Origin of the sequence: Scandinavium tedordense (assembly GCF_024764965.1) — a bacterium.
Lineage (GTDB): Bacteria > Pseudomonadota > Gammaproteobacteria > Enterobacterales > Enterobacteriaceae > Scandinavium > Scandinavium tedordense.
In genome coordinates this window covers 519,044-706,055 of record NZ_JALIGG010000057.1, presented here as the reverse complement: position 1 = coordinate 706,055, position 187,012 = coordinate 519,044, and the positions used below count along the sequence as shown (strand labels likewise).

Below are 187,012 nucleotides of genomic sequence, written 5' to 3'. Positions count from 1 at the left end.
GGCTTTGTTGTAATTGCGCCAGTTAGTGACTTTAAACTTCTGTTTTGCCATGGGACGACCCGTGTTGCCGGATGATGCGTGATCTGATCCTTTAACTCAGCAAAAGTTCGATTTATTCAACAAAGCCACGATCACCAACAAAATGACCAAGAACCGTTTGGTTGTCTACTGCACCCCTTATTTGGCCACTATCATAGTGCCACTGATTTGCCTGTTTATTGAAAAAGAAAAAATCAACTGCAAAGTGGTGCATCAATATCATGACCCAAAATCTGACTCCGCCAGCGAACTGTTAGCTTTACGAAAAGTTGACTTAGTCTTTGATATTGACCCAATTTATGATAGTTCAATTTACTCTGAAGCCCTTTTCTACGAACAGCGCTGCCTGGTGTGCAGGAGTGATCACCCACGTATAAAGGAAACGGCAAATATCGAAGCGTTGCGCCAGGAGTCTTTTTCTATTTTTGACTCCTCAGCCAATTCAGTCAAAAGATCACAGTCCGAATTAGCAAAACTCTTCGAACAGCGTAAATTCGCTTTACGCACCTCGTCCATATTAGCCATGGCCGCGGTGGCAGAATCAACAGATCTTGTTGCGGTAGTCACAGAACGTTTTTATCAACAAATACATTCATCTTTTAATATTAAGAAAATTAAAACAAATATTACCTTCGCCCCTAACCCTATTTATATGAGCTATAAAAAGGTGAATATGCAGGATGAAATTTCGCAGAAGATTATTGACCACATTCATAAAGTCTTTCCACTGGCGGCAGAAAATAAGCGCTGATATTACCTGGTTGCCGATAAACGCTTTTTGCCCGGTGGCGCGTACACTTACCGGGTACCAACACTGCGTTCTTTCAGTAAGTTACAGGTACTGTATCAAGGAAAAGCGAGAAGGCTTGCAGGATGAGAGGTAAAGCAAGGGATGTTACGAGGTCGATATTCAATTTCAGGTAGGTAGGTCCAATCACATATCTCTGTGAATATACCAACAGTCCAAAGCAACAAGGGGTTACCTTTCGGTAACCCCTTGTTTTAATTGGCGGAAGCGTAGAGATTCGAACTCTAGAACCCTTTCGGGTCGCCGGTTTTCAAGACCGGTGCCTTCAACCGCTCGGCCACGCTTCCTAAGTGGGACGCACTATAAACATACCCGAACTTCCTGTAAAGCCCCACCTTGTTCGTTCGCGCAAAAAACAGTCAAATCGTTGTTATTCGGCTGAATTAACAACACATTGAGCAGTTATTAGGCATTTTTATCATCATATAAACGCTTAATGTTTTTTGATGTACATATCCTTGGTGTAGTAATAGCCGAGGCTGTCAGGTGTAAATCCTCCCACCCATGGCTTCACAAGGTGCGTTCGTACGTAGTGATAGACCGGAATAGCCGGAACATCCTGCCCTAACATGTCTTCGGCCTGCTGATAGTATTTGCCGCGCTCAGCGGTGTCTTTGGCTTTTGCCGCATTGTGTAAGGCTTCGTCGTAGGCCGGGTTGCTGTATTTGCTGGTGTTCTCACTGTCACCGGTGCGGAAGTTATTCAGGAACGTCGATGCATCATCGTAGTCGGCAATCCACGCGTAGCGCACCGCGTCAAAATTCCCGGTGTGCATCGTGTCGAGCATGGTTTTCCATTCCTGATTTTGCAGCTTCGCTTCCACGCCAAGATTTTTCTTCCACATCGAGCTGACAGCGATGGCAATACGCTGATGTGATTCGGACGTGTTGTAGAGCAAATTAAACGATAGCGGATGGTTGGCCCCAAAACCGGCCTCGGTGAGTAGCTTTTTCGCTTCGGAAATGCGTTTTGCCTGCGGCCAGCTGGCGTAATCCGGCGCGTGAAGCGTTACGCCGCCAATCTCTGGCTGACTGATGAGCCAGGCGGGTTTCTGCCCCTGCCCCAACACTTTGTCGGCGATGATGTCTTTATCCAGCGCCATATTCAGCGCCCGGCGCACACGGGCATCGTTGAACGGTGCTTTGGTGGTGTTGAACTCGTAATAGTAAGTGGCGAGCTGCGGCGATACGTCCACCTGATCGCCCATCGTTTTTTTCAACTGGGCAAACTGATTGATAGGCAAGGTATAAACGATATCGATCTCACCCGCCTTGTAGCGATTGACGTCCGCCGCTTCCGAGTGAATCGGCAGATAGGTCACTTTATTGATGACCGTATGTTCGTCATCCCAATACTTCGGATTGCGCACTGCGGTGATCCGCTCGTTGACCACCCACTGGGAAAGCTTGTACGCCCCGCTACTGACGAAGTGTTCCGGCAGCGTCCATTTATCGCCGAAGCGGTTGATCAGCACCTGATCGACCGGCACCAACTACGGGTGAGCCAGCATCGCAAGGAAAGACGCCGTCGGCTGATTCAACGTAATCTGTAGGGTGTTGTCGTCCAGCGCTTTCACGCCCAACGTGTCAGGCGTTTTTTTACCCAACGCGATATCGGCAGCATTCACGATATGCATGTTGCCCGGGTAACTGGCATACGGTGACGCGGTTTTTGGGGTCACCAGCCGCTGCCAGCTCCAGACGATATCCTGTGCGGTAATGGCGGTCCCGTCAGACCACGTGATGCCAGGCCGCAGATGGAAGGTCCAGATGGTGTTGTCTTTGTTCTCCCATGAGGCCGCCAGCCGTGGCTCGATACTACCGTCAGGTTTGACCGCCACCAGCCCATCAAACATGTCGCTGATAATGTTGAACTCAACGTCACTTTCTACCTTGTGCGGGTCCAGCGAGGCCGGTTCATTACCGTTATTTCTGACCAGCTCCTGCTTGTCCGCCAACTGTGTGCCTGCGGGAACGTTGGCCGCCCAAGTCATTGAAGCCGAGCTGATAAGCCCGGCTGCGAGTAATGCGAGCGTGATGTGATTGTGTTTTAGTCGGTTCATATCCTTTGCCTTATTGATTTCATTATTGATGATACCGCTCTCAGTGTTAGCGACGGATTTGCAATAACGCAATATTTTTCAGTAACCTATAAGATGTTGATCTGGCCTGGCGCTGAAAAAAACCAAACATTCTGCGTGGTGATTTAACGTCGATATATTCGTCTGTTTAACGGGGGATGCGGGTCGGTAAAGATGGGTAAAAGCACTAGAGCTTTGGCGTTTATTTACATATTCTCGGCAGTTAATACCCTGGCCTTAATATAGAGAGTGACTATGGATCGCATTATTACCTCGTCGCGTGACCGTACTTCGCTACTGAGCACGCACAAAGTTCTGCGCAATACCTATTTCCTGCTGAGCCTGACGCTGGCGTTTTCGGCGATCACCGCCACCGCAAGCACCGTACTGATGCTGCCTTCACCAGGGCTGATTCTGACGCTGGTCGGCATGTACGGCCTGATGTTCCTGACTTACAAACTGGCCGATAAACCGACCGGTATTCTGGCGGCGTTCGCTTTCACCGGTTTCCTGGGCTACATCCTCGGGCCAATGCTGAACGCGTATCTTGCTGCCGGAATGGGTGATGTGATTGGCATGGCGCTGGGCGGCACCGCCCTGGTGTTCTTCAGCTGCTCGGCTTACGTGCTGACCACCCGCAAAGACATGTCCTTCCTCGGCGGTATGCTGATGGCGGGCGTCGTGGTCGTGCTAGTCGGAATGGTGGCGAACATCTTCCTGCAATTGCCTGCGCTGCACCTGGCCATTAGCGCGGTGTTCATTCTTATCTCTTCGGGCGCCATCCTGTTTGAGACCAGCAACATCATCCGCGGCGGTGAAACGAACTACATTCGTGCGACCGTCAGCCTGTATGTCTCGCTGTATAACATCTTTGTCAGCCTGCTGAGCATTCTCGGCTTCGCTAACCGTAACTAAAGCAGACTCAGCCAGACCTCAAGCCCCGCTTATGCGGGGCTTTGTTTTTTGCTACACTGCGGCGGTTTCTAATAACGGCTATGAATGAATATGTTGAACTTTGAAGGCAAAGAAATAGAGACCGATAACGACGGTTACCTGAAAGAGAGTAGCCAGTGGAGCGAAGGCCTGGCGGAAGTGATTGCGCAGAAAGAGGCTATCATCCTGTCCCCTGAGCACTGGGAAGTGGTGCGCTTTGTGCGAGACTTTTACCTCGAGTTCAATACTTCACCGGCTATCCGGATGCTGGTCAAAGCGATGGCAAAAAAGCTCGGCGAAGAGAAAGGCAACAGCCGTTATCTGTATCGCCTGTTCCCCAAAGGCCCGGCCAAACAGGCCACCAAGATTGCTGGCCTGCCAAAACCGGTGAAATGCATTTAATAGCGAATGCCGAAATCGGTCCAGGTTTTCCCGGGTTGGTGCGGTTCAGCCAGAACTTTATCGACCCGGGCGCTGCGCGGTCCACCCGCTTTTAGCCACGCCACCAGCTGTTCTACTTTATCCGCTTCCCCGCACGCCAGTACTTCGACGCTGCCGTCATCCAGATTCCGCGCGTAGCCAGTTAGCCCCAGTTTTAAAGCCTCACGCTGCGTGCTGTAGCGAAACCCAACCCCCTGCACCATGCCGTGAACCCATGAGATTGTGCACACCTGTGCCATAACGGTTCCCCCTTGTTGAACTGAATCATCAGAATAGCAAATTATCGGTGGTCCTTTAGGCATCATGTTCAACGCACATTCTTTGGCAATCAGCCGTAGTGCTGACGAAATCGGGTGCCGCCGTTATTTATTGTGCGGGTATGATTTGCTTTTGTGCCGAAACGTTCATCGCAATCGAGCACCGGGCCGGTGTCAGGCCCGTTATTCATTGCATTTCCTCGCTGACGTGGGAAAATAGCGCCCATTTTCTTCGAAACAACAGAACAATTAATTATGAGCGTACGTTTAGTGTTAGCCAAAGGCCGCGAAAAATCCTTACTTCGCCGCCACCCATGGATCTTCTCTGGCGCTGTAGCGCGTGTAGAAGGCAAAGCTTCTCTCGGTGAAACCATTGATATTGTTGACCATCAGGGTAAGTGGCTGGCACGCGGAGCGTACTCTCCGGCATCGCAGATCCGCGCTCGCGTCTGGACCTTTGATCAGGCAGAAACCATTGATATCGCCTTCTTTGAACGTCGCTTACAGCGCGCACAAACTTGGCGTAACTGGCTGGCAGAAAAAGACGGTCTCGACAGCTACCGTCTGATTGCCGGTGAATCTGACGGCCTGCCGGGTGTGACCATCGACCGCTTCGGCAACTTCCTGGTACTGCAATTGCTGAGCGCCGGGGCAGAATACCAGCGTGCCGCGCTGATCAGCGCCCTGCAAACCTGTTTCCCGGACTGCGCGATTTACGACCGCAGCGACGTGGCGGTGCGTAAAAAAGAAGGCATGGAACTGACGCAAGGTCCGGTAACTGGCGAAATGCCACCCGCCCTGCTGCCAATCGAAGAACATGGTATGAAGCTGCTGGTTGATATCCAGAATGGCCATAAAACCGGTTATTACCTCGATCAGCGAGACAGCCGTCTGGCAACTCGTCGCTACGTAGCCGATAAACGTGTGCTGAACTGCTTCTCCTATACCGGTGGTTTCGCTGTTTCTGCTCTGATGGGCGGCTGCCGTCAGGTCATCAGCGTCGATACTTCGCAGGATGCACTGGATATCGCCAAACAGAACGTCGAGCTTAACAAGCTTGATTTGAGCAAAGCAGAATTTGTGCGTGACGATGTATTTAAACTGCTGCGTAAATACCGCGATGATGGCGAAAAATTTGACGTGATCGTAATGGATCCGCCGAAGTTCGTGGAAAACAAAAACCAGCTGATGGGTGCCTGTCGCGGCTATAAAGATATCAATATGTTGGCGATCCAGCTGTTAAATCTGGGCGGCGTGCTGATGACCTACTCCTGCTCCGGCCTGATGACCACAGATTTATTTCAAAAAATCATCGCCGATGCCGCAGTTGATGCCGGGCGTGATGTACAATTTATAGAGCAGTTCCGTCAGGCAGCCGATCACCCGGTGATCGCGACCTATCCGGAAGGGCTGTATCTGAAAGGATTTGCCTGTCGCGTCATGTAAGTTGAAAAGTGAAACATTGCCCTCATATTTAATGTCAGTAATGTTTCCTGGGAGGTGACTATGATGATTGCCAGCAAATTTGGTATCGGCCAGCAGGTCCGCCATTCGCTGTTAGGGTATCTTGGCGTGATCGTCGATATCGATCCGGAATACTCCCTGGATGAGCCCTCGGATGATGAGGTCGCGGTGAACGACGAGCTGCGTACTTCACCGTGGTATCACGTGGTGATGGAAGACGATGACGGCGAACCCGTCCATACCTATCTCGCAGAAGCCCAGTTGCAAAACGAAGCCAACGACGAGCACCCGGAACAGCCATCAATGGACGAACTGGCGCAAACCATTCGCCAACAACTTCAGGCACCTCGCCTGCGTAACTGATAAAAACCCCGCCGAGGCGGGGTTTTCCTTATTTCGCGAGCCCCAAACGGGGAATTTCAATCGCCGGACATTTATCCATCACCACCTTCAGTCCCGCATCTTGTGCCAGCACGGCGGCCTGTTCGTTGATGACACCCAGCTGCATCCACAGCGTTTTGGCCCCGATCGCAATCGCTTCTTGCGCCACGCCCCAGGCGGCTTCTGAATTGCGGAATACATCCACCATATCCACTTTTTCAGGCACTTCCGCCAGCGTGCTGTAGCCTTGCTGGCCGAGTAACGTTTTACCCGCCACTTTCGGTGACACTGGAATGACGTGATAACCCTGGTCCAACAGATACTTCATCACCCGATAGCTTGGGCGGTCCGGCTTATCGCTCGCCCCCACCAGCGCGATGGTTCGGGTCTCGTTCAAAATGCCTGCAATTTCGTTCTCTTTCATTATTTCCTCCGGGCAATTTTGCAAAGTGTACGACAATCCTGATACGCCAGCCATTCAGTCATACCAGAGTATGAGGGCAGAACCCTGGATTATGTCTATATGTTAATAAAAACCGATTTCGTAAAGATTTGATACACTCTACGGGCAGGCATTTTTTCAGGAGATAGCGATGAGAACGGGGATGACCATATTGTGTCTGTTGCTTCTGATGCCTGGCAGCGTATTTGCCACGACGCTTCGGCTCTCAGGTGACATTGATTTACTGGTACTGGACGGCAAGAAAGTGTCCAGCCTGCTGTTACGCGGGGCAGAAAGCCTTGAGGTGGATAACGGCCCACATCAGGTCGTATTTCGTGTTGAAAAAATGATTATATTGCCCGATCAGAATCGCCAGTTGTACGTCTCGCCGCCGCTGATTGCCAACTTTAATTCGCAGTTGGTAGGCCAGATAAACTTCAGCCTGCCGCGGCTCGAAACGCTGGAAGATACCGAGACCTTCACCTCCACGCCGCACGTTAGCCTGCTGGATGGCAACGCAATGCCTATTCCGGTCAAACTGGATATTCTGGCGATCACCCAGACGGGGACCAACATCGATTATGAAAAAGCGACAGAGGCTTACAACATCGCCAATAAGCAAGCCTCCAGCACGCAGTTCAGTATGCCGCAGTCGGACGACAGCACGCTGTTAACGAAAACCAACGAGCTGGATAATCCAGCCTATCAGTCGCAAACATTGACTGAACAACGGCTGAAATACTGGTTCCAACTGGCCGACCCGCAAACCCGCAACCGCTTTCTTGAATGGGCAAAATCGCAGCCATCCTCCTGATATCATGACGTAGCGCAGGAAAATTCGCGGTTGCCGCTTGCAGCAACAATCACTTCCAGTAATCTGTCGACATGTTGAATGATGGAAAATAATTATGGAACAGACAACCCGTACCCTACCGGGTCGAAAACATATCGCCCTGGTCGCGCACGATCACTGTAAGCAGATGTTGAAAGCCTGGGTTGAGCGTCATCAACCGCTGCTGGCACAGCATGAACTTTATGGCACCGGCACCACCGGTAATCTGGTTCAGCGCGCAACCGGTCTGGACGTCACGGCAATGCTGAGCGGCCCGATGGGCGGCGATCAGCAGGTCGGCGCGATGATCGCAGAAGGTAAAATTGATGTCCTGATCTTCTTTTGGGATCCGCTGAACGCCGTGCCGCACGATCCGGATGTAAAAGCCCTTTTGCGCCTGGCCACCGTATGGAACATTCCGGTGGCAACCAACGTCTCCACCGCGGATTTCATTATTCAGTCGGCTAACTTCAACGCGCCGGTAGATATTCAAATCCCTGACTATCAGCGTTACCTGGCAGAACGTCTCAAGTAATAAAAAGCCCAGCGGCACTGCATTTATGCGGACCTACGCTCGAAGCTGTAGGTCCGGTTGGCGCAGCGCCGCCGGGCAGTTAAGCACTTTAATCAGGGTTTACGGGCGACCGGCACATCCAGATATTTCAGTACCTCGACAAACACCGACGGCTCCTGCTTGTTGAACATCAGCCACACACGCTGGCGCGCGCGCGTCATGGCGACGTACAGCAAACGCCTTTCTTCAGCATCAGGGAAATCCTCCGGCTGCGGCAGTAACGCCTGTTCCATGACGGACTCCCGCACCGGTGCCGGAAACGCATCTTGACCTTCCTGCAAACCGAGCACAATCGCGTAATCTGCCTGCTGACCTTTACTGGCGTGAATGGTCATAAAATCAATCTGCAGTTTCGGCCAACGGGTCGCTGCTTTTTCCAGCAGTGCAGGTTTCAGATGGTGATAACGCGCCATAATTAAAATGCGCTGTTCCGGCTTCGCAAAACCACTCAGTTTATCGAGCAAAGCATCGAGCTGATCGTCCGGCAGTAACGTGACGGCTTTTTTGTCGCCCGTCGTCAGGCTGTTCAGGGGTTTGCTTAGCTGATGTGGGTTTTGCTGAATAAAACGGTTAGCAATTTCGCCAATTCGACTGTTAAAACGGTAAGTGGTATCCAGTGCGCAGTTGTCGCCTTCACCGAAATAATCGGTAAACGCGGTGGTCAGGGATAGCTGCGCACCGCTAAAGCGGTAGATTGCTTGCCAGTCATCTCCCACCGCAAACAAGGTGGTTTGTGAGTTCTGCTTACGCAACGCCGCCAACAGTGCCGCACGCTGAGGGGAAATATCCTGGAATTCATCCACCAGAATGTGCTTCCAGGGGCTGACGAAACGCCCTTTTTCCAGCACGTTAATGGCCTGATGAATCAGCCCGGAAAAATCTACCGCGCCTTCGTCTTTCAGCGCCGTTTTCCACGCTTTTAGCAGCGGAGCCATCAGCTTGACGCGCTTACCAAACAGCTCACGGATCTCTTCCGGTGCGCTTTCGATCATTTCAGCCTGCGAACCGCCATGGCTGCGAATCAGGCTGACCCAGCGATCGAGGCGGCTGCCCATCCGACGCACAATTTTAGGGTCGTGCCAGTAGTCCTCCTCCGGCACATTCCATTCCATTTCTTCCTCAAGCCACTGTCGCCAGCCTTTGGCCTGCGCCTTTTTCTCCTGACATTGTTGCTGCCAGCATTTTGTCAGCAGTGACTGGCGCGCAGTGGCGTCATTTTCCAGTTTGCTGATAACCGGCACTTTTTTGCTGCCCTGCTGGATAATGTGCAGCGCCAGCGCATGGAACGTTTTCGCACTGATGGCTTCAGTGTTGAGACGCTCGCGAATACGCTCGTCCATCTCCTGCGCCGCTTTGCGACCAAACGCCAGCAGTAAAATCTGATCAGCAGCAGCTTCTCCACGCGTCAGCAGCCAACCGGCACGGGCCACCAGCACCGACGTTTTACCGCTACCCGCACCGGCCAATACCAGAAGCGAACGTTCGCCATTCACCACCGCACGCGCCTGCGCATCATTGAGTGGTGAGGATTCAATTCCCTGGAAGAAAGCGGCGTACTGTTTCAGCATCGTTTCAGTAAATGCCTGGTTATGCTTGAGTCGGCTGGCATCGCGGTCTTTCAACCACGCCTGACACTGCTGCCAGAGTTCGTGGCAGTTGTCGAAACTGTCCAGCCGCGCCACAGGAACAGGCAGCGCGTCCAGAGCACTGAGAATTTTTTGTCGCAGTTGTCCGACAGCCTCGCGGGTCAGCCATTTGCCTTCTGCACTGTGGCGCGAGATAACCGTCAACTGCTGCTGTAAAACGTCAGCGGCAATGACACTCATTTCATCACTCCACTGCTGCCAGCGACTTTGCAGATGATGATGAAAACGCTGAGTGTCGGCCCATTCAGTGCCGTGCAGGCGAACCACTTTGTTATCCGGCAGAACGAACTCCAGCTCGCCCCACACCAAACCTCGCTTGCAATGAATGGCGGTCAGCTGATTAAACGGAATCAGGTATTCATGATGATCGCCAGAGACTTTTACTCCGGCATTCAGGAGTTCAACCCGGTCGTAGGGGTGCTGCGCCATGCGTTTGCCGAGGGCTGTTGCTTTTAGTTCCATGTCTTGCCAAATCCCGGATGTAGACTTATGTATGACAGTGTAACCGCCAGATTCCAGGTGCTCCAGCGCTAAAAAACGTTACAATCGTCGGGTCTTTCTTTTCACAGGACTGAACAGAGGTTATATGCGTACCGTTCTGAATATTTTGAACTTTGTATTGGGTGGTTTTCTTACAACGCTGGGCTGGCTGCTGGCCACGGTCGTCAGCATGGTGTTGATCATTACGTTACCGCTGACCCGCTCCTGCTGGGAAATCACAAAACTGTCGTTTCTGCCGTTCGGTAATGAAGCCGTGCATGTGGATGAGCTGAGTCCTGGCGAAAAAAGTGAGCTGATGAATACCGGCGGTACGCTGCTGAACATTCTGTGGTTCGTGCTGTTCGGCTGGTGGCTGTGCCTGACACATATTGTCGCGGGCATTGCGCAGTGTATAACTATCATTGGAATTCCTGTGGGGATCGCCAACTTTAAGATTGCCGCTATCGCTTTGTGGCCTGTTGGCCGCCGCGTGGTTTCCGTAGAAACTGCCCGTGCCGCGCGTGAAGCCAATGCGCGTCGCCGATTTCAATGATCGGGACTGATTACCGCATGCTAAGTCCTTTATTACGCCGTTATACCTGGAACAGCGCCTGGCTGTATAACGCCAGAATTTTTATCGCGCTATGCGGAACCGCCGCGCTGCCTTGGTGCCTTGGGGAAGTGAAACTCACCATCCCGCTGACGCTTGGGGTGGTGGCTGCTGCGCTGGCCGATCTCGATGACAGGCTCGCCGGACGACTGCGTAATCTCGTGATCACGCTGGTATGTTTCTTCATTGCCTCAGCATCCGTTGAGTTGCTATTCCCGTGGCCGTGGGCTTTTGCGCTCGGACTGACGTTGTCCACCAGCGGCTTCATCCTGCTGGGTGGCCTTGGGCAGCGCTACGCGACCATCGCCTTTGGCGCGTTGTTGATAGCCATCTATACCATGCTCGGCGTGTCACTTTACGAGCACTGGTATCAACAACCGCTACTGCTGCTCGCGGGCGCGGTGTGGTACAACCTGCTGACGCTGACCGGTCATCTGATTTTCCCCATTCGTCCGTTGCAGGATAATCTCGCCCGCAGCTATGAACAGCTCGCGCATTATCTGGAACTCAAGTCACGACTTTTCGACCCGGATATCGAGAATGAAACACAGGCTCCGCTGGTTGAACTGGCGATGGCTAACGGACAACTGGTCGCCACGCTGAATCAGACCAAAGCCTCGCTGCTAACCCGTTTGCGCGGCGATCGCGGACAGCGTGGCACCCGTCGCACGCTGCATTATTATTTCGCGGCGCAGGATATCCACGAGCGTGCCAGCTCCTCGCACGTGCAGTATCAGTCCCTGCGCGATAACTTCCGCTATAGCGACGTCATGTTCCGCTTCCAGCGCCTGCTTTCGATGCAATCCCAGGCGTGTATGCAGCTTTCCCGCTCCATTTTGCTGCGTACGCCCTACCAGCATGACGCACGCTTTGAACGCGCTTTCACTCATCTGAATGCAGCACTCGAGAGAGTCAGCGCCAGCGGAGCCGATAAAGAGCAGATGAAAGCCCTGGGTTTTCTGCTCAATAACCTTCACGCCATTGACGCGCAGCTGGCGACCATTGAGTCTGAGCAGCAGTTAGCCCTGCCACAGAGCGAGACCGAAACGCAGCTGGCCGATGACCGACTGCACGGGTTCAGCGATGTCTGGCTGCGACTGAGCCGCAACTTTTCCGCCGAGTCAGCCTTGTTCCGCCATGCGGTCAGGATGTCGCTGGTTCTCTGTGCGGGCTATGCGTTTATACAGTTCACCGGGATGAATCATGGCTACTGGATCCTGCTCACCAGCCTGTTCGTCTGCCAGCCGAACTATAATGCAACGCGCCACCGGCTGGCGCTTCGTGTTATCGGCACGCTGATAGGCGTGGCCATCGGCCTGCCGGTGCTGCTGCTGGTACCGTCAATTGAAGGACAGCTGTTACTGATTGTGCTCACCGGCGTACTGTTCTTCGCCTTCCGAAATATTCAGTACGCCCATGCAACGATGTTCATTACCCTGCTGGTCCTGCTGTGTTTCAATTTGCTTGGGGAAGGGTTTGAAGTCGCCCTTCCACGTATTATTGATACGCTTATCGGCTGTGCCATCGCGTGGGCGGCGGTCACCTTTATCTGGCCTGACTGGAAGTTCCGTAATCTGCCGACGGTAATGGCGAGGGCTGTTGATGCAAACTGCCGCTATCTGGATGCGATTCTGGAGCAATATCATCAGGGCCGCGATAACCGCCTGCCCTACCGCATTGCCCGCCGCGATGCACATAATCGTGATGCGGAACTGGCGTCCGTGGTCTCGAACATGTCTACCGAGCCGCGCGTGACCGCAGAAATGCGGGAAACGGCCTTCCGACTGCTTTGCCTGAATCATACCTTTACCAGCTATATTTCCGCGCTTGGAGCCCATCGGGAACAGTTAACCAACCCTGATATCCTGACGTTGCTGGATGATGCAGTTTGTTATGTTGACGACGCATTTCATCATTCACCGTCGGATGAAAAACGTGTGCAGGAGGCGCTGGCGGGCTTAATGGAACGGATCCATCACCTCGACCCCGGTTTAGAAAGTAAAGCTCCGCTAGTCCTCCAGCAGATTGGATTAATGGTAAGCCTGTTGCCAGAATTTTGTCGCCTGCAGCAGAAGGTTACCCCTCTTCGGGCATAGCGTTCTTTCTCTCCGTCAGCGTCTCTGCCCACTCAAGGAGATGCTGACGGCGGTGCAACGGTATGATGGCCGCATGCATACCGGTTATTGCGCCCTCCAGTGCGAAGAGCACATTGATACTTAAATCTTTCCGCATAGCACGCAGTCGATACCACGCCGCCGCCGCACCCAACTTTTGTAACGCGTCCAGATCGTGAATCCCCGCTTCCGTCAGCAGTAGCTCCAGTTGGAAGCTGATATTCGGCAGGTTACGCATTCGCTGTGGGTCGCTTCGACGCTGCTTCTCGTTTTGCGCTTCACGGAGTGACATCGCAGACATGTTCAATAACAGAGACTGATCCTGCCAAAGGTTTTCGTCGACCCAATAGTAATTCAGCGATATCGGGCGGCCACGCTTAACAAGTGTTAACAACCGCGGTGGGGTTGCCACATTATAGGTCGCACTTTGTTCACACACCCGGAGGTAAAGCTCGCCATGAGCCACCATGGCGAATACGGTGTCATCAATGGAAAGGCTATATCCCCCAAACAATGCGCGGTGATGAATTTTCCCCAGAGAAGACAAACATTCTTCACACTGATAGATCCTTTTAATTGATATTTTTCCCATGATTCTGTCCTGTAATCATGCAGTTAGATTAAAGGGTTTTGATAGCGGATCCGTTAATGAAGAACATAAGTAAGTTCAATTCCGGGGGCAAGAGGTTCTTATCCAGAGGCCCTTTTCTGTACAATATTTGCGAGGAGCTTTCAGAAAATGAAGTTGATCTTTCGTCTGACCAGGTATACTGTATATTCATACAGTAACCCACAGGGCGGGATTCACTATGTACACTTCAGGTTATGCAAATCGCACATCAATGGTTTCTGCAACTGCAGTCGACCATCCACAGCACAGTTCTACTGGGCTTATCAGCGAAGTGCTTTATCGTGAGGATCAGCCGATGATGACTCAATTGCTGCTGTTACCCCTTTTGCAGCAGCTTGGCCAGCAAGATCGCTGGCAGCTGTGGCTCACGCCGCAGCAGAAACTGAGTCGCCAGTGGGTTCAGGCATCGGGCCTTCCGCTGTCTAAAGTCATGCAAGTTAGCCAAATGTTGCCAGAAATGACGCTTGAATCTATGATTCGCGCACTTCGTACCGGGAACTATAGTGTTGTTATTGGCTGGGTTACCGAAGAGTTGAGCGAAGATGAACATCATCGACTCGCCATTGCAGCCGAAGAAGGTAACGCAATGGGCTTTATTATGCGTCCTGTCAGAACCACTTCCCTGCCGACGAGACAGTTTTCCGGCCTTAAAATTCACTCTAATTTGTATCATTGAGTAAAAATAGGATTATTCCTAGCATTTTTTTTGCCCTGTCTATAACCCGCTATTTTTCGCGGGTTAATTTAGGAAAATGCTTGTCTGGTGCGGTTCTCAGCATTTTGTTCGGCGCAAAAATCCAACATAAATGTTAAATATTGTGTATACAACTCTTTTTTTTTCATATGCCTGACAGAGTTCACACTTGTAAGTTTTCAAGTACGTTGTAGACTTTACATCGCCAGGGGTGATCGGCTTAAGCCACAGATTACGGCGTAGTTCCTGAATTAGGCTCCGCCCCCGGTGAAGGATTTAACCGTGAACTTCTAAATGGATATTCATGGCGATTTTTGGATGATAACGAGGCGCAAAAAATGAAAAAGACAGCTATCGCGATTGCAGTGGCACTGGCAGGCTTCGCTACTGTAGCGCAAGCCGCACCGAAAGATAACACCTGGTATGCTGGTGGTAAATTGGGCTGGTCTCAGTTCCATGATACTGGCTGGTATGACAGCTCCCTGAACAACAATGGTCCAACCCACGACAGCCAGCTCGGTGCAGGTGCGTTCGGTGGTTACCAGGTAAACCCGTATGTTGGTTTCGAAATGGGTTATGACTGGCTGGGCCGTATGCCTTATAAAGGCGACCAGGTTAACGGCGCATTCAAAGCTCAAGGCGTTCAGCTGACTGCTAAACTGGGTTACCCGGTAACCGACGATCTGGACGTTTACACTCGTCTGGGCGGCATGGTATGGCGCGCTGACTCCAGCAACAACGTAGGTGGCGATAACCACGACACCGGCGTTTCCCCAGTATTCGCTGGCGGCGTTGAGTGGGCAATGACCCGTGACATCGCTACCCGTCTGGAATACCAGTGGGTTAACAACATCGGCGACGCAGGCACCGTAGGTGTTCGTCCTGATAACGGCATGCTGAGCGTTGGTGTTTCTTACCGCTTCGGCCAGAACGATGTTGCTCCAGTTGTAGCCCCGGCTCCAGCTCCAGCTCCAGAAGTACAGACCAAGCACTTCACTCTGAAGTCTGACGTTCTGTTCAACTTCAACAAAGCGACTCTGAAACCAGAAGGTCAGCAGGCACTGGATCAGCTGTACTCCCAGCTGAGCAACCTGGATCCTAAAGACGGTTCAGTAGTGGTTCTGGGCTTCACCGACCGTATCGGTTCTGATTCCTACAACCAGAAACTGTCTGAGCAGCGTGCACAGTCTGTTGTCGATTACCTCGTATCTAAAGGTATCCCGGCTAACAAGATCTCCCCACGTGGTATGGGCGAATCTAACCCAGTTACCGGCAACACCTGTGACAACGTGAAAGCTCGCGCTGCACTGATCGATTGCCTGGCTCCAGATCGTCGCGTAGAGATCGAAGTTAAAGGTAGCAAAGACGTTGTAACTCAGCCACAGGCTTAAGTTATCGTCTAATAAAAAACCCCGCATCGCGGGGTTTTTTTTATTCTGAATTCAGGTAGGTTATTTCTCTTTCCCTAGCAACGCCTGCAAATCTTGTTTGAGCGTTGTCATCTTGCTCGCGTACTTCTCTTTGTTTTCCGCATCTTCAATTAACTGCACTATCGTCTCCGACAGGGTCTTACCCCGGCGATGTGCCAGGCCCGCCAGGCGTTGCCAGACGATAAACTCCAGGTCTATAGACTTCTTGCGAGTGTGCTGATGCTCGGCGTTGAAGTGACGTTTACGTCGCGCTCGAATCGTTTGCTTCATACGATTAAACAGCGCCGGATTCATGTGCTGTTCAATCCAGTCGTTGACCTGTACAGGTTCGTTTTCGAGCGTCAACAAGGTATCTATCGCGTCTTGTGCAGCGCTGGCCTCAATGTAGCGGGTGATCAGCTCACCTTCCCGGTGCTTTTTAACCAGGTACTTCCATTTCCAGCCGCTTTCAAGGTTTTCCAGTTGTTGATATTTCATTGCGATCTCAATGTGACCGTGTAACTCATTTCAGGATAACAGGTTTTTGCTGTTGTGCTGAGAAGAAATCGCCCTGAGCGAGTGAGGCTTTTCTCCTTCAGAAAGTTGCCCGCTAATCCCCGTGTGCTGAGTGTCGCCTTGAGGTATAATCACCCGCTTTACATCTGACTAAAAAACAGCGACTTTGACGATTACAAAACTTTCACAGCGCGATTTAGCCCCCGATCTTGAGGCTTATCAGACGCTGTTTGCCCAGCCTAATTTGGCAACCGAAACCGATTCCTTACCCGGCGAACTGCAGGCACGTCTGCACTACGCGCTGGATCAATTCCTCTATCCTCAGGCCATATCTGACTTCCTGTTGGTGAAAGCCCCGGAAGAACCTGAGTATCTACAGCTACTGACCGATGCCACTCGCGAACGTCGCGACGATGCGCAGCCGCTCTGTGGTGTCCGTTACACGGTCAACGGCAATCAGGTTAGCCTGACTGCCGCTACCGCGCCCGAAGACAATTTCGCAAGCCAGGGGCCAATCATCCAGGCTGATTGGGTTGAAGCCGAGCAGCTATTTGGCTGTGTTCGTCAGTTCAATGGTGAAATCAGCCTCCAGCCGGGTCTCGTGCATCAGGCTAACGGCGGCGTTTTAATCCTCTCCTTACGCAGCCTGCTTTCTCAGCCGCTGCTGTGGATGCGTTTGAAGAACATCGTCTCCCATCAGCGTTTTGACTGGCTGACTTTTGATGATGCCCGTCCCCTGCCCGTCAGCATCCCTTCTATGCCGCTGTCGCTGAAGGTGATGCTAGTTGGTGAGCGTGAATCGCTAGCCGATTTCCAGGACATGGAGCCGGAATTGTGCGAAAAAGCCATCTACAGTGAATATGAAGACAATCTGCAGATCGTTGATGAAGACTCGCAGAAACTCTGGTGTCAGTGGGTGTGGCATATTGCCCGCGGTCTGAATTTACCGGGCCCCGATACCGACGCCTGGCCGCTTCTCATTCAGGAAGGCGCACGTTACACCGGTGACCAACAGGCACTGCCATTGTGCCCACTGTGGATTGGCCGCCAGCTGCGTGAAGCCGCTGCCTTCTGTGAAGGTGAACGTTTTAGCGCAGAACAGCTGATCACCATGCTGGTTCAACGCCAGTGGCGTGAAGGTTATTTGGCGGAGCGCATGCAGGATGAAATTCTGCTTGAACAGATCCTTATCGAAACGGAAGGCGAACAGATAGGCCAGATTAACGCCCTATCTGTGGTCGAATTCCCGGGTCACCCGCGCGCCTTCGGTGAACCTTCGCGTATCAGCTGCGTAGTTCACATTGGTGACGGTGAGTTCACTGATATCGAACGCAAAGCAGAACTCGGCGGTAACATTCATGCCAAAGGCATGATGATTATGCAGGCGTTTTTGATGGCTGAACTGGGACTGGACCAACAGATCCCCTTCTCAGCGTCTCTCACCTTCGAGCAGTCGTACAGCGAAGTCGACGGAGACAGTGCATCAATGGCCGAATTATGTGCCCTGATCAGTGCCCTGTCGAACGTGCCGGTCAATCAAAGCCTGGCCATCACCGGTTCCGTTGACCAGTTTGGTCGTGCGCAGCCGGTAGGCGGCCTCAATGAAAAAATTGAAGGCTTCTTTGCTATCTGTCAGCAGCGTGGCCTGACCGGGAAACAGGGGATTATCATTCCTTCTGCAAACGTGCGTCATCTCAGCCTTGCGCAGGACGTACAGAAAGCCGTGGAAGCCGGTGAATTTTCACTCTGGGCAATTGATGATGTGACGGATGCGTTGTCGCTGTTGACGCAGTTGAATTGGGACGGCGAAGGCCAGACCACGCTTCTGCAAACTATTCAGGAACGTATTGCTCAGGCAAATCAGCAGGATATACGTCATCGCCCGTGGGCAATGCGCTGGTTAAACTGGTTTCATTCAAACTGATCGGACTTGTTCAGCGTACACGTGTTAGCTATCCTGCGTCGCGAACTCAAAATAAGGCTTACTGAAAACATGGTAGATAAACGCGAATCCTATTCAAAAGAAGATCTTCTTGCCTCCGGACGCGGCGAACTGTTTGGCGAAAAAGGCCCGCAGCTTCCGTCAGCCAACATGCTGATGATGGATCGTGTCATCAAAATGACCGAGACGGGCGGTAACTTCGATAAAGGCTACGTGGAAGCAGAGCTGGATATCAATCCTGACCTGTGGTTCTTCGGTTGCCATTTCATCGGCGACCCGGTAATGCCTGGCTGTCTGGGCCTGGATGCCATGTGGCAGCTGGTCGGCTTCTACCTGGGCTGGCTTGGCGGCGAAGGAAAAGGTCGTGCACTGGGCGTTGGCGAAGTGAAATTCACGGGCCAAATTCTGCCTACCGCGAAAAAAGTGACCTATCGCATCCACTTCAAACGCGTGATTAACCGCCGACTGATCCTGGGTATCGCTGATGGTGAAGTCCTGGTTGACGGTCATCGCATCTACGAAGCGACTGACCTGAAAGTGGGTTTGTTCCAGGACACTTCTGCGTTCTGATGCGTTTAACGTACCTTCGGGTGTGTAGAAACGGCGAAGCCTCTGCATGCAGAGGCTTCTTTGTTTTAAAGAGACAGCATCAGGCGATTACTGCCCTGTCCTCCATGGCTTCTCGCCAGCCTCCCAGCCAGTGCGACCGTTGGTTTAAGGTCTGATAAGGACAGATTTCTTTTGATTTGCCAGCGATGCCAGCCTGGTACCCACGTTGATGTGCCCGTTCCAGGCGATCACGTTTTTGTCTCTTCATGCCTCGTTTCCCTCATTTTTTGAGTCTGGTGGAAAAGAAAACAGTGGTCACCAAATGTGCAACCACACATTAGGGATACCCTGAATCGACCACAGCGTCAATGCGCAAAATTCACGCCAGTGTCATATTTGTGAGCTACTCAGAAGTTCATTTGTACAAAAATCGTGAAGCCGGACAACTAACCACCTGAGGCCAAAAACAAAAAAACCGCAGCAGAAACATGTCTGCTGCGGTTTTAACGGTGATGAATTTTACTTATGGCAAGCGATTAATTGACTGCGCAATAGATGTCGCTTCCTGACTCCAGGCCTGTGCCAGCGTTTTCACCATTGCGTCATAGCCGTCTTGCTGCTGCTTGACCTCGATGTTGAACGGACGCTTAATAAGCTGCCCCTGATGGTTCAGGAGCCATTCACCGCTCACAATTACCTTACCGTCATAACGACCATGGAAACCGCTCACATTGACGTTGAGGGTATCCTGGTCGCTGCCCAGCGGTTGTGACGCAACTACCCAACCCGGAAGCTGGGTGCTGAGGTTCGCCACCAGCGTAGTACGCAGTTGCTGATCCAGCGGGCTTGCCCACAGGTTATTGTTTGCAATCACGTACTGAACATCACTGGTCTGATACACCACGCCGTTTCCGGCGAGATAATCAGGGATGCTCACCTGCTCAACCCACAGCAGGTGGCTGCCCTGGCTGGCCGTGCTTTGCACGCCAGCCTGAGGAAGGGGAAGTTGATAGTAAGTTTTGTTGTCACTGCTGCTGCTGCACGCCGACAGCAGGCAAGCTAATGCTACGGGTAGCCATTTTTTCATTCTTTCGCCCTCTTCGGCTGCGGATCCTTTTTATCCTTCGCTTCGAACACCAACGCGTTGCTCTTATTGTTGAGTGTTTTCAGCACAGGCTGCAGTTCACGGAGTACCTGATCCAGACGCTGCATATCGCCGACCATTTTGTTGTATGCCGCAGAACCAGGCTGGAAGCCCTGCATACTGCGGTTCAGCTCATGCAGCGTTTTCTGCATGTCGGCTGGCAGGTCCTGCATCGACTGGCTACCGGTAATCTTATTGAGATTATCCAGCGTCGCCTGCACGTGCTTCATGGTTTTCTGGCTTTCCGCCAGCGAGTTTGTGGCCTGTTCAATCAACGGATTGATTGGCAGATTATTGATTTTATCCAGCGCATCCATCAGGCGTTGCTGGATTTGCGCCAGTCCACCACTCACGGTCGGGATAATTTGAAAACCACCAAACTCGCGGAACTTGCCGCGCGGTTCAGCTTTTGGATAGAAGTCGAGATCGATGTAAAGCGCCCCAGTAACCAGATTACCAGACTTGAGCGAACCACGAAGGCCACGTTCAATCAGGGTATCCAGATGACTGCGAATATCCGGATCGCCGCCCAGTTGGTTAACCAGACGCTCAGGCTCGATACGTATCTGAACCGGAATACGGTAATCATCACTCAGACGCTGATGCAGGCCCGGGATGAAGAACGGTACTTTACCTACAGTACCCAGACGGATGCCACGGAATTCCACCGGAGCGCCCGGCTGAAGACCACGAACCGAATCCTTGAAGAACATGACGTAATCAACATGCTGGGTATACATCGCATCCTGAATGGAACGTTGATCGTCAAACAGATGATATTCCGTTTTGTTCGCCACCGGCTCACCCAGTGACTGTCCATCCGGCACGTCAAAGCTGACACCACCACCGAACAGGGTCGACAACGATCCCATTTCTACGCGCATCCCGGCAGAGGTCAGATCCACCGCTATACCGCTGTCTTTCCAGAAGCGGGCGTTGGTGGTGACAAGGCGGTCATTCGGCGCGCTAATAAACAGTTGGTACGTTATGCTGCGCTTATCGGCATTAAAGGTACTGGTCTCGACCGACCCCACGCGATAACCGCGGAACAGTACCGGATCGCCCGGAGAGAGTTGCCCTGCTTTGTTACTTTCGAGCATAACGCGGATACCTTTCGCATCCGGTGGCGCAAGTGGGGGGGAATCCAGCAGCTGGAATTTCTCAGGCTCAGTGCCTTTAGCCCCTGGCTGAAGTTCAATATAGGCTCCCGATAACAACGTACCGAGGCCGCTGATACCCTCACGCCCAACCTGTGGTTTCACGACCCAAAAGGCCGAATCACCATGCAGTAGTTTTTCCATTCCGGTATTCAGACGCGCCTTGATTTCAACGTGCGTCAGATCGTCCGTCAGGGTTGTGCTTTCCACCACGCCGACATCCACGCTGCGGCTCTTGATGCGGGTTTTTCCGCCTTCAATACCTTCAGCGTTGGTGGTCATCAGGGTAACTTCTGGCCCTTGATGGCTGTAGTGATAAAAGAGGATCCATGCGCCGATAAGCGCGGTAACGATGGGAAAGATCCACACTGGCGACCAGTTCTTCACCTTCTGCACTTTCGCCTCTCCACTCTTGTTTTCCATGTTATTACTTTTCCTCATGGCTTGATTCTGGCTCACGATCCCACAACAAGCGAGGATCGAAGGTCATGGCGGAGAACATGGTCATGACAACCACCAACGCGAACATTACTGCTCCTATCGCCGGATAGATATTCATTAAGCCTCCCATGCGCACCAGCGCGGATAGCACTGCTATCACAAAAACATCAATCATTGACCAACGGCCAACAAATTCAACCACCTCATACACAAGGTGCATCCGCTCGCTGTCGCGGCTTCCGTTGCCGTTAGCATTCCAGCACAGCCAGGCAATGGCGATCATTTTCAGCGTCGGCACCATAATACTGGCGATAAAAATCACCATCGCTACCGGATACGATCCTTCACTCCACAGCAATACCACCCCGGCGATAATGGTCGACGGCAGTTTCTCACCGAGCAAATCCGTAATCATGATCGGCAGAATATTGGCAGGCAGATAGAGAATAATCGAGGTCATCAACAGCGCCAGCGTCCATTGCAGGCTGTGTCTGCGACGGACAAAGCCTTTGGTTTCACAGCGCGGACAGACCGGCAGTTCGGCAGGAAGAATGGCGGTGCAGCACGAACAGGAACGCAGACCCTGACGGATCCCCGTCACACCCACTTTCAGCGATTGTTCGAGTTTAGGCATCGGTTTGATGTCGTCCCAGAGCCAGCGACGGTCAACGCACTGGAATGTGCGCAGCTGAAGCAGACAGAACATACACCAAGGAACAAAACTGGTACCCACGCCAATATCGCCGTAAGCCATCAGCTTCACGAAACTGACCAGCACCCCGGCGAGGAAAATCTCGGCCATGCCCCAGCTTTTTAAGTGGAACAGAATACGGGCCAGGAACACCTGAATTTTTTGCGGTAGCGGGACCCGGTTGACCAGCACCAGAATGGTGGCCAGGCAAAACGCCGGAACCAGCTGCACAAACAGCAGGAAGAAGGTGCCGAGGCTGGCGTAGTCTTCAGAAAACAGCACGTGCGGGATTTCAAGCAGCTCAATTTCACTGCTGATCCCGCCGACGTTCATATTGACGAACGGAAACAGGTTCGCCAGTAGCAGCATGAACAGTGCTACCAGCGCATAGGCTGTGGGCCGCTGTCGCGGCTCATCCCATTCGGTCGTCAGCGTCGTGCCGCAACGAGGGCACGACGCCTTGTGGCGGTGTTCGAGGTGCGGTAACGCCACCAGCAAATCGCATTGTGGGCACAGGATATGCCCTGCAGCATGGTGTTCATCGCACATGAACGTTCCTCACATTAACCACCGTTTTTTAACGCTTCGAGATATTCCCAGCGTTCAAATGCCTCTTCCAGAGCTTTCTCGGCCAATTCCATATCCGCCAGCACCTGCTGCGTATGGTCATGCGACTGATTAAAGAAGTCAGGACTCGCGACCTGCGCCTGCAAACCTTCAAGGTTTGCCTCAAGTTCTTCAAGACGTTGAGGAAGCTGCTCTAATTCGCGCTGCAGGTTATAGCTTAGTTTGCCAGGCGCGCGTTTGACAGTTCCTGCTTTTGCTTCTTCTTTAGCACTTTTATTCTCGACCGGCTGCTTGCGCGACTGAGACTGCGCCTGCTGCCCGCGTGCATCATGGTAACCGCCTACATATGCACTGATTTTACCGTTGCCTTCGAAGATCCAGCAGTCGGTCACGGTGTTATCCACGAACTGACGATCGTGGCTCACCAGCATAACGGTACCCTGATAACCGTCGATAAGTTCTTCAAGCAGTTCCAGCGTTTCAACATCGAGGTCGTTGGTCGGTTCATCGAGGATCAGCAGGTTGCTTGGCTTGAGGAACAAACGCGCCAACAGCAGGCGGTTACGCTCCCCGCCCGACAGCGCGCGCACTGGCGTCATGGCGCGTTTCGGGTGGAACAGGAAGTCCTGGAGATAACCGAGCACGTGACGCGGCTTACCGTTGACCATCACTTCCTGCTTACCCTCAGCCAGGTTGTCCATCACCGTTCTGTCCGGATCGAGCTCAGCGCGGTGCTGATCGAAATAGGCCACTTCCAGCTTGGTGCCACAGTGAACGCGGCCGCTGTCAGCCTGCAACTGCCCCAACATCAGTTTAAGCAACGTGGTTTTACCGCAGCCGTTCGGGCCGATCAGCGCTATTTTGTCGCCACGCTGTACCTGAACGGAGAAGTCCTTCACCAGCACTTTGCCATCGACCTGGTAGTCAACGTTTTCCAGTTCAAACACAATTTTGCCTGAGCGGCTCGCTTCTTCAACCTGCATGCGGGCACTGCCCAATACTTCGCGACGCTCATTGCGCTCACGGCGCATATCTTTCAGGGCGCGGACGCGGCCTTCGTTACGCGTACGACGCGCTTTAATGCCTTGACGGATCCACACTTCTTCCTGCGCCAGCTTGCGGTCGAACTCGGCGTTTTGCAGCTCTTCCACGCGCAGCATCTCTTCTTTTTCCAGCAGATACTGATCGTAATTACCCGGGTAGGTCACCAGCTTGCCGCGATCGAGATCGACAATGCGGGTTGCCATGTTGCGGATAAAGGAACGGTCGTGCGAGATGAAGATAATGGTGCCTTTGAACGTTTTCAGGAACCCTTCCAGCCAGTCGATAGTTTCGATGTCCAGGTGGTTCGTTGGTTCGTCGAGCAGCAAAACGCGCGGACCGCTGACCAGCGCGCGGCCCAACGCCGCTTTACGCAGCCAGCCGCCTGACAGCGAGCCCAGTGCCATATCGGCTTCGAGACCCAGCTGTTCCAGCACTTCGTTGATGCGGCTTTCGATCTGCCACAGACCGTGGTGATCCAAAAGCTCCTGCAGCTTCGCCATCTCGTTAAGATTTCTGTCGCTCGGGTCGGTCATCACCAAATGGGAAATCTCGTGATAGCGCTTGAGATATTCCGCCTGCTCAGAGATACCTTCGGCGATGAAATCGTAAACGCTACCTTCCACATTGCGCGGCGGATCCTGTTGCAGACGTGCCACTACCAGATCCTGTTCATAGATGATGCGACCATCATCCAGGCCCTGTTCGCGATTAAGGATTTTCATCAGCGTCGATTTACCGGCGCCATTACGCCCAACCAGACAGACGCGCTCGTTATCCTCGATATGCAATTCGGTATTATCAAGGAGAGGCGCATCGCTGAACGAAAGCCAGGCGCCATGCATACTAATTAAAGACATTTATTCTTTCCTTCAGGCTGCGGTAATGAGCCAGCAGTTATGGATTTGACGGTTACGGACGAAATCAGCTGAAAGCGTTTTTTGAGTAATTTCTTCTGCTTTCAGGCCCAGTTTTGCCATGCCGTCGATATCGAGTTTGAAGCCGCGTTTGTTGTTGGAGAACATGATCGTGCCGCCTTTGCGCAGCAGTCGTTTCAAATCAGCCATCAGCTTCAGATGATCACGCTGGACGTCGAACGTATCTTCCATGCGCTTAGAGTTTGAGAATGTCGGCGGATCGATGAAGATCAGGTCAAACTGTTCATCTGCATCACGCAACCAGCCCAGCACGTCAGCCTGCAGCAGGCGGTGCGGACGTCCGGTCAGACCGTTGAGGCGCAGGTTACGTTCAGCCCATTCCAGATAGGTGCGTGACATATCCACCGTGGTGGTGCTGCGTGCGCCACCCAGACCAGCGTGCACGCTAGCGGTACCGGTATAGGCGAACAGGTTAAGGAAATCCTTGCCTTTGCTCATCTGACCCAACATACGACGGGCGATACGGTGGTCGAGGAACAAGCCGGTATCGAGATAATCGGTCAGGTTCACCCACAGGCGCGCATTGTACTCGCTCACCTGCATGAATTCGCCCTTCTCGCTCATCTTCTCATACTGATTTTTACCCTTCTGACGCTCACGGGTTTTCAGTACCAGTTTATTCGGCGCAATGCCCAGCACCGAAATGGTGGCGGCAATCACGTCGAACAAACGCTGACGCGCTTTAGTTGCATCCACAGTTTTCGGTGGCGCATATTCCTGCACAACAACCCAGTCACCGTAGCGATCGACCGCTACGTTATATTCCGGCAGATCAGCATCATAAACACGGTAGCATTCAATGCCTTCCTGGCGCGCCCATTTGTCGAGTTTTTTGACGTTCTTACGCAGACGGTTGGCGTAATCATCTGCCAGCATAACCGTCGTGGTTCCGTCGGTTTCGGCCAGGTGATAGTTTTTCTGTACGCAGTCCAGTGGGCCGTTTTTAGCTTTGAACTGACGCTCAGCACGCAGCTGCAGACAGCTCAGCAGTTCAGGGGATGCGCTGAACAGGGACAGATTCCAGCCGCCAAACTGGGATTTCATGGTACGACCCAACAGGTTATGCAGCGCAATCAGTGCCGGTTCGCTGTCCAGACGTTCGCCGTACGGCGGGTTGCTGATGACAGTACCGTATGGCCCTTTCGGCAGCGGATTGCTCAGCTTCGCAACGTCTTTCACTTCAAAGTTGACGATGTCGGCCACCCCGGCCCGACGGGCGTTACTGCGCGCGCGATCAATCACGCGACCATCGATATCAGAGCCGTAGAAACGGGATTCATAAGCCTCGAGACCGGCGCGAGCGCGGGTCTGGGCTTCGGCTTTCACTTCCTGCCAGATGACTTCATCGTGCTGTGACCAGCCGTTAAAGCCCCAGTAGCCACGGTGCAGGCCTGGTGCACGGTCTGTCGCAAGCATTGCGGCTTCAATCAGCAACGTACCGGAACCGCACATTGGGTCGAGCATCGGCGTGCCCGGCTGCCAGCCAGAACGCATCACGATAGCCGCGGCCAGGGTTTCTTTGATAGGCGCCATGCCGGCTGCGTCACGATAGCCACGCAGATGCAGGCCCTCCCCGCTCAGGTCGAGAGAAATATGCGCGACTTCTTTATTCAGCCAGACATTAACCCGGACGTCCGGATTTTCTTTATCAACATTCGGACGCGGAAGATTTTTGCGGGTAAAAGCATCGACGATGGCGTCTTTGACCTTAAGCGCGCCGTACTGGCTGTTGCGAATTTCCTCATTCACACCGCTGAAGTGCACGGCAAAGGTCGAGTCCTGATTGAACATCTCTGTCCAGTTGATGGCCTGAACGCCAAGGTACAGATCCAGATCGCTGTAAACCTTGCACTCACCGAGCGGCATCATGATACGTGACGCCAAACGGCTCCACATCAGGCTCTGGTACAGCAGTCGCGTGTCACCTTCAAAATGGACACCACCCTGAACCACCGCACAGGCACTGGCGCCCAGGTTTTCCAGTTCAGTTTTTAACAGCTCTTCCAGCCCACGGGCCGTACTGGCAAACAGAGAATTCATATCGTCACTTATTACTCACAGAAAATTGTTGCGCATTATAGCGAATCTGGGCTTCATATAGGGCGACTTTTTTCAAACGTGAGGGATAACGAAATGCCGACGCTATCACGGCTCTATATTCATCCTGTAAAATCAATGCGTGGGATCGGTGTCACACATGCGCTGGCCGACATCAGCGGCATGGCATTTGACCGTATTTTTATGGTTACCGAGCCGGACGGCACATTCATTACCGCTCGCCAGTATCCGCAGATGGTGCGCTTCACCCCGGTACCGACTCACGAAGGTTTACACCTCACCGCACCAGATGGCAGCTCGGCGATTGTACGCTTTGCGGACTTCGCAACAGAAAGCGCCCCCACCCAGGTCTGGAGTGCTCACTTTACCGCGCGGATTGCACCTGCTGGCATAAACCAGTGGTTATCAGGATTCTTTAAACGTGATGTCCAGTTACGCTGGGTGGGGCAACAACCGACCCGTCGCGTCAAACGTCATGAGGCAGTCCCGCTCTCTTTCGCCGACGGTTTCCCCTATTTACTGACGACCGAAGCCTCATTGAGAGACCTGCAAAATCGCTGCTCTGCCAGCGTGCAGATGGAGCAGTTTCGCCCCAATCTGGTGGTGACCGGCACGCAGCCATGGGAAGAAGACTCCTGGAAAGTGGTGCGTATCGGCGACGTGGTCTTTGACGTCGTGAAACCCTGCAGCCGCTGTATTTTTACCACCGTCAGCCCCACTAAAGGCCAAAAGCACCCTTCCGGTGAACCATTAGCCACACTGCAAACCTTCCGCACAGCGCAGGACAACGGTGATGTCGATTTCGGTCAAAACTTGATTGCCCGCAACAGCGGCGTGGTTCGCGTAGGCGATGAGGTAGAAATCCTCTCAACCGGACCGGGTAAAACGTACGGTGCGGGCGAAGCGGAAGAAACGCTGGACGTGAACGTCACGCAGGATGCCGTGGTCGACATTGACTGGGAGGGCGACGTCTTCAAAGGAAACAATCAGCAGGTTTTACTGGAACAGCTGGAACAACAGGGGATCCGCGTGCCCTACTCTTGCCGGGCCGGAATATGCGGGAGTTGCCGCGTAACGCTGGTCGAAGGGGAAGTCAGCCCGATGAAGAAAAGTGCAGTCTCTGAAGATGGCACCATTCTTTGCTGCAGCTGCGTTCCAAAAACCGCGCTGCGCCTTTCGCGTTAAACCGCCTGACCGTAAGCCTGTGCAGCCGACAGCGGCTGTGGCTGGAGGCGGTCATTCATCACTTTAATCGCATCGCCTAACTGCATGGTACGACCGGCTAACATCAACCCCGGCTGTGCCAGCAGGCAAAGCGCTGCGTTATCACCCGGCTCAACCACCAGCAGATTCACACGCTCACCGCTGTCGCTCAGCCAGACCGCTGCGGCGTCGCCGGTCACCGGCTGCCAGTTCTCTCCGTGCGCGACAAAGTGCCAGCTTTTTGGCATCTGCGGTTTGAGGAAACGGATGGCGACCAGCGCATTGAGAATAAGCTCTGCGCGGTGTTCTTTGGTTAATTCCAGGTCACGACATCTGTCTTCAAACGAGAAATAGAGCGCGGCATCGTCAACACAAAAGCCTGTAGGATCAAAGGCATCCGGTGTCAGCATCCGACGGGCGAAACGTGAACGAAACAACATACCATTGGCTAAATCGAGCATCATACGATCGTGCTCTTCATCAAAATACCAACGCCAGTTATCGTCAGGTTTAATTCGCATTTCTGTTCCCCGCCCTCATAAGCATCCTTTGCCTTAAAGAATAATCCCGTTTCGTTAATTTGCCTGAATTAAGAAAAGACCATAACGTTTAAATTAGCAACATTTGTGGAATATAAAACAACCAGGGCAGGAAATAAAGCCCTGGTTGTAAATTGCACAATGAAGATTAGAGGTGGGTAACGATTTCTTTAATCAGAGGCGGGCCTTTAAAAATAAACCCGGAATAGATCTGAACAAGCGTTGCCCCAGCAGCCACCTTCTCACGCGCGGCCATCACCGAATCAATCCCCCCCACACCAATTATAGGTAAATGACCTTTTAATTCGGCAGAGAGCATTCGAATAATTTCCGTACTTTTTAACTGCAATGGACGACCACTTAAACCGCCTGTTTCGTCACAGTGTTTCATTCCCTGGACAAGCGTTCGGTCGAGTGTGGTATTGGTTGCAATAACACCATCGATATTATGGCGAACTAAACTGTCGGCCACCTGGATCAATTCTTCAGGCGAAAGATCCGGGGCGATCTTAACCGCCACTGGAACATATTTGTGGTGAACAGATTGCAGTTCATTTTGCTTATTTTTAATCGCTGCCAACAAATCATCCAGCGCTTCACCATATTGCAGCGTACGCAGACCCGGGGTATTCGGCGACGAAATATTGACCGCGATATAACCGGCATAAGCGTAGACTTTTTCCATACAAATCAGATAGTCATCTTTACCTTGCTCAACTGGCGTGTCTTTATTTTTGCCAATATTAATACCGAGGATCCCGTCGAAATGGGATTTTTTAACGTTCTCAACCAGGTTATCAACGCCCAGGTTATTAAAGCCCATGCGGTTGATCAGACCTTCGGCGTCGACCAGACGGAAGATCCTTGGTTTGTCGTTCCCTGGCTGTGGACGCGGTGTGACGGTACCGACTTCAATCGAGCCGAAGCCCATCGCGCCGAGTGCATCAATGCACTCCCCGTTCTTATCAAGTCCGGCGGCTAAACCCAGAGGGTTTTTAAACGTCAGCCCCATGCAGGTGACCGGTTTTGATGGCACTTTCTGGCGCACAAGCGCTTCGAATGGTGTGCCTGTTACACGGCGTAATTGTTGAAACGTGACTTCATGAGCGCGCTCAGGATCGAGCTGGAAAAGGGCTTTACGAACGAAGGGGTAGTACATGAACTCTCCTGGATTCCCGGTAGCAAACCGGGGGCGTATTATGTTCGATCAGCCGCCGAAAGGGAATTGACCTGTCGCAAAAAATGCCTCAAAAAGCGCAAACGTTTACTTAATTGCAGTTTTTGGCAATCCAGTGCCGGAAAAATCATTTAGCGAACGCGCCTGCCTCTGACACACTCCAGACAAATGTTATCAATGTTAAATAAATGAAAATATTTATACCCGAAATAATTCAAGTTGCCGGAAGGCGGCAAAAGAACGAATCCCCAGGAGCTTACTTGAGTAAGTGACTGGGGTGAGAGAGTGCAGCCAACGCACCTGCAGATTGAAGTATGACGGGGATATAAGGAGAGATTATGCGTGTCATTACACTAGCGGGCAGCCCGCGTTTTCCTTCACGTTCCAGCGCGCTGCTGGAATATGCCAGAGAGACCCTCTCCCGGGTAGACATCGAAGTATGTCACTGGCATTTGCAGAATTTCGAACCGGAAGATTTGCTCTATGCGCGCTTTGACAGCCCTGCTCTGTTGGCGCTTATTGAACAACTGGCGCAGGCGGACGGCCTGATTGTCGCCACCCCGGTTTATAAAGCCTCTTTTTCTGGCGCGTTAAAAACTCTGCTGGACCTGTTACCGGAACGTGCGCTGGAAGGCAAAGTCGTTCTGCCGCTGGCCACCGGCGGCACCGTGGCGCACATGCTGGCGGTGGATTACGCCCTGAAACCCGTGCTCAATGCCCTGAAAGCACAGGAAATACTGCACGGCGTTTTCGCCGATGACAGCCAGGTTCAGGATTATCAGCACAAGCCGCAGTTCAGCCCAAATCTGCAAAAACGCCTCGATAGCGCGCTGGAAACCTTCTGGCAAGCGCTACACCGCCGCGACATCCGCGTTCCGGCCTTCCATCTTCCGCAAGGAGTCGCCCATGTTTAATCTGTTTCGCCCACGTATTCGCAGCCTGGCGCTGACCGGGCTGCTGACCCTTTCGGCCTGGAGCCACGCGGCAGAACCTGCGCCGGACGCACTGCGCATCGGCTATCAGAAAGGCAGCATCAGCATGGTGCTGGCGAAAAGCCACCAGCTTCTGGAAAAACGTTACCCGAACACCAAATTCTCGTGGGTGGAATTTCCTGCCGGTCCGCAAATGCTCGAAGCGCTAAACGTGGGCAGCATTGATTTGGGCAGCACCGGCGACATTCCGCCTATTTTCGCACAAGCCGCAGGAGCAGATTTAGTTTATGTCGGCGTCGAACCGCCGAAGCCGAAAGCGGAAGTGATTCTGGTGCCGGAAAACAGCCCGATCAAAACCGTTGCCGATTTGAAAGGCCATAAAGTGGCGTTACAGAAAGGCTCCAGTTCACACAACCTCTTGCTGCGTGCATTACAGCAGGCGGGCCTGAAATTTACGGATATTCAACCCATCTGGCTGACTCCCGCCGATGCCCGCGCGGCATTTCAGCAAGGGGACGTAGACGCCTGGACCATTTGGGACCCGTACTATTCTGCCGCGTTATTGCACGGCGGCGTGCGAGTCCTGGCTGATGGCAGCGAGCTGAAGCAAACCGGCTCCTTCTATTTAGCCTCGCGCCCTTACGCTGAGAAAAACGGTAGCTTTATAGAAGGCATTCTCGACACATTTAGTCAGGCCGATGCGCTGACGATTAGCCAGCGTCAGCAAAGTACCGAGCTGCTAGCGAAAACAATGGGCCTGCCGGAAGCGGTGATTGCCAGCTATCTCAATCATCGCCCACCCACCGCCATCGGTCCGGTCAGCGAAGAGACCGCCCGTCGCCAGCAGGACACCGCCGATCTGTTTTATGAAAATCACCTGGTGCCGAAAAAAGTCGACATCAAAAGCCGCATTTGGCAGCCCACTTCTCAGCCTTCAGCAGCCCAACAAGGAGCTAAATCATGAGCCTGAATATGTTCTGGTTTTTACCGACGCACGGCGACGGCCACTATCTTGGCAGCGACGATAATGCCCGTCCGGTCGATCATGGTTATCTCCAGCAGATAGCCCAGACCGCAGACCGACTCGGCTTCACCGGCGTTCTGATCCCGACCGGTCGCTCCTGTGAAGATGCCTGGCTGGTTGCGGCGTCGATGATCCCGGTCACGCAACGGCTCAAATTTCTGGTCGCCCTTCGCCCAAGCGTGATTTCCCCTACCGTCGCTGCCCGTCAGGCTGCGACGCTGGACAGATTATCTAATGGACGCGCACTGTTTAACCTGGTAACCGGCAGCGATCCACAGGAATTAGCGGCGGACGGCGTTTTCCTCGATCACACCGAGCGCTATGAAGCCTCCGCTGAATTTACGCATATCTGGCGGCGCCTGCTGGAAGGCGAAACCGTCGATTTTGACGGAAAATATCAAAAAGTGCGCGGCGCCAAATTGCTGTTTTCCCCGGTTCAACAGCCGCGTCCTCCACTCTATTTTGGCGGATCGTCGGACGTAGCACAGAATCTGGCAGCCGAGCAGGTTGACCTGTATCTGACCTGGGGTGAACCGCCTGCACAGGTAAAAGATAAGATAGCCCAGGTCCGCGCGAAGGCCGCTAAACACGGGCGTAAAGTGCGCTTCGGTATTCGTCTGCACGTGATTGTGCGCGAAACCAATGCCGAAGCCTGGGAGGCTGCAAACCGACTCATTTCCCGCCTCGATGATGACACCATCGCCAAAGCGCAGGCGGCATTTGCCCGCACCGACTCCGTTGGCCAGCAGCGGATGGCCGCTCTGCACGGTGGACAGCGAGACAAGCTCGAAATCAGTCCTAACCTGTGGGCGGGCGTAGGTCTGGTTCGCGGCGGCGCGGGTACAGCGCTGGTAGGCGATGGCCCAACCGTGGCGGCGCGTATTAATGAATATGCGGCGCTGGGCATCGACAGCTTTGTGCTTTCCGGGTATCCGCATCTGGAAGAGGCTTACAAAGTGGGTGAACTGCTGTTCCCACACCTGGACGTCGCCATCCCGGAAATCCCTCAGCCGCCGGCATTGCGGTTGCAGGGCGAGGCCGTCGCCAACGAATTTTTACCGCGCAAAGTCGCGCAGAGTTAAGGAGTGTCTATGGCAACGCCTGCAAATAAGTGGTTGCTCCGCGTTGCCCCCTGGCTGCTGCCGGTGGGCATCGTCATCCTCTGGCAAATCGCCTCGGTGACAGGCTGGCTTTCGACCCGCATTCTGCCGTCGCCCGAAGGCGTCATCAAAGCGTTCTGGTCGCTTTCAGCCAGTGGCGAACTGTGGCAGCACCTGGCGATCAGCTCGTGGCGGGCATTGGTTGGTTTCTCTATCGGCGGCTCGATTGGCTTGCTTCTGGGGCTTATCAGCGGGTTGTCGCGCTGGGGAGAACGTCTGCTCGATACGTCGATCCAAATGCTGCGCAATGTGCCGCATCTGGCGCTTATCCCGCTGGTTATTTTATGGTTTGGTATCGATGAAAGCGCCAAGATTTTCCTCGTTGCCCTCGGCACGCTGTTCCCGATTTATATCAATACCTGGCATGGGATCCGCAGTATTGACCAAGGGCTGGTTGAAATGGCGCGCAGCTACGGATTATCTGGCCCGGCTCTGTTCTGGCACGTTATTCTGCCCGGCGCCCTGCCCTCTATTATGGTCGGCGTGCGCTTTGCGTTGGGCCTGATGTGGCTGACGCTGATTGTCGCGGAGACGATTTCCGCCAACGCCGGGATTGGCTATCTTGCGATGAACGCCCGCGAATTCCTGCAAACCGATGTCGTCGTGGTCGCCATTATTCTTTATGCCCTGCTAGGTAAACTGGCGGATGTCAGCGCACAACTACTGGAACGCGTCTGGCTGCGCTGGAATCCGACTTACCAATTGAAGGAGATTTCCGTATGAATACGGCTCGTCTGAATCCAGGCATTCCGCTGTTGCTGAACAATATTGGTAAACGCTACGGCAACAATACGGTGCTCAATGAACTCAATCTCCACATTCCGGCCGGACAGTTTGTGGCCGTGGTCGGACGCAGTGGCGGCGGGAAAAGTACGCTCCTGCGCTTGCTCGCCGGGCTGGAAAAACCCAATGCGGGCGAACTGCTGGCGGGCAACGGTCCACTGGCCGCCAGCCAGCAAGAGACGCGCATGATGTTTCAGGATGCGCGTCTCTTGCCCTGGAAAACGGTCATCGATAACGTCGGTTTAGGGCTGAAAGGAAAATGGCGTGACGCGGCGCTGGATGCACTCGCGGCAGTGGGTCTGGAAAACCGCGCCAGTGAGTGGCCCGCGGCTCTTTCTGGCGGACAAAAGCAGCGCGTGGCCCTGGCGCGAGCGCTGATTCATCGCCCGGGATTATTGCTGCTGGATGAACCGCTCGGTGCGCTTGATGCGCTGACCCGTCTGGAAATGCAGGATTTGATCGCGTCGCTGTGGCTGTCGCAAGGGTTCACCGTGTTGCTGGTGACGCACGATGTCAGCGAGGCCGTGGCGATGGCCGACCGGGTGCTGCTGATTGAGGACGGGAAAATTGGGCTGGATTTGACGGTTGATCTTCCGCGCCCGCGCCGGAAAGGGTCGGTGCGTCTGGCGGAGTTGGAAGCAGAGGTGTTGCACCGGGTGATGAAACGTGGGGGATCGGAGCCGTTGGTACAGCGATTGGCATCGGCGAATGCCTGATGCCCTCTCCCCGGGGGGAGAGACACAGGCATTCCCCTCTCCCGAGGGAGAGGGGAAAAGCCAGCTATTACGCTAACGCTTTGGTGATTTTCTCGAACAGATCGCCGGACAGATTCTCCAGACCTTTCAGCTGTTCCAGCACAGCACGCATTTTTTCCTGACGCGCTGCATCGTAACGCTTCAGACGGATCAATGGCTCAATCAGACGCGACGCCACCTGCGGGTTACGGCTGTTCAGTTCGGTCAGCATTTCGGCCAAGAACTGGTAGCCGCTGCCGTCTTCCGCATGGAACGCTGCCGGGTTGCTCATCGCAAAGGCACCAATCAGTGAACGGATTCGGTTCGGGTTGCTCAGGGTAAACGAACGGTGTTTCAGCAGGCTGCGCACGGTTTTCAGTACGTCACCTGCCGGGCTTGTGGACTGCAGAATGAACCATTTGTCCATGACCAGGCCATCGTGATGCCATTTGTCGTCGTATTCCTGCATCAGCGCGTCACGGCATGGCAACTGAGCGGCAACAGCCGCCGCCAACGCCGCCAGAGCATCGGTCATGTTGTCAGCGTGATGATACTGATGAATCACCAGCTTATCAGCCAGCTCTGCATCGTCAAACGCCAGGTAACGCAGACAGGTATTACGCAGTGAACGCTTGCCGATGTCGGCGTGCTCTACGCGATAAGCATCGAGTTTATTGACGTTGTAGACCGCGAGGAACTCGTCTGCCAACTCTTTCGCCAGCGTACGGGTCAACGCTTCGCGCACCGTCGCAATGGCAACGGGATCGATGATGTCGAACAGTTCGGCAATTTCATTCACCGATGGCAGCGTGAGGATTTCTGCCGCCAGCGCCGGATCAATTTTCTCATCCAGCAAAATTGCACGGAATGCATCAGCCACATGTACCGGCAGAGACAGCGGCTGACGCTGCTGATGACGGTTCACATTCAGCTTAATGTAAGTCGCAAGCAGACTCTGCGCCGCATCCCAACGAGAGAAATCGTTACGCGCGTGACGCATCAGGAACGTTAGCTGCTGATCGCTCCATTTATATTCCAGTTTTACCGGTGCGGAGAACTCGCGCAGCAGCGACGGCACTGGCTGGAAGTAGACATTATCAAAGATAAACGTCTGCTCGGCTTGGGTCACATTCAGCACATTATGCACTGGGTGACCGCCCTTCTGCAGCGGGATCACCTTGCCTTCGTTGTCATACAGTTCAATGTCGAACGGAATATGCAGCGGCAGCTTTTCCTGCTGTTCAGAGGTTGGCGGCGTGTGCTGTTTGATGGTCAGCGTGTACTGCTCTGTTTCCGGGTTGTAGTCGTCATGCACGGTCACCACCGGCGTACCGGACTGGCTGTACCAGCGGCGGAAATGCGAGAGATCGACGTTGGACGCATCTTCCATCGCCTGCACGAAATCGTCACAGGTGGCCGCGCTGCCATCGTGACGCTCAAAGTAAAGCTGCATCCCTTTCTGGAAATTCGCTTCGCCAAGCAAGGTGTGCAGCATACGGATCACTTCTGAACCCTTTTCGTACACCGTCAGGGTATAGAAGTTGTTCATCTCGATAACCATATCCGGACGGATCGGGTGCGCCATTGGGCTGGCGTCTTCGGCGAACTGCATCCCGCGCATGGTGCGGACATTACTGATGCGGTTTACCGCACGTGAACCGAGATCTGAGCTGAACTCTTGATCGCGGAACACCGTTAAGCCTTCTTTCAGGCTCAGCTGGAACCAGTCGCGGCAGGTCACGCGGTTACCGGTCCAGTTGTGGAAGTATTCATGGCCGATCACACGTTCGATATCGAGATAATCTTTATCTGTGGCGGTATCGGTGCGCGCCAGAACGTATTTAGAGTTAAAGACGTTCAGGCCTTTGTTTTCCATTGCGCCCATGTTGAAGAAGTCGACGGCGACAATCATATAGATGTCGAGATCGTATTCGAGGCCGAAACGGTCTTCGTCCCATTTCATGGAATTTTGCAGCGAGGTCATCGCCCACGGCGCGCGATCCAGATTGCCGCGATCGACGAACAGTTCCAGTGCCACTTCACGACCCGAACGGGTGATGTATTTATCGCGCAATACATCGAAATCACCGGCCACTAACGCAAACAGGTAGCACGGTTTCGGGAATGGATCCTGCCACTGTACCCAGTGACGGCCGTTTTCCAGTTCGCCCTGCGCAACGCGGTTGCCGTTGGAGAGCAGGTATGGATATTTGGTTTTATCCGCGATGATTTTGGTGGTAAAACGCGCCAGCACGTCCGGGCGGTCCAGATACCAGGTGATGTGACGGAACCCTTCCGCTTCACACTGCGTACAAAGCGCTTCACCCGACTGATACAGGCCTTCCAGCGCAGTGTTCGCCGCCGGGCTGATTTCATTAACGATGCGTAACGTGAAACGCTCCGGCAATCCGTCAATCACTAGCTGATTGTTTTCTTCTTTATAATCACTCCACGGCTGGTCGTTCACGTGCAGTGAAATCAGCGTTAAATCTTCACCATTGAGGCGCAGCGGCGTGGCAGACGCAGCGTGACGAGTAATCTGGCTTTCTGCAGTCACGATGGTTTTTGCGGCATCCAGGTCAAAGGTCAGGTCGATATCGCTGATCAGGTATTCCGGCGCACGATAGTCGTGGCGGTATTTGGCTTGGGGCTGTTGTGTCATAAAAAACCTTTAGCATCTTTTGTAAAGTGTCCGGTCCAGTCTATTCCTGTTGTCACTTTCACGCTACGCAGAATGTTCATCTTTTCAGGAGGAAACACGCAAATTGCTACATATCGGTAACACGCGGCACGTTTTGCCCTCGACCTGTCAAACACCTTGTGTTGTGATCGGGGTTCAATAATTCGATAAACAAGGTATACTCCTGCGGTTTCAGCCGTTGTTTATTGTACTAAACGCTCCTTTATGAGGATGCTATTGCGCACCATGACACAATTCGCTTCTCCTGTTCTGCAGACTCTGCTTGATACAGATGCTTATAAGCTGCATATGCAGCAGGCCGTCTTTCATCATTATTATGATGTCCAGGTGGCTGCAGAATTCCGCTGCCGCGGTGATGACCTGCTCGGTATTTATGCAGACGCCATCCGCGAACAAATCGAAGCGATGCAATCGCTGCGACTGCAGGACGACGAGTTTCAGTGGTTGTCCGGACTACCGTTCTTTAAGCAGGACTACCTGGACTGGCTGCGTGATTTTCGCTACAACCCCCAGCAGGTCACCGTTCGTAATGATAATGGCAAATTAAACATTCGCCTCGAAGGACCATGGCGTGAAGTCATCATGTGGGAAGTTCCGCTGCTGGCGGTAATTAGCGAGCTGGTTCATCGCTATCGTTCCCCTGAAGCCAGCGTTGAGCTGGCACTTGAAACGCTGGAACGTAAGCTGGTTGATTTCAATCAACTTACCCAGGATATCGATATGTCTGGCTTCCGCCTGATGGACTTTGGCACCCGCCGTCGTTTCTCTCGTGAAGTGCAGCAGGCGATTGTCGAACGTCTTCAGCAGGAATCGTGGTTTGTCGGCACCAGTAATTACGACCTGGCACGCCGTCTGTCACTGACCCCAATGGGCACCCAGGCACACGAATGGTTCCAGGCGCATCAGCAAATCAGTCCAGACCTGGCGACCAGCCAGCGCGTGGCGCTTGCGGCCTGGCTTGAAGAATATCCAGACCAGTTGCGGATTGCCCTGACTGACTGCATCACCATGGATGCTTTCCTGCGTGACTTCGGCCCAGAGTTTGCCGAACGATATCAGGGACTGCGTCATGACTCCGGGGATCCGCTGGAATGGGGTGAAAAAGCCATCGCTCATTATCAGAAGCTCGGTATTGATCCGATGAGCAAAATGCTGGTGTTCTCCGATAATCTCGACCTGAAAAAGGCCGTTGAGCTGTATCGCCACTTCTCGTCGCGAGTGAATTTGAGCTTTGGGATAGGCACACGCCTGACCTGCGACATCCCTCAGGTGAAACCGCTGAATATCGTGATTAAACTGGTGGAATGTAACGGCAAGCCGGTGGCCAAACTGTCCGACAGCCCAGGCAAAACCATCTGCCATGATAAGGCGTTTGTTCGCGCTTTACGCAAAGCCTTCGATCTTCCCCAAATCAAAAAGGCCAGTTAATCAGCAACAGGGAGCCTGAAAGGCTCCCTTCTTCTTATTATTTTCTCAATTCTCCCCGTCTCGCTGCGAATTCCTCTTGTCTGATGAAAGATGACAGGTAACATAGGGATCCCCCTTAATTAAGGGCGGAAAGAGATAACTTTATTCTGGACTACTAACAGAGAGATTAATATGAGCGTTGTGCCTGTAGCCGACGTACTCCAGGGCCGCGTAGCCGTTGACAGCGAAGTCACCGTGCGCGGATGGGTGCGTACCCGTCGAGATTCAAAAGCTGGCTTTTCCTTCCTCGCCGTCTATGACGGTTCCTGCTTTGATCCTGTACAGGCCGTCGTCAATAATTCTCTGCCCAATTACAATCAGGAAGTGTTGCGCCTGACGACCGGCTGTTCCGTGATTATCACCGGTAAAGTGGTAGCATCTCAGGGTCAGGGTCAGAGTTTTGAAATTCAGGCGTCCCACGTTGAAGTGACTGGCTGGGTTGATGATCCGGATACCTATCCGATGGCGGCCAAACGCCACAGCATCGAATACCTTCGTGAAGTTGCGCACCTGCGTCCGCGTACCAACCTGATTGGGGCCGTCGCCCGCGTACGTCACACCCTGGCGCAAGCGCTACACCGTTTCTTCCATGAGCAGGGTTATTTCTGGGTATCTACCCCACTCATCACTGCTTCTGATACTGAAGGCGCAGGTGAAATGTTCCGCGTATCTACGCTGGATATGGAAAACCTGCCACGTAACGATCAGGGAAAAGTGGATTACGACAAAGACTTCTTTGGTCGTGAAGCGTTCCTGACCGTATCTGGTCAGCTGAACGGCGAAACTTACGCCTGTGCGCTGTCCAAGATTTACACCTTTGGCCCAACCTTCCGTGCTGAAAACTCAAACACCAGCCGTCACCTGGCGGAATTCTGGATGCTTGAGCCGGAAGTCGCCTTTGCCGATCTGGAAGATAACGCCGCACTCGCTGAAGCGATGCTGAAGTATGTCTTCAAAGCGGTGCTGGAAGAACGTGCCGATGACATGAAATTCTTCGCCGAGCGCGTTGATAAAGATGCCGTCAACCGCCTGGAGCGTTTTGTTGAAGCGGACTTCGCGCAGGTGGATTACACCGATGCGATCACCATTCTGGAAAACTGCGGTCAAACCTTTGAGAACCCAGTTTTCTGGGGCGTGGACCTGTCTTCTGAGCACGAACGTTATCTGGCTGAGAAACACTTCCAGGCTCCGGTTGTCGTGAAAAACTACCCGAAAGACATTAAGGCGTTCTATATGCGCCTTAACGACGACGGTAAAACTGTGGCGGCAATGGACGTTCTGGCTCCGGGTATCGGCGAAATCATCGGCGGCTCCCAGCGTGAAGAACGTCTGGATGTGCTTGATGCGCGTTTGGCTGAAATGGGTCTTAATAAAGAAGACTACAGCTGGTACCGTGACCTGCGTCGTTATGGCACCGTGCCGCACTCCGGTTTCGGTCTTGGTTTTGAGCGTCTGATTGCCTACGTTACCGGCGTTCAGAACGTTCGTGATGTGATTGCGTTCCCACGAACGCCACGTAACGCCAGCTTCTAAATTTTTCCCTTGTGCAAAAGCCAGCTTCTCAGCTGGCTTTTTTTTGTCTTTGTCAGGATCTGTGAATAAGTTTCTACAAATATAAAGGTCAACCACCTTCCCTGGCCAAAATGTTACACCCCATGTCTCGTAATAATTCCGCACACATTTCCAACAACACTTCGATTGCGCTTAAGTAAATACCTGGTACTTAGCATACAAAACAACCACCAGCAACGCGCACGAAAAGCTAACTTTGACACATAAGAAAAATAAAGATGAGAAGCATTCTCATATATAAAAAACCTTTATTAAAATTAAAGATAAGCTTTTCATATAGATATATAAGGGATAGCTGATTAATTAAGCGATAGGCAAGGAAGTTTGAGATACTTCACAAAGTTCCCCGTTTTACACAAATTATTACACATTATTTCTTCTTGTTACTTATTTACGATATTTGTAGCACTTTCAGGCTAGCGAAACGTTGTCATGAATGGAAATATGCCTGTCAGACACAGAAAGACACCAAACTCTCATCAATAGTTCCGTAAATATTTATTGACGAAAACTATTGGCGGTAGTGGAAAGTGTCCATAAAAAAACCAATGAGGGTAATAAATAATGATGAAGCGCAATATCCTGGCAGTGGTTATCCCTGCCCTGTTGGCAGCTGGTGCGGCAAACGCAGCAGAAATCTATAACAAAAATGCCAACAAACTGGATTTCTACGGTAAAGCAGTGGGTGAACACATCTGGACCACCAACGGCGACACCGACAGTTCTGACACCACCTATGCTCGTATCGGTTTCAAAGGCGAAACTCAGATCAACGATCAGATCACCGGTTACGGCCAGTGGGAATACAACCTGAATGCGTCTAACGTCGAAGGTTCTCAGGGTACTGCTACCCGTCTGGCATTCGCCGGTCTGAAATTTGGTGATGCAGGTTCTATCGACTACGGTCGTAACTACGGCGCAATCTACGACGTAGCGGCATACACCGATATGCTGGTTGAGTGGGGCGGCGATTCTTGGGCGGCTACCGACAACTTCATGAACGGTCGTTCTACTGGCCTTCTGACCTACCGTAATACCGATTTCTTCGGTCTGGTTGATGGCCTGAGCTTCGCCCTGCAATATCAGGGTAAAAACGAACGCAGCAGCCCAGTTACCGTCGACTATGACGAAAACAACGGCACCGCAAATAACGTAACTCTGGGTGGTAACGGCGCGAAAGCAAACGGCGACGGCGTCAGCACCTCCGTGCAGTACGCATTCCTGGACGGCTTCAGCGTAGCTGCAGGTTATGAATCTGCTGACCGCACCAACGACCAGGTTAATCCAGCCACCTTCACCGCTCCTAACGGTACCGTTTACGGTAACGCAAGTGCTGGCGGCGACCGCGCTGAAGCATGGTCTACTGCATTCAAATACGACGCGAACAACGTCTACGCTGCTGTGATGTATGCTGAAACCACCAACATGACTCGCGAGCCAGACAACAACTTCGCGAACAAAACTCAGAACATCGAAGCCGTGGTTCAGTACCAGTTCGATTTCGGCCTGCGTCCATCCATCGGTTACGTACAGTCCAAAGGTAAAGACCTGCTGGCCCGTACCAAGGGTGATGCAAGCTTCTCCGGCGGCGATGCTGACCTGGTTAAATACATCGAAGTGGGTTCATGGTACTACTTCAACAAGAACATGAACGTCTACGCAGCATACAAATTCAACCTGCTGAACGACAACGATTACTCTAAAGCATCTGGTCAGGCTACCGACGACCAGGCAGCTGTAGGTATCGTTTACCAGTTCTAATCAGTACGCCACTTTGTTATATGCTTAAGAAACAGGGCTTCGGCCCTGTTTTTTTTATGGCTGGCAGTAAATAATAGTGACTTTTAAAAAGCCACTCGCTTTTTCTCGCAAACGGTTGGCTTTTCGTCATTCTCCCGTTAACCTGAGAGCGGATTTCCCTTCAGTAACCACAATGGAACCTCGTCATGTTTGAGAACATAACCGCTGCCCCTGCCGACCCTATTCTGGGCCTGGCCGATCTGTTTCGTGCCGATGACCGCCCGGGGAAAATCAACCTCGGGATTGGTGTTTACAAAGATGAGACCGGTAAAACACCGGTTCTGACCAGCGTAAAAAAAGCGGAACTTTATCTGCTGGAAAATGAAACCACCAAGAACTACCTCGGCATTGACGGTATTCCTGAATTTGGCCGCTGCACGCAGGAGCTGCTGTTCGGGAAAGGCAGTGCGATTGTGGCTGACAAGCGTGCACGTACGGCGCAGACCCCAGGTGGAACCGGCGCGCTGCGCGTAGCCGCGGATTTTCTCGCTAAAAACACTGACGTAAAACGCGTGTGGGTCAGCAACCCAAGCTGGCCGAACCACAAAGGCGTATTTAATTCCGCCGGGCTGGAAGTCTGCGAATACAGCTACTACGACGCGAATCAACACGCTCTGGATTTTGACAGCCTGATTCTTAGCCTGAATCAAGCTCAGGCGGGCGACGTGGTTTTGTTCCACGGCTGCTGCCACAACCCAACCGGGATCGATCCGACGCTGGAACAGTGGGAACAGCTGGCAAAAATGTCCGTCGAGAAAGGCTGGCTGCCGCTGTTTGACTTCGCTTACCAGGGCTTTGCTCGTGGTCTGGAAGAAGATGCTGAAGGCCTGCGCGCTTTTGCCGCCGTTCATAAAGAGCTACTGGTTGCGAGTTCCTTCTCGAAAAACTTTGGCCTCTATAACGAACGCGTGGGCGCCTGCACGCTCGTTTCTGCGGATGCAGAAACGGTCGATCGCGCATTCAGCCAGATGAAAGCGGTTATCCGCGCCAACTACTCTAACCCACCAGCTCACGGTGCCGCCGTCGTGGCAACGATCCTCAGTAATGACGCGCTGCGCGCCATCTGGGAGCAAGAGCTGACCGACATGCGTCAGCGCATTCAGCGTATGCGCCTGCTGTTCGTAAACACCCTCGCCGAGAAAGGTGCGGACCGTGATTTCAGCTTCATCACCAAGCAGAACGGCATGTTCTCATTCAGCGGCCTGACCAAAGAACAGGTCCTGCGTCTGCGTGAAGAGTTTGGTGTTTATGCGGTGGCATCCGGACGTGTCAACGTCGCGGGCATGACGCCAGACAATATGGCCCCACTATGCGAAGCCATCGTCGCCGTACTGTAATTCAGACCAAAAAAGGTTGCGAAAGCGGCCTTTTTTATTTGTTTTGAGCATTAAAAAAGCCGCAAACGCGGCTTTTTATATTTACCAGACAGGCATCTCATCCTGTAGGAAAGGATTATGTACACGCTCATGACCGAGCGTTGACATCGGGCCGTGGCCCGGAATAAAGCTGACGGCATCGCCGAGCGGTAACAATTTGCGCTTAATCGAATCAATAAGCTGCCCATGGTCGCCACGCGGGAAATCGCTGCGCCCTACTCCACCTTTAAAGATCACGTCGCCTGAAATCAGCAGCTGCGAAACTGCGTCGAAAAAGACAATATGACCCGGCGTATGGCCCGGACAATGCAATACTTTGAGGCTGACGTTACCCACGCTGACGGTATCGTCTTCATTTAACCAGCGGTCTGGCGAGAGCGGCAGACAGTCTTCAAGACCGAACATTTTGCTCTGCGCTGGTAGCCCCTGAAGCCAGAACTCATCTTCTTTTTCCGGTCCAATAACCGGCACACCGTAATGTTGTGCCAGCTCCGCGGCGGCGCCAACGTGATCAAGATGACCATGGGTCAGCAAAATCTGCATCAACGTTACGCCTGCGGCAGCCACTTCCTGTTTGATACGCTCAGCATCACCGCCAGGATCCACCAGTGCGGCAAGTTTGGTCTGCTCACACCAGATGAGTGAACAGTTCTGGGCGAAAGCCGTAACCGGAATAATACGATAGTTCATGATGCTCCTGTTTCGTTACCAGGTCCTCACCGGCCCGGTATCAATATGCACAAAGTTACTACGTGGGTAATATCCTACACCACCTGCGCGCATAGATAACGCAGCTTTGCGAATATTGCTTAACGAAACACCTTCAATATGAAAATCCATCGCCTGGCCTTTGGTGTGATAGCTGTGTTTCGCTACACCGCGGCTGTGCGCGCGCAACTCATCGTTGGTATTGAGTGAACGATAACCGGAAATAAGCTGCACGGGCTTGTTGGTCCCCAACAGTCCCTGAAGACGGTACAGATGATCAAAAAGTTTTGGATCGATGGATTTCATTTTATTCGCGCGATAGTCACGGAAAAAATGGTTGAGTCTTGCTAATTCATCCTGAATATAGCCTCTGCCATCGAAAAACTCCGCTTTGAGCGACTCACCGGTGTGCAGGTTATTGAGCGTCAAAATACGCGGGCGTGGTGTCGAGAGAGTGGCAAATGCTGGCGTAGGCAAGATGGCCGCTGCGCCTAGCGCAACACCACCCAACGCCAGCAACTTGCGGCGATTAGCGTCAAATTTGTCCATGATAATCAGGTCTACAAGTAAGTGATCGTTATTTATGCACTTCTGGCGCACGAAGGGCACCTTAACCGCCACACTCGTCGACGTCAAGGCTCCCTAACCCCAGTCAATACGGGGCCTGTAGCGATACTGGCCCATATTGGCTAATTTATACGACACCTGAATTATCTGAACTTCTTCATTTACCTGATTAATTGTTCCGCTTTTGGCAGAATTTGTGCGCCAGATCGCGCGGTGAGATCGTAATTGTAAATATCTGTACGATATTGTGCCCGACCATCCGCCCCAACAAACGCCGTCAGATAGTAGAGATTGACCGGGATATTCTGGCGGATATTGACATATCGCGTATTACCCTGTTTCAGCGCATCCGAAATCCGTGTGTCATTCCAGCCTGCATCCTGTAACAGCATGTTGGCCAATTCAGACGCTTTATTGACGCGCACGCAACCGGAACTCAGTGCGCGAGTGTCCTTCTGGAACAGCGTGTGGTTCGGCGTATCGTGTAGATAAATCGCATCGGAGCTCGGCATATTAAATTTATAGCGGCCCAATGAGTTATGTACACCCGGAGCCTGCTGGAAGCGGAACGGCAGGTTTGTCGCCGTGATCGTCGACCAGTCGACCTGATACGGGTTGATGGCTTCTTTGCTGTTCCAGCCGCGCATCATGGTGTAACCGTGACGGTCCAGATAGCCGGGGTCGTTAGCGACTTTCGGTAGAATGTCCTTGCGGGCGAGCGTTGACGGTACATTCCATGGGGGATTCACCACCACGTTGTTTAACGCGCTGCTCATCATCGGTGTTTTACGATCGGGACGACCGACAATCACTCGCGAGTCCAAAACTTGATTCCCATCGAGGTAATACACCAATGAATAGGCGGGAATATTCACCATGATACCGGTAGACAGTTTGCCCGGTAGCAGGCGAAGACGCTGAATATTTAGCGCCAGCACGCCCGCACGCTGTGCAGGACTGACGTTCAGCCAGTCACGCGTTGATGGTCCGATAACGCCATCAGCACCCAGCCCTTGCCAGGTCTGGAAACGCTTCACAGCGTCCACCAGCTGTCGGTCGTAAACCGCTGGAGCCGTACCGTTGGCCTTGGCTTTCTTCGCAGGAATCGCGGACGGACTTACCACCGGGTTATCCCCCGGCAGGGCGATATTTGGCGTAGAGTCCATCATCCCTGTGCGTTGCAGGATTTCACGCAGCGCAGGAATATCTTTGCTCCACTGACCCGGAGACAGTTTGCTGGTGCTGGTTAATTGCGGCCACGGACGTGAATCGGTCAGCTGCGTCAGCAACGCCTGATGCATGGCCGCATACTGCGGATGCTGTGGTGCCAGCCCTGCGACAAACAGCGGCAACTGGCCATTATCCAACGCCATCTGCCACTGGTTAATCACTGACAGCGGTGGCGTAGATAAAGTGTACGGTTTATCGCTGTACAGCCAACGGTTACCCTGCACAGGAATACTGCTGATGAACTGGAGATAGCCCATCATGGCGTCTGACAGCACAACATCACGCGCCATCCCACTGACGGCCGGATCGGTTAGCAGTTCGACCCATTGGGTAAACTGTGGCTGGAAACCGGCGATAGCCACTTCAGCAAGCTGCTGCTGAAACGCCTGCACCGCATCGCGGTTTTCCCACATCGGTTTCATCGTTCTTGCGGCATACAGTGCCGCCAACTGATTCATGTAAATCGGTGTGTAACTGGCAGGCAAAAGTGACTGGATATCAGCCCGACTTTTTGCCGCAGCGCCTTCCGGGAGCGGCTGAATACCTGCCATCATCGCAACGGCGGGCGCTTGCCCATCCGACTGCGTCAGTGCCTGTGACGCATCACCAGGCATAGCTGAACTATCTGTTGGTATCAGATCAGGCTCGTCGGCCTGAACGCTAAACAGCGGAGCAAATGCCAGCATCAGGCAAAAACTCAGCGCTGACAGCCGACGACCATTAGATTTATCGAGTGACATCCCTTGCCCCCTGTTTTCATTGCTGCCCACATCTGACGGGGCTTACTCTCAGTATATAAAGACAAAAATACTTTTGCCTGACCAAATGTAAAGAAGATTAAAGATAATACCCCTCTCCACCCAAAAAGGGACAACAAAAAGGGCGACATCGCTGTCGCCCTTGTTTAAAAATAACTATTTAGCGCTAAGACGCATCCGCCGTTCCAGGTAAGGGTTCCGGAAGCTGAGGCGCAAAACCACGCAGGCCGACCACGTGAACGTGTTCAGTATTCTGGAAGACTTTACGCACCAGTTTATAGGTAGTGCCTTTTTCCGGACTAATATTTTCCGGTGCCGCGATGATCAACTGCATTTCGAGACGATCGCACAGTTCAAACAGCGTGGCGATGGAACGGGCATCCAGACGAGCCGCTTCATCAAGGAACAGCAGACGGCATGGCGAAATATCTTTGCCACGCAGACGTCGGGCTTCATCTTCCCAACTCTGCACAACCATCACCAGTATCGACATCCCGGTACCGATCGCTTCACCGGTCGACAGCGCACCAGACTCCGCACGCAGCCAGCCGTCAGAACCACGGTTAACTTCGACTTCCATCTCGAGATAGTTACGGTAGTCCAGCAGCTCTTCACCGATGGTTTGCGGCGTACGCTGGCCCATATCAATCTGCGGATTCAGGCGCTGATACAGCTTCGCCAGCGCTTCAGAGAAGGTCAGACGGTTGCTGTTGAACAAATCCTGATGCTGTTCGTGCTGCTCGGAAAGCACTTCCAGTAGCGTGGAGTGCGTTTCACGTACGTTAACGTTCAGACGCACGCTGTTAACCTGCCCGAACGATACGCTTTGCAGACCCTGGTTGAGCTGACGAATACGGTTCTGCTCGCGCTGAATGGTCTTGCGAATGATGTTCGCCACACTGCGGGAGCTGATCGCCAGCTTCTGCTCACGCGCCGTCAGTTCTTCGGTCAGGCGGCCCAGCTCAATTTCCATCTGTTCGATGGCTTCAACCGGATCGTCGGTACGAATAATATCCTGACGAATACGCTCACGCAGATGCTGATACACCGCCACGAAGAACTGGATTTTACGCTCAGGACGTTTCGGATCTTCGGACATGCGCAGCACGTCGCGCAGGTGTTCGTTATCCGCCACAGCCAGACGCAGCGCACCCAGCGCTTTATCCGACATCGAGCGCAGATCGTCGGCAGAGAGGTATGCCAGCTCGCGACGGTGCAGACGGCGTTCGACGTTGTTGTCTTTCACCAGACGCATCACCGCACACCAGCCCGCTTTCGCGCTGACAACCTGCTCACGCATTTCGAGGTAGTTACGCTCAAGGCTACGCAGCTTGCGGGTCAGGTTATCCATCTCCGCTTCGCAGAAGGTCAATGCTTTTTCAAGCTGATTACGACGGTTACGGTTATTGGACAACTGCGTATGCAACCCGTCCCGACGGGAACGCGCACGCTCTTCCGCCCCGCTGTCAGCACGTACGCCAATATCCTGCAATTCGCGATGTAAGTCGGTCAGCAGCTCTTTTTTGGTGTCGTAGGAGCTTTTCAGTGACGCCATCACCTGGCTGTACTGGCTGAGCTGCGCCGCATGGTTACGCAGCGCTTCACGGGCGCGGGTGCGCTCGCCTTCGGCTTGCTCCAGACGCTGGCGCAGCTTCTCGTTCAGATCGGTGTTGCCATTCAGCATTTCAGCCGAATCGGTATAACCAAAGTGCGCGCGGCGCTGTACAACTTCGGTCAGGGCAAACGCCTGCTGACGTGCATCGCGCTGCACCTGCTGAGAATACGCAAAGTCTTCTTTCAGTTGCTCGTACTGTTCCGGGTCACTCTGCAGTACCGACACAACCGGCTCAAGTTTCGCCAGCTGATTACCGTGCTGTTGAATAAAGCGCGCGGCTTCCTGCGCTTCATCCAGACGTTCCTGAATTTCATCCACGCGGTCGGCGAGGGTTTCGTCAGCCAGCAGATTCAGACGAGGCAGCAGGCGGTTAAGTTGCGAAACGCCCTCTTTCGCCTGTTCAAACTGCGCCCGGCTCTGTTGGTTATCATTTTCATGATTGCTGAGCGCACGCTCCAGCTCACCGCGGCGGGTATTCAGTTTGCGAATTTCCGCTTCCGGATCCGCTTCAAACGCGACGGCTAAATGGCTGCCGATAAAACGGCTAAACGCCTGATGCAGACGCTGAGTTTTCTGCACGTCAAACGACAGGGTCGCAAAGCGTTCAGACAGAATTTCACGCTCGGCGTGCAGCGATTCAATACGATTTTCACGCGCCGCACGGCCAAACAGCGGCAGCGTCGGGAAGCGTGAATAACGCCACTGGCGATCGGCGACTTTGACGACAACCGCTTTTTCCAGCTCGTCGACGCTGAACACGCTGTCATCAAAGGACGATGGATCCCCTTCGATGAGATAGAGATCTTCCGGACAATCTTCCAGACCTTCCAGCTGTTCGGCGATCAGCGACAGATCCGGCACCACAATTCCGTGGCGCGACGGGCCGTACAACGCGGAGAAGTAAGGCGCATCTTCGAGGCTGACATCGTCGTAAATTTCTGACAGCAGAACGCCGCCAAAACGTTCGGCAAGCGCATTCAGACGCGGATCTTCCGAGCCGCCTGGCTGACTTAAACGTTCGATTTCATCATCAACCGCACGCTTACGAGCGCCGACTTCATCGCGTTCAACAATGGCCTCGCGCTCGCGCTCCAGCAACTGCTGCATGAATTCGGTCACGTCCTGGCTGGACTCGAATGCTTCCCCGCTCTGCTCGCACAGTTGAGTCAGGCTGCTTTGTGCCGCAAGCCAAATCGGCGCGCGTTGCAGCAGCGTCTTGGTGCGGCTTTGCAGCTGTTCCAGTTCCTGACGCAGCGTCATACGTTGTTCGCTAGCGGAGGACACGCTGTCGGAGAGTGAAGAAATACGTTCTTCCAGCTCCATGTGTAGCGCTTCCAGGTCGTCAATCTCAATGTGACGGCCCTGACGCTTGCAGAATTCGGCCAGCAGACGTTCGGCATCCTGCTGTTCACGCAGACGCTGTTCGAGTTCGTTCAGACGACCGCGCAGGGCGGTAGACTGTTCTGCCAGATGGCGCTGATTCACGCCTTCACGCAGCAGGTCACGGGCCACTTCCCACGCTTCATCACGGCCCAATGGACCATTGATGGCGGCAACTAACTGGTATGCCTGCTCGAACTGGCTGTGCGCGGTTTGCGCTACGCTCATTTTCTGTTCGAGAGACAGCAGTTTTTCCGTGGCTTCCTGCTCTTTTGCTTTAAAGGTATCGAGCCACTCGTCGGCGCTGTCCGGGCTTAAGTCCGGCAGATGGCAAAGCGCTTTCGCGCGCTGCAATGCCTGCATAGCCTGATTGTACTGAATGGCGCGAGTTTGCTGCACGTCCAGTGCCTGCTGGTAATCGGCCAGCTGGCTTTTCAGTTCATCCACTTCCAGCTCAGCGGCTTCAGCGCGGCCTTCGTTTTCTTCTTGCTGTTCGGCGGCTTCGGCCACCACTTCATTTTGTTCTTCGAGACGGATCTGCAGTTCATCGATATCCGCTTCATAGCGCTCGATTTTTTCCTGCTGACGCAGCGCGGTCTGAACCAGGTTCAGGTGATCGCTGGCCGCCTGGTAATCTGCTTCCAGGTCGCCTTCAGCACCGTTGTGCTCTTGCAGTTCACGCGCCATATCGACATGTTTGAACTGCTCAGCGGCCAGCTGCTGACGTGATGACAGCAGTTCGCGACGGAATTCGAGGGCTTTATCAAGATGCACACGACGTTCGTTCGAATGGCGCATGTAGTCCGCGGCCACGTAGTCTGTGGCTTCGGAAATAAGATGCTTAAACAGGTCACGGTCCGACTGAGTGACGCGAATCGCTTCCAGCGTCATGCGGTTTTCACGCAGCGCCGCTTCCATATCCTGGAACGCTTTACGCACGCCGCCGTTTTCAGGCAACAGGTAGTCGCGCAACGAGCGGGTAATGGCGCTGGAAATACCGCCATACAGCGAGGCTTCAATCAGACGGTAGTATTTACTACGATCTGACGCGGAGCGCAGACGACGAGCGACAACACCCAAATCGAACATCAGCGAGTGGTAATCGGTGATGGAGTTAAACTGCTTGAATTGCACGCCTTCCATCCCTTCGAGCTTGTCTTTCAGCTCCTGAAGGGTCAGCACGCGTGCTTGTCTGTCGTTCAGCGTTTCAGTCACCAGCTCGGTTGGCTGGAAGGACATCGGTAGACCCTGGATAGCAAACGGTTTGATATCCACTTTACGGTCACGACCGGCAACCTGTTGCAAACGCACACCCACCAGCACTCGCTGATGACGCGAGTTCATCACGTCAAGCATCGAGTAACAGACACCGGCTTTCAGCTTACCGTGCAGACCTTTATCGCGGGAACCGCTGGTCGCACCGGCTTCGGTGGTGTTACGGAAGTGCAGTAACGTCAGATCGGGGATAAGCGCCGTAACGAACGCCGCCATCGTGGTGGATTTACCGGCACCGTTACCGCCCGAAAGCGTGGTCACCAGTTCATCGAGATCAAAGGTTCGGGCGAAAAAACCGTTCCAGTTAATCAGGGTTAATGAACGAAATTTACCGCGTTCAATCATTATTCTTCCTCCCCGCTATCCGTGTCCGGTTGCGCATCGTCGTTCTCGTCATTGAGCTGCAGATGGTTTTCAATGGCCATCGCTTCACCATCGCGGATCATGCGCAGCTGCGCTTCGCGGGCATCATCGCCAGAGCGGACGTCAGCGCCGAAGCGGAAGACCGACTCTGTGATGCGGAATTTGCTGCTGTCGTGCCCCATAAACCACACCATGCCAAGACGGCGCAGACGGTTGAGAGAGGAACGCACTTTTTCCTGCAGTTTTTGTCTGTCGAGATCCGAACCAGTGGAGCGGTTATTTACCAGCTTCAGCAGCTTGGCTTCATCCGCCAGGCTCAACAGTTCGTCGTACAGTTCTTGCTGGGTGAAAATCCCCTCATTCGCCAGACGCTCTGGGCTGAGGTAGAGATAACAGAGAATTTTGCCGACCATCATGTCCACTTCGGACAACACCGAACGCGGAATGAGCGTGGTGGAACGCGGGCGCAAATAGAAAAAACCTTCCGGCGCACGAATCAGTTCCACGTTATAGCGGGTGTAAAACTCTTCCAGATACTCCTGGAAATCCATCAAAAAGGCATGGTTGTCCAGCTCGTCCAGACCAATATGACGGCCAGAACGCAGGGCGCTATCCAGCGCCGGGAATAACGGATTGGCCAGGGCCTGCGCCAGCTTAACTGGCATCACGTGTTCAATATTTGTCGATGACATGTGCCTGTACCTTGGCTCCGTAATCATTAATCGGCTGCCACTTCGGCGACAGTCCGGTGAAATCTGCTTGTGCTACGCCCAGACGAACGGCCTGATCGACCACGATCCGCGCAACGTCGAAGTGGCGCGCGCGCGGGTATTGTGCGAGATATTCGCGCACCACCAGGCCCAAATCCAGCGGCAGTCCTTTATTTTTGTAGATAACCAGCTGCTCTTCGATAAGCGCCGCCAGCTGTTCACGGATTTCGTTAAATTCTTCGTATTCGAGGTCCGGTGGAAGTTCCCCGGTCACCTCTTCGTCACGCAGCATCATCTCTTCGTCACGCATGTCGAACAGACGGTCAGCGTTCGCATAGGTCAGCGCCCACGGCGCATCGAAGTAGTTCTGTACCGAAACGCGCAGACGCTGAGCAAAGACGCGGTTTTTATCCATATCGATGGCGGTACGGATAAATTTATGCACGTGTCTGTCGTAGCCAATCCACAGGTCGATAGCCTGCTGGCCCCAGCTGACAATACGATCGAGTTTGCTTTGCAGGTCGAACACCAGACGATCGACGAAATGCAGATCGTCGTACGTCATGGTGGAATCCTGAATGCGCAGCAGGTTGGCCTGCAGCTTGTCGCCCGCAGCTTCCAGCGTATCCTGTAGTTCGCGCAGGGTGCCGGAGGTTTCTGACAGTAGCATTTCACAGCTGGAAATCGCCGCCCGCCAGTCTTTGTTCAACAGCTGCGCGATATCGTCTTTGACCGTTTGCTGCTGTTCGTCCATCAGACGCTGCGTAAGATCGATGCTGTCAAAGATTTCCGCAACGGAATATTTCAATGGGGCATAGACGTTACGATGCCAGTGAAACTCATCGCCGCCTTCATCGGCGGCATCTGCCGCGCGTTTCAGCTCACCACCGACAATAGACAACTGCATCGACAGGCGCAGCGTTGAGAATTCACGCTGGCGGATGTAGTAGTCGGTAATCCCGATGCCAAGCGGCGTCAGACGGTAGATGGCGTTGCCTTCGGTGATTTCGCTGGTAAAGCGGTTCAGCAGACGTTGACGCACCATATCGTTGATCGCGTTGTTTGCGCGCACGCTGATGGTTTCGCTGGTTTGCTCAAACGCATCACTGACGTGACGGAAAGCATCAATCAGCTCACCTTCGGTAAGCTCACCTTCAAGCCGTTCGCCATTCAGCGTTGCTACGGCCATCAGGAACGAAAGCCTGTCGACCGGCAACGAGATCGAAAAATCATTTTTTCTGGCCCAGGCAACCAGTTCGGGGACTGTCTGGGAAAAATCACTCATTGTTAGTCCTTGTATCTACCTGCGGTTTGAGCGCGGTGACATGAATATAGCGACCCAGGCTAATCCAGGGTTCCTCACGGCAATAGCGTGTTTCTAATGCCAGCAGCTGTTCGTAACGCTCGTGCTGCTTATGTTTTTCACGCAGATAATCATGAAAGACCCGCACACCGGTTTTACTGGTTATCAGCCAGCCGGACTCTTGCAGCCACTGATATACCTGCTGCGGTTCGCGTGGGTAGTTCGGCGAAAGCTTACGTTTTCGGGTCTTCGGCATGCCGGCTTCGACGTAATCAAAGTTCGTCACCACCATGTTATGCATCAGTAGACCGTTAGCATTGTAGAACATTAACGACAACGCGCCGCCCGGACGCAGCACCGACCACAACGCGTCTAAAACCGCTTGCGGATTGACCACCCACTCCAGCACTGCATGGCACAATATCAGATCAACCGGCCTTTCCAAATGTCCGGCAATCTCCTGCACCGGGCATTGTACAAAATGCATGTTGTGGCTCACACCTTTCTCGTCGGCAGCCTGTTTTGCCAGGGCTATCATCTCAGCTGACAGATCGCATAGGGTAACATGATGCCCCCGTTCTGCCATCCGAATTGCCGTTTGCCCGGCCCCACCGCCACCGTCCAGAATGTGTAATGGCGCTTCGCCAAAAGACGCCAACAGGATGTCTAAATCCTGCCAGAGGATCGCCTGACGCAGTTGGCCCTTGGTCGTGCCATAGATATTGCGCGAAAATCGTTCCGCGATACCATCGAAATTGCGATCCTGCACGCTGGACTCCACTTGCCTGCCACAAAACCGCTATTTTGTCATACCCACAGCGAGAGGGAAGCTATCTGGTGTAATATCCGTGCATATCCCCTGTCAGATGGTCAAAAAAGGAACCAACAAGGATGCTTTTTACGCTAAAGAAGTACATTGGCGGCATGATTTTACCGTTACCGTTGCTGCTGTTACTGATGGCGCTCGGCCTGGCGCTGCTCTGGTTCAGCCGATTCCAGCGCAGTGGTAAGATTTGTCTTAGTATTGGTTGGCTGGCGCTGTTGTTGCTAAGCCTGCAACCGGTCGCCGATGCATTACTCAAGCCAATTGAAAGCACCTATCCAACCTGGCGGGGCACGGAGCGCGTCGGGTACGTTGTGGTTTTGGGCGGGGGTTATACCTGGAACCCCGAATGGGCACCGAGTTCTAATCTGATCAATAACAGCCTGCCGCGTCTAACAGAAGGGCTCCGCTTATGGCAGGCCAATCCAGGTGCTAAGATGATTTTCACCGGCGCCGCGGCCAAAACCAATCCCGTAAGTACCGGGGAAGCCGGTGCACGCGTCGCGGAGAGCCTGGGCGTACCGCGCAGCGATATTATCGTGCTGGATAAACCGAAAGATACGGAAGAAGAAGCCGCTGCGGTAAAAGCAGCAATTGGCGATGCGCCGTTCCTGTTGGTGACGTCCGCCTCACACTTACCGCGAGCGATGATTTTCTTCCGCCATGCAGGCCTGAATCCACTGCCTGCTCCAGCTAATCAGCTGGCCATTGAATCACCGCTCAATCCGTGGGAGCGCCTGATTCCTTCTCCTGTCTGGTTGATGCACAGCGACCGTGTGGGCTATGAAACGCTGGGCCGTATTTGGCAATGGCTAAAAGGCAGCTCAGGCGAGCCAGGGGAGTAAAGATTTCGACGCCAAATCGAAATTGGCACGGTTAAATCGCCCGGTGTTTACCAACTGGGCGACTTCATCCCACAGCAGATACAACCAGCGGCGCCAGAGGAAGGATTCAGACACTGGCGCACGCTGGAGATAGTGCCACAGCAACCCTTCAGCCAGCCTACTCTCCGACAATCGGAACAGCTCGTACTCCCGTGGCGCCCACAGCATAATGCCCGGCCCGACCATCGCCAGCAGCTGATCGCTGCGGGAATCTTTCAGCATACTGCGCAGCGTAAAGTTGCCATGCACCATGACGCAATTATCATTAAAACCGTCAAACAGCATGGGCAGACATTCTCGCGTGCGAAACAGGATCCGTTTGTCCTGCATGGTGAGCCCGGTGTTATTGTAGAGATTCAACGTGCTCCACAGCATTTCGACGCGCTGGCGATACCAGAGCGGCCAGAGGTTTTCCTGCGTGCTGTCAACCGTGCCTACGCAGCCGCCGCTGTCCTGCCGATGCCAGGCCAGTAATGCCTCGACTATCTGATCTTTCAACTGCTCCCAGCGATCCGGCGTTCTGGCAGGAGCCTCCACTGATACGCCGCGTAGCCGTTCGAGCAACAAGAAATCCGGCCCCGGATGTTCTTCATGAGTCATCACGCCATAAACCACCGGCATACGAACGGTCCCACTGCGGGCCAACGTTGATATTTTCCAGGCCAGTTGCTGCGCAAGCCCCGGCGTAGTGAAACTCCGGGCCAGCAACGGCATCGGGTTTCCCTGAGCATCGTATAGCGACCACAGTGATGAGTCTGTTTTCTCACTCACACACTCCACCCGACTCAGCTTCTCACCCAGCAAGTGGCTCAGTTCGGCACGCAGTTGTTCCATATCTGGTTACCCCTGTGAAGACTACTGTTTTTATAATGAGCGCCGATGCCGGAGATGTCACCGGATAAGATCAAAAACGGGGAAAAAGAAGATATAGGGAACGGGAAACACTCCCCTCCGGGCGGAGGGGAGAAGGCGATTAGCGCAGTTCTGCGCGCACGCGAGCGAGATCTTCAGGGGTATCAACCCCGGTACCTGGGACTTCTTTCGCCACGGCAACGTGGATTTTTTCGCCGTACCACAGCACGCGTAGCTGTTCGAGCATTTCGATTTGCTCAAGCGGACTCGGTGCCCAGTTGACGTAACGACGAATGAAACCCGCGCGGTAGCCGTAGATACCAATGTGGCGCAGCAGCGTGTCCCCAATGGCGTCGCGGCTTTGAGCGAAACGGTCACGGTCCCACGGAATAGTGGCGCGTGAGAAATAGAGCGCGTAGCCTTGCGCGTCCATCACGACTTTGACTGCATTCGGATTGAAGGCTTCTTCCGCATCGTGAATAGGCACTGCGAGCGTCGCCATTCCAGACTGGCTGGCGGCGAGGTTTTCAGCGACCTGCCGAATGATAACTGGCGGGATCATCGGCTCATCACCCTGAACGTTGACGATCAGCGTGTCATCGCTGAATCCGCATTTTTCCACCACTTCGGCCAGACGTTCGGTCCCGGACTGGTGATCGGCCCGAGTCATGCAAACTTCGCCACCTGCGGCCTCGACGGCGCGCGCGACGTCTTCATTGTCCGTCGCAACGATAATGCGCTCAGCGCCAGACTCACGGGCTCTTTCAAGCACATGCACAATCATTGGCTTGCCGTTAATGTCCTGCAGCGGTTTGCCCGGCAGACGGGTGGAAGCGTAACGCGCGGGAATGATGACGACAAAACTCATGGATGGCTCTCTTCTGCGCTCAATGGACGGGCTTCGTTTTCCAGCAGGACGGGAATTCCGTCACGCAGCGGGAAAGCCAGGCTGTCGAGTTTGCAGATAAGCTCTTGCTTATCCTGACTGTAATAGAGCTTTCCGTTGCAGACCGGACAAGCGATGATTTCAAGTAAGCGGTGATCCATAGTTCCTCCAGATGGACCGAAAAAGTATCTGCCGCAGCATAGCACAGAGCCCGTTTATGCGGCGTCAATTTCCCATCCCTTTGGCTGAGCGTTGAAAAGTTCAGCAGGTCGATGGTTAAGTAGCACGCGTCCGGCACCTTGCCAGCGCGCAAAATCATTGATGGCTTGCATCAGGCCTTTTTCCAGCGCCTGGCTCACCCGCACGCCGTCTTGCAAATAGACGGCAAAGATTTCCAGCACGCCGGTTTTACGGTGCATTTTGCTGTCCATCCGCCCCACCAGTTTTCCCTGGTGCAGTAACGGCAGAACAAAATAACCAAACTGGCGCTTCGGTGCAGGCGTGTAACATTCAAGCCGATAGGTAAAATCGAAAAGCTGCTCAGCACGCTTGCGGTCCCAGACTACTGGGTCAAATGGCGAAAGCACTGCGCTGTGGGTGGCGGTCAATTTTCCCGCCTGCGCATCCTCTAGCAGAGGCTGTAAATCAGCATGCAGCCACATCGCCCCAAGCCCTTTGACATCAACAGGAATTATTAGCCCCTCTTCTTGCCAGCGTGCAAGTAAGGCAGGCAACGCAGGCTGCCGTAAACGGTAGTAATCCGCCAGCCATTGGCCGCGAAAAATGCCGAGACTTCGGGCGCTGTTTTGCAGCATTAATTCTTCGGCCTGTTCCTGAGCGAGCAGATCGCGCTCGTCGTCCCAATGCGGCATCACCCGTGAGGTCAAATCGTATATACGTTGAAAATTATGGCGGCCAATCACCATTACTTTCCCGGCGGTGAACAGCCCTTCCAGATGGCGCTTGTGCGGCTTCCATTCCCACCAGCCGCTGGCACCTTTACGGGGATGCTCAAAATCTGCCGAGCGAACCGGCCCGTTTTGCTGAATGTGCTCGATGAGCAACTCTATTTCAGCGGCATGCTCCACCATCCACTCTTTGCGATACTTCCAGCCCATCGTGTCGGGCGAAAGCATCCGATGGCGAATCAGTGAAAAGTCACTTCTCGGTAAGAAGCAGGCTTCGTGGGCCCAGTACTCCATCAGCTCTCCACGGTTTAATGCCTCGTCAAGCCAGTGTGATGGATAGCTGCCCAGGCGACTGAATAACACCAGCCAGGGGCTGCGCGCAACGACGTTAATGGTGTCGATTTGCAGCAAAGACATGCGTTGAATGGTAGAAAGAATGTCACCCGGTTTCGGGCAACGACGGGGCTTTTTGAGTAACCCCTGAGCGGCAAGATGAAGATGGCGTGCGGCATTTAGTGAAAGCGTTACTTCTGACATTCGAAGTCCTCGTCAGCTCTGCCTGCCCGCACGCGGTGCGCTAGCGTTGCGCCAGGCTCACCAGTTTCTGAATCAACCGTGTGGCCTGCTCGTCGTCAAAAACAGCGTCCACCGGTAAATACCACCAGTTTTCTCCGGCAAAAGCGCGACACTTGACCGCGTCTTTTTCCGTCATTACCAGCGTTTGCTTGTTAGTCGCGAGGGCTTGTACATCCGCTGCGCTTAACGCCTGATGATCGCCCAATGCCACGATTTTCACCGGCTGCACGCCGCAGCTTTCAAGGGTGGCAAAAAAACGCGGAGGATGGCCAATTCCGGCCATTGCGACAACGTCCGTCAGCAAAGAGACGCTACGTTTTTCGCCCGTTTTAAGGTTAACGGCCATGCCAGGGCGCAGCTGCATCGGGATTTCCCCCGCACGCGGTACGCCACCATTGACGATAACCGCATCCACGCGTTTCAGACGTGAAGCGCGTTCGCGCATCGGCCCGGCGGGCAACCACCAGCCATTGCCAAAACGACGGATGCCATCAACCACAACGATTTCAACATCACGCGCGAGGCGGTAATGCTGGAGACCATCGTCGGTGATGATGATTTGCAGATCATGCGCTGCCAGCAATGCCTGAACAGCCTCACTGCGGTTAGGGGAAACGGCGACGGGCGCCCCGGTACGTTGATAAATCAACACCGGTTCATCGCCCGCTTCGTCAGTGGTGGTGTCTGAGGTTAACAGCAATGGATAATGAGCTGCTTTGCCGCCGTAGCCGCGAGAAACGACGCCTGCTTTAATGCCGTGCTGCTGAAGTTGCTCCACCAGCCAGATAGCGACTGGCGTTTTACCGTTACCGCCTGCGGTGAGATTCCCTACCACCGCGACCGGAACCGGCGCACGCCAGGCTTTCTGAATACCTAAACGATAGCTGAGACGAATGACGCCGCTCACCAGGCCATACAGCCAGGAGAGCGGCAACAGCAGCAACCAGAGCGGGGATTCCCCAGACCAGATACGTGCGATCATTGCCCAAATTGCATTTTATGCAGCTGAGCATAGACGCCGCGATGTTCCAGCAGCTCCTGATGACTACCGCGCTCAACGATACGCCCATCTTCGACGACGACAATTTCATCGGCTTTTTCGATGGTGGACAGTCGGTGAGCGATCACCAGAGAAGTACGATTTTTCTGCAGTTCATCCAGCGCGGCCTGAATGGCACGTTCGGACTCGGTATCCAGGGCTGACGTCGCCTCATCCAGAATCAGGATCGGGCTGTCACGAAGCAGCGCGCGGGCAATAGCGATACGCTGCCGCTGACCGCCGGAAAGCAACACGCCATTCTCACCAATCACCGTGTCCAGGCCGTTATCCATCTTACTGATGAAGTCCATGGCGTAAGCCATTGTCGCGGCCTTCTCAATATCTTCACGGCTGTACAGATCGGTACGGGCGTAAGCGATGTTATTCGCCACGGTATCGTTGAACAGATGAACGTTCTGCGAAACCAGCGCCACCTGGTCGCGCAGCGATGCCAGGGTATATTCGCGGATATCGTGTCCGTCGAGCACAATGTTGCCTGTATCCACATCATAGAAACGCGTAATCAGGCTCGCGATGGTGGACTTACCCGAACCGGAACGTCCCACCAGTGCGACAGTTTTCCCTTCAGCAACATGCAGATTGATGTCACGCAGCGCAGGCACTTCGCGGCCTGGATACGTAAAGGTGACGTCTTTAAATTCGAGATTACCCTTCGCACGTTCAACAACGCGGGTACCTTGGTCTTTTTCCTGCTCGGTATCGAGGATAGCGAACAGCGTCTGGCAGGCCGCCATACCACGCTGGAACTGGGCATTGACGTTGGTCAGAGACTTCAGAGGACGCATTAACGCGATCATTGAAGAGAACACAACCGTGATGGTACCCGCAGTCAACGTTTCCATTACGCTCGGGAAGCTCGCCGCATAGAGTACAAAGGCCAGCGCCAGCGACGCAATCAGCTGAATGATTGGGTCAGAGATTGAAGAAGCAGAAACCATCTTCATACCCTGCAAACGCATTTTATTGCTGACTTTATCGAAACGCTTGGTTTCGACCTCTTGACCGCCAAACATCAGGACTTCTTTATGCCCTTTAAGCATTTGCTCTGCACTGGTGGTCACCTGCCCCATCGTGTTTTGCATATTTTTACTGATGCTGCGGAAACGCTTGGACACATGGCGAATAGCAAAGGAAACAATCGGGGCCAGTACGAGAAGGATCACCGACAGCTGCCAGCTGTACCAGAACATCATGATAAACAGGCCGATAATTGAGGCCCCTTCACGGACTACGGTAATCAGTGCGCTGGAAGAGGATGAAGCAACCTGTTCGGAGTCATAGGTGATACGTGACAGCAAGGTACCGGTGGACTGTTTGTCGAAAAACGAGACCGGCATACCCATCATATGGCCGAAAAGGCGGCGGCGCATGGTCATGACCACTTTGCCTGAAACCCAGGAAATACAGTAGCTTGATATGTAGCTGGTCACGCCACGGAGGATCATCAATCCGATGACCACCAGCGGCATCCACAGCAGCACTGAGCGGTCCGTTTTCCCAAAACCATCATCCAGTAACGGTTTAAGAAGCGACAGCATAAAGGTGTCACTGGCAGCGTTAAGTACCAACGCGACTGCAGCCACGATAAGGCCAGCTTTAAAAGGCGCAATCGTTGGCCAAAGTCGGCGGAAAGTCTGCCACGTGGAGAGATCTTTGTCGTTCTGCATTCAAAAAACCAGCTTATGTTGAGATAGCCGCACATTCTACCCGTTATCACCAGCATCGCCAAACCACTGATGATACCAACGGGGGTATATTTGATCACGTAAGCTCTGGATTTGCCAACCTTCTGGTGAAAAGTTGACCGTGATCTGTCCTTGGTGAGGCGTATCGAACCAACGATAATTCCGCTGGTTGTAACGCGTTTTCACCTTTGCCGAGGGAAAATGCCAGGCATTGTAGCGCGCCGTCGAAGCCAACGCGGCCTGCCCATCAATCCGTTGAAGTAATGCCAATGATGATGACGTCGAACTGCCATGATGTGGCACCTGAACAAGTGTAGACGCAAGATGCTGCCAGTAATGACTGAGCATTGACATTTCTGCCGATATTTCAATATCTCCCGTCAATAAAACGCTATAGCGCCCGTCATCAACCCGTACAACACACGAGCGGTTATTGCCTTTCGCCATTGTGCCCGGCAACGGCCAGACCGCACGGAAGGTCAGTCCTTGCCAGCGCCAGCTTTCCCCTCGAAAACAGGGTAAATGCCCTTCCCACTGTAACGGGCTTCTGACCCACAGTGCAGGCCAGGTTTTCAGCAGCGTTTCCAGTCCTCCACGATGGTCGAGATGTTCGTGACTGAGAACGATACCTTCTGGCTGTAGATGATGCCAGCGCAGCCACGGGATAATGAGCTGTTGGGCACTGTCGCCCCCTGGCCAGGCAAGCCCGGTATCATAGAGCAGCGCTTTGCCGTTTCGAGTAATGACCACGGATAACCCCTGCCCCACATCCAGCATGGTCACTGACCACACCTGGGGTGGCGACTGACGCCAGAGTGGGAAAGTAAGGAGGGTTCCGCATGCCAGTATTGAGGCTGGCCAGCTCATCCAGCCATTGAGTCGCCAGAGGATAATGACCAGCCACGGCATTACTACAATGCCTTGCCAGCGATAATCGATATCTTGCCATCCCTGCGGCAGAGCGCGAAAAAACCAAAACAAGCCTTCGAGCAGGCGGTCGGCTAACAGCCAGATATAATTTTCCATGGTCGCCGGTCCGGTAAAATGCAGCACGACACCGGCCAACAAAAGCGGAATTTCACCCAGCGTCACCACAGGCACAGCCACAAGATTGGCGGGAAGAGATGTCCAGGACATGCCGTGAAAGATGCTCACTTGCAATGGAAGCAGAAGCAGCATCAGTCCCAACTGTAAATGCACTAACGAAATCAGTCCCTTTATTATGACGTTACATTGCAGGCGAAGGGGTGGCATCCACTGATACCAGAAGATCAACGTTGCAACGGCAAAAGCTGATAACCACAGGCTTTGTGTCAAAATGGCCAAAGGATCCAACACCAGGATTGCGGCGATACAGCACAGCCAGACTTCCCATGGCGTCCATCGACGACAACTTAAGCGCAGCAGCAGCCAGACTCCGGCCGCGATAATGGCGCGCAGAGCCGGAGGCTGTAATCCACTTAACCACGCGTAAATCAGCGCCAGAAGAAAGCTGACGCAAAGGGGCATTCGCCAGCCAATCCAGCGGCATGGCAGCACTCTCTGTATACCTCGTACCAAGACCCAACCCATCATCGCCACCAGAGAAATATGCAATCCGGAAATCGCCATCAGATGCGAGGTTCCCGTTTCTTGTAGCAGACGTTTTATTTCCACTGGAACATCTGCACGCTCACCAACAGCCAAAGCCAGCATGACGTGTTTCCACGAATAAGGTTCGAGTGCTTTCGTCAACGCGAAAACTAACTGCGATCGTATGCTGCACCGACCGTCTACTAAATGCGCCTGCGCAAAGCGCCCGGTTAATGGACGATGTAATGAAAGCGCATGGCGCTGACTGTCAAACATGCCCTCATTGAGTAAACCGTGTACCGCCCGGGCTTTAATGGTCATTTGCCAGATTTGCCCTACGCAGCCCTTTTCCGGCAGTGCCTGACCATAAAGAACGATACCCGGTGCGGGGATTTGGCGCCGGCCGTTGATCTGCAGCAGTTTACCGTAATGCGTGGTTTCACCGTCCGTGGCGGCGATCTCCACTTCTGCCTGCAACGGTCTTCCGGATAGCGTATTTGCCGGAATGATAATCTTCTGCGCAGCAAAAACACCCCAGCAGAAAAAGAGCGCAGTAAGACCCACTATTCTGAAGCGCCGAGCAATAATGACAAACGCAATTGCCACTAACGCAATCGTGCCAGCAACCTCTACCGAAGGTAATTGGGGTAACCAAAACAAAGGGCAAATGCCGATAATGGCACTGATGGCTAGTGTGGGTAATCGCATGACACCTCCCTGTCGCGAGCAGTCTCATGCTTTCAAGTTTGAGTGTCTTTAGACAAATACAGACGTTGTGAGGAGGATTCCAGGAAATCGATGTTGTTGCAAATAGTGCATTGTGCTTTCCGAAGAGTGTTCCAAGCCTTGGTGGCCACCTCACGAAAGGTACGCATTCCAGAAACGAAAAAAGCACCCTATGGGTGCTTTCATCTCGTTCAAGTTTCGCAGGAACCCCCGCAATAACTCAATCGTAAATATTGGCGCGATCGCGCAATTCTTTCCCCGGCTTAAAGTGCGGAACGTATTTACCTTCCAGCTCGACTTTATCGCCTGTTTTCGGGTTACGCCCAACGCGTGGAGCGCGGTAATGCAAAGAGAAACTACCGAAACCGCGGATTTCAATGCGCTCGCCCTGGGCTAGCGTAGAGGCCATATGTTCCAGCATCTCTTTCACAGCATCTTCAACCGCTTTCGCAGGGATGTGAGATTGCTGGCTTGCAAGTCTTTCGATGAGCTCTGACTTGGTCATGATTCCTCCGGTTTCCTTTCAGGAAAGTATAAGCTAACAGCTTGAACAAGGGCGGCCGTAGCCGCCCTTTGTTGTTGATTACAGGACGAATCCTGCAATCTGTCAAGTTACTCGTGAAGAGTGACCTGATTACTCGCCTTTAGCTGCTTTAAATGCTTCAGCCATAGCGTTGGAGAAGTTGCTTTCTTCCTGTTTGTTGTTAACAGTAGCGATTGCATCTTTCTCGTCAGCTTCGTCTTTAGCACGTACAGACAGGCTGATTGCACGGTTCTTACGGTCAACACCGGTGAATTTAGCTTCAACGTCGTCGCCTACGTTCAGAACCAGAGTTGCATCTTCAACGCGGTCACGTGATGCTTCAGAAGCACGCAGGTAACCTTCAACGCCGTCAGCCAGTTCTACGGTTGCGCCTTTAGCGTCAACTGCAGTCACTTTACCGTTAACGATAGCGCCTTTCTTGTTCAGAGCAACCCAGTTGTTGAACGGATCTTCAGCCAGCTGTTTCACGCCCAGGGAGATGCGCTCACGCTCTGCGTCAACCTGCAGAACAACGGCAGCGATTTCGTCGCCTTTCTTGAATTCACGAACTGCTTCTTCGCCTGCAACGTTCCAGGAGATGTCAGACAGGTGAACCAGACCGTCGATGCCGCCGTCCAGGCCGATGAAGATACCGAAGTCAGTGATAGACTTGATTTTACCTTCAACGCGGTCGCCCTTGTTGTGGGTTTCTGCGAACAGCTGCCATGGGTTAGATTTGCACTGCTTCAGACCCAGGGAGATACGACGACGTTCTTCGTCGATGTCCAGAACCATAACTTCCACTACATCACCAACGTTAACAACTTTGGATGGGTGGATGTTTTTGTTGGTCCAGTCCATTTCGGAAACGTGCACCAGGCCTTCAACGCCTTCTTCGATTTCAACGAAGCAGCCGTAGTCGGTCAGGTTGGTCACGCGACCAGTCAGTTTGGTACCTTCTGGGTAACGCTTAGCGATAGCTACCCATGGATCTTCGCCCAGCTGCTTCAGACCCAGAGAAACACGGGTACGCTCGCGGTCGAACTTCAGCACTTTAACAGTGATTTCGTCGCCAACGTTCACGATTTCGCTTGGGTGTTTAACGCGTTTCCACGCCATGTCAGTGATGTGCAGCAGGCCGTCTACGCCGCCCAGGTCAACGAATGCGCCGTAGTCAGTGAGGTTCTTAACGATACCTTTGACTTCCATGCCTTCCTGGAGGTTTTCGAGCAGCTGATCACGTTCTGCGCTGTTTTCGGATTCGATAACGGCACGACGGGAAACAACAACGTTGTTACGCTTCTGGTCCAGCTTGATAACTTTGAACTCAAGCTCTTTGCCTTCCAGGTGCAGCGTATCGCGAACTGGACGCACGTCTACCAGTGAACCTGGCAGGAACGCACGAATACCGTTCAGCTCAACAGTGAAGCCACCTTTAACTTTGCCGTTGATAACACCAACAACAGTTTCAGCGTCTTCGTATGCTTTTTCCAGCGTGATCCAAGCTTCGTGACGCTTAGCTTTCTCACGGGACAGCAGGGTTTCGCCGAAGCCGTCTTCTACTGCGTCCAGCGCAACGTCAACTTCGTCACCGACCTGGATTTCCAGCTCGCCCTGGGCGTTTTTGAACTGCTCTGCCGGGATGGCGGATTCAGATTTCAGACCGGCGTCAACCAGTACGATATCTTTATCGATAGCAACAACAACACCACGAACGATGGAACCCGGACGGGTTTCGATTGTTTTTAAGGATTCTTCAAATAGTTGAGCAAAAGATTCAGTCATGTTTAATCTTCGAAGTTAGATTTAACGTCCACCTGACACCATGTCGGATGGGGTTGTTTAACATACCCGCTCACAATCCATTGCAGCGGGGGTACTACAAATTCGGAGGCTCGCTTATCTTTTAATCAGACAGCAGCCAGTTTTTGGCGCGCGTATTGTAACGCTTTTTCAATCACTTGCTCAATGCTTAATCGTGTTGAATCCAGGACTAAGGCATCAGCAGCGGGAACTAACGGTGCCACCGCACGGTTGCGGTCACGGTCATCGCGTTCCTTTATCTCGACCAAAAGGCGTTCAAAGTTAACACTAAAGCCCTTTTCCTGCAACTGAAGCATACGGCGTTGAGCACGTTCTTCCGGGGATGCGTCGAGGAAAATCTTGACCGGTGCATCGGTAAACACCACGGTTCCCATGTCGCGTCCGTCAGCAATCAGGCCCGGGGCTTCACGGAATGCACGCTGGCGACGCAACAACGCTTCACGTACGCGCGGGAACGCTGCCACCTGAGAGGCCGCATTTGCTACTTCCTGAGTGCGGATTTCGCCACTAACGTCTTCGCCCTCGAGGATAACCTCAAGATTACCGTCGGTAGAAACAAAACGAACATCCAGATGTGCCGCCAGTGGGACCAGTGCTTCTTCGGAGGTCACGTCGACGTGATGATGTAATGCCGCCAGAGCCAGGACGCGATAAATAGCGCCAGAATCCAACAGGTGCCATTGCAGTGCTTCCGCCATGGCTTTGCACAGCGTGCCTTTCCCGGCGCCGCTAGGCCCGTCAATGGTAATTACCGGGGCAATTGCCGTCATCGTACTCTCCTTCAATCAGGGCGTCTGTTACTTAAACGCCGCGCATTATACTCGTCAAAGCGCCAGTCCGTTACTGTTGCGTGCAAAATGCGGAATAATGGCCACCTATCGAACAATATTTGGGCAAGTATAGTTTAGACGCGGGCAGAACAACGCCGACCAGACGGTCGGCGCTGGAAGCAATATCAGGCAGGGGTACTGATGCGAGCGAGTTGTTCGAAATAGTCCGGGAAAGTTTTCGCCGTACATTTCGGATCAAGAATGGTCACCGGCGTGTCGGACAACGCCACCAGCGAGAAACACATCGCCATGCGGTGGTCGTTATAAGTACCGATCTCTGCCACGGTCAGATGCGCTGGCGGGGTCACGCGAATATAGTCTTCGCCCTCTTCCACTTCCGCACCCACTTTACGCAGCTCTGTCGCCATCGCGAACAAGCGATCGGTTTCTTTCACACGCCAATTGTAGATGTTACGCAGCGTCGTCGTGCCTTTGGCAAAAAGCGCGGTCGTGGCGATAGTCATCGCCGCATCAGGAATATGGTTCATATCCATATCGATGGCGGTCAGTTCAGCGCCCGTGCAGGCAATGAAGTCATCACCCCAAGTCACGGTCGCCCCCATTTTTTCCAGCACATCGGCAAAGCGGATATCGCCCTGCACGCTGTTGCGACCGATTCCGGTAACTTTTACCGTGCCGCCTTTGATTGCGCCCGCGGCGAGGAAATACGACGCAGAAGAAGCATCACCTTCCACCAAATACGCGCCCGGTGACTGATAATGCTGCCCGCCTTTGACGACAAAATGCTGATAGTTCTGATTATCCACCGTCACGCCAAAGGTATTCATAAGATGCAGCGTAATATCGATGTACGGCTTAGAAACCAGCTCACCTTTAATGGTGATAACGGTATCCTGCGCAGCCAGCGGGGCAGTCATTAACAGCGCCGTCAGGAACTGGCTGGACACACTGCCGTCAACGGCGACTTCCCCCCCCACGAAACCGCCCTTCAGGCGCAGCGGCGGATAATTTTCCTGCTCAAGATATTCAATCTGCGCGCCGCCCTGTCGCAGCGCATCAACCAGATGCCCAATCGGGCGCTCTTTCATGCGCGGTTCACCGGTCAGCACGATATCGTTACTGCCCAGGCACAATGCCGCCGCCAGTGGGCGCATTGCCGTTCCGGCGTTACCCAGGAACAGTTCCAACGCCGCCTCTGCTTTCAACGGGCCGCCATTGCCGGTAACTTCGCAGCGTGTGCGGTCAGAAGACAGAGTGTACTGGACGCCCAACGCGGTCAGGGCATTGAGCATGTGGCGTACATCGTCGCTGTCTAGCAGATTGGTCAGAACAGTGGTGCCATGGCCCAGCGCCGCCAGCAGCAAAGCGCGGTTTGAGACGCTTTTTGAACCAGGTAAATTGATGGTGCCGTCTACATGCGCGATGGGTTGTAACGTCAGGGATTCCATGAAACTCGACTCTCAAAAGCAGAAAATAAAAAACCCCGCAGACCCGCTGCGGGGATGGAAACAGGAACATTAACCGTGGCGGCGTTCGAACTCTTTCATGAAGTCGGTCAGCGCCTGAACGCCCGCCAGCGGCATGGCGTTATAAATAGAGGCGCGCATTCCACCGACCACACGATGGCCTTTCAATGCATGCAGGCCCGCGGCAAAAGATTCTTCGAGGAACAGCTTATCTAGTGCGCTATCAGCTAACTGGAACGGTACGTTCATCCGGGAACGGTTGGCTGCAGCCACGTCGTTACGGTAAAAATCGCTGTTATCGATAGTGCCGTACAGCAGTTCCGATTTTTGCTGGTTGATGCGGTTCATCACTTCTACACCACCCTGCGCCTTCAGCCACTTAAAGACCAGGCCAGACAGATACCAGGCAAAAGTCGGCGGCGTGTTGAACATCGAATCGTTGTCGTTCAGCACGCTGTAATCAATGATTGATGGGCAGGCGATGTGTGCTTTACCCAGCAGATCTTCACGCACGATAACCAGAGTCAGACCCGCCGGGCCAATGTTTTTCTGCGCACCAGCGTAAATCACGCCAAAGCGGCTGACATCAAGCGGGCTGGACAGGATCGTGGAGGAGTAATCCGCGGCTACCACAACGTCTTTACCGAAATTAGGGACTTCGTCAATGGCGATGCCGTCTATGGTTTCGTTCGGGCAATAGTGCAGATACGCCGCGTTGTCAGAGAGCTGCCAGTCGCGCATCGGTTTCACCCCACGCAGACCGTCAACGGTTACTTTGGCGTCAATAACGTTTGGAGTGCAGTATTTTTTCGCTTCTTTTACTGCACTGGCTGCCCAGTATCCGGCATCCACGTAGTCTGCCTCGGTTTTGTCGCCCAGCAGGTTCAGCGGAACGCCCGCGAACTGACCGCGACCACCGCCATGGCAGAACAGGACTTTATAGTTGGAAGGGATTTTAAGCAGGTCGCGGAAATCTTTTTCTGCTTCTTCGGCCACCTGGATGAACTCTTTACCACGATGGCTAATTTCCATTACCGAGGTACCCAACCCCTGCCAGTCGCAGAGTTCCTGTTGGGCCTGTTTAAGCACATCCGCCGGAAGCATTGCCGGGCCAGAACTAAAATTAAAGACCTGAGTCATTTCCCCTCACCACGCTATACACGTTATCAGCCCGTAGGCATAAGTTATTCCTGTGGATATCGGTTTTACCATTCAGTGACACAGGCCGCAATGGCTAATACTCGCGAGCCGAAAAATGTGTCCAGGCTCACACAACAGAATATGCCATCTTGACGTCACAATGCCGACAATTTGGCTATCAGGTGATGCGTTTTGCCCGACTGGCCTTGGCCCATTCGGGATGTGCGCAACGGGGGCATATTTGATGATCGCCTGCATGCATATGGAATATTGCACTGCACCGTGTGCAGGCGTAGTCATTCTCTTCAGGCACCGTTTTGAAGCGTTCAACGCACTCACCGGGCAAGATAGGCAAACCGGCTTTCACCTCGTCGTCGCTAAAAAAGTAGACACTGATTTGCCCATTCGTTTCCATGATAGCTCTTTTAACCTGCCCCAGATGCTCGATGCCACTCAGGCGCAACTCCATAAAAAACTCAAACTCGGTCATGTTTTCCGCGCGCAACTTTTCCCAGGCCAGCTCACCGTTTGCCACCACGATAATTGGCTTTCCTTCGAGCAAATCCTCCAGCTTTTCGCTGTGCGCCATCAACCACATAACCAGCCGGTATAACCCAGCCAGCGTGATAAAGACGATCAATACCGGGAGCATCGGCACATCATCATAAAACGCCACGTCTCCTGCAGCAGAACCTAATGTCAGGATGATGAGCACTTCGAAGAGCGACATCTGGCGCACACCGCGACGGCCCGTGATTTTTAAAAACAGGAATACCAGCACGAAGGTATAAAGGCTACGCAGGGCCACTTCTCCGAGAAATTCCGCGGGGACTTTATCGAAAGCCATTCGGTGGAGATCAAACGCTTGCATTTTAGTTGCCTGAACAGTGGGTTACTGCTTCTAAGCGTAGCCGAGCCTTTTATTTTCGCCGCTCGCGCCGGGACGATAGCGCCTGACACGCAAAACCCGTATCATTGCGCGCTTTCCGTACGATAAAAGTGATCGCCATGACCCAAACATTTATACCCGGCAAAGACGCCGCTCTGGAAGACTCCATCGCCCGCTTCCAGCAAAAATTAACGGACCTCGGATTTAACATTGAAGAAGCGTCCTGGCTGAATCCGGTGCCTAACGTCTGGTCTGTGCATATTCGCGACAAAGAATGCGCGCTGTGCTTCACTAACGGTAAAGGGGCAACTAAAAAAGCGGCCCTGGCTTCTGCTCTCGGCGAATATTTTGAGCGTCTGTCCACTAACTACTTCTTCGCCGATTTCTGGCTGGGTGAAACTATTGCCAATAGCCCGTTTGTGCATTATCCAAATGAAAAATGGTTCCCGCTGCCAGAAGACAACGACGTGCCGGAAGGCATTCTTGATGAGCGTCTGCGTGCGTTCTACGATCCGGACGAACAGCTGACTGCCAGCCTGCTTGTGGATCTGCAGTCCGATAATGACGATCGCGGCGTTTGCGGCCTGCCGTTCACCCGTCAGTCCGATGGCGAGACGATTTACATTCCGATGAACATCGTCGGCAACTTGTATGTTTCTAACGGCATGTCCGCCGGTAACACCCGCAACGAAGCACGTGTTCAGGGCCTGTCAGAAGTATTTGAGCGTCACATCAAAAACCGCATCATTGCGGAAAGCATCAGCCTGCCAGAAATCCCGGCCGAGGTGATGGCGCGTTATCCGAGCATCGTGGAATCCATCGCTAAGCTGGAAGCAGAAGGCTTCCCTATCTTTGCTTACGACGGTTCACTGGGCGGCAAATACCCGGTTATCTGCGTGGTGCTGTTCAACCCGGAAAACGGAACCTGTTTCGCCTCCTTCGGCGCGCACCCTGATTTCGGCGTTGCGCTGGAGCGTACCGTCACCGAGCTGCTGCAAGGTCGCGGCCTGAAAGATCTCGATGTTTTCACCCCGCCAACTTTCGATGACGAAGAAGTGGGCGAGCACGCTAACCTCGAAACACACTTCATCGATTCCAGCGGTTTGATCTCCTGGGATATGTTCAAACAGGACGCAGATTATCCGTTTGCTGACTGGAACTTCTCCGGCACCACGGAGGAAGAATTTGCCACGCTGATGGCGATTTTCCAGGCCGAAGATAAAGAAGTGTATATCGCAGATTACGAGCACCTGAGCGTTTACGCTTGTCGTATTATCGTGCCAGGCATGTCTGATATTTATCCTGCCGAAGACCTGTGGCTGGCAAATAACAATATGGGCAGCCAGCTGCGTGAGACCATTCTTTCTCTGCCGAGCAGCGAGTGGGAAAAAGCAGATTATCTGGCGCTGATTGAGCAGATGGATGATGAAGGTCTGGACGACTTCACCCGCGTACGTGAACTGCTGGGTATGGCGACCGGTAAGGATAACGGCTGGTACACCCTGCGCGTCGGTGAGCTGAAAGCCATGCTGGCGCTGGCCGGCGGTGACATGGAGCAGGCACTGATCTGGACCGAGTGGACCATGGAGTTCAATGCTTCCGTATTTAGCCCGGAACGTGCCAACTATTATCGCTGCCTACAGACGCTGTTGCTGCTGTCCCAGGAAGAAGAACGTCAGCCGTTGCAGTATCTGAACGCGTTTGTACGTATGTACGGCGTCGATGCGGTTGAAGCGGCGAGCGCGGCCTTGAGCGGTGAAGAGGCCTTCTACGGCCTGCAGCCTGTGGACAGCGACCTGGCGGCCTTCCCGGCGCATCAGTCGCTGTTGAAAGCGTACGAAAAGCTGCAACGCGCAAAAGCCAAATTCTGGGCTAATCCGCAGTAAAACCACAAATAACCTATGGCGAAACTATTCGCCTGCGCTATATTACGGGGCCTCAGAAAGGGCCCCGTTTTAATTTTCACGGCCCCTTCGTTAATTTGTAATAATTAAGTTAATTATGAGTAAATACTATTATTAGTAGCTTACAAACAATGTTAAATTTAATGCATATTACTCCATTTTAATTAACTGCTTAAAAGGGGGGCGCTGAAAAAATTCAACTCTAATTGCAAATTTTAAAATTTATTTTTATTTTGATAATCAAAAAGTTACGCCGCAATCGCTGAAAAACCATGCGCTTTGCGGGCCTATAAGCCAGGCGAGATATGATCTATATCAATTTCTCTTCTATAATGCTTTGTTAGTATCTCGTCGCCGACTTAATAAAGAGAGAGTTAGTGTGAAAGCTGACAACCCTTTTGATCTTTTACTCCCAGCTGAGATGGCCAAAGTGGCCGAGGAAGCGGGTGTCTATAAAGCAACGAAACAACCGCTCAAAACCTTTTTCCTGGCGATTACTGCGGGTGTATTCATCTCCATTGCCTTCGTCTTCTACATTACGTCCACGACAGGCACTGCGGGAATGCCGTTTGGTATTGCCAAGCTGATTGGCGGTATCTGCTTCTCACTGGGTCTTATCCTGTGTGTCATTTGCGGCGCTGACCTTTTCACCTCCACGGTGCTTATCGTGGTGGCTAAAGCAAGCGGCAAAATCACTTGGGGCCAACTGGCGAAGAACTGGTTCAACGTCTATGTTGGTAACCTGATTGGTGCCTTGTTGTTTGTTCTGCTGATGTGGTTATCTGGCGAATATATGGCCGCCAACGGAGGTTGGGGACTGAACGTCCTGCAAACTGCCGACCACAAAATGCATCATACTTTTATCGAGGCCGTGTGCCTGGGTATCCTGGCAAACCTGATGGTCTGTCTGGCGGTGTGGATGAGCTACTCCGGCCGCAGCCTGATGGATAAAGCAATGATAATGGTGCTGCCAGTGGCCATGTTTGTTGCCAGCGGCTTCGAGCACAGTATCGCGAACATGTTCATGATCCCAATGGGTATCGTCGTTCGCAACTTCGCCAGCCCGGAATTCTGGACCGCAATCGGTTCGTCTCCGGACAATTTCTCTCACCTGACTGTCATGAACTTCATCACTGATAACCTGATTCCGGTAACTATCGGGAACATTATTGGTGGCGGTCTGTTGGTTGGGTTGACGTACTGGGTCATTTACCTGCGTGGCAACGACAAGCACTAATCGTCGTTTCAGGCAGTAAATTAAGAAATCCACATAAGAAGGTAGGTGTTACATGTCCGAACTTAATGAAAAGTTAGCTACAGCCTGGGAAGGTTTTGCCAAAGGTGACTGGCAGACAGAAGTCAACGTACGTGACTTCATCCAGAAAAACTACACCCCATTTGAAGGTGACGAGTCCTTCCTGGCTGGCGCTACTGACGCGACCACCGCCCTGTGGGACAACGTAATGGAAGGCGTTAAACTGGAAAACCGCACTCACGCGCCAGTTGATTTCGATACCTCTGTTGCGTCTACCATCACTTCTCATGACGCTGGCTACATCAATAAGGCCCTTGAGAAAATCGTTGGCCTGCAGACTGAAGCTCCGCTGAAACGTGCGATTATCCCGTTTGGCGGCATTAAAATGGTTGAAGGTTCTTGCAAAGCGTACAACCGCGAGCTGGACCCGATGCTGAAGAAGATCTTCACCGACTTCCGCAAAACCCATAACCAGGGTGTTTTCGACGTCTACACTAAAGACATTCTGAACTGCCGTAAATCTGGCGTTCTGACTGGTCTGCCAGACGCATACGGCCGTGGCCGTATCATCGGTGACTACCGTCGCGTTGCGCTGTACGGCATCGACTTCCTGATGAAAGACAAATACGCTCAGTTCGTGTCTCTGCAGTCCGATCTGGAAAACGGCGTAAACCTGGAAGCGACTATCCGTCTGCGTGAAGAAATCTCCGAGCAGTACCGTGCTCTGGGCCAGATCAAAGAAATGGCAGCGAAATACGGTTGCGATATCTCGGCTCCAGCAACCAACGCTCAGGAAGCTGTTCAGTGGACCTACTTCGGCTACCTGGCCGCTGTTAAGTCTCAGAATGGTGCAGCAATGTCATTCGGTCGCGTATCCACCTTCCTGGATGCATACATCGAACGTGACCTGAAAGCAGGCAAAATCACTGAGCAAGACGCTCAGGAAATGATTGACCACTTGGTCATGAAACTGCGTATGGTTCGCTTCCTGCGTACCCCAGAATATGATGAGCTGTTCTCCGGTGACCCGATTTGGGCAACTGAATCTATCGGTGGTATGGGCGTTGATGGCCGTACTCTGGTCACCAAATCCAGCTTCCGCTTCCTGAACACCCTGTACACCATGGGGCCGTCCCCGGAGCCGAACATCACCGTTCTGTGGTCTGAAAAACTGCCACTGAACTTCAAGAAATTCGCAGCTAAAGTCTCAATCGATACCTCTTCTCTGCAGTACGAGAACGATGATCTGATGCGTCCAGACTTCAACAACGATGATTACGCGATTGCATGCTGCGTAAGCCCAATGGTTGTTGGTAAGCAAATGCAGTTCTTCGGTGCGCGTGCAAACCTCGCGAAAACCATGCTGTACGCAATCAATGGCGGCGTGGACGAAAAACTGAAAATCCAGGTTGGCCCGAAATCTGCGCCAATCAAAGGCGACGTTCTGAACTTCGACGAAGTCATGGAACGTATGGATCACTTCATGGATTGGCTGGCTAAGCAGTATGTCACCGCTCTGAACGTCATCCACTACATGCACGACAAGTACAGCTACGAAGCTTCTCTGATGGCTCTGCACGATCGTGACGTGGTTCGCACCATGGCATGTGGTATCGCAGGTCTGTCCGTTGCAGCTGACTCCCTGTCTGCTATCAAATATGCGAAAGTTAAACCTGTTCGTGACGAAGACGGCTTGGCTATTGACTTCGAAATCGAAGGCGAATACCCGCAGTTTGGTAACAACGACTCTCGTGTAGATGACTTCGCGGTTGATCTGGTTGAACGTTTCATGAAGAAAATTCAGAAACTGACTACCTACCGTGATGCCATCCCGACTCAGTCCGTTCTGACCATCACTTCTAACGTTGTGTACGGTAAGAAAACCGGTAACACCCCAGATGGTCGTCGTGCTGGCGCGCCATTCGGTCCAGGTGCTAACCCAATGCACGGCCGCGACCAGAAAGGTGCTGTTGCCTCTCTGACCTCCGTTGCAAAACTGCCGTTTGCTTACGCTAAAGATGGTATCTCTTATACCTTCTCTATCGTTCCAAACGCACTGGGTAAAGACGACGACGTTCGTAAAACCAATCTGGCGGGCCTGATGGATGGTTACTTCCATCACGAAGCGTCCATCGAAGGTGGTCAGCACCTGAACGTGAACGTCATGAACCGTGAAATGCTGCTCGATGCGATGGAACATCCGGAAAAATATCCGCAGCTGACCATCCGCGTTTCTGGTTATGCAGTACGTTTTAACTCCCTGACTAAAGAACAGCAGCAGGACGTTATCACTCGTACCTTCACTCAAACCATGTAATGTGTTTTGACTGAAAACGCGTTGTAAAAAGCGTACAATAAAGGCTCCACACCTGTGGGGCCTTTTTTAACAGTGACTCTCCTGCCCCAGCCTGCTTTGCCAGCCATCTATACTATGGGTATCTGTCAAAACAGACTTAACACAGCCGGCTTTGAGCTGTGCATACACTGGCCCCGGATGGGCCGTATCTGGAGATAACACCGCAATGTCAGTAATTGGTAACTTGTTTTCCTAGATAACCAAATGAAATAAAAGGATTTATTTCAGGTCACGTCCACATATTGACCATCATCTCCCAAGCCCTGCCCTGTGCAGGGCTTTTTGTTGTTCAGAGTTGGCAGATCTGCGCCCTAAGCAAACTTAATACATACCATCGGATCAAAGAGGCCTCGCATTTGCGAGGCCTCGTTTTTACATCCAGGCGATTTGTTGCTGCCCTGTCGACGTCGGATGAGGTAAAGCTGGTGTCACTTCCCCCGGCTTAACGATGTAGCGCTCGACCGTTTCCGTCGTGACGAAGGTGCAGCTGCAATTGATATTTGTGCACTGGTGATAACGCTCTTTTGTCGTGTCAGTAAAGTAACGACTGGTGCGGGCATGGGCGGCTGTATGGCATAACGGACAATGGAACATTTCTATCACCTCACCTTTATGATTTTATGTCGCCATTTTATCGATTAAATTCATATAAAACAAATAGATAAAAATAAAGCATCACTCATCAGCCACTGCTTCGTACTCCACATCAGAAAGCCGCACCTCAAGCTCCACGCCCGTCGTGAAGCCGTTATTGTTGAGGTTGTGGGTTACCTTACTGATTAACCATGCCTGCTCGTCTATAACGCGCTTAAAACCTGACACCCGTACCGGCATTTCCGGGAAAATATCTTCCCGGCCCGTCGCGAGGGTGATTGAGAACTCCGCCACGCCGCGCTGCAATTTATCCCACTTCGCCTGAGCCGCCCGCATGGCCTGCGCCTTTGATGCATAAATCGTCGTCATGGCGAAAACGTTATCCGACTCACCGGCCATATACTCGCCCTCGCGGGCTTCCTGCTCTTTCTGCTTTCTGCCCTTCGCCATACTGCTGACCGGTTTCGCTTTAGGATGCTGGAGCGCCCGCAGGTGCTGCTCTTTCGGCTTACGCTTCAGCTTTACCTGTTGCGCCTGCTTCTGAGGCTTCGGGTTTTTGGTATGCAGCCAGTTAGCTGTCACTCCGGTATACGCGCCTCGGTCAGCAATCGCGAACTGATGCCGGTCACCATCACTGCGCTGAATAGTGATTTGTGGGATGGCCTTACCGCTGGCCGTCACGCCGCTCCCGGCTTTGAGTATCAGCAATTTGCCCGCCTTGACCGACACCGCCCCGCCGTTCCGCTCGGCGAGGCGGGTCAGGAATACCGCGTCGGATTCCTGCGACTGGTCAATATGCGCGATGTGGATACCCGCCAGCGAATCCGCCACGCTGGCCGTTAATTTATTGCGGGCTGCAATTGCCCCCACCACCGCGCCAAGTGTGGTGTCATGCCATGACTCTTCCCGGCGTGAATTGAGCGTTCCGCGAAAATCAGCACTCCGCGCCCGTAACGTGACCGTGTCCGGTGCGCCGTGGTGCTCCACCTCATCGACGGTAAAATCAACTTTCCCCACCAGGGCAAAACCTTTCCACCCGAGATAAAGCGACAGCACCGCACCACGCACCGGCAGCTCGACCAGCCCGTCACTGTCGTCGAGTTCGATGTCGAGCTGGTCAGCCTCAAACCCGCGATTGTCGGTCATGGTCAGGTTAATCAGCCTGTCACTGATATTGCCGGTGATGTCCTTGCTGTTGAGCGTCAGCATAAACTGAGGCGTCAGGGTTGCGCCTGAGCCGGTGACGATATCCGGCATGATTAACCTCCCACCAGTGAAAGCACATCGCCCGCCTTACCGACAAGAGATTCGGCCTGCTTACCAATATCGCCATAAAGCGCCGCAAGGGAATCATCGACGCGCGTCAGTGACAGCGTGAAGCTGATTTTTCGCGGTGAGCCATCAGCGAAAAAGACGGTGCCGGTTTCGCTCACGTTGGTAATAACAAACATCCCGTAAATGGTGCCGGTGCCGGAAATCAGGGGCCACGCCCGGCCCTCATCCGCCATCGTATAGAGCGCCAGCATCGAGAGCCGCCCGCCGGTCATTTCAGGGTACAAATCGCCAGTGAGGGTGATTTTGTCGTCACCGGGGCCGAGGAACTGAAACGCATCACGCTTCCCGACCCGGCTGTTTGACGGCCACTGGTAATCCGCGCTGCGCTGCAAACTCTGATAAGGCAGCGACTGGCGCATAAACACAAACATTCCAAGAGTGAGCATCATCATCAGGCTCCTTAATCATGCATCATGCTGGCGCGGGCTTTGGCTCGCTTGTTGCGCTCGTATTTTTCAAGCGCATCCTGCAACTGGTTACCGAGCTGGCCGCCCGGCGCACCGCCGCCCTGTAACTGGATTTGATAGGTTGGGCTGCTCTGGTCGATGTACGTGCGACCGGCGGGCGCGGTGACCGGTTGATATGCCTGATAACCCCCGTATGAGCTGGTCGCCGGAATGTATCCACCACCCTGCCCGACCGGTTGCGCCTTTGCCGTCGCGGCATCGATGGTGTCCGATTCCTTTTTAACGATGCCGAGCTTTTCGAGGATCACATCAAGGCCGCCGCGCAGCTTGTTGAAGATATTCAGCGGCAGCATCAGCGCATCCCCCAGCGCCCGGCCAAACGCCACCCCGGCATTTTTGCAGCCGTCTAAGGTTTCCTGCGTGGCTTTTACCGGCGCAATGAGGTCTTTAAACCATTTCCAGACTGCGCCGAGTTTCTGGCCGAGTCCGTCAAAAACGGGAGCCAGCGGGGCGAACATCTCAGCCACCGGCGAAAATGCGGCAATAAGCCCCTCCACCACCCCCGAGAAAACGGCGCTGATGGGCTCCCAGTATTTCCGGATGAGTAGCGCCCCGCCGACGACTGTCGCCACAACCGCAGTGACCACGGCGACAACCGCCCAAAGGGGCCACGAGATGGCCCCTATTACAGCAGCCGCGGCCGTGCCGATTGTCGAAAGGGCAAGGCTTAACATGCCCGCCGCCGCAACGATGGCATTGATACCCGCGATTACCGGCCACGCAATCAGCCCGATGCCGCCGAGTACGCCAATGACGGCCAGCGCACCTGTCGCGACGGTAAACAGGGTTTTTGTCAGTTCCGGGTTCGCTTTTGTCCAGGCGGCCACGGTACCGAGCCAGTCAGTAGCCGACACGGTGAGCCTGCGCAGGGCCGAATCCTCTTTATCGAACACCTCGATTTGCAGATCTTCCCACGCCGATTGAAGGTTTTTTAAATCCCCGTCGAGGTTGTCAGTCTGAATTTTTGCTATGAGCTCAGTCGTGCCGGTCGCGTTTTTAATCTCGTGACGCTTCCGTTCAAGCGAACCATTTCCGGCGGCGGCGACCAGCTTTATCGCGCCCTTCATGGCCTCCTCACCGAAAATCACTTTCAGGTATTCGCCGGTTTCAGCCGTGCCAAGTTTGTTTTTCACAAACGAGCGATTAATCGACCTGAGGATTTGCTCCACCGGGAGCATGTTGCCCTTCGAGTCACGGGTCTTCACGTTCAGCTCAGCCAGTGCATCGACGGCCTTACCAAGTGGAGCCTGAAGCCTGTTAAAAATAGCACTGGCCCCGGTACCCGCCATTGAGCCTTTAATCCCGTTATCGGCCATAATGCCGAGCATAGCAGTCGTGTCCTCGATGCTGGCCCCCGCTGCCTCCGCGACCGGTGCGACATACTTCATGGCCTCGCCGAGCTCGATAAGACCGGTATTGGACGAGGTAAATCCCTTCGTCATCACATCGGCAACACGTTGAATTTCCGTGGTCGGAAGGTTAAATGCGGATTGCATATTCGTGATGATGTCTGCCGCTTCGGCGATGTCGACATCTGCCGCCAGACTCAGGTTAACCGTCGAGCCGGTCGCCGCCAGCACGTCATCCGCTTTGTAGCCTGAACGGGCAAGCGTAGTCTGCGTTCGCGCCACATCACCCGGTGAAAATGCGGTGGTCGCTCCGATGTCGCGGGCCTGCTGGCGGATCTGCACCAGCTTTTCATCACCTTTATCCAGACCAAGAATGGCCTGCGTGCCTGACATCTGCTTATTAAATCCGATACCCGGCGCAATAAATCGTGATGCTCCATAAAGCCCCGCCGTTGCCACACCAACCCCGGCCATACCTGAATTTCGCGCCCCGGCAGCGAGCGCCTGCCCGGACTCATAGCGGGCTTTCACAGCGGATAATTTCGCCTGCTGCGCACTGACCCGCGCCAGTGCTTCACGCTGGCGGTTTAACTGCGCCGTCGTTTGGCTGATGGAATTTTTCAGACGCAGCTCATCGCTCGCCAGTGTCCGGGTATTAATCCCCGCCTGCCCGAGCGCCTGCCGCTGACGCTGCACGGACAGACGCAGCCCGTTATATTTGAGCTGTAAGTCAGCCGCATTCTTTTGGGCAAGCTCCATTGCGCGAGCCTGCGCTTTCGTCGGATTTTCGGTGTTTCTGAAGGCCACCGACAACGCGGTCGCTTCCTGCTTCGCTTTGGCGAGTGACTGCCCGGTGACGGCCAGTTGGGCGCTGCTCTTACGAAAACCGTCGATTTTCGATGCCTGACCGTTCAGGTCGCGTAACGACTGCTGCGTCGAGCGAATATCACCCGACAGCGATTTGCTCGCTGTCTGGATGGATTTAAAAGGTCGGGTTGCCTGGTCGACAGCTTTCAGCAGCACTTCGAGTTTGAGGTTATTACTCATTCGTGTTTCCGCTTCGCTGTAGCGCCTTGTCGCGCCATGTGATGAGCTCGGGAATACTCAGGGGATACAGCTCTGATGGCCCCCAGTGAAAAATCACTGCGACGTCGGCCATCAGGTCATCAACCGAGAAATTTTTCGGGAAAGTTACGCCGCCGAATTCGGTGACAAAAAACCGACCACCTCACCGGCAAAACTCAGCAGGTCTGGCAACTCCAGCGCGGCGACTTCCTGCTCGGTCAGCGATGGCATCGTCATGCGCGGCAGCACCTTAATCAGCGCATCGACGTCCGAGTTTGCCACCGCCGCCAGCCCGACACCGCGCAGGGTTCCGGCAGTCGGTTTCAGGAGGGTCACCTCTTTAATTTCGGTCTCGCCGCGTTTGATGGTTTTTACCAGGTTGATGACGTGTTGGTTTTCAGCTTTTTTCATGATGTCTCTGTCTCATTCAGTATTCAGGCAAGACCGGCCAGCGGCGCTGACCGGGTGAACATTACATACCGATGTTTCGGCGGTGCTCTTCGAGCTTGTCGACGCCGTTCACCTTCTCAATCAGGTTGACGGTGTCGATTTCGACCAGTTCCTTTCCGTTGAGGGTGAGCCTGTAATAGGTGCAGTCCATCGAGATTTTCGACTCGGTGTCTTCGCCCTGTTTGGCATCGCCGGTGTCGATTTCTTTCTGACGGCCACGCAGCACCACTTCGACCGGTACCGTCTCGCCGGTGTCGTCACGCTGGTAGGAGCCCGCAAAACGCAGTGGCACAGCCGAGGCTGTTGCAGCAGCGTAGAGCGACCAGATAACGTCATCCGGGAATCCACCGAGGGAAAACTCCGCCGCCAGCGCATCATCATCGAGACCAAGGTCGACCGGGGCCGTACCGTTCATCCCGCCGCCGCGATATTTTTCGAGTTTGCGGGTCAGCTTCGGCAGCGTCACCGACTGGACGACACCGAGAAAGTTCGTGCCATCAACAAACAGATTCATGAGCTTTAACTTGCGGGGTAATGCCATGTCTCTGGCTCCTTATTTGCTGTTCACTGACGAGATGAGATTCGCCAGGTATTTGTCGGTAATGCGCTGGCGCAGGGTCAGGTTTTCGAGCGGCGGTACCGGCGTATAGTCGTAATCCAGATACAGCTTCCCGGCCTTCAGCGACTCCTTATCGTTGGCGCTGTCGTCAAACCAGCAGGTCGCATCGACGATATAGCCCCCGGTTTTCAGCTCGCGGAATTTGGCATTGATGCCGTCAACGATGTCGCGAATGAGTGTGGCGGTCACCGGCTTATCGACCGCCCACATATGCGCCTCAGCCATCGTGTCAGCGATAACCTGCGCCGTGCGGGTGTAGTTTTCAAACAGGAAAAGCGGGTCATCTGAGCAGGTGCGGTTCCCCCAAAAACGGAAACCGTCTTTGCGGATCAGTGTGGTAATGCCTGCCTCGTTCAGCAGATCGGCATCGGTGCCGGGCTCCTGTAAATCCCAGAACACAGACGCACTGATACCGGTGACGCCATTCACGCCGACGTTTGACAGGGTTTTGTGCCAGCCGGTGTCATTGTCGATTTTGGCACGCAAGCCGAGCGCTCGCGCGGTGGCGTTCGCCGTTTCCGTCGCGTTAGCCGTGGTATCCCATGACAGGAAATCCGGCCAGATGACCATCAGCTCGCGGGCGCTGAAGTTGTCGCGGTATTTGATGGCATCAGAAATGGTTTTGCAGCCCCAGGCGCTGACATAGCCGAAAGCCCGCAATTTTTGCGCCACCGGCACAAGTGCGGTCGCCACCTCCAGTGAATCGAGACCCGGCACGCCGAGAATACGCGGCTTGACGCCAGTCACCGCCTGCGCGGTCAACAGTGCTTTCAGCCCGGTATATTTCCCGTTCTCATCGGTGGTGCCGATGATGTTAGAAATCGTCTGCGCCTGCGCCGCTTCCTCATCGTCGCCGGTGCCTTCTTCCACACGCACAACAATGGTCACCGGCTTTGACTGGTCAGCGATGGCCTGTAGCGAACTGGCGAGCGTGCCTTTGGTACCGGCTTTCCCGATGACGCTTTGCGGGTTGGTAATTAACACCGGCTCATTGAGCGGGAAGGTCTCGACGTCAGCATCGCTGGCCGTGCAGACCATGCCGACAATGGCGGTGGAAACCGTGGAAATGATGCGCGTGCCGTCGTTGACTTCGACGACCTGCACGCCGTGATGAAAATCACTCATCCGTTTAACTCCGTTGGGTTGGGGTGCAACCATTTTCTGTTGTGTGTGCAACAGGTGCGACGGAATGGCGTTGGCGGGGATATAACACAACAAGCAAAAAGCCCTCCGGGTGGAGGGCTACGATTTATTCGGGCATCACCGGCCAGTCGACCGGACCGGTCACTGACACCGTACTGATTTTTTCAATGTCATCGATGTGATCCAGCACGGCGGCCAGTTTTGCCGATTCGGCCTCACTTAACGCCCGACCGGCCTGTAACTTGAGCTGAATAACCCCGACTGACTGCATCGCTTCACTGATGAGGGTTTGTTTTTGTGCTTCGGCAATGGCCGGGTAATCAGTCTCAATGGCTTTCAGCACCGGCTGACCATACTCATCAGGCACAATAGAATGGCCTTTGGTTTGCCCTTCGATTAAATGTTGATACCAGCGGTCAGAGATTGCCTGCGCATCAGCAGGCCAGCTTCCCGCCGCTTCATAAAGCGACCGGTCAGCTTCAAAATAAAAGCCCGACATTTCAGCGCTGTAATAAATCATATTCATATCAGTACCCCACCGCATGAATGAGTACCGCGACCTGCCCGACGCTACCGTACGCCCTGTTTGCCATAACCACGCAGCCGGTCTTCGTTTTAGACACAAGCTGGAACATCCCCTCGGTGCCGGTGTTGTTATTCACGTTTAACGTGCTGACTGAAATCGACAGACATGCCGACGGGAAAGCTTTCGGGAAGGTGATTGTCTGCGTCTTTTCACTGGTCATGGTCGCTCCCTGAAGCCACTGCTCAATGATGCCGGTACTGCCGCACTGCCACCAACCGTTCGCCGCTTTAGATGCGGAGTTGGGTGCGCCATAAGAGCCTTTGGGCTGGAATCGCCCGTCGCTTTCGGCTTTGGTATATGCGCCTGAGCGAGGCATATAACCCGCATCCGATTGCGCTTTGGTGTAATAGCGCGCATCAAAGTTGGCAAAATTGACCAGACCTAATTTATTGATGGTCACATCACCGTTTGTCAGATTGACCGAGAATGGCCGGAGACTGTTATAGCCGCCGTACTGGTTACCGGAGTTCGTGAGCATCAGATATAAATTGCTGCCGTCCTGACGCCACAGCGTTCCGTAATTGCCATACACCATCCGATAGCTATTAGCCGAGGTAGTTTGCACCTCGGCGGCCACCTTCAGCGTGCCGCTGACGGTATCACCTCCTTTTGACACTGCGCCAATGTCAGCCGGTGTGGGCTTGTTTGCCGCGTCATACTGTTTAGTCCAGGCTGACCAGGCTCCGCTGTACATCGTGCGGATGTAAGAGCGTGAATGGTTATACATCCGGTAAATCTGCGTGACGCCAGCGTGTTTATACACTTCGAGTGACCCGGCATTCGGTTCCGGGTAGTTCTTCCCGCTTACCGCCTGCGCGTTAGCTGCCTGGTAATACAGCCCCGGCGTGGTGTATGCGTTCAGGTCAATTGCATTACCGATGCTCACCGTCTGACCGTTAAAGATATCCTGCGCAGTAATACTGATATCTCCCGTCAGCGCCCGGCCGTTCACCTTGCGGCTGCCCGGTACGCGCCCGTTAGCATTGTCATTCGCGGCTTTCACCGCCTTCAAGGTTGCAGCGAGTGTTTCAGACGTGCTGTCGGTCGCACTGCTGAGCTGCACAATACCTTTTTGCGCTGTGGTCGCGTCCTGAGCCGTGTATTTGCCTTTGGCGAGGTCATATGTGGCTTTCACTGCTTTCGGCGTTGCAGCGAGCGTCTCAGACGTACTGTCGGTCGCACTACTGAGCTGCACAATACCCTTTTGCGCCGTAGTCGCGTCCTGAGCCGTGTATTTGCCTTTAGCAAGGTCATATGCCGTCTTCACCGCTTTCGGCGTCGCAGCGAGCGCCTCAGACGCGCTGTCGGTGGCGCTGCTGAGTTGGGTAAAACCTTTCTCTTTCAGCGTGGCGTCAGGATGGCGGCGCGATTGTTCGTGCTCCGCGATTTTGTCGTCAACGTAATCCTGCGTTGCCATCACCATTGATGAATCGATGGCAAGCTCGACCGACTCGAGGTCAGACAGGATGATAACCATGCGCAGGGTCTGCGCCCGGCCTGAACCTTCTTCGAGTTTTGGCTTGTAGCTCTCAGCCATATTACCGACGGCGACCAGCGTGCCGGTGTCGTCATACAACCCCATTTCACGCAGCCAGAAGCCGCCCGTTTCCGGCGGGATAACCAGCTCGGCCACGACGTAATTTTTCTTCTTGTTGTCCTGGCTGATTTTGTTCAGCGGATGACGCCAGACCTCATTGATGAGTTTTATCTGGCCGGCGTTCGGCTCGGGCAGCGTACCGTCCCCGTCACCGACAGCCATCGCCACGATATTGACCTTTTTGCCACCCGGCGTCAGTGCGGCCGCAAATTTTGCCGCCCCGGCCGTGGTGACCACTGTTTTATATTTCACTGTCATTCTGCTCTCACTTAGCCCGGATACACGGTCATGATGTCGCCGTCATAACTGACGCCCCCGGCGAAAAGATAACCGGCGACGTCCTGAATGATGTTGAGTCCGATAAGATGGCGACTGGCCGGTTTGGCATCGGCGATGAGCCGCTCCATCTCGAGATACATTTCTTCGGTGATGCCGGTTTCCAGCACGCCAATATCGAGGCGAAAGGTGCCGGGCGGGTCGCTGGTTTCCCACCACTCCGTCACGTTAATCACATACCCCAATGGCTCGACCACGCGGCGCACTGCACCGATGGTGCCTTTGCGCCGGTGAATGTAAAAAGCTGCCCGAATAACGTCGCGCTTGGTCTCTTCCGGCCAGTCGCTGTCCCAGCGGTCGACGGAATACGCCCAGGCGAGCCACGGCAGCAGATTCACCGGACAGTCGGTCGGGTTCCATAACCGGCGTAACGGGATCGGGGTGTTTTCTATTTCCGCACAGGCACGGGCGGCGGCCACCTCCAGCGGCGATGACCCGACCGGCAAGAGACGTGCATCACTCATCCGAGCCCCCGAGCCTGATTTGATAATCCGAGCAGAAAGACGCCTGCGTTTTATCGAGCACGATGTCTGCGGCCGGTGCCGCCAGCTCGACCCGCTGCACCCCTTCCACATGCAGGGCGGCGTAAATTGCAGACTGTCGAATGTCACGCCCGAGCCGGTGCTGAGCGCTGATATAAGCTTTCAGTTTTGCTTCGGCAGCGGCGCGGATGGGTTCGCTTTCCGGGCCGGGAAAAATGAAGAGCGTCGCGTCTATGGTGTAGTGAATAATCTCCGCCGACTGAACGGTCACCCGGTCGGCAACCGGCCTGACGTCTTCGCCGTTAAGCGCGTGACGTACCACCGCCAGCAGCGCATCAGAGGCAGCACCGTTATCCTCGCGGGAAAGCACGGAAATGGTCACGCACGCAGGCTCAGGACTGATGACGGAAATGTCAGCGACCCGACCGTCGGCACTGCGGCCGTGAAACTCATACGCCCCCACCGGCCCCGCGACGCTTAAGCCCTCAAAAGCCTGTTGCGCCCGCAGACGAAAATCCGTGTCGGACTCCATGACCGCCGGTGTCGGCGGGATGGTGCTGTCGTCGGCCGGGGTGATAATCAGGCGGGCGATATTGGTGTTCGCGGCCATCACATCGAGGTCGTTGTTTTCGGCGTACGCCAGCGTGACAGCCAGGGCGGCTTCATTCACACGCTGACGCCACAGCACTTCGCGGTACGAATTTTCCTCCAGATATTTCACCAGCGGATCGGATTCCAGTGCGAGCGTGCGGGCGATAGCCTCCTGCTGGTCTTCCGGATAGAGCGAAATCAGCGTCGCCTTCCGTTCGGCAAGGATGGATTCATAATCCAGCGTTTCCACCACGTCCGGCGCGGGGAGCTGGCTCAGGTCGATAATGGCCATAGGTTCAACTCACTGGAATAGTCAGGGATAAAGGGGCGGCTGAGTCTTTGATTTCCCCGGTCAGGTCAACCATCATCTGGCCGTTAAACTGGCGCTCAATCGTCAGCGACGTGATGGTGACGCGGGGCTCCCACTTCAGCAGCGCCATATAACAGGCACACATCATCTGAAGGTTCAGCGCATCGTTTTGTGGCATATCAATCAGGGAAGACAGCAGCGAGCCGTAATCACGGCGCATCACCCGCGACCCGACCGGTGTGCGCAGGATGTCGCTCACGCTCTGGCGGATATGGTCTGCGTCGGTAATGGCCCGGCCGGTCTCCCGATTCATGCCAAGGTAGCGAGTCGTCATTTCGTACCCTCCGTCCGGCTGTTCCCGCGCTCGACGCCGCCGTGGTCATGGTCATCCACCTGCACGCCGTTGGAGGTAAATTTTCCGCCAGCATGCTCGATGTCACCGCTCATCTTCCCGCCCTTCTGCACTTCGAGCGTGCCGGTGATGAGCTTGTTGGTACACACCACTTCCGGCGTGTCGAGCGTGACGCGGGTGTCGGCCTTAATCATGACGACCGGCACCGTGGCGGTAATAGATTTCGAAGCGGTGACCTCGGCGGTGGTGATGCCGGTAACCGAAAGCGCCCCGGAGTCGGGTTCGTACTCAATGACAGCGCCATCAGGAAAGGCGATGTGAAATGCATCAGCAGATACCGACGGGGCAGGATGGTCATCAGAGAAAATGGCGGGCAGGACAAACGCCGTATCGAGTTCACCGCCGACGGCCAGAATTAATACCTGCTCACCTACTGAGGGAGCCCACCATGTACGTGAGCGCCCGGCGCGGGAGGTCAGCCAGTTAAGCCATGTAGTTTGTATCCCGCCGGTCTGAACACGACATAACCCCTCGTCGAGGTCGACAGCGGTCACAACTCCGGTACGGATCAGATTACGGATCGCTCGAGCGATATCCTGAATTGAAGTTAAAGTATTCATGGGGGAAGGATGCCGCCGGGCAAGGCCAGCGGCAATTATTAATGCTTCGGTGGGGCTTGATACAACGGGGGGCATTTACAAAAAAACAACTAACGCTATTCAGTCGTTAATAAATACCGAGAAACATTTCTCATTCGAAATTAATCGCTCACCATCCCAAAAAGAAACGTACATATGATGCAGCCCTTTATAAGATGTATCTTCCCAATTTTTAGCAAAATAGCGTCCATCAGAGTATTTTGCGTCCTCATACTTTTCGTGATTACCATTATCATCAGTTCCAGCCGCTTCACTCCCTGTATTAACAACCCTAAATCTGAAGCGTGGATTAGCATAGCTAACTCGTGAATAAAAATACCCTTTGAATGATATGCCCATTCCTTTTTTAATAATCCTAGAACATGGGTGATATTCATCATCGGACAGATCGTCTTTGTTAACTTTCAAACTCGCCCGAACCTGTAACTCCCCCAATTCTTCAGAAGTAGGTAATAGTTTACAGTAGTGTTCGTTATTTAAAACAAACTGCTTGTAATTTATAGGCTTACCACTAGCATCACGATAGTTTGGCGATATATATTTTAAACTAACAGTCTCATTGTTTTTTATTTTAGTTTTAACCGACAATTGATTCCCATCGAATCCCAGAAGTTTTGCAAGACTATCGCCAATCATTATGGAATTTTTTGGAGCTTTCTGCTGAAGTTTAGCTGCGACATCAACAAAGAATGAAGTTGCGGTTACTTCCTGACTCTCCATATACCCATATTTCCCCCAAATAACTTGTTCATCTGCACCATAATCGATTCCGATCCTAATCCCTAAATTTTCATCTACACCTAGTTCATTTAATTTTGGGATAACAATGTCTTTAAACATTTGGATTAAAAATGTTGCACAATTGATTGCATCAATAGCACTATCAGCAACCCGCCCTTCTTGCCTGTAATCCTCACTCCTAAAGAATGCCATGACTGCATCACCCATAATTCGATGAACATGCCCATCAAACGAATTTACAGTTTCAATTGCACACCTGATGATATCATTTTTTATTTTAAATACGGTATCAGGAGAGAAAATTACGCCTAATTTTGTTGAACCTATAATATCCATAAAAAGTGTTACCGAATACCCGTTTCTTAATTCACCCTCTACCATATCCTCAAAATCAGGGTGACATCCAAAACTTGACATTAACCTTCCATGCTTACCGAATTTATTCCTTACAATCTCTTTAACCCCATAGCTCTGACTTTCCGTACTGACCTGCATATTTTCAAGACCAACTGAACTCTTAACAAAATCATAAGATTTTCTAAAACTCTCCGCTCCCACTACAGTAGCCGCAGCAGTTTCCATGAGAGAATCATTGCGCCACCGAGTTTTAGAATCAGAAATTGTCTTATCTAAACTTTTTTCCAGACTTGAATAAATATTTTTAATTGACATAAAATCCCTCTTAACAATTAGATAAAACTATCATGTAAATTGAAAGACAAAGCACATATGCTGCAGCCTCTATAAAAGTGATGGCCGTAATTTGCCTTCTATATTTAGAAACCAACGCCTTTGAAAGATTATGGTTTAATGCTATCAACTGATTAAGAAAATCCAACTCACTATCTTTCCCAAAATGTCTTCTATAGTCTTCTAGGTTTTCATAATTAACCGCTATATCCACAAATGAAAAAGTGTTACTTCTAGCACTTGGCTTTATAAAAGGAGTTATACCTTTCAAAGAGTACAAAACAGATGCAATCAATAGCAATAGGATAAGAGTGAACAAAAAAGACAAAAAAAACCTATCGGTTTCAATTTTGACTAACTCAATTATTTTGGTGTAGTTAACAGATAACGCGACAATTAAAGCAGATGCAAGGCTAAGCAAAATCGTTGATTTAGTATTTGCCGAGTTTAAATAAGAGTCTGTGCGATTGATAATCTTTATCATCAATTCTATTTTTTTATTCAAATCAGTGTCATTTGCTTTGCTAAATTTCCGCACATCAAGCCCCACCATGGGATTATTCCGATATATAATTAATGATCGTATTTGAAACGATGTCAATATCTTCATGAGTGAAACCCAGAAGAATACGCTTTGGATATTGGGTCTCTTTAGCCTGAAGGCTTGGCCGGTCCTTCAGCCCATACTGATGCACCTTCGCCATACGTTGAACCTTGCCAGTAAACTCCACCACAGCAACATCATCTCTCCCGGTCGCTTTCATAAAGCGGTTGGTGCGAAGCTTCATAAACATCTCGCGCTTTACCCGGCCCTTTTTGGCCCTGACCGGCTGGCGTTTTCTGGCGGCATATGGGGTGCCGTCAGGCGCTTTCTGCGTTTTGATACGACGCTGCTGTCGGGTGCGCAGCGTCTTCGCGATATCGGCGGCCATCCGTCGACGGTTCGCCGGTGAGAGTGCCGCAATCAGCCCGGCCAGCCGGTCATCAAAGGGTTTAAATTCATTCATCCCATTCGCTCACAAGCTCGCCGTGAACATACAGCTTCATCGGGCGGGTCACCGGCTCTGGCGGCTGCGGTTCGGCCGCGTGCTCGATGTGCAGCTCGGCCCCGACTTCTTTGACGATAGTGCGCTCGGTCAGTAACAGGCTGATGCTGAGGTCGATGCTGTCATCGTTGTTGATGTCAGCCTCGTAGATGAAGCCCCGTTTACGCCCCTCATCCGTGGTCATGATGTCGGCCTGCTGGACCCGCAGCCACGCCTGAATTGGCACGAGGATCAAATCAATATCCCCTGGAAAATCGGTGACCACCACGTTGAGCGTGTACTGATTTTCAAACGACAGCGATGTCGCAAGCGTGGAGGCCAGTTTTCCGTTATCGATAAAAATGCGCATCATGTCGGGGTTCGCTTTCAGCACCGGCACGGCATCAGTTAGGGCGTTGCGCAGACTCTTCGGTTTGAACATCGGTTTTTTCCTGACAGGCTTTAATCGTTTCGACCTGAAGCGCACAGCTTTCGAGCGCGGTTTCGAGCTGGCGAATGTCGGCGCTCAGGTCACCATTGGTTAACGGGTCACTGCCCGGCATCGGGCACAGGCTGACCCTCGGGCAGGCGTTCAGCACAACGACCGGCGGAGATGCAGGGGGCGCGTCGGTGCAGGCTGCGCACAGCAGCAGGCAGCTCAGCGCTGTACCAGCGGCGTAAATCCTCGTTTTCATTGAGTAGCCTCGTCATGGTTCGCTCCCGACGCGCGGCCCGCGTTCCGGCAGCGGCGAGTTTCTGACGCAGTTGCACCTGCGCCCGGTCATTGTCCGCACTCAGGCGCTGCGCGGTGAGTAGCTGGTCTTTCAGCATGGTGATAGTGCGTTTCTGGTCACTGGCGACGTCATTTGCGCGGGTAAACGCGCGGCTGAGCTTGCTGTTTTCATGCTTCAGCCAGACCAGCGCCAGCCCGGCCATCACCAGTAAAATCATCAATGTTTTCATTTTGCCCCCTGCATACAGCGCGACCATTCCCGGGCGCGACGATTTTCAAGTCCGGTATTCCTGACGCCGTTCACGTAGACCCAGCGGGTGAGCTGGTCGCACGCCTGTCCCCACTGCTGACGCTTAATAAACGACACCAGCGTCGAGCGACAGGCCGCGCCGGTGCCGACGTTAAAGGCGAAACTGACGAGTGAGTCATAGACCGGCTGCGGCATCTTCCCCGGCACGCACACCGCCAGCCGTCGCTCAGTATTGAGCACGTCGGCGACCAGATTCGCCGCGGCGTCGTGTTCGGTGATATTGCGTTTGGGTACCACCCCGGCAGTGTGGCCGATGCCTGATGTCCACACGCCCGCGCTGCACTGGTAGGGCCGCAACCGGCACCCCTCAAGGTCTGCAATCAGGGCGAGACCCTCCGGCGAGGTGTTCAGCAGACGAAAATCAGGCACCAGTGCCGCCAGCGCCAGCACGACGGCCACACTGCAACGTTTAACGACTGAGGCCACGAATTACCCCCTTATCGATTCCGGCTGCAACGAGATAGCGGTAGGTCTGGCGGCGATACCAGAAATTCACCAGCGCGGTGAAAATGGCACACCCACCGCCGACATACAGCGCGAGTTTTTCCGGGGTCTGCGTGCCGAAATAGGCCAGCGCCACGGAAAACCAGTACGTCAGAAACGTTGTGATTTTTTCCATCGTTAATCCCACAGGTTAAGGGTCTCCGTGACGGCGGCGGTGTCGACGACCGGCAGGCTGACGGACGTGCCGTGCGGCAGAATGGCACCCAGTTCAGCCAGACCCGGATTAGCGGCGAGCACCGCCTCGACAACGCCCTCCGTGCGGCCGTAATGGCGATGACACAGGGCGTCGAGGGTGTCGCCCTGCTGCGCGATGACATTCATCAGATTTGCCCCACGATGCAGCGGGCTTTGTCCTGGATACGGGCCACGGACCAGCGCATATCCCGCCACAGCTCGTCGATGGTGCTGTCGATGCTGTCGGCCTTTTTGTCACCTTTGGCGCTCGCATCCACCCCGCGATAGCGCTCATAGAGCGTGGCGGTGGTCATCGCACACACGGCGTTGAAATAGTGGAAAACGCGCACGCTTTCACCGTCGAGCTCATCGGTCGGCACCTCGGCGAGCGTCGCGTGACCGGCCCCGAGCTGAAGGTCGCGCCAGTCGCGCAGCTCGGCGTTGGTTTCGGCCATCCCGGCCTTAATTGCCCGGCGCAGGCGCACAGGGGAAACCGTCTGCTCGAGGCGCATCTCTTCCCGCACGCGCTTCGGGTCAACGTCCGGGAAAAATCCGGTGTTTTTTATTACCGGTTCATCGTCCGGCACTGGCGGAATGACCAGCAGCTCGCGCGGTCGTGCCGGGTTACTGACTACAAGCGTCGTCATGACTACCTCTGAAATAGGTGGGCGGTGGACGCAGGCCTCCGCTCAGGTGAAACACCTGCCTCGGCCAGCGTGCCGCCCGGCGCGGGGCGCATTCTGTTAACCGGCGACTTTCCTCGGGCGACCTCGCCCCCGTTTCGCCGGTGAATCGGTTGTTTTTTTGGTGGCCTTTTTCGCAGGCTTCGGCAGGGTTTTCTTCACCGGGGCGGCAGGCTTCGGCTTCAGCTCCCGGCCGAGGCGCTCGATGTCCTTTTTCACCCCGCAACTGTCATCCAGCTGAATGGCGCGTTGCAGGTGCGTCATCGCCTCAGTCAGCAGCCCGGCATCGCGCAGGATAAGACCGGCGACCTTATGCAGGCGGGCGCGAACCTCGTCAGGCATATCGGCGGTGCGGGTCATCTCAATAACGGTCAGCAGCGGCTGCACATCCACCGGCTGACCGGCCGCGCGGGCGCGAAGTGCGGCCAGCGCCACCTCTTCGGCCAGCATGTACGGCGCGGTGCGCGCGTGACCGTCTGGCATCGACAGGCCAAAACGCAGCGCGTAGCGGGCAATCTCAATCGCACCGGGAATATCCCCGGCATCGAGACGCCACAGCAGCACGGTCATCAGGATGTCATCCTGCGCCCCGGTGCCGGTCTCGAGCACGCCGGTCACCCACGGCAGGTAAAACGGCAGCAGCTCGCGCTTTTTCTCTGCCTTGCGTTCCCGGGAATGGATTTGTGAAAGCGTCCTGCGGTCTGCGGCCAGCTTCACGAGCATTTGCTCATAAGCCGTAGCATGGCGCAGCGGGTGCTGTTCCCGCTGCGATGCCTGTTCGGCCGAGACCCGCATCGCGTGACGCCGTGCGGGGCTCGCCATCGGTTACGCCTCCCCGCCGTCGGTATGCGCGTCAGCCTTTGGGGCGTCTGCATGTTGAGTGACGACCCCGGCGGTCAGCGCCTGCATGGCTTTCACCATTTCGGCCGCAAACACTTTCGCGCTCGCTGCTTCCGGGGTGGCCTCTTCGTCCTGCTCAAGGATTTCGATGTTTTCAATCAGGCAACCGGCCGCGTAATCCTCGATAACGAAATCGACTTTTACCTGCTCGTAGTTTTCCACCTGGTCGAGTTTCGGGTTTTCGACGATGTGGCGGCGGTGGCCGTCTTCGTACAGGTAGATGGAAATGTTATCCAGCGTGGTGATGAACACGCTGTTCGCCGGGAAGAACGGCGCACGCACCGCCTGAAGCTGGCCGATGGTTTTCTGGCTGACAATCAGCTCTGCGGCGAGCTGTTCGCTGTTGGCCTGGAACTTGTTAATCATCGGGAAATATTTGTCGGTCAGGATACGACGGCCGCAGATGACCACCATCTCCGGGTTTTCGCGGTGAATTTCTTCAATCAGGGATTCGTGCGCATCCATCACCAGCGCGTCGAGGTTGGCGTAATGCCCGCCTTTACCGACTTTAATCGTGTCGGAAATCACGGTGCCGTCATCATCGACGACGTGTGACATCACGCGCTCTGGCGCATCGTTGCGATACTTTTGCAGCCAGCCGACCGCCACGTCCTGAAGCAACGGATTTTTCGTGCGGTCGGAGGTGGGTGCGCGGCTCGTGCCGTTAAAGCCGATGGTGATGTAGTCCAGTGCCTGACGCTTGATGATGGCGTTGCGGATACGGATCTGAAAATCTTCAAATCGCGCCCACAGGTCGAGCTTGTTGTACTTCAGGTTGTAATCGAAGTTGACCGGTTTGCAGAAGTAGCGGAACGCGTCCAGCTTCGAGAAATCCGCCGTTTTGCGCTCGGTACCGCCGTCGGTGTCGGTGGTGCTGGCGATGGTGCCGGTGACATCGATGCCGACTTTTTCCTCGGTCAGCTCGCCCACGGTCACCATGTTGATGAGTTGCAGGAACGAGGACGACTGCTGGATTTTGTCGAAGAGCTTTTGCGTGACGGACGGCTCGACGTTGAATTTTTTATCGAGGTCCGGCACCTCCACACCGTTCAGCTCGGCGAGGCGGCTCAGGTATTTGTTGAATTTAAAACGGGTCTCTTTACGCATTGATTTTTATCCTGTTTGAAATGGGTAAATCAGCAGTCGGTCAGCGTCACATCCGCCGCATCACCGCCGGTGCTCAGCAGGCGACGCGGCTGTTTAATGCTTTCGGTTTTGTCGAGGGTGGTTTTGATGGTGCTGAACTGCTGCGCCGTTTCATTCCCCTGCGCGGCAACGTCCTGCTTCAGGGTCGCGAGTTCGGTTTCCAGTGCCGCAAATCGGGCTTCAGTCGCGTCATCGCCGGTCTGTACACGTTCGGCGATGGAGGTCACGGCTTCATGCACATCGGCGAAACGGGCGTCATCGCTCTGTTGCTTGCGGCTGAAAATGGTTTTGACGGTGTCGGTCAGCTTGTTGAGCAGGGTTTCGGGCTGGTCTTCAAACTCCAGCTCGGCGAGGGTCGCCACCGAAAACAGGTCGCCCGGCTGCTCTTTCTTGCCGTTCAGCGGGTTCGCCGTGGCGCGGCTGCAAAATTCGAGGTACTCGGTGCCGAGGCTCGCCGGGTCATCGGTCACGGCCAGCCCGGTGAGGTAGCACTTGCCGGAGTTGGCGAAGTTCGGGCGAATTTCCATCGAGGTGTAAACCTTCTGGCCTTTCGCCACCATGTCGATGAGGTTATCGAGCGGGGTAATTCTGCCAAACAGCGCCAGCTTGCCTTTCAGCGCTGAGTCATCATCGATAACGTCGGCTTTTACTTCGGCAACGTCGCCATAGCGGCCGTACTGGCCGTCGGGGTTGATACTGCGGATATGCTCCAGATTAATGCGGCAACCGTAGACACGCGGGTCAAAGGTGTCGGCCATTTCCTGAATATCGGAGGCGCTGATGACGCGACCGTCGCAGGTGTCACCCTCGACGCCGATGCGAAACCATTTCGAGATTTTGGAGGCTTTTTTTGCCATGAGTCAGGTGTCCTGAGGTTGGGTTTTCGGGTCAGGCTTAGTTTCCCGACTCACCCCCGCAGCGGCTATCGATTGCGGATGGCGTACCCCTGACACAACAGGGCTTTAGCGATTCACCGCCCCTGTTTCTTTAGCCTTACCCTGTATCAACCACGGCGAGGCAAACATGACCATCACCACTGAGACCACTCTCCTGAGCGACCCGCGACGACAGGCGGCGCTGCTGTTCTGGCAGGGCTTTTCCGTGCCGCAAATCGCGGAGATGTTGCAGACCAAACGCCCCACGGTGCAGAGCTGGAAACAGCGCGACCAGTGGGAAGCAACCGCGCCCCTGACGCGCGTCGAAACCACGCTCGAGGCACGACTCATCCAGCTGTATGCAAAGCCCGACCTGACGGCACACGATTTCAAGGTCGCTGATTTTCTGGCGCGACAAATGGAGCGTCTGGCGCGGGTGAATCGTTACGGCCAGACCGGCAACGAGGCGGATTTAAACCCCAACGTCGCCAACCGCAACAAGGGCGAGAAGAAGAAGCCGAAAAAGAATTTTTTCAGCGATGAGGCCATCGAAAAGCTCGAGGACATTTTCCTCGACCAGTCATTCGACTATCAGCTCGACTGGTACCGCGCCGGGCTGGCGCACCGTATCCGTCACATCCTCAAATCCCGCCAGATTGGGGCGACGTTTTATTTTGCGCGTGAAGCACTGATGCGGGCGCTGAAGACCGGCAATAACCAGATTTTCCTGTCGGCCAGTAAAACGCAGGCTTACGTGTTCCGCGAGTACATCATCCAGTTTGCGAAGCTGGCTGAAGTCGAGCTCACCGGCGACCCGATTGTCATCGGCAACAACGGCGCGAAGCTGATTTTTCTCGGCACTAACTCCAACACGGCGCAAAGCCATAACGGTGATTTGTACGTCGATGAAATCTTCTGGATCCCCAACTTCCAGCAACTGAAAAAAGTCTCATCCGGGATGTCATCGCAGGAGCACCTGCGCACCACCTATTTTTCGACACCGTCCTCGCTGGCACACGGGGCCTACCCGTTCTGGTCTGGAGAGCAATTCAACCGTGGCCGGTCCAACGCCAGCGAGCGGGTCGATATCGATATCACGCACGCGGCACTGGCGAAGGGCGTCGCCTGCCCGGATGGCCAGTGGCGACAGATTGTCACCCTTGAGGACGCCCTCGCCAAAGGCTGTACCCTGTTTAATATCGACACCCTGCGTCGCGAAAACAGCGTCGATGACTTCCGCAACCTGTTTATGTGCGAGTTCGTCGACGATAAAGCCTCGGTATTCCCGTTCGAGGAGTTGCAGCGCTGCATGGTCGACAGTCTGGAGAAATGGGAGGACGTCGCCCCGTTCGCCGACCGGCCATTCGGTCATCGTCCGGTCTGGGTCGGCTATGACCCTTCATTACGCGGCGACAGCGCGGGATGTGTGGTTATCGCGCCACCGGTGGTCGCCGGGGGCAAATTCCGCATCCTTGAGCGTCATCAGTGGAAAGGCATGGACTTCGCGCAACAGGCCGAATCCATCCGCGAGCTGACACTGAAATATAACGTCGAGTACATCGGTATCGATGCGACCGGACTCGGTCAGGGGGTCTTCCAGCTCGTGCGCTCGTTCTACCCGGCCGCGCGTGAAATCCGCTACACCCCGGAAATGAAGACCGCGATGGTACTGAAAGCCAAAGACACCATCACGCGCGGATGTCTCGAGTACGACGTCGGCGCGACCGATCTCACGCAGTCGTTTATGTCCATCCGCAAAACCATGACCAGCAGCGGGCGCAGCGCCACCTATGAGGCCAGCCGCACTGAGGAAGCCAGTCATGCCGATCTCGCCTGGGCCACCATGCACGTCTTAATCAACGAGCCACTGACCGCCGCCAGCGGCCAGCCTTCATCCTCGATTATGGAATTTTATTAATGAGCAAACGCAGCAAGAAAAACTCGTACACCGCAAAGCCACGCCAGCACACCGCCGCGCCCGCTCAGAGCATGGAAGCATTCACCTTTGGCGAGCCGACGGCTGTGCTCGACCGGCGCGATATTCTCGATTATGTGGAATGCGTCGATAACGGCCAGTGGTACGAGCCGCCGGTGAGCTTCTCGGGGCTGGCGAAAAGTATGCGAGCGGCCGTGCACCACAGCTCACCGATTTACGTGAAGCGTAATATTCTGGTCTCGACCTACATTCCGCACCCGAAATTATCCCGGCAGGACTTCAGCCGCTTCGTGCTCGATTTTCTGGTCTTCGGTAACGCCTTTCTTGAAATGCGCCAAAGCCTGAGCGGCAAGGCCGTCAAATTTGAAACCTCTCCGGCCAAATATACCCGGCGCGGCGTCGAGGATGATGCTTACTGGTACATTCAGTCATTCGCGCAGGCACATCAGTTCGCGCCCGGTTCGGTGTTTCACCTGCTGGAGCCGGACATCAATCAGGAACTCTACGGTCTGCCGGAATATCTGAGCGCACTTAATTCCGCGTGGCTGAATGAATCCGCGACCCTGTTTCGCCGCAAGTATTATCAGAACGGGGCGCACGCCGGGTACATCATGTACGTGACCGACGCCGCGCAAAGCAGCACCGACGTCGAAGCGCTGCGCAAGGCGATGCGCGATTCAAAGGGGCTTGGGAATTTTAAGAATCTGTTTTTCTACGCGCCGAACGGCAAAGCCGACGGGATTAAAATCGTGCCGCTGAGCGAAGTCGCGACGAAAGATGATTTTTTTAATATCAAAAAAGTCAGCGCCGCCGATATGCTCGATGCACACCGCATCCCGTTCCAGCTCATGGGGGGCAAGCCGGAGAATGTCGGCTCACTCGGCGACGTTGAGAAGGTCGCGAAGGTCTTTGTGCGTAACGAGCTCAGCCCGCTACAGTCACGCTTCATGGAGCTGAACGAATGGGCAGGCGAAGAGGTTATTCGCTTTAAAAAATACTCTCTGGAGCCTGAGGACGAGTAACATTCGCAGCCGCCGGAAGGCGGCTTTAAGCACAAAAGACATCGAAGTGGATTGAACAAGATTACTTAAGTGAGGACTCCCAATCGAATGGCCTGCCAAAAACACGGCGAACTACATAATTCTTTGATAAATATAAATAAAAAAGTGATCCTCTGTAGATACCGACTGGTAAAAGGAGAGTAAAGCATGGCGAATTTGTATTAGCTCAGATTTGAACTGACACAATTATGGTAAAAAGCCATACCTAATCTGACTGTTTGCTCCATTTCAGGAGCGGACGTTGCGTATAGAAATCTCTTTAGGAAACATAATCAGTATGTCGAAAGATCATTAAAAGTGAATAGTTCATTTGCGGTGATACTTACAAAGGGAGTAGTTATCAAGGGCAAACACCGCCTGGATGAGGGTGTGAGAAAGTGTTAATGAACGTCAATTTATCTTTGGGTACATTTCCGAAAATGAATGAGATCGATTGCAGGAAGATAAGGAGAGTGTTTAACTGCACACCTGAATTTTAATCGGTACTCGCCGTAAGCTGAACATGAACAGCAAAAAAACAATTCAAAAAAAACTTCTGAAATATCAAAAAAATATCTTTTTAAATCCACGCCATCAATCGGATATGTCAGGTGCCGACTTGCGGTTTATGGATCTGCGGAGACTCAACTTGCGCAATATTAATTTGGCCGGTAGCGATCTGTCGTTCAGCGATCTCCGAGAGACCGATTTCTCTTATTCCTCACTGAATGGAGCAAACCTTAGCCACTGTCAAATCGAAGGGGCAATCTTCAGTCATGCAGACTGTACCGGTGCGGACTTTTCTGCGAGTAACATCCGCGCAGCCAATTTTACCGGGGCAATGACGGAACAGGAAAACTTCGCGGATGATACACTGTCATCCAGGCCGCTCATCTCTGTCTATATGCCCACATGGAACCGAGAAGCTCTGACGATTCGGGCTATTCAGTCAGTCCTTAAACAAGACTATACGCACTGGGAACTGATCATCATCGATGATTTCTCTTCATCATTTCAGCAACTACAGGCGTACATCACCGATCTGAACGACCCGCGTATTACGTATATCCGCAATGAATTTAATTCCGGTGCCTGTGCGGTGCGGAATCAGGCGATACGGCTGGCAAAGGGGTATCTGATAACGGGTCTGGACGATGATGATGAATGGTTGCCAACACGTCTGTCCTCATTTCTTGCCTGTCAACATAAACTCCAGCAGCACGGATTTTTGTATGCCAATGATTACCTCTGCGACAGTACCGGGTATCACCACCCTGATGAATTGCAGGTTTACCCGAAACCAGCCTATAAAAAGAGCCTGTTTGATAAGCGGAATATTATCGGCAACCAGATGCTGACTTTAACCAACCGGATGCAGCAGGTTCTTTTCGATGAGAGTCTGACTGCCGCCCAGGATTATGATGCCTTTTATCGGCTGGCAGAAACCTATGGCGATCCTTTCAAACTGGAGGTGATCACTCAGGTGCTTTATGTCAATCATGGGGAGGTTCGCATCACCTGCTCAGGACGCAAGTTTGCAGGCTATCTGGATTTTTACCGGAAGCACAAAGGTAAGCTCGACGCGTCGAGTAAAAAATATCAGCTGTTCACCCTCTACTATATCCGTAATAAAAAGATGAGCCCGCAGACACTGATGAAATTGATGACACTGCGCAACCTTAAACGCTACCTGATGATGTATTCCAGCTTCCGCCACAGAAAATTCTAGGTAATGGCTGCTCATAGCTCACTGAGGACTGTTAAATTTAATTGCATGCTGCCTGAGGAAACTGTCAGCTCTGGTTTGAGCTAATACAACCTATTCGTTAAAACCGAGGCTTGAGTCTTCCATGCCTCGTTTACGCGATTCGTCTTCGAAGTGTTCAGTCGTAACCTCAAAATTAAACACGTCGGCAGTCCTACGATGAACAACTTTGTTTTAGCATTCAGCTTCATGCCACTGCTTACTCTAAGTGACTAGATTTTCTATCAACGATGATTGAAGATAATCTCATTCTGATATGCCTGCACCGCATCGTCAGCGTTTTTAAGGCTTCCTAAGGGCCACCAAATGCCGACGGGGCTCTTGGTCGTTTGTAGTACCCATTTTCTCGTTCAAACACTCAGGGAAGCGCTGAGATGCGAGATAATAATTATTGGCACTGCGTCGAGCGCGCAATGCTTTCCCCGCCACGCCTGCCCGCTTTTTAGGTCGGTTTTAATGCAATGCATAAACAACAAAAAAGCCCGCTAGTACTGGCGGGCCATACGCTTCAAGATCGAGACTTTTAGATGCAAACTTACGCAATAAGCGCATGCAGCAGTTGGCTCAGTCTAAAGTTGCCATGAACGATCCGGCAAATGTTCTTTATATGCGAGATAATCATAGACAGGACGTGTAAATGAAAAGAAGCAACCACAAACGTCTTCGGAGCAGGCAGAGCGCATAGCCATCTTTAACATTGCGTCTGGATTTGGATTTGTCTGGAGCTGTTGATACAGAGTATCAAACCCTAATACCCGAACTGACAGTAGGAGTGCGCTCTCATAGGTTATTACCGAATTGATAAGCCGAGCATGTACTCTGGTAACTATGGTTTGATTGTCCATCACCGCTTGTAAGCATCGGCGATCACCGGTCATGAATAAGGCACCAGGTTGCTCTACGCATGAGGCCAAAAGCTGTTGCTCACCTATGTCAATGTGAGGAATCTCGCCCAATTGCATCAGCAAAGCATCATCTTTGATTTCATCAATAACCTGTACGCTATCTAAAAAGCGTCCAACGTTTTCGTAGATGACCGGGTTGCCGCACTTTTTAATAGCTTTCTCAGTGTTGCGTGGAAGTAGTTGAAAACGCGCTGTTGGGCTAACAAAAATGCCACTTGGGTCTTCTCCTAAAATATCAGGAAGATAGCGTAGTAAACCACTCTGCGCTAATTTCAAAATCACATCATTATCTGAGAGAACGATCACTACTTAGGCCTCACATAGTGTCGTTAAAAGTTCCAAATCATCATCGTTGATAGTGTCCTGATCTATACCTTCCATCATCAGCTTCCTTACCAAGACTTGGTCTGTTGGTTGACCAGCGCAAATGATTTTTAAAGCATTAATTGCAACGCCCCAATGCCCCAAATTGTGACCATAATTCAATGCGATATGAGTTGGATCAATCGCATGCTTCTCCGCGTAATGCTGAGCGGCGGTAGCCAATTTTGGGCCAGTAAGGAAACCACGGGTAGGTTCAATTCTTAAATCTTCTCTACCACCGATCACCCCAAAAGCAAACCTATTTGCTTCGGCCTCAACGGCATTAGTTGCCCCCGCCTCAATTTTTCGGTCAACAAACACACCACCATTGTCATCATTGAGATGTCCCAACGCAATGTGCCCTAACTCATGGGCCAAATCAAAGAGCATAAAGCCGTGAGGTTTTACTTGGGTAAGTACTATAACTGGTCGCCCGGCAACACGTAGCGCCAACCCTGCCATTTTTGAAGCGCGAGCAGGGAAATTTTTAAGGAAAACAACAGGAATTCCAACAGAATGGCAAAACTGAATTAATGACGGCAAAGTCACCCACTTCTCATGAGCAAGCAATTGTTGCCTTATGTGCTGCCAGCTTAAGTTTGCGGAAGAGTTATAAGGTGTCTTGAAGTTTTCTGCGGCGATTCTTGCAGCAGAATACGCAACAGCAGTAGCCACGTTTAAATCTTCTTCACCGAGATTGACCCGATGCTTGAAACGGTGATTACCACCAAGATTGAAACACGCCTGCTCTGCCCCGTCTTTAAGACTCTCTGGCGAAAGGCTAAACACACGAGCAAGATGAAGGCTAGCATATTGTTTGCCTGAAGGCGTATCAGCTAAGCTATCATCCCACCAAGCAGGCAATACTTTGTTTATAAAGGCACTGTTAAAGCCTGCCTTGCTGATTTTTTCGTATATTCGACTCATTGGCTTAGTAGTCATGAGAGCCTCCGGACCGTACCCGCTAAAAAATAATGAACGCTTTTGTTTATTGTTATGACACCAAAATCGCACATACTATAAGGACTAAATAGAAAATCACATAGTGTTTTTCGTTTATAAAGTCTAGCTTTTGATAACAAAAGCTGCATACATTGTTATGAAAAGCATGCATTTCAAGATGCCCCCCCTCATCCCGACTCAGGCAAAAGCCTCACCGCATCATCTGGTAGTATGCGCCTGCTAAATAACAAGACTGTTATATCGAGAACCCCGGCCAATCCCGCAAAATCAAATTCTTAAATTGCTTTCCTTCATAACTGACCTTCGCGCCCCGAGCTAGAGCTTGAAGCTCCCAGCGCTGCGGTGTAATGCCATGCTGAGCCAGTTCGAAGCGAATGCGAGTTATCAGTTCCCGTTCTGCCTTCGTCATCCGACCCGATGGCGCAATCTGATTCGGTTTCAGCGGTTCACCGCTTCTTTGCTGTCGCATTGGTTTCGGTGCATCGTGCTTTAGTGCTCCCCTGAGCACCGTCACGACTTCCGGGTCATCCCACCCGATAACGCCACTATCAACCAGATTTAATACCGCTGCGGCATGCTCAGACGGTGTAGGGGTCATAACTGGATCATCCCCGACTTTCAGCTTTCCACAGTTATTGACAGGACTCCGAGGCGCGGTAATACCGCTTTTTAAAGTCAAAGGCTCAACGGCCAAAAGCTTTGGAACAATGCGCCAGTCTGCCGACCGGGTAACGTGAATGTGATTAGCGCCTATATGCGGGGCATAAATCCCGACGATGCGCTCGATGTCTTCTTCGTAGTCGTTGACCTCATCAGTCACATTGCGGGCCACCCTGACGGTCTGGCTGTCGCGTGGCACATTCGCCCCACCCTGCGCAGCGATGTATAAATCAAACTCTCCTTCATCGGCCGCAGCTCGAGCCGCTTCGACGCGCTCGTCAAATTCCGAAGCGATACTGACGCCACGAGGCAGTTTGCGCAGCTCGCGATAAGCGCCCATTGTAGGCAAGCCAATCGGTTTAAATTGAGGTATGCGCCACGTCGACGCCCACGCCGTTACAGCGGCAGCGGTATCCTGTAGTGGTTTGCCGGTGTCATGATCGAGCTGGCCATCGAGGGCGTAACCGTCGATATTTTTCGCGATGTATTTTGCGATATAACCTGCCGCGCCCCCCTGATTGAGATGCTTTGCCTGAAACCGCTGTTTCGCAGCGCCCCGCTCATCACCATCTTCTTTCAGGGCATAGCGCCGCATGATGTCGGTAATTTCTTTGCGCTGGCCGGGTTTGCAAAACAGCATCATGTGCCAGTGTGGCGTGCCGTCATGATGCGGCTCAACCACGCGCATTCCGTAAACCTGTAAATCGTTATCCTTAAACGCCGTGCGCATCAGGCTCCAGATATGGCACAGATAGCGCTGCGTATCTTTCGGGGTGTACCCCTCATCATTCCAGCCATGATTAAGCTGAACGGTTTTACTTTGCCCTTTGCCGACCTGACGAGTCGGGTGATATTTCGACGGCGCGGTCAGCGTGATAAACATCCCGACATCACCCTCACTGGCCGCATAACGCTCAATACCGGCGATGGTATTCATCAACTCCATACGGCGGATCTCAGGGTTGGAAATACTCCCCATCACCTTAGTGATGAGATCGATACGCTCACCGGTGACTTTATTTTCGAGCTCGCAGGATTTCAGGTATTCGAGGTTAGCCAGACGGCGAGAATGCACATCACGGATGGCGCTTTTGCTGGCATACGGGGAACGGTCTTTATTCACTTCACCGGCGGCGATAAGCAGTGATTCGTGCCAGCGCATGCGCTGCGCCTTAAACTGGTTAACCCACCACTCGTCATTGATGAGACGCGCCACGGCGGAAAATGCCTGGCGGATTGTCATCTGACCTTTGCGGTATTTCTTCCAGAAAAGTGGTGTGATATTGAATGCACGCGCCGCGCCAGCCACATGACCATAAAGGTGAGCCTGCGCCTCATCAGTAAATAGCGATTCTTTGCCGTCGTGCGCTTCCGCCCACGCATCGCTTAATTCCTCATACATGATGAAAAGCTGCGCGGCGATGCGGGCCGCGAATTTCTTCAGCTCTTTGTCATTCATTCCCGGCAGTCGGGCGTAGTTCTCGCGCTCGGTCAGGAACAGCAGCGAAGCATCAGCATTCATTTCGTTACGCTGATTGACGCGCTCGATGCGCGGCCATAACCGGCGCAGGAATGTCGACTTGAGGAAATACAGCCCATGCACCGGGCTTTTGTTCCGGCGTATGTAGTCATAGCGCGAGGTAAAGAGCGAGCTCAGGAAATATGGCAGGTAGTCAATCTTTGATAAAACACCTTGCACCTGACGCAGTTCGTCACGTGTAAGAGGTCTCTCGCGCCCGATGGCCTCACGGGGCGCGTTGAACGGGTAAGCACCGACAAATGGTTTGTCGGTGCTTTTGGAAAATGGCGGTGGAGGTGTAGGGGCAATGCGCCCCATTCTTTCAGCGGTCATTAACGCCAAACGCCTCCGCACACGCCTGACCGACTCGCTCAATCTGCGCTGCTAGCTCAGCGAAAGCGCGGGCTTCGCCCGTTAATGCATCATGCAACATCAGAGTCTTAACGAGCTGATCCAACTTAGTGTAATAGCCGACAACATCCAGCCATTCATTACCGGCATTTTTCCCGGTTTTGGCTGTTTTCTTCTCATGCAAAATAAACTGAAACTGATCACTAGTGACGACATAGCGGTCGCCAATTTCGATGCGAATGCTCATGCCTGCCCCCGGTAGTGTCTGGCGTTGGCTTCCAGCAGCGACTGACAATGAACACAACGTAAAGCTGTTGGATGGGCGGCGCGACGTTCAGCCGGAATTGGCCGGTCACAATCAACGCAAACCAAAACAGCAGCGCCACCCGATTTCAGCCGTGCGGCATCGACATGACGGGCCAGTGATTCGGCCTGTAGCTCCTGAACGTGATCCATATAATCTGGCATTGCCCTGACTCCTTTATGCATTCAGCTTGTTGAGCTCAGCCCGACAGGCGGCGCTCAACTCTTCGGTTAATTTGGCAAACTCATCAAAACTGGTTATCTGCTTTAAATAGATGGCGCGTTTAAGAAGCAAATTGACCATGTCCGACAAGAGATTTAATTGGCTCGCGTAAATAGCAATAACAGCTTCGATTTTTTCGCCGGTGCCTTTATCGCGTTTAATATCCTTCAGTGCTAAATCACCGTTATCCATTACAGTGACCTTTAGCCAGTTATTCAGTAATACGGACTTGTGCGTAGCCATTAGCAGCACTCTCCACGCAACAGCCCCGCATTATGAAACTGTGTTGATTCCTGACTGAGTAACTCGACAATCTCAACCTTGTTCAGTTCACGCTCGGCGATGTGGCGAATCAGCCCGTCAAGATGAGATGAGAATTTCGTCGCAGCATCCGCCTGCGCCTCAGCCCTGGCCTGCTGTAACAACAAAGAGAACTTAGCGCACTGCTTTCCTGTTTTAGTCATAACGACTTTCTCCAGATAAAAGGAAGCCCCGCACAATCAAGTGCGTTAAAAATCACGGGTAATTAATTAATGCAGATATTGCTCGGGCTTAACCGATGTCAAAATTGTTGGAGCATGTTCAAACAAGCTGAATAATTCACGCAATGCGCGGAATAGTTTCTCACGCCAATAACATGAATCCTCATCAATTCGCCAGTAAGGTTGATTAAATTCTTTCTCGGTTAAACCGGCATGCATGAATAAACTGCGGCGCTGGCTGACAGTTAAATAACTGATATAGGCAATTTCACTCGCCCCAACCTGACGACGTTTTGAAAATGCTGCACGCAACTCATCAATCGCGCAGGCCAGACATTCACGGTCTACGTCGCCCATCTCTTCAAAGCGCATGGTCGCGTGACGTTGTTTTAACTGCGCATGAAAACAGACGGTCAGGCGCTCGCGTTCCATCATCTTGTTATAGAAATCGCAGCTTTCCTGCCAGCGCGGCGCAGCAAGATATCGACCAACCAGACCACGCAAACCTTCCGGCTGCTGAGCAACCACACCGAGCGTCATCACAGCCATTTCCAGAACCTCCGAGTTTTCATCAGTGTGATAGCCGTACCGATCACACTCGGCTTGCAGGTGCGGATAATGATGCCTTTACGGCCGCGACCGTGGGTGATGGTGAAATTAATCGGGGTCAGGTTCTGCTGGTTACGCAAAAGCTGAGCAATGCAACGAGGCTCTTTCATTAAACGGCTCCTTATGCTGCAACTCGACCACGGCCAGACTTGCCGTAGCTGATGCGATTTTTCCAGTCATGCCACTCGGTCGGTGCATCCTCGACTAGTTGGGCGGCGTATTTATCCCATTCACGGCGATTAACCCATAGCTCCGCTTTACCACCCGGTTTCAGTGGGTCAGTCATGTAAAACGCAGGCAACTTTCCAGCTTTAGCCATCTCAACCACAGCACGAGGGGTTTTGCCGATATACAGTGCGAAGCCCTCCTTTGAAAGCAGATCTGCAGGCTTCTCAGATAGTTGAATTTGAGTTCTAGAATTTTTTCCTGGTTCAGAAAAGTTATCGCGATTCTCGTAAGAATTTTCAGATTTGACAGACATTTTGCTATCCTCAACTTTATGTCTTTCTAACTAGAGCCACCTAGAGTTAGCTAAAGACACATTCAATGTTCAACAAGACACATAATTGGAGATTAGCAAATATATGTCAAGTCCACAAAATGAAAAGCTGAAACTTATCAGAGAGTCTGAGCGCCTGAAAGCAAAGGAAATAGCTGATTTAATTGAAATAAATTACTACACCTATCATGGCTACGAATCCGGCAAGTCTAAGATGCCTCTCGATGCAGGGATGAAACTGCTTAAGCACCCTCGCTTTAGAAAATATCGCGATTGGTTTTTATTTGATGAAGTGGATCCATCATCCGGGCAAATTGCGCCGGCACTCGCACACTTTGGGCCAGAAAACGAAACATCATCCCACTCCGACCAAAAGACTGGCTAACGGTCTACGGGGCTTATCTGTGCAGTAAATGCACAAATGAAGATTGCTACATAAACACGCGTGAAAGAGTACCCAGCCGTATCATCGAGGTGACCTATGTCCGTTAAAAAACTCGATGATGGCCGATATGAAGTGGACGTTAGACCGCAGGGCGCAGACGGAAAACGCATCCGGCGGAAATTCAGTACAAAGGGCGAGGCTCAGACGTTTGAGCGTCATGTGCTTGTTAACTATCACAATAAGGAATGGCTTGAGAAACCGGCAGACCGGCGCAAGCTGACAGAACTGCTGGACCGATGGTGGATCTATCATGGAAAAACCCACGCAAGGGGCGAGATAGAAAAGGGTCGCCTGACGACGATAATCACGAGGTTTGGGGATATGGGCATTCACAGGGCCGACCAACTGACCAAGAAATCAATTATCGATTATCGCGTAACCCTAATGAATGAAGGACTCAAGCCATCCAGCGTAAACAGGCACGTCGCCATACTGAGCGGCATGTTTACCAAACTTATTGATGCTGACGAGTATCACGGCAGCAACCCTCTTCATGAGGTGAAGCGCCTTAAAGAAGCTCAAACAGAAATGGCGTTCCTGTCCACCGATGAGATAGAGATGCTGCTCTCGCGGCTGGAAGGAGACGAATTGAATGTGGCACTGATCTGCCTGGCTACTGGTGGCCGGTGGGGCGAAGTTTCAGGTTTGAAGGCTGAGCACATCATTCAGCAGGTGGTCACCTTCATGAAAACCAAAAACGGGAAACGACGCTCAGTGCCGATTTCTGTCGAGCTGGCGGAGCGCATTAAGACCAAAAACAGCGGTCCATTGTTTAGGGCAAAATACAGCACTGTCCGCAGAGTGTTGAAAGAGATAAAGCCCGATCTGCCTGATGGGCAGGCGGTACACGTAATGAGGCATACATTCGCCACACACTTTATAATGAATGGAGGTAATATAATTACATTGCAGCGCATTCTAGGGCACTCGAACATCCAGCAAACGATGATTTACGCGCACTTTGCCCCGGACTTTTTACAGGATGCAGTGACACTCAATCCACTGTCCAAAATGTCCAGAATGTGTCCACAAACCAGAGTTAACTAGAGCTAATCAGAGCGATATGAGTAATTTAAACACTTGTAATTTAACGGAAAACACTGATGCACCAGGAGCTGTTAAGCCAGTAATTGGTCGCATTCACTCCTTTGAATCCTGTGGCACCGTCGATGGCCCAGGTATCCGTTTTATCACCTTCTTCCAGGGCTGCCTGATGCGCTGCCTGTATTGCCATAACCGCGATACCTGGGATACCCACGGCGGCAAAGAAATTACGGTTGAAGAACTTATGAAAGAAGTGGTGACCTATCGCCACTTTATGAATGCGTCCGGCGGCGGCGTAACGGCGTCCGGCGGCGAAGCCATTTTACAGGCTGAATTTGTGCGTGACTGGTTCCGCGCCTGCCGTAAAGAAGGCATTCATACCTGCCTCGACACCAACGGTTTTGTTCGTCGTTATGATCCGGTGATTGATGAACTACTCGAAGTGACCGATCTGGTCATGCTCGATCTCAAACAGATGAACGACGAGATCCACCAAAATTTAGTCGGCGTGTCTAACCACCGTACGCTGGAATTCTGCCGTTACCTGGCGAACAAAAATATTAACGTCTGGATCCGCTACGTGGTTGTCCCTGGCTGGTCTGACGATGACGATTCTGCGCACCGCCTGGGGGAATTTACCCGCGATATGGGTAACGTCGAGAAAATCGAGCTTCTGCCCTACCATGAACTCGGCAAACACAAATGGGTGGCGATGGGCGAAGAGTACAAGCTGGACGGCGTGCATCCACCGAAGAAAGAAACAATGGATCGCGTGAAAGGTATTCTCGAGCAATACGGTCACAAAGTCATGTACTGACTCAGACAGCCTCTTCGGAGGCTGTTTTTATATCCCCTCTTCCATCGCCGTTAGCAGTTGCGCCAGCATAGGCGCACCGACCACGCCCGGTTTCCAGAGCGCCACCAGCGGATGTGCAAGCCCCGTCGTCCCCATCTCGGTATCAATTCGTGCCACGCCTTCCAGCCGTTCTGCACAAAAATGCTCCGGCAGAAACGCCCAGCCACAACCACGTTGCAATAGCCCTTCCAGCAAAGTTATCTCATTGACGTGAATCAGCCTGTCCGCGATACGAATTCGCCCGGCAAGGGAGGGGGGAAGATCACGAAACGGCATCAGCTGCGGTTGCGAGGCCAAATGCAGCAGAGATACTGGCTGTTTAGGGAAATAATCTTCATGAGCATACACCGCAAGCGAAACGCTCCCAACCGCGCGCCAGTGCAGGTGGTCGTTAACGGAACGGTTTACGGCCTGAAAAAGACCGAGATCGACGCTGCCCTCATCCAGCCATTGCTCGGCCTGACTGCGCTCGCAGGCGATCATATCCAGCTGAATATGCTGTGCCTGAAGTCGCTCTGCCAGTTTCAGCAACAGCGCGCGTGGCGTAAAGAGGTCATAACACAAGGTCAGATGCGTTTCGAGGATATCGGGAATGTGCCGGGCGATACGCGAGAAGGCTTCAGCCTCATGCAGAAACAGCCTTGCCTGGCGATAAAGCAGCTGGCCCTGCGGCGTCAACGTTAACGGTCTTGTCGAGCGGTCAAACAGTGCATAGCCAAGATCCACCTCCAGATATTCGAGCAGTTCGCTGACGGTGGTACGATCCTTTTTCAACTTTTTTGCCGCCTGGGTCAGCGTGCCGGTTTCGCACACGCAGGCGAATGCTTCAATCTGGGCAAGCGTAAAACGCAACAACTCCATCGGATATCCTTCTTCGTAAAGAGGAGGTCACCTTACCGGAGAGTCGAGAAAGAAAAAAGCCTGTCAATCGACAGGCTTTGGCTATCAGGCGTGTGCCACTGGCGTTGGATGATGCCCGGCTTTGCGCAGCAGCATCAAAAGATAGATAAATGACACACTGGCGATCATCACAAACAGCAGGTTGTCAGAATAGTTCTGCATAAGCATCGACGTAAACGTAGGCCCCAGCAGGCTGCCGATGGTGTAGCTCAGCAGCAGCGCCTGGTTCATCGCCACCAGCTGATGGTGTTCAACTTTCTCGCAGGCCCAGGCCATCGCTACCGGATACAGCGTAAAGCCCGCAGCACCCAGAATAAACAACGTAGGAGCCATCGCCGCACCGCTCAGCATTGCCAGGCAGCCGAGAATAACCACAAACACCTGCACGCGCAGCACCAGCAAACGACCGTAGCGATCGGCCAGACGCCCAACCGGCCACTGACCGAGGATCCCGGCACTGACCATCACCGCCATCCAGAAACCAATGCCCGAATCGCTGACGCCCTGGTGATTCAGCCACAGCGGCATCAGCCCATACAGTGAGCCGAGAACAATCCCGGAGATAACGCAGCCATTGATGCCTAAACGCGCGTGGCGCAGTTTTAGCATCGGCCAGACCAGCGTTGGCGCCTCTTCGCTAGTCTGATTCGTGATTCGGGTAAACAGCAGCGGCAGAATTGCAGCCAGCACCATGCCGGTAACCCACGGCAGGACGCTCATCAGGTCTGTTGGGAATTTGCTGACCATCAACTGGCCCAGCACGGTGCCCACATAGTAAACCATCATATAAGCCGCCAACAGGCGCCCACGGTTACGGGAGGTGCCGCTGCACATCAGCGCGCTTTCGACCACCACCCAAATCATCGCGCAGCCCACACCGGCGAGGAAACGCCAGCTGAGCCAACTCCAGAAGCCCATGGTCAGCCCCAACCCAACGCAGCCTACGGCGAAAATTAATGACGCGAGGTAATAGCTACGATTAAAGCCGAGACGCTTGATCAACCGCCCGCAGAGCAACGTTCCTACCAGGTTACCGGTGAAATACGACGAACTCACCATCCCCACTTGCCAGGTTGGCAAATGATCGTGGGCGAGCCAAAGCGGGACGAGCGTATTCAGCACCGCAATCGCCAACGTCAACAAAAGTAAGCCACAGAGCAATAAAAGCACTGGGCGGGAATACGTGTACATGGATATAAAACCGTGAGGAAGTTCAGAATTCGAGCGCATCATGCCACCGCCGTTGGCAAAGTCAATTGCCTCCAGACCAGAGCTGGCGCGGTTTTCAGGGGAACAATAGAAGTTTTTTATCTAGCGGACCGGCAATGGAATTTATTTTTAAATTATTCCATTGTTTTTATTAGGTAATCGGGAATATAGCGGCTTATTTTCAGTTGAAAAATTTCATGGATGGGGCGCATTTTTTGTTGCGCCGGATCGTTGCAATCCGGCGCAATAAGTAGCTTAGCTGGCGACGGCCATGCCGACGGTCATATGCAGACCGTAGAATACGCCGCGGCCGATGAGCTCACCCACGAACATCAGCACGAAGGCCAGGCTCAGTAGCGGAACGGCCGGCTGACGCCCTTTCAGCTGTGGCGCAACCCAGCACACCAGGGCTAACACGAGCAACACCAGACGCCAGGCCATCAGGGAACCGTACGCCGGAACCAGCGCAGAGGCCTGCTGAATGGAGCTGTGTAGCGTTGCCAGCTCACTACCCTGCATCACCACCACGATAGCACTCACCAGCAGTGCCAGCATCGAAACTACCGGCAACAGGCGCATCGCCCAGCCGTCGACGCCAGCCACACGCAGCAGCAAATACCCCAGCAACGGCCCACCGATAAACATCGTCAGGAAGAAGCTCATCGGAGTCCAGATGCTGTACCAGGTCGGCACGGTATCGATGGTGTTATAGACGCGAACCATCATCCAGACAAAGAAGACGCCTAGCACCATGGTCAACACCAGCCACACCGTACGCAGTGCCTGTGGCAGCTTGTTGATAACGGCCAGCAGCCAGCCAATACCGCCGACTGCGAAGAACACCGAGCCGCTTGCAATTTCATTACTCAGCGAAGAAGCACCGATCCGGTTCAGAGAGTTAAACGCGCGCAGCGGCGACCCGAGGTGCAGAATAGAGGCGATAAAGCCCAGTCCCATCAGCACCCACAGGCCGAACATGCTCAATATAACAAGACGCTGTTGCTCACGAGAAAGTTCGCCTTTCATCAGCGCCAAGGCCAGAACGATAAAGCCGCCGGCGACGCATTGCCCGAGGACCGTGAAGATCATCAGCGGCCATTCATGCCATCCACTTCCCATCTTAAACCTCCTTCGGGTTTGCCAGATAGCCGGTGGTGTCACCCGTCGGACGGCTGTTGGCATTAGGTTTGATAACAATGCTTGGTTTGGTGAAGTGCGCAGACGGCAGCGGAGCAACCGCTGCCAAATGACCATGCTTTTTACGCAGCTCTTCAATCGGACCAAAGTCCAGCGCACGCAGCGGGCATGACTCTACGCAGATAGGTTTTTTACCATCCGCAACGCGTTCATGACAGCCGTCGCATTTGGTCATATGGCCTTTGGCTTCGTTGTACTGCGGCGCGCCGTATGGGCAAGCCATATGGCAATAGCGACAGCCTATGCACACATCTTCGTTTACGACGACAAAGCCATCTTCGCGTTTATGCATCGCACCGCTCGGACAGACCTTTGTACAAGCCGGGTCTTCACAGTGGTTACAGGCGATTGACAGGTAATAGGCAAACACATTCTGATGCCATGTGCCGTTGTCTTCCTGCCAGTCACCACCGGCATACTCATAAATGCGACGGAAGCTGACGTCAGGTGTCAAATCTTTGTAGTCTTTGCAGGCCAGTTCGCAGGTTTTGCAACCGGTGCAGCGACTGGAATCAATAAAAAATCCATACTGAGTGGTCATCGGTTACTCCTTACGCTTTTACGACCTGAACAAGGTTGGTGTGCGACGGGTTGCCCTTCGCCAACGGCGACGGACGCTGAGTAGTCAGGACGTTAATACAGCCCGCCTGGTCCACGCCTTTTGCATCCGGCGCATACCATGCCCCCTCACCCAACGCCACAACGCCTGGCATCATGCGCGGTGTTACCTTCGCTTCAATGTGAACCTCACCGCGGCCGTTGAAGATCTTCACGCGGTCGCCATTGGCAATCCCACGCTTCTTCGCATCCATCGGGTTCATCCACATTTCCTGAGGACATGCAGCCTTCAGAACATCTACGTTGCCGTAAGTCGAGTGGCAACGCGCTTTATAGTGGAAGCCCGTCAGCTGTAACGGATAATCTTTGGCCAGCGGATCGTCGTAGTTTTCGAATCCAGCCGCGTAAATTGGCAGTGGATCGATAACATCGCCTTCCGTCAGTTGCCAGGAGGCGGCAATCTCTGCCAGCTGCGCTGAGTAAATTTCGATTTTGCCTGATGGCGTGGTCAGCGGATTGGCAGCCGGGTTCTCACGGAAATCCTTATAGGCCACATGATGCCCTTCCGGATCGCGCTGCTTGAACATGCCCTGCTTGCGGAACTCTTCAAACGTCGGCAGTCCAGGGATCGCCTGGCGAGACTGTTCATACAGATGGCGCATCCACTCTTCCTGGTTGCGGCCTTCGGTGAACTTCTGCTCAACGCCCATGCGCTTTGCCAGCTGAGTGGTCATCTCATAGATGGTTTTACACTCGAAACGCGGTTTGATAACCTGGTCGGCAAAGATGACGTAGGACATGTTGCCGCAGGACGCATCCAGCGCGAAGTCCATCTGCTCAGACGCGGTGCAGTCTGGCAGCAGAATATCGGCATACTTCGCCGAAGAGGTCATGTGGCAATCCACCACCACAATCAGTTCGCACTTCTTGTCATCTTGCAAGATGTCGTGGGTGCGGTTGATATCGGAGTGCTGGTTGATAATGCAGTTGCCCGCATAGTTCCAGATCATCTTGATCGGCACATCGAGCTTATCTTTCCCGCGCACGCCATCGCGTGTGGCGGTCATTTCCGGGCCGCGCTCAATCGCATCGGTCCACATAAACATCGAAATGCTGGTTTCAATCGGGTTATCCAGCGTTGGCATACGTTCGAAGGGCAGATCGTAAGAACCTTCACGCGCGCCGGAGTTACCCCCATTAATCCCGACGTTACCGGTCAGAATCGACAGCATAGAGATAGCACGGGTAGCAATCTCGCCGTTAGCATGACGCTGCGGACCCCAGCCCTGACTGATAAATGCCGGTTTGGCCATCGCGATTTCGCGCGCTAGCTGGACAATTCGTTCCGCCGGGATCCCGGTGATGGACGCTGCCCATTGTGGCGTTTTAGCCGTGCCGTCTTTACCCTGGCCCAGAATGTAGGCTTTATAGTGGCCGTTCGCAGGCGCACTGGCAGGCAGGGTTTTCTCGTCGTAGCCGACGCAGTATTTGTCGAGGAACGGTTGATCGACCAGATTTTCAGTGATCATCACCCATGCGAGGCCGGACACTAGCGCGCCATCGGTACCTGGACGAATCGGGATCCACTCATCTTCACGGCCTGCGCCGGTATCGGTGTAGCGTGGATCGACAATGATCAGACGTGCATTCGATTTCTGGCGCGCTTGTTCAAGGTAATACGTCACACCGCCGCCGCTCATGCGGGTTTCACCTGGATTGTTGCCGAACAGCACAACCAGCTGACTGTTTTCAATATCTGACGGGCTGTTACCGTCCGCCCAGCCGCCGTAGGTGTAGTTCAGGCCTTCCGCAATCTGTGCGGAGGAGTAATCGCCGTAGTGATTCAGGTAACCGCCGCAGCAGTTCATCAGACGGGCAATCAGCGTTTTTCCTGGGGGCCATGAACGCGTCATGGTACCGCCCAGCGTACCGGTACCATAATTCAGGTAAATAGATTCGTTGCCGTAATCTTTGATCAAACGCTGCATGTTATTGGCGATGGTGTCATACGCCTCTTCCCAGCTAATACGCTCGAACTTACCTTCACCACGTTTACCGACGCGCTTCATCGGATATTTCAGGCGGTCAGGATTATATACCCGACGACGCATAGAGCGGCCGCGAAGACACGCGCGCACCTGATGCAGGCCGTCGTAGTTATCATCGCCGGTATTATCGGTTTCAACATATTTGATTTCGCCATCGACCACGTGCATACGCAACGGGCAGCGGCTACCGCAGTTCACCGTACAGGCGCTCCAGACCATTTTCCCGGCAGCAGCGGCTGGCGCAATCGCGTCGGCAGCATTCGCAATACGGGTAAACGGTAATGTGAATGCACTACTGGCGATTGCCAGTCCGCCAATTGCCGAGGTTTTCATCAAACCTCGACGGCTGACTTCGGCAGTCAGCAAAGCATCAGGGGCTTTTATTTTCATGAATACTCACTTCATTGCTCATTGAAATGAACCAATCGCTATATAGCTATGAATATAGCGAAATTAGTCTTTTTTAGAGTTTTATGCTACTTCTAATTCGAAGGGAGTATCCCTGCTTTCGCCTGAAGGGTTATTGTTCAGTATCAATACAGGTATAAAAAAAGCGCCCTAAGGCGCTTTTTTAGCAAGGAATGAGGTGCTATTCAGCCGATGAACTCAATACCGTTCATGTAAGGGCGCAGTACTTCCGGCACTTCAATGCGACCATCAGCCTGCTGATAGTTTTCCAGCACCGCAACCAGCGCACGACCAACAGCCAGACCGGAACCGTTCAGGGTGTGCACCAGACGGGTTTTCTTGTCTGATTTATTGCGGCAGCGAGCCTGTAAACGACGCGCCTGGAAATCCCACATGTTTGAACAAGAGGAGATTTCACGATACGTGTCCTGCGCTGGCAACCAGACTTCAAGATCATAGGTTTTAGCCGAACCGAAACCGATATCGCCACTGCACAACAGCACTTTACGGTACGGAAGACCCAGCAGCTGCAACACTTTTTCAGCATGACCCGTCAGTTCTTCCAGTGCATCCATAGAATCTTCTGGACGAACGATTTGTACCATTTCGACTTTATCAAACTGGTGCTGGCGGATCAGACCACGCGTATCACGACCATAAGAACCTGCTTCGGAACGGAAGCATGGGGTATGAGCGGTCATTTTCAGTGGCAGAGCGTCTTCATCGATGATCTCGTCACGAACCAGGTTGGTCAGTGGCACTTCGGCAGTTGGGATCAACGCGTAGTTGCTGCTGTCGGCTTCTTCATCCAGCGGACGGGTGTGGAACAAATCGCCGCCAAATTTCGGTAACTGGCCCGTGCCGTACAGTGTTTCATGGTTTACCAGGTACGGGACGTAGTTTTCGACATAACCATGCTGTTCGGTGTGCAGATCAAGCATGAACTGGCTCAGGGCGCGATGCATACGCGCAATTTGCCCCTGCATCACAACGAAGCGAGAACCAGTCAGCTTAACCGCGGACGCAAAATCCAGGCCTTTCGCCATTTCACCTAACGTGACGTGATCGCGTACTTCGAATTCGAATTTACGCGGCTCGCCCCAGCGGCTAATTTCAACGTTTTCGCTGTCATCTTTACCCATCGGGACACAATCGTCCGGGATATTAGGCAGCGTCAACGCAATGTCGCGGATCTCAGCCAGCAGAGCATCAAGCTCAGCTTTTGCGGCATCCAGCTCTTCACCCAGCTTATTCACTTCCAGGCGTAATGGCTCGATATCTTCCCCGCGCGCTTTCGCCTGGCCAATGGATTTCGATCGCGAGTTACGCTCTGCCTGCAGATTTTCAGTGTTTACCTGCAGAACTTTACGACGCTCTTCAAGAGCGCGAAGTTTATCTACATCCAGCTTAAAGCCTCGGCGTGCCAGTTTTTCTGCGACTGCGTCTGGCTCGGTACGCAGCAGATTGGGATCGAGCATGCTTATCCTGTGCTTATCGAATTAAAATGAGGAAAAGACCGCAGCCTGCGGCCTTTAGAGGTTCAGCGATAACCTTACCGCAACGTCTTGTTTAGCGGTAGCGTTTTGTGGGGCTATTTTGATCCTGTTCGGTAAGCCAGGCGAGCTTTTCACCAATCTTACCTTCAAGACCACGCGAGGAAGGCGTGTAATAGCGCGTTTGCGACATTTCTTGCGGGAAATAGACTTCGCCGGCCGCATAGGCATTGGGCTCGTCGTGGGCGTAGCGATACTCCTGGCCGTAACCCATATCCTTCATCAGTTTGGTCGGCGCATTGCGCAGATGTACCGGCACGTCGTAGTCAGGTCGTTCGCGGGCATCAGCCATTGCTGCTTTAAAGGCGGTATAAACGGCATTGCTCTTCGGCGCACAAGCCAGATAGACAATCGCCTGCGCAATGGCCCGTTCCCCTTCCGCTGGGCCGACGCGGGTAAAACAATCCCAGGCTGAAATCGCCACCTGCATCGCACGCGGGTCAGCGTTGCCGACATCTTCGGAGGCGATCGCCAGACAACGACGGGCAACGTACAGTGGGTCGCCGCCGGCGGTGATAATCCGTGCGTACCAGTACAGTGCTGCATCCGGAGCGCTGCCACGAACAGATTTGTGAAGCGCGGAGATTAGGTCGTAGAAACGGTCGCCTTTGTTATCAAAGCGAGCGCTGCGTTCCCCGGCTATCTCGGTTAACAACTCAGGCTTTAATACGCGCTTGCCGGAATCATCCAGCTCCGCCATATCTGCCATCATCTCCAGCGTGTTTAGCGCCCGGCGTGCATCGCCGTTGACCAGTTCTGCGATCGCTTTGCGCGTTTCGTCAGGAAGGAGGATGTCCTGGCCGCCGTAGCCGCGAGCACTGTCGGTCATCGCCTGGGTTAATACCTGTTCGATATCTTCGACAGTGAGCGATTTCAGCAGATAAACACGGGCACGGGAAAGCAGTGCCGAGTTGAGTTCAAAAGAAGGGTTTTCGGTAGTGGCGCCAATGAAAAAGATGGTCCCGTCTTCAATATGCGGCAAAAACGCATCTTGCTGGCTTTTATTGAAGCGATGGACCTCATCGACAAACAGAATGGTGCGGCGCCCTGCATTGCGATTCTGCCGGGCGCGTTCGATAGCTTCTCGAATTTCCTTCACGCCAGACGTGACCGCAGAGATGCGTTCCACGTCGGCGTTGGCGTAGCGGGCAATCACTTCTGCCAGCGTCGTTTTCCCGGTCCCCGGCGGCCCCCACAGAATCATTGAATGCAGATGTCCTGCTTCAATGGCGCGTGGCAGCGGTTTGCCGGTAGCCAGCAGATGCTGCTGGCCAATGTACTGCGTTAAATTTTCTGGCCGCATACGCGCGGCCAAGGGTTGAAACGCATTATCGGAAAAATCGAGCGACAGATTGCTCACGCGCGCCTCTTATTTACGCTGATCGTCCACCGTTACTCCTTTTGGCGGAGTAAAGGTAAATTTGGATGCGTCCACCGCGCCGTTCTGCTGGGACTTCAGCTGATAGCTGCTACGCTGATCGTCCTGCTCAATGGCACTGAACTGATGAATGGTGCCATCGCGGCTCACGTTGATGGTGAACTCTTTCAGATTACCGTTGCTGCCTTTTGGGGTCAGCACAAAATCGTCACCGTTCTGCTTGATGTTGTACTGCTTCCAGTCGCTGGACTGGTTACGCGCAATCAGCATAAATGGTGTGTTGCTGGTTGCGTCTTTCAGCCAGGTCGCGGTTGCCTGTTCAACAAACGGGTTATAGAACCACAGCGTTTTACCATCGGAAACCAGAATGCTTTCATCCGGTTGCGTCATATGCCAGTTAAAGAGATTTGGACGCTTGACGGATAAATCGCCCTGTCCGTCCTGAACTGCATTACCGCTGCCATCGGTCACTTTCTGGGTAAAGCTGGCGTTGAAGCTGCTGACTTTATCCAGACGGCTTTTCAGGTCGCTAGCGGCATCAGCCCAGACGCTGCTGGCAACAAAACTGGTCAATAAGGCACAGGTGATGGCAAATTTTTTCATCTTCATTCCTTAAATGCGTCACTCCCGACGCGGGAGTCTCTTTGTTCCCACTGTAGGTAGAGCATCTACAGGGGAACAGGAGAAAATACTGATTTTTTGGCTATTTACGCAACTTTTCAAACGCTACGTTTAATCAAACGGAGGCGGAGCCAGTACTTCACGGTTGCCGTTATGGCCTGCTTCGCTGACGATCCCCTGCGCTTCCATCTGCTCGATGATTCGCGCGGCACGGTTATAACCGATGCGGAACTGACGCTGTACGCCAGAAATAGAGGCCTTCCGTTTTTCGGTCACAAACTTCACAGCCTGATCGAACAGCTGGTCTAGCTCTTCACCGTTGTCCAGACCGGCTGAACCGCCCTCACTTTCGCTGTCGGAGGTAATACCGTCGACGTACTGAGGCCGACCGCGCGCTTTCCAGTCCTGAACTACGGCGTGGACTTCCTGGTCACGAACGAATGCGCCGTGCACACGCGTCGGTGCCGAGCTGGAATTCGGCCCGGAGTAGAGCATGTCACCCATGCCGAGCAGTGATTCCGCGCCGCCCTGATCGAGAATGGTACGGGAGTCAATTTTGCTCGACACGGTAAAGGCGATACGGGTCGGGATGTTCGCTTTGATAAGACCGGTAATCACGTCAACCGACGGACGCTGTGTCGCCAGCACCAGGTGAATACCGGCGGCACGTGCTTTCTGCGCCAGGCGGGCGATTAACTCTTCCACCTTTTTACCAACCGTCATCATCAGGTCAGCGAACTCATCAACCAGCACCACAATGTACGGCAGTTTTTCCAGCGTTGGATGCACCGCATCCATGCTGTCACCCGGTTTCCAGTAAGGATCCGGAATCGGACGGCCCATCTGTGCGGCCTGAGCAATCTTCTCGTTATAACCTGCGAGATTACGCACACCAAGCGCTGACATCAGCTTATAACGACGTTCCATTTCATTGACGCTCCAGCGCAGAGCGTTGGCAGCATCCTTCATATCCGTCACGACTTCCGTCAGCAGATGTGGAATACCTTCATAAACTGAGAGCTCCAGCATTTTTGGGTCGATCATGATGAAGCGCACATCTTCCGGCGTTGCCTTATAGAGCATACTGAGGATCATGGCGTTCACGCCGACAGACTTACCGGAACCGGTCGTACCGGCTACCAGCAAGTGAGGCATTTTCGCCAGGTCAGCAATCACCGGCTCACCGGCAATGTCTTTCCCGAGCACGATAGTCAGCGGCGATGGGCTTTCGCGGAATTTCGCGCAGTCCAGCACTTCTCGAAGGTAAACGGTCTGCCGTTTTTTGTTTGGCAGTTCCAGGCCCACATACGGCTTGCCCGGAATAACCTCAACCACACGCACTGCGACGGTCGACAACGAACGCGCCAGGTCACGAGAGAGGTTAGAAATACGCGCGGCTTTCACGCCTGGCGCCAGATTCAGCTCGAAACGGGTGATGACCGGGCCCGGCGAATAGTTCACGACGTCGGCCTTGATGCGGAAATCGGCCAAACGTGTTTCTACGAGGCGCGCGGTTTGCTCCAGCGCGAAGGTATCAACCGGTTCGATTTCACTCGGCGGCTGAGTCAACAGATCCAGAGACGGTAATGGCGTAGTCGGTTTTTGCAACGGACGATTGTCACCGTTACGCATCAGCAGCGGGTGAATCAGGCTTTCCTGCGGCTGAGGCACCGGCTGTTGCTGAGGCTGCTGGTAGGCAGGTTGCGCCTGCGGCACTTGCTGCGGTTGTTGATATGCCTGCGGCTGCGGTGCCATTTGCTGAGGTTGCTGGTAAGCCTGTTGTGGCTGTTCCGGCGCGGCACTCGGCGTAAACAACGGTGCTTTCGGTGTATCATCAACCAGCGTTTTCATCGGTGAGAATTGATGGTCCGTCGGCGAGAACACATTCGCACCCTGCGGCTGTTCGCTGGAATAACGTTGCTGCTGCGTGGCGGCGAACTGACGTGCCAGTTCGGCTTCTGCGACGGCATCTTCGTCTTCCGGCGTCTCATCGTAGCTGTTGTCTTCGTATTCCTGGCCATAGCGTTGCTGCTGGGTGGCAGCAAACTGACGAGCCAGCTCGTCCTGATGTAGCTCATCAATATCTTCATCGCCCATCAGCTCGTCAGACAGTTCTTCGGCCGGGCGCTGTGACGGAATTTTGATACCAAATGAGGCCGAGGCAAGTTCACGACGCGTTGGTACACGCACAGGATTCGGGCGTGGAAGCTGCGGGCCAATGCCTGCTTTAACCTGCGGACGCGGCGCATCTGCCGGGCTGAATAACTGAGCAGCCGACGCAGCCGTTGCTGCAGCGGCTGCGGCACCGGTTACCTGATGAACGCTAGCCGCGACGGAAGCAACCGCTGCCGCTGGGGCAACCGCGGCCAGTGGATCGACAATAGATGCAGACGGCGTTGGCATTGGTGTCGTTGGTTTCACGGTCGCCGGTTCCGGCGTTGGCTGATACCACGCTGCAAGTTGTTCACGTTCACGTGCACGCTTCTCTTCCACTTCTTCGAAATAGTAGAGCGGTGGGCGCTGCGGTTTAATTTCTTCTTCCGGTTCCAACGCCACTTCTGGCATCTGCGGAGCGTGCTCTACAGGCGGAATATATTCATGGGCGTGATACTCGGGTTCAGGTTGCTGCCAAGGCTGCTCAGGCTGTGCGTACTGCTGCACTGGCACTGGTTGCGGATCCTGCCACAGTTCTTCGATAGAAGGCTGATGACGGAAGGCTTCTGGCTTAACATATTCTGGTTTCGCGACTGGTACCTGCGGCGGCCAATTGTCCGGAGACGGAGCAATAACCGGATCTGGCGTTTGCGGGGCAGGAACGGCCTGCCATTCCACACTCGGTGCAGCCATTTCGCCGCCGGAAACGGAAGGAGCAACCATCGCAGCGGATGCAGGTTCTGCCCATGCCTGAGTGGTCGCCATCGCAGCAGCCGCTGCGGCAACCGGTTCGGCAATGGAGTGACCGTTCATCAGCGGGTCGTTTTCATCCCAGGCTGCCGGGCGGGTCGCGCTGTTGCCGGAGAAAAGAACATCGTCGGTATCAGGCTGCTGCGTTGCACTATTGCCAGAGAACAACACGTCATCGGCATCTGCGGCTTGACCACGAGCGCTGTATTGAACTTCAACTTCGTCTTCATCCATTCGACGACCGGAGAACAACGCAGCGTCCGTTTTCCGCCCCATCGGGTTGCTAAACTTATCAGCAATGCGCTGACGACGCGCCAGTGCACCGCGCAGAATACGGGCACGGCGCCCTTCTCTCTTCGGTTCTGCGTCATGATCTTCTTCGTCATCTTCGTACTCTTCATCGTCGATCCACGAATCGTCGCGACGGGTACGGTTGCTGGCGAAGGTCAGAATATTGAGGATCCAGTTACCGATTTTCTCGGCAATGCTGACCCAGGACCAGCCGGTGAACAGCGTCAGTCCTGCAGCCCAAATGCAAAGCAAGGTAAGCGTACCGCCGCTGCTGTGCAGCATGGGTTGCAATGCGGTGCTGAGCAGACTGCCAATAACGCCACCGGAGGCGAAATACCAGATATCATCTGCGTTGATAGCGGCAAGTCCACACATGGTGAGGATCATCGCAAGCACGCCAATTAGACGTAGCGCTACTGCAAAATAATCAACGTATTCGTCACTTTCACGATGCTTATACGCGAACCAGCAGGCACCGATAATCATTACGGGCAAGGTGTATGCCATTACGCCAAAAATGAAAAACAGCGTATCCGCAAGCCATGCACCCGGCATTCCGCCAAGATTATGAATCGGTTCGTGCCAGGCGGTTTGTGACCAACTGGGATCGGAAGGATTAAAGCTTAGTAGAGCTGCCATCAGCCAGATGGCAAAAAGGGAACAGAGGATCAGGAACGCTTCAAGAAGACGGCGCCCGCTGCTTAATCTGTTAATCGTTACTTCTTTTTCTTCAGTGTATTCCTGGCTCAAGAAAGGCACTCCAGGTCCTTGATGCTAAAACGGACAACAGCGCCGGGTCTCCCCGGCACTGTTGCTGTATGGATTAACAGGAGTGTAATCAACTTGCGTTGATTTTGCACCTGTTCCGTTTAGCGTGTCTTAATTACCAGACGATTACTCTGCTTGACCTCTTCCATAACCACGTAGGTACGGGTGTCATTTACGCCTGGCAGGCGCAGCAGGGTTTCGCCTAACAGCTTACGGTACGCTGACATGTCAGGCACGCGGGTTTTCAACAGATAGTCGAAATCACCGGAGACCAAATGACACTCTTGAATTTCTTCAAGTTTTTGCACAGCGGAGTTAAATTGTTCAAACACATCCGGGGCGCCACGATTCAGAGTTATCTCAACAAAAACCAGCAGCGATGCATCCAGATAATGCGGGTTCAGCAGCGCGGTATAGCCCTGAATAAACCCTTGTCTTTCCAGCCGACGTACACGCTCAAGGCAAGGTGTCGGAGAAAGTCCCACTCGTTTAGAAAGCTCGACGTTGGAAATTCGCCCATCCTTTTGCAATTCGTTCAAAATGTTACGATCGATGCGGTCGAGATCTTTGCCTGGGCGCTTCTTGCTATCTACCATTATTATTGTCTCTCTGTATTCCTTCCCTACTCCTGTCTGGACCCTGTGCACTTCACTGTTCAGAGCCTGTGCCCGTCGTCTGCGTAAAAAATCTGTCACCAGATGTAACGCATAACCCAAGGGTACGTGTTGAGAAGCCGTTGCCTGTCGGCAGCCACCGCCATCTCGAATGGCGTCTGTCCACGCCATGCGCCGATGATGCTGGCCCGGTTAAAAATGGCATTTACGTGCATGAAAATTCACCACACGACAAACGCTGTTTTTTCTCCCTTCATTGTTTTCGCAAAAGCACAGGGGATTGTCAAAGCAAAACATCGATTTTTAGTACAACATGCCAGATATTCATAATCACCCAGGGACGTTCCTCATGTTATCTCCTTATAATCACCCCGATAGCAGTAGAATTTGTTATCGCAAGCGTAGATAAAATCACCAATCCATTGACGCAATCTATTACACATATCGTTAACAAAATTCCTGCACCCTTTTATTACTTCCGCAAATTCCCTACAATCGCGCCCATTGTCTGCCAACATTTATGGGGATCTCATGGGCACGACCAAACACAGTAAACTGCTTATTCTTGGTTCTGGACCAGCCGGCTACACCGCTGCGGTCTATGCCGCACGCGCGAACCTGCAACCGGTACTGATTACCGGCATGGAAAAAGGTGGTCAATTGACCACCACCACAGAAGTGGAAAACTGGCCAGGTGATCCGAGCGATTTGACCGGGCCTGCGCTAATGGAACGTATGCATGAACATGCGGTTAAGTTTGAAACCGAAATCCTGTTCGATCATATCAACAAAGTTGATTTGCAGAACCGTCCGTTCCGTCTGACCGGTGACAGCGGCGAATACACCTGTGACGCACTGATCATCGCGACAGGTGCATCCGCCCGTTACCTGGGCCTGCCATCAGAAGAAGCATTTAAAGGCCGCGGTGTTTCTGCCTGCGCCACCTGCGATGGTTTCTTCTATCGCAATCAGAAGGTCGCGGTCATCGGCGGCGGTAACACCGCAGTTGAAGAAGCGTTATATCTGGCAAACATTGCCTCTGAAGTGCATCTGATTCACCGTCGTGACAGCTTCCGCGCGGAGAAAATTCTGATCAAACGTCTGATGGATAAAGTGGAAAGCGGCAACATCGTGCTGCACACCCATCGCACGCTCGAAGAAGTTACCGGCGATCAGATGGGCGTCAGCGGCTTGCGTCTGCGTGATACGCAGAACAGCGACAACATTGAGTCTCTTGACGTAGCAGGTCTGTTTGTTGCTATCGGCCACAGCCCTAACACTGGCATTTTTGACGGCCAGCTGGCGCTGGAAAATGGCTACATCAAAGTACAGTCCGGCATTCATGGCAATGCAACGCAGACCAGCATTCCGGGTGTGTTTGCCGCAGGCGACGTCATGGACCATATTTACCGTCAGGCGATCACCTCCGCAGGCACGGGATGTATGGCCGCGCTGGACGCAGAGCGTTATCTCGACGGCCTGGCGGACCAGGCTAAATAATCTTTACAAGTCAGTAACAAAGGTAAAGAAGGCGACGATAAGTCGCCTTTATTTTTTCCCCGATGTAACATTGCTATGCCTAATGATCTCTAATAAGACACCTGCTAAGCACGCAATGAATAAAACCCGTCAACAAGAGCTTACCCGCTGGTTAAAACAGCAAAGCATTTTCTCCCGCCGATGGCTGATGCTTTCTCGTCTGCTCGGTGCGGTCAGCGGAGTGCTGATCATCGCCCAAGCCTGGCTTCTGGCCAAGATCCTGCACCACATGATTATAGAGAACATTCCTCGGGAAGCGCTGCTGCTGCCTTTCGTCATGCTGGTTCTGGTCTTTATCCTGCGCGCGTGGGTGGTCTGGCTGCGAGAACGGGTGGGTTTCCATGCCGGGCAGCATATTCGTTTTGAGATCCGAAAAACGGTACTCGACCGCCTACAACAAGCGGGTCCGGCGTGGATCCAGGGTAAACCTGCGGGCAGTTGGGCGACGTTGATTCTTGAACAAATCGACGACATGCATGATTACTATGCCCGTTATCTGCCGCAGATGGCGCTGGCAGCGACCGTGCCGCTGCTTATCGTTATCGCGATTTTCCCGTCTAACTGGGCTGCCGCGCTAATTCTGCTGTGCACCGCCCCACTGATCCCGATGTTTATGGCACTGGTTGGGATGGGTGCCGCCGATGCCAACCGTCGTAATTTCCAGGCACTGGCAAGACTGAGTGGCCATTTCCTCGACCGCCTGCGCGGGATGGATACCTTACGTATTTTCGGACGCGGTGAAGCGGAAACCGACACTATTCGTCAGGCTTCCGAAAGTTTCCGCCAGCGCACGATGGAAGTTCTGCGACTCGCTTTCCTCTCCTCTGGCGTTCTGGAATTTTTCACTTCGCTTTCGATTGCCGTTGTCGCCGTTTACTTTGGTTTCTCCTATCTTGGCCAGCTGAATTTTGGCAGCTATGGCACGACAGTCACCTTAATGTCAGGCTTTTTGGCACTGATCCTGGCTCCGGAATTCTTCCAGCCGTTGCGTGATTTGGGTGCGTTTTATCATGCCAAAGCGCAGGCAGTGGGTGCCGCCGACAGTCTGAAAACCTTCCTTGAAGCGCCACTGGCACAGCCTGAGCGTGGCAGCGTCACGCCAGATGAAACTCAAAATGTGAGCCTTGAAGCGCAGGGGCTGCTGATTAAATCGCCGGAAGGTAAAATCCTCGCCGGACCGCTAGATTTCAGCCTCGCCGCTGGCGAGCGCGTGGTGCTGGTCGGCCAGAGCGGTTCGGGAAAAAGTTCCCTGCTCAATACCCTGGCAGGTTTTCTGCCATATGACGGATCTTTGAAGGTGAGTGGGACAGAATTGCGTGACCTGGAACCTGACGCATGGCGAGGCCTATTGAGCTGGGTCGGACAAAATCCGCAGCTTCCAGCGCATACGCTGCGTGAAAATGTGCTGCTGGCGAATCCAAAAGCCAATGAGGCGCAGCTGCAACACGCGCTCGACCGTGCTTGGGTGAACGAATTTGTCAGCCAGCTTCCGCAAGGGATTGATACGCCAGTCGGCGATCAGGCGGCCCGGTTGTCCGTCGGTCAGGCCCAGCGAGTGGCCGTGGCCCGTGCCCTGCTCTCTCCTTGCCGATTCTTGTTACTGGATGAGCCAGCCGCCAGTCTCGACGCGCACAGCGAACAGCGCGTTATGCAGGCTCTGACGGAAGCTGCAACCAACCAGACCACACTGATGGTCACTCATCAGTTAGAAAACCTTGCCGAATGGGATGCCGTTTGGGTCATGCATCAAGGCCAAATCGTCGAGCAGGGTTCGTTTGCAGAGCTTGCTGAAGCACAGGGGCATTTTGCGCACCTGCTTTCCCATCGTCAGGAGGAAATTTAAATGCGCGTTTTAGCCCCTTACCTGGCGTTATATAAGCGGCACAAATGGTTGCTCTCCCTCGGCGTTGTGCTCGCGATTATCACCTTGCTGGCCAGCATTGGCCTGCTGACGCTCTCTGGCTGGTTCTTGTCCGCCTCGGCCGCCGTCGGTTTTGCTGGCGCCTACACCTTTAACTATATGTTGCCTGCCGCGGGTGTACGTGGAGCCGCCATTATCCGTACCGCTGGACGCTATTTCGAGCGTCTGGTTAGCCACGATGCGACCTTCCGCGTGTTGCAGCACCTTCGCGTATTTACGTTCAGCAAGCTGCTGCCGCTCTCCCCTGCCGGGCTGGCACGTTTTCGTCAGGGCGAATTGCTCAACCGCGTAGTGGCGGATGTCGATACCCTCGATCATCTATACTTGCGAGTCATTTCCCCGCTGATTGGTGCGCTGGTCGTCATTCTGGTGGTCACGTTTGGCCTGAGTTTCCTTGACCTGACGCTGGCGTTGACCCTCGGCGGCATTATGTTGCTGACGCTGTTCCTGCTGCCGCCGCTGTTTTACCGGGCCGGAAAGCCAGCCGGTGAGAACCTGACGCAGCTTCGTGGTGAATACCGCCAGCAGCTCACATCCTGGCTGCACGGTCAGGCCGAACTGACAATATTCGGTGCCAGCAAGCGCTATCGCGAGCAGATGGAACAGACGGAGCTGAGCTGGCATGAGGCGCAGCGTCGTCAGTCCGAGCTGACAGCCCTTTCCCAGGCACTGATGCTGCTGATGGGGGCCGCGGCGGTCATTGTGATGCTATGGATGGCCGCAGGCGGCGTGGGCGGCAATAGCCAGCCAGGCCCGTTGATCGCGCTGTTCGTGTTCTGTGCGCTCGCCGCGTTTGAGGCGCTGGCCCCGGTGACTGGCGCATTCCAGCACCTTGGACAGGTAATGGCTTCCGCAGTACGGATAACAGAACTGACTGGACAACAAGCCGAAGTCACATTCCCAGAGACTGTTTCTGAAGTACCGCAGCACGTGAGTCTTACCCTGAACAATGTCAGCTTCACCTACCCGCAGCAGACTCAACCCGCGCTGGCGAATCTTAATGTGCGCGTCAATGCCGGAGAACATGTTGCGATTCTGGGCCGCACTGGCTGCGGTAAATCGACCTTGTTACAATTGCTGACCCGGGCGTGGGATCCTCAGACCGGTGAATTACTACTAAACGAGCAGCCAATTTCATCTATCGATGAAATGACACTCCGCCGCACCATGAGCGTGGTTCCACAACGCGTACACCTTTTCAGCGCTACCCTGCGGGATAACCTTCTGCTGGCAGCCCCGAACGCCACAGATGACGCACTGAGCGCTGTTCTTGTGCGTACCGGTCTGGAAAAACTGCTCGACGATGGCGGGCTCAACAGCTGGCTTGGTGAAGGTGGGCGTCAACTCTCCGGTGGCGAGCTACGCCGCCTGGCCATTGCCCGCGCCCTGCTGCACGATGGGCCGCTAATGCTGCTCGACGAACCAACCGAAGGCCTCGACGCCACCACAGAAAGCCAAATCCTTGATTTACTAGCCGATGTGATGCGTGAAAAAACTGTGCTAATGGTGACCCACCGCCTGCGCGGGCTGGCACGTTTTGAGCAAATAATTGTGATGGACAACGGACAAATTATTGAGCATGGTAATCACGCAGAATTGCTGGCCCAACAGGGGCGCTATTACCAGTTCAGACAGCGTCTGTAGACTACTATTCACTATTATTAGGCTTATCAGGCGTGGAGTTGTGAAGTATGCGGCTGGTCCAGTTGTCACGTCATTCTATAACCTTTCCATCGCCGGAAGGTGCCCTGCGCGAGCCTAACGGTTTGCTCGCGCTAGGTGGCGATCTTAGCCCAGCGCGACTGCTGATGGCCTATCAGCGGGGTATCTTTCCCTGGTTTTCACCCGGCGACCCAATTTTATGGTGGTCGCCTGACCCTCGCGCCGTTCTGTGGCCTGACGCATTCCATGTCAGTCGCAGCATGAAACGGTTTCACAAATCGTCCCCTTTTCGTATCACGTTAAATCACGCTTTCGGCCAGGTGATTGAAGGTTGCGCCGCCGATCGCGATGAAGGCACGTGGATTACCGAAAGCATTGTGCAGGCCTACCATCGTCTGCATGAGCTGGGACACGCGCATTCGGTTGAGGTATGGCTGGGAAGCGAACTGGTCGGCGGCATGTACGGCGTGGCGCAAGGCGCGCTGTTCTGTGGCGAGTCGATGTTCAGCAGGGCGGAAAATGCCTCAAAAAGCGCACTGATGGTTTTCTCGCAGACGTTTGCAGCTCAGGGCGGAAAGCTGATGGATTGTCAGGTGCTGAATAATCATACAGAATCGCTGGGTGCGATTGAAATTCCCCGCCGCGAGTACCTGGAATACCTCGCAGAATTACGCACGCAGCCCCTGCCTGGGCACTTTTGGGTCCCTCGTACGCTCTTTTTACCCACAGTGTAAATGTTTTCGGCACATTCATTGTCAAGGTGATATAATTGCCTCGGAAGTCGTTTCTGCCTGTTGCCCCGCCATCGTTTCAGGAATATCCCCTATACGTTTGCGCTCGTCATACAGTCTCTGTGTATGACAGACGGGTAATGCGCAAAAACGATCTCTTTTTACCCTGCACACCGGCATTAGGCCGAAAGATGACGGGTAAATCTTTACTTAATTGCTGAATTTCGGCATTATCTTGCCGGTTCAAAACTATGGTAGTGATACCCCCCGAGGACTAGATGGCCAAAGAAGACAATATTGAAATGCAGGGTACCGTTCTCGATACGTTACCTAACACCATGTTCCGCGTAGAGCTTGAAAACGGGCACGTGGTAACTGCGCATATCTCCGGTAAAATGCGTAAAAACTACATCCGCATTCTTACGGGCGACAAAGTGACTGTTGAGCTGACCCCGTACGACCTGAGCAAAGGCCGCATTGTCTTCCGTAGTCGCTGATTGACCTCATGCCGAAAGGCAAGTAGTACGCTGAAAGGCCAGGATAATTCCTGGCCTTTTTCATTACCCCGCATTAGCGACAAGGCAATACTTGATGATCACCCATCAAAATCATAACGTGTTGTTATGATTTAATTTATTTCATCATGCAATTAACATTTTTGAAATAAAACATTCACAATCAATTTCTATAATCCGCTCCCTGTTAACATCTAATGGCAAGGAGTGGTGTTTTGATTTCTTCAGTTCGGCCTCTGGCTATGTGTATCTTTCTGGCATGCTCGGTTGCACACGCAGACGACATGTCCCTCTCCACCCCGCGCCTTGCGGGAATCGATAATTTCCGCGACGTCGCCGGGATTACTCATCCCTACCACACCGCCAATGATGGCGTGATGCGTGCGGGAGTCTTTTACCGCTCCAATGCCCTGACACCTCAACGCAACGATCTCGCTGTTCTGGAACAACTTAAGGTCACAACGGTTATTGATTTGCGCTCCCCTGCGGAAGTCGCTGCACTCGCTGATACGCTGCCAGCTAACAGCAACTATGTGAATGTCGACCTGATTGGCAATAACGGCGCATTTGTTATCGACCTCAGTAAAATGACGACCAACGATGTTGACAGGATGATGGAAGATGGCGAACGCAGTTTCGTCACCACAGCATATGCCCGTCAGGGGTTAGGTGAGGTCTTCCGTGAACTCGCCAACGCCGACGAGGCGGCGCTGTTTCACTGCACCGCGGGAAAAGACCGGACTGGTTGGGTGAGCGCGGTATTGCAAACTATCGCGGGCGTGGATCATGACGATATCGTGGCGAATTACGTAGCCACTAATGACTACACCGCCACCCGGGTCAATGCCACGTTGGCGGCACTTCCCGCCTCAATGCGCGACACCTATGGCGCACTGATGGGCGTGCGCGCAAACTGGTTACAAGCCGGATTGGATCAGGTGATCGCCAGCTACGGCTCGATGGATAATTACCTGAAAGACGGATTGGGTCTTGATCAGGCGACGATTTATGTTCTGCGTGGAAAAATGGTGCGCTATCTCACTCTGCCAGCGCAAAGCGAATTCAAAGGGAATGCCGCCGAAGGCGCAGCAATGCTGAATGCCTTGCAGGCGTCGCCACTTTCAGGCCGTTATACCGCATATAACTATTTCCTCCAGAGCGCTATCGACCAAGGAACGCTGGCCGGTATTGAGGAGCAAGTTGGTGGCCAGGTTCACGCCGATGCCAGCAGCTACTTACTGCGTCAGCCTTCACGTTTGTATGACTCCCTCGCACCGGTTATTTCCGGTCAAGGCATGCAGAATGAGCAGTCGCTGGTGTGGTTGCAGGGGCAGTCCGGTTATTTGGAAACCGATGCCAGCAACGAGGCCCGCTCCAGCAATGAACACACCAATGGTGCGATGGTCGGCGCAACCTACCGCTTTAGCGACCGCAGCGCAGCCAACGGCGGCATAGGTTACAGCCACGGCTCCGTTTCTGCCGCCGGCGGCGATGTGAAAACAAATACTACCCAGACCAGCCTCGGTGCACGCTTTGCATTGAATTCACTCGATGAAGGCCTGTGGTTCGGGATTCAGGGCAGCGCGGGCTATATCGATTACCAGAGCGACCGCCATTTAGGCAGTGGCTTAGGTACCGCGCAGGGCGATACTCAGGGGGGATATTACAGCGGTCGCGCATCCCTCGGCTGGCTCGCCAATACCGGGATGCTGAGCCTGACGCCGGCCATTGGTGTACAAGTCACCCATTTGAATATCGACAGTTTCAAAGAAACCGGTAGTGAACTGGCGCTGGACATGGCGGGCGTCAACGATACCCAAACCAGCCTGACCACAGATTTAGGCATTAATATTCTGTCGCAGGCAGTGGGCAGCTGGTCACTGACACCAGGAATTGCGTTAGGCTACGAGCGGATGCTGAATGACGCATCCACCAACAGCCATGGCACGCTATATGGCATCGGTGTGGACCAAACCTCTGCCTATGGCAGTAAGAACCTCTACAAGGCAGGCATACAACTCCGCGCTCAGTACCATAACGTGACAGTCAGCACCCGAGTGAACTATCTGACGGCCGATACGCACAGTGATGGCGTTTCCGGCTTGCTGGACGTCGCTGTCGCATTTTAAGATCCAGACGTAAAAAAACCGGGCTATCTCCCGGTTTCGTATTTTGACATTTTCCGTTGCCCGATGACGCTTTCGCGTATCGGGCTTACAGCTAATGTGCGGCTTCCGGCTTGCGTTTCTGCGCGGCCTGGAAGTCATAGGTCAGCGCGTTGGCGTCGGTATCGAGCGCTACGGTGACCTGACCTCCGTCCACCAACGAGCCAAACAGCAGTTCGTTGGCGAGCGGTTTCTTCAGGTTGTCCTGAATCACACGCACCATTGGACGCGCGCCCATCGCTCGATCGTAGCCTTTTTCTGCCAGCCAGTCACGGGCCTCCTGACTCACTTCCAGTGACACACCTTTCTGATCCAACTGCACCTGTAGTTCAACAATAAACTTGTCGACAACCTGATGGATGACATCCGTTGACAGGTGATCGAACCAGATGATGTTGTCCAGACGGTTACGGAATTCCGGCGTGAAGATTTTTTTGATCTCTTCCATCGCATCGGTGCTGTTATCCTGATGGATCAGGCCGATAGATTTACGCTCAGTTTCACGTACGCCGGCGTTGGTGGTCATCACCAGCACCACATTACGGAAGTCTGCTTTGCGGCCGTTGTTATCGGTCAGCGTGCCGTTGTCCATTACCTGCAATAGCAGGTTAAAGACATCCGGGTGCGCTTTTTCGATTTCATCCAGCAGCAGTACTGCGTGTGGATGCTTGATGACCGCATCTGTCAGCAGACCGCCCTGATCAAAGCCCACGTAGCCCGGAGGCGCACCAATCAGGCGACTCACCGTGTGGCGTTCCATGTACTCCGACATATCGAAACGCAGCAGCTCAATGCCGAGCGCCTTCGACAGTTGAACGGTCACCTCGGTTTTACCGACCCCGGTTGGCCCCGCGAACAGGAAAGAACCGACAGGCTTATGATCCTGGCCCAGGCCTGCACGGCTCATCTTGATGGCTTCGGTTAACGCCTCAATGGCTTTATCCTGACCAAAGACCAGCATTTTCAGGCGATCGCCGAGGTTTCTCAGCGTGTCGCGGTCGCTCTGAGAAACGCTCTTCTCAGGGATACGCGCGATACGGGCCACCACGGTTTCAATATCCGCAACGTTGATCGTTTTCTTGCGCTTGCTGACCGGCATCAGACGCGCACGCGCACCCGCTTCGTCGATCACATCAATCGCTTTATCCGGCAAATGACGATCGTTAATGTATTTCACCGCCAGCTCCACCGCCGCACGCACCGCTTTCGCGGTATAACGCACGTCGTGGTGCGCTTCGTACTTCGGCTTCAGGCCGTTAATGATTTGAACGGTTTCTTCAACCGACGGCTCAGTGATATCGATTTTCTGGAAGCGACGTGCCAGCGCACGGTCTTTTTCGAAAATGTTGCTGAATTCCTGATACGTCGTGGAACCAATCACCCGAATTTTGCCGCTGGAAAGCAGCGGTTTAATCAAGTTCGCCGCATCAACCTGGCCGCCAGACGCTGCACCCGCACCGATAATGGTGTGGATCTCGTCAATAAACAGGATGCTGTTGGTATCCTGCTCCAGCTGTTTGAGCAGCGCTTTAAAGCGTTTTTCAAAATCTCCGCGATATTTGGTGCCCGCCAGCAGCGAGCCAATATCCAGCGAGTAAAGGGTGCAATCGGCAATCACTTCCGGCACGTCGCCCTGCACAATGCGCCAGGCAAGACCTTCCGCAATCGCGGTTTTACCGACGCCGGACTCACCGACCAGCAGCGGGTTATTTTTACGTCGACGGCACAGAACCTGTATGGCACGCTCCAGCTCTTTATCGCGGCCAATCAGCGGGTCAATGCCGCCTACGCGAGCAAGCTGATTTAAATTGGTGGTGAAGTTTTCCATACGATCCTCCCCGCCTGCTTGCTCTTCAGTGTTCGGTTGGCTTCCGGAATCGGAAGACTGGCTCGGCTCGTCTTTACGGGTGCCGTGGGAGATGAAGTTCACCACATCGAGACGGCTCACTTCATGTTTGCGCAGCAGATAGGCCGCCTGGGACTCCTGCTCGCTGAAGATGGCGACCAGCACATTCGCACCAGTGACTTCGCTACGGCCGGACGATTGAACGTGGAATACGGCACGCTGTAATACGCGCTGGAAGCTGAGCGTCGGCTGAGTGTCGCGCTCTTCTTCGCTGGCTGGCAGTACCGGCGTGGTCTGTTCGATGAAGGCTTCGAGTTCCTGACGCAGCGCCACCAGATCCACGGAGCAGGCTTCCAGCGCTTCGCGGGCAGATGGGTTGCTGAGCAGAGCCAGCAACAGATGCTCGACGGTCATAAACTCATGACGGTGCTCGCGCGCTCTGGCGAAAGCCATATTTAAACTGAGTTCCAGTTCTTGATTGAGCATAGGCACCTCCCCCAATTTGAATGCCTGAAATCAGGCCTGTTCCAGCGTACACAACAACGGATGTTCGTTTTCCTTAGCGTACGTGTTCACCATCGCAACTTTGGTTTCAGCAACTTCGGCAGTAAACACGCCGCAAATCGCTTTCCCCTGATAGTGAACGGCGAGCATCAATTGCGTTGCACGTTCTACATCATAAGAAAAGAATTTCTGTAACACGTCAATAACAAACTCCATTGGCGTGTAATCATCATTGAGCAATATCACTTTATACATCGACGGCGGCTGTAGCGCGTCGCGTACTTTGTCTTCTGCAAGCTGGTCAAAATCCAGCCAATCACGCGTCTTACCCATTATCAGTGTTCATCTTTGGTTGCCGCTCCGGCAGGAAACATCCCGTCGGCTTCCCAGAGCGAGTTCATTTGACTCTACAGTAAAGCGTAGATAACTATCCTCTATTACTGCCATTCGCTATTCCTGCTAACGCGACTTTTGTCACATTCCTTGCAATAGCGTTAACTGCTTCAAATTTTGGTGAATTTTTCACCTAACTTCGCTATCTGCCGCTTGACGCGATGCCTGATTTATCTAAATTGTACAGGCGAGAGTTGGCGAGGTTTTGAACAACCCGCCGATTTCACCACCGGTTCTTTCCATCTGAATATAAGATTCTCGAAGGATGTCGATGTATGGAAATGGGTACTGTTAAGTGGTTCAACAATGCAAAAGGGTTCGGTTTTATCTGCCCTGAAGGCGGCGGCGAAGATATCTTCGCGCATTACTCTACCATCCAGATGGATGGCTACAGAACGTTAAAAGCCGGACAAGCCGTTCGGTTTGATGTCCATCAAGGGCCAAAAGGCAATCACGCCAGCGTCATCGTTCCGGTCGAAGCTGAAGAAGCTGAAATTGCCGCGGTTGCCTAGCCTTTAGCTCCATTGTGTACATGCTGCCCTCAAAATGCCAGTCTCCGTGACTGGCATTTTTTATATGTCACCTTCCGAGCCGCCTCGATGTAACTCGAATGATTTTTTGTATATACCCACTATTCCCGTGCCAGGGCATCCACCGGATCAAGCCGGGCTGCATTTCGCGCCGGTAACCAGCCAAACAGAACGCCGGTCAGGGTAGAACAGATAAACGCCATCAGCAGTGCCAACGGGGAGAAACCGATACCCCAGTCGGGCAAAAACAGCTGCAAGGTAAAGGCGATAATCAGCGATAAACTGACGCCCAATGCGCCACCCACCAGACACACCAGCACTGCTTCAATCAAAAACTGTTGCAGCACATCACTGGCGCGTGCACCAACCGCCATGCGGATCCCGATTTCACGGGTGCGTTCTGTCACCGATACCAGCATGATATTCATCACTCCGATGCCGCCCACCACTAGCGAGATTATCGCCACCAGCGTTAAGAACAACTGTAGTGTATGTGTGGTCCGCTCAGCCGTTTTCAAGATACTGTCCATATTCCAGGTGAAGAAATCTTTCTTCCCATGGCGCAGACTCAGCAAGCGCGTAAGCTGCTGGTCAGCCAACGTGCTGTCATAGCCTTCGTTCACGCGGACCGTTATCGAATTCAACCATGACTGGCCGATCACCCGGCCCGCCATCGTGGTGTACGGCAGCCAGACACGGAGAATTTTACTGCTGCCAAACATCCCCTGTTTTTCATCCGCTACACCAATAATAGTGGCAGGCATATTGCCAACCAGGATGATTTCACCCACCACATTCGCTTTGTTCGGGAACAGTTGGCGTCGGGTATTACCGTCAAGTACCACGACCTGAGCCCGACCATTCAGCTGCACGTCATTGAAGGTGTTCCCTTCGCTGAAGGTCATGCCGTAAACGCTAAAATACTGCGCGCCCACACCTTCTACACTGGACGAAACGTCGGTATTGCCCACGCGTAAACGCAGGCTTTTCGACACTGCTGGCGTGGCAGAACCCACCCAGGATTGCTTCTGAATTGCCAGCAGATCGTCATACTTGAGCGCCTGCTGATATTGCGGATCGTCATCGCCGAAATCTTTGCCGGGATACACATCAATGGTGTTGGTACCGATCGCGCGGATATCCGCCAGTACCATCTGCTTGGCGGCATCGCCCACAACCACAATCGATACCACCGAGGTGATGCCGATAATTATCCCGAGCATCGTTAACAACGTGCGCATTTTATTGGCCGCTAACGCTCGCCAGGCCATGGCCAGCGCCTCGCGAAAGCCGCTGATGAACTGCCGCCAGCCGGAAAGTTCACCGGTTACCGCGACGTTTGACGCAGCTGAAAGCGCTATTTTTGCAGGCGGATCGCTAATGATTTCACCGTCGCGAATTTCGATGATGCGCTCCGCCTGCGCCGCTACCGTCGGGTCGTGGGTGACGATAATCACCGTATGCCCTTGGGATTTGAGCTGATGCAGAATCGCCATCACCTCTTCGCCGGAATGGGTGTCGAGCGCCCCGGTCGGTTCATCGGCCAGAATCACCTGCCCGCCGTTCATCAGCGCGCGGGCGATACTCACGCGTTGCTGCTGGCCGCCGGAGAGCTGCGAAGGTTGATAATCCACGCGGTCGCCCAACCCCAGACGCTGCAAAAGCTGCTGCGCCCGCTCAAGTCGCCGTTTGCGTTCGGTACCTGCATACACCGCAGGCACCTCCACGTTTTGCACCGCCGTCAGGTGTGACAGCAAATGATATCGCTGGAAGATAAAGCCAAAATGTTCACGACGCAGTCGCGCCAGAGCATCTCCGTCGAGCGTCGCGACGTCCGTGCCCGCCACCCGATAGGCCCCGCTAGTCGGCTTATCGAGGCAGCCGAGAATGTTCATCAGCGTCGATTTACCGGAGCCGGACGCGCCGACAATCGCCACCATTTCACCCGCATGAATGCTGAGCGTAATCCCTTTCAGGACCTCAACGCTCTGGTCACCGGAAGGATAACTGCGACGAATATGGCTGAGCTCCAGCAGCGCCGTCATTTCGCTGCCCCAGGTTTGCCCTCGCCGATAATGACTTCATCGCCCTCTTCCAGGCCTTTTACGACTTCCACATCGGTGTCGTTCCGCGAACCCAGGGTGATTTCTCGTTCTTTGACTTCACCGTTACGCAGCAAGCGTACCTTGTAACGGTTGTCTCCCGTCGCATCGCCCAGCGCGGAAAGCGGAATACTCAACACATTGTTTACGCCCGAAAGTTGGATATGCACCTGGGCCGTCATTTCCAGACGCAGCACGCCTTTCGGGTTTGGCACTTCAAAACGCGCGTAATAGAAAATAGCGTCATTGACCTTTTCCGGGGTCGGCAGAATGTCTTTCAGCGTACCTTCGTATCGGGTCAGCGGATCGCCCAGCACCGTAAACCAGGCTTTCTGACCTGGTTTGAGATGAATCACGTCGGCCTCGGACACCTGGGCTTTAACCAGCATGGTGCGGAGATCGGCCAGAGTCAGAATGTTAGGTGCCTGCTGGGCCGCGATCACCGTCTGGCCTTGCAGCGTGGTGATTTGCGTCACTTCTCCCGCCATTGGCGCCAGAATACGCGTATAGTCGAGATTGGTTTTGGCGGTGTCCAGGGTCGCCTGATTGCGCTTAATTTGCGCATCAATGGTGCCAATCTGCGCCTCTTTTACCGCCACGTCCGTCGCGGTAGTATCCAAATCCTGCTGTGAAATAAGCTTTGTTTTGGCCAATTGCTGGTTACGTGCGTAGGTCACCTGCGCCAGCTTACGTTCAGCCAGCGCCTGTAAGCGCTGCGCGCGCAGCTCCATCAGCGTCGCTTCCACCTCTTTAATTTGGTTTTGCGCCTGCTCAGGGTCGATGACCCCTAATAGCTGGTCTTTCTTCACCTTGTCGCCAATTGCTACCGACAGCGTGTTCAACTGCCCGCTCACCTGCGCGCCGACGTCGACTTTACGCACCGCGTCCAGCTTCCCGGTCGCCAGTACGCTCTGTTGCAGGTCACCCTTGCGGACAATCAACGTTTGATAGCTCGGCAGTGGCGCATTCAACGTCCGCCATAACCAGAACCCCGCCAGCAGCACCACGATGGTGAGAACCAAGTAAACTTTTTTGCCCTTTCCCTTCAGCTTCATAAAAATCCTACGTGTTTATCTTCTGCCGTTGATTGTATCTAAACATTTCCTCAACGAAACCTCTCTTTTCTGGCTACTACCAGGCCGTTGTCCCTGCGTTGAGAAACGCGTTGTTAAATTCGATTTTTCACTCCGGCAAGGTGTCCCGAATGTCACTCAACGCAGAACTTTCTTATTCAGAACAACTGAACCTCAAAACTGGCTGGCAACTGTTTCGGCTGTTGAGTAGCGGCCAACTGATGCCGGGTCTGGCCTGGAAAAATCCAGCCTACCGCCGCAAGTTTATGCTGCGTTCTTTGGCGACGCCATTCAGCACTGCCGCATTACTATCACGCCTTGCACAACAACCGCAATTGCTGGACATGCTGCACGTCCAGCCTGGCCTGCCGTGTCGTTTGCACCGTCCGTGGCTGTCGATGAACATGCCGCGCCAGAATGCCACCTCGGCGCTGATGGCGCATTATCAGATAATGGCTCAGCATCTGCCGGTTCAGGTGATGAATGTCTGGCTCAGCCGCCGGGGCGTGACGCTCGCCACCCTCACCGGGCGCGACGAAAAGATGTTCAATATCCGTCTGCTTTCGGACGCGTTTCTCGATAAAGAAGGTGAAGCCACGCTGGTGTTTACCGATGCAGACAATACCGTGCTGGCAGAATTAACCTTTACGCTGTGCCCATTTGACGGCAAGCGGACGCTGTATATTGGTGGAATGCAGGGCGCGAAATCACACGTTCCGCACGAGCTGATTCAGGCTGCCACCAAATCGTGTAACGGCCTGTTTCCGAAACGCCTGCTGGTCGAAGCGGCGATGATCCTCGGCCAGAAAATGAACGTGGAGATGATTCGCGCGGTGAGCAACGAAACACACATCTATCGCAGCGTGCGTTATCGCCGGAAAAAGCAGGACAAGCTGCATGCGGATTACAACAACTTCTGGGAATCGCTCGGCGGTAATGTAGACGATAACGGCGATTATTTGCTGCCGCTAACTATGCCACGTAAGCCGATGGAAGATATCGCCAGCAAGAAGCGTTCGGAATACCGCCGTCGCTATGAACTGCTCGACGGCCTGCAAACGCAGACCGCCAGAGTGTGCCAGCGTTAATCTGCTCGCCCGCGTGCCAGCCACAGCACGCGGGAAAACATCTTGCGCAGCAGACTCGGCACGGCTTCGACACCCCGCCGCCCGGCTTCCATCGCCACTTCTATCGCCAAATCCGGTTTTGATGAGCGGTGAATCGCTTTGATTATCACCCGCCGCATATTCATCTGCACGCCGTCCGGAATTTGCGCCACCCGGTGATACACGTTGTCAAACCCCTGACGGTACATGAAGTGCTCCATATCCAGCGCCGGAAGCGTAGTGAGGTGATGCCGCTCAAGCTCCCGATCGTTATTCAGCAAGCCGCGCACCGTTGCCGCATATTTTTTCCCTGCTTCGTCGCCGTCGACTAACACGTGCCATTCAATGCCCATCCGCCGGGCAAATTTAATCAGCGGTTTGAGGCCTGACTGCGCGAATTCAATCACCTTAATCCCTTCGGCATCAAAGTGGTGCCCACATTGGCGCGCCAGTTCGTTGATAACCCACGTTTCCGTTTCGCCTTCCACCAGCAGCCAGCAACGCGAAAAGAGAGACGAGGCGCGATTAAAGCGGATGTGAAACGCGATGCGCCGCCCGTCTTCTGCGCTCAGGCCATCCGGCCCAAGACGCCAGGTGGCGACGCGCGAGGATTCGCGCACCAGACGGCAGACGTGCTCCACCGGCGTCATCGACAGTAATTCACCGGAGTTCGTGGTCGTAATGCGCTGGAGCGGCAACAGGTTCAGCAGATTCCATGCCACCGACAACATGATCGGATGCAGCCGCGTTTCAGGATCTTCCACCAGCAGCAGCGGTCGCGCGTCTTTATCGAGTCGCACCGTGCCTTTTGCCTGTAATAACGTGGAAAACAGCCCCAGTAAAATCACCCGATGGCTGCGCCCGCCCGGCTTGTCGATCATCCGGTTGATAATGTCCAGGTAGCGCCAACTGCGCTGTTCGTCATGGGAGCGGCGGCGCATCAGTCGGTGACGCGAATCGGCGGTACCCTGCTCGGAAAAATAATGCTCCAGCAATTGCACCATCGCCGATAGTCCCTGGCGGATCTGCCCATCGGACAAATTTTGCGGGCTACTCACCAGTTCACGGGAGAGAAAATCGAGCTGTCGGGCGGTAATTTCGACGTCAGGCACATTGGGCACCGTACCGTTACGAATCCGGCGCATAAATCGGGCGTCACGCAGACGCAGCACCGGCATCAGCCGCACCAGATGCCCTGCCCGGGCATCAATATCGTGCAGCGGCAACGCGTGCCCTTCCCCATCAATAAAGCTGCGCAGGGTCATCACCGTGTCGTCTTCCGCCAGCTCACCCTCGAGGCGATAGTGGATACGCTGATAGCCATCGTGCGAGGGCACCCAACACGGCTCCAGCGGGCGATAGCGCCGCACGCAATGGCGGCCGGGCTCCAGCTCGCGGAAGGTCAGAATAATATGCAGATGATGTTCGCGTCCCTGAACGTCTCCCGGGGGAAACCAGAAATCGTCGCGGACGAAGTGATAAAGCTCAGACTCTGGTGATAGTAATAGGGTCAGCGCATCCAGCAGGCTGGATTTACCCCAGGCGTTCTCACCGATTAATACGTTGTTCTGTTCCAGCATCAACGACAACCGGTTGATACCCCGAAAGCCCACAATCTCCACTCTTTCGAGAAGCATACGCCCTCCACCTGAAAACTTCCCTTTCGTTAACAGCAGTATAGCGGCAGGACTTGCGTGGTGATAGCCGAAGAAAAGTAATGTTATGACAAATAATGTCCGTGACTTTTTCGCTGCGAAACAAATAACCCCACAATTAATCACGGTTAGGAATAGATTTAATTTTAATCGAGATCTACATGGCAAAAATTAAACTATACTCAAATCAACTCAACCACGTACAAGGAATGACCAGACATTAACTTAAATCAATATTAGCGGCTTTATTTAACTGGTTAAGGGGTAGCGTTAGTTCTTAAAATAACGGTTCTTTAATTATGTCGTCTTCCCCTTGTGGCGATAAATAATGTCCGGTGCAGTAATAACTGATACCGACACTGTTATTTTTTTTGAGGTGGTTATGTTTAGAAAACTGGCTGCAGAATGCTTTGGTACATTCTGGCTTGTATTTGGTGGTTGTGGTAGTGCTGTGCTGGCGGCAGGTTTCCCGGAATTAGGCATTGGTTTCGCGGGCGTTGCGCTGGCATTTGGTTTAACCGTACTGACGATGGCCTATGCTGTGGGTCATATTTCTGGTGGTCACTTCAACCCAGCAGTCACTTTAGGTCTGTGGGCTGGCGGTCGTTTCCCGACTAAAGATATTCTGGGTTATATCATTGCTCAGGTTATTGGCGGCATTATTGCAGCAGCGGTGCTTTATCTCGTTGCCAGCGGTAAAACCGGTTTTGACGCGGCGGCAAGTGGTTTCGCCTCGAACGGTTACGGCGAGCATTCACCGGATGGCTATTCCATGCTGTCCGCTATCGTGATTGAAATCGTATTGACCTGTGGCTTCCTGCTGGTGATTCACGGTGCAACTGATAAACGTGCACCGGCCGGTTTCGCACCAATCGCTATCGGTCTGGCACTGACCCTGATCCACCTGATCAGCATTCCGGTAACCAACACCTCTGTTAACCCGGCACGTAGCACCGCGGTTGCTATCTTCCAGGGTGGTTGGGCACTGCAGCAGCTGTGGCTGTTCTGGGTAATGCCAATCATCGGCGGTATCCTCGGCGGCGTGCTGTATCGCACCCTGCTGGAAAAACGCGACTAATTCGCGACTGCGTTCCCTGAAGGCCCGGCATTGCCGGGCCTTTTCTTTTTTTGGCAGCTTTACTCCCTCCCGCTCTTTCGGTAGTGTCAGGTGCGCTTTTTACACACAAAAGGACCGTGCCGTTCATGTTTTCGGGATTGCTTATTATTCTTGTGCCGCTGGTGGCGGGTTATCTCATCCCTCTGCGCCATCGTCATGCGCTGCAGTGGATTAATCGTCTGCTGAGCTGGATTGTTTACGTTATTCTCTTTTTCATGGGCATCAGCCTGGCGTTTCTGGATAATCTGGCCAGTAATCTGCTTGCCATATTTCATTATTCTGCCGTCAGCATTGTGGTTATTCTGCTGTGCAATATTATTGCCCTGCTGTGGCTCGAACGCACCCTTCCCTGGCGCCACAACCATCAACAGGAAAAATTGCCCTCACGTATTGCAATGGCAATGGAATCATTACAGCTGTGCGGCGTGGTATTACTGGGCTTTCTTCTGGGTCTCACCGGCTGGCCCATTTTGCATCACGCCACCGAAGCCAGCGAATATACCCTGATCTTCCTTTTATTCCTGATTGGCATTCAGCTTCGCAATAATGGAATGACTCTCAAGCAGATTGTACTTAATCGCCGGGGAATGATGGTCGCCGTGGTGGTGGTCCTGAGTTCACTGGCAGGCGGCGTGATTAATGCCCTTATTCTTGGCCTGCCGATAAAAACCGGTCTGGCAATGGCGTCGGGCTTCGGCTGGTATTCGCTGTCCGGTATTTTGCTGACCGAATCATACGGCCCGGTGATTGGCAGCGCCGCCTTCTTTAACGACCTGGCGCGCGAGCTTATCGCCATTATGCTTATTCCCGGCCTGGTATTACGGCACCGTTCGACGGCGCTCGGGCTGTGTGGCGCGACGTCGATGGACTTTACGCTGCCGGTATTACAACGCTCCGGCGGCCTGGAAATAGTCCCTGCGGCTATCGTTCACGGCTTTATTCTGAGCCTGCTGGTTCCACTGCTGATAGCACTTTTTTCCGCGTAATACCCCCAAGGCGGTAGCCTTCGCTGCCGCCAAAATTGCGTTAAATCAATCTCCCTGTAAGTTGCCCGACATATCCCTTTTCAGCGCTTTCGCACAGGCTTACCCTTAAACATGTATTTATAATATAACTTATAAAGGTGTGATTATGTTCTGTGTGCAATGTGAACAAACCATTCGTACCCCGGCCGGTAACGGCTGCGCTTATGCTCAAGGTATGTGCGGCAAAACCGCGCAAACCTCTGACCTTCAGGATTTGCTGATCGCCACACTCCAAGGGCTTTCAGCCTGGGCGGTCAAAGCCCGCGAATTCGGTATCATCAGTCATGAAGTCGACAGCTTCGCCCCACGCGCCTTTTTCTCGACGCTGACCAACGTGAATTTCGATTCCCCACGTATCGTCGGCTATGCGCGCGAAGCCATCGCTCTGCGAGAGGCGCTCAAAGCACAGTGTCTGGCGAAAGACGCCAGCGCCGCCGTCGATAACCCGATGGCCGGATTGCAACTGGTCAGCGACGACCTCGGTGATCTACAGCGCCAGGCCGAAATGTTCACCCCAAATAAAGACAAAGCCGCCATCGGCGACAACATTCTTGGCCTGCGCCTGCTGTGCCTGTACGGCTTGAAAGGCGCGGCGGCTTACATGGAACATGCCCACGTGCTTGGCCAGTACGACAACGACATCTACGCGCAATACCATAAAATTATGGCCTGGCTCGGCACTTGGCCTGCGGACCTGAACACCCTGCTGGAATGTTCGATGGAAATCGGCCAGATGAACTTCAAGGTGATGAGCATTCTCGACGCCGGTGAAACCAATGCCTACGGTCATCCGACCCCAACGCAGGTCAACGTGAAAACGGTGGCGGGCAAAGCGATTCTGATTTCCGGCCACGACCTGAAAGACCTGTACAACCTGCTGCTACAAACCGAAGGGACCGGCGTGAACGTCTATACCCACGGCGAAATGCTGCCCGCGCACGGTTACCCGGAACTGCGTAAATTCAAGCATCTGGTCGGGAACTACGGCAGCGGCTGGCAGAATCAGCAGGTAGAATTTGCCCGGTTCCCTGGGCCAGTGTTGATGACCTCCAACTGCATTATCGACCCAACGGTCGGGGATTATGACCAGCGCATCTGGACGCGCAGTATCGTTGGTTGGCCGAACGTCAGCCATCTCGAAGGCGACGATTTCACGCCGGTTATCGAACAGGCCCAGCAACTGGCAGGGTTCCCGTACGACGAAATTGAACACCTGATCACCGTCGGTTTCGGTCGTCAGACCCTGCTCGGCGCGGCGGATACGCTGATCGACCTGGTCAGCCGTAAAAAACTGCGCCATATATTCCTTGTCGGCGGTTGCGATGGCGAGCGCACCGAGCGCAGCTACTTTACCGATTTCGCCACCAGCGTGCCGGACGACTGCCTGGTAATGACCCTCGCCTGCGGTAAATACCGTTTCAACAAACTGGATTTCGGAGACATTGAAGGTCTGCCACGTCTGGTAGATGCCGGGCAGTGTAACGACGCCTACTCGGCAATCATTTTGGCGGTCACGTTGGCAGAAAAACTCGGCTGCGGCGTGAACGACCTGCCGCTGTCGCTGATGCTCTCATGGTTCGAGCAGAAAGCGATCGTCATTCTGCTGACGCTGCTCTCTCTCGGCGTGAAAAACATCGTCACCGGGCCGACCGCGCCGGGCTTCCTGACTCCAGATTTGCTGGCTATCCTGAACGAGAAATTTGGCCTGCGTGCCATTACCACCGTCGAGCAGGATTTACAGCAGATGCTGTGCGCATAAGGAGCAGAACATGACCATGCCCACTCCTCAGTGCCCGTGGCGGATGCAGGTGCATCATATCAGGCAGGAAACACCGGATGTGTGGACGCTATCGCTGCTGTGTCACGATGCTTATCCGTATCGTGCCGGGCAATACGCACTGGTGAGCATCCGTGGCGCCTCGGATACGCTACGCGCTTATACGCTATCGTCCACACCGGGCGTGAGCGAATTCATCACCCTCACCGTGCGCCGCATTGACGATGGCGCAGGCTCTGAGTGGCTGACCCGTGATATCAAACGCGGCGACTATCTGTGGCTGTCCGATGCGCAGGGGGAATTCACCTGCGACGATCAACCTGCCGATAAACTGCTACTCCTGGCGGCAGGCTGCGGCGTCACGCCAGTGATGTCGATGCGTCGCTGGCTGGCAAAAAATCGCCCTGACGCTGACGTGCAGGTGATCTTCAGTGTCCGTTCGCCGGAAGATGTCATTTTTGCCGACGAGTGGCGGCATTATCCGGTCACAATGGTGGCGGAAAACAATGCCGTGCACGGCTTTGTCGCTGGACGGTTAAGCCAGGCTATTCTTGAAAGCGTGCCGGATCTGGCAGCGCGGACGGTAATGACCTGTGGACCTGCGCCGTATATGGAGTGGGTGGAAGAAAACGTGAAGCTGCTCGGTGTAACGCGTTTCTACAAAGAGAAATTCTTCACACCAGTAGCAAAAGCCGCCACCAGTGGGATGAAATTCACCAAACTACAACCGGCGAAAGAATTTTACGCGCCGGTTGGCACCACGCTTCTGGAGGCACTGGAAAGCAATACGGTGCCGGTGAATGCCGCCTGCCGCGCAGGCGTGTGCGGGAGCTGTAAAACGCAGGTGATCAGTGGGGAGTACACTGTCACCAGCACCATGACTCTGACCGAAGAAGAACAGAAACAGGGCTATGTGCTGGCCTGTTCCTGTCATCCTCAGGGCGATTTAGTGCTCGCCTGATAAAAACCCTTCGCCCGGTGGCCTTGCGCGCACCGGGCATATTCACTCACTTTTCCCTAATACGTATGCCCTGCCCCAGGCACACCATCACCAGCGAGCCGACGACCAGACGTAACAGAAGTTTACCGAGGTAATCCCCGTACATGTTTGTCGCCCATCCATTAACAATGATCTAACCCTCTGACGTTATTCCTCATTTTCCCTGTATTCAATCCAGATCACGCCGAAGAATTAGACAAATAAGCCCATTAAAGGTAGGGATTTCGCCGGGCACACCAGTGAGTTTCATCTAAGCTTGTAAGCGGTATCACAAAAAGGAGAAGGAAACCCATGAAACAAACCGTTGCGGCCTATATCGCAAAAACTTTTGAACAAGCCGGGGTAAAACGAATTTGGGGTGTCACCGGAGACTCCCTCAATGGGCTCAGTGACAGTCTTAACAAAATGGGCACCATTGAGTGGATGCCCACTCGCCATGAAGAGGTAGCGGCATTCGCTGCGGGTGCAGAAGCCCAGCTCACCGGCGAACTGGCGGTCTGTGCAGGCTCCTGCGGACCTGGCAATCTGCATCTGATTAACGGTCTGTTTGACTGCCATCGCAACCACGTGCCAGTGGTCGCCATCGCCGCCCACATTCCGTCGAGCGAAATCGGCAGCGGTTATTTCCAGGAAACCCATCCGCAGGAGCTGTTCCGCGAATGCAGCCACTATTGCGAACTGGTCTCTTCACCCGAACAAATCCCGCAGGTGCTGGCGATTGCGATGCGCAAAGCGGTGCTCAACCGTGGCGTTTCAGTGGTGGTGCTACCCGGCGATGTGGCGCTGAAACCCGCGCCGGAAAGCGCCAGCTCCCATTGGTATCACGCCCCGCAGCCGGTAGTGGTGCCGGAAATGGAAGAGCTGCGCAAGCTCGCCCAACTGCTGCGTTACTCCAGCAATATTGCGTTGTTGTGCGGCAGCGGCTGCGCCGGGGCGCATAAAGAGCTGCTGGAGTTTGCCGGCAAGCTGAAATCGCCGATTGTCCACGCCATGCGCGGTAAAGAGCACATCGAATACGATAACCCGTACGATGTCGGAATGACTGGCCTGATCGGTTTCTCATCCGGTTTCCACACCATGATGAACGCCGACACGCTGGTGCTGCTCGGCACCCAATTCCCTTATCGCCCGTTCTACCCGGCCGATGCCAAAATTATTCAAATAGACATTAATCCGGCCAGCATTGGCGCACACAGCAAAGTGGATATGGCGCTCATCGGCGATATCAAAGCCACACTCGCCACCCTGACGCCGCTGCTGGAGGAGAAAACCGATCGCGCGTTCCTCGACAAAGCGATAGAACACTATCGCGATGCGCGGAAAGGGCTCGATGATTTAGCCAAACCGAGTGAGAAAGCTATTCACCCGCAGTACCTGGCGCAGCAAATCAGCCATTTCGCCGACGATGACGCCATTTTCACCTGCGATGTCGGCACGCCAACCGTGTGGGCCGCGCGTTACCTGAAAATGAACGGCAAGCGCCGTCTGCTCGGTTCGTTCAACCACGGATCGATGGCCAATGCCATGCCGCAGGCGCTCGGTGCAAAGGCCACCATGCCGGACCGTCAGGTAGTCGCGATGTGCGGTGACGGCGGTTTTAGCATGCTGATGGGGGATTTCCTCTCCGTGGCGCAGCTCAAACTGCCGCTGAAAATCGTGGTCTTCAACAACAGCGTGCTCGGCTTTGTGGCGATGGAAATGAAGGCTGGCGGTTACATGACCGACGGCACCGAACTGCACGACACCAACTTCGCTAATATCGCTGAAGCCTGCGGTATCACCGGGATACGCGTCGAAAAATCGGCAGATCTCGATGACGCGCTACAGCGAGCATTCAGTATCGACGGGCCGGTATTGGTCGACGTCGTTGTCGCGAAAGACGAACTCGCCATTCCACCGCAAATCAAACTCGAACAGGCCAAGGGATTCAGCCTGTATATGTTGCGCGCGATCATCAGTGGGCGCGGCGATGAAGTTATCGAACTGGCGAAAACCAACTGGCTCAGGTAAAAAGAGAGGCATAACCCTGATGCAAAAAAGGAAATGCCGTGATCGATTTACGTAGTGATACCGTCACCCGCCCTGGGCGCGCCATGCTGGAACAGATGATGGCCGCCCCGGTCGGGGATGATGTGTACGGGGATGACCCGACCGTTAATGAACTGCAACGCTACGCGGCAGAGCTCGGCGGCAAAGAAGCTGCCTTGTTTCTGCCGACCGGCACCCAGGCGAACCTGGTGGCGCTGTTGAGCCATTGCGAACGCGGCGAAGAGTACATCGTGGGTCAGGGTGCACATAACTATCTGTATGAGGCGGGCGGTGCTGCGGTATTGGGCAGCATCCAGCCGCAGCCGATTGATGCCGCCAGCGACGCAACTCTGCCGCTCGACAAAGTCGCGGCGAAAATCAAAGCCGATGACATTCACTTTGCACGCACCAAACTATTGAGCCTCGAAAACACGCATAACGGCAAAGTGCTGCCACGCGAATATCTGAAAGACGCATGGCAGTTCACCCGCGAGCGTGGGCTTGCCCTGCACGTTGACGGCGCACGCATCTTCAACGCCATCGTGGCATACGGCTGTGAGCTGAAAGACGTCACCCAATATTGCGATTCCTTCACCATCTGCCTGTCCAAAGGGTTGGGCACGCCGGTTGGCTCCCTGCTGGTCGGCAACGCGGATTACATCAAGCGCGCGAACCGCTGGCGTAAAATGACCGGCGGCGGGATGCGTCAGGCCGGCATTCTGGCGGCGGCAGGTCTGTATGCGCTGAAAAATAATGTTCAACGTTTGCAGGATGATCACGACAATGCCGCGTGGATGGCTGAAAAGCTGAAAGAAATTGGCGCTGATGTGATGCGTCACGACACCAACATGCTGTTCGTGCGCGTTGGGGAAGAAAATGCGGCCGCGCTCGGCGAGCATATGCGCGCCAATGGCGTGCTGATCAACGCCTCACCGATTGTGCGCCTGGTGATGCACCTGGATGTGGATCGCCAGAAACTGGCTGACGTCGTCGGCCATTGGAAATCATTTTTAAGCTCTACATAATTCAAGGCGCAGACAGGCGGCAAGGGCATGAATGCCCAGGAGCTTACTTGTGTAAGTGACTGGGGTCAGCATACGCAGCCACACATCTGAAACATGAAGTATGACGAGCAGTTAAGGAGAACAACGTGCCGCAAACAATACTGGTGCTTGGTGCCAGCGGCTACATCGGCCAGCATCTGGTCACCGAACTGAGCGCGCGCGGGGCAACCGTGCGGGCGGCAGCACGTAACACGGATCGTCTGCAAAAACTGGCGCTACCCGGCGTCAGTTGTCATCACGTTGACCTCAACTGGCCGGAAGACCTGCCAGCCCTGCTGGACGGGGTCGACACCGTTTATTTCCTGGTGCACGGCATGGGTGAAGGCGGGAACTTCGTCGCCCACGAACGTCAGGTAGCGCTGAATGTGCGCGACGCCCTGCGCCAGCAGCCGGTCAAACAAATTATCTTTTTGAGTTCGCTACAGGCGCCGGAAAATGAGCAGTCCGATCATTTACGCGCGCGCCAGATTACCGGCGAACTTCTGCGCGAGGCGGACATTCCGGTAACTGAACTTCGCGCCGGGATTATCGTCGGCGCGGGTTCTGCCGCCTTCGAAGTGATGCGCGATATGGTTTACAACCTGCCTGTGCTGACGCCGCCGCGCTGGGTGCGTTCCCGCACCACGCCCATCGCCCTGGAAAATTTGCTCTATTACCTCGTAGAATTGCTTAATCACCCGACGGACAAGCACCGCGTGCTGGAAGCCGCCGGGCCTGACGAACTGAGCTATCAGCAGCAGTTCGAGCATTTCATGCGCATCAGCGGTCGCCATCGCCTGTTGATTCCCATTCCCTTCCCCACCAGCTGGATTTCGGTGTGGTTCCTCAACGTCATCACCTCCGTGCCGCCGACCACCGCCAAAGCGCTGATTCAGGGACTAAAACACGATCTGCTGGCTGACGATCGCGAACTTCGGGCGCTGATCCCGCAGACGCTTATCTCTTTTGACGAAGCGGTGAAGCGCACGCTGAAAGAGGAGGAGCAGCTGATGAACTCCAGCGACTGGGGCTACGACGCCCAGGCTTTCGCCCGCTGGCGGCCAGAATATGGGTATTTTCCAAAGCAGGCGGGCTGCACCATCAGCACCTCCGCCAGCCTTGACGCGTTATGGCAGGTTGCCAATCGGCTCGGCGGCAAAGAGCGCTATTTCTTCGGCAATATTCTGTGGGATATTCGCGCCGCGATGGACCGTGTGATGGGACATAAACTGGCCAAAGGCCGTCCGGAACATGAGATGCTGCAAACCGGTGACGCGGTGGATAGCTGGAAAGTGATCATCGTTGAACCGCAAAAACAGCTTTCGCTGCTGTTCGGCATGAAAGCGCCAGGCCTCGGGCGCCTCACCTTCAGCATGAAGGATAAAGGCGACCATCGTGAAATCGATGTTCGCGCCTGGTGGCATCCGCACGGTATGCCAGGCTTATTCTATTGGCTGCTGATGATCCCCGCACATCTGTTCATTTTTCGGGGTATGGCAAAGCGCATTGCCAGGCTCGCCGAAGAAATCACGCAAAAATAGACGTAACGAGAGTTTTTCTTCGTAGTTACCCATTGCAACTCAGCGTAATTCACGGAAAAATGCGCACGAAATTCTTTTCAGACACAGTGGATTGATATGAAGGTACTGGTCACCGGAGCCACCAGCGGTTTAGGCCGTAATGCGGTGGAATATCTACGTCGTAAAGGCATCAGCGTCAGAGCAACCGGTCGCAATGAAGCGATGGGTCGTCTGTTGGAAAAGATGGGCGTGGAATTTGTGCATGCCGATCTGACCGAGCTGGTCTCTTCCCAGGCAAAAGTGATGCTCGCCGGGATCGATACGCTGTGGCACTGCTCCAGTTTCACGTCCCCTTGGGGCACGCAGGAAGCCTTCGATTTAGCCAACGTGCGCGCCACGCGTCGTTTGGGCGAATGGGCCGTTGCCTGGGGCGTGCGCAACTTTATTCATATCTCGTCACCGTCGCTGTATTTTGATTATCACCATCATCGTGACATCAAAGAAGAGTTCCGCCCGCAGCGTTTTGCCAATGAATTTGCCCGCAGCAAAGCCGCTGGCGAAGAGGTCATTAACCTGCTGGCGCAGGCGAATCCGAATACCCGTTTCACGGTACTGCGCCCGCAAAGCCTGTTTGGTCCGCACGATAAAGTGTTTATTCCGCGTCTGGCGCAGATGATGCACCACTACGGCAGCGTGTTGCTGCCACGTGGTGGTAATGCGCAGGTCGATATGACTTATTACGAAAATGCGGTACATGCGATGTGGCTGGCGAGCCAGCCGCTGTGTGATTCACTGCCTTCCGGTCGCATCTACAACATCACCAACGGCGAGCCGCGCAGCCTGAAAAGCATCGTGCAAAAGCTTATCGACGAGCTGGATATTGAGTGCCGCATCCGCTCGGTGCCCTATCCGATGCTGGATATGGTCGCCCGCAGCATGGAAAAATTCGGCAACAAGGCGGCGAAAGAGCCCTCTTTTACCCATTATGGTGTCTCCAAACTGAACTTTGATTTCACGCTGGATATCAGTCGTGCAGAACAAGAGATCGGCTACCGGCCGATTGTCACCCTGGATGACGGCATCGTGCAAACGGCACACTGGCTGAAAGACCACGGCAAGCTGCCACGCTGACATCAACGGATAAACAAAAACGCGGCGAAGTCACCCTCGCCGCGTTTTTTGTTACGTCAGATCCACTCAGAGAGGATTAACGTGCCGTCCAGGCTTCCTGCCATGCCAGGCCTTTGCCCGGTTCATAGTAAGCCGGTGCAACGTTACACCAGCCTGCATACGGCTGAGGTTTACACTGGTACAGCTGGCCGTTGTTGATGACGATATCGCCTGCTTTCCAGGTGGTGTTCGCACTCCATGCCGGATAGCTGCCCGCAGGCTCTTCGTCACCTGATGGCGTCTGCGCCTTCGCCTTCACATTCAACAAGTAAGAAGTGGTGCTGCTCAATTCACCGTCAGAAACGGTCAGGCTGACTTCATACTGTGCGTCAGTTGCTGTTTCAGGGGCATTGAACGAAACCACTGCTTTGTCTTTTCCGCTGAGGGTCTGACCGTCCTGAGCACGCCAGGTGTAAGTCAGCGCAGTGCCTTCGGCATCGCTTGACGCCTCTGCACTCAGCGATACGTGAGCACCGGCTTCCACCGCACCAATCGGACCGGCAATGTGGGCAACCGGAGCCTGGTTCACCACGACCGGCACTTCTGGCTCTGGCGTCGGTTCTGGGGTTGGTTTTGGCGTCGGTTCTGGCGTCGGTTCTGGCGTCGGCTCTGGTGTTGTTCCACCTTCGGATGGGTTAACAGGCGTGCCCTGATCATCGACGAGATTGACGTTAAAGAAGTGCTGTACGCACTTGCTGTAGTCACCCTCTTTAAAGGCACTGAACGGGGTCTGATAGCCTACCAACTGGCAAGAATACGTCTGACCGTCAGGGGTATCAGCACTCCATCCCCAATCCTGTTCCCAGTAAATTTTCAGTGCGCCTGCGCCGCCTTCATCAAATTGCTTCATGTTGGCACAGCCCAGTACTTCATTCGCGGGAACCGGGACCTTCAGGTAGTTCGCGAACTCTTTGTAGTACTTAATACGGTTCTGTGACTGAGCGATTTCCGTCGGACCACCACACTCAACACCGCCGTTGATGATTTGGGTGGTGACCCCAAAGCCCGGCACCAGGCCATTGGCTTTATCATGATCGTTCGGTACCCAACTCCCGTCGATCACTTGCAGCATGCTTGGCTTAGGTGGTTGTGGGTAGGCGAAGAAGAAGATAGCGCTGGCCAGGTTCAGCCAGGTATCAGCCACCAGATCAGGTTTATCCAGCAGCACACGAACATCGCCGAACATGGCTTCGGAGAAGGGACCGTAGTTGTAGTTATAAGAGAGCTGTTTCGCTCCGCGACCGAAGTAACTGAGGAAATCGCCGTCTTTATCGGTACCGCACGGCCAGGTCTGCCCCTGCCACACTTCCGGGTTACATTCGCCGTTATAGCCGCCCTTCTGACCTTCGCTCCAGCCCATTTCGCGAACGTGAACCAGTGCCTGGCGCCATTCACCTTCCGGACGCCAATTTTCATGCCCACCGGTTTCTTGTGCAAAGTGCGCAAACATGGTCGCCAGCTCTTTGCGACAAATCGCATCGCTGTCACGGCCATCGGTATAGGTTGAACAAAGTGCCGGGAATTTTCCAACCGCCTTCAGGAAGTTGCTGTAGGTGTACTCTTTGGCACGCAGTGGGAACAGATACTCCCAGTCGCTGGCCTTCACCATACCTTCAACGCGTTTTACGTTTTCCGGATTAGAGGTGCGACCCGGCTCAATTTGTTCAACGACGCTGTTATCCAGAGTGCGAATGGTATCTTTCACTGACTGCATCAGCGGAAAGTTAGTCAGATCCTGTTCTTTTTTTGCCAAATCGCTGGCTTTGATGGTGTAAGGTTCGCCAGAGGTCGCTTGCAGCCCCCCTGCCTGTGCCAGTGCGGGTGCGATACATGCCCCCGCAACAAAGACACTCAATAACGTCCTTTTATTCATCATATTTCCTGATTTCTCTTTTAACGTGAAATTTTTCCCGGTTAATGAAATTGACGTAGACCCAAAATAATTCGAAATGCAGGAAGGCGGCGAGCGACAAATTTGGCCCGTTAACGGCTAGCCTCCGGGGCCACTGCCAGCAGCGTTAGTTCTGCTTTCAGTAGATTTGTCAGATGAGTAAACGCAGTCAACACACATACAGCTTGAAGTATGACGGGTATATAACGTCAAATAATAACCGGACCTTACTGCCTGCTTTCATTTTTTGAAGAAAACCATCGATTCCCTTCAAAAAACAAAACCCATTAGCGAGGCATTTTTGGTTTTATTCTTTGATATTTATTCCAGACTTTTCTGGCATATTTCATTCGTAGCCCAAATCGATTTTTTTTCAACCCGGCGTTATATGCCCCTACCGCCTTCCAGTTATTTCCATACACTTTAATCATGTCAGCAAGAATAGACGCACCGACCATAATTGACGTGCAAGGTTCGTTAACCAGTCGATGGCGAGTAATACCACGCTTCGCCAACACAGGAAGATGGATACTATTTATTTGCATTAAACCAATGTCATACGTTCCATCGTTATTTTTACTGACCGCCTCTGGATTCATACCAGACTCCACTTGGGCAATAGCCAGTAATAACCAGGGATCAACATGATGATTTTTTCCCGCTTTACTCCAACAATCTGCATGAGCACAGGAACTCATGAGCACCAAAGCGACAATGACCCATTCAACTAATTTCACTGTAATCTCTCCTTCATGATCTCCTTTTCGCAGACTGCACGCGGGTTTAATCCTCGTTGACGATCATACTCAGTGTGCCTGTACCGAAGTTGCGGAATTAAATCCGATACACAGCGGCAGATATTCAGGTTTACTGATAATAAGCCGTCGTCAGTCATCGCGGATACCTGTCACACTTCAAACTGCATATGCGTTGACTTTTCTGCGACTCGAATTATTTTGGGTTTAACCCGATGAATAAATTAACGTACAGAGAGAAAACCCGCCTTTTATTTGGCCACTAAAAAGAACAGCAAAAATTATTGACAGGTGATTTCAAACAATATAATCAGCGAGTTGTAACGTCAGAACGATAATCCCGGCAACGCTTAACCCGGGTCCAAATGGAATAATCGTGTTTTTTCCAGAATGTTGGCGGGTAAAAAAATAAAAAATAATACTACTGCTCGCCGCAATCAGTACCAGCGTGGGTAATGCTTGCCAGCCAACCCAGGCTCCCAGCGCAGCCAATAATTTAAAATCACCGAACCCCAGTCCTTCACGCCGGGTGAGCAGGAGAAAAACCCAATATAGCAGCCATAGGGCAAGGTAACCGGCGACCGCACCATACAGTGCATCCACTAACAGGAGATGTCCGGTCAACGCGTTCCACAACAATCCCCCCACAGCAGCGGTTGGGTAATGGCGTCTGGTAATAACAAATGCCGCAGATCGATAAGGGTGAGTGGCAACAATGCACACCAGACTATCCACAGTGACAAAAAATCCTGTGGTTCAGGAAAACCCCAACAGCTAAGGGCAAAAAACAGCGACGTCATCGCTTCGATCATCAGCAAGCGCGCCGGGATAGCCGTGTGGCAATGCCCACAGCGTCCGCGCAGTAAAAGCCAACTCAGCAGCGGGATATTCTCCCACCATCTCAACGAATGCTGGCATTGCGCACAATGTGAAGGCGGATACATCAGGCCGTCGGTCATCGTCTCTTCTGCCTGAATACTGGCAGGGAGGCGTTCAACCACGACCCCCAAAAAACTGCCTAAAATTGCTCCAAGGATCCCACCCATAATGCAAAATTGAAGTGGGAACTGGTCACGTAACATCAGCAGGAGACTCATTTTTCAGTGTTCCAGTGCAGCTGAACCTCTGCTCTCACCTTGCTCGCTGAATCGACTGGCGTGAGTGTCAATTTCTGTACCTGGGCGCCAGAAGAGAGGTTGATTTCCCGTAGCCAATTTTTCAGTTGGAACATATCGATTTGAGCTACGCTGAAGGTCAGTCCGGTCCCTTGCTGATTCATATTAAGTAACGGTATGTTTAATTCTCTGGCGCTTATTTCAACAAGGTTAGGCACATTTGCGGTTTTAACTTTACGAACCGGGATATGTTTACTGTCAATTTCATCACGCATCCACATCAGTGTTTCCTGTTGCCGTTTCAATGTCTGCTGGCTGTGTTTATTCATCAACATTAAGGGTTGCCAGGCGCCATAATAGAACGCGGTACACCCCAGAACTACGGTGCAAAAAAGGAGCAAGGTGCGTTCACGCGCCGTATATTGCTGCCAACGTGAATACAGTTTTTGAACGTGCTGTTTCATTTTGCCGTTCCTGTGATCATTGCCGTCCAGGGTGCCTGCAGCGAGACCGGCTGTAAGGTGAAAGCGAACTTATCGCGGGTTTTGTCGACAAATTGCTGCAGTGCCTGTTGCTGTGACGCCTGTACCAACAAAGTGATACGATCCCCGCTCGCGTCATACTCCACCGAATTCACCTGTATGCCTGGTACCGCCTGCTTCAGTTTATTCAGCTCGTCGAGTTGCATGAAAAAACCATTCTTCTCTTTTTTCAGGTTTTGACCGAAATGGTATTTGATATTGGTCGTATGCTTCATGTGGGGAAAATGATGTTGGTAAAGCTGAATGATCTCATCCTGTAGCTGGTTTTCCTGTTGGATCAGTAACCATCCGCTCAGTGCAGGCGGCAGTAAGAAGCTACAGACCACCAGCCCCGCCGCGCCAGCTAACGCCCAGCGACGCCCTTTCGAGGCCCCGGGAGCGACACGGACGTCAAATACGCCATGCAGTAAGTTAGCTTTGCACTGTTTCCACTGCGGCTGAATAAGCACCAATGGATGTTGAGGTTCATGGCATTCGGTGACAGTAATGCTTTCAGGCATTACGCCGTAAGCACAGAGGGCCTGCTCAGGGTTTTGCCCTAACAGTAAGGGCAGCAGCGAGGCATCACAGTTGCCTGCGCTAAAGTTGGGGAAGCGTAACCAGTAACTATCCTCCAGCACCACCGCCGTACAGCCCTCTGCTGTTTCCGGCAACAGGATGGCATCGGGCAGTGCCTGAATAACCTTCAATCCTGCCAGTTGACACTGGGTCAGCCAGAATCGCAGACGTTCGGCGTCGATAGCGACAGCATCAACGTCGGGGCCTTTCTTTCGCAGAACCGTCCAGTGTAACTCATCCACATCACCGATCAGCGTCTCCTCGGCCAGCCATGAAAAAGGCGTAGCCTGGCCACAAAATGTCTGCCTCGGCAGCGTAAAGTGGCGGAACACCATATCGCTGGCGGGCAGCAACAGACACACCTGTGACGCCAGTGCATTGCTGCTCAACTGATGTAAGGATTCCCCCCCCACCAGTACGCCAACCTGTGCGCTGTCGGACTCACACCACCATATTTTTCCGTCCTCGGCGCTATCGGGACGGATAAAAAGCACTCGTTTCATAAAGATGACTTTCGTTATTCAATCATACGGTAACGACGCTGCCAGACCTTAACCTCGCCTGAGCCACTGTCGAGATGTAATTGGGTGACAACACGCAGCGTTAACGCATCGGTTGACCCAGTGCTGTTCACGGTAAAATATTGACTATTGATGCCGATAAATTCCCGGCTTTGTTCCAGACTCTCTTTCTTCACCGAAAACTGTTCCTCTAACTGTTTTTCGAATGCCTGCACGCTCTCCCAGCCCTCTTTCGGTCGGGACGCGATCACTCGCATGGCATCATCTTCCGTCAGCGCCCCCTCTAACAGTGCGGCCAGCAGCGGAGCTTGTGCTTCCGTTAGCGTGTTGATGTTCACTTTGTTCGTGGTATCAGGTAAGGCACAAAGCACGCGGCTGACTTTCACCCAGCTTTTCGCCGGAAATGCCGGTAACAGACGCAGTTCGTTAAGCGTGCGCATCATTTGGTTGCCCGGTAACTGCGGGGCATTAATCGCGGTCCAGGCATCACTTTCTTGTTCCCCCTTTACCGTTGTCTCATCAGGATCCAGATAGTCCACCAGCTGATCGTAGACCTGTTCCGCGCTCATGCTACTCATGCCAGCATTCTCCAGCAGTTTCTGCAGAATCAGCTGCTGACGAGGCTTTTCCGCTATACCCTGGGGGGGAGCGATAGCTGTTGTCTGAGTCGTTGCTGTGGGTTTCTCCGCGCTTTTTGGTGATGCTGTTTCGGGGGCTGATGGCTCAGGAGAGTCGGTGCCTTCGGTCGCCAGCAGGCTATTGACGTTAAAACAGTGTTGCGCATCTACAACCTGGCTCACAACGCGATAGTGTTCCCCCAGGGTTTCCACCGGCTCCTGCCAGATGCCCTCTGTTTGCAACGGTTTATCTTCGCCGCCACCCTCTTCATGCAGAATTTGCTCGATCACTGGCATCTGTGCCTGTATCGCCCAGCGCAATTGCTGCTGGCTGTTCTGATAATGGATTTTTTGCACATTGCGGCAAAACTGCTGACTGATACGAGATGCCAGTACTGACATCATCACCAGTAAAATCAGTACCACCAGTAAGGCGACCCCACGCTGTTTTTGCGCCATGCGTCTCCTCATGGCTGGCCTCCGCTCGTCACGGGTTGCGCTTCTGCGGGCTGAGCGGCCGAAGTATCCGGCGGATTAACCGTATCGCTCTGCTCCTCCTGCTGCTGCTGAGTATCTGGTGCAACAGGCGTGAGGGTTGACACATCCATATTGCCCGGCGTCAGAAAGACCCAGCGCCAGGTTTCGTCATTCTCCATGGTCAATGCCAGCTCTACCCCTTCAGGAAAATGCAAGGTGTCGTTCCATTCCTCGCTCCATCCCTGCTGATAAAAACGCCACTCTGCTGTTTTCACCTTATCGAGGATAGGTACTTCTTCAGGTTCACTTTCAGCCGGTGCATCAATCGCCGGCCAGACTTCACGCCACAACTGCTTATCATGAAAACGCCAGCCGATACGCTCGAGCTGTACCCGCCCACTGATCCCACTGAGCGTGGTCAATTGCAGCCCTTCATCGCTGTAGATAAAAGCAACGTCTGGCGCATCACGCGGACCACGGGCCTGCAGTTGAAAGAAGTCACGTTCCAGCAAGTTGTACGCGCGCTGTAACTGATTAAGATCGTTTGCCCGCACATTGGTTGCCGCCGTGGTACGCATCGCACCATCCAGAATTTGCCAGGCCAGCAGGCTGATGATGGCGAACACCGTCAGCGCAATCATCACCTCCAGTAAGGTAAAACCTTGCTGTCTCTCACTGCGCCGCATCGGTTTCTTCCCCGATAACAGGGGTTTGCACCCGCAGCGTAATAACCGGATGGCTGTCGTCGCCTTCGGAAAAGATAGCGACTTCATTGGCAAAGCCGTTGTCTCCGGTATCGACACGCTGCTCGCGCCAGTGCCACTGACGACCGCCCATCGTTTCATCACCCTCCCGCGCCTCAGCGGGGAAATCACGCTGCGCGAGAGCCGCTTCTGCCAGCTGATTCTCAGCCAGCCAACTGGCTTGCAGTGAGTCACCGAGGCTGTGAGTAAAACGGACGTTCAGCGAGACGGAATTCATTAAGGCTAGCGCGGCGGTAGAAAAAATGGCTAACGCCACCATGACCTCCAGTAATGTCATTCCTCGCTGTTTGTGGTTACCTTTACTCATCATTTTCGACCTTGACCGGCGATGCTCCCTGTGAAATCACGCGAAAACGGTGCTGTTTATCCACGCTTTGCAGCATTAATGTAAAACGCCCTATTTCACCGTCCGGCAGAAAAATAATTTGGGGTTCCGCATCAAGCGTCGCCGCCAGACGCTGGGGAGCGAGCGAGACGTGCATCTCTTGCGGAAATTGCCCCTGCGTCACGATCCTTCCGGCCGTCAACGGTACCCAGTACGTGATGTCATTTTTCTGCTGGGCAGTGACCAACTGATAATACTGGTCGGTGATCACCAGGCCATGAATATTCCCATCCATCACCGCCCGATCGGAACCATATTCCACGAGGGACTTAAAGTGCTGCCCAAATATATCCGCACTACTCCGCGAAGGGATTGTAGTGACAACCAACATGGCGCTACTGGCAAAAATCATCAGTGCCAGAATAATCTCCAGCAGCGTAAACCCACGTTGCTTCATTATTTTTCTTTTTTATCCAGCGACCAGTTAGTAATATCATCAGCCGTATTGACTTCACCATCCTGCCCTGAAGAAAAAACATCCACCGCGCCATGTTCGCCAGGACTGACAAGCAGATAATCATTGCCCCATGGGTCGGTTGGCAGACGGCGAATATACCCCTCAGTACGATATCCATTCGGGATCGGCGCCACTTCAGGTTTGGTCACCAGCGCCTGCAGACCCTGGTCTGTCGTCGGGTAACGATGGTTATCGAGTTTATACATATCCAATGAACCTTCGAGCGCCACAATATCACTGACCGCTTTTTGGTTATCGGCACGTTCTTTATTCCCCATCAGGTTGGGTACGACCATACTGGCTAATACGCCAAGAATAACAATAACCACCATCAGTTCGAGTAATGTAAAACCCTGCTGGCGCCTTACATGTAATATATTATTTCGTTGCATAATTGTTTTATCCCACCATATTATTGAGTTGAAGAATTGGTTGTAATATTGACAGCACAATAAACAACACCACGGTTGCCATAGTGACGACCAGTGCCGGTTCGAATACAGAAAGCGTTAACGTAATACGATGCTGTAGTGCGCTCTCCTGGTTTTCTGCGGCTCTGTCCATGAGTGGCCCAAGCTCACCGCTCTCTTCTCCTGAGGCCACCATATACAACATGGTCGGAGGGAACAGACGCGCCTGCTCCAGCGCGGCATGTAGGGTCGAGCCCTGACGAACGGTCTCTGCGGCCGTGGCCATTAGCTGCCGGGCGTAACCGTTCTCCAGACCTTCCATGGCAATCAACATGCCATCGAGTAGCGGGACACTACTGGCCTGTAAAATACTTAATGTACGGATATAGCGAGCACTATTAATCGCCCGTACCAGTTTCTGAATCGGTGAGCGCGTCACCAGCCAGCGATGATAAGCAAAGCGGTTTTGTGGCTTTTTAAGCCAGATTTTCCAGCCAATAGCGGCGACCACCAGGCTGACACCCATCAGCAAGCCGTAAGCCTGCAAGAAATCACTCACCGCAATCAGAATACGGGTGGTCATCGGCAGTTGTTGTTTCATATGTGTAAACTGATCAATCACCTGCGGCACCACGGCCACCAGCAAAATACAAATAACGACCACCGCCACCACCGTCAGGGTGAGCGGATAAACCATTGCCTGAGTCAGTTTGCTTTTCATTTTCTGTCGCTGTTCGTTGTATTCCGCCAACTTTTCCAGCACGCCGCCCAACGCCCCTGACTTTTCACCCGCCATCACCAGTGCACAGTAAAGTTTGTCAAAAATGCGCGGATACTGGCTGAGTGCTTCATTTAGCGTATGGCCTTCTACTACTTTGTCGCGGATCTCACTCACCAGTACCGACAGTTTTTTATCTTCCGACTGTCGGGAAATGGCTTTTAACGCAGTCTCCAGCGGCAGGGCAGCATTGACCAGCGTTGAAAGCTGCCGGGTAAATAGCGACAGCGATGCCGCAGTAATTTTGCTTTTTTGCTGCGATGATTTCCCCACCGACTGTTCACTGACCGTACTGATGCTGAGCGGTAATAACTGTTGTTCGCGCAGTTGCTGGCGTACCTGTTTGGGGCTTTCTGCTTGCAGGGTTCCGCGCCGCGTTTTTCCCGCAGCGTCGGTGGCGCGCCAGGCAAACCAGGCCATTATTCGTCCCCTCCGTGCTCGGCAGTAACGCGCATTACTTCTTCCAGCGAGGTGATGCCGTCGATCACCTTCATCAAACCGTTTTCTCGCAGACTGTAAGCCTGTTTGAACAGCGCGGTTTCGATGGCCATTTCATCTTTGTCTTCATGGATAGCCCGGCGCATGGTGCTGTCGACAACCAGGAATTCATGAATGCCCGCGCGGCCTTGATAGCCACTCTGACGGCAATGTTCACAGCCGACAGCGCGATAAATCACTTTTGGCGGGGTGGCCATAAAACTGAACAAGACGCTTTCACTGCTATCCAGCGGAGTGGTTGTCCGGCAGTGCGTGCACAAACGACGAACCAGCCGCTGGGCAATAACCCCAAGCAGCGAGGAACCAATCAAAAACGATTCCAGCCCCATATCCCGCAGACGGGTAATTGCCCCCGCCGCACTGTTGGTATGCAACGTGGACATCACAAGGTGGCCGGTCAAGGAGGCCTGGACGGCTATTTGTGCGGTTTCACCGTCACGAATTTCCCCGATCATCACCACGTCAGGATCCTGACGCAGAATGGCACGCAGGCCACGGGCAAATGTCATCTCCACGCGGGGATTGACCTGGGTCTGCCCGACGCCTTCCAGCTCATACTCGATAGGATCTTCGACCGTCAGAATATTGCGTTCATGACCATTCAGCGCCGACAGAATGGCGTACAGGGTGGTACTTTTTCCGGAACCGGTCGGGCCGGTCACCAGGATAATGCCATGCGGCCGCGCAATCAGTCCCTTCAGCTGTTTCAGCTCTGCGTCAATCAGTCCCAGCTTGTCAATGTCGGGTCTCAGGTTGCTCTTATCCAGCAGACGCATCACTACCCGCTCGCCATATTGCGAAGGAATGGTCGAGACACGCACATCGATAGCCTTACGCCCGATGCGCAGGGAAATACGTCCATCCTGCGGCAGACGTTTTTCCGCGATATCCAGCTTTGACATGACCTTGATCCTTGAGACCAATAACGGCGCCAGTTTGCGTGCCGGTTGCAGAACCAGTCTCAGCACACCGTCGACGCGAAAACGGATACCCAACGAGCGCTCGAAGGTTTCAATATGGATATCCGACGCCCCTTCTTTCACCGCTTCGCCGAGAATGGCGTTGATCAACCGGATAACCGGTGAGTTTTCATCGTTATCCAGCAAATCCTCGTTATCGGGGATCTCTTCGGTGAGCGCCATCAGGTCGATGTCGGCATCCATATCGTCCACCAGTTGCTGCGAAACACCGCTGCTCTGTTGCCAGATACGCTGCAACAGCTCATCAAACGCCTCAGCAGTCAGGAGCATCGGAATATACGATCGTCCTAATGCCCGGCGGAGTTCTAACAAGGCAAACATCGGTGCATTCTCACGCACATACGCCTGATTGTCGTAAAACAGTACGCCATGCTCTTTGGCATAGTTACTGCTACACAAATAGTTAGTCAGCTCGTCCATGTCTCTTACCTGCCATTATTCTGCGAAGGGATTACGCGGCATTGAGGTTGAAGTCGAGGTGGCTGGCGCTGTCGGTGATTTTTCCGACCAGGCAGGCAGCACCGTATTTCCTTCCGGTTCAATAATGCCGAGTTTCTTCTCTTCCAGACGCTGCTGTTGGCGGGCCCGCACCTGGTCGTATTTCTCTTTCGAAGCGGCACTGAAATTGTCGTCATCACGCAGCACGGTGGTATGGATAAACACCATCAAGTTGCGCTTCGAAGTATCCTGAGAGGTGTAGCGGAACAGTTGGCCGACCAGCGGAATATCTCCCAGCAGCGGCACTTTCGATACGTTCTGCTTGGTGACATTCTCGATAAGCCCGCCCAGTACCACGGTCTGACCGCTGTGTACCATCACTTCATTACTGATGGTGCGGGTGTTAAACGTCGGACCGAGGGACGCATCTTCCGTGGCGTTGGCGTCAACACTCGACACTTCCTGTTCAATTTTCAGATGGATCGTGTCGCCATCGTTGATCTGGGGAACAATTTTGAGTTTGGTCCCCACCGTTTTGCGTTCAACGGTATTAAAGACGTTATCACCGGTGGTGGTTTGCGAACCGGAGAGCACCGGGACGTCCTGCCCCACGTTGAATGACGCCTCTTTGTTGTCGAGAGTCACCACACTCGGCGTGGAGAGAATATCGTTCTTGCCGTCGGTCGACAGGGCGCTCAACAGCACGCCGAAATCGCCATTAAAGAACCCAGTCGCCAGGCCATTGAATCCTACGCCCTTGTTTGCCCCACTCTTCACCTGGCCAATAGGTAAACCCGTGCCGGTAAACTGTGTGCCTCCATGTTTGCTGCTCCACTGCACGCCCGCATCCAGTCCGGAACCGTCCTGGACTTCGGCGATAATCGCCTCGACCAGCACTTGCGCCCGGCGGATATCCAGTTTTTCGATCACTTTTTCAAGTGAATTCATCACATTGGGTTGGGCGGTGATCACCAAAGAGTTAGTGGATTCATCGGCACTAATACTCAGATCATCTTTACTTGCACTGCTTTTGTTTTTCACCTGCCCGGTTTTATCTTTCATTTGATCGCCGATCCCCGTCAGCACGGGCACAATTTTGGTCGCACTGGCGTATTTCAGGTAGAACACTCGGGTGTTGCCTTGATTATCCTGTTCGCGGTCCAGTTTGCTGATCAGCTGGCGTGTTCGCCCACGGGCTTCTGCCGTACCGCTGATAACCAGACTGTTTGTTTCGGTTTCCGCGACCACTTTTGTCGCCAACTGCGGTGCGTTTTGCCCTTTTTGCTCCTCATTGTTGAGGTTGTTCAGCATGTCTGACAATTCGCGGGCAGATGCGAACTTCAGCTGTACGATTTCACGGCGCTGCATCCCCGACTTATCCACACGCGCCACCACATCGACCAGGCGATTCACCACCGAGGCTTTACCGGTGAGCAACAGCACGTTAGAGGGCTCAAAATGGACAACATTTCCTAAGCCGGATGCATCATTCAACTGACGTAGCAAAGGGGCGAGTTCACGTACTGGCACATTTTCCATGCGCACAACGCGGGTGATTATTTCATCACCTTTGCCGGGATTTTTGCTGTCCACCACAGGCGCACCAGCGATACGCGCGGCCGTTGAGCGCACGACTTTGATCATTCCATTGTCCATCGGGATCACCGACAAACTGTACAAATCCAGTACGCTAAGGAAAAACTGATAATATTCATCCTCGGTCAGCACGTTATACGTTTTGACCGAGATCTCCGCCTGAATGGAGGGATCGACGAGAATGGTTTTATTCAGATTACGACTGACGGTATCAATAAACTCACGAATATCGGTATTTTTAAAACTGGCGCTGAATGTCGCCGCCAGGGTTGAACCCGAATATAACGCGAGTGCAACCAGAGAAGCACACGCCCATGGAAATTTATTCATATTGGTTACGCTTGTTAATTGTTTAAAACATTAATTTGAATGTTTTTCAATTGAGCGTGGCGTCGTACAACGACCTCCGCCGCTTTCATTTTAGACCAGTTTGCGATAACGGCTTTTGCTTGCTCTGCTTGCGTCATATCGCTCTCATCAACTTTTACGACAATATCCCCCAGCTCAAACCCGCTGTATTTAAAATAGTCGGAGGCATTCCGGGGATTAATGTTATAACCCTGAAGTTTTCCATCCTGCATAGCCGGTTTGAGCACAAAATAATGGCTCAAACTCAAGCCAGCAAGACGCATACTGGCCGTCACTTTTTCCACCGGTGGCGTCTGTACCTCACCTTTAAAATAATCAGGCGGCTTAAGTTCCAGCGCGTGTGATACCCCCTGATATTGCACCACCACGCGGTCCTTATTGATCGCCTCAACCCATGCGTCATCATGGTCAGAAAGTGTATCGCCCTCCCGATAGCTACGCTGCTGACCGCCGGTCTTAATCATTGCAAAAGAGAGCCAGGCTTCATCACTGTGAACAATGCCTTCAACTTCAGCTGACAGCGGTGTCAGGGTGACGGTTTGCGTATTAACCTGTTCAACGGTTGGCGTGAAGAGTAAAAAAGGTGTAGCTTCCTCGCCCGTTTTACGGGCCCGATGTTTAGCACCTGTTAATTTATCAACAACTTTTTTATAATCTTTATAAGCGATATAACCCTGATACCCGCCGAGCATCATCAAAACAAACATCATACAGGGCGTCACCAGCCGGTATAAAAACGGCATCCTCATTATAAAAACCTTATATACCTATCATACTTCACGTTGCATGTGCGTTGGCTGCATCTGCTCAAAAAGCCAAAGCCTTTTGTTCTGTATCTTGAATTATGTTGGATAGAGAAAACCTTAATCGCCTATGACCACAAGGGCATGGCTTCAAATCCAATTAATAGGTGCAGATTTTAATCATCCTGGGCTGTTCGCTCCACTGTCTTCGCTATTAACTTTCACGAAAAAAACCGTTGACTTCCCTCTCCGGAATGAAGTGGAAAAAGCGCGACTACTTTTATCCTCAACGCAAATTGACGATATTAAGGGCTTCACATACTTTGTCGGGGCACATTTCCATCCTGGTAAAATTAGAGACAGAGTGAACTCGCTATGTATTTGCAATATTTTCAATTCGCGACTCCGCCGTTCAGGCAGGTCACGACCACATCAGGCAAGTTCACTGTCGCCTATCATCAGGATGTGTACGGCATGCTGGCAGAAAACGCTACTCAACCAGGTATCGCTGGACTCTTTAGTGGTGACGAAGAATTACTCAAGCAATTTAGCGATACACTGAGCGAGTCGTTCGTTGGCTCACAAACCATTAATGCCTTTCCGGAATTATCCGCTGAGACGCTGCTGTATAAACTCCATCCAGAGGCAAAGAGCAGCAAAAACCGGATTCAGGCTATCGATGCTATTTTGCAGCGCTGGCAGTCGCAATGCTGCAGTAAAAAGCCGGCGACCAAACTTCTGGTAATCTCAGCCGCGCAGGCAATGCGTGACACTGCCTGGTCAGTGCTGGGCATGCTGCTGACCCGCGCACAGGAACTGGGTTTTACCCTGACACTCCTGCTGACCGGTACGGCGCAGGCAGAAGCGAAACTGATGTCAGACTCCGGACTGCCAGGCCTGGTGCATACCCGGCACAGCATGCGTCCTCTGTCAGGCCGTGAATGCCAGGCCTACTTTGCCGCCCGAATGGAAGAACAAGGCGTGGAAACTTCTCCCTTCCCACGCGATCGTATCCGTAAAATACACGCTCTGACGCAGGGCAATCTCACGCAGGTCAACCGCCTGGCGCATCTGGCACTGCTGGCGGCGTGGACTGAACGCGCCTCCAGGGTCAGCGCCCGGCATTTACGTCTTGCGGCCAGCGAAATCATCCCGGCCCGTCGATCCACTAAAAAATGGGCGACTGTAGCGCTGATTGCCATGCTCGCCTGCCTGGCGGGTGGCTGGTATGTTCCGCCGTCATGGACCGCTAAATTGTCATTATCTGTACCGACACCGGTGAGCTGGAAGCGCATGGCGCATGCCGAGGTCCCTCCCTTGCCCCCATCAATTAACAACGAGGCGATAAGCCCGGCTGACGGTATGCATCAGCTCTATAAAATCTGGGGCTATGCGGCAACGGCTGATGATGCTTTATGTCAGAACGCTGGCCGAGTGATGCTCCAGTGCAGACAGGGTAAGGCCACACTCACGGAACTGGAAAGCGGAGGCTATCCGTGGATTGCTGAACTGAAAACCGGCGAGCGTCTGAATTACGCCGTCGTGGTACATATTGAAAATAATACGATCGATTTGCTGCTTAATAACCGCACCTGGCAAGTCTCACGCAACTGGTTTACACAGAACGCCACGGGCAATTACACCCTGCTGCATCGGCTAACGCCGGATGGGAAAAACAGTGTAAGCGCAGCCAGCCAGGTTAACGATATCAGCTGGCTCGACAACGCGTTAAGTCAGGCGCTGGGCCTGCCGGTGATCCACACCACGACGTGGTCGACAGAACTGGTTAAGCGTATCCGGGAATTCCAGACAAAAATGGGTTTACGCGTCGATGGCCTACCCGGTGATGAAACATTATTCCGTCTGATACATGCTGTCGGTATGGCACCAACGGTGACGGATGCGGTGCATCTGACTGACACCAACACACCACAACAAGGGAGCGGGTCATAATGTCTGTGATACGTCTCGCCGCACAGCGCAGCGCCGCCACGGGTGAAGCGGTCTATTTCACCCGGCGACTGCCGGACTTGCGTCAATGGTTGCTAAAAGGGATTTTCTGGCTGATCTGTCTGGTCACGTTGGTGACCGCGGGGTTCTATGCTCATCTGTACTGGCAATGCCGACATCCCGGCCCCCCATCGTCGGTAAAAAAGGTGGGTAAGCAGGATGTGATACTTTCAGATATGCATTACGTCTATGTGACAAAAGCGTTCCCGCCACCGACACCAGTGCCAGTACCGCAAACGGCTACACCAGCGAGTCAAAATAAGGTATCCGATAGAACGGACGATGATGACTGGAAGCACACGCCGGACGGTTCTCTGGCCACGCAACTTTTGCCTGGCAGTGGTGACAACTCGTCATTACCTATAAGCAGTACCTCACAGCCAGCAGTAAATAGTCCCTCGTTAGAAGAGCGATTATTACAGGCGATAAAAGAACAACAGCAGGATTATGCGCAAGGAAAAATCCCTGACGTTACACCGCAAGATGATCTGTCCATTACGCAACCAGCATCATCAGGTACAGCGGATCTCATTTCAGCACCTCAATCGTTGGGGCGAAATAAAAGTGCAGGAAAGTACATGGGTTCACCGACCACATAAATACCCCATATTATCGACAAAGAGGACGCGAATTTAAATGGCAGGATATAATCAATAACGTTCCGGTAGAGTAGTCATACTCAACAAACGGCCTTTTTCAATCACTATATACTGTCCTTTTTTTAAATCGGAAAGGATTTTTATAATAGTGCTGCGTGCCAGGTCGGTATATTCCTGAATGTAATCATAAACGTTAATGTCGCGATTGTGATTAATGATCAGTTCATATATTTCGAGTAAAAACTCACGAATGACCTGGTAAGCACTGCGGGCAACCAGCACGTCATCGCGTTTTTTAAAGACACACAAGAACCACGAGAGGACTTTCGTCAGCGCTTTCCATTGATTGTGTTCAGTTACCATCTGGATAAAGTCATTTTTATCAATCTCGCGCACCATGATATTTGAACGAGCAACACCGTGAACATTGCTGATATCGTAAAACAGGTTGGCAAGACCAAAGACGAACGGTCCTTGTATGGTGAACATACATAACTCATCGCATGAACGGCGAAATTCAACTTCACCTTCCAGAAGAATATAAATACTGTTGCTGTCAGAGCCTGAAAATTTTTGCCATTTTTTTAACTTTTTCTCAGGGTAATCTTTGGTTAAATCGATAATTGATCTCAATTCAGATTCCGGGCGCAAGCTTTTACCGTAAATACTTAACATAGTTTTTACTCAATTTAATAAAGATATTGAAGGTAATAACATCGCTTCATGTAATTGCAAACAATCACACGCCACCACGTTATTAAAGCCTTAGTAACCCATTAACGATGCAATAATTTTATTCGCGCACACTTTTTTATATTAAAAATGTCTTGCGGAGTGGTTTAATCATAGGCGGGATGAATAAGTTAAGTCAATTTATCAGATCGAAATTTGAAATGTGTGTTTCGTAAATTGTATAAATATCACTATCTATTTCAATTCGTTACGTTCTGACTTGCGGTGGCCAGAACGTAACCGGTCACTCAACCCTGACCATATTTTTCCAGTAACGCTTCGGCTATCGCCTGAGTTTGCGCATCCGCCACGCCGTCCCACCGTTCGGGGCGGAAGTGCATCTGAAACGCCATAATCACCCGTTTTCTCTGCGTGTAGGTCATACCCGGTGTCACTTCATAGCCATAACGTGCGAGCAAATCCAGCACTGACCCGCTATTCACCTGCTCCGACGGCTGACGGCCGTTGAGATAAAATGCCACCCGATTTTCATCAGGCCACGCGCCTACGCCCTGCTTCGCCAGCTGTTGCCATGGAAAACGCGGCCCAGGATCGTCTTTACGCTGCGGCGCAACGTCCGCATGCGCCACCACGTTTTGCGGTTCAATGTGATAACGGGCAATGATGTCTTTTGCCAGCGGGATAAGCGCATTGATTTGCGACGGAGAGAAAGGCGTAAAACTTTTTATGCCCGCGGTTTTCTCCCAGCCTTGGTTTTCCAGTTCGATACCAATTGATGTGTCATTTATACGCGTGGCCCCACGCCAGAAGCTGGCCCCCGCATGCCAGGCCAGATCCTGTTCCGGAACCAACTGCCAGATAAGTGGTTTACCTTTGCGTTCAGGCGGCGTGTCCGGGATCAAGTAATGCGCACTGACCTGCTTATCCGTCAGCGTCGCCAGAGACGTCTCAAAATCACCGGCGGTGTAATGGATAACCAGCATTTTGATGCGCGGGTAAGCATTGGGCGCCGGATGGCTCGTATCCAGCATATAGCCCGGTTTGCTGATGAGATTCTGCCGACTGGCATCGTTATCACTGCCACAGCCCGCCAACAGCAGCGCCAGGGCTATCGGTAAAAAACGCTTCATCGGCGCACTTTAACCGCAGTACCGCTGACACTTACCATCAGCATGCTGCTGTCTTTGCCGACGGTTTCATAGTCGATATCGATGCCAACCACCGCATCCGCGCCCAACGCTTTGGCCTGCTCACCAAGCTCCTGAAACGCAATTTCACGCGCTTTGCGCAGCTCTTTTTCGTACGCACCGGAGCGCCCACCGACGATATCGCGGATACCGGCAAAAAAATCACGGAAAATGTTCGCGCCGAGAATCGCTTCCCCGGTCACCACGCCGCAGTACTCGACGATGGTTTGCCCTTCCAGTGTTGGGGTCGTTGAAAATTGCATTCGTCCTCCTTCTTCAATGCCTTAGCTCAGTTAATCAAACACATTATCGTACCGATACGCTATGCTTGAAAACATCTAAATACCGTAGTTAGTCTATACCCTAAATAATTCGAGTTGCAGGGCGGCGGCAAGCCTGCTCATGCAACTTGAAGTATGACGGGAAAATAAGGAAATCACTCATGCGCTACTCTGCCGCAGCTCTTCTTGTCCCTTGCGCCCTTTTACTGAGCGCCTGTACCACCGTCACACCTGCGTTCAAGGATATCGGTACCCGTTCAGGTCCTTGCGTAGAAGGTGGCCCAGACACTGTTGCACAAAAGTTTTATGACTATCACATTCAGCACCGCACCACTGATTTAGCCGCACTGCGTCCGTACCTGAGCGACGATCTGGCTAAAGTGCTTAACGATGCGAACAACGATCCGAATAAACGCGCTCTGATGCAGGAAGACTTGTTCTCCAGCCGCACGACACCCGCCGACAGCGCTGATGTGGCCAGCGCATCAACCATCCCAAATACGGACGCACGCAACATTCCGCTTCGCGTTGAACTGAAACAAGGTTCTCAGAGCTGGCAGGATGAAGTGCTGATGATCCGCGAAGGTCAGTGCTGGGCTGTAGACGACGTGCGCTACCTCGGCGGCACCGTTCACGCTCCGGCAGGCACGCTGCGCCAGACGCTGACTAAATAAAATCCCTTTAATAACTCAGGTTAAATGTCTGGCATTCTGTGATGGATGCCGACATTTATTTCCTTGCCCCTGCGCCCTCGCTATTTTGTGCTAACTTTAAGTATAAACGTGGTTTATATTTAAGTTTTAACGCAGAAATATTGCATAACTATTCTGTGAACGTTACTATCTGCGGCCTCAATAGCTATCGGTGTCAGATTTCCCGGATGAGTATAAAACTAGAAGGCATTAACTGCTTTTACGGCGCACATCAGGCGCTGTTCGACATAACCCTGGATTGCCCGCAGGGTGAAACGCTGGTGCTGCTTGGCCCTAGCGGCGCGGGAAAAAGTTCGCTGTTGCGCGTGCTTAACCTGTTGGAGATGCCGCGCTCCGGCCAGCTCTCCATTACGGGAAATCAATTCAATTTCAACAAAGCCCCTTCCGATAAAGCGATACGCGAATTGCGTCAAAACGTCGGGATGGTCTTCCAGCAGTACAATCTGTGGCCGCACTTAACCGTCCAGCAAAACCTGATTGAAGCCCCCTGCCGCGTGCTCGGTTTATCGAAAGAGCAGGCGCTGGCGCGTGCCGAAAAGTTACTGGAACGTCTACGTCTGAAACCTTACAGCGACCGCTATCCTTTACACCTTTCCGGTGGTCAGCAGCAGCGCGTGGCCATTGCCCGTGCGCTGATGATGGAACCACAGGTTCTGCTGTTTGATGAGCCAACCGCCGCACTGGATCCGGAAATCACCGCCCAGATTGTAAGCATCATTCGTGAGCTGGCTCAGACCCAAATAACGCAAGTGATCGTCACCCATGAAGTCGAAGTGGCGCGTAAAACTGCCAGTCGTGTGGTGTATATGGAAAACGGTCACATCATAGAGCAAGGGGATGCGCGTTGCTTTGCCGAGCCGCAGACCGAAGCGTTTAAAAACTATCTTTCACACTGATGTTTTCGGGAACAATGACAATGAAAAAAATCGTGATTGCCGCGCTGCTCGCCAGCGTCAGCCTTTCCGCTGGTGCAGCCCAGACTATTCGTTTTGCGATGGAAGCCTCTTATCCTCCGTTTGAATCCATGGATGCCAACAACAAGATTGTCGGCTTCGACGTGGATCTGGCGAACGCGCTGTGCAAACAGATCGACGCCACCTGTACTTTCACCAACCAGGCGTTCGACAGCCTGATCCCAAGCCTGAAATTCCGTCGTTTTGACGCGGTGATTTCCGGTATGGACATCACTCCTGATCGTGAAAAGCAGGTCCTGTTCACCCAGCCTTACTACGAAAACTCTGCACTGTTCGTCGGCCAGAAAGGCAAAGTGGCTGATATCGCCGCGCTGAAAGGTAAAAAAGTGGGTATGCAGAACGGATCCACTCACCAGAAATTCATTACTGATAAGCATCCGGAAATCACCACGGTGCCTTATGACAGCTACATGAATGCGAAGCTGGATTTACAGAACGGCCGCATTGACGCGGTGTTCGGCGATACTGCGGTGGTGACCGAGTGGCTGAAAGCCGATCCGAAACTGGCAGCGATTGGCGATAAAGTGACAGATAAAGACTACTTTGGTACTGGCCTCGGCATCGCCGTACGTCAGGGTAACAGCGATCTGCAGCAGAAGCTGAACGACGCGCTGACCAAAGTGAAGCAGGATGGGACGTACAAGACCATCTACAGCAAATGGTTCCAGAAGTAATTCTTGATGAACGAAATGTTTCCATTAGCAAGTGCCGCCGGGATGACCGTCGGCCTTGCCGTTTGTGCTCTGGCGATTGGCCTGGTGCTGGCGATGATCTTTGCGGTGTGGGAGTCAGCTAAATGGCGTCCCGTCGCGTGGGTCGGCACTGGTCTGGTCACCATTCTGCGTGGATTACCGGAAATTCTGGTGGTCCTGTTCATCTACTTTGGTTCTTCGCAACTGCTGCTCATGCTGTCCGACGGTTTTACGCTGAACCTCGGTTTTGCACAGATCCCGGTGCAGGTGCAGATTGAAAACTTCGACGTTAGCCCGTTCCTGTGCGGCGTGATTGCGCTGTCCCTGCTCTATTCAGCTTACGCATCGCAGACCCTGCGCGGTGCGTTGAAAGCGGTGCCGGTGGGCCAGTGGGAATCCGGCCAGGCACTTGGGCTGTCCAAAGCAGCCATTTTCTTCCGTCTGGTGATGCCGCAAATGTGGCGCCACGCGCTGCCAGGGCTCGGTAATCAGTGGCTGGTGCTACTGAAAGATACCGCGCTGGTGTCGCTTATCAGCGTGAACGATTTGATGCTGCAAACCAAAAGCATCGCCACCCGTACACAGGAACCGTTTACCTGGTACATCGTGGCGGCGGCGATTTACCTCGTCATCACCCTGCTCAGTCAGTACATCCTCAAACGCATTGACCTGCGCGCGACTCGCTTTGAACGGAGACCAGGCTGATGCTTGAGTATTTACCCGAACTGCTGAAAGGGCTGCATACCAGCCTGACGCTGACCGTGGCCTCAATTGTGCTGGCGCTGATCCTGTCGCTGATTTTCACCATCATTCTGACGCTGAAAACGCCGGTGCTGGTATGGATTGTCCGCGCCTACATCACGCTGTTTACCGGCACGCCATTACTGGTGCAAATCTTCCTGATTTACTACGGCCCGGGTCAGTTTCCTCAGTTGCAGAACTATCCTGCGCTGTGGCATCTGCTCTCCGAACCCTGGCTATGCGCAATGATTGCCCTGTCGCTTAACAGCGCCGCGTATACCACTCAGCTGTTCTTTGGTGCGATCCGCGCCATTCCGGAAGGCCAGTGGCAATCCTGTGGCGCGCTGGGGATGAGCAAGAAAGACACGCTGGCCATTTTGCTGCCGTATGCATTTAAGCGCGCCCTCTCCTCTTACTCCAACGAAGTGGTGCTGGTGTTCAAGAGTACGTCTCTGGCCTACACCATCACGCTGATGGAAGTCATGGGTCACGGGCAGTTGCTGTACGGACGCACGTATGACGTGATGGTATTTGGTGCCGCAGGTCTGGTGTATCTGGTGGTCAACGGTTTACTGACGTTAATCATGCGTCTCGTGGAACGCAAAGCGCTGGCATTTGAACGTCGCAATTAATACTGCATAAAATATCGACAACTAAGCGGGCACTCGTCAGAGCGTCCGCTTTTTTTTTATTCCACATTGAAATACTTAATCATTTTTATTGCATACAAATTCACAAAATGGCAAGGTAACTCCCTGCCTCAGAGACGGCACAACATCATAAGATTGACCGACGGGAGCTTTACCATGAAGAAACTTATTCTGGCAGCGCTGCTTGCCACTTTCGCCACAGGCGCGGCTGCAGCAGAGAAAATCAGCTTTGGCGTGTCCGCCACCTATCCTCCGTTTGAATCCCTTGATGCCAATAACCAGATTGCCGGTTTTGATATCGATCTGGCCAAAGCGTTATGCAACCAAATGCAGGCGGAGTGCACCTTCACCAACCACGCCTTTGACAGCCTGATCCCGTCGCTGAAATTCAAAAAGTATGACGCAGTGATCTCCGGGATGGACATCACACCGGAACGCAGCAAACAGGTGGCGTTCACCGATCCGTACTACGCCAACTCGGCGCTGGTGATTGCGAAAAAGGGCGAGTTCACCTCTTTTGAGCAGCTGAAAGGCAAACGTATCGGCATGGAAAACGGCACCACGCACCAAAAATACCTTCAGGATAAGCACCCGGAAGTAAAAACCGTGGCGTATGACAGTTACCAGAATGCGATCATCGACCTCAAAACTGGCCGTATCGACGGCGTGTTTGGCGACACGGCAGTGGTCAATGAATGGCTGAAAACCAACCCGCAGCTGGGTGTCGCCACGCCAAAAGTGACCGATCCGCAGTACTTCGGTACAGGCCTTGGGATCGCCGTACGTCCGGATAACAAAGCGCTGCTGGAAAAACTGAACGGTGCGCTGAAAGCGATTAAGGCCGACGGAACATACCAGAAAATCAGCAACCAGTGGTTTCCGCAGTAATCCCCTGATGTACTGAGATTAAATAAGCCGGGCGATTGTCCGGCTTTTTGGTCTTTGAAATTAGAGCGGTACGTAAAATCGGAAACAGGCCCCCGGCGTGGCTTCCATCAGACGAATCCCGCCGCCGTGCAATTCCAGCATCCGGCGGACGATAAGCAACCCCAGCCCACCGCGATCTTCTCGCGCACTGCGGGCATTGAGCGCCGAAGGTCGTTGGAATAGCTGTTCGCGTAATGCCTGCTCGATGCCCGGCCCGCTGTCCGCGACTTCCACCTGTAGCTGATCGTTCTCCTGCCAGATACGCAGCTGAATTGTGCCGCCGACCGGCGTGTGGCGTACCGCGTTGTCCAGCAAATTGGTGACCACCCGTTCAATCATCGACACGTCGGCATTCACCAGAGGCAGTAAACGCGGCATTTCCACCTGCAGTTTTAACTGCCGCGTTTCGATGGCCAGGTCAAACTTCTGCGCGACATCCTGAATCAGTTCGCCGATGGCAAACCGTTCCAGCTGCGGCTTGATGCCGCCGTGCTCAAGTTTCGCTAACTCAAACAGCTGCTGCGACAGGTGTCGCACTTTATGCCCCTGACGCAGCGCAATCGCCAGATACTGACGGTTGTCTTCCGGCGACAGCGTATCGGCTTTCATCGACAACGTTTCGAGGTAGCCTAGCAGTGAAGTCAGCGGCGTACGCAAATCATGCGAAATGTTGGCGATAAATTCACGCCGCTGGCGATCGCTGTCGGAAAGCTGATCCCACTGGCTGGCAATTTTGCGCGCCAGCTCGATAAAGGTGTTATGCAGAATAGCCACTTCGTTGGCCGGTTCAATTTCCGGCCTCTGCTGCGCCAGCTGTTTGATGGCGCTAATGCTGTCCTGATCCAGACCACGCACGTCCGCCGTCAGCTGTTTCACCGGGCGCGTCACCCAGTACCAGACCATCACGCCCGCCAGCAAACCAAACAGCGCCACCAAAAGCAGCGACCACAGCACCGTGCTCCACAGCGCTTTCTGCCACGCGCTGTCGGAAAGCGCGTTGAGATCTTCGCCCTGCAAAATAATGTACAGATAGCAGTGCAGCTCGCCGTTGAATCTTACCGGCGCAACGCTGAACACTTTTTCTTTATCCAGGCTGCGCGGATCGTCACCAAAAATAGGCCACGCCGCGCCGCCGAGGAAAGTCTGCAACGGCGCGATGTCGATTTTCTGCCGCTTCACATGGCCCGCTGGCGCGGCGTCGGCCAGTAATTCCCCTTCAGGTGAGACCAGATACAGCTCGACGCTGGGGTTAAGCGTCATCAGCCGGGTAAACAATGTTTGCAGCGTCTGGCGGTTCACGTCGCCTTTTTTATCCAGCAGCGGTTCGCTGTTAACGATCTGCTGCGCCAGCCCGGCGGACAAACGCTGCACCATCGCGCTACCGTACTGGCTGGTGCTGTACAGCTGCACGCTGCACGCCGCCACCGCGCAGAGCAGCAAAATGGCGGAAAATACCAGCGTCAACCGCTGGCTGAGGCTGAGGCGGCGGATCATGTCGTGTGCTCCGTTTTCGCGCTGGCGAACTTATAACCTTTCCCCCACACCGTCAGGATAATTTCCGGTTCAGCGGGGTCGCGTTCGATTTTGATGCGCAGACGGTTGATATGGGTGTTGACGGTATGCTCGTAACCTTCGTGCTGATAACCCCAAACGTGGTCCAGCAGCGACAGACGCGAAAACACTTCGCCGGGATGGCGGGCAAACCAGTACAGCAGGTCAAACTCGCGCGGCGTCAGTTCGATTATGTCACCGCGCAGGCGCACTTCGCGGCTCAACGGATCAATACTCAACCCGTGGCAGGAAATCAGCCCGCCTTCCATACGAATGTTCTGCCCCATTGCTTCCTGGCGGCGAAACAGCGCTTTCACGCGCGCAATCAGCTCGAGCACTGAAAAGGGTTTTGGCAGATAGTCATCCGCACCCATTTCAAGACCCAGCACGCGGTGCGTTTCACTGGTTCGTGCGCTGATAATGATAACCGGAAGGTAGCGCGTCATCTGACGAATACGGCGGCAAATCTCCAGGCCGTCGACGCCGGGCAACATTAAATCGAGGATCACCGCATCCCAGACCTGTTTTTCCAGCTGAACCAGCGCCTGATGGCCATCCGCTTCGTGGACAATCTGATAACCCTCATCCTGCAGGTTTAGCCGCAGCAAGGTCGCGATATCCTGATCGTCTTCCACCAGCAGTATTTTCTTTGGGTTATTCATAGCGTTTCACCAGCAGTCTTTTATCCAAGCTTAACGCAGGCGGGCGCCGCAAGTTATCACATTTTATTTAAACTTCCGTGAGGATGTGGTGATAAGAAATCACGCATGCTGGTGACATGTCATTCACGGAGAGCCGACCATGTCCCGGACGCATTCCAAAACGATTCACCCGCTCTGGCTGCGATGCTGCCATTGGGTTAATGCCATTGCCATCGCGGGCATGATGTTTAGCGGCTGGCGTATTTATAACGCCTCTCCCCTGTTCGGTTTCTCTTTCCCGGCGGAAATTACGCTCGGCGGCTGGCTCGGCGGCGCGCTGCAGTGGCATTTCGCCATGATGTGGGTGCTGGTGATTAACGCCACGGTCTATTTATCGCTCGGCATTATCAGCGGCCATTTCAAACGCAAATTCTTCCCACTGTCGCTGCGTGAATTATTCAATGACCTAAAACAAGCGTTGCGCGGCAAGCTCCAGCACGCCGACCTCAGCCATTACAACATGGTGCAAAAGCTGGCCTACGGCGGAGTCATTCTGCTGGGCGTCGGGCTGGTGCTATCTGGTCTGGTGTTGTGGAAATCCGTGCAGTTTCCGCTCCTGCGTGAGCTGCTTGGCGGCTACGAAGCTGCACGTTATATCCACTTTTTCTGTATGAGCGCCATAGCGTTGTTCGTGGTTATCCATTTGCTGATGGTGCTGCTGGTGCCGCGTACGCTGCTCGCCATGCTGCGGGGCCGTTAAGGAGAACAGATGAAAAAGCCCAGTTTTCTTTCCGACAGTGACGCCCGCGACCTCGTGAAGGACGCAGAAAAATTACTTAGCCCTGAGCGCCGACGCGTGCTGCGCCAGGGACTGACCCTCGGTGGCATCATGATGCTGACCGGCTGTGATATCAGCGATAACGAAAGCGTCGAGACTGCGCTGTCCCGCATGTCCCGCTTCAATGACCGGGTACAGGGTTTTCTGTTCAGCCACCGTCATCTGGCGCCTGAATATACAGAGGCCGATATTACCCGTCCGTTCCCGTTTAATGCCTTTTATGGCCCGGACGATATTCCGCAGATTGATGGTCGTGATTTTCAACTGGAAATTATGGGCCTGGTGCGTGACACCAAACGCTGGACGCTGCCCGAGCTGTATCACATGCAGCAGGTCAGCCAAATCACCCGCCATATCTGCGTCGAAGGCTGGAGCGCCATCGGCAAATGGGGCGGTGTGCCGTTCGCCCAGTTCTTACAGCTGATTGGTGCGGATATGCGCGCGAAATATGTCAGTTTCCGCTGCGCGGATGATTACTACACCAGCATTGATATGGCTACTGCGTTGCATCCGCAAACGCTACTGGCCCTGACCTGGGATAACAACATTCTCCCGCCGGAATACGGCTATCCGATGAAAATCCGTATCCCGACCAAGCTCGGCTACAAAAACCCAAAACACGTTTTATCCATCGAAGTCACCAATCGTTTCCCGGGCGGTTACTGGGAAGACCAGGGTTACAACTGGTTTGGTGGCAGTTAAACCCAGAAGCACTTCACAACGTAAAAATGAGGAATTCCCATGAAAAAATTAATGCTTGCAGCAGCTGCTTTCTCTGCCCTGGTGATGTTTAACGTTCAGGCCGCCGACAGCATGAGCAAAGACAGTATGGCGAAAGACAACATGTCGATGTCCCACGACGGCATGGCCAAAGACGGGATGTCAAAACCCCACGACAAGATGTGCAAAGATGGCATGTGTAAAGACGGTATGAAGAAAGACGAAATGAAAAAGGACAGTATGGGCAAAATGGATGGCATGAAGAAAGATGAGATGAAAAAAGACAGTATGTCTAAATAAGATGACTGGCCGGACGTGGCGCTGTCGCCGTCCGGCCTCATTTTAACGTCGAATCAACAGCGTCAGCACTTCGTAGTGTTTGCTGTGCGGGAACATATCAAACAGCTGCACACGCGCCACTCGGTAATCTGGCAGATGGCTGAAATCTTTTGCCATCGACTGCGCATTACAGCTGGAATAGATGATAAACGGCGGCGCCATATCGCTGAGATAATCGCATAACGCGTTGCCAATTCCACGACGTGGCGGATTCACCAGCACCAGCTCAGGTACGGTGCCCTGATGGGTCGCAAACTGCGTGGAATCAAGCGCCTGAAAATGCAAATTATGCAATCCCAGCTCCATCGCCGACTGTTTCGCACAGGCAATGGCTTCTGGCGCGATCTCTATCCCGGTCAGTTGCATTTCTGGCGTGGCGCAATGCAAACCAAAGCCGCCCACGCCGCAAAAGAGATCCCACATATGCTGAACCGGTAAGCCGCGTACCCAATCGCGGGCGGTGGCATACAGTTCACTCGCCACCGTCGGGTTAGTCTGGAAGAAACTTTGCGGGCGGATCCACAGCGGCACGTCGTTAAAACGCTCGGCCAACGCCTGCTGGTCAGTGAGGAAAATCTCCTGCTCACCTTCCATGATAGCCATGTGCACCGGCTGAATATTCACTGAAATCACTTTCAGCTGCGGGAGCTGAGCCTGTAATGAGGGCAGCGCCGCGCGTAGCTGTTCCAGCTTGGCGTCAGAGCGCAGTACAAACCGCAGCATCATCCCGCCATCGAGCTGGCTTTCGGTCAGCAGCAAATATTTCAGCTCCCCACGCTTACGCGCGACGTTATACGGCGTCAGACCCGCGCGGGCGATAAACGGTTTAAGGGCGGAAAATACCGGGGCAAACGAGGCGGGATACAGTGGACAATCGCATAAATCTTCCGGCGTGCCGTCGCGATGCAGCATCCCGAGCAGCGGTTTTTCAACGCTGCCGCTGACGACCATTTTGGCTTTGTTACGAAAACCCGTTTCCGGGCCGCTAACCGGTGCGCACCACGCTTCTACCGTCGAAGACGACAGCAGTTGCTGAAGATCCGCCATTTTGGCGGCAAGCTGTTGGAATACCGGCTGTTCGAGCCACTGGCAGGAGCGACAGCGTCCGGCATCATAGAGTGCGCACTGCATACAAAGACCTTTGAAATTCCAGAGGGCCGGGATTGTATCACCGTTATTGCAGACGGAAAAACCGACGGCTGGCGGCAGGCACAAAAAGCAGCATCAGCACCAGAATGTCGGGCAGTTTTTGCATCACCAGCGAACGTAAAATTTCACGTTTGGATTCGCCCGCAATGCTGAACAGTTCTGGATAACCATAACCTAACGACGCGGCCCACAGGTAGCCGGCGGCAATAACCTGCGTCAGGAAGTAGGTCCAGCGCGCCCAGTTTCGCCCTTTGACCAGCGAAAATGCGCACCAGATTTCCACGAAGACCAGCACCAGGCTCGCCATAAACACCAGCGTCAACGTCCAGGTTTGAACGCTACGGCGCACGAATTCCACCATGCCCAGCGGGCCCAGTAGATTGAGGATCATCAGCAAATCCAACGCACGAATCAGGATAATCGCGAGCGCCGCCACCTGCACCAGCGCAGGGACGTTCAGACGAGCATGTGAATGTCGGGTTTTAGAGAAGAATCGCAATTGTGGCCTTCCATGAAAACGTCTCCCCGGGAAGCCCGAGGAGACGATGACACAACGCTTTATATTTTAAGCGGTTCAACCGCGTCTTGCACGCTGGATATCGCGTACACGCTGCTTTTCAGACCTTGCCATGATGAACCAGGCTATTAAACCAACAATCCCGACCACGCCCAGAATGAGCGTCGCCAGGGCGTTGATTTCCGGGTTAACCCCCATTCGCACGTTGGAGAACACCAGCATTGGCAATGTGGTTGCGCCCGGCCCGGAAACAAAGCTGGCGATAACCAGGTCATCCAGCGACAGCGTAAATGCCAGCAGCCAACCGGAAACCACCGCAGGCATAATCATCGGTAGCGTGATGACGAAAAAGACCTTCAGCGGCGTCGCGCCAAGATCCATCGCCGCCTCTTCAATCGAGCGGTCAAGTTCGCGCAGACGCGACGAAATCACCACCGCCACGTACGCGGTACAGAAGGTAACGTGCGCCAGCCAGATGGTGAACATCCCACGATCGGACGGCCAGCCGGTGGCGTGCCCGAGTGCAACGAACAGCAACAGCAGCGACAGGCCGGTGATGACGTCCGGCATTACCAGCGGCGCGGTTATCATAAACGCAAAGCCGTTCGAACCGCGGAAGCGCCCGAAACGCACCATCACAACAGCGGCGATAGTGCCGAGAATAGCCGCCATCGTCGCCGCACAGGCGGCAATGGTCAGGCTCAGGCCCACGGCGCTCATCATCGCATCGTCGCGGAACAGTTCGCCATACCAGCGTGTCGACCAGCCCGCCCACACCGTCACCAGCCGGGAACTGTTGAAGGAATAGATGACCAGCATCAGCATTGGCGCGTAGAGGAACGAGAATCCCAATATCAGAATCAAAATTCGCCACGGCGAGCGAACGACCGGTAAGTTATTCATCCGTGTTCCCCCATCTGTTTTTGCTGATGTTTGTGGAACCACATAATCGGCACAATCAGCAGCAGCAACATCACCACCGCCACCGCCGAGGCCACCGGCCAGTCGCGGTTATTAAAGAACTCCTGCCACAACACACGACCAATCATGATGGTATCCGGGCCGCCGAGCAGTTCCGGGATAACAAACTCCCCTACCGCCGGAATAAACACCAGCATCGACCCGGCGATAATCCCGCCTTTGGTCAACGGCACGATCACGCTGAAGAAGGTTTTCAGCGGCTTCGCGCCCAGATCCAGCGAGGCTTCCACCAGCGAGTAATCAATGCGGGTCAGCGCGGTGTAAATCGGCAGCACCATAAACGGCAGATAGGCGTACACAATGCCGATATACACCGCCAGATTGGTGTGCAGAATTTCCAGCGGTTGATGGATAATCCCGGTCCACATCAGGAAGTTATTCAGCACGCCGTTACTTTTCAGGATCCCCATCCATGCATACACGCGAATAAGGAACGAGGTCCACGACGGCAGAATGACCAACAGCAGTAGAATGTTACGCGTTGACGCCTTACTGTGCGCCACCGCCCATGCCAGCGGGTAGCCGAGCAGCAGGCAGAAAACGGTCGAAATCGCCGCTATCTGCAACGACTGCAAATACGCCTCAACGTACAGCGGATCGTCCGTCAGTTGCAGGAAGTTGCCGATGTTAAGCGTCAGGGTAATCTGGTCGTCGGCCCATTCCCACAGGTCGGTATAAGGGGGGATCGCACGCGCCATTTCCGCCAGGCTGATTTTAAAGACAATCAGAAATGGCAGTAAAAACAGCAGAAACAGCCACAGATACGGCAGCGCGATCACCAATTTTCGCCCGTGTTTCATCTGCATTTTTGACAGATATACGGCAAAGCTGCCCGGCTGTTTTGCGCGAACCGGAGGTTCTAATGTACTCATTGCGCCCTCCCCTAAACCGTCAGAACCACACAGCTGTCTGCATCCCAGCACAGTCGCACTTCATCGCCCCAGGTCGGCAGACCTTTGCGATAGCGGTGCTCGTTCTGTAACTGGGCGCTGATCATCTGGCCGCTTTTCAGGCGAACGTGATAAATAGACAAATCGCCGAGATAGGCGATGTGCACCACTTCGCCGACCGCAAAGTTGTAGCCGTCTGCTGGAGGCTCCTCGCAGAGCATGATTTTTTCCGGGCGCAGCGCCACGTACACCGGCACGTTATCCAGCACCGATGCGTCGACATCCACCTTCAATGGATGCACCAGCCCCGGCGAGTCGATCACCAGTCCTTCTTCCTGGCGCTCTTTCAGAAGGCCTTCGAATACGTTCACCGAGCCGATAAACTCGGCGCTGAAGCGGGTCGTCGGGTGCTCGTATATTTCTTCCGGTTCGCCGGTTTGCACGAACTTACCACGGTTCATGATAGCGATGCGCCCGGCCATGGTCATCGCCTCTTCCTGGTCGTGCGTCACCATCACGCAGGTCACGCCGACGCGTTCGAGGATATCCACCACTTCGAGCTGCATCCGGTCACGCAGCTTTTTATCCAGCGCGCCCATCGGTTCGTCGAGCAGTAATAATTTTGGCCGTTTGGCAAGGCTGCGGGCTAGCGCCACCCGCTGACGCTGACCGCCCGAAAGCTGGTGCGGCTTGCGTTTGGCAAACTCTTGCATGTGTACGAGGCTGAGCATTTCCTGCACGCGGGCAGTAATCTCTGCCTTCGCCAGCTTGTCCTGCTTCAGACCAAAGGCAATGTTCTGTTCCACCGTCATGTGCGGAAACAGCGCATAGGACTGGAACATCATGTTGATTGGGCGCTGATACGGCGGCACCTGCGACATATCGACGCCATCCAACACAATTTGCCCGGCGGTGAGGGTTTCAAAACCCGCCAGCATACGCAGCAGCGTCGATTTTCCACAGCCTGATGGGCCGAGCAGAGCAAAAATTTCGCCTTTATAAATAGTGAGACTCACGTCGTCGACAGCGTGTTGGCCGTCAAAGGATTTGGTCAGATTGCGAATTTCCAGCAGCGGGGTCAGCGCTTTACGGGTTTTCGCCTGTGGGCGTGGGATTGCGTCAGTCACGATGTTGCTCTCCGGCAAAAACAAACATTTGCATGGTCCGGTGCCATACAAAGAACATCACAGTGCAGCTGCACTGACCTGGTGCGTTTTATTCTTGCCCGGCGGCCTGGAGCTCACCGGGCAAAGCGGGTTTACTTCCCGGTTTTTACTTTGGTCCACGAACGGGTGACCACGCGGTCAATTTTTGGTGACAATACGCTCTGGGTGAACAATTTCGCACGTACGTCCGCTGGCGGATAAATACCAGGGTTATCACGCACTTCAGCACTCAGTAACGGCGTCGCAACTTTGTTGGCGTTGGCGTAATAAACGTGATTACTGATATTCGCCACTACGTCCGGGCGCAGCAGATAATTCAGGAACTGATACGCTTCATCGGTATTTTTCGCATCTTTAGGGATGGCGAACATATCGAAGTAAACCATCGCCCCTTCCTTCGGAATGGTATAGGCAATGTTCACGCCGTTTTTGGCTTCTTTCGCGCGGTTTGCCGCTTGCAGGATATCGCCTGACCAGCCAATCGATACGCAAATGTCGCCATTCGCCAGGTCGTTAATGTATTGAGAGGAATGGAAATAACGGATAGACGGACGCAACTTCAACAGCAGGTCGTTCGCGGCGCCAGTGTAATCTTTTGGATCTGAGCTGTTCGGATCTTTGCCGAGATAATGCAGCACCGCGGCATAGATTTCGCTTGGCGCATCAAGGAATGAGACGCCACAACTTTTCAGTTTCTCGAGGTTTTCAGGCTTCAGGATAAGATCCCAGCTGTTCACCGGCGCATCTTTGCCAAGTGCCGCTTTCACTTTATCGACGTTATAGCCAATGCCGGTGGTGACCATCATATACGGAATACCGTATTTATTATCGTGGTCATTTTGTGCCACCAGCTTGAGCATTTCCGGATCGAGATTTTTGTAATTCGGCAGTTTGCTCTTATCAATCGGCTGGAAAATTCCCGCCTGCGACTGACGCTCAAGGAATTGCGATGATGGCACCACGAGATCATAACCGGTGCTGCCCGCCATTAATTTACCTTCCAACACTTCGTTGGAGTCAAATACGTCGTAAACCACTTTAATGCCGGTTTCTTTGGTGAAATTAGCCAGCGTGTCCGGCGCGATATAATCAGACCAGTTATAAATATGCAGCGTTTTTTGTTCAGCGGCGAGCGTGCCTGCAGAGACAGCCATCAGCGCACCCGTAATCAGACCCGTTAACCATTTCTTACTTAAGGCGGTCATATCTCTTTTCCTTATCAACGTCCGTTAACATTTGGACCAAAATATACGCACAGCGATGCATGCAAGATTCATGCATATTTTGTCAGTCTGCAAAGAAAAGGAGAGAGCTTCTCTCCCGGCCGGCATTACTCGCAATTACCTCAGGATATTACGCGCCGCATCACGATAAACGCAGTGTTTCACGCGCCCTGTTAAGGCTTCGCAAGAATAACTTTAGCCAGGGTTCGAGGCTATAGCTCGGGTTAAAAAACGCCTTTTATCAATTTTTTATGCAAGATCACTTTATGGCGTAAGCCAACTGGGGATGTAGAGTGGTGAATAATTCTTTAAGAAGTGGTTAACAGCAGAATATTGATGGGTTTTACGCAGCCGCTCTGGTGGCGACTGCGTTCATAACGTTCGACTTTAGTGAAGAAAATGGAATTGTGACTCTTCCATCGGTTGCTCTTCCTCTTCGTCACCTTTAAACAGCAGCTGGTGCGACGCGGCCTCGAGGATAACCATCGACACCTGTTCTTCACTCTGGCGGAAGAACCATTCGAACTGTTCGCGCGTGACCCCCACGTTGACCGACAGCGTCTGGCAAACCACCAGCTTTGGCAGGTTATCATCCTGAATGTCGAGGAACGCTTTCACCGTCAGCGAACTGGCGTTGATGGAAGAGAGATCGGAGGCCAGCGGCAGCAGTGCTGAAGGCTTAACTTCCGCCAGCGCCGAGAACAGCACGACGTTGTCGAGCAGATCGAGCTTGGCATCGAAAATGCCCTCAAAATTCTGCATGTGCGGCAAGTGCAGCGCCTGACAGGTATCGCACTCATAGAAGCTGATGCCCATTTCGTCGAGCCATTGACGTAGCGTATCCAGACCCGGAACGACGAGTGAATCCATAAACCCTGAAACCTCTTGCAGTGAAATGAAAGCGTAATCCAAATGAAACGCGTATTAGGGTACGCAAAAATGAATCCAGAAGCTATGACACCGATGAAATCCTGCGCTATCCACCCGTTTTCAGACAAAAGCCTGGCTGGGCGTAGCGTTCGATCCACTGGATCATTTTGCCCGCGATATCGACACCGGTGGTTTTTTCGATCCCTTCCAGTCCCGGTGACGCATTGACCTCCATCACCAGCGGGCCGCGATTGGCGCGTAAAATATCGACTCCGGCGACATCCAGCCCCAGCGTTTGTGCAGACTTGATGGCAATTTCGCGCTCCAGTGGGGTGATGTCAGCCACGGTTGCCACGCCGCCGCGATGCAGGTTCGAGCGGAAATCGCCCGGTTTGGCACGACGTTCAATGGCCGCCACCACTTCATCGCCCACCACGAAGCAGCGAATGTCGCAGCCTTTGGCTTCCTGAATGTATTCCTGCACCAGAATGTGTGCGTTCAGGCCGCGAAATGCATCAATCACGCTTTCCGCCGCCTGCCGCGTTTCGGCCAGCACCACGCCAATGCCCTGCGTGCCTTCCACCAGTTTCACCACCAGCGGCGCACCGCCGACCATCTTGATCATGTCGCTGGTGTCGTCCGGGGAGTGAGCAATCCCGGTCATCGGTAAGTCTATTCCCTGCCGTGCCAGAAGTTGCAGCGAGCGCAGCTTGTCCCGAGCACGAGTAATCGCGACCGATTCATTCAATGGATAACTGCCCAGAATTTCAAACTGACGCAGCGCGGCGGTGCCGTAAAAGGTGATTGCCGAGCCAATACGCGGGATTACCGCATCGAAGT

Annotated in this window: 174 protein-coding genes, 1 tRNA gene and 3 pseudogenes (1 of these 178 only partly in view); 61 read left to right on the top strand and 117 right to left on the bottom strand. The window is 53.4% G+C overall.

Annotated features, from left to right (window positions below; genetic code table 11):
* Positions 1 to 116: pseudogene (locus tag MUU46_RS23120) on the bottom strand (hypothetical protein); the annotation flags it as partial.
* A gap of 26 nt (positions 117 to 142) precedes the next feature.
* Between MUU46_RS23120 and MUU46_RS19290 the strand changes: the two are divergent.
* Positions 143 to 790 carry a LysR substrate-binding domain-containing protein gene (locus MUU46_RS19290; protein ID WP_258966373.1) on the top strand — a complete coding sequence of 216 codons (648 nt, stop codon included), beginning with the start codon at positions 143 to 145 and terminating at the stop codon, positions 788 to 790.
* Between the two features lie 256 nt (positions 791 to 1,046).
* Here MUU46_RS19290 and MUU46_RS19285 read toward each other — a convergent pair.
* A tRNA-Ser gene (locus MUU46_RS19285) sits at positions 1,047 to 1,134 on the bottom strand.
* 146 nt (positions 1,135 to 1,280) lie between these two features.
* Positions 1,281 to 2,909 (bottom strand): annotated as a pseudogene (locus MUU46_RS19280) (ABC transporter substrate-binding protein).
* A gap of 273 nt (positions 2,910 to 3,182) precedes the next feature.
* Between MUU46_RS19280 and yccA the strand changes: the two are divergent.
* Both yccA and tusE read left to right on the top strand, forming a co-directional pair.
* On the top strand, positions 3,183 to 3,842 hold the full coding sequence (gene yccA / locus MUU46_RS19275) for an FtsH protease modulator YccA (RefSeq protein ID WP_110509855.1): 660 nt from the start codon (positions 3,183 to 3,185) through the stop codon (positions 3,840 to 3,842).
* A gap of 90 nt (positions 3,843 to 3,932) precedes the next feature.
* Entirely contained in the window at positions 3,933 to 4,262 is a 330-nt protein-coding gene (tusE, locus tag MUU46_RS19270; RefSeq protein ID WP_258966387.1) for a sulfurtransferase TusE, read from the top strand.
* On the opposite strand, the gene yccX is transcribed toward tusE, so the two are convergent.
* A complete protein-coding gene (yccX, locus tag MUU46_RS19265) occupies positions 4,259 to 4,540 on the bottom strand; it encodes an acylphosphatase (RefSeq protein WP_159753607.1) in 282 nt (93 codons plus the stop codon). The genes tusE and yccX overlap by 4 nt on opposite strands.
* A 273-nt stretch (positions 4,541 to 4,813) precedes the next feature.
* Between yccX and rlmI the strand changes: the two genes are divergently transcribed.
* Positions 4,814 to 6,004 carry a 23S rRNA (cytosine(1962)-C(5))-methyltransferase RlmI gene (gene rlmI / locus MUU46_RS19260; protein ID WP_258966372.1) on the top strand — a complete coding sequence of 397 codons (1,191 nt, stop codon included), beginning with the start codon at positions 4,814 to 4,816 and terminating at the stop codon, positions 6,002 to 6,004.
* Positions 6,005 to 6,067: 63 nt separating this feature from the next.
* The gene (gene hspQ, locus MUU46_RS19255) at positions 6,068 to 6,385 is read left to right on the top strand and encodes a heat shock protein HspQ (protein WP_159755213.1); all 318 of its coding nucleotides are present in this window, start codon (positions 6,068 to 6,070) and stop codon (positions 6,383 to 6,385) included.
* Between the two features lie 28 nt (positions 6,386 to 6,413).
* Here the strand turns inward: hspQ and MUU46_RS19250 are convergent, their stop codons facing one another.
* Positions 6,414 to 6,827, bottom strand: a complete 414-nt coding sequence (locus MUU46_RS19250) for a CoA-binding protein (protein WP_159753613.1) — start codon at positions 6,825 to 6,827, stop codon at positions 6,414 to 6,416.
* A gap of 169 nt (positions 6,828 to 6,996) precedes the next feature.
* Between MUU46_RS19250 and csgI the strand changes: the two genes are divergently transcribed.
* Both csgI and mgsA read left to right on the top strand, forming a co-directional pair.
* Positions 6,997 to 7,659 (top strand): curli synthesis inhibitor, encoded by a 663-nt coding sequence (csgI, locus tag MUU46_RS19245; RefSeq protein ID WP_159753616.1) that lies wholly within the window; start codon positions 6,997 to 6,999, stop codon positions 7,657 to 7,659.
* 94 nt (positions 7,660 to 7,753) lie between these two features.
* The gene (gene mgsA / locus MUU46_RS19240; RefSeq protein ID WP_159773248.1) at positions 7,754 to 8,212 is read left to right on the top strand and encodes a methylglyoxal synthase; all 459 of its coding nucleotides are present in this window, start codon (positions 7,754 to 7,756) and stop codon (positions 8,210 to 8,212) included.
* Positions 8,213 to 8,304: 92 nt separating this feature from the next.
* On the opposite strand, the gene helD is transcribed toward mgsA, so the two are convergent.
* Positions 8,305 to 10,359 carry a DNA helicase IV gene (gene helD, locus MUU46_RS19235; RefSeq protein ID WP_258966371.1) on the bottom strand — a complete coding sequence of 685 codons (2,055 nt, stop codon included), beginning with the start codon at positions 10,357 to 10,359 and terminating at the stop codon, positions 8,305 to 8,307.
* Positions 10,360 to 10,483: 124 nt separating this feature from the next.
* Here helD and MUU46_RS19230 point away from each other — a divergent pair, with 124 nt between their 5' ends.
* The gene (locus MUU46_RS19230; protein WP_159753625.1) at positions 10,484 to 10,930 is read left to right on the top strand and encodes a YccF domain-containing protein; all 447 of its coding nucleotides are present in this window, start codon (positions 10,484 to 10,486) and stop codon (positions 10,928 to 10,930) included.
* A gap of 17 nt (positions 10,931 to 10,947) precedes the next feature.
* Entirely contained in the window at positions 10,948 to 13,083 is a 2,136-nt protein-coding gene (gene yccS, locus MUU46_RS19225; protein ID WP_159753628.1) for a YccS family putative transporter, read from the top strand.
* Here the strand turns inward: yccS and MUU46_RS19220 are convergent.
* Complete coding sequence (locus MUU46_RS19220) at positions 13,064 to 13,693, bottom strand: TfoX/Sxy family DNA transformation protein (RefSeq protein WP_258966370.1); 630 nt, start codon at positions 13,691 to 13,693, stop codon at positions 13,064 to 13,066. The two genes, yccS and MUU46_RS19220, sit on opposite strands and share 20 nt — an antisense overlap.
* A gap of 217 nt (positions 13,694 to 13,910) precedes the next feature.
* On the opposite strand from MUU46_RS19220, the gene sulA reads away from it, so the two are divergent.
* Positions 13,911 to 14,408, top strand: coding sequence for an SOS-induced cell division inhibitor SulA (gene sulA / locus MUU46_RS19215; RefSeq protein WP_159753634.1), 498 nt, complete (start codon positions 13,911 to 13,913; stop codon positions 14,406 to 14,408).
* Between the two features lie 356 nt (positions 14,409 to 14,764).
* Positions 14,765 to 15,817: a porin OmpA gene (gene ompA, locus MUU46_RS19210; protein WP_159753637.1), complete on the top strand. Its 1,053-nt coding sequence runs from the start codon at positions 14,765 to 14,767 to the stop codon at positions 15,815 to 15,817.
* A 60-nt stretch (positions 15,818 to 15,877) separates the two neighbouring features.
* On the opposite strand, the gene matP is transcribed toward ompA, so the two are convergent.
* The gene (gene matP / locus MUU46_RS19205; RefSeq protein ID WP_258966369.1) at positions 15,878 to 16,333 is read right to left on the bottom strand and encodes a macrodomain Ter protein MatP; all 456 of its coding nucleotides are present in this window, start codon (positions 16,331 to 16,333) and stop codon (positions 15,878 to 15,880) included.
* A gap of 184 nt (positions 16,334 to 16,517) precedes the next feature.
* Here matP and MUU46_RS19200 point away from each other — a divergent pair, with 184 nt between their 5' ends.
* Entirely contained in the window at positions 16,518 to 18,275 is a 1,758-nt protein-coding gene (locus MUU46_RS19200; protein WP_258966368.1) for an AAA family ATPase, read from the top strand.
* A gap of 69 nt (positions 18,276 to 18,344) precedes the next feature.
* The gene (gene fabA / locus MUU46_RS19195; RefSeq protein ID WP_159753642.1) at positions 18,345 to 18,863 is read left to right on the top strand and encodes a bifunctional 3-hydroxydecanoyl-ACP dehydratase/trans-2-decenoyl-ACP isomerase; all 519 of its coding nucleotides are present in this window, start codon (positions 18,345 to 18,347) and stop codon (positions 18,861 to 18,863) included.
* Between the two features lie 79 nt (positions 18,864 to 18,942).
* On the opposite strand, the gene rmf is transcribed toward fabA, so the two are convergent.
* The 6 genes from rmf to rlmKL form a co-directional block, all read right to left on the bottom strand.
* The gene (gene rmf, locus MUU46_RS19190) at positions 18,943 to 19,110 is read right to left on the bottom strand and encodes a ribosome modulation factor (RefSeq protein ID WP_054179110.1); all 168 of its coding nucleotides are present in this window, start codon (positions 19,108 to 19,110) and stop codon (positions 18,943 to 18,945) included.
* A 255-nt stretch (positions 19,111 to 19,365) separates the two neighbouring features.
* On the bottom strand, positions 19,366 to 19,929 hold the full coding sequence (pqiC, locus tag MUU46_RS19185; protein WP_258966367.1) for a membrane integrity-associated transporter subunit PqiC: 564 nt from the start codon (positions 19,927 to 19,929) through the stop codon (positions 19,366 to 19,368).
* Positions 19,926 to 21,566, bottom strand: a complete 1,641-nt coding sequence (gene pqiB, locus MUU46_RS19180; protein WP_159753648.1) for an intermembrane transport protein PqiB — start codon at positions 21,564 to 21,566, stop codon at positions 19,926 to 19,928. Before pqiB ends, pqiC begins: the two co-directional genes overlap by 4 nt.
* Positions 21,567 to 21,570: 4 nt before the next feature.
* Positions 21,571 to 22,824 (bottom strand): membrane integrity-associated transporter subunit PqiA, encoded by a 1,254-nt coding sequence (gene pqiA / locus MUU46_RS19175; RefSeq protein WP_159753651.1) that lies wholly within the window; start codon positions 22,822 to 22,824, stop codon positions 21,571 to 21,573.
* A 14-nt stretch (positions 22,825 to 22,838) separates the two neighbouring features.
* A complete protein-coding gene (locus MUU46_RS19170; protein ID WP_159753654.1) occupies positions 22,839 to 24,743 on the bottom strand; it encodes an ABC transporter ATP-binding protein in 1,905 nt (634 codons plus the stop codon).
* Between the two features lie 12 nt (positions 24,744 to 24,755).
* A complete protein-coding gene (rlmKL, locus tag MUU46_RS19165; protein WP_258966366.1) occupies positions 24,756 to 26,861 on the bottom strand; it encodes a bifunctional 23S rRNA (guanine(2069)-N(7))-methyltransferase RlmK/23S rRNA (guanine(2445)-N(2))-methyltransferase RlmL in 2,106 nt (701 codons plus the stop codon).
* 93 nt (positions 26,862 to 26,954) lie between these two features.
* Between rlmKL and MUU46_RS19160 the strand changes: the two genes are divergently transcribed.
* Positions 26,955 to 28,064, top strand: a complete 1,110-nt coding sequence (locus MUU46_RS19160) for a YcbX family protein (protein WP_258966365.1) — start codon at positions 26,955 to 26,957, stop codon at positions 28,062 to 28,064.
* Here the strand turns inward: MUU46_RS19160 and zapC are convergent.
* Positions 28,061 to 28,603, bottom strand: a complete 543-nt coding sequence (zapC, locus tag MUU46_RS19155) for a cell division protein ZapC (RefSeq protein ID WP_159753664.1) — start codon at positions 28,601 to 28,603, stop codon at positions 28,061 to 28,063. The genes MUU46_RS19160 and zapC overlap by 4 nt on opposite strands.
* Positions 28,604 to 28,769: 166 nt before the next feature.
* Positions 28,770 to 29,780: a quinone-dependent dihydroorotate dehydrogenase gene (gene pyrD / locus MUU46_RS19150; RefSeq protein ID WP_159753667.1), complete on the bottom strand. Its 1,011-nt coding sequence runs from the start codon at positions 29,778 to 29,780 to the stop codon at positions 28,770 to 28,772.
* Positions 29,781 to 30,136: 356 nt separating this feature from the next.
* Here pyrD and ssuE point away from each other — a divergent pair, with 356 nt between their 5' ends.
* From ssuE to ssuB, 5 genes are read left to right on the top strand one after another with little or no spacing between them, the layout of a single operon-like run.
* Positions 30,137 to 30,712, top strand: a complete 576-nt coding sequence (gene ssuE / locus MUU46_RS19145; RefSeq protein ID WP_159753670.1) for an NADPH-dependent FMN reductase — start codon at positions 30,137 to 30,139, stop codon at positions 30,710 to 30,712.
* Positions 30,705 to 31,694, top strand: coding sequence for a sulfonate ABC transporter substrate-binding protein (locus tag MUU46_RS19140; protein WP_445326604.1), 990 nt, complete (start codon positions 30,705 to 30,707; stop codon positions 31,692 to 31,694). The genes ssuE and MUU46_RS19140 overlap by 8 nt, the downstream gene beginning before the upstream one ends.
* Positions 31,691 to 32,836, top strand: coding sequence for an FMNH2-dependent alkanesulfonate monooxygenase (ssuD, locus tag MUU46_RS19135; protein ID WP_258966364.1), 1,146 nt, complete (start codon positions 31,691 to 31,693; stop codon positions 32,834 to 32,836). The genes MUU46_RS19140 and ssuD overlap by 4 nt, the downstream gene beginning before the upstream one ends.
* A gap of 9 nt (positions 32,837 to 32,845) precedes the next feature.
* A complete protein-coding gene (gene ssuC / locus MUU46_RS19130) occupies positions 32,846 to 33,637 on the top strand; it encodes an aliphatic sulfonate ABC transporter permease SsuC (RefSeq protein ID WP_258966363.1) in 792 nt (263 codons plus the stop codon).
* Positions 33,634 to 34,413, top strand: a complete 780-nt coding sequence (gene ssuB, locus MUU46_RS19125; protein WP_159753682.1) for an aliphatic sulfonates ABC transporter ATP-binding protein — start codon at positions 33,634 to 33,636, stop codon at positions 34,411 to 34,413. Before ssuC ends, ssuB begins: the two co-directional genes overlap by 4 nt.
* Positions 34,414 to 34,480: 67 nt before the next feature.
* Here ssuB and pepN read toward each other — a convergent pair whose 3' ends face one another.
* The gene (gene pepN, locus MUU46_RS19120) at positions 34,481 to 37,093 is read right to left on the bottom strand and encodes an aminopeptidase N (protein ID WP_159753685.1); all 2,613 of its coding nucleotides are present in this window, start codon (positions 37,091 to 37,093) and stop codon (positions 34,481 to 34,483) included.
* A 264-nt stretch (positions 37,094 to 37,357) separates the two neighbouring features.
* Here pepN and pncB point away from each other — a divergent pair, with 264 nt between their 5' ends.
* The 4 genes from pncB (at position 37,358) to MUU46_RS19100 (ending at position 43,308) form a co-directional block, all read left to right on the top strand.
* The gene (pncB, locus tag MUU46_RS19115; protein WP_258966362.1) at positions 37,358 to 38,560 is read left to right on the top strand and encodes a nicotinate phosphoribosyltransferase; all 1,203 of its coding nucleotides are present in this window, start codon (positions 37,358 to 37,360) and stop codon (positions 38,558 to 38,560) included.
* Positions 38,561 to 38,731: 171 nt separating this feature from the next.
* A complete protein-coding gene (gene asnS, locus MUU46_RS19110; protein WP_159753691.1) occupies positions 38,732 to 40,132 on the top strand; it encodes an asparagine--tRNA ligase in 1,401 nt (466 codons plus the stop codon).
* A gap of 603 nt (positions 40,133 to 40,735) precedes the next feature.
* On the top strand, positions 40,736 to 41,932 hold the full coding sequence (locus MUU46_RS19105; protein WP_309582947.1) for a porin: 1,197 nt from the start codon (positions 40,736 to 40,738) through the stop codon (positions 41,930 to 41,932).
* Positions 41,933 to 42,117: 185 nt separating this feature from the next.
* Positions 42,118 to 43,308, top strand: a complete 1,191-nt coding sequence (locus tag MUU46_RS19100; RefSeq protein WP_159753697.1) for an amino acid aminotransferase — start codon at positions 42,118 to 42,120, stop codon at positions 43,306 to 43,308.
* A gap of 81 nt (positions 43,309 to 43,389) precedes the next feature.
* On the opposite strand, the gene MUU46_RS19095 is transcribed toward MUU46_RS19100, so the two are convergent.
* From MUU46_RS19095 to cmoM, 7 genes are all read right to left on the bottom strand, one after another.
* On the bottom strand, positions 43,390 to 44,037 hold the full coding sequence (locus MUU46_RS19095) for an MBL fold metallo-hydrolase (RefSeq protein ID WP_159753700.1): 648 nt from the start codon (positions 44,035 to 44,037) through the stop codon (positions 43,390 to 43,392).
* A 15-nt stretch (positions 44,038 to 44,052) separates the two neighbouring features.
* Positions 44,053 to 44,604 (bottom strand): peptidoglycan L,D-endopeptidase MepK, encoded by a 552-nt coding sequence (mepK, locus tag MUU46_RS19090; RefSeq protein WP_166665188.1) that lies wholly within the window; start codon positions 44,602 to 44,604, stop codon positions 44,053 to 44,055.
* Positions 44,605 to 44,783: 179 nt separating this feature from the next.
* Entirely contained in the window at positions 44,784 to 46,592 is a 1,809-nt protein-coding gene (gene ldtD, locus MUU46_RS19085) for a L,D-transpeptidase (RefSeq protein ID WP_159753703.1), read from the bottom strand.
* 184 nt (positions 46,593 to 46,776) lie between these two features.
* Complete coding sequence (mukB, locus tag MUU46_RS19080; protein WP_159753706.1) at positions 46,777 to 51,225, bottom strand: chromosome partition protein MukB; 4,449 nt, start codon at positions 51,223 to 51,225, stop codon at positions 46,777 to 46,779.
* Entirely contained in the window at positions 51,225 to 51,935 is a 711-nt protein-coding gene (mukE, locus tag MUU46_RS19075) for a chromosome partition protein MukE (RefSeq protein ID WP_159753709.1), read from the bottom strand. Before mukE ends, mukB begins: the two co-directional genes overlap by 1 nt.
* Positions 51,916 to 53,238: a chromosome partition protein MukF gene (gene mukF, locus MUU46_RS19070; RefSeq protein ID WP_159753712.1), complete on the bottom strand. Its 1,323-nt coding sequence runs from the start codon at positions 53,236 to 53,238 to the stop codon at positions 51,916 to 51,918. Before mukF ends, mukE begins: the two co-directional genes overlap by 20 nt.
* Entirely contained in the window at positions 53,231 to 54,025 is a 795-nt protein-coding gene (cmoM, locus tag MUU46_RS19065; protein WP_159753715.1) for a tRNA uridine 5-oxyacetic acid(34) methyltransferase CmoM, read from the bottom strand. Before cmoM ends, mukF begins: the two co-directional genes overlap by 8 nt.
* Before the next feature lie 122 nt (positions 54,026 to 54,147).
* Here cmoM and elyC point away from each other — a divergent pair, with 122 nt between their 5' ends.
* Positions 54,148 to 54,924 carry an envelope biogenesis factor ElyC gene (gene elyC / locus MUU46_RS19060; protein WP_258966361.1) on the top strand — a complete coding sequence of 259 codons (777 nt, stop codon included), beginning with the start codon at positions 54,148 to 54,150 and terminating at the stop codon, positions 54,922 to 54,924.
* Here elyC and MUU46_RS19055 read toward each other — a convergent pair.
* The 13 genes from MUU46_RS19055 to MUU46_RS18995 all read right to left on the bottom strand — a co-directional run bounded on the left by MUU46_RS19055 (position 54,904) and on the right by MUU46_RS18995 (position 69,843).
* Complete coding sequence (locus MUU46_RS19055) at positions 54,904 to 55,797, bottom strand: YcbJ family phosphotransferase (protein ID WP_258966360.1); 894 nt, start codon at positions 55,795 to 55,797, stop codon at positions 54,904 to 54,906. The genes elyC and MUU46_RS19055 overlap by 21 nt on opposite strands.
* A gap of 139 nt (positions 55,798 to 55,936) precedes the next feature.
* A complete protein-coding gene (kdsB, locus tag MUU46_RS19050) occupies positions 55,937 to 56,683 on the bottom strand; it encodes a 3-deoxy-manno-octulosonate cytidylyltransferase (protein ID WP_159753724.1) in 747 nt (248 codons plus the stop codon).
* The gene (ycaR, locus tag MUU46_RS19045) at positions 56,680 to 56,862 is read right to left on the bottom strand and encodes a protein YcaR (RefSeq protein WP_097163568.1); all 183 of its coding nucleotides are present in this window, start codon (positions 56,860 to 56,862) and stop codon (positions 56,680 to 56,682) included. Before ycaR ends, kdsB begins: the two co-directional genes overlap by 4 nt.
* A gap of 54 nt (positions 56,863 to 56,916) precedes the next feature.
* The gene (locus MUU46_RS19040) at positions 56,917 to 58,146 is read right to left on the bottom strand and encodes a winged helix-turn-helix domain-containing protein (RefSeq protein ID WP_258966359.1); all 1,230 of its coding nucleotides are present in this window, start codon (positions 58,144 to 58,146) and stop codon (positions 56,917 to 56,919) included.
* A gap of 40 nt (positions 58,147 to 58,186) precedes the next feature.
* A complete protein-coding gene (gene lpxK, locus MUU46_RS19035; RefSeq protein ID WP_258966358.1) occupies positions 58,187 to 59,167 on the bottom strand; it encodes a tetraacyldisaccharide 4'-kinase in 981 nt (326 codons plus the stop codon).
* Entirely contained in the window at positions 59,164 to 60,912 is a 1,749-nt protein-coding gene (msbA, locus tag MUU46_RS19030) for a lipid A ABC transporter ATP-binding protein/permease MsbA (RefSeq protein WP_258966357.1), read from the bottom strand. Before msbA ends, lpxK begins: the two co-directional genes overlap by 4 nt.
* 36 nt (positions 60,913 to 60,948) lie before the next feature.
* Positions 60,949 to 63,210, bottom strand: coding sequence for a ComEC family protein (locus MUU46_RS19025; protein WP_258966356.1), 2,262 nt, complete (start codon positions 63,208 to 63,210; stop codon positions 60,949 to 60,951).
* Between the two features lie 238 nt (positions 63,211 to 63,448).
* The gene (ihfB, locus tag MUU46_RS19020) at positions 63,449 to 63,733 is read right to left on the bottom strand and encodes an integration host factor subunit beta (protein WP_110509901.1); all 285 of its coding nucleotides are present in this window, start codon (positions 63,731 to 63,733) and stop codon (positions 63,449 to 63,451) included.
* A gap of 129 nt (positions 63,734 to 63,862) precedes the next feature.
* A complete protein-coding gene (rpsA, locus tag MUU46_RS19015; protein ID WP_159753739.1) occupies positions 63,863 to 65,536 on the bottom strand; it encodes a 30S ribosomal protein S1 in 1,674 nt (557 codons plus the stop codon).
* 125 nt (positions 65,537 to 65,661) lie between these two features.
* Positions 65,662 to 66,345, bottom strand: a complete 684-nt coding sequence (cmk, locus tag MUU46_RS19010) for a (d)CMP kinase (RefSeq protein WP_159753742.1) — start codon at positions 66,343 to 66,345, stop codon at positions 65,662 to 65,664.
* Between the two features lie 185 nt (positions 66,346 to 66,530).
* Positions 66,531 to 67,814: a 3-phosphoshikimate 1-carboxyvinyltransferase gene (aroA, locus tag MUU46_RS19005; protein ID WP_159753745.1), complete on the bottom strand. Its 1,284-nt coding sequence runs from the start codon at positions 67,812 to 67,814 to the stop codon at positions 66,531 to 66,533.
* A 69-nt stretch (positions 67,815 to 67,883) separates the two neighbouring features.
* Positions 67,884 to 68,972 (bottom strand): 3-phosphoserine/phosphohydroxythreonine transaminase, encoded by a 1,089-nt coding sequence (gene serC / locus MUU46_RS19000; protein ID WP_159753748.1) that lies wholly within the window; start codon positions 68,970 to 68,972, stop codon positions 67,884 to 67,886.
* Positions 68,973 to 69,150: 178 nt separating this feature from the next.
* Positions 69,151 to 69,843 carry a YetF domain-containing protein gene (locus tag MUU46_RS18995; RefSeq protein WP_159753751.1) on the bottom strand — a complete coding sequence of 231 codons (693 nt, stop codon included), beginning with the start codon at positions 69,841 to 69,843 and terminating at the stop codon, positions 69,151 to 69,153.
* 137 nt (positions 69,844 to 69,980) lie between these two features.
* Between MUU46_RS18995 and ycaO the strand changes: the two genes are divergently transcribed.
* From ycaO to pflB, 3 genes are all read left to right on the top strand, one after another.
* The gene (ycaO, locus tag MUU46_RS18990; protein WP_258966355.1) at positions 69,981 to 71,747 is read left to right on the top strand and encodes a 30S ribosomal protein S12 methylthiotransferase accessory factor YcaO; all 1,767 of its coding nucleotides are present in this window, start codon (positions 69,981 to 69,983) and stop codon (positions 71,745 to 71,747) included.
* A gap of 397 nt (positions 71,748 to 72,144) precedes the next feature.
* Positions 72,145 to 73,002: a formate transporter FocA gene (gene focA, locus MUU46_RS18985; protein ID WP_159753757.1), complete on the top strand. Its 858-nt coding sequence runs from the start codon at positions 72,145 to 72,147 to the stop codon at positions 73,000 to 73,002.
* 52 nt (positions 73,003 to 73,054) lie between these two features.
* Positions 73,055 to 75,337 (top strand): formate C-acetyltransferase, encoded by a 2,283-nt coding sequence (gene pflB, locus MUU46_RS18980; protein ID WP_159753760.1) that lies wholly within the window; start codon positions 73,055 to 73,057, stop codon positions 75,335 to 75,337.
* Between the two features lie 411 nt (positions 75,338 to 75,748).
* Here the strand turns inward: pflB and MUU46_RS18975 are convergent, their stop codons facing one another.
* The 27 genes from MUU46_RS18975 to MUU46_RS18845 all read right to left on the bottom strand — a co-directional run bounded on the left by MUU46_RS18975 (position 75,749) and on the right by MUU46_RS18845 (position 95,074).
* A complete protein-coding gene (locus MUU46_RS18975; protein WP_258964628.1) occupies positions 75,749 to 75,970 on the bottom strand; it encodes a DNA-binding transcriptional regulator in 222 nt (73 codons plus the stop codon).
* 81 nt (positions 75,971 to 76,051) lie between these two features.
* On the bottom strand, positions 76,052 to 77,227 hold the full coding sequence (locus MUU46_RS18970; RefSeq protein WP_258966354.1) for a phage late control D family protein: 1,176 nt from the start codon (positions 77,225 to 77,227) through the stop codon (positions 76,052 to 76,054).
* A gap of 2 nt (positions 77,228 to 77,229) precedes the next feature.
* Positions 77,230 to 77,694 (bottom strand): phage tail protein, encoded by a 465-nt coding sequence (locus tag MUU46_RS18965; protein WP_258966385.1) that lies wholly within the window; start codon positions 77,692 to 77,694, stop codon positions 77,230 to 77,232.
* Positions 77,695 to 77,705: 11 nt separating this feature from the next.
* Positions 77,706 to 80,168: a phage tail tape measure protein gene (locus MUU46_RS18960; protein ID WP_258966353.1), complete on the bottom strand. Its 2,463-nt coding sequence runs from the start codon at positions 80,166 to 80,168 to the stop codon at positions 77,706 to 77,708.
* Positions 80,161 to 80,280 (bottom strand): GpE family phage tail protein, encoded by a 120-nt coding sequence (locus tag MUU46_RS18955; protein WP_258964625.1) that lies wholly within the window; start codon positions 80,278 to 80,280, stop codon positions 80,161 to 80,163. Before MUU46_RS18955 ends, MUU46_RS18960 begins: the two co-directional genes overlap by 8 nt.
* A gap of 32 nt (positions 80,281 to 80,312) precedes the next feature.
* Entirely contained in the window at positions 80,313 to 80,597 is a 285-nt protein-coding gene (locus MUU46_RS18950; protein WP_258964624.1) for a phage tail assembly protein, read from the bottom strand.
* A 61-nt stretch (positions 80,598 to 80,658) separates the two neighbouring features.
* The gene (locus MUU46_RS18945; protein ID WP_258966352.1) at positions 80,659 to 81,177 is read right to left on the bottom strand and encodes a phage major tail tube protein; all 519 of its coding nucleotides are present in this window, start codon (positions 81,175 to 81,177) and stop codon (positions 80,659 to 80,661) included.
* 12 nt (positions 81,178 to 81,189) lie between these two features.
* Entirely contained in the window at positions 81,190 to 82,380 is a 1,191-nt protein-coding gene (locus MUU46_RS18940; RefSeq protein ID WP_258966351.1) for a phage tail sheath protein, read from the bottom strand.
* A 124-nt stretch (positions 82,381 to 82,504) separates the two neighbouring features.
* Positions 82,505 to 82,924 carry a tail fiber assembly protein gene (locus tag MUU46_RS18935; RefSeq protein WP_258966350.1) on the bottom strand — a complete coding sequence of 140 codons (420 nt, stop codon included), beginning with the start codon at positions 82,922 to 82,924 and terminating at the stop codon, positions 82,505 to 82,507.
* A 1-nt stretch (position 82,925) separates the two neighbouring features.
* The gene (locus MUU46_RS18930; RefSeq protein ID WP_258966349.1) at positions 82,926 to 84,839 is read right to left on the bottom strand and encodes a tail fiber protein; all 1,914 of its coding nucleotides are present in this window, start codon (positions 84,837 to 84,839) and stop codon (positions 82,926 to 82,928) included.
* A gap of 11 nt (positions 84,840 to 84,850) precedes the next feature.
* Complete coding sequence (locus MUU46_RS18925) at positions 84,851 to 85,381, bottom strand: phage tail protein I (protein WP_258966348.1); 531 nt, start codon at positions 85,379 to 85,381, stop codon at positions 84,851 to 84,853.
* On the bottom strand, positions 85,374 to 86,282 hold the full coding sequence (locus MUU46_RS18920) for a baseplate assembly protein (protein WP_258966347.1): 909 nt from the start codon (positions 86,280 to 86,282) through the stop codon (positions 85,374 to 85,376). The genes MUU46_RS18925 and MUU46_RS18920 overlap by 8 nt, the downstream gene beginning before the upstream one ends.
* Before the next feature lie 4 nt (positions 86,283 to 86,286).
* On the bottom strand, positions 86,287 to 86,634 hold the full coding sequence (locus tag MUU46_RS18915; RefSeq protein ID WP_258966346.1) for a GPW/gp25 family protein: 348 nt from the start codon (positions 86,632 to 86,634) through the stop codon (positions 86,287 to 86,289).
* Positions 86,631 to 87,272: a phage baseplate assembly protein V gene (locus tag MUU46_RS18910; RefSeq protein WP_258966345.1), complete on the bottom strand. Its 642-nt coding sequence runs from the start codon at positions 87,270 to 87,272 to the stop codon at positions 86,631 to 86,633. The genes MUU46_RS18915 and MUU46_RS18910 overlap by 4 nt, the downstream gene beginning before the upstream one ends.
* Positions 87,273 to 87,371: 99 nt before the next feature.
* Positions 87,372 to 88,724: an adenylate/guanylate cyclase domain-containing protein gene (locus tag MUU46_RS18905; protein WP_258966344.1), complete on the bottom strand. Its 1,353-nt coding sequence runs from the start codon at positions 88,722 to 88,724 to the stop codon at positions 87,372 to 87,374.
* Positions 88,725 to 88,734: 10 nt separating this feature from the next.
* Complete coding sequence (locus MUU46_RS18900) at positions 88,735 to 89,295, bottom strand: Pycsar system effector family protein (RefSeq protein ID WP_258966343.1); 561 nt, start codon at positions 89,293 to 89,295, stop codon at positions 88,735 to 88,737.
* 4 nt (positions 89,296 to 89,299) lie between these two features.
* Positions 89,300 to 89,749 carry a phage virion morphogenesis protein gene (locus tag MUU46_RS18895; protein WP_258966342.1) on the bottom strand — a complete coding sequence of 150 codons (450 nt, stop codon included), beginning with the start codon at positions 89,747 to 89,749 and terminating at the stop codon, positions 89,300 to 89,302.
* Complete coding sequence (locus tag MUU46_RS18890; RefSeq protein ID WP_159757880.1) at positions 89,742 to 90,209, bottom strand: phage tail protein; 468 nt, start codon at positions 90,207 to 90,209, stop codon at positions 89,742 to 89,744. Before MUU46_RS18890 ends, MUU46_RS18895 begins: the two co-directional genes overlap by 8 nt.
* Positions 90,172 to 90,414 carry an Rz1-like lysis system protein LysC gene (lysC, locus tag MUU46_RS18885; RefSeq protein ID WP_258966384.1) on the bottom strand — a complete coding sequence of 81 codons (243 nt, stop codon included), beginning with the start codon at positions 90,412 to 90,414 and terminating at the stop codon, positions 90,172 to 90,174. The genes MUU46_RS18890 and lysC overlap by 38 nt, the downstream gene beginning before the upstream one ends.
* Positions 90,317 to 90,730 carry an Rz-like lysis system protein LysB gene (lysB, locus tag MUU46_RS18880; RefSeq protein ID WP_258966341.1) on the bottom strand — a complete coding sequence of 138 codons (414 nt, stop codon included), beginning with the start codon at positions 90,728 to 90,730 and terminating at the stop codon, positions 90,317 to 90,319. The genes lysC and lysB overlap by 98 nt, the downstream gene beginning before the upstream one ends.
* Positions 90,727 to 91,236 (bottom strand): lysozyme, encoded by a 510-nt coding sequence (locus tag MUU46_RS18875; protein ID WP_258966340.1) that lies wholly within the window; start codon positions 91,234 to 91,236, stop codon positions 90,727 to 90,729. The genes lysB and MUU46_RS18875 overlap by 4 nt, the downstream gene beginning before the upstream one ends.
* Positions 91,220 to 91,441, bottom strand: coding sequence for a hypothetical protein (locus MUU46_RS18870; protein WP_032634204.1), 222 nt, complete (start codon positions 91,439 to 91,441; stop codon positions 91,220 to 91,222). The genes MUU46_RS18875 and MUU46_RS18870 overlap by 17 nt, the downstream gene beginning before the upstream one ends.
* Positions 91,432 to 91,635 carry a tail protein X gene (locus tag MUU46_RS18865; protein WP_258966339.1) on the bottom strand — a complete coding sequence of 68 codons (204 nt, stop codon included), beginning with the start codon at positions 91,633 to 91,635 and terminating at the stop codon, positions 91,432 to 91,434. Before MUU46_RS18865 ends, MUU46_RS18870 begins: the two co-directional genes overlap by 10 nt.
* Positions 91,635 to 92,135 (bottom strand): head completion/stabilization protein, encoded by a 501-nt coding sequence (locus MUU46_RS18860; protein WP_048231258.1) that lies wholly within the window; start codon positions 92,133 to 92,135, stop codon positions 91,635 to 91,637. The genes MUU46_RS18865 and MUU46_RS18860 overlap by 1 nt, the downstream gene beginning before the upstream one ends.
* Before the next feature lie 96 nt (positions 92,136 to 92,231).
* Positions 92,232 to 92,993, bottom strand: coding sequence for a phage terminase small subunit (locus MUU46_RS18855; RefSeq protein WP_258966338.1), 762 nt, complete (start codon positions 92,991 to 92,993; stop codon positions 92,232 to 92,234).
* A 3-nt stretch (positions 92,994 to 92,996) separates the two neighbouring features.
* Positions 92,997 to 94,178 (bottom strand): phage major capsid protein, P2 family, encoded by a 1,182-nt coding sequence (locus MUU46_RS18850; protein ID WP_258966337.1) that lies wholly within the window; start codon positions 94,176 to 94,178, stop codon positions 92,997 to 92,999.
* 29 nt (positions 94,179 to 94,207) lie between these two features.
* Complete coding sequence (locus tag MUU46_RS18845) at positions 94,208 to 95,074, bottom strand: GPO family capsid scaffolding protein (RefSeq protein WP_258966336.1); 867 nt, start codon at positions 95,072 to 95,074, stop codon at positions 94,208 to 94,210.
* 166 nt (positions 95,075 to 95,240) lie between these two features.
* On the opposite strand from MUU46_RS18845, the gene MUU46_RS18840 reads away from it, so the two are divergent.
* The 4 genes and pseudogenes from MUU46_RS18840 to wcaA all read left to right on the top strand — a co-directional run bounded on the left by MUU46_RS18840 (position 95,241) and on the right by wcaA (position 99,797).
* Positions 95,241 to 97,010: a terminase ATPase subunit family protein gene (locus MUU46_RS18840; protein ID WP_258966335.1), complete on the top strand. Its 1,770-nt coding sequence runs from the start codon at positions 95,241 to 95,243 to the stop codon at positions 97,008 to 97,010.
* Complete coding sequence (locus MUU46_RS18835) at positions 97,010 to 98,050, top strand: phage portal protein (RefSeq protein WP_258966334.1); 1,041 nt, start codon at positions 97,010 to 97,012, stop codon at positions 98,048 to 98,050. The genes MUU46_RS18840 and MUU46_RS18835 overlap by 1 nt, the downstream gene beginning before the upstream one ends.
* Positions 98,051 to 98,591: 541 nt before the next feature.
* A pseudogene (locus MUU46_RS18830) lies at positions 98,592 to 98,897 on the top strand (pentapeptide repeat-containing protein); the annotation flags it as partial.
* Positions 98,898 to 98,942: 45 nt separating this feature from the next.
* On the top strand, positions 98,943 to 99,797 hold the full coding sequence (wcaA, locus tag MUU46_RS18825) for a colanic acid biosynthesis glycosyltransferase WcaA (RefSeq protein ID WP_258966383.1): 855 nt from the start codon (positions 98,943 to 98,945) through the stop codon (positions 99,795 to 99,797).
* Positions 99,798 to 100,402: 605 nt separating this feature from the next.
* Here wcaA and MUU46_RS18820 read toward each other — a convergent pair.
* From MUU46_RS18820 to MUU46_RS18775, 10 genes are all read right to left on the bottom strand, one after another.
* Entirely contained in the window at positions 100,403 to 101,044 is a 642-nt protein-coding gene (locus tag MUU46_RS18820) for a hypothetical protein (RefSeq protein ID WP_258966333.1), read from the bottom strand.
* 3 nt (positions 101,045 to 101,047) lie between these two features.
* Complete coding sequence (locus MUU46_RS18815) at positions 101,048 to 102,043, bottom strand: ImmA/IrrE family metallo-endopeptidase (protein WP_258966332.1); 996 nt, start codon at positions 102,041 to 102,043, stop codon at positions 101,048 to 101,050.
* Positions 102,044 to 102,299: 256 nt separating this feature from the next.
* Positions 102,300 to 104,576 (bottom strand): replication endonuclease, encoded by a 2,277-nt coding sequence (locus tag MUU46_RS18810; RefSeq protein WP_258966331.1) that lies wholly within the window; start codon positions 104,574 to 104,576, stop codon positions 102,300 to 102,302.
* A complete protein-coding gene (locus MUU46_RS18805) occupies positions 104,566 to 104,841 on the bottom strand; it encodes a DUF5405 family protein (RefSeq protein WP_258966330.1) in 276 nt (91 codons plus the stop codon). Before MUU46_RS18805 ends, MUU46_RS18810 begins: the two co-directional genes overlap by 11 nt.
* On the bottom strand, positions 104,838 to 105,062 hold the full coding sequence (locus MUU46_RS18800; protein ID WP_258966329.1) for a TraR/DksA C4-type zinc finger protein: 225 nt from the start codon (positions 105,060 to 105,062) through the stop codon (positions 104,838 to 104,840). The genes MUU46_RS18805 and MUU46_RS18800 overlap by 4 nt, the downstream gene beginning before the upstream one ends.
* 13 nt (positions 105,063 to 105,075) lie before the next feature.
* On the bottom strand, positions 105,076 to 105,363 hold the full coding sequence (locus MUU46_RS18795) for a DUF5405 family protein (protein ID WP_258966328.1): 288 nt from the start codon (positions 105,361 to 105,363) through the stop codon (positions 105,076 to 105,078).
* Positions 105,363 to 105,584 carry a DUF2732 family protein gene (locus MUU46_RS18790; RefSeq protein ID WP_258964597.1) on the bottom strand — a complete coding sequence of 74 codons (222 nt, stop codon included), beginning with the start codon at positions 105,582 to 105,584 and terminating at the stop codon, positions 105,363 to 105,365. Before MUU46_RS18790 ends, MUU46_RS18795 begins: the two co-directional genes overlap by 1 nt.
* A 66-nt stretch (positions 105,585 to 105,650) precedes the next feature.
* Positions 105,651 to 106,151, bottom strand: a complete 501-nt coding sequence (gene repB, locus MUU46_RS18785; RefSeq protein WP_258966327.1) for a phage replication protein B — start codon at positions 106,149 to 106,151, stop codon at positions 105,651 to 105,653.
* Positions 106,142 to 106,321 carry a hypothetical protein gene (locus MUU46_RS18780; protein WP_258966326.1) on the bottom strand — a complete coding sequence of 60 codons (180 nt, stop codon included), beginning with the start codon at positions 106,319 to 106,321 and terminating at the stop codon, positions 106,142 to 106,144. The genes repB and MUU46_RS18780 overlap by 10 nt, the downstream gene beginning before the upstream one ends.
* A gap of 11 nt (positions 106,322 to 106,332) precedes the next feature.
* Positions 106,333 to 106,692: a Cox family DNA-binding protein gene (locus MUU46_RS18775; protein ID WP_258966325.1), complete on the bottom strand. Its 360-nt coding sequence runs from the start codon at positions 106,690 to 106,692 to the stop codon at positions 106,333 to 106,335.
* A gap of 103 nt (positions 106,693 to 106,795) precedes the next feature.
* Between MUU46_RS18775 and MUU46_RS18770 the strand changes: the two genes are divergently transcribed.
* The 3 genes from MUU46_RS18770 (at position 106,796) to pflA (ending at position 109,016) form a co-directional block, all read left to right on the top strand.
* On the top strand, positions 106,796 to 107,095 hold the full coding sequence (locus MUU46_RS18770; RefSeq protein WP_258966324.1) for a helix-turn-helix domain-containing protein: 300 nt from the start codon (positions 106,796 to 106,798) through the stop codon (positions 107,093 to 107,095).
* Positions 107,096 to 107,191: 96 nt separating this feature from the next.
* On the top strand, positions 107,192 to 108,202 hold the full coding sequence (locus tag MUU46_RS18765; RefSeq protein ID WP_258966323.1) for a phage integrase: 1,011 nt from the start codon (positions 107,192 to 107,194) through the stop codon (positions 108,200 to 108,202).
* 16 nt (positions 108,203 to 108,218) lie between these two features.
* Positions 108,219 to 109,016 (top strand): pyruvate formate lyase 1-activating protein, encoded by a 798-nt coding sequence (gene pflA, locus MUU46_RS18760; RefSeq protein ID WP_258966322.1) that lies wholly within the window; start codon positions 108,219 to 108,221, stop codon positions 109,014 to 109,016.
* Between the two features lie 27 nt (positions 109,017 to 109,043).
* On the opposite strand, the gene MUU46_RS18755 is transcribed toward pflA, so the two are convergent.
* The 10 genes from MUU46_RS18755 to lrp all read right to left on the bottom strand — a co-directional run bounded on the left by MUU46_RS18755 (position 109,044) and on the right by lrp (position 123,486).
* On the bottom strand, positions 109,044 to 109,916 hold the full coding sequence (locus tag MUU46_RS18755) for a LysR family transcriptional regulator (protein WP_258966321.1): 873 nt from the start codon (positions 109,914 to 109,916) through the stop codon (positions 109,044 to 109,046).
* Positions 109,917 to 110,000: 84 nt separating this feature from the next.
* Positions 110,001 to 111,146: an MFS transporter gene (locus MUU46_RS18750; protein ID WP_159753769.1), complete on the bottom strand. Its 1,146-nt coding sequence runs from the start codon at positions 111,144 to 111,146 to the stop codon at positions 110,001 to 110,003.
* Between the two features lie 273 nt (positions 111,147 to 111,419).
* A complete protein-coding gene (locus MUU46_RS18745; RefSeq protein ID WP_258966320.1) occupies positions 111,420 to 112,283 on the bottom strand; it encodes a dimethyl sulfoxide reductase anchor subunit family protein in 864 nt (287 codons plus the stop codon).
* Position 112,284: 1 nt separating this feature from the next.
* Positions 112,285 to 112,902, bottom strand: a complete 618-nt coding sequence (locus tag MUU46_RS18740; protein WP_159753774.1) for a DMSO/selenate family reductase complex B subunit — start codon at positions 112,900 to 112,902, stop codon at positions 112,285 to 112,287.
* Positions 112,903 to 112,912: 10 nt separating this feature from the next.
* A complete protein-coding gene (gene dmsA / locus MUU46_RS18735; protein WP_258966319.1) occupies positions 112,913 to 115,357 on the bottom strand; it encodes a dimethylsulfoxide reductase subunit A in 2,445 nt (814 codons plus the stop codon).
* A gap of 203 nt (positions 115,358 to 115,560) precedes the next feature.
* Positions 115,561 to 116,853: a serine--tRNA ligase gene (gene serS, locus MUU46_RS18730; RefSeq protein ID WP_258966318.1), complete on the bottom strand. Its 1,293-nt coding sequence runs from the start codon at positions 116,851 to 116,853 to the stop codon at positions 115,561 to 115,563.
* A 91-nt stretch (positions 116,854 to 116,944) separates the two neighbouring features.
* Positions 116,945 to 118,288, bottom strand: a complete 1,344-nt coding sequence (rarA, locus tag MUU46_RS18725) for a replication-associated recombination protein RarA (RefSeq protein ID WP_258966317.1) — start codon at positions 118,286 to 118,288, stop codon at positions 116,945 to 116,947.
* Positions 118,289 to 118,297: 9 nt separating this feature from the next.
* Positions 118,298 to 118,909: an outer membrane lipoprotein periplasmic chaperone LolA gene (gene lolA, locus MUU46_RS18720; RefSeq protein WP_258966316.1), complete on the bottom strand. Its 612-nt coding sequence runs from the start codon at positions 118,907 to 118,909 to the stop codon at positions 118,298 to 118,300.
* A 129-nt stretch (positions 118,910 to 119,038) separates the two neighbouring features.
* Complete coding sequence (locus MUU46_RS18715; RefSeq protein ID WP_258966315.1) at positions 119,039 to 122,872, bottom strand: DNA translocase FtsK 4TM domain-containing protein; 3,834 nt, start codon at positions 122,870 to 122,872, stop codon at positions 119,039 to 119,041.
* A gap of 119 nt (positions 122,873 to 122,991) precedes the next feature.
* On the bottom strand, positions 122,992 to 123,486 hold the full coding sequence (lrp, locus tag MUU46_RS18710; RefSeq protein WP_002439523.1) for a leucine-responsive transcriptional regulator Lrp: 495 nt from the start codon (positions 123,484 to 123,486) through the stop codon (positions 122,992 to 122,994).
* A 549-nt stretch (positions 123,487 to 124,035) separates the two neighbouring features.
* Between lrp and trxB the strand changes: the two genes are divergently transcribed.
* The 6 genes from trxB (at position 124,036) to MUU46_RS18680 (ending at position 132,001) form a co-directional block, all read left to right on the top strand.
* Complete coding sequence (gene trxB / locus MUU46_RS18705) at positions 124,036 to 125,004, top strand: thioredoxin-disulfide reductase (RefSeq protein ID WP_258966314.1); 969 nt, start codon at positions 124,036 to 124,038, stop codon at positions 125,002 to 125,004.
* A gap of 115 nt (positions 125,005 to 125,119) precedes the next feature.
* Complete coding sequence (gene cydD / locus MUU46_RS18700; RefSeq protein ID WP_258966313.1) at positions 125,120 to 126,886, top strand: heme ABC transporter permease/ATP-binding protein CydD; 1,767 nt, start codon at positions 125,120 to 125,122, stop codon at positions 126,884 to 126,886.
* Positions 126,887 to 128,608, top strand: a complete 1,722-nt coding sequence (cydC, locus tag MUU46_RS18695) for a heme ABC transporter ATP-binding protein/permease CydC (RefSeq protein WP_258966312.1) — start codon at positions 126,887 to 126,889, stop codon at positions 128,606 to 128,608. It begins immediately after the preceding gene.
* Between the two features lie 47 nt (positions 128,609 to 128,655).
* The gene (gene aat / locus MUU46_RS18690; RefSeq protein ID WP_258966311.1) at positions 128,656 to 129,360 is read left to right on the top strand and encodes a leucyl/phenylalanyl-tRNA--protein transferase; all 705 of its coding nucleotides are present in this window, start codon (positions 128,656 to 128,658) and stop codon (positions 129,358 to 129,360) included.
* A 275-nt stretch (positions 129,361 to 129,635) separates the two neighbouring features.
* A complete protein-coding gene (gene infA, locus MUU46_RS18685; protein ID WP_002211347.1) occupies positions 129,636 to 129,854 on the top strand; it encodes a translation initiation factor IF-1 in 219 nt (72 codons plus the stop codon).
* A gap of 302 nt (positions 129,855 to 130,156) precedes the next feature.
* Positions 130,157 to 132,001 carry a tyrosine-protein phosphatase gene (locus MUU46_RS18680; RefSeq protein ID WP_258966310.1) on the top strand — a complete coding sequence of 615 codons (1,845 nt, stop codon included), beginning with the start codon at positions 130,157 to 130,159 and terminating at the stop codon, positions 131,999 to 132,001.
* 91 nt (positions 132,002 to 132,092) lie between these two features.
* Here the strand turns inward: MUU46_RS18680 and clpA are convergent, their stop codons facing one another.
* Positions 132,093 to 134,369: an ATP-dependent Clp protease ATP-binding subunit ClpA gene (gene clpA, locus MUU46_RS18675; protein ID WP_159753807.1), complete on the bottom strand. Its 2,277-nt coding sequence runs from the start codon at positions 134,367 to 134,369 to the stop codon at positions 132,093 to 132,095.
* A 30-nt stretch (positions 134,370 to 134,399) separates the two neighbouring features.
* On the bottom strand, positions 134,400 to 134,720 hold the full coding sequence (gene clpS, locus MUU46_RS18670) for an ATP-dependent Clp protease adapter ClpS (RefSeq protein WP_159753810.1): 321 nt from the start codon (positions 134,718 to 134,720) through the stop codon (positions 134,400 to 134,402).
* A 335-nt stretch (positions 134,721 to 135,055) separates the two neighbouring features.
* Here clpS and cspD point away from each other — a divergent pair, with 335 nt between their 5' ends.
* Complete coding sequence (gene cspD / locus MUU46_RS18665; protein WP_159753813.1) at positions 135,056 to 135,292, top strand: cold shock-like protein CspD; 237 nt, start codon at positions 135,056 to 135,058, stop codon at positions 135,290 to 135,292.
* Positions 135,293 to 135,411: 119 nt separating this feature from the next.
* On the opposite strand, the gene macB is transcribed toward cspD, so the two are convergent.
* Positions 135,412 to 137,355, bottom strand: a complete 1,944-nt coding sequence (gene macB, locus MUU46_RS18660) for a macrolide ABC transporter ATP-binding protein/permease MacB (RefSeq protein ID WP_258966309.1) — start codon at positions 137,353 to 137,355, stop codon at positions 135,412 to 135,414.
* Entirely contained in the window at positions 137,352 to 138,467 is a 1,116-nt protein-coding gene (macA, locus tag MUU46_RS18655; RefSeq protein WP_258966308.1) for a macrolide transporter subunit MacA, read from the bottom strand. Before macA ends, macB begins: the two co-directional genes overlap by 4 nt.
* A 149-nt stretch (positions 138,468 to 138,616) precedes the next feature.
* Between macA and MUU46_RS18650 the strand changes: the two genes are divergently transcribed.
* Positions 138,617 to 139,573 carry a VirK/YbjX family protein gene (locus MUU46_RS18650; protein WP_258966307.1) on the top strand — a complete coding sequence of 319 codons (957 nt, stop codon included), beginning with the start codon at positions 138,617 to 138,619 and terminating at the stop codon, positions 139,571 to 139,573.
* On the opposite strand, the gene MUU46_RS18645 is transcribed toward MUU46_RS18650, so the two are convergent.
* Entirely contained in the window at positions 139,570 to 141,228 is a 1,659-nt protein-coding gene (locus tag MUU46_RS18645) for an ATP-dependent endonuclease (RefSeq protein WP_258966306.1), read from the bottom strand. The two genes, MUU46_RS18650 and MUU46_RS18645, sit on opposite strands and share 4 nt — an antisense overlap.
* 400 nt (positions 141,229 to 141,628) lie before the next feature.
* Between MUU46_RS18645 and aqpZ the strand changes: the two genes are divergently transcribed.
* The 8 genes from aqpZ (at position 141,629) to MUU46_RS18605 (ending at position 151,887) form a co-directional block, all read left to right on the top strand.
* Complete coding sequence (aqpZ, locus tag MUU46_RS18640) at positions 141,629 to 142,324, top strand: aquaporin Z (protein WP_159753828.1); 696 nt, start codon at positions 141,629 to 141,631, stop codon at positions 142,322 to 142,324.
* Between the two features lie 125 nt (positions 142,325 to 142,449).
* Entirely contained in the window at positions 142,450 to 143,349 is a 900-nt protein-coding gene (locus MUU46_RS18635; RefSeq protein WP_159753830.1) for a LysO family transporter, read from the top strand.
* A 145-nt stretch (positions 143,350 to 143,494) separates the two neighbouring features.
* Complete coding sequence (gene hcp, locus MUU46_RS18630; protein WP_258966305.1) at positions 143,495 to 145,147, top strand: hydroxylamine reductase; 1,653 nt, start codon at positions 143,495 to 143,497, stop codon at positions 145,145 to 145,147.
* Positions 145,148 to 145,157: 10 nt separating this feature from the next.
* A complete protein-coding gene (gene hcr, locus MUU46_RS18625; protein WP_258966304.1) occupies positions 145,158 to 146,126 on the top strand; it encodes an NADH oxidoreductase in 969 nt (322 codons plus the stop codon).
* A gap of 330 nt (positions 146,127 to 146,456) precedes the next feature.
* Positions 146,457 to 148,175: a ubiquinone-dependent pyruvate dehydrogenase gene (poxB, locus tag MUU46_RS18620; protein WP_258966303.1), complete on the top strand. Its 1,719-nt coding sequence runs from the start codon at positions 146,457 to 146,459 to the stop codon at positions 148,173 to 148,175.
* Positions 148,176 to 148,213: 38 nt separating this feature from the next.
* On the top strand, positions 148,214 to 149,218 hold the full coding sequence (gene ltaE, locus MUU46_RS18615) for a low-specificity L-threonine aldolase (protein ID WP_258966302.1): 1,005 nt from the start codon (positions 148,214 to 148,216) through the stop codon (positions 149,216 to 149,218).
* A 125-nt stretch (positions 149,219 to 149,343) separates the two neighbouring features.
* On the top strand, positions 149,344 to 150,777 hold the full coding sequence (locus MUU46_RS18610; RefSeq protein ID WP_258966301.1) for an SDR family oxidoreductase: 1,434 nt from the start codon (positions 149,344 to 149,346) through the stop codon (positions 150,775 to 150,777).
* 96 nt (positions 150,778 to 150,873) lie between these two features.
* Positions 150,874 to 151,887 (top strand): 3-beta-hydroxysteroid dehydrogenase, encoded by a 1,014-nt coding sequence (locus MUU46_RS18605; protein ID WP_159753848.1) that lies wholly within the window; start codon positions 150,874 to 150,876, stop codon positions 151,885 to 151,887.
* Positions 151,888 to 151,963: 76 nt separating this feature from the next.
* Here the strand turns inward: MUU46_RS18605 and MUU46_RS18600 are convergent, their stop codons facing one another.
* The 15 genes from MUU46_RS18600 to gspC all read right to left on the bottom strand — a co-directional run bounded on the left by MUU46_RS18600 (position 151,964) and on the right by gspC (position 165,784).
* Complete coding sequence (locus MUU46_RS18600; protein WP_258966382.1) at positions 151,964 to 153,799, bottom strand: glycoside hydrolase family 19 protein; 1,836 nt, start codon at positions 153,797 to 153,799, stop codon at positions 151,964 to 151,966.
* 305 nt (positions 153,800 to 154,104) lie between these two features.
* Positions 154,105 to 154,554, bottom strand: coding sequence for a type III secretion system invasion protein IagB (gene iagB / locus MUU46_RS18595; RefSeq protein WP_258966300.1), 450 nt, complete (start codon positions 154,552 to 154,554; stop codon positions 154,105 to 154,107).
* 315 nt (positions 154,555 to 154,869) lie between these two features.
* Positions 154,870 to 155,175: a prepilin peptidase gene (locus MUU46_RS22895; protein WP_309582946.1), complete on the bottom strand. Its 306-nt coding sequence runs from the start codon at positions 155,173 to 155,175 to the stop codon at positions 154,870 to 154,872.
* Between the two features lie 17 nt (positions 155,176 to 155,192).
* Complete coding sequence (locus MUU46_RS22890; protein ID WP_309582945.1) at positions 155,193 to 155,669, bottom strand: prepilin peptidase; 477 nt, start codon at positions 155,667 to 155,669, stop codon at positions 155,193 to 155,195.
* On the bottom strand, positions 155,666 to 156,151 hold the full coding sequence (locus MUU46_RS18585) for a type II secretion system protein M (RefSeq protein WP_258966299.1): 486 nt from the start codon (positions 156,149 to 156,151) through the stop codon (positions 155,666 to 155,668). Before MUU46_RS18585 ends, MUU46_RS22890 begins: the two co-directional genes overlap by 4 nt.
* On the bottom strand, positions 156,148 to 157,290 hold the full coding sequence (gspL, locus tag MUU46_RS18580) for a type II secretion system protein GspL (RefSeq protein WP_258966298.1): 1,143 nt from the start codon (positions 157,288 to 157,290) through the stop codon (positions 156,148 to 156,150). The genes MUU46_RS18585 and gspL overlap by 4 nt, the downstream gene beginning before the upstream one ends.
* A gap of 14 nt (positions 157,291 to 157,304) precedes the next feature.
* The gene (gene gspK / locus MUU46_RS18575; protein ID WP_258966297.1) at positions 157,305 to 158,384 is read right to left on the bottom strand and encodes a type II secretion system minor pseudopilin GspK; all 1,080 of its coding nucleotides are present in this window, start codon (positions 158,382 to 158,384) and stop codon (positions 157,305 to 157,307) included.
* 8 nt (positions 158,385 to 158,392) lie between these two features.
* Complete coding sequence (gene gspJ, locus MUU46_RS18570; protein ID WP_258966296.1) at positions 158,393 to 159,088, bottom strand: type II secretion system minor pseudopilin GspJ; 696 nt, start codon at positions 159,086 to 159,088, stop codon at positions 158,393 to 158,395.
* Complete coding sequence (gene gspI, locus MUU46_RS18565; protein WP_159755225.1) at positions 159,075 to 159,473, bottom strand: type II secretion system minor pseudopilin GspI; 399 nt, start codon at positions 159,471 to 159,473, stop codon at positions 159,075 to 159,077. Before gspI ends, gspJ begins: the two co-directional genes overlap by 14 nt.
* Positions 159,466 to 159,951: a type II secretion system minor pseudopilin GspH gene (gene gspH / locus MUU46_RS18560; protein WP_258966381.1), complete on the bottom strand. Its 486-nt coding sequence runs from the start codon at positions 159,949 to 159,951 to the stop codon at positions 159,466 to 159,468. The genes gspI and gspH overlap by 8 nt, the downstream gene beginning before the upstream one ends.
* Entirely contained in the window at positions 159,948 to 160,400 is a 453-nt protein-coding gene (gspG, locus tag MUU46_RS18555; RefSeq protein WP_159753869.1) for a type II secretion system major pseudopilin GspG, read from the bottom strand. The genes gspH and gspG overlap by 4 nt, the downstream gene beginning before the upstream one ends.
* Before the next feature lie 7 nt (positions 160,401 to 160,407).
* Positions 160,408 to 161,616: a type II secretion system inner membrane protein GspF gene (gene gspF, locus MUU46_RS18550; RefSeq protein WP_258966295.1), complete on the bottom strand. Its 1,209-nt coding sequence runs from the start codon at positions 161,614 to 161,616 to the stop codon at positions 160,408 to 160,410.
* Positions 161,616 to 163,094: a type II secretion system ATPase GspE gene (gspE, locus tag MUU46_RS18545; RefSeq protein WP_258966294.1), complete on the bottom strand. Its 1,479-nt coding sequence runs from the start codon at positions 163,092 to 163,094 to the stop codon at positions 161,616 to 161,618. Before gspE ends, gspF begins: the two co-directional genes overlap by 1 nt.
* A gap of 15 nt (positions 163,095 to 163,109) precedes the next feature.
* Positions 163,110 to 165,038 carry a type II secretion system secretin GspD gene (gene gspD / locus MUU46_RS18540; protein WP_258966293.1) on the bottom strand — a complete coding sequence of 643 codons (1,929 nt, stop codon included), beginning with the start codon at positions 165,036 to 165,038 and terminating at the stop codon, positions 163,110 to 163,112.
* Positions 165,039 to 165,052: 14 nt separating this feature from the next.
* On the bottom strand, positions 165,053 to 165,784 hold the full coding sequence (gene gspC, locus MUU46_RS18535) for a type II secretion system protein GspC (RefSeq protein ID WP_159755228.1): 732 nt from the start codon (positions 165,782 to 165,784) through the stop codon (positions 165,053 to 165,055).
* Positions 165,785 to 166,294: 510 nt separating this feature from the next.
* Between gspC and MUU46_RS18530 the strand changes: the two genes are divergently transcribed.
* Together MUU46_RS18530 and MUU46_RS18525 are read left to right on the top strand one after the other, a co-directional pair.
* Positions 166,295 to 167,773, top strand: a complete 1,479-nt coding sequence (locus MUU46_RS18530; RefSeq protein ID WP_258966292.1) for an ExeA family protein — start codon at positions 166,295 to 166,297, stop codon at positions 167,771 to 167,773.
* The gene (locus tag MUU46_RS18525; protein ID WP_258966291.1) at positions 167,773 to 168,429 is read left to right on the top strand and encodes a type II secretion system protein GspB, cryptic system variant; all 657 of its coding nucleotides are present in this window, start codon (positions 167,773 to 167,775) and stop codon (positions 168,427 to 168,429) included. The genes MUU46_RS18530 and MUU46_RS18525 overlap by 1 nt, the downstream gene beginning before the upstream one ends.
* A 51-nt stretch (positions 168,430 to 168,480) precedes the next feature.
* On the opposite strand, the gene MUU46_RS18520 is transcribed toward MUU46_RS18525, so the two are convergent.
* From MUU46_RS18520 to MUU46_RS18510, 3 genes are all read right to left on the bottom strand, one after another.
* Positions 168,481 to 169,104 carry a helix-turn-helix domain-containing protein gene (locus MUU46_RS18520; protein WP_258966290.1) on the bottom strand — a complete coding sequence of 208 codons (624 nt, stop codon included), beginning with the start codon at positions 169,102 to 169,104 and terminating at the stop codon, positions 168,481 to 168,483.
* 305 nt (positions 169,105 to 169,409) lie between these two features.
* Complete coding sequence (locus MUU46_RS18515; RefSeq protein ID WP_258966289.1) at positions 169,410 to 170,252, bottom strand: N-acetylmuramoyl-L-alanine amidase; 843 nt, start codon at positions 170,250 to 170,252, stop codon at positions 169,410 to 169,412.
* A complete protein-coding gene (locus tag MUU46_RS18510) occupies positions 170,249 to 170,572 on the bottom strand; it encodes a heavy metal-binding domain-containing protein (protein ID WP_013366920.1) in 324 nt (107 codons plus the stop codon). Before MUU46_RS18510 ends, MUU46_RS18515 begins: the two co-directional genes overlap by 4 nt.
* 179 nt (positions 170,573 to 170,751) lie before the next feature.
* Between MUU46_RS18510 and MUU46_RS18505 the strand changes: the two genes are divergently transcribed.
* The 6 genes from MUU46_RS18505 (at position 170,752) to artJ (MUU46_RS18480) (ending at position 175,248) form a co-directional block, all read left to right on the top strand.
* Positions 170,752 to 171,264, top strand: a complete 513-nt coding sequence (locus tag MUU46_RS18505) for a lipoprotein (protein ID WP_110509941.1) — start codon at positions 170,752 to 170,754, stop codon at positions 171,262 to 171,264.
* Positions 171,265 to 171,470: 206 nt separating this feature from the next.
* The gene (gene artP, locus MUU46_RS18500; protein WP_258966288.1) at positions 171,471 to 172,199 is read left to right on the top strand and encodes an arginine ABC transporter ATP-binding protein ArtP; all 729 of its coding nucleotides are present in this window, start codon (positions 171,471 to 171,473) and stop codon (positions 172,197 to 172,199) included.
* 20 nt (positions 172,200 to 172,219) lie between these two features.
* On the top strand, positions 172,220 to 172,951 hold the full coding sequence (gene artJ, locus MUU46_RS18495; RefSeq protein WP_159753897.1) for an arginine ABC transporter substrate-binding protein: 732 nt from the start codon (positions 172,220 to 172,222) through the stop codon (positions 172,949 to 172,951).
* A gap of 6 nt (positions 172,952 to 172,957) precedes the next feature.
* Positions 172,958 to 173,674, top strand: a complete 717-nt coding sequence (gene artQ / locus MUU46_RS18490) for an arginine ABC transporter permease ArtQ (protein WP_159753900.1) — start codon at positions 172,958 to 172,960, stop codon at positions 173,672 to 173,674.
* On the top strand, positions 173,674 to 174,342 hold the full coding sequence (gene artM, locus MUU46_RS18485) for an arginine ABC transporter permease ArtM (protein ID WP_258966287.1): 669 nt from the start codon (positions 173,674 to 173,676) through the stop codon (positions 174,340 to 174,342). The genes artQ and artM overlap by 1 nt, the downstream gene beginning before the upstream one ends.
* Positions 174,343 to 174,516: 174 nt before the next feature.
* Positions 174,517 to 175,248, top strand: a complete 732-nt coding sequence (artJ, locus tag MUU46_RS18480) for an arginine ABC transporter substrate-binding protein ArtJ (RefSeq protein ID WP_258966286.1) — start codon at positions 174,517 to 174,519, stop codon at positions 175,246 to 175,248.
* A 60-nt stretch (positions 175,249 to 175,308) separates the two neighbouring features.
* On the opposite strand, the gene MUU46_RS18475 is transcribed toward artJ (MUU46_RS18480), so the two are convergent.
* Both MUU46_RS18475 and MUU46_RS18470 read right to left on the bottom strand, forming a co-directional pair.
* On the bottom strand, positions 175,309 to 176,781 hold the full coding sequence (locus MUU46_RS18475) for a sensor histidine kinase (RefSeq protein WP_258966285.1): 1,473 nt from the start codon (positions 176,779 to 176,781) through the stop codon (positions 175,309 to 175,311).
* A complete protein-coding gene (locus MUU46_RS18470) occupies positions 176,778 to 177,500 on the bottom strand; it encodes a response regulator transcription factor (protein WP_159753912.1) in 723 nt (240 codons plus the stop codon). The genes MUU46_RS18475 and MUU46_RS18470 overlap by 4 nt, the downstream gene beginning before the upstream one ends.
* A gap of 139 nt (positions 177,501 to 177,639) precedes the next feature.
* Between MUU46_RS18470 and MUU46_RS18465 the strand changes: the two genes are divergently transcribed.
* Genes MUU46_RS18465 through MUU46_RS18455 form a run of 3 tightly spaced genes read left to right on the top strand, consistent with a single transcriptional unit; the run spans position 177,640 to position 179,337 of the window.
* The gene (locus MUU46_RS18465; protein ID WP_258966284.1) at positions 177,640 to 178,239 is read left to right on the top strand and encodes a cytochrome b/b6 domain-containing protein; all 600 of its coding nucleotides are present in this window, start codon (positions 177,640 to 177,642) and stop codon (positions 178,237 to 178,239) included.
* 9 nt (positions 178,240 to 178,248) lie between these two features.
* A complete protein-coding gene (locus MUU46_RS18460; RefSeq protein ID WP_159753918.1) occupies positions 178,249 to 179,019 on the top strand; it encodes a molybdopterin-dependent oxidoreductase in 771 nt (256 codons plus the stop codon).
* A gap of 39 nt (positions 179,020 to 179,058) precedes the next feature.
* The gene (locus tag MUU46_RS18455; RefSeq protein WP_258966283.1) at positions 179,059 to 179,337 is read left to right on the top strand and encodes a hypothetical protein; all 279 of its coding nucleotides are present in this window, start codon (positions 179,059 to 179,061) and stop codon (positions 179,335 to 179,337) included.
* 42 nt (positions 179,338 to 179,379) lie between these two features.
* On the opposite strand, the gene rlmC is transcribed toward MUU46_RS18455, so the two are convergent.
* From rlmC to rimK, 8 genes are all read right to left on the bottom strand, one after another.
* Positions 179,380 to 180,507 carry a 23S rRNA (uracil(747)-C(5))-methyltransferase RlmC gene (rlmC, locus tag MUU46_RS18450; RefSeq protein ID WP_258966282.1) on the bottom strand — a complete coding sequence of 376 codons (1,128 nt, stop codon included), beginning with the start codon at positions 180,505 to 180,507 and terminating at the stop codon, positions 179,380 to 179,382.
* 43 nt (positions 180,508 to 180,550) lie between these two features.
* Positions 180,551 to 181,024, bottom strand: a complete 474-nt coding sequence (locus MUU46_RS18445) for a YbjO family protein (RefSeq protein ID WP_159753927.1) — start codon at positions 181,022 to 181,024, stop codon at positions 180,551 to 180,553.
* A 75-nt stretch (positions 181,025 to 181,099) separates the two neighbouring features.
* Complete coding sequence (gene potI, locus MUU46_RS18440) at positions 181,100 to 181,945, bottom strand: putrescine ABC transporter permease PotI (protein ID WP_159753930.1); 846 nt, start codon at positions 181,943 to 181,945, stop codon at positions 181,100 to 181,102.
* Entirely contained in the window at positions 181,942 to 182,895 is a 954-nt protein-coding gene (gene potH, locus MUU46_RS18435) for a putrescine ABC transporter permease PotH (RefSeq protein WP_159753933.1), read from the bottom strand. Before potH ends, potI begins: the two co-directional genes overlap by 4 nt.
* Before the next feature lie 11 nt (positions 182,896 to 182,906).
* The gene (gene potG, locus MUU46_RS18430) at positions 182,907 to 184,040 is read right to left on the bottom strand and encodes a putrescine ABC transporter ATP-binding subunit PotG (protein ID WP_258966281.1); all 1,134 of its coding nucleotides are present in this window, start codon (positions 184,038 to 184,040) and stop codon (positions 182,907 to 182,909) included.
* 131 nt (positions 184,041 to 184,171) lie between these two features.
* Positions 184,172 to 185,284 carry a spermidine/putrescine ABC transporter substrate-binding protein PotF gene (potF, locus tag MUU46_RS18425; protein ID WP_159753939.1) on the bottom strand — a complete coding sequence of 371 codons (1,113 nt, stop codon included), beginning with the start codon at positions 185,282 to 185,284 and terminating at the stop codon, positions 184,172 to 184,174.
* A 405-nt stretch (positions 185,285 to 185,689) separates the two neighbouring features.
* Positions 185,690 to 186,172, bottom strand: coding sequence for a type III secretion system chaperone family protein (locus tag MUU46_RS18420; protein ID WP_159753942.1), 483 nt, complete (start codon positions 186,170 to 186,172; stop codon positions 185,690 to 185,692).
* A gap of 106 nt (positions 186,173 to 186,278) precedes the next feature.
* Positions 186,279 to 187,012, bottom strand: the 3' portion of a protein-coding gene (gene rimK / locus MUU46_RS18415; RefSeq protein ID WP_159753944.1) for a 30S ribosomal protein S6--L-glutamate ligase. The gene runs 169 nt beyond the window's last position; 734 of the gene's 903 nt are visible here — the last part of the coding sequence; its start codon lies off the right edge, out of view; its stop codon occupies positions 186,279 to 186,281.

What these genes read in the sequence shown, in the direction of transcription:
- MUU46_RS19230 (WP_159753625.1), top strand. Translation starts at nt 10,484, where the DNA reads ATGCGTACCGTTCTGAATATTTTGAACTTTGTATTGGGTGGTTTTCTT.
- repB (WP_258966327.1), bottom strand. Translation starts at nt 106,151, where the DNA reads ATGGCTGTGATGACGCTCGGTGTGGTTGCTCAGCAGCCGGAAGGTTTG.
- MUU46_RS18780 (WP_258966326.1), bottom strand. Translation starts at nt 106,321, where the DNA reads ATGAAAGAGCCTCGTTGCATTGCTCAGCTTTTGCGTAACCAGCAGAAC.
- MUU46_RS18840 (WP_258966335.1), top strand. Translation starts at nt 95,241, where the DNA reads ATGACCATCACCACTGAGACCACTCTCCTGAGCGACCCGCGACGACAG.
- MUU46_RS18650 (WP_258966307.1), top strand. Translation starts at nt 138,617, where the DNA reads ATGTCACTCAACGCAGAACTTTCTTATTCAGAACAACTGAACCTCAAA.
- MUU46_RS18845 (WP_258966336.1), bottom strand. Translation starts at nt 95,074, where the DNA reads ATGGCAAAAAAAGCCTCCAAAATCTCGAAATGGTTTCGCATCGGCGTC.
- MUU46_RS18895 (WP_258966342.1), bottom strand. Translation starts at nt 89,749, where the DNA reads ATGAATGAATTTAAACCCTTTGATGACCGGCTGGCCGGGCTGATTGCG.
- lpxK (WP_258966358.1), bottom strand. Translation starts at nt 59,167, where the DNA reads ATGATCGCACGTATCTGGTCTGGGGAATCCCCGCTCTGGTTGCTGCTG.
- serC (WP_159753748.1), bottom strand. Translation starts at nt 68,972, where the DNA reads ATGACTCAGGTCTTTAATTTTAGTTCTGGCCCGGCAATGCTTCCGGCG.
- cmk (WP_159753742.1), bottom strand. Translation starts at nt 66,345, where the DNA reads ATGACGGCAATTGCCCCGGTAATTACCATTGACGGGCCTAGCGGCGCC.
- MUU46_RS19040 (WP_258966359.1), bottom strand. Translation starts at nt 58,146, where the DNA reads ATGTCAGAAGTAACGCTTTCACTAAATGCCGCACGCCATCTTCATCTT.
- ldtD (WP_159753703.1), bottom strand. Translation starts at nt 46,592, where the DNA reads ATGTCACTCGATAAATCTAATGGTCGTCGGCTGTCAGCGCTGAGTTTT.
- MUU46_RS18475 (WP_258966285.1), bottom strand. Translation starts at nt 176,781, where the DNA reads ATGATCCGCCGCCTCAGCCTCAGCCAGCGGTTGACGCTGGTATTTTCC.
- lolA (WP_258966316.1), bottom strand. Translation starts at nt 118,909, where the DNA reads ATGAAAAAATTTGCCATCACCTGTGCCTTATTGACCAGTTTTGTTGCC.
- mukE (WP_159753709.1), bottom strand. Translation starts at nt 51,935, where the DNA reads ATGTCATCGACAAATATTGAACACGTGATGCCAGTTAAGCTGGCGCAG.
- ssuB (WP_159753682.1), top strand. Translation starts at nt 33,634, where the DNA reads ATGAATACGGCTCGTCTGAATCCAGGCATTCCGCTGTTGCTGAACAAT.
- MUU46_RS18970 (WP_258966354.1), bottom strand. Translation starts at nt 77,227, where the DNA reads ATGCCGGATATCGTCACCGGCTCAGGCGCAACCCTGACGCCTCAGTTT.
- aat (WP_258966311.1), top strand. Translation starts at nt 128,656, where the DNA reads ATGCGGCTGGTCCAGTTGTCACGTCATTCTATAACCTTTCCATCGCCG.
- rpsA (WP_159753739.1), bottom strand. Translation starts at nt 65,536, where the DNA reads ATGACTGAATCTTTTGCTCAACTATTTGAAGAATCCTTAAAAACAATC.
- MUU46_RS22890 (WP_309582945.1), bottom strand. Translation starts at nt 155,669, where the DNA reads ATGAGTCTCCTGCTGATGTTACGTGACCAGTTCCCACTTCAATTTTGC.
- potF (WP_159753939.1), bottom strand. Translation starts at nt 185,284, where the DNA reads ATGACCGCCTTAAGTAAGAAATGGTTAACGGGTCTGATTACGGGTGCG.
- artJ (WP_159753897.1), top strand. Translation starts at nt 172,220, where the DNA reads ATGAAAAAAATCGTGATTGCCGCGCTGCTCGCCAGCGTCAGCCTTTCC.
- MUU46_RS18680 (WP_258966310.1), top strand. Translation starts at nt 130,157, where the DNA reads ATGTCCCTCTCCACCCCGCGCCTTGCGGGAATCGATAATTTCCGCGAC.
- ihfB (WP_110509901.1), bottom strand. Translation starts at nt 63,733, where the DNA reads ATGACCAAGTCAGAGCTCATCGAAAGACTTGCAAGCCAGCAATCTCAC.
- MUU46_RS18955 (WP_258964625.1), bottom strand. Translation starts at nt 80,280, where the DNA reads ATGGCCGACGTCGCAGTGATTTTTCACTGGGGGCCATCAGAGCTGTAT.
- MUU46_RS18890 (WP_159757880.1), bottom strand. Translation starts at nt 90,209, where the DNA reads ATGTTCAAACCGAAGAGTCTGCGCAACGCCCTAACTGATGCCGTGCCG.
- MUU46_RS18770 (WP_258966324.1), top strand. Translation starts at nt 106,796, where the DNA reads ATGTCAAGTCCACAAAATGAAAAGCTGAAACTTATCAGAGAGTCTGAG.
- gspE (WP_258966294.1), bottom strand. Translation starts at nt 163,094, where the DNA reads ATGGACGAGCTGACTAACTATTTGTGTAGCAGTAACTATGCCAAAGAG.
- MUU46_RS18960 (WP_258966353.1), bottom strand. Translation starts at nt 80,168, where the DNA reads ATGAGTAATAACCTCAAACTCGAAGTGCTGCTGAAAGCTGTCGACCAG.
- potH (WP_159753933.1), bottom strand. Translation starts at nt 182,895, where the DNA reads ATGAGTACATTAGAACCTCCGGTTCGCGCAAAACAGCCGGGCAGCTTT.
- MUU46_RS18605 (WP_159753848.1), top strand. Translation starts at nt 150,874, where the DNA reads ATGAAGGTACTGGTCACCGGAGCCACCAGCGGTTTAGGCCGTAATGCG.
- MUU46_RS18750 (WP_159753769.1), bottom strand. Translation starts at nt 111,146, where the DNA reads ATGTACACGTATTCCCGCCCAGTGCTTTTATTGCTCTGTGGCTTACTT.
- mukB (WP_159753706.1), bottom strand. Translation starts at nt 51,225, where the DNA reads ATGATTGAACGCGGTAAATTTCGTTCATTAACCCTGATTAACTGGAAC.
- MUU46_RS19160 (WP_258966365.1), top strand. Translation starts at nt 26,955, where the DNA reads ATGCCGACGCTATCACGGCTCTATATTCATCCTGTAAAATCAATGCGT.
- MUU46_RS18755 (WP_258966321.1), bottom strand. Translation starts at nt 109,916, where the DNA reads ATGGAGTTGTTGCGTTTTACGCTTGCCCAGATTGAAGCATTCGCCTGC.
- MUU46_RS19100 (WP_159753697.1), top strand. Translation starts at nt 42,118, where the DNA reads ATGTTTGAGAACATAACCGCTGCCCCTGCCGACCCTATTCTGGGCCTG.
- MUU46_RS18835 (WP_258966334.1), top strand. Translation starts at nt 97,010, where the DNA reads ATGAGCAAACGCAGCAAGAAAAACTCGTACACCGCAAAGCCACGCCAG.
- pflA (WP_258966322.1), top strand. Translation starts at nt 108,219, where the DNA reads ATGAGTAATTTAAACACTTGTAATTTAACGGAAAACACTGATGCACCA.
- MUU46_RS18865 (WP_258966339.1), bottom strand. Translation starts at nt 91,635, where the DNA reads ATGAATGTCATCGCGCAGCAGGGCGACACCCTCGACGCCCTGTGTCAT.
- MUU46_RS18635 (WP_159753830.1), top strand. Translation starts at nt 142,450, where the DNA reads ATGTTTTCGGGATTGCTTATTATTCTTGTGCCGCTGGTGGCGGGTTAT.
- MUU46_RS18860 (WP_048231258.1), bottom strand. Translation starts at nt 92,135, where the DNA reads ATGACGACGCTTGTAGTCAGTAACCCGGCACGACCGCGCGAGCTGCTG.
- asnS (WP_159753691.1), top strand. Translation starts at nt 38,732, where the DNA reads ATGAGCGTTGTGCCTGTAGCCGACGTACTCCAGGGCCGCGTAGCCGTT.
- trxB (WP_258966314.1), top strand. Translation starts at nt 124,036, where the DNA reads ATGGGCACGACCAAACACAGTAAACTGCTTATTCTTGGTTCTGGACCA.
- MUU46_RS18470 (WP_159753912.1), bottom strand. Translation starts at nt 177,500, where the DNA reads ATGAATAACCCAAAGAAAATACTGCTGGTGGAAGACGATCAGGATATC.
- MUU46_RS18460 (WP_159753918.1), top strand. Translation starts at nt 178,249, where the DNA reads ATGAAAAAGCCCAGTTTTCTTTCCGACAGTGACGCCCGCGACCTCGTG.
- MUU46_RS18975 (WP_258964628.1), bottom strand. Translation starts at nt 75,970, where the DNA reads ATGTTCCATTGTCCGTTATGCCATACAGCCGCCCATGCCCGCACCAGT.
- artM (WP_258966287.1), top strand. Translation starts at nt 173,674, where the DNA reads ATGCTTGAGTATTTACCCGAACTGCTGAAAGGGCTGCATACCAGCCTG.
- cydC (WP_258966312.1), top strand. Translation starts at nt 126,887, where the DNA reads ATGCGCGTTTTAGCCCCTTACCTGGCGTTATATAAGCGGCACAAATGG.
- lysB (WP_258966341.1), bottom strand. Translation starts at nt 90,730, where the DNA reads ATGAAAACATTGATGATTTTACTGGTGATGGCCGGGCTGGCGCTGGTC.
- hcp (WP_258966305.1), top strand. Translation starts at nt 143,495, where the DNA reads ATGTTCTGTGTGCAATGTGAACAAACCATTCGTACCCCGGCCGGTAAC.
- MUU46_RS18910 (WP_258966345.1), bottom strand. Translation starts at nt 87,272, where the DNA reads ATGAATACTTTAACTTCAATTCAGGATATCGCTCGAGCGATCCGTAAT.
- MUU46_RS18800 (WP_258966329.1), bottom strand. Translation starts at nt 105,062, where the DNA reads ATGCCAGATTATATGGATCACGTTCAGGAGCTACAGGCCGAATCACTG.
- MUU46_RS18600 (WP_258966382.1), bottom strand. Translation starts at nt 153,799, where the DNA reads ATGAATAAAAGGACGTTATTGAGTGTCTTTGTTGCGGGGGCATGTATC.
- gspF (WP_258966295.1), bottom strand. Translation starts at nt 161,616, where the DNA reads ATGGCCTGGTTTGCCTGGCGCGCCACCGACGCTGCGGGAAAAACGCGG.
- gspK (WP_258966297.1), bottom strand. Translation starts at nt 158,384, where the DNA reads ATGGCGCAAAAACAGCGTGGGGTCGCCTTACTGGTGGTACTGATTTTA.
- MUU46_RS19025 (WP_258966356.1), bottom strand. Translation starts at nt 63,210, where the DNA reads ATGCGATTACCCACACTAGCCATCAGTGCCATTATCGGCATTTGCCCT.
- MUU46_RS18900 (WP_258966343.1), bottom strand. Translation starts at nt 89,295, where the DNA reads ATGGTGGGGCTTGATGTGCGGAAATTTAGCAAAGCAAATGACACTGAT.
- MUU46_RS18855 (WP_258966338.1), bottom strand. Translation starts at nt 92,993, where the DNA reads ATGGCGAGCCCCGCACGGCGTCACGCGATGCGGGTCTCGGCCGAACAG.
- gspG (WP_159753869.1), bottom strand. Translation starts at nt 160,400, where the DNA reads ATGCAACGAAATAATATATTACATGTAAGGCGCCAGCAGGGTTTTACA.
- lrp (WP_002439523.1), bottom strand. Translation starts at nt 123,486, where the DNA reads ATGGTAGATAGCAAGAAGCGCCCAGGCAAAGATCTCGACCGCATCGAT.
- MUU46_RS18995 (WP_159753751.1), bottom strand. Translation starts at nt 69,843, where the DNA reads ATGCAAGCGTTTGATCTCCACCGAATGGCTTTCGATAAAGTCCCCGCG.
- yccA (WP_110509855.1), top strand. Translation starts at nt 3,183, where the DNA reads ATGGATCGCATTATTACCTCGTCGCGTGACCGTACTTCGCTACTGAGC.
- helD (WP_258966371.1), bottom strand. Translation starts at nt 10,359, where the DNA reads ATGGAACTAAAAGCAACAGCCCTCGGCAAACGCATGGCGCAGCACCCC.
- ssuC (WP_258966363.1), top strand. Translation starts at nt 32,846, where the DNA reads ATGGCAACGCCTGCAAATAAGTGGTTGCTCCGCGTTGCCCCCTGGCTG.
- gspJ (WP_258966296.1), bottom strand. Translation starts at nt 159,088, where the DNA reads ATGCGGCGCAGTGAGAGACAGCAAGGTTTTACCTTACTGGAGGTGATG.
- MUU46_RS18930 (WP_258966349.1), bottom strand. Translation starts at nt 84,839, where the DNA reads ATGACAGTGAAATATAAAACAGTGGTCACCACGGCCGGGGCGGCAAAA.
- MUU46_RS19170 (WP_159753654.1), bottom strand. Translation starts at nt 24,743, where the DNA reads ATGTCTTTAATTAGTATGCATGGCGCCTGGCTTTCGTTCAGCGATGCG.
- MUU46_RS19055 (WP_258966360.1), bottom strand. Translation starts at nt 55,797, where the DNA reads ATGGAACAACTGCGTGCCGAACTGAGCCACTTGCTGGGTGAGAAGCTG.
- yccS (WP_159753628.1), top strand. Translation starts at nt 10,948, where the DNA reads ATGCTAAGTCCTTTATTACGCCGTTATACCTGGAACAGCGCCTGGCTG.
- potI (WP_159753930.1), bottom strand. Translation starts at nt 181,945, where the DNA reads ATGAATAACTTACCGGTCGTTCGCTCGCCGTGGCGAATTTTGATTCTG.
- pqiB (WP_159753648.1), bottom strand. Translation starts at nt 21,566, where the DNA reads ATGGAAAACAAGAGTGGAGAGGCGAAAGTGCAGAAGGTGAAGAACTGG.
- gspL (WP_258966298.1), bottom strand. Translation starts at nt 157,290, where the DNA reads ATGAAACGAGTGCTTTTTATCCGTCCCGATAGCGCCGAGGACGGAAAA.
- ssuE (WP_159753670.1), top strand. Translation starts at nt 30,137, where the DNA reads ATGCGTGTCATTACACTAGCGGGCAGCCCGCGTTTTCCTTCACGTTCC.
- MUU46_RS18965 (WP_258966385.1), bottom strand. Translation starts at nt 77,694, where the DNA reads ATGATGCTCACTCTTGGAATGTTTGTGTTTATGCGCCAGTCGCTGCCT.
- dmsA (WP_258966319.1), bottom strand. Translation starts at nt 115,357, where the DNA reads ATGAAAATAAAAGCCCCTGATGCTTTGCTGACTGCCGAAGTCAGCCGT.
- artJ (WP_258966286.1), top strand. Translation starts at nt 174,517, where the DNA reads ATGAAGAAACTTATTCTGGCAGCGCTGCTTGCCACTTTCGCCACAGGC.
- cspD (WP_159753813.1), top strand. Translation starts at nt 135,056, where the DNA reads ATGGAAATGGGTACTGTTAAGTGGTTCAACAATGCAAAAGGGTTCGGT.
- ssuD (WP_258966364.1), top strand. Translation starts at nt 31,691, where the DNA reads ATGAGCCTGAATATGTTCTGGTTTTTACCGACGCACGGCGACGGCCAC.
- MUU46_RS18465 (WP_258966284.1), top strand. Translation starts at nt 177,640, where the DNA reads ATGTCCCGGACGCATTCCAAAACGATTCACCCGCTCTGGCTGCGATGC.
- artQ (WP_159753900.1), top strand. Translation starts at nt 172,958, where the DNA reads ATGAACGAAATGTTTCCATTAGCAAGTGCCGCCGGGATGACCGTCGGC.
- zapC (WP_159753664.1), bottom strand. Translation starts at nt 28,603, where the DNA reads ATGCGAATTAAACCTGACGATAACTGGCGTTGGTATTTTGATGAAGAG.
- macB (WP_258966309.1), bottom strand. Translation starts at nt 137,355, where the DNA reads ATGACGGCGCTGCTGGAGCTCAGCCATATTCGTCGCAGTTATCCTTCC.
- MUU46_RS18510 (WP_013366920.1), bottom strand. Translation starts at nt 170,572, where the DNA reads ATGCAATTTTCAACGACCCCAACACTGGAAGGGCAAACCATCGTCGAG.
- MUU46_RS18420 (WP_159753942.1), bottom strand. Translation starts at nt 186,172, where the DNA reads ATGGATTCACTCGTCGTTCCGGGTCTGGATACGCTACGTCAATGGCTC.
- rlmI (WP_258966372.1), top strand. Translation starts at nt 4,814, where the DNA reads ATGAGCGTACGTTTAGTGTTAGCCAAAGGCCGCGAAAAATCCTTACTT.
- MUU46_RS18795 (WP_258966328.1), bottom strand. Translation starts at nt 105,363, where the DNA reads ATGGCTACGCACAAGTCCGTATTACTGAATAACTGGCTAAAGGTCACT.
- MUU46_RS18530 (WP_258966292.1), top strand. Translation starts at nt 166,295, where the DNA reads ATGCTGGCAGAAAACGCTACTCAACCAGGTATCGCTGGACTCTTTAGT.
- MUU46_RS18805 (WP_258966330.1), bottom strand. Translation starts at nt 104,841, where the DNA reads ATGAGCATTCGCATCGAAATTGGCGACCGCTATGTCGTCACTAGTGAT.
- macA (WP_258966308.1), bottom strand. Translation starts at nt 138,467, where the DNA reads ATGAAGCTGAAGGGAAAGGGCAAAAAAGTTTACTTGGTTCTCACCATC.
- MUU46_RS18925 (WP_258966348.1), bottom strand. Translation starts at nt 85,381, where the DNA reads ATGAGTGATGCACGTCTCTTGCCGGTCGGGTCATCGCCGCTGGAGGTG.
- MUU46_RS19290 (WP_258966373.1), top strand. Translation starts at nt 143, where the DNA reads ATGACCAAGAACCGTTTGGTTGTCTACTGCACCCCTTATTTGGCCACT.
- MUU46_RS18790 (WP_258964597.1), bottom strand. Translation starts at nt 105,584, where the DNA reads ATGACTAAAACAGGAAAGCAGTGCGCTAAGTTCTCTTTGTTGTTACAG.
- clpA (WP_159753807.1), bottom strand. Translation starts at nt 134,369, where the DNA reads ATGCTCAATCAAGAACTGGAACTCAGTTTAAATATGGCTTTCGCCAGA.
- kdsB (WP_159753724.1), bottom strand. Translation starts at nt 56,683, where the DNA reads ATGAGTTTTGTCGTCATCATTCCCGCGCGTTACGCTTCCACCCGTCTG.
- pepN (WP_159753685.1), bottom strand. Translation starts at nt 37,093, where the DNA reads ATGACACAACAGCCCCAAGCCAAATACCGCCACGACTATCGTGCGCCG.
- rlmKL (WP_258966366.1), bottom strand. Translation starts at nt 26,861, where the DNA reads ATGAATTCTCTGTTTGCCAGTACGGCCCGTGGGCTGGAAGAGCTGTTA.
- MUU46_RS18745 (WP_258966320.1), bottom strand. Translation starts at nt 112,283, where the DNA reads ATGGGAAGTGGATGGCATGAATGGCCGCTGATGATCTTCACGGTCCTC.
- MUU46_RS18810 (WP_258966331.1), bottom strand. Translation starts at nt 104,576, where the DNA reads ATGACCGCTGAAAGAATGGGGCGCATTGCCCCTACACCTCCACCGCCA.
- artP (WP_258966288.1), top strand. Translation starts at nt 171,471, where the DNA reads ATGAGTATAAAACTAGAAGGCATTAACTGCTTTTACGGCGCACATCAG.
- aroA (WP_159753745.1), bottom strand. Translation starts at nt 67,814, where the DNA reads ATGGAATCCCTGACGTTACAACCCATCGCGCATGTAGACGGCACCATC.
- MUU46_RS19095 (WP_159753700.1), bottom strand. Translation starts at nt 44,037, where the DNA reads ATGAACTATCGTATTATTCCGGTTACGGCTTTCGCCCAGAACTGTTCA.
- MUU46_RS18505 (WP_110509941.1), top strand. Translation starts at nt 170,752, where the DNA reads ATGCGCTACTCTGCCGCAGCTCTTCTTGTCCCTTGCGCCCTTTTACTG.
- fabA (WP_159753642.1), top strand. Translation starts at nt 18,345, where the DNA reads ATGGTAGATAAACGCGAATCCTATTCAAAAGAAGATCTTCTTGCCTCC.
- ycaO (WP_258966355.1), top strand. Translation starts at nt 69,981, where the DNA reads ATGACCCAAACATTTATACCCGGCAAAGACGCCGCTCTGGAAGACTCC.
- mepK (WP_166665188.1), bottom strand. Translation starts at nt 44,604, where the DNA reads ATGGACAAATTTGACGCTAATCGCCGCAAGTTGCTGGCGTTGGGTGGT.
- MUU46_RS18455 (WP_258966283.1), top strand. Translation starts at nt 179,059, where the DNA reads ATGAAAAAATTAATGCTTGCAGCAGCTGCTTTCTCTGCCCTGGTGATG.
- ompA (WP_159753637.1), top strand. Translation starts at nt 14,765, where the DNA reads ATGAAAAAGACAGCTATCGCGATTGCAGTGGCACTGGCAGGCTTCGCT.
- sulA (WP_159753634.1), top strand. Translation starts at nt 13,911, where the DNA reads ATGTACACTTCAGGTTATGCAAATCGCACATCAATGGTTTCTGCAACT.
- MUU46_RS18775 (WP_258966325.1), bottom strand. Translation starts at nt 106,692, where the DNA reads ATGTCTGTCAAATCTGAAAATTCTTACGAGAATCGCGATAACTTTTCT.
- rmf (WP_054179110.1), bottom strand. Translation starts at nt 19,110, where the DNA reads ATGAAGAGACAAAAACGTGATCGCCTGGAACGGGCACATCAACGTGGG.
- pqiC (WP_258966367.1), bottom strand. Translation starts at nt 19,929, where the DNA reads ATGAAAAAATGGCTACCCGTAGCATTAGCTTGCCTGCTGTCGGCGTGC.
- clpS (WP_159753810.1), bottom strand. Translation starts at nt 134,720, where the DNA reads ATGGGTAAGACGCGTGATTGGCTGGATTTTGACCAGCTTGCAGAAGAC.
- MUU46_RS18765 (WP_258966323.1), top strand. Translation starts at nt 107,192, where the DNA reads ATGTCCGTTAAAAAACTCGATGATGGCCGATATGAAGTGGACGTTAGA.
- MUU46_RS18850 (WP_258966337.1), bottom strand. Translation starts at nt 94,178, where the DNA reads ATGCGTAAAGAGACCCGTTTTAAATTCAACAAATACCTGAGCCGCCTC.
- pyrD (WP_159753667.1), bottom strand. Translation starts at nt 29,780, where the DNA reads ATGTACTACCCCTTCGTTCGTAAAGCCCTTTTCCAGCTCGATCCTGAG.
- MUU46_RS18915 (WP_258966346.1), bottom strand. Translation starts at nt 86,634, where the DNA reads ATGACGACTCGCTACCTTGGCATGAATCGGGAGACCGGCCGGGCCATT.
- aqpZ (WP_159753828.1), top strand. Translation starts at nt 141,629, where the DNA reads ATGTTTAGAAAACTGGCTGCAGAATGCTTTGGTACATTCTGGCTTGTA.
- gspC (WP_159755228.1), bottom strand. Translation starts at nt 165,784, where the DNA reads ATGTTTGTTTTGATGATGCTCGGCGGGTATCAGGGTTATATCGCTTAT.
- MUU46_RS19105 (WP_309582947.1), top strand. Translation starts at nt 40,736, where the DNA reads ATGATGAAGCGCAATATCCTGGCAGTGGTTATCCCTGCCCTGTTGGCA.
- MUU46_RS19220 (WP_258966370.1), bottom strand. Translation starts at nt 13,693, where the DNA reads ATGGGAAAAATATCAATTAAAAGGATCTATCAGTGTGAAGAATGTTTG.
- MUU46_RS18920 (WP_258966347.1), bottom strand. Translation starts at nt 86,282, where the DNA reads ATGGCCATTATCGACCTGAGCCAGCTCCCCGCGCCGGACGTGGTGGAA.
- gspI (WP_159755225.1), bottom strand. Translation starts at nt 159,473, where the DNA reads ATGAGTAAAGGTAACCACAAACAGCGAGGAATGACATTACTGGAGGTC.
- MUU46_RS18520 (WP_258966290.1), bottom strand. Translation starts at nt 169,104, where the DNA reads ATGTTAAGTATTTACGGTAAAAGCTTGCGCCCGGAATCTGAATTGAGA.
- tusE (WP_258966387.1), top strand. Translation starts at nt 3,933, where the DNA reads ATGTTGAACTTTGAAGGCAAAGAAATAGAGACCGATAACGACGGTTAC.
- rlmC (WP_258966282.1), bottom strand. Translation starts at nt 180,507, where the DNA reads ATGCAGTGCGCACTCTATGATGCCGGACGCTGTCGCTCCTGCCAGTGG.
- mukF (WP_159753712.1), bottom strand. Translation starts at nt 53,238, where the DNA reads ATGAGTGATTTTTCCCAGACAGTCCCCGAACTGGTTGCCTGGGCCAGA.
- MUU46_RS19140 (WP_445326604.1), top strand. Translation starts at nt 30,705, where the DNA reads ATGTTTAATCTGTTTCGCCCACGTATTCGCAGCCTGGCGCTGACCGGG.
- MUU46_RS18945 (WP_258966352.1), bottom strand. Translation starts at nt 81,177, where the DNA reads ATGGCATTACCCCGCAAGTTAAAGCTCATGAATCTGTTTGTTGATGGC.
- gspD (WP_258966293.1), bottom strand. Translation starts at nt 165,038, where the DNA reads ATGAATAAATTTCCATGGGCGTGTGCTTCTCTGGTTGCACTCGCGTTA.
- poxB (WP_258966303.1), top strand. Translation starts at nt 146,457, where the DNA reads ATGAAACAAACCGTTGCGGCCTATATCGCAAAAACTTTTGAACAAGCC.
- matP (WP_258966369.1), bottom strand. Translation starts at nt 16,333, where the DNA reads ATGAAATATCAACAACTGGAAAACCTTGAAAGCGGCTGGAAATGGAAG.
- ycaR (WP_097163568.1), bottom strand. Translation starts at nt 56,862, where the DNA reads ATGGATCACCGCTTACTTGAAATCATCGCTTGTCCGGTCTGCAACGGA.
- msbA (WP_258966357.1), bottom strand. Translation starts at nt 60,912, where the DNA reads ATGCAGAACGACAAAGATCTCTCCACGTGGCAGACTTTCCGCCGACTT.
- MUU46_RS18940 (WP_258966351.1), bottom strand. Translation starts at nt 82,380, where the DNA reads ATGAGTGATTTTCATCACGGCGTGCAGGTCGTCGAAGTCAACGACGGC.
- mgsA (WP_159773248.1), top strand. Translation starts at nt 7,754, where the DNA reads ATGGAACAGACAACCCGTACCCTACCGGGTCGAAAACATATCGCCCTG.
- MUU46_RS18585 (WP_258966299.1), bottom strand. Translation starts at nt 156,151, where the DNA reads ATGAAACAGCACGTTCAAAAACTGTATTCACGTTGGCAGCAATATACG.
- pncB (WP_258966362.1), top strand. Translation starts at nt 37,358, where the DNA reads ATGACACAATTCGCTTCTCCTGTTCTGCAGACTCTGCTTGATACAGAT.
- pqiA (WP_159753651.1), bottom strand. Translation starts at nt 22,824, where the DNA reads ATGTGCGATGAACACCATGCTGCAGGGCATATCCTGTGCCCACAATGC.
- MUU46_RS18645 (WP_258966306.1), bottom strand. Translation starts at nt 141,228, where the DNA reads ATGCTTCTCGAAAGAGTGGAGATTGTGGGCTTTCGGGGTATCAACCGG.
- yccX (WP_159753607.1), bottom strand. Translation starts at nt 4,540, where the DNA reads ATGGCACAGGTGTGCACAATCTCATGGGTTCACGGCATGGTGCAGGGG.
- elyC (WP_258966361.1), top strand. Translation starts at nt 54,148, where the DNA reads ATGCTTTTTACGCTAAAGAAGTACATTGGCGGCATGATTTTACCGTTA.
- MUU46_RS18935 (WP_258966350.1), bottom strand. Translation starts at nt 82,924, where the DNA reads ATGAATATGATTTATTACAGCGCTGAAATGTCGGGCTTTTATTTTGAA.
- MUU46_RS18950 (WP_258964624.1), bottom strand. Translation starts at nt 80,597, where the DNA reads ATGAAAAAAGCTGAAAACCAACACGTCATCAACCTGGTAAAAACCATC.
- hspQ (WP_159755213.1), top strand. Translation starts at nt 6,068, where the DNA reads ATGATTGCCAGCAAATTTGGTATCGGCCAGCAGGTCCGCCATTCGCTG.
- MUU46_RS18740 (WP_159753774.1), bottom strand. Translation starts at nt 112,902, where the DNA reads ATGACCACTCAGTATGGATTTTTTATTGATTCCAGTCGCTGCACCGGT.
- MUU46_RS18905 (WP_258966344.1), bottom strand. Translation starts at nt 88,724, where the DNA reads ATGTCAATTAAAAATATTTATTCAAGTCTGGAAAAAAGTTTAGATAAG.
- infA (WP_002211347.1), top strand. Translation starts at nt 129,636, where the DNA reads ATGGCCAAAGAAGACAATATTGAAATGCAGGGTACCGTTCTCGATACG.
- MUU46_RS18815 (WP_258966332.1), bottom strand. Translation starts at nt 102,043, where the DNA reads ATGACTACTAAGCCAATGAGTCGAATATACGAAAAAATCAGCAAGGCA.
- pflB (WP_159753760.1), top strand. Translation starts at nt 73,055, where the DNA reads ATGTCCGAACTTAATGAAAAGTTAGCTACAGCCTGGGAAGGTTTTGCC.
- csgI (WP_159753616.1), top strand. Translation starts at nt 6,997, where the DNA reads ATGAGAACGGGGATGACCATATTGTGTCTGTTGCTTCTGATGCCTGGC.
- MUU46_RS19250 (WP_159753613.1), bottom strand. Translation starts at nt 6,827, where the DNA reads ATGAAAGAGAACGAAATTGCAGGCATTTTGAACGAGACCCGAACCATC.
- hcr (WP_258966304.1), top strand. Translation starts at nt 145,158, where the DNA reads ATGACCATGCCCACTCCTCAGTGCCCGTGGCGGATGCAGGTGCATCAT.
- cydD (WP_258966313.1), top strand. Translation starts at nt 125,120, where the DNA reads ATGAATAAAACCCGTCAACAAGAGCTTACCCGCTGGTTAAAACAGCAA.
- serS (WP_258966318.1), bottom strand. Translation starts at nt 116,853, where the DNA reads ATGCTCGATCCCAATCTGCTGCGTACCGAGCCAGACGCAGTCGCAGAA.
- MUU46_RS18515 (WP_258966289.1), bottom strand. Translation starts at nt 170,252, where the DNA reads ATGAAGCGTTTTTTACCGATAGCCCTGGCGCTGCTGTTGGCGGGCTGT.
- MUU46_RS18525 (WP_258966291.1), top strand. Translation starts at nt 167,773, where the DNA reads ATGTCTGTGATACGTCTCGCCGCACAGCGCAGCGCCGCCACGGGTGAA.